This is a genomic window from Anabaena sp. WA102, assembly GCF_001277295.1.
GTDB lineage: Bacteria > Cyanobacteriota > Cyanobacteriia > Cyanobacteriales > Nostocaceae > Dolichospermum > Dolichospermum heterosporum.
In genome coordinates this window covers 173015-403700 of sequence record NZ_CP011456.1, presented here as the reverse complement: position 1 = coordinate 403700, position 230686 = coordinate 173015, and the positions used below count along the sequence as shown (strand labels likewise).

Sequence of the window (230686 nt, the reverse complement as noted above, 5' to 3'; positions counted from 1 at the left end):
ATATATTTCGTTTTGTGAAATAGCTAAAACTGTTCCCTGTTCCCTGCCTTCACAGACAACTTAAGTAGGTGAACATAATTTTGTGGCTTACTCTTAGAGACTTCCAAATAAAAAAATGTCCCAAAACTAACGCAAAAACCCTCCCTATTTCTTCTCTCTCTGTGTTCTCTGTGCCTCTGTGGTTCGTTTGTTCATTTATTTATTGGGATAATTTATTTCCTGGAAGTCCCTTAAAGGTTGTTTGAAAAGTCTTTAATGTATAAATTAACCCCTTATTACCATAGTTTTACTGATATGAAATTAGTTGCAGAAGTATCTATTGATCAGACAAAACCATTAAACCCATTAGTTGATGGACTGAATGAGAAGTTAATTGATTTACCTAGTTTACATCAAATTATTGATTATTCTCCTGTAACTATTGGTCATGATAGTTATGTAATGGATGCTATTAAATTGATGAATCAGGTTGCAGTTAGTCATTTAACCCAAGAGGCAAAAGACTATGTTTTGGTGGTAGAGGGCAAGAAATTACAAGGAATTTTGACGATTAAGGATGTACTAAGGGTAGTTGCCTCAAATACTAACTTATCAGCAGTGAAAATGGCGGATGTGATGAATCAGCCACCAATTACCCTCAAAAAATCAGATTCTGAGCATATTTTAACCGTGTTGGCACTTTTAAATCAGCATGATATTCAACATTTACCTATAGTAGATGACGAAGAAAACTTAATTGGTATTGTCCATGAAAAAGACTTATTACAAAGCTTAAATATAGAAAAAATAGTGGGTGTGATTGAGGCATTACAGGAAAATCTCGGAGATTCTAATACAAAACACACAGCAATTAATCAGGAATTAGAAGTAATTCGCTGGCAAACTTATAATTATTTACAACAATGGGTGAAAGAAGAGGTTGCTGATAGTGTAGAAATTAATCTGCAACTTCAGGAAACCTTAGAAGAACTGCAAATTGCAGAAGAAGAACTGCGGCAACAAAATGAACAATTGATCTATTCTCGTGAAATTACTGAAGCAGAACGGCAGCGTTATCAAAATCTATTTGAATTTGCACCTAATGGTTATTTAGTAACTGATAGTTTAGGTATAATTCAGCAAGCTAATTATGGAGCAGCATCCCTATTATCTGTACGTCAAAATTATCTGATTGGCAAGCCATTAGTGGTGTTTATTGTTGAAAAACACCGCTTTCAGTTCGTAGCCCAGTTAAAAAAAATACAGCATATACAGGAATGGGAAATAGATTTCCAGTCTCGCAAAGGTTCGCTATTTTCTGCTAGTGTCAGAGTAAATCCTATATCTGATAGTGAAGGTAAAAGAACCGGGTTATTGTGGTCAATAACTGATATTAGCGAACAGCAAGCTGCACTGCGTGAACGCCAAAAATTAGAAGCAGCGCTCCGTCAAAATAGCGATGTTTTGGAAACCAGGGTAAAAGAACGCACGGCAGAATTAGTGATTGCTAATGAGCGATTGCAACAGGAAATCGTGGAACGAGAAGAGATTCAAGATTCCTTACAAGAAAGTGAAGCCCGACTCACATTGGCACTGGAAGCAGGTAAAATTGGAATCTGGGATTGGCATATCCAAACCAATAAAACTCTCTGGTCTCCTAATTTGGGTTTAATGTATGGTTTACCTATTGATACTCTATCTCCTAATTGTGAAGACTTTCTCAAGTTAGTCTATCCTGAAGACCGTGAGCGGTTTCAAAAATGTGTGAGTACCTCTATTGAGAAAAAAGTTGATTTTGTCTGTGAGTATCGGATAGTTGGTGGTGATAGTAGTCTAAATTGGTTGATTTCTAGGGGAAAAGTTTACTGTAATGAAAATGGTGAACCGATGCGGATGATTGGTACTACTAGAGATATTTCTGAACGGAAGGCAACTGAACAGCAAATCTCTGAACAAGCTGCCCTTTTAGATATTGCAACTGATGGAATTTTTGTCCGTGATTTTCAAGCCCAGATTCTTTTTTGGAATCAGGGTGCAGAGAAGATATATGGGTGGAAAAGTCAGGAGGTTTTAGACAAGAATCCCAAGGATATTTTTTATGATTCAACTTCCCATGAGCAAGAGATAATTCCTCTGCAAACTGTAGTGAGATTGGGAAGTTGGCAGGGTGAATTACGCAAACGTACACAATCGAATCAACTAATTATTGTTCAAAGCCGTTGGACATTGATGTTAGATGGTGATGGACAACCTAAATCTATTCTCACGGTAGATACTGATATTACTGAAAAGAAAAGACTAGAAGAGCAGTTTTCCCGCGCTCAACAGATGGAAATTCATGCTAAAAGAATGGAAAGTATTGGGACTTTAGCTGGTGGGATTGCTCACAATATCAATAATCATTTAACACCGATTTTAGGATATGCTCAATTGCTTAGAAGTAAACCTTTGTTAGATAAAGATAATTGTTTGCCAATGCTAACAACTATTGAGAATAATGCTAAAAAAGGGGCAGCTTTGGTAAGACAACTTTTATCTTTTGCTAAGGGAGTAGAGATTCAATATACAATTATTCAGATTAGTGATTTGATTAGGGATACTATTCAGATGGCTAAGGAAACATTTTCTTTTCCTCAATCTATCATATTTTTCACCGATCTCCCGCCAAAATTATGGACGGTATCTGGGGATAAGAATGAACTGGAACAGGTATTAATTAACTTAATGGTTAATGCTGGTCATGCTATGCCTAATGGTGGCAATCTGTCTATTTCTGCGGAAAATTTGTATATTAGTGAAGAGATGAGACGGATAAATCATTATGCTGGTGTGGGAAATTATATTGTGATTACCGTGGAAGATACGGGGACGGGGATGCCACCGGAAATATTAGAAAGAATATTTGAGCCATTTTTTACTACTAAGGATATTGGCAAGGGAACAGGATTAGGACTATCAACAGTGCTAGGAACGATTAAAAGTCACAAGGGTTTTATTAATGTTGATAGTGAAGTGGGGAAAGGCAGTAAATTTAAAGTATTTTTACCATCGGTAAATCAGGAAGTTATCGCTTTAGAACCGGATTATGGGGAAATGTATCCAGGACGGGGAGAGTTAATTTTGGTGGTAGATGATGAACCCCAAGTGCTGGAAGTTACGAAAAATATTTTAGAAAGTTACAATTATCAAACTATTACTGCTAAAAATGGGATGGAGGCGATCGCTATTTATGCACGGTACAAACAGCAAATTAGAGCAGTGTTGATGGATATGATGATGCCAGAAATGGATGGAAGTTCTGCTATCTCCAATTTGAAAAAAATCAATCCTCAAGTCAAAATAATTGCTTGTAGTGGACGTAATATCCAAAATATGCTGGAACCAAGTAATGAAAATCAAGTTCCTGCGATTTTATTAAAACCCTACACTAATCAAGAATTACTGGAAACATTGAGTTATGTACTGAAGTGAGGAGTCAGGAGGTAGGGGCGCAGGGACTGCGCCCAGTCAGCCCAGTCAGGAGAAATGAAAAAAAATTACCAATTACCAATATTTGAGTATTTTGAACAGATTTTTAGGGATAGTAGCACTTATGCTCATAGAATTGACCGATTCATGAGACTTTTATTCTTTCCTGGCAAATCTATGACACCTCAAGAATTTTTAGCAAAGTTGGCAACAGCCCCAACAGACCCCGAAAAACTGGTAATTTTTGCAGAATACTTGGATACAAATGCCTTAGACTATGCCACAACACCAAGATGGAGAAGTCTTTCTTATAGTAACGAAATTGAAATGGCACTGAAAAATGTGGCTTTTCATTTAGAAGCGCTCGCTGAAGTTGAGTAATACGTAAGGGAGTGGGGGGAGTTGGGGGAGTTGGGGGAGTGGGGGGAGTTGGGGGAGTTGGGGGAGTTGGGGAGATTATTTATCTTTCTATTACCCATTACCCATTACCCATTACCCATTACCTGTCACTTTATTCACCAATATATATACCTAAAGACCGAGCGGTTTGGACTAAATCACCTTGAGGATTAACAAGAGAGGGATTATTATCTATCACGGCTTGAATGGGGAAAGTGACAACCTTTCCATTTTGCCAAGCTAACATTTGATCATATTGATTTTGGGCAATTAAATCAATGGCAACTTTACCAAACATGGTAGCTGTGAGACGGTCTAAAGCTGAGGGGATACCACCGCGCTGAATATGTCCTAATACAGAAACTCTGGTATCAATCAGGTGATGACTACAATTGGCAATTTTTTCGGCAATATATTGACCTTGACCACATTTAGCAGTTGTGCAAGTAGAAGGATTATTGGCATCTTCTGTACAAACAGATATACCTTCAGCAACAACTATAATGGCGAATTTTTTTTGCCACTGTTCGCGTAATTCGGTCAGATGATTACATATTCCTTGAATAGTATAGGGGACTTCGGGAATTAAAATCACATCAGCGCCGCCGGCAATTCCTGAGTGTAAAGCCAAGTGTCCAGCGTTGCGTCCCATAACTTCGATAATCATTACCCGGTCATGACTAGCAGCGGTAAATATGAGTCGGTTAATGGCATCAACAATGGTATTAACTGCCGTATCAAAGCCGATTGCACGTTCTGTAAAGGCGACATCATGATCAATGGTTTTGGGGATAGCAATTAAATTCCAATTACCTAAAACTGATAGTTGATGAATAATATCTAAACTACCATCTCCACCGACAATAATTAAAGCATCTAAAGCGATCGCTTCATAGCCGGCTAATATTTCATCAGCATGAGCTAAAGTATCTCCTTTATTAATACTACCTAAAACCGTTCCCCCCATATTTAGCAAAGGGTCAATACCACGTAAATCCCAACCATGTATACTTAACGGCACTGTTTTCCGTTCTAGCAACCCTTGGGTGGCGTAAGGGATACCCACTACCTGCCAATCATAAGTCCGTGTGGCATGACTCACAGCCGCGCGAATCACACAATTTAGCCCAGGACAATCACCACCACTTGTAAGAATACCGATACGTTTTTTCATAAGTCAGGAGGTAGGGGCGCAGGGCCTGCGCCCAGTCAGGAGTCAGGACTAAGATGGTGTATAAACTCTACCCGAATCCGGGTTATAGGTTTGCAAAGCCTTCATATATTGAGCGCGTTCAAAAGCACTAGGATTAGGACATTTTAACTGGCTCATAGTACCTTGCATTTGCTTTACAGATTCATATTCATGGGTTTTCATCCATTCCCGTAGGTCTTTTTCTAAACACTGAATATGGTTAATTCCCTCTCGTAATAATACAGAACACAACATAGTTATATTTGCTCCCACCATTAACATTTTGATCACATCATGGGCATTGTGAATACCGCTAGTTGCAGCCAAACTACCCTGAATATGACCATAGAGAATGGCTATCCAGCGCAGGGGTAAACGCATGGCTTGGGGGGTACTTAAAAGTACATGAGGTTCGACTTCTAAATTTTCTAAATTAATATCTGGTTGATAAAACCGATTAAATAATACTAATCCATCAGCCCCGGCATGATCTAAACGTTTAGCAATATTCGCAGTATTAGTAAAGTAAGGACTGAGTTTTACGGCTACAGGAATAGTAACGGCGGCTTTAACAGATGTGAGAATATCAAGATAATTTTGCTCGATATCATGACTACTTAAATCTGGGTTAGTGGGAACATAGTAAATATTTAATTCTAGTGCTGATGCTCCTGCTTCTTGCATGAGTTTACCATATTTAGTCCAACCACCGACTGAAGAACCATTCAAACTAGCAATAATGGGAATATCCACCTTTTCTTTAGCTTTGCGAATATGGTCTAAATATTCTTCTGGTCCGACTCGGAATTTAGCAATATTTGGGAAATAGGTTAAGGCTTCTGCAAAACTTTCTGTACCATGGCTTAAATGATGATAAAGTGCGGACTTTTCTAAGTTTAATTGTTCTTCAAATAGCGAGTGCATAACAACAGCACCTGCACCTGCATCTTCCATTAATTTAATATTATCAATGTCTTCGGAAAGTGGAGACGCGGAGGGAATTAGGGGAGATTTTAATTCTAAACCTAAATATGTGGTAGTTAAGTTCATAAATTTGGTAATGGGTAATTTTTTCTTTCTGTCTCCTGACTCCTGATATTAATTCAATTAAGATAAGTAGGTTGGCGTTGAAAATTGTCGTTATGGCAAGGCAAAAGGCAAGAGGCAAGAGGCAAGAGTGAAGAGGGTTTGGGCGATTTTACGTTTCTTTACACAGTTTGGTTTTATTGTGTTCACCTACTTAAATGAACCACAGAGGCACAGAGGACACAGAGACAGAAAATCTCAAAAAATTTGGCGCATTTTCACAAAGAAACGGTATGACTCGTAATTTAGCTTTATTGTAATTTCCTGGCGGCTAAATATTGGTACATTTGCCAACGGGTGTTAACATCGAGTTGGGCTTCTTTGAGGAGTTCTTTTGCTGTTTCTGAGTTAATTTTAGTTAACATTTTGAAACGGTTTTCCATGTACATGGAATTTTCTATTGGTATGTGAGGGGTGCGAGAATCGAGTTGTAAGGGGTTTTCTCCCTGTTTAATGCGGTCGGGGTGATAGCGATATAATAACCAGCGTCCAGAGTCTACAGCAGCTTTTTGATTTCGCATGGCTGTACTCATGTTGATACCGTGAGCAATACAATGACTGTAGGCAATAATTAATGATGGACCTTCGTAAGCTTCGGCTTCTAAGAAAGTTTTCAGGGTTTGTTCATCTTTTGCGCCCATTGCTACACTAGCAACATAAACATTACCGTAGGTCATAGCGATTAAACCTAAGTCTTTCTTGGTTGTAGGTTTACCACCTGCTGCGAATTTTGCCACTGCACCTTTAGGGGTAGATTTGGACATTTGACCGCCAGTATTAGAGTAAACTTCTGTGTCTAAGACGAGAATATTAACGTTGCGTCCACTAGCGATTACATGATCTAATCCACCATAACCAATATCATAAGCCCAACCGTCACCACCAATGATCCAAACGCTTTTTTTCACTAAATAATCAACGAGGGATTGAAGATTTTTGAACGCAGATAAACGCAGATAAACGCTGATAGAATCCTCTTTCATCTGCGTTAATCTGTGTTCATCTGCGGTGATAATTTCTTTTAATTTTCCTTTGAGAATAGCAATTCGTTCTCGTTGAGAGTAAATATCGGATTCGTCTTTTTGTTCAGTGTTGAGGATTTCTGAGACTAAGGTTTCACCTATGTGGGGTGCAAGTTGTTGGAGTAAATAAGCGGCAAATTCGGCTTGTTTGTCTATGGAAACCCGGAAACCTAAGCCAAATTCGGCGTTATCTTCAAATAGACTGTTAGACCATGCTGGACCCCTACCTGCGGCGTTTTTTGTCCAAGGTGTGGTGGGTAAGTTACCACCATAGATAGAGGAACAACCGGTGGCGTTGGCAACGATCATGCGATCGCCAAATAATTGTGTTACAAGTTTAATATAAGGTGTTTCTCCACATCCAGCACAAGCACCAGAAAACTCAAATAATGGTTCTTGCATCTGTTGTTGATTAATATGATTTAACTTTAAATTCCGTCTATCTGGGTTAGGGAGATTTAAGAAGAAATCCCAATTTTCTCGTTCTTGTTCTCGCAATGGTTTTTGTGCTGCCATATTAATGGCTTTTTTGCGCGGTTCGGCTTTATTTTTGGCGGGACAAACATCAACACAAATACCGCAACCTGTACAATCTTCTGCTGCTACTTGAATGGTAAATTTTAAATCATGCCAATCATGTTCTTTTGCATTGACACTTTTAAAAGTTGTTGGGGCATTTTCTAATTCTTCTGGTGCATATACTTTAGCGCGAATGACACTATGGGGACACACCATCACACATTTACCACATTGAATACAAACGTCAGCATCCCAAACCGGAATTTCTTCAGCAATATTGCGTTTTTCCCATTTAGATGTTCCTGTGGGATATGTACCATCTACAGGTAATGCACTCACAGGTAAATCATCACCTTCACGGACTATCATTTTCCCTAATATATTGCGGACAAATGCAGGGGCAGTATCGGGAATTGAGGACATTCTTATATTTTCCTTTTCTCTGTTCCCCGTTCCCCGTTCCCTAATTTCATAGAGATTTTCCAAGGTTTTATCAACTGCTTGGATATTCATTTGTACAAGTTCTTCACCTTTTTTACCGTAGGTTTTACGAATAGATTTTTTAATTTGATCTATAGCTTCTTCTCTTGGTAAAACACCGGAAATGGCAAAGAAACAAACCTGCATAACGGTGTTAATATGTCCACCCATTCCCGCTTCACGGGCGACTTTGTAGGCATTAATGACATAGAATTTGATATTTTTGTTAATTATCTCTGTTTGCATTGCAGCAGGTAATTTATTCCAAATTTCATCTTTATGATAATGTGAATTTAGTAAAAAAGTGCCACCAGGAATAATATCTTTCAATATGGGAAATTTTTCTACAAAGTCCCATTGATGACAAGCGACAAAATTAGCTTTAGTAATTAAATAAGTAGAATGAATTGGTTGAAAACCAAAACGCAAATGAGAGACGGTAACTGAACCAGATTTTTTAGAATCATAAACAAAATAACCTTGGGCAAAATTATCTGTTTCTTCTCCAATGATTTTGATAGAATTTTTATTTGCCCCTACTGTACCATCTGCACCCAAACCGTAGAAAATTGCCCTAACTATATTGTCGGCTTCTATATTAAATTCGGGATTATATGTTAAACTGTTATGAGTAACATCATCATTAATCCCCACAGTAAAATGATTTTTTGGTTTCTCCACATCTAAATTATCAAATACCGCTTTTACCATTGCTGGTGTAAATTCTTTAGATGATAAACCATATCTACCTCCCACAACTTTAATTTTGTGAAGTTGGTTTTCTGCCAAAGCTGTAACTACATCTATATATAAAGGTTCACCAATTGCCCCTGGTTCTTTTGTTCTATCTAAAACGGCAATTATTCGGGTTGTTTTGGGCAGAGAATTAATAAATCTTTGGGTGTCAAAGGGACGATATAATCTAACTTTGATAATTCCCACTTTTTCACCTTGTTGATTGAGATAATCTACGGTTTCATGAACTGTTTCGCAACCAGAACCCATGAGAATAATTATTTTTTCTGCTTCTAAATGTCCATGATAATCAAATAGTTGATATTGTCTACCCGTCATTGCGGCAAATTCATCCATTACCTGTTGAGTAATATCTGGACAAGCGAGATAAAAAGAGTTTACTGTTTCTCTAGCTTGAAAATAAACATCAGGGTTTTGCGCCGTTCCTCGTAATACCGGGTTATCAGGTGTTAAAGCCCGTGAACGATGGGCAATTACTAAGTCTAAAGGAATAAATTTTTGTAAGTCTTCAGTTGTTAATATTTCTATTTTATTGACTTCGTGGGAAGTGCGAAACCCATCAAAAAAGTGTAAGTAAGGAATACGAGATAATAAAGTTGCTTTTGTGGAAATTAGGGCAAAATCATGGGCTTCTTGCACAGAAGCAGCACACAACATGGCAAAACCAGTAGTTCTTGCAGCCATGACATCACTATGATCTCCAAAAATGGATAAAGCCTGGGCTGCAAGCGATCGCGCCGCAATATGAAATACTGTAGGTGTAAGTTCACCGGCAATTTTGTACATATTTGGTAGCATCAACATTAACCCCTGAGATGCTGTAAATGTGGTTGTCAGTGAACCCGTTTGTAAAGCCCCATGTACAGCACCCGCAACCCCCCCTTCACTCTGCAACTGTACCACCGCAGGAACAGTTCCCCAGATGTTCGGTTTTCCCTCACTCATCCAAGTATCAGACCATTCCGCCATCGGTGAAGATGGTGTAATCGGGTAAATGGCAATAACTTCGTTTAATTGGTAAACGACTTTAGCCACAGCTTCATTACCATCTATAGTTGCAAAGGTTTTCATTTTTATATTCCTTAACCTTAAATAACTACCAAAACATACAGTCAGGAGGTAGGGGCGCAGGGCCTGCGCCCAGTCAGGATTCAGGAGTAAAACTAGCTTGCTGTCTGGCTTTGAACTTAAATCCTCTACCTCATTAATCTGTAATCTGCTGTAGATCATTCAATAATTAGGCGTTGCTGATTAAGGGTATGAATTTCAGTCTCACGCAAAGGCGCAAAGACGCACTGAGGTTTGAGTTTTAAAGGTTCAATTTGGGAATTTCATACCTCAATTCAGCAACCCCAATAATAATTATAGGATAGTTCGTAAAAAACCTCCCCATACTAAATGTAGCATGGGGCTAGATAGGAACAAAATCCCAAATTAGAGACTTCCAAATAAAAAAATGTCCCAAAACTGATGCAGAAATTCTTTCTCTGTGTACTCTGTGCCTCTGTGGTTCGTTTCTTAGGATAATTTATTTCTTGGAAGTCTCTTATTAGTTTTAGGGAATAACTTTCTGCTGAGTTACTCTACCTTTTGGCTTAGAGGTTGTTTGAAAACTTTTTCGTGTGGGATCTGACACCCGCAGATCCCCCTAAATCCCCCTTAAAAAGGGGGACTTTGAGGAATTTAGCCCCCCTTTGTAAGGGGGGTTGGGGGGATCTCGATTAATTCTGATACTTTTCAAACATCCTCTTAGTAATTGACATGAATCTTTGTAAATATGACTATTCACAAAAGACTCAAATATCTGCTTTTGGTTTACTAGCTGTTCCAGAACCTTGACGGTTTTCTTTAATTAATCGGCTGTAAGTCCGTTGAGGGATATAGTGAATTGGATTGTAATCAATACAACGTAAAATCAGCACACAAGCCCAAGAATACCGTCCATCAGCAATAGCTTCAATGATATGATTGAACTGTTCGGGAGTGATGGCACTATGAAAATCGTTCTGAGCAGAAGAAGCTTGATAGTTCATAACTAACCCTGATCTAATCTTGTAGGATTGAAAGTTAATAATTCGTAAATATTCAGAACAGACAATCTTTTTAGTCCAAACTAATCAGACTTTTATAGTCAAGTTTAGGAGTTCTACTCCTGATTTGACAAGCCTTTTAAGTCCTGACTTTTGATCTCCTAAATTCCGAATAATAGGGAGAAATCAAGGGGATATTTGGGCAATCACAGCAATATATACAGATGATATGCACAGGATTTAATTCTCTTGGTGAATAACTTCGATATCTAAATTCGAGTATAGCGATAACTTACCGATTAAATATCAATGTTATTTGTGGTTATAGGAGAATTTTATTAATTTTCTGTGAGGTTTAGTGAGCAGTGCTATCCATTCAATTAGTGATATCTCATTGGCAATTTGTAATCTAAATAGATTAAATCCTGTAATTTTTGAGTGTATAAATTGAAAAAATCACTGAACACATTACCCTTGTGTTAGTAAAAATACAGGTAAATTTCTAGCATTGTATGCCCAGGTTGGTTATTTGGTAAAAAATAGGAAATACAGATATTCGTATTATGACACTATTTAAATAGTCATACAACATTGAGATATTTCCTGTCTATGGTTTTGTAAATACTCCTTGTGACACTATTATATGCAGAATACTATGTTTCCCGTAACTAGTGAGCCAAATTGGCACTTTGTTTATATAAATACTACAGAAAATATCGGTTACAAATTACGAATTAAATGACTATTTAAATACTGTCACAAGGGGTATTTACAAAACTGTAGGTAAAATGTACTTCAGTGTTGCATGACTATCTGAATACTGTCACAAGCAGTGTTTACAAAGCATTAAATCAAAATTGATTTAGCGTGTATGACTATTCAAATAGTGGCACAAGGGATATTTACAAAATTAAATCTGGCATAAGGTCACAAATTCATTTTCAATTTTTTGGCTAGATTAGTTACACCTCATCACGACATACTCAACCTACAAAATTCGTTGAGGATATGAGTATTCATGTTTTGCTGAATTGAGTAATATTTGTATATGTAATATTTAATTCTTATTTTAATGGACTCTTAAAGAAGTGTCACAAGTAAGATTTACAAAATGGTAATTAATATACTTCAGAACTATGCTGTAGCGAATAGATATTTCTCTATCTATAAGATGATTTTAGGGTTCATCCTTTAGTTAGAAGTAAATGATTGAGTAACTTATTTACGATTAACTTGGCACAGCATATCAATAATTCTGACTTTCGCTAGAGTTTGGTAATATAAAATGTATAAATTAGCGCAAACTATTGTTAACAGTGATGAAAAAAATGCTTTAGGTGAGTTTATCTTAGGATTGGGTAATAATCATAAACGTTACTTTCTAAGAAACGAGATTTTACAAGCCTTTGCAGATTATTGTCACCAATTCCAAAAACCTGCTTATTTTTATCACTCTTCCTCACTAGGAACATTTATTCAGTACACCCATGAAATAATTCTGGATAGTGAAAATACTTGGTTTGTCCTTAGACCAAAAATTGCGAGTCAAGAAGTATGGTTATTAACCGCTGATTTGACCAAGTTTGACTTAATGACACCCAAAGCATTATTAGATGTGAGCGATCGCTTAGTCAACCGTTACCAACCCCACATTTTAGAAATTGATCTTCATCCCTTTTACCCAGCAGCACCAAAAATTAGTGATTCTCGAAATATCGGACAAGGTTTAACCGTTCTCAATCATTATTTTTGTAATCAATCATTGACAGATCCTGAATATTGGATTGACGCATTATTTCAATCACTACAAAGATTAGAATATAATGGCATCAGCCTATTAATTAGTAATCACATTCATTCAGGATTACAACTAACCAAACAAATCAAACTAGCTTTAGAATTTGTTAGTCATTTATCCCCCGATACACCATACATAAAATTTGGTTTTCATCTCCAATCACTCGGCTTAGAACCAGGTTGGGGTAACAATGCAGCCAGAGTTAGAGAAACCTTAGAACTTCTCGAAAAACTCATGGATAATCCCGAAGCTGCTATTTTAGAAACCTTTGTTTCTCGCATTTGTGCAGTTTTCCGCGTCGTCCTCATTTCCATCCATGGTTGGGTTGCACAAGAAGATGTTTTAGGAAGAGATGAAACATTAGGACAGGTTATTTATGTTTTAGAACAAGCCCGCAGTTTAGAAAACAAAATGCGAGCAGAAATTGAACTTGCAGGTTTAGATACATTAGGAATTAAACCCCATATCATTATATTAACCCGACTGATTCCCAATTGCGAAGGCACATTTTGTAACTTACCATTAGAAAAAGTTGATGGTACAGAAAATGCTTGGATTTTGCGCGTTCCTTTTGTAGAATCTCAACCAGAAATTACCAACAACTGGATTTCTAAATTTGAAATTTGGCCTTACTTAGAAAAATTTGCTCTGGCTGCCGAAACAGAACTTTTAAAACAATTTCAAGGCAAGCCAAATCTAATTATTGGTAATTACAGTGATGGTAACTTAGTCGCTTTTATTCTCTCCCGAAAAATGAAAGTTACCCAATGTAATATTGCCCATTCCCTAGAGAAACCTAAGTTTCTATTTAGTAACTTATATTGGCAAGATTTAGAATCACAATATCATTTTTCTGCCCAATTTACCGCTGATTTAATCAGCATGAATGCCGCAGACTTTATCATCACATCGTCCTATCAGGAGATTGTCGGTACACCAGATACAATGGGACAATATGAATCTTATAAATGTTTCACCATGCCCAACTTATATCATGTAATTGATGGCATTGATTTATTTAGTCCTAAATTCAACATGGTTCCCCCAGGAGTTAGTGAAAATATATTTTTTCCCTACAACGAAACAACCAATAGAGAATCCCACCGTCGTCAACATATCCAAAATCTGATTTTTCAGACAGAACACCCACAAATTCTCGGTAAATTAGAACATCCTCATAAAAAACCGATATTTTCTGTTAGTCCTATTACCTCAATCAAAAATCTCACAGGTTTAATTGAATGTTTCGGTAAAAGTCAAGAATTACAAGAACAATGTAACCTAATTTTATTAACCAGTAAACTGCATCCAGATTCAGGAACAAACCCAGAAGAAGTTCAAGAAATAGAAAAAATTCACGCGATTATTCATCAATATCATCTTCACCATAAAATTCGCTGGTTAGGAATGCGTCTTCCTTTAAGCGATATCGCGGAAACCTATCGTGTAATTGCCGATTTTCAAGGAATTTATATTCACTTTGCCCTTTATGAATCCTTTAGCAGAAGTGTTTTAGAAGCAATGATTTCTGGATTACCAACTTTTACAACTCAATTTGGTGGTTCATTAGAAATTATTGAAAATCACAATAAAGGATTTAATCTCAATCCCACAGACCTAGAAGGAACAGCCAAAACAATTACTAATTTCTTAGAAAAATGCCATAATTATCCAGAATATTGGCTAGAAAATTCTCAATGGATGATTGAGCGCATTCGCCATAAATATAACTGGAATTCCCACACAAATCAACTGTTGTTATTAGCCAAAATGTTTAGTTTTTGGAACTTCGTTTATCCCGAAGATAACGAAGCTAGAGATCGTTACATGGAAAGTTTATTTCATCTCCTTTATAAACCTATCGCCGACAATATTTTATCAGAACACATTCATCAGCAAAAATAAAAATTGTAGGTTGGGTAGAACGAAGTGAAACCCAACATTTACAGAAGTTTGTTGGATTTAATTTACAGGAGTTTGTTGGATTTAATTTACAGGAGTTTGTTGGGTTTAATTTACAGGAGTTTGTTGGGTTTCGTGCCTCAACCCAACCTACGTAAATTTTAAATATAAAAAAACAAAAATAACTAATCCAAAATCATGGATAAAAAAGACCAGTTTCGTAACCTTAGCTATACAGACTGGGTATTAACTGAAACCCAGTTTAATCCCGAATATTTGCACAGCCGAGAAACCATTTTCACCATAGGTAATGGCTATTTAGGCACAAGAGGAACATTTGAAGAAGGCTATCCCCGTGCATTATCAGCGACATTTATTAACGGTGTTTACGATGATGTTCCCGTAGTTTACACCGAACTCGTTAACTGTCCAGATTGGCTACCATTAACAGTTATAATTGAGGGAGAACGCTTTCGCCTTGATCAAGGTAAAACCTTAAAATATCACCGTAAACTAGACTTACATCATGGCATTCTCAGTCGTTGCTTACGTTGGTGTAGTCCCAATGGCAAAGTTATAGATATCCATTTTGAACGCTTTGCTAGTTTAGCTGATCAACATATAGTAGGACAAAGTTGCCAACTAACACCAGTAAATTTTGATGGTTTAATTGAAATTCAAGCAAGTGTAAACAGCTATTCAGAAAATCAAGGATTCAATCACTGGGAAGGATTAGATCAAGGTAAAACTACACAAGGATTCTGGTTGCATAGTCGCACTCGTAATAGCCGCATAGATTTCGGTATAGCGGCAAAAATAAATATTTCGGGAAATAACACAGACTTCCAAATTAATACCACTCCTGGTTATCCTAGCCTGAATGCAACGGTGATAAGTCAATTTCAACAGACGATTACTATAGTAAAGATTGTGAGTATTTTCACATCTAATGAAGTTGCAGAACCAGTTGCAGCCGCTAAAGAAAAACTCGTAAGTTTACCAGATTACATAACCTTAATTGATGCCAATGCCCAAGCCTGGGACACAGTTTGGCAACAAAGTGATATTATTATTGAAGGGGATATTACAGCGGCTTTTGCAGTGCGTTACAATCTGTTTCAGTTACTAATTGCTGCACCTAGAAATAATCATCAAGTTAGTATACCAGCAAAAACCCTATCCGGCTTTGGTTATCACGGTCATATCTTTTGGGATACAGAGATTTTTATTCTGCCATTTTTTACCTTTACCCAACCAAATTTAGCCCGTAATTTACTCAGTTACCGTTATCATACTTTACCAGGAGCGCGACGTAAAGCCGCCCATTATGGGTATCAGGGGGCGATGTTTGCTTGGGAAAGTGCGGTAACTGGAGATGAAGCCACACCGCGCTGGTCACTACGAAGTGACTTTTATGCCGAGGATATCCGTATATGGTGTCGTGATCGAGAAATTCATATTAGTGCGGATATTGCTTACGCCATTTGGTATTATTGGCAAGTGACAGAAGATAATGAGTGGATGCGAGATTATGGTGCGGAAATTATTTTAGATACCGCCATTTTCTGGAGTAGTCGAGTTGAATTTAATCCCCAATTAGAATGTTATGAAATTCGTGGAGTTATTGGTGCAGACGAATATCACGAATCAGTCCATAACAATTGTTTTACAAATCGGATGGTTCAATGGCATTTAGAAAAATCTTTATTCATCTATAATTGGTTGCATTCCACTTTCCCAGAAGTAGCTATAAAACTTGAGCAAAAATTACAAATCACCTCCGAAGTCCTCACACATTGGCGAGGAATGATCGCTAAAATTCTCATTATTCACAACCCAGAAACCTTACTAATTGAGCAATGTGAGGGATTTTTTCAACTAGATGATATTAACTTAGCCGCTTGTGAACCGCGAGAAAAATCCATCCAAACTATTTTGGGGATGGAAAAAACCAATCAAGGACAAGTAATTAAACAACCAGATGTATTAATGCTTCTGTATTTGATGCGAGAATCTGGTGATTTTCCCTACAATCAGTCAGCATTACAGATAAATTGGGACTATTACGCTCCCCGCACAGATATTAGTTATGGTTCTTCCTTGGGACCTGCCATTCACGCCATTTTAGCCGCAGATTTGGGCAAATCACAGGAGGCTTACGAATGCTTTATGCAAGCGGCAATGGTAGATTTAGAAGATAAACGCGGAAATACCCAAGATGGGATACATGGCGCTAGTGCTGGAGGCATTTGGCAAGCTGTAGTATTCGGTTTCGGTGGTATTCAATTTCGGGAAAATGTCCCAGTCGCCCATCCTCACTTACCCCCAACTTGGACAAGGCTGAAATTTAAGTTACAGTGGCATGGTAAATGGCACGAGTTTGATTTGCGTCAGGAATTACCAAAGGCAGGAAAAACTAACATCCGGGGCGTGATTTTTGATTTAGATGGCGTGTTGACTGATACCGCAGAATATCATTACCAAGCTTGGCAAAAGTTAGCTAATGAGGAAGGTTTATTTTTTAATCGAGAAATTAATGAATCCTTGCGGGGTGTATCTCGTCACGCTTCTCTGATGTTGATTATTGGTAATAGAGAATATTCAGAAGTGCAAATTCAGGAAATGATGGCTCGGAAAAATAATTATTATGTAGAACTAATTCATAATATTACACCCGCAGATTTATTACCGGGGGCTGTGGCTTTGTTGGCTGAATTGCATGAAGCTGGGATCAAAATCGCCATTGGTTCTGCTAGTAAAAATGCCCGCATGGTGATTGAAAAATTGGGAATTGGTGATAGGGTAGATGTTGTTACTGATGGTGATACTGTCCAAGCTGCCAAACCAGCACCAGATTTATTTCTTAATGCCGCCAACCAGTTAGGAATTCCCCCAGATGAATGTGTGGTTTTTGAAGATGCAGCCGTAGGTATTACAGCCGCTAAAGCAGCAAATATGTGGGTAGTAGGCTTGGGACCAGAGGAGAGGGTAGGGGATGCTGATGTGGTTTTGCCTAGTTTAGCAGGAGTCAAATGGGATGAACTGATTAAGAATTTGTTTCACGCAGAGGCGCAGAGGCGCAGAGAGTAATGGGAGAATGAATTTTTTTGACGTTCAATTTTACACTTAATTGGTTTTCACATTCAAGGCATATTCTTTAAACCTTTCCAAATCTGCCTGGATTGTGGATTCTACCACTTTTCCTAAAAATAAGTTATCCATAAGTTTACCAATTAATCCAGGAATAGCATAGGAAACTGTCATTTTCACAACACTCATCTCATGACGATCATAAAACCGAATAGCCCCTTGATTTGGTAAACCATCAACCGATTCCCATTGAATAATTTGATTAGGAATCATTTTAGTAATTCGGGATTTCCAAGCAAATTCTAACCCTCCTGTACTTAGTTTCCACAGGGAAATTTCTGGGTTATCTGGAGAAATTGTCACCGAATCAATCCATTTCATCCATTTAGGCATTTGCTCTAAGTCAGACCACAATTCCCATGCTAGTTCTATGGGAATTTCTACTTCTACTTGGACGCTGTGTTCTAACAATTCACTCATAGGATTTTAGATTTTAGATTTTAGATTGGTAATGGGTAATTGGTCATTGGTAATTGGTAATTGGTAATTGGTAATTGGTAATTGGTAATTGGTAATTGGTAATTGGTCATTGGTCATTGGTAATTGGTAATTGGTCATTGGTCATTGGTCATTGGTAATTGGTAATTGGTAATTGGTAATTGGTAATTGGTAATTGGTAATTGGTAATTGGTAATTGGTAATTGGTAATTGGTAATTGGTAATTGGTAATTGGTCATTGGTCATTGGTAATTGGTAATTGGTCATTGGGTGATTAAACTGTTCCCTGCTCTCCCTACTCCCCCTACTCCCCCTACTCCCCCTACTCCCCCTACTCCCCCTACTCCCCTACTCCCCCTACTCCCCCTACTCCCCCTACTCCCTACCCCTATTTCTTCCCACTTTCAAGGATTACTTTAGCCGCACGTTTTCCAGAAACTGTTGCTCCTTCCATACTGTCAATATAATCTTGTTGTGTGTAACTTCCAGCTAGGAAAAAGTTAGGAACAGGTGTTTTTTGATCAGGACGATAGACATCCATTCCTGGTGCTTCTCTGTACAAAGACTGAGCTAGTTTGACGACACTGTACCAAGTCATGTTTAAGTCTCTTGAAGAGGGAAATAGTTCATGCACTTGTTTGAGGACGTGATTAGCGATCGCTTCATTACTTTGTTTAATGAAAGGATCTCCCGGTGTCAATACCAGTTGTAACAATGAACCCTCTCCAGGACGATAATAATCGGCGGGACTAGTTAAAGCCAAATCAGCAAAACAGGAAAAATCAGCATCAGCGGTATACAATAAGTTATCTATACCTGCTGCCTGTAAGGGTGGTGTCACTCCGCCTTTACCCCGTTTTTCCTCATCTTGTAGTTCTGTCACCCAACCATCAAAACGTAGCTGTACTGTAGCGACGGGGACAGCATCTAGCTTATAAATGTTATCAAATTCTGGCCATTTCCGCCAAGGTTGGGGTAAAACTCGTTGAATTCCCGGAACATCACAAGCACATAGATAAGCGTCAGCAGTGATCACTTCTTCTGTATCACCTTGGGCAACTAATATCCCTGTAACTTGGGTTTGTTCTCCAGACTCAGCAAATTGAATTTCTCTGACTTGACGACGGGTGTATATTTTTGTGCCTCTTTCTTCTAAATACTTAACAATAGGTTTGTGTAAATATTCATGAGGTGAACCTTCGAGCATTCGCAGAATTGAAGCTTCTGTTCGAACAGCAAAAAACTGGAAAATTGTCAACATACACCGGGCGGAAATATGATCACAATCTATAAATCCCAAGGCGTAAGCAATAGGATTCCAGAGACGTTTGATGCTGCCTTTACTGCCTCCGTGACTGTAGAACCAGTCGGAAAAACTGATTTTATCTAATTTGCGAATAGTTTTCATTGCCCCATCAAAGTCTACCAAACCTTGAACTATTGGGCTAGTCCCCAGGGCGATCGCATTTTGGAATTTATCCCGTAACGAAAGTTGAGAAGTGGTAAAAAACGCCTTTAATCCATTAAAAGGCGCACCCGTGAAAAAGCGAAAATCTAATGCCCCAGTTTGTCCACCTTTATTGATAAAAGTATGACTATGTTCCTTCAAGCGTAAATTATCACCAGCCCCCACTTTCTCCATCAACTCAAACAAATTGTAGTAGCAGCCAAAAAAGACGTGCAGCCCCATTTCAATATGGTTGCCGTCACCATCTACCCAACTGCTAACTTTACCCCCCACAAACGGACGAGACTCGAAAATTTCTACTTCACAGCCAGCATCTACTAAATCTACAGCAGTTGCTAACCCTGCTAATCCCGCACCCACAATTGCAACGCGCATTCCCTCTTCCTTGTTCAGTTTCTTTACAAATTGTAACTGAATTAGTCAGTTGTCATTAGTCAGTTGTCAGTTGTCATCAGTAAAATTCCTCTCCCCAACTCCCCAACTCCCCAACTCCCCAACTCCCCTACTCCCCCTACTCCCCTACTCCCCCCACTCCCCCCACTCCCCCAACTCCCTACTCCCTGTCGTCTATCACCCTCCTGTCACATCTTCCCCTTGAGGGAGACTTCTAATCAGTTCTCGAATCACATCTGTTGCTGGTCTACCTGTCTGTTGACAATATTTTTCTAGTTTTTCCGCTTCTTGTGTAGCTAGATTCACTGTTATGCGTTTAACCGCCCATTTCTTGTTTGTCATTATCATGCACTTTGCTGTATATTAACTTGATTTAGAGAGTCTGGTCACTCAAAACAAAAATGAGACTATGAAAGTTAGTCTGAATTAAAAATGTAACAAAAACACTAATCTTATTTAAAATTTTCAGTTTGTCAACTACTTACCCAAATAAATTTGGCGATAACCTTGCTTGAATACTGGAAATTCCTGGTAATTTGAGCCTGATTGCCATTGATTCGACCTATCAATGTGTAAATAGGGAACAGGGAAGAAAATAGATCAGGACAATCTTACAAAAACAAAATTGGATTGTTATAGATATCCTGTAATTTAATTTATAAATTCTAGGTATATCTATTTATTTAGTCAACCGTTTCCAAGCCTAATTCTTCCGAGGAAAGTACATGAGCTTCTAATAAAGCCATCATATCTCTTAACTGGGGATTACCACGAGAAGTTCCAGTCAATCCTTTGGCAATAATTAACCCACAATATCCTTGAGTATTTTGACACCGCTGATGCCATTTTCGCTTGGCTTCTATATGCACTGGGTCGTCATCTAAAAATTGCCCAAACAAAAATAATTCACTGTTATGCGTTTGCAATAAACCTAAGTCGTATAGATCATCATCTACTGGATCTGTGACGGTGTGAAAGCAGATGGCGTTTAATCCTCCAGCGGCTTGAATATTTTCAATAATCCCTTTAGCTTTGGGACGGGAGGTTTGAATGACAATCACAGGTAAACCATCACCGACTTGTTCAAATTCCCCTGCTGCTTGGTAATTAGGTGCTTGACGCAGGTAATCTAATGTTTCCCAGGGTAAGACACCCAAACTCATGAAAGCATCTTCTGGGATTAAGTCGTCTCTTAATGCTTCAAATATGGAATCATCTTCGTCGTCTTCATCTTCGTCATCTAAATCAAAACCAGCCATTTCCTCTAGTTCTGCTGTCAACTCTGGCATGGTAGAGACAGTGACAGTTAAGGATTTGCGATTGTTGCCGGGTTCTGGTAGAGAAATTCGATAACGTTGGCTCAGGGTAAGAAAATCTTCGTCGTATAATTGCCGATGGTGGTCACGGAGAAACCGCAATAAACTTTCTACGGCAACAAAACTGAGTAGTGCTTCTTCTTCATACAAAACGGAACGTAACCCTTCTAGGGGGTGAATATTGCCGAAGGTGGGTTGAATTTCGGACAGGGGCATTTGTGCCAAATTACCCGGATCATCATCTTCGTTGTCATGCAGGGAGTCAAATGTGAGAAATAGGCAATCTTGTTTGAGGAAGGCTTCTTCTAAATCTTGATTTAGTTCATCTTCGTCAGCTAAAACAGCAGCCCGAAACCGTTTGAGGGAATCTTCCGAACGATAAAACAAAATGCCATATTCAATGCCCAACATTCCCATGACGGAGGCATAAAGTTTTTCTACATCCCATTGATTGATTTCTATGGATAAAATTTGCTGTTCTTCTAGAAATCTCCAAGGGGCAGTTTGCCAGACTTCTAAGGCTTTATCATGGAGGAGTTTCGCGTATTTGGGTGGTAAGTCGGGAGTTTGGCTATCAATGACTTCGGCAAAAGAGCGAAATAGCTCGTCAATTATGGGTAATTCCGGTACGTAGTCAATGGCAATGTCTAAATCCTGTAAGACTCCGCGCAGGTAAAATTGAATTTCCCGATCGCGCACAACTATTCTTTGTGGTCTACCGGGTTTGGCTGGGCTTTGGGGATGTTCTATTGCCCGCATGAGGGTACGCACAATGGCTTCTGGACCCAGGGCGGGATCTATCATGTCTATGCCTCTAACAATGCCTTCTGAGGCATCTACCCAAAGAATGCAGTCTCCTTTGGTATCTGGATCTGTAAATGGGGTGTGTGGTGATGACAGTGGACGGCGATCGCCCTCCCATACAGAAGGAATCTGGGTTAATTTCTGCAACCGGCGACTGGTAGAGCGATTAAAACTTGTCATAGAGTAAGTGAATCAAAACAAAGCGATTGAGAATGGGAATTTCGGGAATGGTTAATCTTTCAACACACCTAACCCCTCAATTCTAGGATAAAAATCTGAGGTTGCTGACAAAGGAACAACACTTGATAGAGAGGGGATTATTCTAAAATTTTCTCCTATCTTTCCATCTTCCCATCTTCTTATGCTTTTTTGCCGTCGTAATGTCGCTAAAATAAATACAAAAACATTCATAGCAACCCAGAGGTACAAGAATGCCTACTGGAATATTGATAAAACTAGTTCAGGAGTTAAAAATTTATGACCCAAGCAACTCAAACTCAACAACGGGGAATTCTGTTATCTGAATCGGCATTGCGTCAGGTGAAGTCTCTTCAAGATAAGCAAGGGCAAGATTTATGCTTGCGGGTGGGAGTTAGACAAGGTGGTTGTTCGGGAATGTCTTACATGATGGATTTTGAGGATGTCAGCAAGATTACCCCTGATGATGAGGTTTTCGATTATGATGGCTTCAAAATTATTAGCGATCGCAAAAGTCTACTTTACCTTTACGGCTTAATGCTGGATTATAGTGATGCCATGATTGGTGGTGGTTTCCAATTCACTAACCCCAATGCTGCCCAAACTTGTGGTTGCGGTAAGTCTTTCGGCGTTTGACACTCCCCTGTCTAAAGACACGGGGATTCTTGGTTCAACGAGACCACTTAAACTAGACTCCTTGCGTTATCTACCTCAGAGATGGGACTCTCCCCAAGCGTTAACTTTCGGTCTGCCCGACCGTAGTTGCATTGCTGCAAGTCCTGTTTAACTTGAAACTTTCCTGTTTCAAAATTCTGATTCGTCACGCTCTGTATAAATCTTTTACCTACTGCTAGGGAGAAAACGTGAACAATGCAGTAGAACCGCATAGATTTAATTCTCAAGGTACAGATTACCGTTGGGCAGTTAGGTTTTTATACAGGTTGATTACCTTTCCTGTTAAAAATACTATAACATCATAAGTCGCTGGGAGATTTATCCCTCACACGGCTTACCCTTCGGGAACGCTTCGCGTACATCCCCGGCTTAAAAGACATTAACACCTAAAAACTTTTGGGATTTTTAGGTGTCAATTCCGGGGGTTTAAGCCTGATTTCTGATAATATTGTGAGGATTCACTGAGTTAGAAGTTAGAATATTTGTTTGCACCAGGAATATAGAGAAGCAATCTTTCCCATAAATTATTAAGCTTGACGCGAAAACCCCTGATTTACAATTGACAACTAACAACTGACAACTGACAAATGACTAATACAATTGATTCCCTGTTTGATACAGGTTTAGAACGTTATAAAGCTGGAGAATCTGTAGAATCCTTGATTCCTGTATTTAAAGAGGTATGCGATCGCTCTCCTAAAGCCAGTTCAGCCTGGATTTGTTTAGCTTGGTTATATCTTCTTGATAACAAAGGTAAATTAGCTTTTAACGCTGCTAATAAAGCCGTGAAACTCAATCCCCAAGACCCACAAGGCAGAATTAATCTAGCCTTAGCTATGCTAGAAACAGGTCAAAAAGGTTTGCGGGAACACATTGACGTAGCACAACAATTGATATTTGTCAATGAAGAATGGCAAGAAGAAGTCAAAAATAGCATTGAAGATGGTTTAACCAGAAAACCTGATTGGAAAAATTTAGCCAAAGTTAAAAAATGGTTATTTGAAGAATAGGGAGTAGGGGGAGTAGGGGGAGTAGGGGGAGTAGGGGGAGCGGAATTTTACTGATGACAACGGACAACGGACAACGGACAACGGACAACGGACAACGGACAACGGACAATGGACAACTGACAACTGACAACTGACAACTAACTAATCAAAATGAAAGACAAATTATTAAACTGGCTTAATTTCATATTAGTTGCTGATGTTTTCCTAGTAATTTTTGGTTTTGGGTGGCTTGTGATAGCCGTGATCGGTGATGCTTCTGGAATTAACCTGGGATTAGATTTGTGGCACCAACTGTGGATACCAGTATTTAACCCCGCTATTGGTATATTGATGGGCGGTGCGTTACTTAGTGGTATTATTAGCTGGGTATCTAAAAAGCTGACTAAAAATGAGTTATCGTAAATTTTACTCATTAATCTTGCAGAAGCGTGTAATTTTCACTCTATATTGCATAGCAATGGAAAAAAACCGCTATAATCAACTTAATTGCGCCACAAGTTGATTTTCTACCAAGGTGTTGTTGGTTAATAGGTCTTCAACTGTAATTCTTAAAAACCTTTGTTCATCTACTTGAAAATAGATTTTAATGCGATCTCTGCCGGGAAATCCTGGAGGTTTGAGTTTGGCGATTTTACTGGCATTTACACTATCATTAAGGGGTTTAACGGTAGTTACACGAGTATCAAGCTGACGAGTAATTAGGCGATCGCCATCAAAGTATATCTCTGTCGCACCTTTTTCTGCACCTAATTCCCCGATAATTAACTCAATGCTGGGTTGATTGTCTACGGAAGCACCTAAAACTAATTCTACGGGTTGAGTCATCGGGTAAGGTTGTCCGGTTTTAATGATAGGATGCCAACTATGACGTTGATTACGGCGATCCCAATAACGCACACCATAGCTATGATAAAGGTAGTCTTTGATTTCTATGCCTTGGGTGATTTGTAATGCACCATGTGCGATCGCTTCAAAAGGCAGACGACGACGGATTTTTTCTGGTTCAAAATATTGTTCTATCCATGTCTGCACCACTGGTAATTGTACAGTTCCACCAACTAATAATACTGCATTAATATCATCAATTTCTATGCCATAGCGTCGCGCTTGCTGTAGTAATGTCATCATTGAATCATGCAGCTTATCGAAAAATCCGTTTTCTTTCAAAATATTTTCAAAGGTGTAACGATCAAGATCCATTTCATAACTTTCAAAAGTTTGATCATTAAAATAAACTTCACTAGCTTGATCATGGGTAGATAACTGAATTTTCACTCGTTCTGCGAGTCGTGCGGTGAGAGAACTAACTGGTAATCCCTGGGTTTTTGCAAAATAATCTACTATCCAATTATCAATATCAGTTCCGCCGAGATTTTGCCCTGCTTTAGCTAATACACGGGCTGTTTTAGGCTTTTGTTTAGAATCTTCACCTAGAGTTTTATCACCCCATTTAAGGAGAAATCCTAAAGGTTTGGTTTTAGCCTGTTTCCCCTGATCTAAGCTTACCAAAGACAAATCTAATGTTCCTCCACCAAAGTCAACAACCAAGAGAGTTCCTTGATCTGCTAAACCATACCCTAAAGCCGCAGCGGTGGGTTCATCCAACATTCGTATTTGTGCGACGGGTAGTGATTGACAAACTTTCCCTAACCAGTAACGATAGGCTTCAAAGCTGTCTACAGGTGCAGTTAAAACTAAGGAATCTATGTTCCCTTCCAGGATGGCTAATTCGGCAATTACCTGGCTTAAAAACCATTTTCCTACTTGTTCAAAGGTAATGTTTTTACCATCCAGTTCTGGTAAAAAACCCTGAATATCTGCACCGATTCCGCGTTTAAAGTTACGGAAAAATCTTTGATCAGTTTTTATATCTAAACCGCGATCGCATACCTGTTGTCCAGCTATAATTGTCTCCGTGCTGGCATTTTCTACATAAACCAAGCTGGGTATTAGTGGTGGGTTGAGGAATTGTTGCGCTGATAACCCAGGCAAATTCAGGGTTTCTGCTTGTTGAGTGACAGGATTCCAACGAGTGATAACTGTGTTACTTGTGCCAAAATCAATAGCGATCGCCATATCTTAATATTATTTCAGAAAATAGAGAACAGGATGCAAGGGGACAGGGGATAATTACTTATTACCAATTACCAATTACCCACCACCTATTACTAGAATAAACGGGGTAGTTCATCACATCCCCAGGAATTACTGCAATTTGGTACTCAATTACTCCAAAGTTCACTATTATTATTTTTTTTAAGCTGATTTTGCCAGTGGGATTACTCCTGATGATATTAAAGTTGACGGTAAAAGCACCCAATTTACTTGGACTTTTGCCGAAAACGTGGCTGTTAAAAATCCTTTTAGTGGCGTAACTTTGAGTATTGCTGGGTTACTATCAGCCGCATGGTTAGCCGTGCTACATTTAAGATATTAGATCCCCGACTTCTTAAAGAAGTCGGGGATCTGGTAGTTTAGCAGCATAGAAAAATCAAAGTTCCACCCAAACTATCCGGATGGAGGAAGACAGGCAATGGATACTCAAATAGTAGATGCACCTTAATTAAACTATTACCCTCAGCTTTTAGTTGGGGGTTTTTCTTGGCTTTGGGATTTCTATTTTAGCAACTTGTCATAGGAAATGTCAAAAATTTTATTTGAAAATAGCAGGCAGTAAATTGGGGGCTAACCATAGGGCATAACCAATAAAACCAAATAGTATAGTAATTAAAAGAGTAGCAATATAGCTAATACACATTAGTAAACCATCCGATTCAATGGTCGCAACGGCTAAAAGTAAAATCCCCACAGTCGGAATAGGATTGGTAAAAGGAATGGGGGAAATTAATAATATTGTTAACCAAGAGATGCACAGCCCGTTAAATCGCCAAATCCAAGCATGATTAGCGACTTTTTGTAATCGGGGACGGGCAATTTTTTCTAATATCCTGGTAACACGACGCAGATTTTGTAAGATGATTTTAGCGAAAGCGTTGGGAAATTTATAATTAGCAATTTTTTTGGGTAGCCAAGGCGTTTTTCTTCCTAAAACCATTTGCAATGATAATAATAAACAAGCACCGCCTAAAGGACTAGTCAAGCCTGGAGGCATAGGAAATAAAAAAGGTAATACCAGTAATGTGATTACCAAACTAAAACCCCGTTCGGAAGTTTCTGCGAGGATATCACCTAAAGTTAGCGGTTGTTCACTTAAACGTTCTAGAAGAGATTTAATTTCTTGAGAAAAGCGTAAATTCATAACTATGATTTTAATGATTTTTGTGATTCTTATAATACAGCAAAATTGAGGAGTGAACCCCTCTAGATGCTTACTTGTTGACAGATAGGAGTTTTGATGTTGATTTTTTACCTCGTTGACTGGCAACCTGCTGTTTAATTACATAAATAATAGTCAAGATATCATCAAGTAAATCAGATGAATCAGGTAAATCATAGTTTAAGATGATAGTTAGGGAGCTAAAACAGCGATCGCTTGAGGAACAACCCGAAACACAGCCGGAGTATGGGTGGTGATTTCTCCATCTGTATTAATAGAATGGGGTCTGCGAGTGTATACTGTGATTTCCTGACCTTCCAGGGCGCGAACATTTGGCGAATGAATATGTCGTCCTTGACGCATAGCCGGCAGCAAAGGCAGAATTTGCCACCAATGATCAATTTCTAAGCTATAAAGATCCAGCCTTTGATCATCTATAGCTGCATCGTGAACTACAGCCATCCCCCCACCATAATAGCGACCATTACCCACAGCAATTTGCACAGTTTTAACATAAATTGATTCATCATTCATGCGAATTTCTGCACTAAAAGGGCGGGATTTCCAAATTACTTGGAATGCAATTGCCGCATAAGCAAATATACCCCAACGCCGTTTAATTTCCTTAGTTAATTGTTGAGTAATTTTTACACTTAACCCCAAACTAGCCACATTAAAAAAATATTTGCCATTTACAGAACCTAAATCAATCCTCCGTAACTTTCCAGAAGCAATAATTTGACACGCTTCTATTAAAGAGTTAGGAATTCCTAAAGTCCTTGCTAAGTCGTTAGCAGTTCCTAATGGTAAAATACCCAAAGGTAATTGAGTCTCAACTATCGCCTCAATAGCAGCATTAAGTGTACCATCACCGCCACCCACAATTACCAAATTTATTTCTTGTTGATAATGCCGAATCAAATCACCTAATTGATTTGGATGTTCTGTAGATTCTGTAATTATCTCTAAACCCAATTTATTGAAACAATTTATCGCTTCTTGGTAACGTTCTTGTCCTTTACGGGAATTACTATTTACTAACAATAGTGCGCGGATACTCATTTTAGCTGCCTTTTGTAGTTTGTATATGGAATTATTTACATCAATTTACTGAAAATCTCAGTGCAGGATGATTAAAAGGTTGAGACTTAACTGATTATACAATACAGTAATATGGTTCTAGTATAACGGAGCATCAATTATTTGGTTTTGTCTATAGTAATCATTATTTAGTTTGAATAAAAATATTCCCGACTTATTTATATCTATCTAAAGGAATATCTAGAATATCTATTATTTAATAATATTTTGACTTGGTTTTATTGATATAGAATAGTGGCAGTTTTGCAACCCAAAATAAATATGAGTTCATTAACAATTTTACAAAACATTGAAAAACATCTTCCCATCGCTTTTTGAGCTTTGTATGCCCAAATCTTTGATTTTAGAGCAATTCTCATTTTAAGGTTTCATGACATTGAAACCTTAAAAATTTTAAAAATCTCTAAACCAATAATTTTGTAGGGGCAAACCCCCCGTGGTTGCCCCAAATACCGGGGTAGGCACGGGGGCGCTACCCCCACATTAAATCCAAATCTTTTAGATAATTATTGAACATAAGTAGGTGAACAGAAAAATTTAAAGGTATATAACGGTATGTAAAGTTGTCTCAATACGAGATTCTGATTGAGTTTCAGCCATTTTAAAAAACGCAATACCCCTCATTTTTATTTTGTTCACTTACTTAAACGAATACATAGCAACTAGAGGATATTACTCGCAAGATCATGACTTCTAAGAAAAAAGTTAACGATCGCTCACAGTTGTGCAAGAGTAGAGAACAGTAGTATGCTAAAAAGAGTGCCTTATTTAACCCTGACTCGGTGAATTCTGCTGTAAGAGTGAATTAACTGCGCTCTTGTGACAAATCTATGGTAAATATAAATATGCAATATAATAGTGTTATCGTTACTATAGCCACAGTTAATTTTGATAATATAGTCAGCTTTTATACTCAATTACTAGAACAAAAACCAAAGAAACTTATTCCCCATATCTATGCTGAGTTTCACATTGCTGGTTTAAAGTTAGGTATTTTTAAACCTAAATCAACAAATGAGCCAGAATTTGTTGTTAATTCCCAAAGTCCGCTCAGTTTATGTTTGGAAGTGAATAATTTAGAAACTGCCATATCTCACCTGACATATTTAGGCTGTACCTCACAAAGAGACATTTCTATAGCTTCTCACGGACAAGAAATTTATGCCTACGACCCCGACGGCAACCGTTTAATTTTACATCAATCTCATCAACAGGGACCAGGCAAATATTATGATCAATGACCAATGACAACTAACAAACAATAAATGTCAATCACACAAAATTACAAATTAAATTTGATTCAATGGTATCCCGGACACATTGCCAAAGCTGAAAAAAATCTCAAAGAACAGCTAAAACGGGTTGATGTGGTTTTAGAAGTAAGAGATGCCCGTATTCCTATAACTACAAATCACCCCCAAATGAATGAATGGGTGGGGACAAAAGCCAGGATATTGGTACTCAACCGGGTAGATATGATTTTGCCACAAGTGCGATCGCGCTGGATAGAGTGGTTTAAAAATCAAGGCGAAGTTCCATATTTTACCAACGCCCAACATGGTCAAGGTGTCACCGCCATAGCCAAAGCCGCCCAAGCAGCAGGTATTGAACTTAACCAACGCCGCACAGACAGAGGAATGTTACCCCGTCCCGTCCGGGCTGTCGTCATTGGTTTTCCCAATGTCGGTAAATCAGCCTTAATTAACAGGTTGATAGGAAAACGAGTCGTAGAAAGCGCTGCCCGTCCCGGTGTTACTAGGCAACTGCGGTGGGTAAGAATTTCTGATCAATTACAATTACTGGATGCCCCTGGTGTCATTCCTGCCAGACTGGACAGCCAAGCCGCAGCCGTCAAATTAGCTATTTGTGACGATATTGGTGAAGCAGCTTATGACAATCAACTCATAGCCGCAGCATTCGTAGATATACTTAACGAACTTCAGGAAACACATTCTCATTTATTACCACCACATCCATTACTGTCACGGTATGAGATAGATTCCATCATCCACACAGGAGAAGACTACTTACAAGTCTTAGCAGAACATCGTTATAAAGGTGATGTAGAACGTGCTGCCAGACAAATGATCACCGATTTTCGGAAAGGACTTTTGGGTAATATTTCCTTAGAATTACCACCATTTTAAATACTAATTTGTGATATTTTCAAAATTAGCATTAGAGGGTGTTTGAAAAGTATTAGATGAAACCGATAATCTCCAGAAACCTAACCCCCTCCCCCACCTCCCCTACCCCCTCACCTCCCCTACCCCCCCCACCTCCCCTACCCCCCCACCTTCCCAAAGCATCCGGGAGATTAAAGGGGGTAATTTATTTTTTGGTGTTCCCTAATACTGGAGAGGTTTACCAGAGGGGTTTCATATTTGGTTAAACTATGAACCGTTTACAGTATAATTGCACTGATACTTGCGCCCTTAGCTTCGAGCCTGATATAACAGTCATGAATCAACTTACCCTCGTTTTCCAGCAAGAAGGACATACCGAAACATTAGTTCCAGTAGATAAAGATGTATTTATGATTGGACGGTTGCCAGAATGTGACATGGTATTACCCATTGAAGGAATTTCTCGCAATCATGCGCGAATCGTCAAAAGTTCTGATCATGTGTGGACTATTCAGGATTTAGGTAGTAAAAATGGTACGCAAGTTAATCAGTATTTGATTACGGGTATCCAAGAATTAGCTAATAATGATGTAATTTCCTTGGGCAACATTAAATTATTAGTAAAATTCAAAAATATAAATACAAATGGTAATACTAATATATTTTTAGAAAAGGTCAATACTCAACTACAAAAAACAATTTTTCGGAATGTTGAGGAACTACAACAACAATGGATAAGTGCTAATACTATTAATAGCAATAACAATAATCAAAATGAAACTATTGCTCGTCTTAAAGATTTGGTAGATATAGCTAAAAATCTTTGTGCTGCTGCATCTATTGAGGAAATTTTCTTCCAAGTACAACAGGTGGTTTTTCGTTATCTTGATAGTATTGACCGATTAGCCCTATTAGTAAAAATCGATGATTATGGTAATTTAGAGTTAATAAATTCTGCCACTAGAAATATTTCCGAACAAGAACATTTAGCTACAGATGGTAGTTGGATTAGTCGCAGTATTTGTCAAAAAGTATTTGCAGAAAAAATTGCTATTCAAAGTGCCGATACTCAATCTGATCAACGTTTTTCTAGGGAGAAAAGTATTTTAGTTAAAGGTATTCGTAGTGCTATGGCTGTCCCATTATGGGATGAGCACAAAGTAATTGGAGTTCTCTATGCTGATGCTAGTCTGTCTTCATCTCATTGGGAAAGTGAAGGGGAAGAAGAACTCAGCTTTTTTTCAGCTTTGGCTAATATTGTAGCTTCTAGCGTGCAACGTTCGTTGTTAGTAGACAAACTCAAAAATGAAGAAGTAATTCGTCATCGTTTAGAAAGATACCATTCTCCGGCTGTTGTCCAACAATTGATAGCTGTTGGTGGTTCTCCTGATGGACGTTTAGCGCCTAGAGAAAATGAAATTAGTATTTTATTTGCAGATTTAGTCGGTTTTACGGCAATTTCTGAACGATTGACACCTACAGAAATTGCTCAATTATTAAATAATTTATTTGAAGAAATGTTGAAAGAAGTATTTTTGTATAGTGGTACCTTAGATAAATACATTGGTGACTGTATTATGGCATTTTTTGGCGCTCCTGACCCAGATCCAGGTCATGCAGATAGGGCAGTTGCCTCAGCGAAGGGAATGCTAACTCGGTTAAAACATCTCAATGCTAATCATTTTTGGCAAGAACCTTTACAATTACGGATTGCTATTAACAGTGGTAAAGCTGTAGTTGGTGATGTTGGTAGTTCTCAGAGGGTGGATTATACTGCTTTAGGAACGACAATTAATTTGGCAGCTAGGATGGAGACTATTTGTTCTCCTGGTGAATGTGTAATTAGTGAAGTTACTTATAATATGTTGTCAGAAAAATCTGATTTTTTTGATATCGGAGCTTATCGTTTTAAAGGAATTGATCGTTCCATTAAGCTATATCAAACTAAAATGTATGAACTATAATATTGCTGACGATGTGCTGTAATGGGTAGTGGGTAATCTGGAATAGAGCGTAATTTACAATATTATCCAAAAATCCTGTTGATATTGTGACAATTTTATAGGCTTTTGGCATACTATTGGCAAATTGGCGAGGTATTGATTTAATGACAAATTATTTTCATTATTTTCCCTCCAAGTCAATTTTCGTGTTAGCTTCTGTAGTGAATGTGTGTAAGACTGGTAAACTACCTCAAACTATTTTTTAATGGGGGGTCAGGTTATGGCTATAGCTACTATTAATCCCACCACTGGGGAAACGCTCAAAACTTTTGAGCCACTAAAAGATACAGAAATTCTTGCCAAGTTGGATTTAGCAGGAAAGTCTTTTGAAGGATATCGTCAGACGAGTTTTGTAGAGCGATCGCACTGGTTAGAACAAGTAGCAACTATTTTAGACCAAGAAAAGGCAGATTTAGGGAAATTGATGACGTTGGAAATGGGTAAACCATTAAAAGCGGCGATCGCAGAAGTTGAAAAATGCGCCCTGGTTTGTCGTTATTATGCCGAAAATGCCCCTAGTTTTCTAGCTGATGTCACCATTAAAACCGATGCTAGTCATAGTTTTGTAAAATATCAACCTTTAGGGGTAATTCTCGCCGTCATGCCTTGGAATTTTCCATTTTGGCAAGTTTTCCGGTTTGCTGCACCAGCACTCATGGCAGGCAATGTGGGGCTACTCAAACACGCTTCCAATGTGCCACAGTGCGCCCTGGCGATCGAAGATATTATCAACCGTTCCGGCTTTCCCAAAGGTGTATTTCAAACATTGTTAATTGGTGCTGCCCAAGTTGCCAATTTGATGGCTGATGATCGCATCAAAGCCGCAACCTTGACAGGTAGTGAACCAGCCGGTGTATCCCTCGCCGTTGCATCTGGGAAACAAATCAAAAAAACTGTTTTAGAATTGGGGGGTAGTGACCCATTTATTGTTTTAGAAAGTGCCGATTTAGAAACAGCAGTTAGCACCGCAGTAACAGCGAGAATGTTAAATAATGGACAATCTTGTATTGCTGCGAAACGCTTTATAATTGCTGAATCTGTGGCTGATCAATTTGAAAAACTGCTGTTAGAAAAATTTCAAGCTTTGAAAATTGGTAATCCAATGGCAGCAGATACAGATTTGGGACCATTGGCAACTCCCGATATTCTCCAAGAATTAGACCAACAAGTTAAAAATGCGGTAAAAAGTGGTGGTAAAGTCCTCACAGGTGGACATCCTTTAACAGAAATGTCGGGGAACTTTTATCCGCCCACAATTATCATAGATATTCCTGTAGATACACCAATTGCCCAAGAGGAATTTTTTGGACCTGTGGCATTATTATTCCGAGTTCCTGATATCGAAGCGGCAATTAAATTAGCTAATGATAGTCCCTTTGGTTTGGGTGCAAGTGCATGGACAACAAATACAGAAGAACAAAATCGCCTAATTCAAGAAATTGAAGCCGGGGCAGTATTTATTAACAGCATGGTTAAGTCTGATCCTCGTTTACCTTTTGGGGGAATTAAGCGTTCTGGTTATGGTAGAGAATTGAGTATTCAAGGTATTCATGAATTTGTGAATATCAAGACAGTTTGGGTGAAATGATTGTTTTTTTGAAACGCAGATGAACGCAGATGGACGCAGATAAAGGCAGATAATTGGTTTTTATTTATGCCTTGATTTGGTGATTTTGATATTTTTTTATTTTGAGGAAATGATATGAATACCGCAGAATTATTAGTACAGTGTTTAGAAAACGAAGGAGTTCAATATGTTTTTGGACTCCCTGGAGAAGAGAATTTGCACGTTTTGGAAGCTTTAAAAACATCATCAATTCAATTTATTACTACCCGTCATGAACAGGGTGCTGCATTCATGGCTGACGTTTATGGTAGGTTAACAGGAAAAGCCGGAGTCTGTCTTTCTACCCTTGGTCCTGGGGCAACTAATTTAATGACTGGGGTGGCAGATGCTAACTTAGATGGTGCGCCATTGGTGGCAATTACGGGGCAGGTGGGAACAGATAGAATGCACATTGAATCCCATCAATATTTAGATTTGGTGGCAATGTTTGCCCCAGTAACAAAGTGGAATAAACAGATTGTCAGGCCGAGTATTACACCCGAAGTGGTGAGAAAAGCCTTCAAGCGATCGCAAACAGAAAAACCCGGTGCTGTTCACATTGATTTACCAGAAAATATTGCCGCCATGCCTGTCGAAGGCAAACCTTTAAATAAGGATAATAGCGAAAAAACTTATGCTTCCTTTGCCAGTATTCGCGCCGCTGCTGGGGCAATTTCCCAAGCCGTTAATCCCATCATTTTAGTCGGAAATGGAGCAATTCGCGCCCATGCTAGTGATGCAGTTACGCAATTTGCCACCCAAATGAATATTCCTGTTGTGAATACTTTTATGGGTAAAGGAGTCATTCCCTATACCCATCCTTTAGCACTTTGGTCTGTGGGATTACAACAACGAGATTTCATTACCTGCGGCTTTGATAGTACAGATTTAGTCATAGCAATTGGTTATGATTTAATTGAATTTTCCCCCAAAAAATGGAATCCAGAAGGGACAATTCCTATTATCCATATTGCGGCAACTTCTTCGGAAATTGATAGTAGTTATATTCCCCAAGTAGAAATAGTTGGCGATATTTCTGATTCCCTCAATGAAATCTTAAAATTAGCAGACAGACATAATAAACCCAATCCCTATTCTATTAGCTTACGTTCTAACATTCGCGCTGATTACGAAGAATATGCCAAAGATGATGAATTTCCCATTAAACCGCAAAAATTAATTTATGACTTGCGGCAAGTTATGGGACCAGATGATATTGTAATTTCTGATGTTGGCGCCCATAAAATGTGGATTGCTAGACATTATCATTGTCATAGTCCCAACACTTGTATTATTTCCAATGGTTTTGCCGCTATGGGTATTGCTATCCCCGGTGCATTAGCCGCAAAATTAGTTCACCCAGATCGTAAAGTTGTCGCTGCCACTGGTGACGGTGGTTTTATGATGAATTGTCAAGAATTAGAAACAGCTTTGCGAGTCGGAACACCATTTGTTACCCTGATTTTTAATGACGGTGGCTATGGTTTAATTGAATGGAAGCAAGAAAATCAATTTGGTCCAGGTAACTCATCTTTTGTCCATTTTGGTAATCCTGATTTCGTCAAATTTGCCGAAAGTATGGGATTAAAAGGTTATCGAGTGGAATCTGTAGCAGACTTTGTTCCCCTACTTAAAGAAGCGCTCGCGCAAGATGTTCCAGCGGTGATAGATTGTCGGGTAGATTATCGAGAAAATCGCCGTTTTACTAAAAAAGCTGGTGAGTTAAGCTGCGAAATTTAAATCATTGTGGGGTAGGTATTTTCCCAATCTTGAAATCCTATCCCACAATCTCAGATATCCTGAATACGGAGCGGTTTAGCAGTGCTAATAACTGTGTATTCTCAATTAGGGTTAACACAATACAAAGAATTAGGATCTTTGTAATTTCGATGAGTTGCTTTGTAAAGTGATTGATCCTTGTATGTTTGTCGACAATATTTATCCAAATCAAGGCCTGTTTCAAGAATATCCTGTGAAGGAACAGAAATCGTTCCTGCTTTTTTGAACTGACATACCCATCGAAATACTGGATAAACCTGTGGCTTTTCTGTGCTTAACTTGTGGGAAGGGATAGCTACGTAATAATTTTCTACGTTCTCTCTTGGATATCTCTCCCTGAATGCTTCTTTAGTTGTCTCATGTTTACACACATCATGCAAATTAATTTTTGTTTCTTGATACGTCTGGTTTTGAAAATCACTCGAATAAAATGTCCATGAAATTGATCCCGTTCCTAGTGCCACTATAATATTAATTAATATGGGATTATTCTTTAATATCCCTATTAATTTAGATAATTGCTCAATTAAATCAGTCAGAGCAAGTAAAGTGCTATGAACTTGGGAATTCATATTCTGTTTTTTATCAGAATCAGCATTCTGGATTTGATCAGGATCTTTATCTGGTGTAGGAGAATGTGACATAAAAAAAGTTAAAGTACATTTCTAAAACCTGCATAAATATACCAGAATCATAAAATCCTGTCAAATCTACTACAATGGCAATGATCAAATTATTCAATAGTATAAAAGAGAATTTATGTATTTTACCTTGATTTTTTCTACCCTTAAATACTCCTGCTGGTACTCCCCATAGGGATCTTAATTAAATAGACACTCTATACCAAATTTCTATAAAGTTTTGCTTTTATACCTAGTCCAAATTGGAAAAAACTTTGATTTGTAGATTTGTAGGTTGGGTTGAAGTATAAAACCCAACAAAGCAGGAAATGGACTGGGAAAAAAATTAGAATCTGTGCAACAAACAGCACAGATTTTTCTAGCTGAAAGTATTATTTATAAGTAAATCAAAACTTAGATTTTTTCACCTTCTCCCATAAACTAATTTATATTTTGACTATTTTTTTCTAACAACAATCAAAATCATTTTGACAAATCAATAAAATTGGGGATTACTTTTACAGGATGCTATGTTCCCAACTTCTATGCAAATTTGTCAAAATCCCAATTGTTCCAACCCCTTCAACCCGAAAACCTCTAAATCTTGTCTGAGTTGTCAAGAAAGTAATTTTGGGGAAATGCTGCGAAACCGTTACCGGGTTTTGAGGTTATTAGGTGAAGGTGGATTTAGCAGAACCTACGCTGCTGAAGATGTAGATAGACTGAATGCACCCTGTGTAATTAAGCAATTTTTCCCCCAAGTTCAGGGAACTGGACAACGTGCCAAAGCAGCGGAATTTTTCAGAGAAGAAGCTTTTAGACTCTACGATTTGGGAGAAAACCATGCCCAAATTCCCCGACTTTTAGCTTACTTTGAACAAGGTTCTAGTTTGTATTTAGTCCAGGAATTTATTATTGGGAAAACTCTTCTCGAAGAACTACAAAATCAAGCTTATGATGAAACCGAAGTTCGGCAACTTTTAGCTGACTTATTACCAGTTTTGGATTTTGTTCACAAACATCATGTGATTCACCGCGATATCAAGCCGGAAAACATTGTGCGTCGGGATAGTGATAGAAAACCCGTATTAATTGATTTTGGAGGTGCAAAACAAGTTACTCAAACCAGTATCGCTAGACAAGCGACAGCTATTTATACCCTTGGGTATGCCCCAACAGAACAAATGGCTGGGTTTGCTTGTCAAGCGAGTGATTTATATGCTTTGGGTGTCACCTGTGTACGCCTATTAACTCAAGATTTACCATTACAAAATGATTATGGACAACTTCAAGATCATCTTTATGATGCCATGAATGCTAAATGGTTATGGGAAGAACGTTTACGCATTAAAGGCATGACTATTAGTGATGAATTAAAGCAAATCTTAGATAAATTACTCCAACATTTTGCTAGTGATAGATATCAATCAGCACTAGATGTTTTAGATGATTTGAACTTTCCCAAATCTCCCGTAGCTATCAAATTTTCTTCCTTTCCTAAACCACCATTAGCACCACCACTTCCCCAAAAAGTTACTGTTCCCTTACCTCCCTTGTACAACTTTGATTTTTATGTCATTACCGTAGACACTTCTGGTAGAGAAGTTAACCGTGATAGACGGAATACTAAGTATTTTAAAGAAGAATTAGGCAGAAATACAACCTTAGAAATGGTATCAATTCCCCATGGAACTTTTATTATGGGTTCTTTGAGTTGTGAAGGTGATGATGATGAACGTCCCCAACATCAAGTTCTAGTTCCACCCTTTTTTATGGGGAAATATCCTATTACCCAATTACAGTGGAGAACCATAGCAGCTTTACCTCCAGTTAAACAAGAATTGCACCCTAATCCATCAAAATTTAAAGGTGCAAATTTGCCTGTCGAAAATGTCTCTTGGTATGAAGCTGTAGAATTTTGTGCCAGATTAGCAATTAAAACGGGGAGAGAACATCGTTTACCTAGTGAAGCCGAATGGGAATATGCTTGTCGGGCAGGAACTACCACATCTTTCCATTTTGGAGAAACTATTACTTCTGATTTAATTAACTGTAGCGGTAGCGATACTTATTCTGTAGAACCAAAAAGTAGATTTCGGAAAGAAACAACTAATGTTGGTTATTTTGAAGTTGCTAATGCTTTTGGTTTATATGATATGCACGGATTAGTCTGGGAATGGTGTGCAGATTCTTGGCATAATAACTATCATGGCGCACCTACAAATGGTAATGTCTGGGAAGATGGTGGTGATAAACATCGTCGGGTTTTAAGGGGTGGTGCATGGAATTTTGGTGCAGAACTTTGTCGCAGCGCTAGTAGAAGTTGGAATGAAGCAGACGGTGGTTTAAGAATGTGTGGGTTTCGGGTAGTATTTTCTGTTTAAATTGAATTAGTAGTGAGGACTTTAGTCCTCAAAGTTAACAACAACTAATCTAAATTAAATTCCACAAATTCCGGTAATCCTGGATATATCATATTCCGATCTATGGCTGAGAAAATTTTATTATTAGTATGATCAGAATTTAAACAGCGACAAACTAATTTGGCAACATCTGCACGATGAATAGTACCCACAATCTGAGGATTTTCGGTGATAATTCCGTTGTTGGTTGCTGGTTCTGATTTTAAACCACCAGGACGGATAATTGTATAGTTAAGTCCGCTGGAAATTAAATATTGTTCTGCTTTTTCTTTTTCAATTAAAACTGGTTTGAGTGCTTCTAAAGCTTGGGGCGGTAAAGCCACCACACTATCACCACTACCAATGGAAGTTACGAGAATAAACTTTTTAACTCCTGCTTTGACTGCGGCATCAATGAGGTTTTTATTACCGATATAATCAGGTTTGATATTATCTGTGGGTAAACCACCTAATGTACTGATAACGGCTTGAATAGGTTCATTTCCTAAAATTGCCTGTTCAATATCAGTTACATTTAACGCATCTCCTAGAATTGGATAAACACCCATTGCTTTTGCTGCCATAGCAGCGGCTTCTGTTCTCAACAGGGCTTTAACTTGAATTTGTTGTGCTATCAAATATTTAGCGATTTCTTGCCCAACACCGCGACTAGCACCGGCTAGAAAAATGGAAGATGAGATTAACATAATTAGTCTATAAAAAGATGCTATACTTACATTTAGCACAAAACTGTCATTTTAGAACGGAACTATTTCAAAGGCAAAAGTACCAATTAAATGTTCATCAATATAGACTTCTATTTGATGTTTACCCAAAGGATCTCCAGCAGCAATAGTCCAAAAATTTTCAATTACACCATTCACAGGTGTTACTGTGCGTGTGGAAGTTGCTGTTTTTCCATCTTTCGATATGGAGAAATTTTTATTATTTTCTGTTGTCCAAGTTTCGGGGGCTTGTGGTAAAGTTAAAACTTCCCGCCATTTAACTTTACCTTTGATGTTACCTTGATAGTTGTTAAGTGTAATTCTCCAACCATAAGCATCACCTTCTTTTAATGGAACTGTAGTTGTTGGAAAAAAATTAACTTTCCCTTCTGGGTTGACTATCTTTACGCCAAATTCACTCTTATTAACAACTATTTGCTGATTAATAATTGGTTGATCATAATTTATTATACTTCCTGCCAAAGCCATGTTAGACTTATGGCAAACCGGAGTTATTATCGGCAATATCAAAGAAATCAAAACTAATAAAAACTGGAAATTTATAATTTTCATCAACTTTATTTTCTAGTAAGTAAGTAGGATACAAAATGTATATATCCTACTAGAAAAAAGTATTTTTGGCAATAGTTAATCTTCATCAAGTGCAGGTAAAAATTCTTCAAATTGCCACAATTGATCTTTCTTTTCTAGAAACCAAATTCGAGTTTCTGTGGTTAATTTACCCCAGATTACATCAACAGGAACATGGGGAGAAGCATATTGAAACTCTTCACCAATAATTCTGAGATTATCCTCTATATTCCGAGGCATACCAAAATCTTCCCAATCAATTTTGACATTCCTGCCGGTAACTCCCGCAGTCGGATCAAAAACTAATTGTGCGGTTCTGATTAAATCAGCAAAGTGTTGTGCTTTTAGTCCAATTACTTCTTGGATTTGAGGTGATTGTTGAGGATCTTGAGACATTTTCGCTGGAGTTGTGTAGATGTATAATTTAGAAAAATTACTGCCAGAGATAATCCCAGTATTCCCATTTTAGCTCAAAAAATCCAAAGAAAATCAATATTTCTATCTTGTTGTTTCGTCAGGAATAAGTAATTGGACAAAAATATTTACAGTCATTGCGAGCGAAGGGAAGCAATCACAACCCTTGGAATTGCTTCATTTCACTTCGTTCCATATGGCTAACGCCACGCAACGCTTACGCAATGACATTGTGTAATTAATTCTGTCTCACTACTTATCCTTAATCTTGCCCCCATATTTAAGTAGGTGAACACAATAAAACCAAACTGTGTAAAGAAACGTAAAATCGCTGAAAACTTCTTTACTCTTGCCTCTTGCCTTGCTATAACGACAATTTTCAACGCCAACCTACTTACATCACCCTAATATAGGAATCCGGTTTGATTCCTGATAGCGAAGCGTGGCGTTAGCCATATTTTCCGTTGAGTTAGGGAACTAAGCTCAGGGACTTCCAATTAAAAAAATACCCAAAAATTTCTTGTGGTGCGGGCATACTATGGCTAACGCCACGCTACGCTATCGACAAGCTCAGTACAAGTCTTGCCCGCTAATCATCAAGGACAGGCAGGATGCCCATCCCACAAAATTGGGTAATTTATTTTTTGGTGTTCCCTCAAATCCCTGCCACATCTCGTTCCTAGTCTCTGACTAGGAATGCAGTTGATGAGGCTCTGCCTCTAATATCATTGAAGGCAGAGCCTTCTAGAATTCATTCCCATACAGAGTATGGGAACGAGACGACTTGAGGTTTTTCGTAATTTTGTAAAAGTCCATGTCTGAACCGTGTTTAGTATAATTACAGTAACGCTGACATCTTTATACAGAAATGCTGCGATATTTACTATTTAGCCGTGTTTGATTAACTCCTATTTACTATGCTTCATTTTTAACTAGTGTCAGTTAAGAAAGTGTCACTCTCTACACTAGCCATTTGATTTTAAAAGAGATATTCTTAGTGAATGCAAGGAGTGATACCACTTCATTTTATATTTGTTACAATTTTCCTCGCGCTGCTTATACTTTCTGTTATTTGAGTCGCAGGTTTTAAATGTTACAATAGTAGTGAATTGGTAGAAAGTTATACGGGGAACGCTTGGGTTAAAAACTCAGGCGTTTTTTATGTGTCAAATAGCTGCACTTCCACAAATAGTATTAATTTACTAGTGCTTGATAATACTATTTATATTTTGTATAAGCAGAAATCTTTGTGCAAAGAAAACACCAACAAATAATTTAAGCAGTATTCTTAGGATAGAGGTTTTGTGGCTCAAGTAGGTTAAATATGGAAGCTGAGGAACTAAAACGGCGTTATCTTGCGGGCGAAACATATTTTGTTTCTGCGAAACTAATCAGAGCTAAACTAATTAATGCTTATTTGCCAGGGATTAATTTATGGGGAGCGGATTTAAGTGAAGCTAACTTAGCTAAAGCTAAACTTTGGGGAGCAGATTTGAGTAGAGCAAATTTAGCCAAGGCAAATTTAACAAGAGCAAATTTATCCGGTGTTAATCTTACTGAAGCAAATCTTCGAGGGGCTAGGCTGCATTATACTAAGTTGTATGGCGCGAATTTAAATCGTGCATATTATGATGAAAGCACCAAATTTCCCAGAAATTTTGATCCTCTTAGTCACAATATGCAAAAGCTGTAATTACAGCGATTTTCGGGTAAATGAACCACATTTTTTTGTCTCACGTTCCAGACGCAGAGGCGCAAAGAGGAAAAGTAAATCACAAGATCCCCGACTTCTTCAAGAAGTCGGGGATCTGAAAATCTGAATTTAATCAACTTTCAGTTTCGCAATCAGGAACACCTTCTCTAAATACTCGACTAGCGAGAATATCTACTGCTTCAATGGTAATTAAATCCTGCTTATTTAATAGTTTGCCACTACTTAATAACCGATTTGCTTGACGTAAACGCGCTCTATCTATGGCATTACGCACACTTCTAGCATTAGCAAAATGGGGCATCGTCTTCCGTTTAATTAAATATTCGCGGAAGGCTTTTTCAGCCTCTGGACTAAAACAATAGTTTTGGGCTGTGACTATAGATTGGGCAATAGTCATTAAACTATCAACACCATAATCATTAAATTCAATATGTAATCCAATGCGGGAATTCATCCCCGGATTGCTATGAAAAAATCTGTCCATCTGGTCTTTATAACCAGCAAGAATAACGACCAAATCATCTCTTTGGTTTTCCATGACCTGCATGAGAATTTCTATGGCTTCTAAACCATTTTGCGAATACGGTCAACCAATAACAAAGCCGCCATTTCTCTAATTTTGTTTTTGACGGACTTTAACCCGACTAACTCCTGGTCTAACTTATCCAAAATTTCTTGTATATGAGACTCTTGGAAAGCTGCTTCTAAATCAATTCCGTCGTTGTGATCTATTTGTTTTTCTAATATCTGTTCGGTCATGACTATCACCTTTGCTTATGATTTTGATGATAGCCTGAAGTCGGGAAATATAAAAGAACATAATCTTTATAGGTCTGATATATTTTTCTTACTTATCAATTAGTAGGGGCGAAGCATTCGGACAGAAAATCAATGGTTTGAACCATAGGTTATCGCCCGAATGCTTCGCCCTTACGGACAGAAAATCAATGGTTTGAACGATAGGTTATCGCCCGAATGCTTCGCCCTTACGGACAGAAAATCAATGGTTTGAACGATAGGTTATCGCCCGAATGCTTCGCCCTTACGGTGTTCTAGACTAGGAACGAGAGAATACTATCTTATTGAAACATGATCTTCTTCACGCACTTCTAAATGGGGAGTATGATGAACTGGTTGCAAACGCTGACGAATTTTGCCAATGATGATATAGAGAATTGGCACAATAAACAAACTCAAGAAAGTCGCTACAAACATTCCCCCAAATACAGCAGTACCTAAAGATTGACGACTCGCAGCACCCGCACCTGTAGCAGTTGCTAGGGGAAAAATTCCCAACAAAGTCGAAAAAGCAGTCATGAGAATGGGACGTAACCGACCTTGTGCTGCTTCTACTGCTGCTTTGGTAATTGATAAACCTTGCTGTTCTTGCAACTGGTTAGCAAATTCGACAATTAAAATTGCGTTTTTACTGGCTAAACCAATTAACATGACTAACCCAACTTGGCAAAATACATCATTATTTAAACCTCTTAATGATTGTGATGCTAAAGCTCCCATAATAGCTAAAGGAACAGCCAGCATAATAATTAAAGGATCAACATAATTTTCATACTGAGCAGCTAATACTAAAAAGACGAAAAGTAAACCTAAACCAAAAATGATTGGTGCTTGTCCACCGGATTCTTTTTCCTGAGCCGCAATACCTGACCATTCATATCCCATGCTTGTGGGTAATATCTTTTTAGCTAGTTGTTCCATAGCTAAATTTGCTTGTCCAGAACTAGTACCAGGAGCAGGAGAACCGTTAATTTCAATGGAACGAAATAAGTTGTAATGATTAATAGTTTGCGCTCCCGTTGTGGGAGTTAATTTGACCAAACTACTCAGAGGAATCATCTGATTAGTTGCAGAACGCACATTTAATAAACCAATATCATCAGGATTGGAACGAAACTGAGCATCTGCTTGGATATATACCCGATATGTGCGGGAAAGAAAATTAAAATCGTTGACATATCTTGAACCCAAATAAGTTTGCAGGGTTTTAAAAATATCGTCAATGGAAACTTGTAGAGATTTCGCTTTGTTGCGGTCAACTTCAATTAAAATTTGCGGTGTGTTGGCGGTAAAGGTACTAAATACAGCTTGTAGTCCGGGGGTTTGATTTCCCTGCATCATAAACTGACCAACAGTTTGCAGCATGGAATTTAAGCTGTTAGTTCCCCCTATATCTTGTAATTGAAATTGGAACCCACTAAAACTACCTAAACCGCGAATTGCGGGGGGATTAACGGGGAAAACTCTAGCTTCGGTAATTCCTGAAAAGCTTTTTCTTAAATTACCAATAATCGCTTGTACTGATTGATTTGGTTGTTTTCGTTCGTCCCAGGATTTGAGAGTTGTGAAAATTACGCCACTGTTAGCGGTACTACCACTAAAACCAAAACCACCGATCGCAAAAGTACCTGTAACTTCTGGTAATTTCAATATTTCTGCTTCTACCTCACTCATGACTTTACTGGTGTATTTGAGTGAAGAACCTTCTGGACCTTGGATAATGGTAATGAAATAACGCTGGTCTTCGTCGGGGAGAAATGCGGTGGGTACAGTCATGTACAACCAAGCGGTGAAACCTAATGAACCGATAAATAACAGGAGAATAATCGCTTTTATTCTCGTTAAAAATCTTAAAGAGCGCTCGTATCCCCAACGCATGGCTTCTAAAAACCAGTTGATTCGACCGAATACCCAACCAAAAATCCCTCTAGGTGCGGGTCTTCGCCGCAACAATAAGGCAGAAAGAGAAGGGGTGAGGGTAAGAGCCAAAAATGTGGAAATGGCGATAGAAAAGGCAATCGTCAGGGCAAATTGTTTGTAAATTTGTCCAGTTGCACCTGGGAAAAAGGCGACAGGTACAAATACCGCCATCAATACTAAAGAAGTCGCAATTACAGCCCCAAATAGCTCTTGCATGGAGACTGAAGCCGCTTGTCGGGGTGACATTCCTTTTTCTTGAATTAAGCGAGAAATATTTTCTACGACAATAATCGCGTCATCAACTACCATTCCCGTTGCGAGGGTTAAACCGAACATAGTTAAGGTGTTGATGGAAAATCCAAAGGCTTTGACGAAGGCAAAAGTCCCAACTAAGGATAGGGGAATAGTGATCACAGGAATTAAGGTGGTGCGCCAATCTTGTAGGAAAATAAAGATGACGAGAATTACCAGAGCGATCGCCTCTAAAAGAGTTTTTATCACTTCTGCCAAAGATTCTTCTACAATAGTCGTGGTGTCAAATGCCACTTGATATTTCATCCCCGGCGGAAAGCTTTGCGACAATCGCGCCATTTCCTTTTTGATTAAATTAGCCACGTCCAAAACATTACTTCCCGGTGCCGGAAATATCCCCATTCCCACACCCTCATTCCCCTTAAACCGCAGAAATGAGCTATAGTTTTGCGCTCCCAATTCCGCCCTTCCCACATCTTTCAACTTAATCAAACTACCGTCACCAGCAGTTTTAATTACCACATTGTCAAATTCCTCAACTTCCGTCAGCCTACTAACTGCCCTCAAGTCAATTTGATACATCTGACCATCAACGGCTGGCTGTTGTCCAATTTGTCCCGCACCTACCTGTAAATTTTGTTCCTTCAGGGCATTAATCACATCATCAGTAGTTAGATTCCGACTAGCCAATTTATTCGGGTCAAGCCATAGGCGCATTGCATAGCGACGTTCACCAAAAATCCGCGCCTCACTGACACCTTTAATCCGCTTCAGGGCATCTACTAAATATAAATCTGCATAATTACTTAAAAAGACATTATTTAAGGCTTTATTATCACTAAACAAACCGATCGCTAACAGAATATTGTTAGACTGTTTACTCACAGTCACTCCTGTTTGCTTCACCGCTTCTGGTAACTGGGGTTCAGCCGAGGTGACGCGGTTTTGCACATCAACGGCGGCAATATCCTTATCCCGTGAAGCATCAAATGTGACAGTAATCGTACTACTACCATCATTACTACTGCTCGAAGTCATGTATTTAATGCCTTCGACACCGTTAATTTGCCGTTCTAAAATCGTCGTGACGGTACTTTCAACAATTTCCGCACTAGCGCCAACATAATTAGAATTGACGATAATCTGCGTAGGACTAATCTCTGGATACTGGGCTGTAGGCAATGTGGGAATACTGATTGCACCAACAAGTAAAATAATAATAGCGCAGACGCTGGTAAATACAGGTCGTTTAATAAAGAAGTTAACAAACATAAATTGGTAATTGGTGATTGATTAAGATTTACGGAATAACGAACCACAGAGGCACAGAGGACACAGAGAAATGAGGGTTTGAGAGATATTTTGCGTGAGTCCTATTGGTAATTGGTGATTACTTCTTTTCACTATTCCCTGTTTCTTCATTTTCAGGAATTATTGGCAGTCCATCTCTGAGGTTTTGTATTCCTGAAATTATCAATTTTTCATCCCGTTGTAATCCCTCAATTACTTGATAATCATTCCCTTTAATATTGCCTAACTTCACCTGTTTTTGTTTAGCTATTAATTGAGAACCATCTTGAGGAGATTTTCCAGTTTCGGCTACAAATACAAAGGTTTCTCCAGCGATTCGAGATATTGCTGTTGTGGGAATTAGCACTCCAGAACGTTGATTCCAAATCACTTTAGCCCGAATTAATTGATCTGCTCGTACTTGCCCATTATCATTGTTATAAAGTGCTTTAACTAATATTGATTGAGAGTTATTAGTAATATTGGGAGAAATAAAGAATATACTACTATTGCCAATAATTTTACCTTGGGCGTTAATTAATTCCACTGGCAATCCTGGACGTAATTGTGTACCTTTTTCCAATGGCACCGGAATTTTAACGTCTAAAGGTCGGTTTTGGGTAATAGTTGCTAATGGTGTGGAAGTATTCACAAAATCCCCTACTTTAACGGGAACATCACCCACAGTTCCCGCAAAAGGAGCAGTTATTTTATAATACTGAAGTTGAACTTGTTGTTGTTTAATATTGGCATCAGATTGTTGTAAGGATTTTTCTACCTGGGATATGGTAGCTATTTGAGCTTGAATACGGGAATCTATCGCCCCTAGTTGGGCTTTTGCCGTCGCTAGTTTGTTAGCATATAAATCTTGAGTCTGACGAGATACAGCCCCTTGTGCAGCTAATTCAGAATAGCGCTTATAATCTTGTTGACTTAAGCGCATATTAGCAATATTTGCTAGGCGTTCTGCTTGCAAAGATTTCAGAGTAGCGCGAACATTTTCTAGTTGCGCTTGCGAGCCTTGACCAGCAGCGGATAAACTACTAACTGCGGCTTGTTGTTGTCGAGAATCTATTTGCAGAATCGCAGTCCCGGAGGAAACTGGATCTCCTGATTTCACGAATATTTGCGAAACCTGACCTTGAATTCTCGGTTGGAGGTTGACTGAACGCCGCGATTCCAGAATGGCTATATATTCCGTACTATCTTCAACTGTACCTGTTTGCACTGGGGATAGTTTAACCTTAACCCCCGGAGGTGGAGCATTAGCCGCTGCTGGATTTGGTTTTTCAGGATGTAGCAATTTCCATGCTATCCCGCTGACACCCCCAATTAATAACAATGCAGCTAATAGTAAGCGCAGCCACCGATTTGACTTGGGAGGTGACGGGTAAATGTCTTTAATATCGGTTTGAGGCTCAGGTAGTGTCATGGCTGATAACAAGTTGACGGAATGAATAGTTAAAACTCTATGTGTATGATATTAATTTTGAAACTTCTAATTTATAATGAACAGACAAAAATATGTATCGTCTAATTTAAATATACAGGCTTTACATTTTTTTACAATCTATTAGCAAAATAATTATCCTGATGATCAATTTCTGAATTTAGTCATAGAGAAAACATTATCTACTTTAGCTCACCTTAAATATAGAAATAGCCTGATTTCTTTGTCACTGTCTTGAACTCAGGATTTATGCCATTTAATGACTAGTAAGTTTGTTCTATTAAATAAGTGCTGATTAATGCTTGTTTCTCTTTGGCAAGTCGCACCCGGAAATAGGAAAATTGTCTAGGCTACTCTTTCCCTAGTTAGAATTTAACTTAAGCTGTTATTAACCTCAAAATCAACATGATTAATAAATTAACACAACGGTTATTGACTTTGGCTCTTATTTTTGCCATTACCTTTTTCTCCTGGGAAGTTCCTTTGGCTCGTGCTAGTCACTTATTCACCAACTCTGGAGAAATTAGCGATAATATTAAATTATCTGAATATGATTTTACTCCCCAAGAAAATCAAGCACTACAAGGGATTCGTCAGCGTCGGAATAAAGAAATTGCGGCAATTTTAGATTTATCTCAACGTGATTTGCTTGCTCACGAATTACACAATGGTGATAATATTGATCAAGCTTTGGCAGCATTAGATTTAAGTTCTGAACAACGAGAATTAGTAAATTCTATAAATGTCTTCACTAATTTGAAATTGAAGGGTATTTTTTCCCGTCATGGTTTACTTGATAGTCATAGATAAGGTTAGGGATTGGTAAGTTATGCCAGTTGTGGGAAATATGATTTTTCTACAACTGGTAATCAGGTAGGAAAATTGTCTGAATCAGGATGTCCAGGATTGAAGGATGAACAGGATTAAAGAAATCAATTACAAAGGATTTATTTATTCTCGACGAACTAAGTTTTTTGCTAGTCTGGTTGCAGTGTTGACAATTGTTATTTTATTTTTGGGGAATATGAATATTGTTTATTCTTATCAATAGGAAATTTAATGAAGTGAGTAATTATGGTTAACCAAGAACCAATTAACAGTCAAGAGAAATTAGATAATTTTTTACAACATATAGAAACAGCCCGTCAATTAGAGAATGATATCATGAAATATGGGCTAGATGCAACCTATTTGTATTGTGATGATGTTGAGGGTGATTGGTTAGATACTTGGGGAGATGATAATGATGAACCAACTTATATAGAAAAGATGACAACTTTTTTAGAAAGTGATGATGCGGTTGCGGTAAAGGTACGGGAAAAGTTACAGGATAAATCTGTTTCAGAAATTATTGAAGGTTTAGAATATTGTTTGAGTCAATTAACAGAGAATAAGAGAATTTTTGCTGCTAAGGATTTGTTAGTAGGTGGTGTTGGGGTTGTAGGGAGCGATCGCAGTTCTAGTAATGAAACGATTGATGAGATTGAGTTGTTAGATTTGGCGGAAGATTTGCTAATAAGCTATCTGTCTGATCAAATGTTTGGGTTGCCTGGGCTAACACACTCATCCGACCTGCTATAAATCCTGCCGTATAAAGATCAGGACTGGCATTTATTTGCTGGATCATCCATATCAGATTTTGGTCTGTGACAGGAATGCTTCTCATACCTGCATTTGTCAAAGCAAGTTCAATTCTCTTATCCATTGCTCTCTCCTCACTGTTAAAGTTTGACCAGCCAGCATAAGCTCTTTGATAGCCTTGTTTGAAGTAATTGATAGTAGCATTATTTTGACTATAAGCAGGTTTTATTGTTACAGAACTAAGCATTAATACGTTAGCACTGGTTAAAACACTTGTAAATAAAGCAACACAAAGAACTTTTAGCATTTTAATTTCCTTTAGATATGGAGATTTCCAGTAAGTATATAACGGGTAAACATTATCAAGTATACAAAAATTCTGGCATCTATCGCAAGATAGATATTTAAAATCGAACCAAAAAACCTTACTTAAGTAGGATAATATGGGAATTTTGATAGCAAATTAATGGGAAATTGTTTTGGTGAATATCGGGGATTATACCAAGGCTGTTGATTAAAATATTCTTGTAACCCAGGAGTATCAAACCTGCGACCCTTAACAGCAAAAACTGTATTTCGCATAATATCTAATTCATAACCATCTTTACCTACTAAATCTGCTTCGGTAACTCGTCTTTGAGAAATCCAAAAATAATTCTTGATATTTGTATTCGTGGTATTTCTCGGTGATGTATTAGAGATGGAGACATTAGAAATTTCTTTGAAAAATACCCGATTAGGTGATGTATTTGCATCTTTACTAGCAAGTACACAATAAGAATCTGAATTAACTTTCCCATAGGTTTTTAAGAAGTTGATGCAGTTTGTGATATCATTAAACCGATTAGCATATACTTGATATAAAGGTTTACCTGATAGATTAGGATAATCTGGTATCCAGAATATTCCCGCTTGAGAATAACCCTTTACTTGTAAATTGTCAGATTGCTTGGTTGCAGTTTGTAAATCTGGAAAAGCAGAATCAGCAACAAAATAAATAGAATTATTTAGTGTAGATGAGTCTGATAATTGTTGATTTTTAGTTTCTGTTTTAGCAGAAAATTGAGGTAAAGAACTTTCGGGATTTTTAGATAATAATGTTTTCTGATTTTCTTGACTTGCAGAGGAAGATACTGATGTATTTTTATTATTTGATGATTCAATAGGTAAGGGTGATTTATTAATAGCAAACCCAACAATAATAGAAGCACCAATTAAACCACTGGCAATTACACTAGCAAGAATTATTCCACCTCTAGCGGTATTTTGATTAGTTTGATGAGAATTTTGTACGTCATTACCTGGACTTACTGCAATTGTATTTTCAAGTAATAAAGGAGATGGTGCTGCAATAACCGTAGGTTTTGCTACAAAAGCAGGTGCTACGGGATTTGAGAGCGTTTCCAAAGCTTCTAACATATCTCTAGCAGCAGTGAAGCGTTCTCTAGGATGATAAGCTATAGCTTTATCTAAAATATCCCCAAAATCAACATTCAAATGGGGTGCAAAATGTCGCCACAAAATGTTACCCATAGTTGGTTCAGTTGGTAATTCTTGAGGTATTTTGCCTGTTAATAAATAAATCGCTGTTAATCCTAAACTATACAAATCACTGGAATAAACTGGTCTACCAGATGCTTGTTCACTCGGCATAAATCCAGGTGTACCAATTATAATTGAGCTAGTGGGATTTCCTTGTAAATTAACTACTGTCCCCATTGATTCACGTACAGCACCAAAATCAATTAGCACTGGTTTCCCATCATGATGACGCAAAATTATATTATCGGGTTTAATATCACGGTGAATAATACGTTTTGAATGAACATATTCCAAAACAGGTAACAAAGATAGTAATATTTCTCTAACAGCAATCTCCGTAAGTAGTCCATATTGTTGAATTTTTTCTGTAACAGTATCACCCTCAATTAATTCCTGAACTAAATAAAATTGATCATTAAATTGAAAATAAGCATATAAACTAGGAATTTGATTAGATGTAGAACCAAGTTGTTCTAAAATTGCGGCTTCTCGTTGGAAACGCTCTTGGACTAATTGATAAATTTGGGTATTATTTTGAATCGGTTTTAACTGCTTTATTACACAACGATGTTGAGATGGCATTTGGGTATCTTCAGCTAAATAAGTTTCGCCAAATCCACCACTCCCCAAAGTTCTTAATATTCGATAGCGGTTATTTAATAACATAATTATTAGTTTATTAGGTTTAATTTCATAAAATTTGTAAAGTCAACAATTATTTAGTTTGATCAAATTTAATTACAAAAGAAATGGCAATACTCACCATCAAAATTAATGCCATACTCAATGCTGAACCGAAACCCCAATTTTGACTAGCGCCCAGAAACTGATTATAAACTAACCGCGCAGCGGTCATACTCGAAGCACCACCCAGTAATTCTGGGTCTATAAAATCCCCTAACCCAGTAATAAAAACTAGCAGCGAACCAGCAGTGATTCCTGGTAAAACTTGAGGTACAGTCACTTTCCAAAAGGTTTGCACTGGATTTGCACCCAAATCAGCAGCAGCTTCTAATAGCTGCTTATCTAACTTTTCCAAAGAAGCATATAAAATTAACACCATATAAGGTAACAAGCTGTAACTCATGCCAATTAATACTGCTGAGTTACTGTTCAAAATATTCACAGCAGGTAAACTAAAACTGGCTAATATACTATTTAATAATCCGGTAGGACGTAAAATTGTAATCCATGCGTAAGAACGCAATAAGGAAGAAGTCCATAAAGGCAAAACAAAGGCTAATAATAACAAATTTTGCCACCGTTTTGGTGCTGTCAAAGCAATCCAATAAGCAACGGGAAAGCCTAAAATCAAGGTCATAATAGTAGTTCCAAATGCCAAAAAAAGTGAATTAAATATTACTTTTAAATAAAGTGATTCAAAAATGCGAATATAGTTACCTAATCCACTGGGATTTACTAAATCACCTGGTCGAATATCTGGGACTAAACTTAATTCAAAAATTATTAATGTTGGCAAAACTAGCAACATTAATAACCAAATACCAGATGGTGTTAGTAATCCCCAGGTCGGTAGCCAATTTTTCCAATCAGGTTGTAATTTCTCGATTTTTTTGATGTTGCTAGAAGATTCCATTTGCGAATTAGTGATTATATAGCGGTATGCACTTGAATGAGATATTAAGATTTACGGTAAAAGCCATACGGCAAAATAGTTTACTCCTTCTTTTTTCTTCTGACTACTGAATGGGCGCAGTCCCTGCGCCCCTACTTCCTTAATCATTTTTTAAGTTAGTAATTGAGTCCAATAACGTTCATAAATCTCTTCAAATTTTCCTAAAGGAGTTAGACGTTCACACTTTGCTAAAAGTGATTCAGGAGGAAATAAATTAGTATTCTCTTGAATTGCTTTTGGTAAATTTTCAAATCCTGCCCGATTAGGAGTAGAAATATATAAACGTTCGGAAATTTTCGCTGCTACTTCTGGTTGCAAAATTAAGTTAATCCAGGCATAAGCACCAGCTATATTCGGATTAGATTTGGGAATGACGATGGTATCAGTCCATAATGAAGAACCACTACGAGGAATTACAAATTTGAGCTTGGGGTTTTCTTGAGAAATTTTGACGGCATCAGCAGAATAACACATAGCTATCGCTAAATCTCCCGCCAGAATCTTATTTTGCCAAGCGTCAGTATCAAAAGCGGCGATCGCAGGTTTTAATATCTGCAATTTCTGATATGCTTGTTTAACCTCATTTTCATTTTGGGAATTATAGGAATAGCCCAACATCCGTAATGTTGCACCCATTACCTCTCGCACATCATTGAGTAAGGTAAATCGTTTATTGAGTTTATCTTGATTTTGCCAAAGATACTCCCAATCTTCTGGGGCATTTACCAGTTGTTCTGAGTTGTATAATAAACCCGTTGTTCCCCAATTAAAAGGAAGACTATAACGATTATTCGGGTCATAAGTAGGATTATTAAATTGGGGAAATAAATTATCTAAGCCAATTAAACGGCTATGATCTATTTCCATCAATAACCCTTTTTCCGCCATCTTTTGTACCATATAGTCAGAGGGGTAAATAATGCTATAAGTACCACCACCTCCGGCTTGCAACTTAGCTAACATGACATCATTGGATTCATATACATCTGCTATTACTTTCACACCTGTTTGGGTCGTGAAGGTAGTTATTAATTCTTTATCTGTATATTGAGTCCAGGTATAAATATATAGTTTGCCACTTTGATTAGAGCTAATATAGTTTGACCCCACATTAGCTAGTCGCCAACCACAACTACCTAAAGATAAGGTAGAAAATGCCGCCGTTTTTTTGAGAAAATTACGTCTGTTAGTCATTTAATTTACATCTTGACTAATAGCTAAACAGTCAAATTTTTCCCACCAAGCATAAATGGGTGTATTCCTATCTGGTAAACTAGCATAAGTATTAGGTTGTAAAACATTGAGGTGAACACCATTGATTAATTCCACAACATAATTAACATGAGTCCCTAAATACATGACATTAATTAGCCGTCCCTCAAAACAATTTGTGAGTATATTAGTGGGATAAAGGGAAAGTTGAATTTTTTCAGGACGGACACTAACAACAACACTTTGAGCTATTTCTAGGGGAGTTTGTTCGTGACGACTAACAATCATCGTTAATCCGGTTTTAGTAGAAATTTTCATAGATTCTGCATCTACTTCCACAATTTCACCGCTAAATAGATTAGTATCACCAATGAAGTCAGCCACAAAAGGTGTTTGAGGACGTTCGTAAATCTCGCTAGGAGTACCAATTTGTTCTATTTTGCCTTGATTCATCACCGCAATGCGATCAGATAAACATAATGCTTCTTCCTGATCATGTGTCACCATCACAAAAGTTAACCCTAAATCCTTGTGAAGATTGGATAACTCAACCTGCATCTCCTTGCGAAGTTTTAAGTCTAATGCTCCCAAAGGTTCATCGAGGAGAATAACTGCGGGACGATTAACCAAAGCCCTGGCTAAGGCTACCCGCTGTTGTTGACCACCGGAGAGTTGACTAGGAAGACGCGATCGCAAACTTTCCATTTTTACTAGCTTTAAAGCATCTGTAACGCGACTAGCAATTTCCGATTTGGATATTTTTTTCAATCGCAATCCAAAAGCAATATTTTCCCACACATTCAAGTGGTTAAATAAAGCATAACTTTGAAATACAGTATTCACAGGTCGCCGATAAGGAGGAACATCAGTCATTAACTGACCTTGAATGAGTAACTTACCAGCATCCACCCTTTCAAATCCAGCAATCAAGCGGAGCGTAGTTGTCTTTCCACAACCAGAGGGACCTAAAATGCTAAAAAACTCTCCCTGTCTAACATCCAAATCCACTCCGTGTACTGCGGGTTCTTGGTTGAAAAACTTGAATACATTACGCAATTCAACATCAAGTGGCTGTAGTGGTTTTAAACCTCTTTGATTCTGCATCGCAGTTCGAGCCATAATCTTCAGTAGAATACCCTGATATTTAATCTTGTTCGTTGTCAGTTGTTACCTGTTACCTATTTATCCCAAAAAATTATTTTGGTCTATGGCTATTTTACCATCATTACTTAGTATAACAAAAAATACACGCACAGTTGGACGTGGTGTTCAATCCACATTTGTAATTCTATTCACATTATTAATGTTATCTGGAATTGGCGCTAGATTAATATATTTACAAATTATCGAAGGAAAAAATCACCGCATCCGGGCAGAATCCAACCGCATTCGGATTATTCCCAAACAACCAGAAAGAGGTAATATTTTTGATAGAAATGGTAAATTATTAGCCAGCACCCGTTATCCCCGATCTGTGTATTTATGGCCAATGGCACATACCAAAGCATCTTGGTCGGTAGTTGGTCCACGTTTAGCCAAAATTCTCGACACTCCCCAAACAGATATCGAGAAAATACTTGAACAATCTGCTGTCAATCCTTCATCACTAATTCGCATTGCTCGAAATTTAAACGAAGCACAGGTAACAGCATTAAAGGAGTATGAAAATGAACTACCCGGAGTAGAAATAAATACGGAAGCTGTGCGTTATTACCCTTATGGTCAAGAGTTGGCTCACATACTTGGATATACCCGTGAAGTTACTGCTGAACAGTTGCAAAAAAGGAAAGCTGAAGGCTACCGATTGGGAGATGTTATGGGTCAAATGGGGGCAGAAAAAGCTTATGAAAAATTGTTAAGAGGTGAATGGGGCGGTCAGCAGGTAGAAGTAGATGGTAGTGGTAGTCCTTTACGCGTATTGGGAAGTAAGCAAGCAAAAGCTGGTAATGATTTGCACTTAACTATAGATTTAGATATGCAAATTGCCGCAGAAAAAGCTTTAGGTAAACGCAATGGCGCAATAGTCGCAATTGACCCCAAAAATGGGGCTGTCTTAGCAATGGTGTCTCATCCCACCTTTGACCCCAATATTTTTTCTAAACAAAAACTTTCTCAAAAAGATTGGGAAACCGTTCAAGGTTCTGGTCATCCTTTAGTTAATCGGGCCATTAGCGCCTTTCCTCCAGCCAGTACATTTAAAATTGTCACCACAACGGCTGCACTAGAATCAGGTAAATTTTCTCCTGATACAGTATTACAAACCTACGGTTCTTTAACTATTGGTGGAACTAGGTTTGGTGAATGGAATCACGCTGGTTTTGGTCCTTTAGGTTTTGTCGGGGCGATGCAGTGGAGTAGCGATACTTTCTTTTATCAAATTGCTAAGAAAGTTGGTGGACCAACATTGATTGAATGGACTCGTAAATATGGATTTGGTCGAAAAACTGGTTTTGACTTTACTACACAAGAAGCTAAAGGTTTAGTTCCCGATGAAACTTGGAAACACAAGGTATGGAAAAGAGATTGGACTGTGGGTGATACTATAAATATGTCCATTGGCCAAGGGGCTTTACAAGCTACTCCTTTACAAACCGCTGTGATGTTTGCTGTACCTGCCAATGGTGGCTATCTAGTCCAACCCCATTTATTGAAGGATAATGAAGAAGCTAAAAGCTGGAGAGAATCATTAAATCTCAAACCCACAACGGTCAAAGTTCTCCGGGAAGGATTGCGGAAGGTAGTTAGTGAAGGTACAGGTAAGGTACTAAATGTCCCCAATCTTCCTCTGGTAGCTGGCAAAAGTGGTACTGCTGAAGCTTGGAGAGGAGGGGTTAAAGAAAATCACGCTTGGTTTGGCGCTTATGCACCTGCGGATAAGCCAGAAATTTTAGTGGTTGCCTTTGCTGAACATTCCGGTGGTGGTGGTGGTAGTGTCGCTGCACCCATGATTTTAGAAATCATGGAAAAACATTTTGCTCGAAAATAGGTAATGGGTAATGGGTAATGGGTAATGGGTAATGGGTAATGGGTAATAGGTAATAAGAATAATTCTTTTTCCCTACTCTCTACCCCTGCCTCCTGCTTGCCATAAAAAAAGACCCTGAAATGATCTCCAGGGTACTTACACGTTTTTCAGGCATTAATAAGTTTAAGATTACTCAGCCTCAAGAAATATTGCTACTACCTAAAGTAGAGTTAATGGAAATATTTTGGCTTAAGGGTGAATAAGAAGGTGTTTAAAATTTAAAAAGTTTTGATTTATAGCAACGGTCAAGGTAGTTAGGACATGAATTGTTCGTGTTAACGTACCGTAGGTGAAACTCCGTCCAAAACAGGTTTCTACTCCTGACTCCTGCTATATTATGTTTATGTTCCGGCACGAGAGCGAATATGATCAGGTAGATGATGTCGGTCTCCTAATATTTCCAACAAAGGACCATTCACGTCAAATTTCACCATACTTACTGAAGCGACCAAAATATTTACCCGATAACGATACCGTCCCAAATCAATCCCCAGTAAACTGCAAAGCATAATCCGAATCGTGGCTTTATGGGAAACGACTAAAACATTACCTTGGGAATGTTTTTCTTGAATTTCCGCAATTACAGGCATAGAACGGTTAGCAATATCTACCGCAGTTTCTCCACCAATGGGTGCATTCCAAGCCGGTTCTGTCAACCATTTTACATAGTTTTCTGAGTAATTTTCTTGAGCAAACGATTTACTCTTAGTTTCCCATTGTCCATAACTACCTTCTCTAAGTCCTTCCCGCACCTGCATCTTCATACCAGTAGCATCACAAAATGGCTTGGCAGTGGAAATAGCGCGTTTCATTGGACTAACATAAACCGCTGACCAGTCCAATTTTTGATATACATCAGCAAAACTAGATGCCATTTGCATCCCTTCTTTTGTCAAATCTGCATCAGTTTCACCACAGAAATTACCACTTTGACTAAAAGTAGTTTCGCCATGCCGCAGTAAATATAAATTGAGTGTCATAATTTGTATGGCGATGGGGATAAAAGAATTTGTGCAAAAACAAAATAACATCAATCTCACTATCGAATCTGTAACAGCAGGACAAAGTGATCAACTCAAAAAGTCAATCAGGTAGTAAACCAATACTGTTCACACTTAAAACCAACAAAACGCAACAATTTGTGTAATCTGTGTAAGTAGGTTGGCGTTGAAAATTGTCGTTATGGCAAGGCAAAAGGCAAGAGGCAAGAGGCAAGAGTGAAGAGGGTTTGGGCGATTTTACGTTTCTTTACACAGTTTGGTTTTATTGTGTTCACCTACTTAATCTGTGATCGTTTCCTTTATTTATGTTGATCATCAGTGGCGATCGCGTCACAATAATAATTAAAACTATGTAATTTATCTTCACAATGTCCATCTCCCCGCTTACTCCTACCCTTTCATCCCCCCACGCCCCCACAGAAACCTACTGGGGATATGATTATGATTTGGTCATAGTCGGTGGTGGCATTGTCGGCTTAACCCTAGCCGCAGCTTTAAAAGATTCTGGTTTAAAAATTCTCCTCATTGAAGCTAGAGTTGCATCAGCCGCAGTGGCTAAAGGACAGGCTTATGCTGTACATCTACTGTCCGCCCAAATTTTCCAAGGAATTGGTTTATGGGACAAAATTCTCCCCAACATTGCTAAATATAACCAAGTGCGTCTCTCCGATGCTGATTATCCTGATGTGGTGAACTTCCAAACCGATGATTTAGGGACATCAGAATTAGGTTATGTAGCAGAACACTATGCGCTGTTAGCACCTTTACAGGAATTTGTTCAAAGTTGTGCAAATGTAACCATCTTGTGTCCAGCGGAAGTAGTAAGTACACAAAACGAAAGAGATATAGTTACTATTAATATCAAAATTGGCGACGAAAATCGGATAATTCGCAGTAAATTGTTAGTCGCTGCTGATGGTTCAAAATCTCCCATTCGTCAAGCTGCGGGCATTAAAACCAAAGGTTGGAAATATTGGCAATCATGTATTGTGGCCTTTGTGAAACCAGAAAAATCTCACAATAACACCGCTTACGAAAAATTTTGGTCTAGTGGTCCCTTTGCCATTTTACCCTTACCGGGAAACCGTTGTCGCATTGTTTGGACTGCACCCCATGAAGAAGCAAAAGCTTTGTGTGCGTTGAATGATGAGGAATTTTTAGCGGAACTAACTAAACGCTATGGTCAGCAAATGGGGAAATTGGAATTATTGGGAGACAGGTTTATTTTTCAGGTACAGTTAATGCAGAGCGATCGCTATGTTCTCCCCAGATTAGCATTAATAGGTGATGCCGCCCATAACTGTCATCCCGTTGGTGGACAAGGTTTAAACTTAGGAATTCGGGACGCAGCCGCATTAGCCGAAATCATCCAAACCGCCCATCAAAAGCGTCAAGATATTGGTAATATTTCCATACTCAAGCAATATGAAAGCTGGAGAAAAAAAGAAAACCTTGCAATTTTAGGTTTCACCGACTTATTAGATCGAGTTTTTTCTAACAACTTCTTACCAGTGGTAATAATTCGCCGTTTGGGTTTGTGGATTATGCAAAGAGTTCCCATAGTGAAAATATTCGCCCTGAAATTAATGCTTGGCTTAAAAGGAAAAACTCCACAACTAGCCAAACGCTGAAATCACCAAACTATTCAGCTATCATAGATTGATATTTCCGTCTTTTTTTGATAGCTGATTGCTAAAAATATAGCAGTATGCACTTGAATTAAGATACAGTCAGCAAATCGTAAAGCCTGTAGGGGCGCAGGGCCTGCGCCCTCGATTATATTGCACCAAGCGTGATTACCGCTATAACATCAACCTTATCAATAGTAAAAGGGAGAGATATCATGACTCAAACTTTAGAAAATGCTCTTAATTTAGTAGAAGAAGAACAACGATTCTACCGTCCTGGAGTAAGTTGGGAAAAGTTCCAAGCAATTCAAAAAGCATTTGAAAATGTACCAGGAGTGCGTTTATTTTATTGTGAAGGAGTTTTAGAAATCGTGACTATCAGTAAACCACATGAAGCAATTAGTAGTTTAATGGCTGCACTACTAACCAAACACTTTGAAATAGAGGAAATTGAATTTTTCCCCAGTGGTAGCTATTCGCAAATTGTTCCTGGTATAGTTGAGTATCAAGCCGATTTATCTTATTGTTTTCAAACTGATAAACCTAGACCAGATTTATGTATTGAAATTGTTATTACTAGTGGTAGTCCTATCAAACTGAAGAAATATAAATTAATGCAAGTTCCCGAAGTTTGGTTTTGGGAAGATGGAATGCTGGAAATTTACTGTTTGCGACAAGAAGAATATGAGAAAGTTAATAATAGTGAATTGTTGCCAAAATTAGATTTATCTTTATTGAATCGTTGTCTTTTGTTATCTTCCCCCTTAGAAGCAATCAAAGAATTTCGTTGAGGGATTTAATAGTTGTTATATTATTCCTCGTTCCCTCGTTCCCAGGTTCTACCTGGGAATGCAATCAAAAGGCTCTGCCTTATGCTAACATTAATATGAGGCAGAGCCTCATTAACCGTATTCCCTGTCAGAGACAGGGAACAAGGAATTAAGAAACTTCTAGTTTTTCCTTACCTGCATTCAAAGCCACAACATCTTGTAACCTCGAAATCACAAAATATTTCTCCAAATAAGACAACAAACCACCAGCTTTTGGACCCTTTTCTTTATTCAAGAAAGATAGATACAAAGCCTTAAAAGCAATTGGTTGTTGAATCCCTAACTCCTTAGTAGTCGAGAAAATGATAGTTTGCAATGCCTCAGCTTCCCAATTAGGAATATTTTGCAAATTCTCCATCAACTTTTGCAAATAAGCAACCTGTTCAGAGTTCAAATCATTAGCTTTATCAGGAACTTGTTCCAAATACAGAACTAACTTTTCTTCCTCATCTGCATAATCTTGTAACCACAATTGTGCAGCAGCAATTCTTTGATTAATAATTTCCTGATCATACTCAGTTAAAGGCTGTGGACTACGTTGGACAACCTCATCTTGAATATTTAAACGCGGAACTTGCAACAAAGAAATTAACGTACTAAAATCAAAAGGTTGGAAAGTTTTAACTTCATCCCCTAGTTGGGCGTAAAATAACGGCATTAATTCCTCCGTTAATTCAGGAGATTTAGAATACTTGTTAATTAAAGTATCGTAATCTCTAAATAAACGAGTAGTAGTTTCATAATTTGGCGCAAAATTAATGACAGTTCTTGGCTGAGTTCGCAACATTAAAAAGCGCAGTAATTCCGGTGGAAGTAAAGCCGCAATTTCTTCAGCACTCGAACCAACTCCCTTAGAAGAACTCATCTTTGTCCCATTTACCAGAATAAATTCATAGGGAGAATGAAAAGGAGGTTGCTTTTGTAAAACCTTGCGACTAATCGCATTAGCAACATCACGAGAACCACCTTTTTGAGAATGATCCTTTCCAGCCATTTCAATAGTTACACCCAACACATCCCACTTAGCCACCCATTCAACTTTCCAAGGTAATTTACCATTACCATTAAAAGGAGAAACCCAACCAGAATGTCCACAACCTTTTACATAGTCAGTTGCATCAGGTTTGCAGGTGTAAAATACTTCTGAACCGTTATAATCTGTCGTGACAGTTGTGGCAATCTTACCGCAATTTTCACAAATAACTTGAAAAGGATACCAGTTATTTGGACGGTCAGCTTTGCTTACTTCCTTATAAGCTTCTCTCACCAAATGGGCATTTTTTAAGAAAGTGTCAATATAGGAATTAAGTTTTCCAGAACGATATAAATCGCGGAGAAAATAAGTTTCTGGTTTAATTCCTAAATACTCGAAAACTTCAAAAAATTCACCAATGAAATATTTAGCATAATCACTAGCATCATCACCAGGAGAAGGCACATTACACAGCGGAAAGCCCAAATAAGGAGAAAACTTTTCCTGATCTAAGTATTTTGGAACTGTATCCAGTGCGTCATAGTCATCCACACCATACAAGAACTTGACAGGTTTACCTGCGTGTTTCAATGCCCGGTAAATCACATCATGGATAACCACACCCCGCAAAGACCCAACGTGTACCCGTCCTGATGGAGTCTTAGAATCATTAACTACCTGGTAGCCTACTGCATCAGCAGCGATTTTATCAGCCCAAAACATTTGCTATTTATCTTTTCACAATCTACCCATTTTAACTTTTGTCATGGAGAATAATCTCATTGTTGACTAAGTTCAATAATATTTCTATCTGGATCTTTAATAAAAATCGCCGCGCGACCAGAAGCACTAGCCTGAAAAGGATAATTTTTAGCGATTAACTCATCTTTCACAACCTGCAAATCAACCACAGCAAAAGCAATATGAGGATTCTGTCCCCATTTTTCCTGTTGCTTATCGGTTGGTACAGCAGGCGCAACTATGAGATGAAGTTGATAATTACCGATTTGATACCAGACACCGGGGTATTTTAGAGGGCGTTCTACTTTTTTTAGTCCTAATACCTGACTATAAAAATATTCAGCCTGTTCTAAATCAGTGACTAGAATAGCAGTATGAAGACTCTGTATAATTTGCATTTTTTTGTTTTGTTAAAATATATAGCCATCATATTTGATTTTTGAACATTGCAAAACTCAGATCCCCGACTTCTTAGAGAAGTCGGGGATCTTATTTATTTATTGTTCAAAAAAAATTAATTTTTTCTTTAGGGACTTCCAAGAAATAAATTATCCTGATTAACGAACCACAGAGGCGCAGAGGACACAGAGGAATAAGGGTTTGAGAGATTTTTGCGTTAGGTGGTTGAGTATTTTTTTATTTGGAAGTCCCTTATGATTACTCGAAAGTGCCACAAATGCTCAGAAAACCACACCTAAGATAGATTGATTTATAATCCACGTAGTTTTTATTACATAAAAATTGATAATTCTAATACTTCCCCTTCAAATAAAAAAATGTATATTGTTCAAATCTAGCACAGTAGGAAACATCAAGGCAGAAACAAGGTAATGGTGAAAGATGAATTTACTTCTTTCTACCCTTGTCGTGTAAGAATTTCATCTTGATGTTTCTCTTTTTTAATAATTTCTAAATTGTTGATTTTTATCAAAATCTTATCTGATTAATTATTCTTAAATCCAGCAATATTTACTTAAGTAAAGTATAAATTTTACATAAAAATCCCATACAATAAAAAGAGCATGACTTACGCAATTGGCACATTGGTAGGGTGCGTCAGACTGCGTAAATTCTGCAAATAAACAGATTGTTGATATCTGACGCACCCTACAACTCTTGCGTAAGTCCTACAGATTTTTACTTTTTCTATGGCAAGCTGGTAGTCAAAGAGGTTATGGATTTAAAAAATGTCGTTTTCAGAAATCAAGCTACCAATTCATGAAACTTTTCAAAGTACAGTTCAGGGAGAAGGGTACTGGACTGGTTGCTTAGTAGACTTTATTCGCTTATCTGGTTGTCCAGTTGCTTGTCCTTGGTGTGATACGGGTTATGCTGACCCAAGAGCAAATTTACCCCGAATCGAACGTCCTATTGCTGAACTTCTAGGGGAAATAAAATCTCCCAGAGTGGTAATAACTGGTGGAGAACCATTTATTCATAAGCATTTACCGGAATTAGTACAAGCTTTGTTAGTTGCAGATAAGTTGGTTAGCATTGAAACATCAGGCTCTTTTTGGCAACAAGTTTCCCCCGCAGCCTGGATTACTCTATCTCCCAAGGAACATCTTAACGCTAAATATCCAGTGCAAAGTCAGTTTTGGAGTCGAGCTAATGAAGTTAAGATAATCATAGAAACTGGTAGAGAACTTGATTTTTACGAAAAATATCTATCTACTCACCCTAATTTGCTTGTCTACTTACAACCTGAGTGGAACAGTTCGTCGAAATCACTACCGCTGATTTTCCAGATATTACAACAAAAACCTGACTATAGACTATCTTTACAAACACACAAGTATATCGGAGTACAATGACTAATCAGCAGTGGCTACTAGCTAAGGAATTCCGCTTTGAAGCAGCACATAAATTGCCTTACCATGATGGTAAATGTTCTCGGCTGCATGGACATAGTTGGCGTGGAGTTGTTTATGTAGCTGGTGATAGATTAGTAACAGAAGGTGCTAAACAGGGTATGGTTATGGACTATTCAGAAATCAAAAAATATCTCCAACCCTTGCTGGAGAATTATTTAGATCACTATTATTTAAATGAATCTCTGGGTTTAGAGTCACCAACTAGTGAGGCGATCGCTGCTTGGATTTATGATAAATTAGAACAAGCAGGATTAGCAGGGTTAACAGCAGTCAGAATTGATGAAACTTGCACTTCTATTTGCTTGTATTCTAAAAATCGCATATCTGGCTGGTTGAATTCTGGTGAAAGCATAAATTTACTTCCCTGAATTTAATTTTGAAAATTCTTACCTTGGCGTGAAAATAATTCATATTTACATAATTCAACGTCTATCACTCCTGCGCTCCAGCTTGTCTTAACATATTACAAATACCACGATAATTATTAAATTCGGCAATCATTAAGGCTGTATAACCCCCTTGATTTTTTAAATTTACATCTGCCCCAGCTTGTAATAGCATTGCCACTGCTTGACTATAACCTTCTGCTACAGCTAACATTAAAGCAGTTGCGCCAGCGGAGTTTTGCAGATTCACATTTGCTCCTGTTTCTAATAGTAATTGGAATATTTCGGGATAGTTGGCAGCTATGGCTTTGACTAAAGCGGTTTTACCATCATCTGCTAATTTATTAATATCTGCTCCATAATCAAGTAATAGTTTGACAGTTGGGAAATGTCCTTGGGATACTGCTAAGGTAAGCGCAACTTCGCCAAAGTTTTTCTTTTCCATATCTGCTCCTGCATCTAGTAAAACTGCTACTATGTCGCTATATCCCTGGAATGCGGCTATTAATAAGGGTGTATCTCCCAAATGGTTTCTAATTTGCACATCTGCGCCCCGTTGGATTAATATTTTGACTACATCTATATATTCTTCGACAACGGCAAGATGTAAGGCTGTTTCACCTTCTTTATCTTGATGATTAATTTCCGCACCTGCATCTAATAAAGCGGTGATAATAGCAGTATTTCCCGTTGCTGTGGCTGCTAATAATGCTGTTCCATGATCAACGTTTTTGATGTTAACATCAGCACCAGATGATAACAATGCTTGGACTATTTCTAAATAGCCTAAATCTGCGGCAATTATTAGTCCTGTATCACCCTCTGGATCTTGACTATTGACAATATGGTTATTTTGTGATAATGCTTTAACTACTGTTGGATGTTTGTGTTTTATGGCTAGTTTGAACGCGGTATCATCATCTTTGTCGGTAATGCTTATGTCAGCACCGGCGGCTAATAAAATTTGTACAATCTCAAGATGACCTTTCAGTGCTGCTATCATTAATGCGGTACTACCATCATCGTTGGTAGCATTGACATTTGCCTCGTTAGAGACTAATAATTTGACAACATCTATTTGATTAGCACTAGCAGCCAGCATTAGTGCTGTTAAATTATAGGTTTTTCTGGTTAAGTTAATGTTAGCACCGGCATCCAAGAGCGATCGCACAATTTCTGTATAACCTAAATTCGCCGCAAACATCAATGCTGTAGTTCCATTTATATCGCTAATATCCACATTAGCACCGTCGGACAGCAGCGTAAATACTTCCTGTATATCCCCAGTTTTCACAGCCTTTAACAACGAATTATCTTGATTTTCTATCATTGGTTAGATCCTGTTTCGGTAGATGTGACTGATTCCAACTCCAGATTACACTTTGGCAAGATTGAAAAATTTCTACGTAAGAAAAATAAATGTATGCTAAGTTTTATGAAGATTTAATAATCGGAAGTAAAAAATATGGCTTTTGAACTAACTCCAACAATCAGATTCTGGTTGAACTTTGCTCACCCAGTTACTATGTGGGTACTATTAGCACTTTCCTTGTATGCTGCATATTTAGGATTACAAGTACAGCGTACCAGAAATGCTCAGGGAGAAGAAAAGAAAGAACTAGTTAAAGGGCGTTATACCATCAAACATCACCAAATTGGTTCTATTATGTTAGCTCTGATGGTGGCAGGTTCAATTGGTGGTATGGCTGTTACCTACATTAATAATGGTAAGTTATTTGTCGGACCCCATCTATTAGCCGGATTAGGGATGACAGGTTTAATAGCTTTTTCCGCATCTCTATCTCCTTTTATGCAAAAAGGCGCAAATTGGGCGCGGATAACTCATATATTGTTAAATTTTGCTATTTTAGGGCTTTTTGCATGGCAAGCCTTCTCTGGTGTCGAAATTATCCAAAGAATCCTCACTAAAGCATAGATTGTCAATTCTCAATTTGTAGGGTGCGTCAGACTCGATAACTTGGTAAAAAACAGATTTCCTCTATCTGACGCACCATAATCCATCAGTTATTCCCTAAGAGGATGTTTGAAAAGTTTTTAATGTATAAACAAACCCCTCTCCAAACCTCTCCCCGAAGCGGAGAGAGGCTTTGAAACCCCCCTTCCCAGCCTTCGGCACGCTGCGCTAACGTATAACGTAGGGCAGCGGGGCAGGGGGGTTAGGTTTTTGGAGATTATCGGTTTCATCTAATACTTTTCGGCGTTGCTGATTTTAGGGATGAAAATAATTTTGCATACGTTCAAGACTCTTGTAGAGACGTTCCATGGAACGTCTCTACCTCCAAAAATCATACGCCAATTCAGCAACGCCTTTAATTGAAAGTCCCTAAATAGTTTTACAGAATTTCATCAGGATTAACACCGATAGATTTCAGATAAGCCGCTAATTTTTCTTTTTGTTGGCGTTCCTGGTCTGCCCTTTGCTGTTGCTCGTCTGCCCTTTGTTGTTGTTGGTCTGCTCGTTCATTACCAGTTAACAACATCTCACCATCTCCAGTCCACCAACGTAACCAGGGTATTTCCGTATCTTGTTGAATCCCCAACTCTACCCCCATTGGTGGAATCGGAAAATGCCCTCGTTCATTAGCTGGCATTTTCTCATACTTGCCATCTACCAAATGATAGACCTCAACCGATGATTTTTCTACCTCATAAATAGCATAAAAGGGAATCCTAATTGCTTGTTCATATACCCAGAATTTACCAGCTTTCTTTGGTTCTCCAGTTTGGTCATCAATATCATGCAATGAGGTAGTATCTCTTTCTTCTGAACCATCACCAGAGACAAATTCTATAGCAATTAATGGAGCAACAATTTCCTTCCACATGACATAAGAACGGCGATATACTCCTGCTAATAAAGGAGCAACATGGGGAACATAAAACCAATCTGGTGCTTCTGCTCCTTTTACTAGTGGTTCTGTAATTCGCCAATAAATACCGCTATCTTGTCCAATACAATAACGTCCGTCGGGATGTAGTTTTTGTAAAATTGCTTCTATAGAAGTTGTGAGAATGATACTTTGGGGTAGTTCCTGAAAATTTTTCACAAATTCTCCATCTGAATCTGGCAGTTGTGTATGGTCAGGGAGTGTGATTTGATCGTCTTCAGATGTAGTTGGTGGTGCAATGATTGGTTTTGTTAATACCATAGCAACTTCATCGCCTTAGTTAATTTTTCCTAGTTTAACATGATCCTCAATGCAGATTTCTACGATGTGAGAAAAAGCGATCGCGTAAGCACTGCTGCAAGTAGATCGCATCTTATGAATAAGTAGAGAGCGCTTTTTTTCAAGACATCTATGGGATTTCGTCAGGATTAATACCCAAGGTTTTCAGGTACGCTGCCAGTTTTTCCTTTTGTTGTCGTTCTTGAAGAGCGATCGCTTCAGCTTCTTCTTTAGCAGCACGCATCTGATCTGCCCGTTCCTCAGCAGTGGGATACCTCACCCCAGAGCGATCGTACCAATAAACCCACTCCCGTTGCCAACCGCCCTGATTGCCCTGCTCACAACCAATTCCTAGCTCTATCTCCGGCATCCAGAACACTTTACCATTTCCTGGTAACAGAGCAACTGATGGGACTAATTCATACTTGCTATCTACTAATTTATAAACTTCTAAAGACTGATGTTTTTTATATAATCCTCTTCTTCCACTCAAGGGATTGTAAATCACATAATATAAAATCCCTAAATCTTGGTACTCTAACAACTTGCTATCATATTCGCCATTATATTTGTGAGAAACTACTTCCAATACCAAAATTGGTAATACTTTTTCTTCCCATAATAAATAACTTAATCTACCTCCTTCATTTTTGAGTCTCTCCACTCCTAAAGCTAAAAACCCATCGGGAACAATTGATTTAGATTTTGCTGGTTCTTCTGTGTTTGGTTCATGGTAAACGCACATATCTACTCCCCAGAACCAATCTTGGCGATCGCCCCAAATCCATTTCAATAAATTTAACAATAGATTGGGAATATCATTTTGGAGTTCATTATCCACTGGGGTTTCGTCGCTGTCGGGTAAGTCTTCTGCTGTGGGCAGATTTTGATATTCATAAGATGTCGTAACCATAGCTTTTTGGCCTGTTACTTTCGCTTCTATGATATTAACTCATTTAGCGATCGCCTCAGATTCTTCTTTAGCACCACGTTTTTGGAGGGGTTTAGCAATGCTCATAGGTGTCAACTTAACCGAAAATATAGGAGTCCTATATGTTATCTGTTAGCGGCTACAACCGCTCGGAAATCAATTTCCGGGCTAATAGCTCAAGTACGTTAAAACGTACTCAAATTAATTGAGAATAACGTTAACCAAACGGTACTGGGTCGCACCAACAACACAATTATTAGCACCAACAACATTTATGGCAATCTGGCAGTTCTTGGCTCTGCCTTCAATACTAGCAGAGGCAGAGCCTCTGTGATAACATTCCCAGTCAGAGACTGGGAACGAGATAAACGAGATAAAAGTAGTCGGTTTAAACCGACTTTAGCTATAAGACAGGGAATTTATTCCCTGGATTCTGGATTCTGGAACTCTGAAATATTCAAGAATGGACTTAAACTACCTACCACTAGAAAAGCATCCTATTACGGAAATAATGGCAAGTAGATTTAGGTTATGGTATCGGTTCTCAAGGCAATGGTATTGTTGTTTCAACATCAACGGGAATATTACCCGCAATAGATTTGAGGTTGCGTACTGATAACAATGCCTTAGACCGTTATTATTTGTGTTTCTTTTGCGAAAAAGGTATATTTAGAGATTGATGAAAATCTTTTTGTACCTTGTGTGTGAGACGATGGGAAACTTTACGGACTATTTGATTAAGGATGCGATCGCCAGTAGACTGAATTAACGAATAGGGTAATCGCTGAATAAATCTGGGAAACTGCAACTCAACAACCAAATCCAACTCCCACTCCACCCGCGTAACCCCATCTAAATCACCTATCAATCGTGTTGATGATTTATAATCCACCTCATAACCAGGTGACTGATAATCAGGTACAGGAATAGTTCGGATTTGGAATTCATTATCTTCAGGTTTTAACAACTCTAAACCAATCTTCGGTTCTACATCGTAACCAAAAGCACCAAATTTACCTACCGCCAAAGCATAACTATTTTCACCTATCCGGCTTACCTTCATCGGTTCTGCACAACGACCAAACCAGGAAGAGTGAGTATTGAAATACTTCTCTACCTGCTCCACAGGAGCATACATTTCCATCCCATCTTGATAATTACCATAAAATTTAGTTGCGCTTAGATGAGCCTCCTGTAATACAGTCTCATCTGCTACTTCCCATGATTGATATTTACTATTGTTTGTAACCATAAATTTGTTTTTTCTATATCTGGAAAGTTGTCTATATTCATCATTCCCACTTCAGGGAAGTTTTTTCGCATCAAAATCCAATTTTCACGAAAATTTCAAAAAATTGTCATTAACTTTACACAAACAGCATGAACTGATTATGTAGAGTCAGTCAACAACGAGAAAAATGGTAAATTCAGGTGTAACCAATTCACAGTCATTCAATAATTGATATTGTAGCTAAATACCAAAATAACTTCATCATAGCAATATTACTGAGCCGAGTAATCTTCGGAAATAAAAAAAAGTTAATTTTTGCTTATTAGTCCCAAGAAATAACTAAAAGGAGTTAAATTCTGAAAAACTTTGAACTGAAAGGTGTAGAAAAACTCATCGCTCCCATAGCCTCACTTTTGGGCTTTGTGTACCTGTTTCAGTGGTATATTTTTGGAGATATACAATTATCTCCCGAACCTATATTTACCAGAAAACAGCCTCCCCTAGTCATGAAAGGTGGAGATCCTTATATTCGGGCATTAATGCGAACTATATCTGCCAGTGAAGCCAGTGGGAATCGTCCCTACTCTCTCTTGTATGGTGGTGAACAAGTTAATGATCTCAGTCATCATCCTCAAAAATGTATCACCATTGTCACAGGACCGAATACAGGTAACTGTTCCACAGCCGCAGGTAGATATCAAATTATTAATACTACGTGGGATCAAATTGCTCCTCGTTATCATCCAAAACCCAGCAAAATGATGCTTTGGACTAATTATAGTTTTGAAGCAGAGTATCAAGATGTCGTCGTTTACCGTTGGTTAAATGATGTAAAAGTTTGGGGTGTAAATATTCCTAAGCTATTACAGCAAGAAAAATTAAATGATGTTCTCCGAAAACTCTCCCCCACATGGACAAGTTTAGGATACGGGATAGAAAATAATTCTGTTAGTAGTTCCTTACCCAAAATTTATCAGCAAATCTTAAAGGAAGAATTAAAGCAAAATCCCGAAATCAAAAGTACAAAATAGGAAAATTAGATCAATCTACAAGGATTTTGCTTTTCGCTTTGGCTGATATAGGCATAAATACCTTTGCCTGAATAGGCTTTAGCACTTGCAACCCAGTTAAATTTTGCAAACAATCCAAAGCGGCTTCCCGAATCATGACTTCTTGTTCCTGACTCAGTAATAGTTGTAAACATTCCCCGATATCTTGTTGTATTACCGTATCAACTCGCTGACGGGTAATCAGTTTATTGAGTTGACGTATGGAAAGTAAACGTTTTAAAGAATCCTTTTCCGTTAAATTATTTAACAATTGATCAAGATAATCTTCTTCTCGATTTCCTTGAAAACTGAATATTTGCCACACCAGCAAAATTAAAGTTAATAGCGTTCCCATTCCTTGCACAATCGCACCAGCAGCCAACCAATGACTAGGAGCATCAACCCAAATTGCCGAAGCCATGTAAGTTATCACAGTCGCAATACCACCACTGGCGATCGCATAAGCTAACCTACTATTAGTGCTACTCATCAACTTACGTATTTCTAACCAGCGCAATTGCCAATTCCATTTTTGCACTGAGTAAGTAAATACCATCATCCCAATACCCACCACCAGAGCTAACAGCAATTGCCAACTCCAAAGCAGCATAGCTACAATAATTGTCAGTAATCCCAGCAAAATACCAGGTTCAGAAAAATGTTTAAAAACCTGATGTTTGGGAATCTTGATCTGAATTTCTGAAACTTGATTCATCAATTGTCGCCAAGAAGACGAAGCCTGTGCCACAGTATTTACCTACTTGATTACAAAATTATAAATAGATAGTTTTTACTAATTTTAAGGATGAAACCAGGATAATTTCATCCTTAAACAAAATGCTATTTATCCTGTAATCGAATATCAACTACAGACGCATTAAAGTTATAGTTAAAACCTTCTAATTCAAAAGGCATTCCAATTTTCACTTTGCTATTACCAAGAACAGGCCCATCCTTAGTGACTGTAGCTTGTCCTTCTAAAGTCAAGAGAAAATCTGTACTAAAGTTAATTTTTCTAGGATCTGGTAATTCTTTCACAGAACCATCTGGTTGACCAATTGTCAGTGTTCTCTCTAACTGCTCAACCGATTTAATCCCAATCTGACCATAAGGTTGATTACGGATAATCACATTAGTTTTACCACCTTTTGTAAATCCTTCTTTAATTAACTGTTGAGGATTACGAACATTGAGTCCACGTACCAGTAAATCTACCTCAATGGGTACTGTTTTCGCACCCACTTGAGCCACAGAACCAGAAGTACCAGGGAAAATAAAGATACCCACTATCACTAGCAAAATTACTAATGCAGCCCCTAAATCTAATAGGTTAATTTTACCGAACAAGCGACCTTTAGAATCTAAAATAGCCATAATCAGGTTTGGATAAGTTGCAGTTGAGTTTTCAGCTAAGTAATTGATTGTACCGACAAGTTTTTTCAAGTGATCCACAATCTTGATCACTGCATCAGAATTGACAGAAACTAGACATTATGGTTATGCGACAGTTTATCATGATTGCAGGAGCTTCAGTGTCATAGTAGCAGTAAGTTATTTGAATTGACTATTTGCACTATCTGGAGTTGAAAATGCAACTTTGTAAACTGAAAATTCGTCCTCCAATTTTAAGTTCTTACACCCATCTCATATAACTGGATTATGATTAACTCGCAAGGAATTTGGACAAATTATCGTTTGTGGCAGCGTCGCTGTTTGTATCCGTTCATTTCTGTAAGCGTTGCTGTGACTATTTGCTTAGGTACACCACTATCAAGTAAAGCTATAGGTTTTAGCGATCTGATCCGTGTACTCCCACAAGTAACCCAAATATTTAACCTATCTAATATATCCGATCGCCAGGAAGTTGATCTTGGGCAGCAAATGAATCAAGAAATACAGCAAGAAGTCAGAATTTCTCGTAATTCACAACTAAACAGCTATGTTGAACAAATCGGTAGACGTTTAGCAGCTAATAGCACTCGTCCAAATATTGCTTATACTTTTCAAGTAGTCGAAGATCCTGCTGTTAACGCCTTTGCAACTGCCGGTGGTTTTATTTATGTGAATACAGGTTTGTTAAAAACAGCAGATAATGAAGCCGAAGTCGCCAGTGTATTAGCTCATGAAATGGGACATATCGAAGGCAAACATTTAATTAAACAAATGAGACAACGAGCTATAGCCAGTGGTGTAGCTTCAGTATCAGGTTTAGATAGAAGTAAAGCCGTAGGAATTGGTGTGCAACTCGCCCTGAATCTTCCCCGTAGTCGCCAGGACGAATTTGATGCTGATAAAAGAGGATTAGCAAACATCACCCGCACTGGTTATGCTCAGTCAGCAATGGTTTCTTTCATGAAAAAGCTACAAAGAAGTAGCTCCGTACCTACATTTTTAAGCACACATCCAGGGGCAAGCGATCGCGTAATCTCCCTGCAAAATCAGATTAAAAGTCAACCAAGTAGTCAAAATCATGGTTTAGATAATCCGGTATATCAAAGCAAAATGAGAGCATTTTTGCCATAATTATGCTCGTTTTCTATGACGGCGGCTACCTGCAAATTCCTGTGGCTGAACAATTGTCATCACCTCTTCCCAAGCCACAGTCCGCACAACCCTACTGAACACATTGGCCTGATAAACCAACTTATTCGTAATATCCAGCCCCGTCAACCAACCACTACGGGGATGATAAGCGCCAGTATCAATATCTAACCAGCCCTGGCCCTGTGCCAAATTACCGGGAGCCACACCAGGTAAAGTAAAAGTTATAGTATGACCAACTATAATCAACTTATCTGCAAAATATGGTTTCTCTATCCGATGAAACTCATCCCTAATCCAGCATAATTCTTCCGCCGTCTGTTCTTGGACACTCTTTTCTGGATCAACACCTGCATGAGTTAACCAAAAATCTCCCAAATCTAAATATGTGGGCAAACTCTCAAACCAATCCAGATGTTGTTTAGGAATTGTTGCAGATTGGTAACTAGCAATAGTAGCCTGTCCTCCACTGTATAACCACGTTTGCATATTTGTGGACGAAGTATTCTTACCAGTCATGATATTTAATAACATCTGCTCATGATTACCTAGCAAACAAGGGTAATCATTTTCTTTAACAAACTCAACTACTTGGGCGCTTTTTGGACCACGATCAATTAAGTCTCCCAAAAAATATACTTGATCCTCTGATGTAGGTGCTATTTTTGCCAACAGCAACATCAAACATTCATAGTGTCCATGCACATCACCAATAACAACCCTGCGTTGACTAATTTCGCTCATTTGCTTCTAGCTTAAATGAATTAGCTGAATATTTCGACTAAACTTTGATTGGTCTAATTTTCGTTTAAAAGGTCAAGAAAACTTGACTAAGTTATGATTTCTTTAATAATTATGTAGACATTTGGTTAACTTGCCAAGTTCCCATATAAATAATTACTAACACCCAAGACTCCTATCATACATGAATTTTTATGCTTAAGTAGGCTCGTTCTCGGTAACAAAATATAACAAGCATTAGTATTTATTTTCATCTTGCAATAACCATAAACCACTATAAGTCATTCCCGAATCATCTGGTTGCACCAATAAAAAATGCAATCCCTGACTTAGCTGTTTTCGCTCTTGATATAACTTCCCCGCAGCAGTAACTTCCTCATCTGTAAAAGTCGCCAAAACCCACCTATCTACCAAACCAGCTTCTAATACCAACCCATCAGGCGCACCAGCGATATAGTTTAATGATACAGGATTATTTTCCTTTAACCACTGCGCTAAACGCATAGATTTTCGTCCACCGTAAATCACTACACCAGGGATAGGTACTGTTGAAGCTAAACCCAGATTAATTGGTTTGAGAAAATCTGGTATTTGCAAAAAAGGAATTGGTCGTTCTGTAAACTCATCCACAATATCACCAGATGGAATCGTCGCAAACCGCCATTCTTCCCCCCAGAGATTTTCCGGTAATGGTAATGGAGGTAGTTTATCCACAGTTACAGGATATTGTTTTGCTGCTAACCATTGTTTTAACGCCAAAGTTCTCCGAGTAGCTTCAACCTTAATACCTAAATTATTTCCCGCAGTTGTGATTAAACTTAAAGACTGAGGACGAAATACTTGAATTACATCTGGTAACTTTTCCTGACCAGCTAATTGTAATTGTTGGGCAACCCAAGTAGAATTAGCCTGGGATTGGGGACAACTGGCTGTAAATTCAAAACTGCGAGTTGCATCACAAACTAATAGTTCCCATAACGTCTGCCCTTCAACACTTTGTAGCGGACTACGATAAAAATCAGCCTGCCAAATCAGACTCATTCCCTACTCCATAAAAATTAAATAACTCAAAACCAAATTTAGCAAGTTTACTTTTTAACTAAATTCCTGGCAAATTCTATCGCTGCTTCTACTGTAGAAATTTTCCCCTCAGCTTGAGCAACACCAACCTCCATTAATAATTCACCTATCAATGGTGAAGCGGGAATGTTTAACGCCATCATCATGTCTTTACCATTGAGTAAAGGAATAGGATGAGCAACTACATCGTTTTTGTCAAGATAACGCTTGATTAAAGGTTCATAAGTAACAAACATACTTTCTTCAAACATTCCCTTAGCTACAATATCATTTGCTAAAGCTAATACCAACACAGCCGGAAATAAAATTCCCATTTCCCGAAACAGAAAATACTGTTTTCGCAAAGGCATCTTTACCGCTTTTATTTCCGAAAATAGTCTTAATCCCGTTGTCACAGCCCGAATTTCTGCCCGACTATAGGTAAGTTCCTGTAATTCGATTTCGGCAATTTCTGGCTTTGAGTCAACCAGACAAGCAAGTTTAGCAGTAGCTAACCAAGAAGTTTTCACAGTCTCCCGTACATAATTTGCTAATTCTTCTCCTAGTTGTTGCCAATTTTCACTAATTAAAGTATAAGCTTGATCAACAGCAGTTAACTTAATAAAACTTTCCTCAGTCGCGTTTTTAAAGAAACTAGTCAAAACACCATCTTTCCAAGCAGCATTTAGCCAAAATGTCCCTTGAGAATTTGCCAACAAATAACCAATTTCTACCCGTACTCGTTCCGCTGCCACTTGATTAATACTTTTTGCTAAACTGCGAATTGTCTCTTGAGTAGCTGGTTCAATAGTAAACCCAAGTTGGGCGGCTTGACGATAAGCCCGCATTAACCGCAAAGGATCATTTTGTAGATTTATAGGTGATATCATCCGTAACAGTCCAGATTCTATATCCTTACAGCCTTGCAAAGGATCAATAATTTCTTGAGTATGGGGATTATAGGCGATCGCATTAATAGTAAAATCCCTTCTATGCAAATCCGTAATTAAACTTTCCCCCTCCTGTTGAGCAAAATCAGCCGTAGCATGAGGAAACACCACACGGGCAATTTTTCTTTCAGCATCAAGTAACACAAAACCAGCTTGATAACGTTGAGCAATCTTTCTCGCTACCTTCACCGCATCCCCTGGGATAATAAAATCTAAATCCACATATTCCCAAACCCTACCCAAAATTGCATCACGCACCGCACCACCCACCATATAAACAGGTTGTGGCAAATATTCCAGACTAAAAGGCCAATTTTTGGCAGCTAGACGAGAAACAACTAATTCAGACATTTTAATAAAAATCAATCCAGTAACTAATGCTGATTATTTCGGCTTAACGATTTGCGGAAGTCCCCATCCTCAATGTACTCATAAGGTGAAGATTGTGAGTAGGGGATGAGGATTGCATCTGGAATTGATTTTTTACTTGGTAAAAACAAATATTCAGATGGTTGACGAATCCCCAGTCCCCAGGTTTTCTGGTAAGATATTCATATCTTGACCACCAATGCCGTAAGCGAAAACCAAGCTGATAGGTAAGTGTCCCAAGGAAAAAATTTGGGTCTTGGGAACCAGGACACCTGCCCTTGAAGGGAATGTCAGACCAATGGAACTACGAAGTCCTTGAGGCTATTCCCGATGAATTGGGAAGCTCCGTCCGTCTTACGCCGGAGTAGTTCACGCTAGATTAACTATAAAGGTTCTTAGAGTTGGTTCTATTATGTGTATTTGCGTGAATTGCCACTATGTAGACCGCTGCGTCACCTACAACGCCGTAGAAACCCAGCACCAACAGCCACACCTGACAGAAACACCAGATTTTGACCCCAACGAACCCTCCATCAACGTCAATATTCGCACACAAGGCGAAATAATTGAAATGGAATGGGACGTTGTTGGTTGTCTCAGCTTCAAACAAGAAACAGGTAAATGGTCTAAATTGCGTCCAGGTGAATTAGTCCCCACCTAATTAGGCTAAATTCTGAGATGTTGCTGAGTATTTACAGCCAAAATCAGCAACACAAATTCTTACAAACTCCATTAACTTCCAATTATTCTCTTTCTTTCCTTCTTTCTTCGTGTCCTTCGCTTCTTCGTGGTTCAATCACATTTAATTGGTATTTTCCAGCGGAAAAAGAGTAAAAGCCCAAAATTAAGGTGATTTCACCTTTAACTTCTGAATTATGCTGTATTATTTAGCAGAAAAATACATTTGCATTTACCTTGACAACCATAATCAAACAACTCCCGCTGAATAAATACGCTTTAGCATTACACACCACCACACCAGAACTCGGTTTAGCAATTAGCAACTTTGCCGACTATCCCCAATCTCAAGTTTGGAACTTAGGACGTGACCTATCCAGTCACATTCATCAATATCTAGTTGAAGTAATTAAACCACGAACCTGGGCAGACCTAGAATTTATCGCCGTTGCCAAAGGTCCTGGTGGTTTTACAGGAACTCGCATCGGAGTTGTCACTGCGCGCACACTAGCACAACAGCTAAAAATTCCCGCATTTACAGTTTCCACCCTAGCCGCAGTAGCTTGGCAAGAATATAAATTACAAAGAAATTGCCAACATCCAATAATTGCCGTAGAAATGCCAGCACAACGGGGACAAATTTTTGGTGCTATTTATCAACCCAACCCTGATAATTCGGGCATTACAGCCCTATTATCAGATACATTATTCACGCCGTCTGCATGGCAAGAAACCCTAACTAATTGGCATACCAATCAGTTAATATCAGCCACATCTCACTTAGCAGCCACCGTCAACAGCATTTTGGAATTAGCCTATTTAGATTGGCAGCAAGGAAAAAATCCCCATTGGTCAGAAGCTCTACCTTATTATGGGCAACACCCAGTAGATATTTGAAATTATCGAAATCCGTTTAACCCTTGCCATATAAAGCCCTTAGCTGGAAATAGCCTCTGGTTTTACCCACCTCTAAAAAATATTTCTCAAACCCCTTGACAGAAAAAGGAAGGATTGCTATATTAGATAAGTGCCGAGAGAAAGAAACGACTCCCGGACAACTGAACCGAGAAAAAATAATACTTTGAAAGAATAGATTAAACCAATCCTCGTCGTCAAGATAATTGAAAGAGGATTCGAGATTTTAACTAATTTCGGAGCCAACAAACTCGAAAGAAACAAAATGGAGAGTTTGATCCTGGCTCAGGATGAACGCTGGCGGTATGCTTAACACATGCAAGTCGAACGGTCTTTTCGGAGATAGTGGCGGACGGGTGAGTAACGCGTAAGAATCTACCTTCAGGTTGGGGACAACCACTGGAAACGGTGGCTAATACCCAATGTGCCGAGAGGTGAAAGGCTTGCTGCCTGAAGAAGAGCTTGCGTCTGATTAGCTAGTTGGTGGGGTAAGAGCCTACCAAGGCGACGATCAGTAGCTGGTCTGAGAGGATGATCAGCCACACTGGGACTGAGACACGGCCCAGACTCCTACGGGAGGCAGCAGTGGGGAATTTTCCGCAATGGGCGAAAGCCTGACGGAGCAATACCGCGTGAGGGAGGAAGGCTCTTGGGTTGTAAACCTCTTTTCTCAGGGAAGAACAAAATGACGGTACCTGAGGAATAAGCATCGGCTAACTCCGTGCCAGCAGCCGCGGTAATACGGAGGATGCAAGCGTTATCCGGAATGATTGGGCGTAAAGGGTCCGCAGGTGGCATTGTAAGTCTGCTGTTAAAGAGTTTGGCTCAACCAAATAAAAGCAGTGGAAACTACAAAGCTAGAGTGTGGTCGGGGCAGAGGGAATTCCTGGTGTAGCGGTGAAATGCGTAGATATCAGGAAGAACACCGGTGGCGAAGGCGCTCTGCTAGGCCAAGACTGACACTGAGGGACGAAAGCTAGGGGAGCGAATGGGATTAGATACCCCAGTAGTCCTAGCCGTAAACGATGGATACTAGGCGTAGCTCGTATCGACCCGAGCTGTGCCGTAGCTAACGCGTTAAGTATCCCGCCTGGGGAGTACGCAGGCAACTGTGAAACTCAAAGGAATTGACGGGGGCCCGCACAAGCGGTGGAGTATGTGGTTTAATTCGATGCAACGCGAAGAACCTTACCAAGGCTTGACATGTCACGAATTCCGTTGAAAGATGGAAGTGCCTTCGGGAGCGTGAACACAGGTGGTGCATGGCTGTCGTCAGCTCGTGTCGTGAGATGTTGGGTTAAGTCCCGCAACGAGCGCAACCCTCGTTTTTAGTTGCCAGCATTAAGTTGGGCACTCTAGAGAGACTGCCGGTGACAAACCGGAGGAAGGTGGGGATGACGTCAAGTCAGCATGCCCCTTACGTCTTGGGCTACACACGTACTACAATGCTACGGACAAAGGGCAGCTACACAGCGATGTGATGCGAATCTCATAAACCGTAGCTCAGTTCAGATCGAAGGCTGCAACTCGCCTTCGTGAAGGAGGAATCGCTAGTAATTGCAGGTCAGCATACTGCAGTGAATTCGTTCCCGGGCCTTGTACACACCGCCCGTCACACCATGGAAGTTGGTCACGCCCGAAGTCGTTACCCCAACCGCAAGGAGGGGGATGCCTAAGGTAGGACTGATGACTGGGGTGAAGTCGTAACAAGGTAGCCGTACCGGAAGGTGTGGCTGGATCACCTCCTTTTAGGGAGACCTAATCCATTTAGAACTCGAAAGCAATGCAAATTGTGAATAGAAACTAAATTGGTCTAACCTAGGTCGGTCGAGATTGGTAGATATCTTTCAAAGTATTATTCGGCTTAGTTCAAAAATTGAATCAGAGTCAGCACCTAACAACTATGGTTAGACTGCTGGGTTAAATTCCAGCCAGAACCTTGAAAACTGCATAAGAGAAAGAGAAAAAGCAGGCAGACACAGACATTGAGATGGATGTGAAAGCAAACAAGCAGAAAATGTGGTCAAGCTAATAAGGGCTAATGGTGGATACCTAGGCACACAGAGGCGAAGAAGGACGTGGTTACCGACGAAATGTTCCGGGGAGTTGGAAGCAAACTAAGAGCCGGAAATATCCGAATGGGGCAACCCTATGTACTACCTGTTGAATATATAGACAGGAAAGAGCCAACCCAGCGAACTGAAACATCTTAGTAGCTGGAGGAAGAGAAATCAAACTAGAGATTCCCTAAGTAGTGGTGAGCGAAAGGGGAAGAGCCTAAACCAAGGGATTTATCCTTTGGGGTCGTGGGACAGCAATATCGAATCACTGAGGTTAGACGAAACAGCTAAATACTGTACCAGAGGAAGTGAAAGTCTTGTAGTCAAAAACCAAAGGATAGTAGCTGAATCCCGAGTAGCATGGAGCACGAGGAATTCCATGTGAATCAGCGAGGACCACCTCGTAAGGCTAAATACTACTGTGTGACCGATAGTGAACAAGTACCGCGAGGGAAAGGTGAAAAGAACCCCGGAAGGGGAGTGAAATAGAACATGAAACCATAAGCTTACAAGCAGTGGGAGTCCGATTTAACGGATGACCGCGTGCCTGTTGAAGAATGAGCCGGCGACTTATAGGCACTGGTAGGTTAAAGCGAGAATGCTGGAGCCAAAGGGAAACCGAGTCTGAAGAGGGCGAAGATCAGTGTTTATAGACCCGAACCCTGGTGATCTAACCATGTCCAGGATGAAGCTTGGGTAACACCAAGTGGAGGTCCGAACCGACCGATGTTGAAAAATCGGCGGATGAGGTGTGGTTAGGGGTGAAATACCAATCGAACCAGGAGCTAGCTGGTTCTCCCCGAAATGTGTTGAGGCGCAGCGGTTGTGATTAAATCTGGGGGGTAAAGCACTGTTTCGGTGCGGGCTGGGAGACCGGTACCAAATCGAGACAAACTCAGAATACCCAGAGAACACACAGCCAGTGAGACAGTGGGGGATAAGCTTCATTGTCAAGAGGGAAACAGCCCAGACCACCAGCTAAGGTCCCCAAATCATCACTAAGTGATAAAGGAGGTGAGATTGCCTAGACAACTAGGAGGTTTGCCTAGAAGCAGCCACCCTTGAAAGAGTGCGTAATAGCTCACTAGTCAAGCGATCTTGCGCCGAAAATGAACGGGGCTAAGTGATGTACCGAAGCTGTGGGATTACTAATCATAATCGGTAGGGGAGCGTTCCGTCGTAGGTAGAAGCAGTAGCGGCGAGCAGCTGTGGACGAAACGGAAGTGAGAATGTCGGCTTGAGTAGCGCAAATGTATGTGAGAATCATACACCCCGAAACCCTAAGGGTTCCAGAGCCAGGTTCGTCCACTCTGGGTTAGTCGGGACCTAAGGCGAGGCCGAACGGCGTAGTCGATGGACAAAGTGTCAATAGTCACTTACTGTTCTGTGGGAGCATAGATAGGGACGCATGAAAGATAGCCATACCCTGATTGGTTTGGGAGGAGTTTACGAACTCCGAGTGGTGAAGGATAGTGCCAAGAAAAGCTATATATGTGATGAAGATAGAACACCCGTACCCGAAACCGACACAGGTAGGGAGGTTGAGAATACCAAGGGGCGCGAGATAACTCTCTCTAAGGAACTCGGCAAAATGGCCCCGTAACTTCGGAAGAAGGGGTGCCCACCTAAGAAGTGGGTCGCAGTGAAGAGATCCAAGCGACTGTTTACCAAAAACACAGGTCTCCGCCAACTCGCAAGAGGACGTATGGGGGCTGACGCCTGCCCAGTGCCGGAAGGTTAAGGAAGCTGGTCAGCGAAAGTGAAGCTGGCGACCGAAGCCCCGGTGAACGGCGGCCGTAACTATAACGGTCCTAAGGTAGCGAAATTCCTTGTCGGGTAAGTTCCGACCCGCACGAAAGGCGTAACGATTTGGATGGTGTCTCAGAGAGAGACTCGGCGAAATAGGAATGTCTGTGAAGATACGGACTGCCTGCACCTGGACAGAAAGACCCTATGAAGCTTTACTGTAGCCTGGAATTGTGTTCGGGCTTCGCTTGCGCAGGATAGGTGGGAAGCGGTGAGTTATTCCTTTTGGGGAATAAGGAGCTAACGGTGAGATACCACTCTGGCGAAGCTAGAATTCTAACCCACGACCGTAAGCCGGTCGGGGAACAGTTTCAGGTGGGCAGTTTGACTGGGGCGGTCGCCTCCTAAAAGGTAACGGAGGCGCGCAAAGGTTCCCTCAGCACGCTTGGAAACCGTGCGAAGAGTGTAAAGGCAGAAGGGAGCTTGACTGCAAGACCGACAAGTCGAGCAGGTACGAAAGTAGGCCTTAGTGATCCGACGGCGCAGAGTGGAATGGCCGTCGCTCAACGGATAAAAGTTACTCTAGGGATAACAGGCTGATCTCCCCCAAGAGTCCACATCGACGGGGAGGTTTGGCACCTCGATGTCGGCTCATCGCAACCTGGGGCGGAAGTACGTCCCAAGGGTTGGGCTGTTCGCCCATTAAAGCGGTACGTGAGCTGGGTTCAGAACGTCGTGAGACAGTTCGGTCCATATCCGGTGCAGGCGCAAGAGTATTGAGAGGAGTCCTCCTTAGTACGAGAGGACCGGGAGGAACGCACCGCTGGTGTACCAGTTATTGTACCAACAGTAAACGCTGGGTAGCCAAGTGCGGAGAGGATAACCGCTGAAAGCATCTAAGTGGGAAGCCCACCTCAAGATGAGTACTCTCACTACAAAAAGTAGGTAAGGTCACGGGCAGAACACCCGTTAATAGGCTCTAAGTGGAAGTACAGTAATGTATGAAGCTGAGGGGTACTAATAGACCGAGGGCTTGACCTCTATTCAATTTGTTATTGTGATTTCTCTTTCTCAAATGCAGTCTTCAGGGTTATGAACACCCTCAGTTAGAATCTAAAATTATTCTTTAATTCTAAATTCTCAATTCTAAATTTTTTCCTGGTGTCTATGGCGCGGTGGAACCACACTGATCCCTTCCCGAACTCAGAGGTGAAACGCTGCTGCGGCGACGATAGTTTGGGGGTAGCCCCACGTGAAAATAGCTCGATGCCAGGTCTATTTTTTCAAGTAAAAAACCCTTCTCTATTCTTTTAGAGGGGGGTTTTGTTTTAGTTAGTGAACTACTCACACTGACTTGGAGTACCAAGTACAGTGTCGGCTTCTGTACTCACAGGGGAGTGCCGCAACTTAGACTTTCGCCCAAGTTTTGGTCTTATCTCCCCTCCTACAGCAGAGACGGCTGATAGCCTGCGTGGCGAAGCCATACCTTCCGCCTTGATCATTTCGGCTGCGCTCAATGCAAGCATTCTGATACCTTCTGCTCTAATATTTATCGCTGCATAGTCTTGCGGGTAAAGGATTCACAGAATTAACACACTAGGCTATGCCGGCTATGCCTCGGACTGATTGAGAACGATTTCGGTTTTTCCCGCCTTATATCCCGCCACTGATTTGGAGTACCAAATTCAGTGGGGGAGTTACGGCGTAATAGTTAAAGATGAACAGCAATTCTCATTTTGAAACGAGTTTGCGCCATTTCAGCGAACTGCTTGCAGCAGCGCTTCGCTATCCCCGGATTTGTTAAGAATTGTAAAACCCTATGAATGTAAGGGTTTAAATGTCATGAAACCTTAAAATGAGAATTGCTGAAAGATGAACTTACAAAAACCAACCGTAAGAATGTAAACCCTTACCTAAAAGATTCACACCGAGATAACAAATCCAAACTACAACAAACCCAGCAGCGGCTAAAATTGCCGGTTTTCGACCTTGCCAACCGCGAGTTATTCTAGAATGCAGATAAGCCGCGAAAACTAACCAGGTAATTAACGCCCAAGTTTCCTTCGGGTCCCAACTCCAGTAAGAACCCCAGGCTTCATTAGCCCAAACCCCACCAGCAATAATCCCAATTGTGAGGAGAGGAAAGCCTAAACCAATAATGCGATAGCTGATATTATCGAGGGTTTCAGCTAGATTAAGACGTTGAGGTGAAAGGATTTCAGCAGTTTGAATGGGGGTACTTGTGATTAAATCTAAAACCGCAGTCCCATTTCCGTTGTTGTTACTTTCTACAAGGGAAAAACCATTAGTTTCCGCAGCGAGTGTAGATGTAACTAACTCACCAGCTTTTAGTAATTTATAACCATTACTTCGATAACCGCCATTACCAACGGAACTACCTTGTAATTGGATATTTTGACCGCGAGTAACAATTAAAAAAGCGATCGCTAACAATGCACCTACCATCAAAGCTGAATAACTCAACATCATTACACTAACGTGCATCATCAGCCAATTAGATTTTAAAGCTGGGACTAAAGGCTCTGACACCTGCATATTTGATGGTAAAGTCAGAGTCGCAAAAGCAGCAATTCCCATGGCTACAGGTGCAGTTACAACCCCCACTAAACGGCTACGACTGCTATTTTCGGCAATTAAATGGACAGCGGTAATTCCCCAAGTCAGGAAAAATAAAGATTCGTAGAGATTACTCAGGGGAAAATAACCCGCTTCGATCCATCTTGCTGCTAATAGAGTCGCCATACACAAATTAGCGATCGCCATTCCAGCCGTCCCCAAAGCCGCTGTCACCGATAAACTCGGAAAGGCTGCCCCCACCCAATACACCAACATCGTACAGAATAAGACAGCAAATGAGGCATTATCTAGCCAGTTCTGGAGTACAACCAGATCCATAAACACTTCTCTCCAGTGGATGCTTGAAAATATAAATTCCGATTTCCTTGATCCTAACTGGTTTTGGGTATTAGTAATTGGCAAGATTAATCTTCATAATTCATAGCGCCCAGATATTTAGTTAAAAACCCAGGTGCGTAGGAGTAAAGCAGTCAACTTAACGTAAAACCCATAGCCCGCCTGGGAATGAATTCCCAGTCTAATAGCAAAAGTTGTCTGTTGATGACTAAAAATCCCCAGTTTACTTTAGTAAACTTTGGCTATTAGCCCTGAAATTCATTATCTCGTTCCCAGTCTCTGACAGGGAATGAATTCTAGAAGGCTCTGCCTTCAATGATATTAGAGGCAGAGCCTCATCAACTGCATTCCTAGTCAGAGACTAGGAACGAGATGCGGTAGTCTTGAGAATATAGTTTTATTTTATAACCGATTTACCATAAATTAGAATATCTTTGACAGTCTCCGGTCTAGAAACGCGGAGATTCTATAGAGAGTTTTAGCTTAAACAGTAGAAGCCTCTCACCTACCCGATAGGGAGGTGATGAGATGAATACGCTCAAATTTTCAAATTAACGTCAATGCAGGATAAAGCAAAGGAACTAGCTTTCATCCCTTGTCTGAAGCCCAGATGCGTTCTCCTAAGTCGAACGCATCTTCAAGGGTTTTCGGCATCTACTTTATAATACCCGGCTGCTTTTTTAGTGACAGACACAGTTTTAATATCAAGAGGTTGTTTGAAAGGTGGTATCCCGTAATTTTCACCACATTTTTACCTCCCTTTCCCCTTTAGAAGGGGGGAAACAAGAAAAATCTGGTTCCCTCCCCTTCACAAGAGGAGAGTTAGGGAGGGCTAACCTAACTTAATTCTAGAAAGTGAAGGTAGTCCGTAAAGTACCAACATATTCAGCGCTGTTCTTATCGTTATGCTCAGGATTCAAGATTACCAACACACCAGGAGTGACGAGGATGTTGTCAGAAAGCTTCACCTTGTACAGACCTTCGATGTGATAAGAAGTGTTTGCATCTCTGGTAATATTTGTAGTACCAACCTTACCACCAGTCAATTTAGGTGATTGACCGAAGATGAAACCCAAGGTATTACCTTCTTTGCCGAAGTCCTTGATACCCAAAGTACCAGCCCAGTACCAGATTTCTCCGCTGGTACTAGCACCTGCTAAAGTGCTGGCAGCGGTATAACCACCCCAACCGCCGACTGTGATGTTCTTAGTGGGTTGGAGGGTAGCTTGCACACCGTAGTTGCTTGATTCAATCTTAGTAGCACCAAGACCAAGATTATTAGCTCTCGCACTACCTGTTCCTAAGAATAGGTTAGGAGTACCAGATTGATAAGAATGGGCGTAAGTTAGACCAATATTGATGGCTTTGTTAGGTTTGAAAGCCAACTGACCAAACATGGTGTTATTACCATCGAATAGTCCAGTTCCAGGTGCAGGGTTAGCTGCATTATCTCTACCTGTGGCAAAATAAGCCGCGCTTAATGCAATCTTATCGTTAGGAGTAACGTTAACAGTGATACCTGCACCGTCATTCGCCTGACGATAAATAGGGCTAAAACGTCCGTAGCGAGACAGAGAACCTGAACCACTGCTTCTAAAGTCGGGGTTGAAAACATTGACGTTCTCATTCAACTCAGCACCAGTAGCATCAATCTTGACACGAATTTTGTCGCTCAAGTTGAAAGCGTAGTTGAGTTTGTCAATTGCTACACTGTTATTAGTACCACCGTCATAACCCAAACGGGTCATATTAGTACCAGTACCATTTGTTGCAGTAGTAGCAGCGGCACCAGTAGTGGGGTTAAAAGCGGTAGCGGCAGCATTTGTGTTGTTAGCTAAAATATTACCCGCATTTAACCGAGTCTGTAATTGGTCTGTTCCTGTGAAACTGCTGTTCAAGGTCAACCGCACCCGGTCAGAGAAAGTAGCTTTGGAATCTACGTCTCGTGTTGATGCTGTTGGTGTACCAGTTGTTGTACCAGGAGCAGAAGATGGAAGTGCCACTTTATCCCCAAAAGCTTGGGATACGCTAAAAATTGCTTCACCAGATAGTTTGGTGGTGGTGGAAAACTGATTGGCTTCCAGTTCGCCAGTACGAGCTTCTAAAGCATCTACTTGACCGCGAATAGTTGCTAATTCGGTAGAATATTCTTCTTGCAAGCGCTGTAAGGTAGCTAAATCTTGCTTGCTTACCATGTCAGCAGTTGCAGTAGCAATGAGTTCATTAACGCGGTCTAAGCAGGAATTTAAACCAGCCGCAAATTCATAACGACTCAAGGCGCGATTACCACGGAAAGTACCGCTAGGATAACCAGCTACGCAACCATAACGTTCAACTAAAGATTGTAAAGCTTGAAACGCCCAATCAGTAGGTTGTACGTCGGAAAACTGAGAAACGGATGTTACTTGACCCAAACTGTTGGACTCTTGGGATAACTGAGCAACACTTGTTACTTGTTCGTTAACTTCACCAGCAAAGGCACTATTACCAGTTAGCAAGCTCAAAGCTATAACAGGGCTAACTTTGAGGATGTTCCAAAAAGCTTTCTTCATAAATTTTAGTCTCTCTCACACCTAAATGAATCCAGTTTATGGTAAAGTCCCAAGGGAACTTATACATAAATGTTCTATGGTGATTCTACATCATTAATGACAATTAAAACAACTAAATATCAAAATTTTTATACAAAATTATAATTTATTTATGATCTGGTAAATTTGAGTTTATACTCTGTTTATGGTACGTATTGATAAAGATCAATATCAAATTTACGATCGCTGACCTGTAACAATATATGTAACTCGTTGAGCAATATTAGTTGCGTGATCTGCCATGCGTTCTAAACAACGAATTGCTAAAGTTAACAAGAGAATTGGCTCAATTACGCCAGAAATATTTTCCTGTTGGGCAAAGGTTTGATAAAGATGCTCATAAGCATTATCTACAGTATCATCTAACTGCTTCATTCTTTGTCCACTGGCTTCGTCTAAATCTGCCAATGCGACTAAACAAGTTGCTAACATTGCTTGGGCGTGCTGGGACATAATTGCAATTTCTGGTAAGGAACTATGTTGAGGATAAGGGAAGAGTTTAATGGCAATTTCCCCTAGCTCTTCGGCATAATCCCCAATTCGTTCTAAGTCACGCACCAATTGCATAAAAGCACTTATACAGCGCAAATCTCTTTCTGTGGGTACTTGACGAATGATAATAGTTGTGCAGTCTGATTCTATTTGCCGATAAAAGCGATCAATTTTTTTATCTAACCGGGGTATTTGTTCCGCTGCGATTAAGTCACCAGCAAATAAGGCTTGGTGACTCAGCCGAAATGATTGTTCTACTAAAGCCCCCATGCGTAATAAATCCCGTTCTAAACGCCTAATGGAGCGTTCTATTGGTAGTATTTTGTGATTGGGAGGATCAAATACAGTTTTCACAGTGGTTATATTAAAAGTGTATATATTTTCTTAACTATAGTCTTGACTAGTACCGCAGGGCGGAATTAAAAATTAACAATTAAAAATTAAAAAAGCAGATTGTATAAGCTTTTTAAGGATTTTTAATGGTTATCTTACTTGCGCTGTACTGTACTAGGTAAATTTGTCATAACTTGAGAAAATTGAATTTGTATCCAAGCACCACCTGTTTCTGGATGGTTCATGGCTTTAATTACACCACCGTGAGCCATGACTATTTGCTGGACAATGGCTAAACCTAAACCGCTACCAGCAATTCTCGTTGTCGAATTTACTTCATTGACTGGTGAACGATACCGGGCTTTATCTCCGCGATAAAACCTTTCAAATACATGAGGTAAGTCGTCAACAGCAAAGCCAACACCGAAATCAATAATATTTATTTCCAACATTTGACCGTTATCAGTAGAAATTATTTTAGTCTCAATGTCAATAGTTGTGGTGGCTGGACTATATTTGATGCTATTATCTAGCAAGTTGACGAATACTTGATAAAGTCGAGATTTATCTGCCTGAATGCAGATGCTGTCTAGTCCAGAATAGTTAATACTGAGAGAATGACGCTGGGCAATTGGTTCTAGGGTTGCCCATGCGGAGATGATGAGCGATCGCATTTCCACCATTTCTAAATTTAACTGCATGGTAGGATTATTTTCCATTTGCGTCAGTTCCAACCAACTTTGCACCAAATTAATCAGTCGGTCAACTTCTTGCATTAACCTATTAACCCAACGGTCTAAAGGTGTTTCTAGACGGGTTTGCAGAGTTTCCACTACCAGACGAATTGCCGTGAGGGGTGTTCTCAGTTCATGGGCTAAATCAGAAAAAGAGCGATCGCGTTCTTGCTTCATATCTAGCACAGATTGGCAATTTTCCAAAAATACCCCCACTTGTCCCGTTGGTAGAGGCAAACTAGAAGCCCGCAAAAACATAGATTTTACCGCTGTCATCTCCCTAGCATCTTCACAAGCAGGATGAAAAACCCATTCCTGCACCTGTGGCTTTTGCCAATCACGAGTTTGTTCAATTAACTGATCTAATTCATAAGACCGCACCAATTCTAACAACAAACGCACCTGTCCTGGCTGCCACCTTTGAAGATATAAAATTTCTCGCGCTTGCTGATTGCACCATAGCAGTTGATTTTCCTCATCTACCTGCAAATATCCCAGAGGTACAAAATCTAGCAATTCCTGATATATAGACAATGATTGCTGCAAATCCTGTCGTTGTTTATTCACAATAGATATATCCTGCCGTAAGCGAGGTCTTAGCAGCAACTTAATGTTATTGGTTTCATGGGAACGAGAATTTAACGGTTGCAACAATCGCTCTAAATACCAGTTCAGGTGAACCTGTTGCCAAACCCAAAAACCAAGGCCGACAACTAAACCCAGAAAAAATCCCAGAAAGAACATGGAAGTCGTTAGTTGGTGTATGATTCAAAACTAACAACTATCTTCACAAATCACCCAAATCTGTAACCAAAACCCCTCACAGTCACAATATGTTCTGGATGACTAGGATCTTCCTCCAGCTTTTCCCGTAACCAGCGAATATGAACATCCACAGTTTTGCTATCCCCCACAAAATCTGGACCCCATATCTGATCCAACAACTGCTCCCGTGACCATACTCGTCGAGTATAACTCATAAATAATTCTAACAGCCGGAACTCCTTCGGAGACAAATTCGCCTCTTCTCCACGTACCGTTACCCGGCACTCTTGAGCATTTAAAGTTATATCTTTGTGCTTGAGAACCGGAACTTGTGGCAATGTACTTAAACGTTGACGACGAAGTAACGCCCGACACCGCGCCACCAATTCTCGCATACTAAACGGTTTTGTCAAATAGTCATCAGCACCTACCTCCAAGCCCAGCACTCGGTCAGTTTCACTACCTTTAGCACTCAACATCAAAATTGGCACTGAGTTGCCCTGGTGACGCAAAAAACGGCAAATATCTAGACCATTAATTTGCGGCAACATCAAATCTAACAGCACCAAATCTAAAGGCAGTTTTTCAGAATTATCTTCACAATTTTTCAGATATTCTATCGCTGTTCTGCCGTCACTAGCAACAATTACATCATAACCTTCCCCTTCCAAGGCTACAACTAACATTTCCCGAATTAGTTCTTCGTCTTCGACTACGAGAATACGGCTTGTTTGGCCAATATCTGCCCTGGCGGAATATTTAGCTAATTCACTGGTATACATTAATTTTTTCAGTGTATAACAAAGCCTAGTATATTATAAATCATACCAATCATATATTTATTTTTATTTTCTTTGTATTTACGTTAATTGTAAATTTTTGTGTCAGTAATCCAGTCATCCCCCTTGACAATTCTTATCAAGCTATGAAAGAAATAGCCTTAGAACAGGCGAAAAGTCAGGCAAAAGCTAAATAGACATCTCCGAAAATTAAATGTGCGTCGTTTGAAACCCTTGTAGAGACGTTCCATGGAACGTCTCTACAATCTTTACCGGAGAAGTCTAATAATTAATCGGTTGTTGGCAGATATTTTACCTGTGGATTGTGTATTTGATGGTAAGACAGAATTTCCACAGTCCTATTATGACACTGGTACTGACAAGGAGTAATAATAATGCGTAAGTGGATTGTTTTTCGGGCTGAGAAGCGTCAACCCGGTTAGCCCGCCTGGGAATGAATTCCCAGTCTAATAGCAGAAGTCATCTGAAGATGACTAAATAACGCGGAAATTTTTGAGTAAACTTTAGTTTACTTTCGCTATTAGCCCGGAAATATGGCTTACGCCACGCTACGCTATCATCGCCCAACAACACTGATTAAGCTGCGCTTAATTTTGCTCGTTGGGCAATTCGTCACTTCCGCGTATTCATCTCATCACATCCCTATCGGGTAGGTGAGAGGCTTCTACTGTTTAAGCTAAAAATGTCCATATTCTGAGTATTTAGCAGTTCAAGCTTTTGGATAATCAAATATTTAAGTATTTTCACTGAGTGTTGGTGGGTATTGCCCACCCTACGAAGTATTTTGTACAACAACATCAGCTATGAATACTACCATCAGGCATAATTGCGCCAGTTAAAAAAGTCTCACTCATATCTGTATCATCTAAATTAGCTCCAGTTAAATTCACTTCGCACAAATTAGCCTCGCTTAAATCTGCACCACTCAAATCTGCACCTTGTAAGTCTGCTTTCCACATCCTCACACCTCCCATTTTTGCGCCACTGAGGTTTGCACCCTGCAAATTTGCGGCGGAAATTGATGCCATGTGTAAATTAGCATCACATAAATTAGCACCACTCAATAATGCACCGCTAAGATCTGATTCATTTAAATGAGCAGTTTTTAATGTAGCTTGAGTCAAATCAGCACCACAGAGAATAATTTCGGATAAATGCGCTCTTGCTAATGTTGCTCCTTTGAGATTTGCCTTACTCAAATTAGCACCACTTAAAGAAGCTTCTGTTAGATTTGCTCCTCTCAAATCTGCTCCACCGAAGTCTACACCACCCAAATTGACTCCTTGTAGATTTGCTCCTGGTAAAGCAATACAGTTAAAGCTTCTTTCTCCTGTGGCATATCTATCTAAAAGTTCTTGAACATTCATAGTTTTTTTAGACCTTGGTAAGTCCAATTATTAAATTATTCACATTTTTTAACTTCTCAGCAATTAATAAAACGGAAGTTTACCAAATGCTACAATAGAATCACCAGTCTCATAGCCAATCCAGTATTTATGAATAGTCATAATTTAAAACTAGGAAAATATCTAACCTTAGAAGAATTTTGTACCTGCACACAAACTTATCATAAATACGCCCAAAATATCAACCCCTATCCACAAAATCTACCAGAAGTAATTCCCGCATTACAGGATTTAAATAAATTTATCATTGACCCAGTGATAGATTATTTTGGTAGAGAAAAATTTCGACTTACTTACGGTTTTTGTTCTCCAGACTTAAAAAAGTATCTAGAGAAAAAAGACCCAATTACAGGGCAAAAAAATGGGCGTGTAGCTCCGCATCTTGACCAACATATTAGCCATGAAATCAACAAAAACGGTAAATACTACTGTGAAAGATTAGGTGCTGCTTGTGATTTTCTAATTACAGATTTACCGAGTACAGAATTAGTAGAATGGATATTACAAACAAAACTACCCTTTGATTCCCTCTATTTTTATAGTCACAACCAACCAATTCATATTAGTTATGGACAACAACATAAACGAGATATGTGGACATTTAATAACTCAGGAATCCCCACAAAAAAAGGAATTACAGATTGGGTCAAACTAGCAAAACAAACATAAATAACCCTCTATTCCTCCTCTCTGCGCCTCTGCGTCTCTGCGTGAGCAACATTCTTCCTTCTTTGTCGAGTTCTCAAAGCTGCTTTCAGTGCTTTCAACTTATAAGCATCTGCATCTTTAGCCCAAGCTAACCGATAACCATCAATAACAGTACAATTTTCCTTTAGACATTTTTCCCAACCAGAAACATGACTAATACTGTGCCAATTATCTAAAAGACCCCTATCTTCTTCTTGACAAGTGAGTTTCACTAATTTCTCATATTGGGGATAATCGGGAGTAACTAAAGCTTCTATTTGGTGTAAGATTGGTGGGTCATCTTCTTGATCATAATCTTGATAAGTAACGTGCAAATCTCGCAAATCAATTGTCATGACTTTTGATAAAATGGGATGAGGGTTAATATCAAAATCAGGATAAAATAAATAAGATATCTTAGGCGTTTTTAGATGAAATTTAATCACATTGGCTGCTTCTAACCGTCCAATAGTGCGACTAGCGCAACCTTCATAAAGACGTAATAAGGGGTCAACTGCTTGTAATGCAGAAATGTGAACCCAAAGGGAATTAGGTAATTTTTTCCCGACTTTGCTTTCTTGACAACGTTTAATAATTAGTTCCGTATTTCCCAAACTGCGTAACATTTGGTCAGCATCTAAACAGGCTTGCTTATAACTACTATATAAACCCAGGATGTCCTCTTGTACTGCTGGTGCTAATTGTCCTAATCGGGGACGACGGCTAAAATTACACAGTGCTAAATAAACCATTAAATCTTGACGGCGTTTGTCAGCGATCGCTTGCCATTCTTCCGAGTCAGTTGCCTGTATAATGATATTAAACGCCCGGCGTAAACTCCCAAATTCCTGAACAATTGCCGATTCTTGAGGTAATTCTCCCTTAATAGGCATTCTTCCCCGTTCCGTCAGAAAAGTCATCAGCGGTGTCAATAATTCCTGATGTTCCTCAAACCTTTTTACACAAAGACGGATTCTGGGAGTAGTCGCGCGGGAACGGAAGCGAGAAGCACGGAATAACTCAGCTTCAGCTTCATCTCGAAACACAAAATAAACCCCCAAAGCCACAGGAATTGAGTCAACGCCTAATACTTGGTCAATGTAAATTTTTAATTCTTCTTGTTCATAATATTTCTGAAATGTGTTGCGGTTAGTAATGATGCCATCGCCATAAGCAATTACACCCCGCTTAATATCAGATATCAACACTTGGGCGGCTACCAGCAGGACTTTTTGAGTCAGTTCCCAAGCTTGGATTAGGGATTCCCGGCGCTCGCTTTGGTGTTCAATGACATTAATCACAAAACCAATATTCACAATGTCCGCAGCTACTCTAGGCGTATGTGTAGAGTAATAGGGGTCCCAGCCACAACTTGTATAACCCTGTTCAGCAATACGGGTAACATCGCCACCATGTCCACAACCATAATCAAAAAAGGTGGTTTCTGGACTAAATAAGCTCAATTCCAAAGCTAACCGCACAGGACGAGATAAATCAGAGCGAATAATAGCGGCTTTGTGACGGTCTATTTTGGGAACTATATTTGTACTTATGGAACTACTTTCCCGTTTAATTAAGCAATGTCCTTGCACTTCCACCCCAAAAACTTTTAACCGTTGTTCCCAACCCAACTTAGTCCCAATTCCTTTAGGATGATTAAGTAAACCTAAAGCAACTTGAGCGCGAGTTAAAGCTGCAAACTCTTCATAGAGGGGATATTCTGGAGTCACAAAAGTTTCTTTGCGGTGCAGAATCGGGGGGTTTTCCGAATCGCTGTAATCCCGATAACCAACTTCTAGAGTTTCTAAGTCAACCTGAATACTAGCTTGTAAAGCCGGATGAGGATCAGTATCAAAATCAGGATAGAATAGATAGGAAATTTTGGGTTTGTTTGTACTAAACTTGACCAGAGTTGCCAACTGGACTTTAGGTAAGACACTACGGGCGCGGCTTTCATATTCCTGAAGCCAAGGGTCAAGAGTATGTAAAGCTAAAATATGAATGTAAAAGGCATCAGGTAACATTTTGCCAACAGGATTGTTTTGGCAATATTGATTTATGCTATTTATATCAATAGAGTGAAACCTTGAGAGGTTTTCCTCAACTGCATTCTTTATGTTGTCAGGTTGAACCATTACTTTGTCATCTTGTAAAAATATAGATAACCTGGTTACATTTACCTTAGTACAAAAAATCTGAAATTGGAAGTTAATAAACTTTGAAACCAAGAGAATGTTTGAAAAGTTTTTAATGTATAAACAAAATAAACCCCTCTCCAAACCTCTCCCCGCAGCGGGGAGAGGCTTTGAAACCCCCTTCCCTTGTAGGGAAGGTGGGCAGGGGGGTTAGGTTTTTGGAGATTATCGGTTTCATCTAATACTTTTCAAACAACCTCTAAAGTAAAAACAGTTCAAACCATTGTTTATCAATTTTTTTGTCAAAATAGTAAAACACAACAAAAAATAACGTTCATTGATGACAAATTGTAGTCTTAGTTAAGTAAAATTAAGTTAATTCATATAACTTGACATTTCTTAATTTTCAGCAAAACATTTGGTCATTTATTAAATTTTTAATAATAGTTATATCTAGTTGTAGATTTATGCAGTCAGTTAATATGAGAATTGTGTAATCTGAAAAGAACTAAACTAATGATTAAATAGAGGTCTAATGACTCCAACTATCATGCGTCAGCTTTGGTCAATCGTTGAAGCCACCCACACAGTAACACTCTTACAGCTTGATGATGCTAGTTTGGTGCAGTGGTTGGTTAAACAAATAACTAATCAAGCTTTTTTAGATCCTCATGAAATTGATTTCTTGTGTGATTACATCCAATCTCGGCTGAGTCTGATTCGTGATTTAGCTTATGAACGCCAACAGTCATAGTCAAGTGGCTGTGCTGTTTATTTAAGTTTCGATGGTAAATAACCTTCTACTAAGCAATCATTACCGACAATCCGCCAAGTTACCCGCTCCAACGGTAACGCCTCAGTCATACTAGTTAAACCCAAGTCTCCCACAGGTGTAGGAGCATGATCTCCACCAATAATTTTGGGGGCGATAAATGCCATGATTTTTTGGACAGCGCCTTGAGCGATCGCACTAGCTGCTAAAATACCACCACATTCCCATAGCACGCTACAAAAACCGCGCTCATATAAATAACCCATGACTATTTCTGGAGTGAGAGAGCTAAATTCCAGCACCTCCACGCCTTTTGACCGCAGCATTTTTTGAAAAGCTTGTGAACTGCCAACTTCCGTTACAACCAAAGTTGGAGCTTCCTGAGTATCCCATAGGCAAGCCTGTTCTGGTAAATTCAGACTACGACTCATCACAACTCGTAGAGGATTATGAGCCGCAACTTGATGGCTAGTCAAGTAAGGATTATCTTTTCTCACTGTATTCCCACCAACAATCACCGCATCACAAGCCCCTCGTAATTGATACACCTCAGTGCGAGCATCTTGATTTGTTACCCAAGAACTATGACCAGCAGTAGTGGCAATTTTACCATCTAAAGTCATAGCATATTTCAAAATACCTAAAGGTCGTTGATAGAGAATGCGATGAATAAAACCTTCATTTAAACGCCGACAAGCCGCTTCCTCTACTCCAACTACAACTTCAATCCCCGCAGCCCTTAACCGTGCAATCCCGCTACCTGCTACCAAGGGATTAGGATCAACCATTCCTACCACCACCTTAGACACACCAGCATTGATTAATCCTTCTGAACAGGGAGGAGTCCGTCCATAGTGATTACAAGGCTCAAGACTCACATAAATAGTGCTTAAGTGCGCCCGTTCTCCCGCTGCTCTAAGGGCAAAAACCTCGGCGTGTGGTTCACCAGCACGAGGATGAAACCCTTCCCCCACAATCTCCCCATTTTGGACAACCACTGCCCCCACCAAGGGATTTGGTGAAGTGTATCCCAACGCAATGCGAGCTAATTCTACGCACCGTAACATCATCCGCGAATCAAAGTCATTACCTACTAATTCCGGGACTACAGGCTGTGCAAATTGATGGTTTTCAGATAAGGGTGTAGATGCTGGAGAGACTCCTGGAAAATTATCCATTTGACTTAAGAATTACGAATTAATTTCATCTGCTGCCACCAGCGATTAAGAGGATAATAAACCACAGGCGCCCACAAACTACTAAGAATTGCCGAAGCTAAGGTTGCACGCTGGTAATATGTCCAAATACTGGCGGCATGACGATTTCCTTCCCAAGATAACTGGAAAGCAAAAATAGTGCCTGCCACCACAGCCATCACAAATACAATTAAAGCAATAGAAATAAAGTCTTCTTGAATAAACCGCTGTTTTTGCATTAGGGCTGTTAACATTCCCACGATTCCCAAACCCAAAGCATGAGTGGGATTTGGCGATGTCATTGCATCTTGCAATAGTCCTAAAATGATTCCTGACAGCAGACCAGAAAATACTGAGCGATTAACACTCCAAGCCACTACCCAAATTAGTAGCCAGTTAGGACCAATGCCTAATAATTCCATCCCAGGAAGACGAGTTGGCAACATTATTAAGCATAACATTACAGTTAAAAATATTACCATCCAATCCATAAATTGATGCCACCAAGGATGCCAAAGTGCTAATGGGGGAATCAAAAAATAGGATTTTCCTCTAGTTGAAGTTGATTTTTTATCTCTGTTACTGGTAAATCCAGGTATCTTCATCTTTTTATGATTAGTGATTGGTTATTATATAGCAGGGAACAGGGAACAGAGTGGAAAGTCCTTTGGTGTATGGTTTTTTAGGTAAATTCTGTATCTTATTCAAGTGCATACCGCTATGTCATCGCTTAATTTTAATCTTTCTCAACCTAATCTGACTACAGATTAATTTCTCAAAAGCTGGGAAAATATACTTATAAAATTAGTTACTTTTTCATATATCAGTAGCTTTTGCCGAATAATTAGCGACAATTTTGCCAAAAGATACAAACAAATGTCCAAATTTTTGCCAAGATAGAGATATTATTTTGTAAAAATTCACTTGGCAAAAATCAGTATGAGTGAAAAAACCATAGAAAGCCCTGGCAAAAGTTTTCTCGTTCTAATTTTGCCGATATCGTTTTTGATTATTTTCTTGGTCAATACCTGGAAAGTTTTACTGGTAATTTTGGGGCTGTTAATGGTTTTCAACCTTTGGCAGCAATCTAGATGGGAAAAGTGGTGCAACCAAGTTAACCCACTCTTTTATGAATTGGTTGAGGAAAATCATGGCAAAATTACACCCACGGACTTGGCAATCAAGGGTAATTTTTCGGCAGAGGCGGCAAAACGCTATTTAGATGGCAAAGCTAAGGAATTTGGTGCTAGTGTACTAGATTCAGAAAATGAGGAGGATCAATCGTACTACTTTATTAATGCCAGTATTCTTGGTGATATTATTGATAGTAGTGAATTGGTAGAAAAACTTCCCGATCAACCAGTTACTAAAATTGCCCGTTCGTTTTTAGCTCCACCTTCACCTATTTCCCTGGAGGGAGAAGCGCAATCTGAATCCTTATCTGTTCCTACCCATGAGGAAGTGAGAAAACCACTAGAAGAACAGTTAGTTTTTGGTTCGCTGATTCAATCTGAATTAGCTAAACGGCTAAATGTCTATTCCAGTACGGTTTACAAGCGACGCAATGACCCAGATTTTGCTGAGTGGTGTCGTAGCCGTGATCCTGATGGTATTGCTTGGTCCTATTCTCGTAGGTCTAAGGAGTTTTTCCCAATTCAGGAATAGGCAACAGGAAAAAGAATTTTTTTTAGCTTGGGGGGTGTTTGAAAAGTCATGGTTGCTGGATTTTTACCCCACCCTAACCCTCCCCTTAGAGGTTGTTTGAAAAGTATTAGATGAAACCGATAATCTCCAAAACCTAACCCCCCTGCCCCCTTCCCTACGTTAGCGCAGCGTGCCGAAGGCTGGGAAGGGGGGTTTCAAAGCCTCTCCCCGCTTCGGGGAGAGGTTTGGAGAGGGGTTTGTTTATTAAAAACTTTTCAAACATCCCCTTATAAAGGCTACGGTGTACACACAAGTTATCGAATCACCATTATTCCTCAAATTACCCCTCCCTAACCCTCCCCGATGCTTTGGGGAGGGAACTAATTTTTCCGGTTTTCCCCCAAAGCATGGGAACTAATTTTTCCGGTTTCTCCCCAAAGCATCGGGGGGACTAGGGGGGGTAACAATGTGATGAAAATTATGGGATACCACTTTTAAAACATCCTCTAAAATCGAATTACCTATTACCCATTCCTATCGCTTGACTGATGGATGTTAAGCCGTTTTCTTCTAGTTTGGTTAATAAACCGGCGAGGATGCGGCGTACCATTATTGGTCCTTCATAAATCCAGCCTGTATAGGTTTGAATAAGACAAGCACCGGCTGTGATTTTTTCCCAAGCATCCTCGGCGGTAAATATGCCACCTACGCCAATGATGGGCATTTGTCCCTGGGTTTGTTGGTAAATAAAGCGAATTACTTCTGTGGAGCGATCGCTCACTGGTTTACCGCTAATTCCTCCCGCTTCTTCTTGGGGAGATTTGCCAGTTTTTTTAATGATTTGGGTTTTGAGTCCTTCCCGGCTAATAGTGGTGTTAGTGGCGATTAACCCAGCCATTTGGTAAGCTTGAGCCAGAACAATAATGTCAGATATTGCTTCCCATTCTAAATCGGGGGCTATTTTCACAAATATGGGTTTTTTCGCGGTGTTTTCCTGTTGTAATCCGTCCAATATTTGACTGAGCATGGCAGCATCTTGGAGCGATCGCAATCCCGGAGTATTGGGAGAGGAAACATTAACTACAAAATAATCACCCAAATCCTTGAGTAACCGAAAACTCTCTAGATAATCCTGGGCTGCTAATTCCAAAGGTGTGATCTTGGATTTACCCAAATTTATACCTATAGGTATGGGTATTGGATAATTCGACTTTTCTTTAACCTCATTCAGTCTTGCAGCCATAGCGACAGCACCAGCATTATTAAAACCCATCCGATTAAGTGCTGCTTGATCTAAAGGTAAACGAAACAACCGAGGGGGCGGATTTCCCGGTTGGGGGTGATAAGTCACAGTACCCAATTCAGCAAAACCAAACCCAAAATTATGCCAGATATTAGCGCCAACGCCGTCTTTGTCAAATCCAGCCGCCAAACCCAAAGGATTGGGAAATTTCATTCCCAGTATAGTTTGTTCTAGTCGTGGATCATTTAAACACAGATATTGCTGAAGGAGGTTATTCAACCAATTGGTATAAGGATAATAACTGGCTTTCGACAGCCAATTTAGACTACCGATGGTTTGTTTGTGCAACCACTCCGGTTCGGTTTTCACCAGAGTAAATAGGAAATGACCAACTAATGATTTATAAAGATCCAATTTATGTTATGAGTCAGTTAACGTAGAATTATATTCATATTATAGCTTTACGTGAATCTGAGAATTTTAAAAAATGTTTTGCTTCTTTCAATTCTGATTTCGTAGATGTAATTTATAAAACTGGTAATTTGCAAAATCCCAACTGAGAAGATTTTTTTAAGTCTAAATTTTCCAGTTTAATTTCACTTTTTATAACCGATTACTGCAAGATTACCAGCGGGAATAGAAACGGGTAAGTAGCCGATTTTTGTCTTCTTCAGAAAAGAAAGACAGAAGCGCTTGAGTTTTAAAGGAAGTGGGAATAATTTTACCCAGTAATGTAAAGGATAACGATTAAAGATAACTTTAGTTGTTATCGTTGTAAAACCATTCATTTTTAAAAGATATCTAGCACTTTTTTCCGAGAACAATTGTAAATGTTCAATATCAAAAATGGGAGATCTCATTCTTAAAATTTTAGCTGAGAGAGCGCGATGATTATGACAGATAAAAAAGACAGCCCCACCTTTTTTGATAAGAGTATAAGCATCTTGACACATTTGTTTAGGGTCATACAAATGTTCTAAAGTTTGAAAACAAGTAATAAGACTAAAAGTTCCCGCTTGAAAATCCTCAACTCTGAAAAGACCATGCTTAATTAATGGTTGTATTTCCTCCTTAGCAGCTAGAATAGGTGCTTGGAAAGGTTCTGGTTCTACTCCAATAACAGAAGTAAACCCTGTACGAAGCAATTCCTCTAAAAATGCTCCATCCCCTGTGCCAATATCAATCGCACCATCTAAATTAGGAATATGTTGCATAATTTCGGGTAGAAAACTGGCATAAGTACGACTCGCATAATGAGCTTCTTCCGAACTATCAAAAGCAGCTTCATGGTAGGCGGTTGCTAATTCACTTAATTCAGGAATTGGACTGGCATACAGTACATCACAAGTTGGACAAGATATCAGTCTGTAGTGCATATATTCAAGCAGTTTACGACAAGCAGAGGCAAAACCGTCTAATTGATTAAGATCACAGTCAGCCTCAGCAAAGACTTTAGGGACTTCCAAATAAAAATACGTCCCAAAACTAACGCAAAAACTCTCTCTATTTCTTCTCTCTCTGTGTTCTCTGTGCCTCTGTGGTTCTTTTGTTCATTTATTGGGATAATTTTTTTCTTGGAAGTTCCTTAGACTGATCCTTTGAACCGCAAACTGGACAAGAACGATTAACTATTTTCATTTTTATTTTCTCCTTTTCAGAAATTTCAGACTTGAAATTCTGTTTTCTGCAAATTATCGTAGAATCTGGGAAAACCTATGTAATTAATTTTGCTTGGTTAATTGTAGACAGCACAAGTATTAAAAAATCCTTGTCATCCGTCTTTAGATGTATTTTTTGATAGATGATGTTTTTCGTGTTTATTGTTACGTTATTGTTACGTTATGCGTCCTACTTGTTCTAAATCTGATTTACCGGAAAAAATCTGTGTAGTATGTCAACGTCCGTTTACTTGGCGGAAAAAATGGCAAGATTGTTGGGATGAAGTGAAATATTGTTCAGAACGTTGCCGTCGTCGTCGTTCTCAGGCTAAAAATGAGAGTTAGACCAACCAATAAATATATGGGCGCAGGCCCTGCGCCCCTACGAAGAAAATAAATGATTTTACAAATGCAACCTAAATTAATTATTCATGGTGGCGCTGGTAGTTCTCTCCAAGGTAAGGGGGGATTAATAGCAGTCCGCAACTCTCTGTCTCAGATTGTTGCGGAAGTTTATGCTCTTTTGCTGACGGGTGCAAGTGCGACTGAGGCTGTAGTTCGGGGTTGTCAGATGTTGGAAGATGAACCCCGCTTTAATGCTGGTACTGGTTCTGTCCTCCAATCTGATGGACAAATCCGCATGAGTGCTTCCATTATGGATGGGACAACAGGGCGCTTTAGTGGTGTGATTAATGTGTCACGGGTGAAGAATCCGATTGAAATGGCGCTGTTTTTACAAGATGCTGATGATCGGGTTTTATCCGATTATGGTGCGGCTGAGTTGGCGCGGGAGTTACAACTGCCTATTTATAATGGTTTAACTGATTTGCGCTTGAAAGAGTGGACTCTAGAACGCCAGGATAACTTTAAAAGAACCATGGCTGGGGTAGTAGCAGAACCAGAAATGGCAGAAAGTGCTGGTAGGGGAACTATTGGTGTTGTGGCTTTAGATGGCTATGGTAAATTAGCTGCTGGTACTTCTACTGGAGGTAAAGGCTTTGAACGCATTGGGCGAGTTAGTGATTCAGCTATGCCAGCGGGTAATTATGCGACTAGTCAGGCGGCGGTGAGTTGTACGGGGATTGGGGAAGATATTATTGATGAGTGTTTAGCGGCTAAGGTTGTGGTGCGCGTTACTGATGGAATGTCACTACAGGAGGCTATGCAGCGATCATTTACAGAAGCAAAGAAGAATAATCGGGATTTTGGAGCGATCGCTCTTGATGCCACTGGTGCGATATCCTATGGTAAAACCTGTGAAGTATTACTGGCTGCTTACCATAATGGGGAAAACATTGGTGATACTTTGGAATGGAATGATCAAGAACTAATTGGTAATTGGTAATTGGTAATTGGTGATTGGTGATTGGTGATTGGTGATTGGTGATTGGTGATTGGGAAGAGTAAAGATGAATATTTATCTTGATTTTCCCTTTATTATTCTTTTCGCTTTTGTTTTAGGAAAATGAATCTCCCTGTAACACAATCTTGGCAAGATGTTCGCGCAGCATTAAAGGCAATTTGGGGATATGACGATTTTCGTCCTCCTCAAAAAGAAATTGTTAACTGTTTAATATCACAAAAAGATGCTCTAATTATTATGCCCACTGGTGGGGGAAAGTCAATTTGTTTTCAACTTCCCGCCCTCCTAAAAACAGGATTGACTTTAATAGTTTCTCCTTTGGTGGCACTAATGGAAAACCAAGTTGCGGAATTACGGCAACTATCACAAAAAGCAGCACTTTTACACAGTGAATTAACTGCATCTCAACGCAATGCAACCTTGCAAGCTTTGGAAAAACAGCAATTAAGATTATTGTATTTATCACCAGAAACATTACTCAGTCCAGCAGTATGGCAAAAGTTATGTAATCCCCAACTCCAAATTAATGGTTTAATTCTGGATGAAGCCCATTGTTTAGTGCAGTGGGGTGATACTTTTCGTCCGGCTTATCGGCGTTTAGGGGCTGTGCGTGAAGCTTTGCTAAAATCAAAACCACCAGGAACAAAAATTAGTATAGCAGCTTTTACGGCAACGGCTGATCCTTTAGCCCAAAAGATTATTTCTACAGTTTTAAAATTAGACAAACCTGAGATTTTTCGGATTAATCCCTATCGGGAAAATTTAAATCCTATTGTCCGAATTGCTTGGACTCCTAAAGGGAGAAAACAACAATTATTAAAGTTTATTCAAAAACGACCAAATCAAGTTGGTTTAATTTATGTACGGACTCGAAGAGATAGTGAAAATTTAACGGAATGGTTAACAGAAAATGGTTATCAAACTGCTAGTTATCATGCAGGATTGAGTCCAACGGAACGCCGCAATATTGAAGCTAGTTGGTTAGGTGGAAAAATCCCATTTGTTGTGTGTACTTGTGCTTTTGGGATGGGGATAAATAAATCGGATGTGCGCTGGGTGGTTCACTTTCATGCGCCACATTTATTATCTGAATATGTGCAAGAAATAGGAAGGGCAGGAAGAGATGGCAAACCTGCTGATGTTTTAACTTTGGTAAGTGAACCGACGGGATTTTTAGATGCTGAGGATAAGCAAAGACAGAAGTTTTTTGAGTCACAAATGAAATTGCAACAACAAAAAGCTCAACAATTAGCCAAACAATTACCACTCCAAGGAGAAATAAATACTGTAATTAAAGAATTTCCGAATAGTGCTGTGGCACTTTCTCTTCTGCATAGTAATGGACAATTGGCATGGCTTGATCCTTTTCATTATTCTATGTCTTTGCAGTCAGGAAATCCAGAAAAAACACAATTACAAGCTACTAAACAAATGAGTGAATATCTCACTAATAAAAGGTGTCGTTGGCAATTTTTATTAAATGCCTTTGGCTTTGAAACACCAACTGCTAATTGGCGTTGTGGACATTGTGATAATTGTGATTAAATCAAGAAACACAATCTGGAAAGCTAATTATTGCGATATTTCCATATTAATTATATGCCTAATTTTTTAAATAAAATATTATTTCTTTGTTTTGCATCTTTAACAAGTTTGTTAAATGATAATACTTCAATATAGGTTTTTAATCCAGGGTTAAAACCAAAAAAACCTTGAAGGTCTGGTGTTGGAGTCAGAGAAGAATTAACAGCAAAAGTTTGTATTTCTTCTGTTAAGTCACAAATAATATAGGCATAGAAAGGTGTATCTTCACGAAGGGATATTAATCTACCATCTTTATTCTTGTGTTTTCCTGATCTAACCTGGCGTATATAAGAATAAACTTGAGCAATAGGATCTTCTGATGCAGAATATCCCTCTCTCATTGGGCGTTTAAATTCTATTACTACAACGGAAGAATAAGGCTGTTCTTCATCTGGTACAAAAGCAATAGGATGGTTGAAAACTAAAAGGTCTGGTCTATCATTACTTTCTGAATCTAAATTTTCTAGTCTTTTTAAGGATTGATCAGAGGAAAGATACTCATGATAAGACAATCTTTCATCTATTATCCAGAGATTTTGTTTTTCAAAAACATTGATTTCATCAGAAGATGTCCTCATTGGAAAAATTATTTCATGTATATCTTTTTCAAGACTATATCTTCCATCTGAATCAACAATTAGGTTTTTTTCAAACAGACTGATTATGATTTTTCTATGAATAACATATCTTGCTAACTTAGACATCCCTAGATCATTATACTGTTCAAGAAAATCATAATATTCTTTGCTATATTCAGGAAATCTCTCAAAGTGTTCTAGAGGAGTTCTCAATATTTTTACTCCCGTTTCTTTCAGGGATAGTTCATAGCTCGACATTATTTTATGAAGTTCTATTTCTAGCTTTTCTGGAGGGAGTCCAGGTTTTATAGACTCTAATTTATCTGTAGCATATTTTAGTAACGGACGATATTCTACAGCTTCTTCTATAATGTATTTTTGGATTTCTTTCTGTTTCTCTTCCTGTAATCCTTGTAAAAATGGAGAAAGATTATTAGATATTACAGAAATTAATTCATTTTGTATTTCTTTATAAGCAATAAGTCCAATGTCTTCTGTAAAACCCTCATGATTATGAATTAGGTTAAAATTAGTTCTTTCTTGATTAACATATTGATCTAAACAGTCACTAGAAACAAAAGCCAGATAGGTAAAAAGCCTTCCTTCTCTGTCACGAATTTTTCTTTTTTCAATTAAATTAGGAATATAGTTGTGTAAATTTTCAGAAATAACGGTTCTATGATTAGCGCAATAAAAAAGTTTATGGCTTGAATCGGATGAGTTGTAATATTTAATTCCTTTAAGATTAAAAGTATATTCTTTTATTTTAATTACATCATTATCCGAGAATGATTCTAAATTTTGATTAAAGTATGTATTAATGTTGAATTCTTTTTTTCCATCAATTACTCTAATTTTGGGTGGTGTTTCTAAAATAAAGTATGAAATACAGTGTTCTAGAATTTGCTTGCCTATAGTTTCACATTTTTGAGGGCATTTTCCTTTATATGGGTTTAAGAAATTTTTAAGTTCAACTTTTGTATAAAATTCTTGTTCATTATTTAGTTCTATTTTCTGCTTAGAAGTTTCTTGAACTCCTTTGCAAAAAAGGCTAAATTCTATATTACGTTTGTAAAAATTATTTTCTTCTTCAAAAACACTTTCAATCAGTATTTCTGTAAAAGCTTTAAGCCATAAAAATCTACCAACTCCTTTTGAGCCTCTGCTTTTTTTATATGTACTATCTGAAGTACAAAAAGACATATAGTTAATATAGTTAAATCCTACTCCGTTATCTACAACAACAAAACCTTGTATTGGAGATAAATTTCCATCTTCTATGAGTTCTGTTTGATTACCTTCCCTTAAAAGAATAATGTCAATATATCCATTATTGATTTTTGAATCCTCAATAGAATGAATTGAGTTTACTACACACTCAAACAATGGCAATAAACATTTATTCTCAGCTAAAGGGGTGTTGTTAATTCTACCTTCTAAACTTATGTCCATGACTTAATGGGTTTAGTTATTTACGTATCCGTTACATTTTACTATACTATATACAAATTTATTTATGTGTTCAGATATTTAAATTAACTTAGCATTTCTTTTTAAATTCTCATTTTCGATCTAGCTTGCCACGCTTTTACTTCAACAGTAAGTAGGTGAACACAATAAAACCAAACTGTGTAAAGAAATGTAAAATCGCCCAAACCCTTTTCACTCTTGCCTCTTGCCTCTTGCCTCTTGCCTTTTGCCTTGCCATAACGACAATTTTCAACGCTCACCTACTTAAGTGCCTAAATATTACACAAAAACACACTACAATGTATTAATGCTTTTCGTAATGCGAATAAATTCGTCCTTATCTTTGTGGATGATTAATTTGTACAGTCTGTAGGTCTTAGCAAGATTAAAAACTAAAAAAGGAAGAGTAAAGGATATAACTCTTACAATTTTTAATTTTTAATTCTCAATTTTTAATTGATTCTGCTTGGCTACAATATTTATTTAATTGAACACCTAGAGTATCTGATTCTTTCCCGGCAGTTTTGGCGGCTGTTGTTAGTGCGGAATCAATTTCTTTTCTGGCTTTTTCAATTTTTGCTCTACCATCTGATGATGCCTCTGCTTTTTTAGCTTCTCCAAGTGCTTGAGAAGCTTTGGCTATGGCTTCACTAAGATGATCAAAGATTTTGATAAATTTGGTTTCAAATTCTTGCAGTTTGGGATCTTTTAAATTTAATTCCTGAATAGACTTAGTAACATTTTTCAAGTCTTTGGATAGTTGCAAGCTAGTTGATACTTGCTGACCTTTTTTTATATCAATCAGTGCTGTACCCTGATTGACAACTGTAACTAATCGCTGACATTGGGAGATTTTAGTCTCGCTGCAACTAGTAATTAACAAAGCAATGCTCAGGCTAACAGGAGCAATAACTGAATGACGGGAAAACAACATTAAAATCCCAAGAGCAATAAAATCCCCTAAATATTAAGCCAATTGATTATTAATTCGCAATTACGAATTTCTGTGTTGAGCAGTTTACCAATCTAATGGCAATCCTAATTTATCTAAGGTTTTGCCATCTTGCAACAGTGTTTGAATGTCGCTGTCTATTTGGATTTTACCCGTAGATAGGACTAAAGCCCGTTGAGTTACTCTTCCTAGCCAATTGAGATCATGGGAAGCTATTAACATCACTTGTACGGGCAATTTTAATAACACGTGAGCTAAATGTCGTCGCCATGCTGGGTCTAGTCCGTTGGTGGGTTCGTCTAAGATGAGAATGGCTGGATCTAGGGCTAAAATTGCTGCTAAGGCGGCTAAACGTCTTTGTCCTCCAGAAAGTTCATGGGCGGAACGGTGGGCGTAAGCTTCTAATCCGAAGTCGGCTAATAGTTGATGGGCTTTATCTTTTGCAGCTATGGGTGAAACACCATAGTTAAGGGGTCCGAAAGTAACGTCTTCCAGAATTGTAGGCATAAATAATTGGTCGTTAGCATCTTGAAAGCTAAAACCAATTTGTTGGCGTATTTGAGGTAAGGTGGTTGGCAATAGGGGGATGCCGTTAATCCAGATTCTGCCACTTTGGGGATGTTTTAAGCCGATGAGGTTTTCTAATAAGGTGCTTTTTCCTGAGCCTGTAGCCCCCATTAAGGCGATGCGATCGCCTGTTTGTAAGCTAAAAGAAATTTCTTGTAATACGGGTTGCTGGTGCGAATAGGCATATACCAGATTTTGGACTTCAACGACATTGGTATGCGGTTGAGAGAGGGAAATTTGGGGATTAGAAGTTAAGGATGTCAAGATTCACCACTCAAATAACAGTAAGGTAGGAACTTAGGGTTAAACAAGTAGCTGTCACCCCAGCTATTAACAAGATAAAACGTTCTTTCGATTTGAGGGGGGAATCTATCGGTAATTGTCCATTATATCCACGAGCTACCATAGCAGCATAAACTCTTTCCGCTCTGTCGAGGGTGCGAAGATACAACGCCCCAATCATGGAAGCACTGGCATAACGCAGCCATCCTGCTGCACCATTTAAACCACGTAATTGGGCGCTGCGCTGCATTTGCGTTACTTCTGAAAGTAAGATTTCCAAGTATTGTGCGGCTAAGATCAGGTTTTCTTTTAATGGGGCAGCTATTGGTAAGCTTTTGAGGGCGATACCCAAACTGTGGGGGGGTAAGGTTAATAAAAAACTATTCATGGTAATTAAACAAATTAGGGAACGCACAAGTAAAAAACTGGCTTTTTCCCATCCCAAAGGCAAAGCCATCAATGATAGAAAAATTAATTCTGCACCAAGTAAACCGCTTAATTTACGAATGGGTACTTGTAATAGGCCAACCCATAAAAGGGCGATCGCCCCATATACTAGTAAATTAGACCAAGTATGATGTTTTAAAAACGCTGCGCCAATTACAATAATGAGGGATAATTGCAAGCGTAATGGCAAGGAAATTTTAAGCATTCTTAGGTTTCATAACTTTAGCAATTCCAAAAGCCACAGTGAAGCAAGCTGTAGAACCTACCAAACCGGCAATACTTGTGCCGATTTGCCCTAAACCTTTAATCTCATAGTCAGCCAAAGGTGTTGGTACTACCACTCTGACTTGTTCAGCTAAGTTGATAAAACCCACGTTTTCTGCTACTTTTTCCAAACCATCTGGCCAAGCAGAAGCAAATAGAGACAACACACCCGAAATCAGCAAAATACTGACAACGGGAACTAACCAGCCTCTAACTTTGTGTTCTTCACCTGGTAACAAATCTGGACGGGCTGTGGCTAAATAGGTTAATACACCCCCGGTAATTAATCCTTCTCCAATACCAATCAAAATATGTACACCTGCCATGGTGGGTAAAACTATGCTGGCTGGCGCTGTTCCAGAAAGGGCTAATTCAATAGCACAAGCTACTGCGGCGACAACTACGCTAACTGCGGCCGCTATGCCGGCTGCTAGGGGTAAACGCCTTTGAGAACCGCCCAATAGTCTTTGTAAGGTTTGGGTTAATCCCCACGCTACCCACACGCCGACTATTCCCATATTGAAAATATTTGCACCTAAAGCCGTAATTCCACCATCAGCAAATAACACGGCTTGAATAATTAAAACTGTGGCAATACATAACATTCCCGCCCAAGGACTACCTAAAATAATTGCCGCTAAAGCCCCTCCTAATAAGTGGCCGCTAGTTCCTCCCGCTACGGGAAAATTAATCATTTGGGCGGCGAAAATAAAGGCTGTGGTTAAGCCGAGAATGGGGGCGCGACGAATGCCAAAGGCTGTTTGCGATCGCTCAAAAGCTACAAATAAGGCGGCTGTACTGGCTAAACTGGTGGCTGCGGCTACTGGTACAGAAACAAATCCGTCGGGTATGTGCATGAAAATTCCTATTTCTTTTATGTGGTTTTTTGCAGTGCTAAAAGCAATATAACGACTAACAAAATTAATAGCAAACTAAAATTTATCTGTTCTGACAATAGCCTATTGGTAGATATTTTGGGATTTTATTTAGGATAATTTTTCAATAAAAAATACGTCAAATTATATATTTATTTTTTGAATTGTTAACATTTATAAATCTTTATGACATATTTTCATAATTGTTCATGATTATGAATTTATTAATTTTCTGGAGGATGCCAACCAGCAAGTACCCAATAACTGCGAACTTCTAAAACATCTGCATCATCACTTAAATGCAAAGCTTTAACAGTAGCTCTCCCAGTTGGTGTTTTACCCACAATTTGCAATCCATCTTTTGTCCAGGAAAAATGCTCAGACTAAATTTGAGTACGCGGGTTAAATAATTTAACTATTTCACCTGTTTCTGAATCAATATTTGTTATTTTATCGCTTTTATATCTATTACAAATAGGACAAGCTAACCATAAATTCGATTCATCATTAAGTAGGTGAGCGTTGAAAATTGTCGTTATGGCAAGGCAAAAGGCAAGAGGCAAGAGTGAAGAAGGTTTGGGCGATTTTACATTTCTTTACACAGTTTGGTTTTATTGTGTTCACCTACTTATTGTAACGCTAAAATGTTAATATACAAGTAACTTAGTAAAACCAAGTTATAATGGAATTAACACCGTGCCAGCTAAAGATGCTTTTCATAACATTGTCAAAACAGCACTAGAAAAAGAGGGCTGGTTTATTAGTCATGATCCTTATCCATTGCAAGCGGGAACATTAGAATTACATATTGATTTAGGAGCAGAGAAAGTTATTGCAGCCGAAAAAGAAGGACAAAAAATAGCTATAGAAATCAAAAGTTTTCTTAATCCTTCAAAAATCACGGAACTTTATGCTGCATTAGGACAATTTATAATTTATCGTCTTGCTTTACAAGAACAAGAACCAGAACGAATTTTAGAGGGTGTTTGAAAAGTTATGGTTGATGTATCAAATATTTTTTACCCCACCCTAACCCTCCCCTTGTAAAGGGGAGGGAACTGGATTTTTATTGTTTCCCCCCTTTACAAGGGGGGACTAAGGGGGGTAGCAATGTGATGAAAATTACGGAATACCACTTTTCAAACATCCTCTTATATTTAGCAGTTCCTATTACTGTTTACAATGAATTTTTTATCTTGCCTTTTATTCAATCAGTTATTAAAACAAATCAACTTTGTTTAGTAGTTTATAATATTGAACAGGAGGTAATATCACAATGGCAAAATTAGAAGAATATCAGCAATATATTCAGAATTTACTCAAACAACACGCTAGTATGGTTTGGGATAAACGCATTCAAGCACAAACGATTTTTGATATTGAAAATAACCATTATCAATTAATTTAAACCCCGTCTAAGTTGAAACCTATAGTTTTTCTATGGCGAAAACCCAAGTTTTCAAGATGGATGGAGTATATGTGGGTTGGCGTGATCAAAATCGTATTTATGGACCTGTTTTACATCTAGACATTATTGATGATAAAATTTGGATTCAGCAGGATGGTACAGAGGTAGGAATTGCCAATGAATTAGTTGAATTAGGTGTACCGAAAGAAGATATTGTTTTAGGTTTTCAATTGCCTTCCGTCCGCAAATATACAGATTTTGCTGTTAGTTAATTAAATCTCAATTATTAACATAATCTATGTTAATATACAAGCAACCTAGTGAAACCTAAGTTCAAAACTATGACCAATATTAATATTTCTGTACCTGAATCACTGAAAAGTTTTATTGATTACGAAATTGTTGAAGGTGGTTATAGTTCAGCGAGTGAATATTTACAACAGTTAATTATTGAAGAAGCACAACGAAAAAGTAAAGCAAGTTTAGAGGAGTTTTTGATAACTCAGGAAGAATTTGAAAAGACTTTAGATGAATTAGCTGATGATTTTGTAGCTTCTGTTGGTGCAAATGCGCCTATTCTATCAGATTATGCTGTTAGCCGTGAGAGTATTTATGAGGATCATTATTAAAAATGGAATATTTAGTAGATACGAATATTTTATTACGTCTTGTGCAGCGTAATGATCCATGTACAGTGTAAATAGCAATACCTGCGGTCGGCTTCTATATCCGGCGTTGCTGAATTGGCGTATGATTTTTGGAGGTAGAGACGTTCCATGGAACGTCTCTACAAGAGTCTTGAACGTATGCAAAATTATTTTCATCCCTAAAATCAGCAACGCCTATAAATCTTTCCTCTTGTCATCTTTCCTGTTCCGTCAGAGTCAACATCCAAGGAAATTGATTTTTATTCTTGACGTGGATCTAATAGTGGTGGATGCCAACCTGCTTCTACCCAAAAATGCCGAGCAACTTGAATAGAAGGCTCATCACGTCGTTTATCATTGAAATCAAAGCGATCGCTAGTAGCTCTTCCTGTAGGCGTTCTACCTACAATTTTTATACCATCTTTTGTCCAGATAAAATGCTCTGACCATTCTTGCTGACGAGGGTTAAATAAAGCAACTTTCTCTTGAGTTTTAGGATCAGTAGCTACTATAAAATTATAATGACGCTCATTACAGCGATGACAAGCCAAAGCTAAATTATCCAATTCATCTGAACCCCCCAAAGACTGGGGCATAATATGGTCAATGGTAAAACGGTCGGGACTCAGGTATTCAGGAGAGTGGCAATATTCACATAAGAATTTAGCTCGTTTTCTTATAAGTCGTCGAGTTGGTTCGGACACCATTTACTTTTAGCCGCTAGTTGAGCATTAATTAAGGTAAATATTCGCTGTAACTCCGATATACCTACATATTCCGCTTCCTCTTCAGAAGTCAGTTTATCAGATTTTTTCTTTGCTAATAGTTCTTCAAAACGTATCTGTAGTTCCTCGGTAAATTTAAATAGATAAATATTACCAAATTCACTCATCTTCATACCAGAAGATATTAAAGACGAAGGTTGAACCATTAATTGAGTAGCCATTGTATGTTCACAGTGTCTTTATTTCTATTATCTCATAAAAAATCCTGTAAATCCTGAAATCCTGGATATCCTGATATGGCTTGCGCCACGCTACGCTATCAGACAAATAATCATATAATAGTGAATAAATATTTACCTTAATTAACTATGCAAACCACAGAATCTCCCTTACAATTGCGGCTGTGGACTGTTGATGAATACCACAGAATGGCTGAAGCAGGAATATTTGAACCAAGTGAACGGGTAGAATTATTAGAAGGGAAAATAATTTTGATGGTTGCTAAAGGAACAGCCCACCGTTCAGCAGTGGGAAGAACATATAAGTTGTTGGAAAATAGAATTGGTCATAAAGCTTGCATAGCTATTCAAGACCCTGTAAAATTAAATGAAAGGTCTGAACCAGAACCAGATATTGCTGTGGTGAAAATAGATCCGCTAGACTATGCAGATCATCATCCTACCCCAACAGAAATTTATTTAATTATCGAAGTTGCAGATAGCAGTTTAAAACTAGATACAGAAATCAAAGCTAAAGCTTATTCTCAAGCAGGAATTAAGGATTATTGGGTATTAGATGTAGTGAAACGCGAATTAATTGTATTTAGAAATCCTACAACAGAAGGTTATCAAAATCGAGAAATTATCACAGAACATCAAAACATATCTCCTTTAGATTTTCCTGATTTAGAAATTGTAGTTTCCCAGATGCTACCTCTTGTCTAAATAAGGATTTAAGGATTTACAGGATATTATAGCGGTATGTCACTCAACAGATAACCGCTATAGTTAAATTTAACTATTAATTCAACTCTTTTATATCTACTTAATTTCCCCTAACTGGCAATTCTTTCCGATGCTGAATTAACAACCCAATCGCCATACCCATACCCACAATAGCCGTAAAATAAAATAACCCAATCAACCGAATATACATTGGTGGTGCAATTCCCTCAACTTCCACAGATTGCGCTACCTTCACCGCTGGAAATTGACGTTGAGATTCAGCTAAAGAAATAGCTTCTACCTCTACCTTATGAGGTGAACCATCAAAAAATTGTTCTTGCCATATTAACCTCCCTTCTGAATTAGGAAATCCCTGATAAGCAAATACAGTTAAATTATCTTCCAATGCGATCGCTTTTACTCGCAATCCGACATCCTTAATAGCTGCCCCTGTCGTGCTATCCTTGACCTCAACCGCTAAATTTGCCAATCTCCCCACAGTCGCCAGTTTATCCCCTGTAATCCTCACTTCCATGCCCTGAGATTGGCTAATTGATGGGGCAATCTTCTCATTTTTGGGAGAATGTGCATCACCATGAGCCTCCGCAACTTCCGCCGTGATATTAATAAATAATAGCGTCACAATTGCCACTACAGTTAATGCACTTAACAACAACCGGACAGACTGCGGTGCAATTTCCCCCTCTTTGATTTCCTCTTGTCCACCAATTACCCAACCGCCTAACAATCCTAATGATAATAAAATCGCTGCAAGCACAACAAAATATTTATATTTAACAGGATTTTCTCTCACATTCAAATTCAAAGTTTGCTGATAACTAGCAAAAGCATTAGCAACTAAAGGAGAAACATTAACTTGAATTTGATAATTACCCCGAATTGGTAACATTTGCTCAAATTCTAATTTACCATTCGGTGCAGCCGCCTCCAGTTCTAATAATTCTGTTCCCTCAACAATTGGAAAATCTGTAGTTAAGAAAGGATTGCGGGGAGGTGTGGAAATCTGCAATTTAATTAAGGCATTTGTTAACAGTTTTCCGCCAGCATCAACAGCTTGTAATTTGAAAGTCACCGGAGATTGTTTCCTATCTGTACCAGCTTCAAAAGGCAGAATTTTTTCTAAAGGTGGATTTGTCGAAAGTAAAACTTGAGATTGGGACGTTTGAGAAACTCCCACCAAAGAATATAAAATTGATAAACAAATACAAGCAGAACTAACAACAGCAAACAGACGATATTTTCTCATAGGAAATTAGAATTTAACTGGGCGTTGCTGAACTGAGGTATGAAATTGAAAAATCAAAAAATGAAACTCTTACTCTCTGCGACTGGAGCGCCTCTGCGTGTTCGCGCAGCGTGCCGTAGGCATAATAAAATCATACTCTTAATCAGCAACGCCGAATATTTTAGATTTAGCAAATGAATTTGAGTCTAACTTATTATTTATCTGGGCGATTGTAAATCGCAGCTACACAGGATGAACCCTTAATTTTTCCTTAGTCCACGCAGGTGGACTTTGTTTGTGTAGAAGTGATTTCTAATCGCCCAATACGTTTAAAACTTTATGATAGTTTAATGACAAGCAACGCCCAAAGCATGGTGACGCGCTGAGTGTGCTGTGTTATGCGCTGGTGGATAGGTAGAGAAAAACACAGTCCAAATCAGCAAAGAAGATAACATCATGTAAAGACTTACCTGTACAGGCTTAGAAAGGGTAATGCCCGCAGTTTTTTGTAATACTGAAGTCCGAGAAAAAGCAGTCATTTGTGAACTCCTATAAATAGTTGCGCTACTTGGTGACAAAAAGATATTGTTAACATCAGCAGCTATTGTCAAAATCCTAGCACCTTATTCCATTTACTAGGCTGCAAGCATCATCTGTTCTCTAGTCAACGGTAAATCAACCAATATATCAGGAATACTTCTGAAAATTACTATAGCAAGATCCCCGACTTCTTAGAGAAGTCGGGGATCTGAATCCTGAAAATCATTTTTCCAAGTTATTGACAATGATTCTTAATTTTCATATTATACATAAAGCTAATTGCAAATTATTCGCAATTTCTCACATACGCATATTCCTATTAGTCTCATGTCTGACAACTTTACTTTCAGTAAAGATAAAATTTGGAGTCGTCGCCAACTGTTGCAAATAGGATTATCCGGCGCTGGAGTCCTAAGTGCAGCGACAATTTGGCAGATATTGAATACCAAAAATCATCCCAGTGTCAGAGTACCACCGATGGAAATGGCAGCATCTAATGGTGCTACTAACCCTATGCAGGTATTACGAGATTTTGATTATGGGACAATTAAGCAGGAAAATGGGCGCACAGTCCGCGAATTTCAGCTAACTGCTGGTACTTCCACCATTCAGCTTAATAGTGCTGTCTCTTACAACATTTGGGACTTAAACGGGCGGATTCCAGGACCGACACTCCGGGCTAAAGAAGGAGAAAGAATAAGAATACTTTTTCTCAATAATGCTGGACATTCCCATTCTTTACATTTTCATGGAGTTCATCCTGCTGAAATGGATGGAATAAGACCTGTAAGTAATGGTAGAGCAACCATATATGAATTTGATGCCGAACCCTATGGTGTTCATTTATATCACTGTCACGTCGCCCCGGTTACTCGCCACATTGCCAAGGGTTTATATGGGATGTTTATCATTGACCCGCCTAAGCCTCGCCCACCAGCAGATGAAATTGTTTTAATTATGTCTGGGTATGATGTAAATGATGATAACAAAAATGAATATTATGCTTTTAATGGTGTGCCACATCATTATATGCACCATCCCATTCAGATTTATCAAAATCAGCTAATTCGGGTCTATGTTTTGAATATTATTGAATTTGATCCTGCTGTGACGTTTCATCTGCACGCTAACTTCTTTGATGTTTATCGTTCCGGTATGACAATGACCCCCAGCGAGAAAACCGATGTTTTAACAATGGGTGTAGCAGAAAGGCACATTTTAGAGTTTGCTTTCCGCTATCCAGGTAAATATATGTTTCATCCTCATCAAGATGCGATCGCTGAAAGCGGGTGTATGGGACAGTTTGAAGTAATCGCAGAAAAGGATTCCCAAATGATTGGAGTGTAAAAAAAATGAAGAAAATTGGCGACGATTACATCAGTTAACCTGGGCAGTTACAATTTTTCTTTAAAACTAGACGGTTTAGTTTACTCACCCTCATAGCTTCTTCAGACTACCTCATTATCGGGATTATCGTTACAACAGTTCAGCGATAATAAAAATGTTATTGCGTGTTTAAACGAATTTGTTATGAAAAAATTTAATTAGTGAAAATAATTTGCAATTAGCTTGACGAAATATGCATGTAAGTGATACTAATATTATTGGCTGTTGATAAGAAAGATTATCAATAAGTTTACAGGTGCAAAGTGAGAACAGTAATCACAAAAAAACAAAACATGAATCATAATCAACCCTTCGATTTCGTACCAGGAAAAGTCATCACACTCAGTACTCATCTAGAAAAACCCAGCCCATTTTATTTTGGATATGGCATTCATCAAAGTTTTTTATCGGAACTAGAGAAATATAGTTTTGACAAAATATTTTTCTTTACGGAGCCACATCTATTTGAGAGTTACGGCAAAGAATTGTATGATCAAATAAGTGCAAAATATCCTTGTTCAGTTGAATTTGTACCTGCTGGTGAGAAATGTAAATACTTCCCTGTTCTGGAAGAAACCTGCGAAAAGCTAATTGCTAAAGGTGCATCCAAAAAATCTATTTTGTTAGCATTTGGTGGCGGAACAGTTGGTAATGTTGTCGGTTTAGCAGCTGGATTAATTTACCGTGGGATTCGTTTTGTTGAAATCCCTACAAGTATGACAGGTCAAACTGACAGTACATTAAGCAATAAACAGGCGGTTAATGGCGGCACGGGTAAGAATCATTTTGGTCTCTACCATGCACCCTTATTTATCTGGGCAGATACCAAATATCTCAAAACAGAACCTCCTTTTTCTCGACGTAGCGGCATAATTGAAGGTATCAAAAATGGGTTCATCTCCGATGAAAATTTTTTGGAATACTTAGAACAATCCCTCAATCCTGAGTTAGATTTTACGGACGCAAAATTAACGGAAATTGCCTATAAAATCATTCTCTCCAAATTACCAATTCTCCAGCAAGATCCCAGCGAAAAAGGTTATGCTATTACCCTTGAGTATGGTCATACATTTGGTCATGGTATTGAATGGTTGGAAAAAATATCTCACGGAGAAGCAGTTTCGTATGGCATGAAAATTGCCTCACATCTTGGCAAAGAACTTGGATTAATTTCACAAAAAGATGTGGAGCGTCATTACTATGTCATTGAAAAGAAACTAGGGTTTAACAATCCTTTCCCTGAAACAATCACAACTGAAAAACTCATGGATGCGATGATTGCAGACAATAAAAAAACAGGAGCAGCCCTGCGCTTTGTTTTATTGGAAGGAATCGGTCAATGTTATAACCCTGAAGGAGATTTTTTAGTGACAGTTGACAAAGAATTAGTAATAAAAGTTGTCGAAGATTTCATTCAGCAGGAGCGTCAGAGAAAGAGTGCTAAGACTTACGCATTTGCTGTATAGAACACAACACAATCTTATTTGGATGTGTAAGCCTTAACTACTCGAATCAAAAGTACCCTAATCATGATGCTGATCTCGGCTCTGGCAAGCTGGGATCGGCTTGGATACATTAGTCAATCATAACAAAGTTTGCACAAATTTAGTTTTTAGCTAGTTGATAATATTAGCTTCAATTGTCAGCAGATACGTAGGCAAGTTTCGACTAAGCTGTTGTGCATCGCAAATAAGCTACCCATTTTAAATGTCTAAAACCTTTGCTCTCTGGGATCGCTTTACTGAAGCAGAGGGTAGTTTTTCTCCTGCTTCCCTCGATCAACCACTCGTAGAGAGATCAAACTATTGAAAACATCAACAAATCGTGATCAACCGCCACAGAAACTCTATCAAGACCAAAATCTTCAAATTGTTATTGCTGTAACTTTAATGGCAGTTTTGGGTTCTAGCAGCATAGGTCCAGTATTACCAACCGTGGCAGAGGACTTTAAAATTTCTCCCGAACGCATTGGATTAGTCATATCAGCCTTTGTTTTACCGATCGCAATCGGTACTCCAGTCTGTGGGGTACTGGCGGATCGCTTTGGGAGGAAACAAATCTTAGTGCCTTCTCTGCTATTGTTTGCGATTGCAGGATCTGCCTGTGCAGTGGCTCCGAATTTTCGCACCCTGCTGGAGATGCGTTTTCTGCAAGGCATCGGTGCAGCCAGCTTAGAATCTCTAGCACTGACTATCATCAGCGATCTTTATACGGGCAAAATGCTGACATCTGCAATGGCATTCAATGGCAGCATGATCGGCATCAGTTTAGCAGTGTATCCCTTAATTAGTGGAGGATTGGCAGCACTAGGATGGCGGTATCCTTTTCTCCTACCTTTGACGGCTATTCCTGTAGCATTTTTGGTGTTATTTTCTCTAAAAATACCCAAGTTGCCAAAGCAAGAAGAGTTTCATCTTAAAGCTTATCTACAAAATATTGGACGCAGTATCAACAATCGTAAAGTGATTGGACTGCTGTTTGCAGTAATAGCCTTATTCATTCTCCTTTTCGGCGCCTACTTCACCTACATTCCCATCTTAGCCAGCAATGTTTTAGGTGCTTCTAATGTGGTAATTGGCATCATTTTGGCAAGTATGGCGCTTTCGCTGGCTTTTGTTTCTTCCCAACTGGGACTATTTGCCCAAAAGCTTTCAGAGCTAACACTGATCAAAGTCTCGTTTATTCTCTATGCACTGGCATTAGTTATTACCCCATCTATACAGAATGTCTGGCTGCTATTCATTCCCAGTTTGCTATTTGGAGCGGCTCATGGCATGGTGTTTCCGGCAACTCAGGCTTTATTGGGTGGATTGGCACCAAAGGAGTATCGAGGGGGATTTATGGCGGTGAATGCCACGTTATTGTCACTGGGACAGGCGTTGGGACCTCTTTTGGCAGGTGTTGCCTTTGGACTGTGGGGAATGCCGGGGGTTTTTTACTCTAGTGCCGTTTTTGCGATCGCTACATTGGTATTGCTCAGTGGGCTTTTTGCTAAAAACCGTAACAAAAGAAAATAAGAAAAAATGCTCTGTGAGAATCTTTTAAGTTTTCGATAGAGCCAAAAATATGTTGATGAAAACAAACTCTACATTGTAATTAAAAGTGAGATTACTATGAAAAGACAAATTGGTGTAACCACATGGATATTTGGTAATCTCAATCTTGTTGATACCGCAGAAATAATTGCTCAAATGGGATTTAATGGAGTGGAATTGTATGTAGATATTGATTCTGTTTCGGTGAAAGATGTCAAAAATATTTTTGCAAACGAAGGTTTAGAAATTTTTTCTCTCACACCTGGAAATGTAGATTTAGCCAGCAGCGATCAAAAAATTAGAAAATTTGCTATTGATTACTACAAAAAGTTAATTGATTACGGCGCTGAACTGGGTCAGCCAGTCATTACCTGTCATGAATACATCCAGAACCAAATGGGAAGTATTTATTCGGGGTCGATTGAGCTTTTAGTAGAATCATGTCGAGAGATTGCTCTTTATGCTTCACAAGCTAATCTCAAATTAGGCTTTGAACCTTTGAATCGTTATTTATGTCGTTTCATTCTCAAAAGTACTGATGTCCTTTCTCTGCTTGCCCAAATTAATACCTCGAATCTGACCATCGTTTTAGACGCTTTTCACATGAATCTTGAAGAAGACGATCCAGTTAAAGCCATAATACGATGCGGAGAGCAACTCAGCGCTTATCAAATAGCTGATTCTAATAGGAAAGGTATCGGGTTTGGACACATTGACTTTGAGCGGCATTTCGCAGCCCTTGATACTATTCAATATACTGGACCAATTGTGTTTGAATGTGCCGCTCCTCGACAAACACCAGGTTCCGATTCAGAAGACAACTTGGATGAACTCAAGTTACATCTCTCAGCTAGCAAAGACTGGCTGACTAATAGAAAACAAGCATTAGTATAACCTGAGTTTGCCAAGCTAAATTTGAGTAATTAAACATTTGTAGAGATGTTATAGGTAACGTCTCTAATAGATAAATACTGGAGAAAATCATGCATCCAATCTATCCCGATTTGAAAAATAAGCACGTTTTGATTACAGGTGGTAGTCAGGGTATTGGAGAAGCTTTAGCTCGAACCTTTGCAGAACAGTCAGCTGAGGTAACTATTTTAGATATAAACTACGACAAGGGGTTATTAATAGCTACAGAATGTGAACAATTAGGATGTAAAGTTAATGTATATTCTGTAGATTTAACTGATACCTCAGCACTAACTGCAACCTTGGCACAGGTTAAAAAAGAAAGACCTGTGGTGAATGTTTTAATTAATAACGCTGGTTATGATCCTAGATATCCCTTATTGGAAATGTCAGAGAACCAGTGGAACGACTTGTTTCAGTTAAATGTGGTGCATTATTTCGTGACTTGCCGTGAACTTTTGCCCGACATGATCGCTGTTGGTGGAGGTAGCATCATTATGACTAGTTCTCATGTAGTGTGGGTTGCTAAACCAGATATGATTGCCTACAACACAACTAAGGCAGCAATTATCGGTATGGTTCGCAGTCTGGCGACGGCAGTGGGGAAACACCATATCCGGGTGAATGCTGTAGCACCAGGTTGGATTATGACCGAAAGACAGATAGATCAATGGGTGACACCAGAAGCCAAACACAAAAATCTACACGAGCAACAATTGATTCCCATCGAACTTACACCAGATGAATTAGTGGGAACTTATCTGTTTCTGGCCTCGGACACCTCCAGAGCAATCACTCGTCAGACATTGGTTGTGGATGGTGGATATGCCCAAAGCTAAGATTTTAGATAGAAATATTTCTTTCAATCTCCCAAAATTGTAATTCACTCTAAAGAGAGATGTAATTTGAGCGCAGCATTCACTAATTCTATCAATTCTGTACTCAAACTACCCATAGCATCTCCTAAAATCCGCTGTTTAGAAATTGTGCGTACTTGCTGGGCTTGAACTTTAGAAACCACATTCCGCAGGTATTTTTTGAATTTTCGGAATTATCTATAACCCAATGATAATAAGGCTTTCAGACAATTACACGCAATTCTATATTAGGGCGATGCCTTCGGCGCGGCGTAGCCATCGCAGCTTTAGGTAGAGCTAGAATCAAGCTTATTGAGAATAATGTCAATAAATTAGTTGGTTTGAGATTAAATTCATTGAATACCGACCTAGATTGCAAAAAGCATGAAGTTGTTATTATGATTGGGTTTTAGCTGTTTTATGAAATTCTTTTTTTGACAAAATAACCTGCTGGGAAAAATATTTTGAGTATATTTACTCATGCTGAATGTGGGCTTTACAGCAATGGCAACAAGTTGTTAATACTTGGCAACAAGCTACAAGACTCATGCAAACTATTCCAGTTTCTAGTATTCATTATCCAGTTGCCCAAAAAAAGATGATTGAATATCAGCATAATTTGCATTATGCTCATAAAAACACGCTCTTTAGTAAAAAATAATATAAGTACATAGGCAAATAATTTAGAATCCTAGATAAATTATTTGATAAAACCTCTCATTTGTGATAGATCAAAAGTAAGAGGTTATTAAAAAAGCTATTAAGTAGGTGAACGTAAAATAACCAAAATGTGTAACGATATGTAAATCTACCCTTATGCGTTATTGTGGTTGAGTTTCAGCCATTTTACAAAACGGAATATATTTTGATTTTCCTCCGCCCACCTACTTAAGCTGGTTAGAACTATTCAATTTACCAGGAGTAAAAATGATCAAATTCCGTTATTTATTCTTATCTATCGCGGCTTGTGCGATGATTTCCCTGAGTTCTTGTACCAGCGACTCACCCACAGCAGATGTTAAATCAACACCAAGTACAGCCCAAGTTGCCGAAACCAGCGCCCATAGCGGTCATAGTGGTAAAGCTAAAATTAATATCAATAATGCAATTTTATCCCAATTAGATAAATTAGAAGCTACATTAGGAATTCCGGCTTTATCCAACAAAATCCAAGCTAATCGTCCCTACGCTAATCCAACGGATTTGGTCAGTAAAAAAGTGATTACTCAACCACAGTTTGACCAAATTAAAGACATGGTGACAGTTGAGGAAGTGGTACTTACAGGTGAAGCTAAAGATATTGACTACATGACCAAATTGGGGTTAATGAAAGGACATCTTTTAGTAGCCAAAGAACTACTAGATCAAAATCAACCCAAACAAGCTCAACCCCATATTGGACATCCAGTAGAAGAGATTTATATTGATATTGAAGAACAATTAGATGAGCGCAAAGTTAAAGAATTTAAAAGTAATTTGGTCAGTTTAACCGATTTAGTTAAATCTAATCCCAAGGATGCCAAAATAAAAACTAACTTTACCACTTCCGTGCAAGCTGTGGATAGTGCGATCGCCGCTTTACCAACCGAAGAACGTAGGAAACCCGAATTTGTTCTCCAAGTTATCAACGGTTTACTAGATGCTGCTAACTCAGAATATGGCGCAGCAATTGCCAACGGCAAAATTACCGCCCCCATTGAGTATCAAGATTCTCGTGGCTTTATAGTCTACTCTCAAGAACTATATAAAGGTATTTCTAGCCAAATGACTCAAGAACATCCTGAGTCGCACAAAGCCATAGATACAGCTTTTATGGAATTGGTGAAAGTTTGGCGTACTGCTATCCCTCCAGTCCAAGCAGTCAGCACTCCAGAAGATGTTACCAAGCTAGTAAAAATCATCGAGGAAAATACCCAAAAAGTGCGAACAAAAACCAGCACTAAAGCACAAAATTAGTATTTTCACACCATTGGAAGTCCAGAATAAGACGTTTAAAATGGTGAATAAGAGAGAAAATAGTTAAAAACCAAAAGTGAAACCAGTTTGGGGTTTTAAAACCTGAAAAAAGTATAACTGCTCACTAATAATTGGTATCTAAAAACTCTCCTCATGTAACTTTGCTCAACTTAACAACTAATGCAAGAACTCGACCACCAAAAGACCATTGATATTCTCAACTCCATCATGGAATTTGAACTAGCAGGGGTAGTTCGTTACACCCATTATTCCTTAATGGTGACAGGTCCTAATCGTATCCCCATTGTGGCATTCTTCAAAGCACAAGCCGCAGAATCTTTACTTCATGCTCAACAAGTAGGAGAAATTCTCACAGGCTTAGAAGGGCATCCTACGTTGAGAATTGCTCCAATGGAAGAAACTTTCAAGCATAATGTTAAGGACATATTACAAGAAAGTTTATCCCATGAAAAGAAAGCTTTGGATATGTACAAAACTCTTCTAGAAACCGTCAATAATGCCAGTATCTATTTAGAAGAATTTACTCGTGGTATGATCGGACAAGAAGAGATGCACAATCTCGAACTCAAGAAAATGTTACGCGATTTCAGCTAATAAAGCAGGAGTCAGGAGTCAGGAGTCAGAAGTTAGACCTTAGACGTTAGACGTTATAAATCACGAGAAGCAAAATCTACAACTAACAACTAAGAGGGTGTTTGAAAAGTTATGGTTGATGTATCAAATATTTTTTACCCCTCCCTAACCCTCCCCTTTACAAGGGGAGGGAACTGGATTTTTATTGTTTCCCCCCTTTACAAGGGGAAAGGGGGGGTAGCAATGTGATGAAAATTACGGAATACCACTTTTAAAACATCCTCTAACAACTGACAACTGACAACTGACAACTAACAACTGACAACTGACAACTGACAACTGACAACTAACAACTGACTAATAAAATGAATTTTAGTACCGCTCTACCTACTTTTGTAATTACCCTCAGAGAAGGTGTGGAAGCCGCTCTAGTTGTGGGTATTGTCCTCGCATTATTAAAAAAAGCCAAACAATCTCGATTGAACCCTTGGGTTTATGCTGGTGTTATTGTTGGTATTATAGTTAGTGGCTTAATCGGTATTTTATTTACGGGGATCATTAAATTCTTAGGATCTATTAATCCTCAATATACCTCCGTTGTTGAGCCAACATTAGAAGGTATATTTAGTGTTTTAGCTATAGTTATGCTCAGTTGGATGCTTATCTGGATGACAAAACAAGCCAGATTTATGAAAGCACAAGTTGAGGGAGCAGTCACAGACGCATTAGGCAAAAACTCAAATGCTGCTTGGGGAGTTTTTAGTTTAATTTTAGTCGCTATTGTCCGCGAGGGATTTGAAACTGTTTTATTTGTTGCAGCCAATTTTCAACAAGGTTTATTACCAACTTTAGGCGCACTGGGTGGTTTAGCAACAGCCGCAGCTATTGGGGTTCTATTATTTAAATGGGGTGTGAAAATTAATATCCGCCAATTTTTCCAAATCATGGGCGTTTTATTAATATTAATTGTTTCTGGCTTAGTAGTCTCCGGGTTACAACACTTTGATGAAGCTATAGCCAATCTGTCCCTGAGTAGTCGTTCTTCAGAAAATCTTTGTTTCTATTATGAACACTTTACCAGAATTCATTCTTGCATCTTAGGTCCAATAGTTTGGAATACCGAAAAAATCTTATCTGATGAACAATTCCCCGGTATCATTCTCAAATCATTATTTGGTTATAGGGACAAAATATATATTGTTCAAGCTGTAGGATATTTAGTATTTCTTACCAGTATTGGTGGACTATATTTCCGCAGCATTACAGGTGGAAATAATCAATCTAGCAAAAACAGCAAAAATAAAGTTATGACTAGTACCGCCAGCAGGAATTAAAAATAAAAGACTGATAATCAGGGAACAGGGAAGAATTTGACCCTGTTCTCTGTTTCCTATATCTTGCATTTTACTCCGAAATATGAAAAGTCGAACTAATTATAGGCGCTGACATTTCTGAAATAGGTGAGACTACCTTGGGACGTATTGGAGTAGTATTACTCAATACGGCGATAAGTTGCAATAAAAATGTAATAAAGGCTGCTTGTATAAGTTTTTCTAGCATAATAACCCTCTTTTTATTTATATGGATGGGACTCCATAGGAAATTGTTATTCTCAATGCACTTTGTGTTATTGGTTTATCGAATTCGGTGAATATAACTTGAGAATATCGCAGAAATCTATTAAAGAATGTGATCTAGATCTCTCTTTATATGTACCTAACAACTGAGACGGTTATTTTTCAAAAAAGTGTCTTGTAACTACAAATTTATTTTTAAATTTACGGAAATAGACAATTCCAATACTCCAGGTACTCAATTACTGGAAACCGTATAAATACTGATATTTGCGTAAGATATATTTCTTCATAAAAAATCCTATCTGTTCTCTTTACCCAGTTTCTTTGAATGTTAATTGGCAATTTCAACACAATTAGCCTTTGTCACCGATAGAATAAATGAAAAATAGCTAAAAACACGCTAAATGATTCCTATCGTTATTGAACAATCGGGTCGAGGCGAACGTGCCTTTGATATCTATTCACGGCTGTTGCGTGAGCGGATTATTTTTTTGGGAGAACAGGTTGATAGCAATCTGGCCAACTTGATTGTTGCCCAACTGTTGTTTTTAGATTCTGAGGATGCGGAGAAGGACATATATATGTACATTAATTCTCCTGGTGGTTCAGTAACAGCGGGCATGGGTATTTTTGATACAATGAAGCATATCCGCCCCGATGTCTGTACAATTTGTACTGGATTAGCCGCAAGTATGGGAGCTTTTCTCCTTAGCGCGGGTACAAAGGGTAAGCGGATGAGTTTACCCCATTCACGGATTATGATTCACCAACCTCTCGGTGGCGCACAAGGACAGGCGACTGATATAGCAATTCAAGCCCGCGAAATTTTGTATCACAAGCAGCGGCTGAATGAATATCTTGCTGAACATACTGGGCAACCTTTTGAGCGAATTTCTGAAGATACAGAACGTGATTTCTTCATGTCTCCTGCTGAAGCTAGGGACTATGGATTGATTGACCAAGTAATTGACCGTCATGCTGCTGGTAGTCGTCCTGTAGCTTTAGTTTAGTTATTGGTCATTGGTCATTGGTCATTGGTCATTGGTCATTGGTCATTGGTCATTGGTCATTGGTCATTGGTCATTGGTCATTGGATAACTTCCTCCTAACTCCTGACTTCTGACTCCTGACTCCTGACTCCTGACTCCGAACTCCGAACTCCGAACTCAGGTGACTCCTGATGCTAAAATCCCGCAATGGGGTCTGGTTGGGATTTGAGGTAAGTGAGAAAATTTCGTAGTTCTTCTTCACTTAGGAGAGAACGTCCTCGTTTGCTGTAGGTTTTGACTAGATAATCTTTTCCTTGTTCTGGTGTCCAGCCTAATCGCTCGATTTCTACGTCTGTTTGGGCAATAACATCAGATAAGTTGACTGGTTCATTGCGTCTTTTGTTTTTACCAATGGCTGACTGGACACCAGTATCTTCGTAAGGTGTGTAACTCCGAGGGGTGAACGGTGTAACATTACTCGGAGGGACTTCTGCTAAGGGTCGAGATTCTGGTTCTTGATGTGGGAATATTTCTGGTTTTGTAACTTGAGTATCAATTTGCTCTTCTAGAAAGGGTGGTGTATATATTGCAGTGTTGGTGTTGCTGACCGGAGGAAGGGGTGGCGATTCCTGTAGAGCAGGTTTGATTGGTGGTGGAGTTACTGATGGTGAAGCTGATTTTGTGGCTTCTACTGGGAGGTTTTTGATGCCTAGAACTGTGAATGCTCTATCTCTAGCTTGGTCTTCTGCTGCTTCTACTGTTTCTGCTCCTGCCATACCCGTTGCCTTGGTGATGCCTTCGAGTTGTATACTGACACGGACGATATATTTCCCTTGAAAAATTTCTATTAGTTCTGAGATAATACTGCCGTTGGGGTACAAGTTCTGGAATTGTGCCAACATAATGCTTTCAACCATTTTTATCTAAATTTTCCTAATAACGTCAGTTCTTAATTAGGGAACAGGGAACAGGGAACAGGGAACAGGGAACAGGGAATGAGTCAAGAATTTTTCTCCATTACCAATTACCAATTATACTCAACACGGCTTAATAATTTGATTCTGTGGGTAGGGGTAAAGCAAAAGCTTATTGGTGTCAACTTAACGTAAAACATCTATCCCGCAAAGAACTCAAGTCGTCTCGTTCCCAGTCTCTGACTGGGAATGAATTCTAGAAGGCTCTGCCTTCAATGATATTAGAGGCAGAGCCTCATCAACTGCATTCCTAGTCAGAGACTAGGAACGAGATGTGGTAGGGATTTGAGCTTAAGTTGACACCAATGAAGCTCTTGCTTTACCCCTACAAATCTAGGTTTTTCGTAATTTTGTAAAAGTCCATGTCTCAACCGTGTTTAGCATACCAATTACCAATCCCCTAGACAAAACCCTATATTTCAATATAAAGTCTTACTGAGAACTAAGCACTCACAATTTTAAATATGTTCTGATACTAGCAGTTGTTCAACACAAATTGTTGTCTATCTTTAAAATGCTATACTAATTACCCAATTAGATATCTAGAAGTATTTTTAAAGAAGTGCGCTCTAAATCTACAATGATAAAGATAAGGTTTGCCCTCGTTGCCTGTGTTTTACTGCTTACCTGATTGTTACCAATCCTACATAAGCGAGAATTGGATTTTTCAGCGGTTTCTGCCAGTGAAGACATGGCTAACGCCACGCTATGTTATCAGATGCTAATGGCGTGAGATTACCTTATATCTAAACCATCAAACACCTATGGTTAAACCAGTTTGTAGTTTGTGGGTGGTATAGAGAGTTCTTCAAACCAAGTCTCTCACTCATCCATGATCTAATTACTTAGTGTTTAATTATTGAGTATCAGGAGTGCATGGTGAAGATTGTTTAGATCAGGTCAAGGGTCACGCAAGCAAACTCTGAGATTGTCGTGCAGTGAGAAGTCACTCGATTTTGGATTGACGATTTTGGACTTCGACTTCGCTCAGTCGAACGATTTTGGATTGACTCCACCAAACAAGTGTAGAAGCTCGAAAACTTTGGATTTGGGATTTACGTTAGCGAAGCGTACGCAGCGCAGCGAGTATTTTTCCGTCCTGAAAGACGGAAACCCATACTAAATTTTTTTAATCTAAAATCTAAAATCTAAAATCTAAAATTTCCGGTCAACGCAGGGGCTTCCTCTGACAATGACTATGGCTAATGCCACGCTGCGCTATGAGCGGACTTGCCTTTTCTACGAAACACTACCCAAGGGCAAAATTCGTACAGCAGCAAGTGTCTGTAGACCGTGAGGGGATACAGTAAAGAGCCAGATTCGACAACAAATGATGTTTTGACCAAAGGTCGGTTCACTGCATGGAATTTTCAATCGCTACACTTCTTGCCAATTTCACAGATGATAAATTGGTGGCTCGTAAAGTCCTAGAAAAGAAATTGGGTTGTGAGGATGAAGAAAGTCTAGAAAAACTCCAAATTACTTTGGATGTGTTGGAAAAAATTGGGCTTTTGGTGAAGGAACGGGGGAAATATCGCCGCGTTACGGAAGAGGGATTGATTGAGGCGAAACTACGTTGTTCTAGTAAGGGCTTTTGTTTTGCAATTCAAGATAGCGAAGGCTCAGAGGATATTTACATCCGCGAAAGTCATTTGAGTAATGCCTGGAATGGCGATCGCGTTTTGGTTAGAGTCCTTAAGGAAGGTAGTCGCCGGCGATCGCCTGAAGGTGAGGTGAAGTTGATTATGGAGCGGTCTAATCATACTTTACTCGCCAGAATTAAGCAGGTGGAGGAAGGGTTTCGGGCTGTTCCTTTGGATGACAGATTGCTGTTTGAACTGAAACTACAACTCAACAGTATGAAGTTGGAAGAGGCTATTGACCATTTAGCTCACGTAGAAATTCTCCGCTATCCGTTGGCACAATACCCTCCCTTGGGTCGAGTGGTACAAATTCTGGGTAGTGATGCTGAAGCGGCAGCGGATATAGATTTGGTCACTTGTAAACATGATTTATCCCGAACTTTTCCCGATTCGATCCTCGATGCGGCGGCGAAGTTACCCAAGAGACTCCTGAAAGCAGACCTGAAAAATCGTCTGGATTTACGTGATGTTTTTACCTTCACTATTAAGAGTACCAACGGTGATGAGTCGGTGGTAGAAAATGCCTTTAGTGTCGAAAAAATTAGTGCTGACAATTGGCGATTAATTTTTCACATTACGGATGTTTCCCACTATATTCAAGCGGATGAAGCTTTGGACAGGGAAGCACTCAAGCGTGGTAAGTCAGTGTATCTAGGAGAGTTATTATTGCCGATGTTACCAGCAGCGGTGACAGAACGGTGTTCTTTAGTCCCTGGGAGCGATCGCTTGGCTCTTTCCTTGATCATCACCATTAACCCTCAATCAGGAGAAGTGGAGGAGTGGGAAATTCAACCTAGTGTGATTAATGTAGATGTAGCCGTTAGTCAAGGGGAGACAGAAAGCATTCTCGCTGGTGAAAGCACCAAAGTGGCAGCCGCAGTCCAGGAGAAATTGCCAGATTTGCAGACTTTAGCTAATGCTATTAAACAGGTACGTCTACAGCGCGGTAGTTTACAGTTGAATCTCCCACCTAGTCATAACCCCTATTATGATGAGGGATCAATGGGATCTGTGGTACTGAATGACTTACCTGGGCGATCGCTGATTACAGAGTTGGTAATATTAGTGAATCAACTCATGGCTGATCACCTCAGTGCCTTGGGGATTCCTAGTTTATGGCGAGTTCAAGGCACACCTGATCCCGAAGATGTTCAGGAAATGCTCAAACTAGCTGTTAATTTAGGTGTGGAATTGGGACTAGATCCAGAATTGGAAATCCAACCCCTAGATTATCAACACTTGACCGGTGCTTTTGCCGATTCCCCCTCGGAACAAGTTCTCACCTATTTATTACAAGATACCCTCAAGCCTTCCGTCTACAGCACCACCAAAGGTTCTCATTTTGGACTGGCTTTATCCCAATATGTCCACATCACCGCCCCCTTACGTCGTTATCCAGACATCTTCTTACAACGGGCGTATCATCACTTAATAGAACATGGGCGCGATCGCCGGAATACCCGCGTCAAAGATCGGATTAACCTGCGCCATTCCAATTGTCACGAAGAAATTAATTGGAACGTTCTCCCCCCAGAACTCCACCAAGAAATCCAAAGTGACTTAGCCAGAGTCATTGTGCAAATTAATGACCGGGAAAAAGAAGTCCAAGAAGCTGAAGCAGATTTAGCCGGACTCCAAAAAGCTTCCTTAATGAAACAACGCATTGGCGAAGTCTTTCCCGGCGTAATTACCGGAGTTCAATCCTACGGCTTCTTTGTCGAAATTGAAGTCCCAGTAGAATCGCCCACAGAAACCAATCTCGCTAATACCTTACGGGTAGAAGGACTGGTTCACGTCAGTTCCCTCAAAGACGATTGGTACGAATATCGAGCCAGACAACAGGCTTTATTTGGGCGGAAAAATCGAGCTTCCTACCGATTAGGTGATAGCTGTATGGTACAAGTCAAAAGTGTTGATTACTACCGTCAACAAATTGATCTTGTCACCGTTGGTGCTGATGGTTTACCAAAAAGTATGGGCGCAAATGGTAACAATGAAGATGAAGATACAGGAGACATTTATTCACCCAATAAAACCGACCCTTTTGATCAAGAACCCTATGATGAGGAATAGTCAGTTGTTCTTTGTCAGTTGTCAGTTGTCCATTGCTCTTAAATACTGATCACTGACCACCGACCACTGACCACTGACTAATGACCACTGACTAATGACTAATGACCAATAACACAAAACCTTTAATCCTGGGCGTAACAGGTGCATCCGGTCTGATTTACGCTGTTCGCGCCCTCAAATTTCTCTTGGCAGCAGAATATCAGATTGAACTGGTAGCCTCTAAATCAACTTACATAGTTTGGCAAGCAGAACAGGAAATCCGAATGCCAGCAGAACCAGATAAACAAGAGCAATTTTGGCGACAACAAGCCGGAGTTCCCGAACAGGGGAAACTTCGGTGTCATCCTTGGAGTGATGTTGGTGCTGGTATTGCCAGCGGTTCTTTCAGAACTTTGGGGATGGTCATTATGCCTTGTAGTATGAGTACAGTTGCCAAACTGGCTGGGGGACTCAGTTCTGATTTACTAGAACGAGCCGCAGATGTCCAAATTAAAGAAGGACGTAAACTGGTAATTGTCCCCAGAGAAACTCCTTTTAGCTTAATTCACCTGCGGAACTTAACGACCTTAGCGGAAACTGGCGTGAGAATAGTACCTGCTATTCCTGCTTGGTATCACAACCCTCAAACCATTGAGGATTTAGTTGATTTTGTGGTTGCTCGCGCCCTAGATCAACTAGATATTGATTGTGTACCGATTCAGCGTTGGCAAGGTCATCTATAGCAATCAAAAATTAATCATTAAAAATGGAAAGACTAAATTTTTAATTTTTAATTCTATTTAAGTAGATGAACCGAAAAATTTAAAGGTATGTGAAGAAAATTCAGAGGGAACAGGGAACGGGCAACAGGGAACAGGGAAAACTCATGTTTAAAAACATGAGATTGAAATAATGACACTGTTTTTTTTCGTGCTACGCATCTTTTAAAAACATCTTTTTTCTTGACTGAGCTTTAAACTCAGAACTAAAGTTTCCTGTTCCCTGTTCCCTGTTCCCTGTTCCCTGTTCCCTTTCTTTGTAAAATCGCCCAAAACTCTCTTCCTGTTCCCTGTTCCCTGTTCTCTGTTCCCTTGCCCCAACGACAATTTTTAACGCCAACCTACTTAACTCGTTTGTGGCAATAGCTATTTTCATCTGTTTTCCCCTGGTGTATTCTCAAATTTTGCTGCAATTTTGAATTCGTTATGGCTGTAATTCGCTTAATTATCTTGGTGACGGCAATGCTGGGACTAATAATAATATTAGTTCAAAATTTGTCGCCCTCACTTCCACTAATATTTTTGGGAATGCGAACTCAAGCATTACCATTAGCATTGTGGATTTTATTGAGCATAACTGCTGGTATTTTTACATCTTTAATAATTACTAAATTATTAAAATTTACCACTGATTTAAATTTACAAGCACAACAACCTATCCCTAAATCAATTCCGACTTCACCCCGTGTCAGAGAAAATACGCCTCCTCCTAAAAGTCCGTCACCGACCGTTACTCAAGCTGATGATGAATTTGATGATTGGGACACAAATCGGAATCAAGATGATTGGGATGGTAGCGAAACTTCAGAATCAGCACAAGCAACTTCTACAAGTCCACAAACTTCTAATTCCCGCGCCAGTTCTGTTTATTCCTATAGTTCTCAATCCCCGAAAAATACTGCTGTAGGTAAAACTGAATCAGTTTATGATGCTGATTATCGGGTAATTATTCCTCCTTATCAAGAATCAGGGAAAAATCAGGTAACGGATGATGATGACTGGGATTTTTTTGAAGATGATGATTTTGAGGATGATGAAGAAAATAAACCACAAAAACGCTAATCTAAGCTTAAATCATAAATAGTAATTTTAATTTTACAGGAGAAAAATACTGATGATTGATATCTTAAAAGGAGTTAACCTCTACTTAATTGGCATGATGGGTGTTGGTAAAACAACAGTAGGAAAGTTACTAGCAGAGGAAATTGGTTATAGATTTGTAGATACAGACGAAGTGATAGTCAAAGCCGCGGGTAAATCTATCAACGAAATATTTACCGAAAATGGTGAACCAGAGTTTCGTAAGTTGGAGGGTGATGTCTTAGCTCAAGTTTGTGCCTATACTAAATTGGTTGTAGCTACTGGTGGGGGTGTTGTCATGCAGCAACAGAATTGGAGTTACCTCCATCATGGTTTGATAATTTGGTTAGATGCACCAATACAAATAATCTTACAGCGATTGGCGGCAGACAATACCAGACCACTTTTACAAGATGCTGATATGGAAAGTAAATTGCGATCGCTTTTGGAACAACGTCAGCCAATGTACTCCCAAGCTGATTTACATATTACTATTAGCGCGACCGAAACACCAGAAGAAATTGCCACACGCATCCTAGCCACAATTCCCAGTATTCTCAAACAGCAATAATTCTTTCTACACCCATTTATAACCCACTTGAATATCAGATCCCCGACTTCTTAGAGAAGTCGGGGATCTGACTCTTGCAATGTATACCTACGGCACGCTACGCTATCACAAATCAAATAAGTAGGTGAGTGTTGAAAATTGTCGTTATGGCAAGGCAAAAGGCAAGAGGCAAGAGGCAAGAGTGAAAAGGGTTTGGGCGATTTTACATTTCTTTACACAGTTTGGTTTTATTGTGTTCACCTACTTACTTATATTATATCTATAAAAAGGAATAGAAAGCAGTTAATTTCTTGTCAAAAGCAAGATGCAGAATTTCCACATCAGGAGTTGAATTGAATCTAGATTCTATCATTATCCTCGACGGGGATGAAATCTATGACTATATTTTCTCTTGATGAACTCAAAAATTTAGTCCAAAATCCTGAGTATCCATGCGTTTCTCTGTATCTACCTATGGAAAAACTAGGCGGAGAAACACGACAAAATCCAATTCGGTTTAAAAATTTAATTCGAGAAGCTGAAAATCGCTTAGATGACATAGGGTTACGCCATGCTGAAACTATAAATTTGCTCAAGCCAGCAATGGAATTAGACAATACTGATTTTTGGGAAATTCAAAATCAGGGATTAGTAATTTTTATTTCCCCAAATCTATTTCGTTACTATTGTTTACCTATTTCCTTTCCCAAATTAGTGGTTGTGGGCAAAAATTTCCACATTAAACCCTTACTAAATTTGATTAATAATGATGGACAATTCTACATTTTGGCTTTAAGTCAAAAGAATGTTCAGTTTTACTCAGGAACGCGCTACCAACTCCATGAGGTAGAAGTAGAAAATATGCCTCGTAATTTGGAAGAAACTCTTTTAGAAGATGAATTTCAAAAAGGTGTACAGCATAGAGTTGGTATAGCTAGAGGTGCGACTTCCGCCGCTCAACAGCCTGGTTCTGTGCATGGACAAGGTAGTCCAGATCGGGAGAAACATGAAGAAGATATTTTACAATTTTGTTATGCTGTTGATAGTGCATTACATGAAAAATTACGCGGTGAAAAAGCACCTTTAATATTGGCAGGTGTGGAGTATTTATTACCAATTTACAGAGAGGCTAATACTTATCAATATTTAGTAAAAACAGGTATTACTGGCAATGTAGAACTTCTCAAAACTCAAGAGTTAAATCAGGCAGCTTGGGAAATTGTTGCCCCTTTATTTCAACAAGAATATGAAGATCTAATGGCTGTTTATCTGCAACTAGCTGGGGAAGAAAGTAATAAAATTGCCAATGATATCAAAGCAATTGTTCCCGCTGCATATTATCAAAGAGTTGATACTTTATTTGTGCCTGAAAAAGAATATATATGGGGTAAATTTGATTTACCAACTGCTACGGTTGAGTTACATCCAGAACCGGCACCAGATGATGAAGATATGTTAGATTTTGCCGTGATTCACACCATGTTAAATGGTGGTAGAGTATATAGTCTAGAGCCAGAAGCAATGCCTCGTGGAGTCAAAGTGGCGGCTATTTGCCGATATTAATTTTTTGAGTCGTTAAGTTGTCGCCGTGCTGCTGCTAAAATTAATCTTTGTTCAGCACGTGCGATCGCTTGATAAGTCCTTTCTACAGCTTCCGGTTCTACAGAAATAGAACTAATCCCCCATTCTATTAATTTATCAATCATTTCTGGATAAAGTACCGGGGCTTGACCACAGATAGAACAGGGAATGCCCCCAGCTTGAGACATTTTAATTAATTGAGATATTGCACCCATCACCGCTGGATTACTGCCATCAAGATATTTTAAACCTATTCCGGGTTTGCCCTGTTCTCGATCTATTCCTAACAATAATTGCGTTAAATCATTTGTGCCAATGGAAATACCCATCACACCAGCTTTAATATATTCAGGTAAGAGAAATAATACACTAGGAACTTCTGCCATCATCCATAATTGAAACTGGGATATTTGTGTTAACCCAGCTTGTTCAACCTTGTGACGACAAAATACAAATTCTTCAACACTGCGGACAAAAGGTAATAGCAAATTAATATTTCTATAGCCAGATGCTTGAACTATCGCTAAAGCTTGCAATTCTAATTCAAAAACAGCCGGATTTTGTATATAGCTGAAAATACCTCTATCACTAATAATTGATGACTTTGATAATGGGGGATCTGTACTCAAAGATGGCAAATCATGAGGTAGCCAATCTAAAGACCGATAAAAAATAGGTTTAGGTGAAAAAGCGCGAGCAAACTGCATAATTTGCTTAGATAATAATTCTAACAATTCCGCTTTTTTTCCTGCTTTTAACCATTCTTGAGGATGTTTTTTCTCCAGAATATTTAACATCATTAATTCTGAACGTAATAATCCCACCCCATCCACAGGTAAACTTTTTACTTGTTTAATTAATCGTTCTTGACTCAGATTTATGAGTAACTTAGTCGCAATTATGGGTAAATTTGTTGGCTGATAATTGACAATTTTTTCCTCTTTAATTAATCCTTCTATCTCCTCACTAGGAAAATTTTCCTCATCTCCGGTGAGACGATATACTTCTCCCTTATCACCATCTATTAATAATTTTTCACCTGCTTGTAAAATAGTTGTTGCACCAATAGCACTCACCACCGCAGGAATACCCAACTCTCTGGCTAAAATCGCCCCATGACTAGTTAATCCCCCCTGTTCTGTAATAATCCCCACAACTCCTTGTAGTAAGGGCAAACAATCAGGAGTAATCATTGGGGCGATGAGAATTACGCCTTGAGGAACTGGGATTGCTTTTTGTGATGAACTAAAAATATGGGCATTAGCAATAATTCTACCTCTGGCTGCCCCAACGCCTTGAATAAATTGCACACTCTTATTTACAGGTTGGGGAACGGTGACTTCTGTAATATAGAGTTTAGTAGCTAAAGATTCTTTGGCAACTGTCCATTTCATAGTTAAAGTTGCACCTAATTCACTGACTATTTGATTGCCTACAGTAATTAATTCTTGCAAAAATTCTTCTGGCAAAGCATATTCTTGTTGTTGAGATTCTTCTAAAATATAAGCTAATAAAAAATCAGTATCTAATGTTGGTTGCAGTTGTTCATCTGTAAAAGCATTACCATGATTAAGACGGTAAGCCAACATTTTATTACCCAATTGTCGTTCTATGACTGCGCCAGTTTTTGGTTCTATGTAATAAACATCTGGTAATACTTCACCGTTGGTAATTGCTAGTCCTAAACCCCAAGTAGCTTCAATATCCCATGCTGATGATTTAGTATTGATTACACCAGAAGCGATCGCATTGTCAACTGGTTGCACCAACACCCCTAAATTAATGCTGGGCAAACTAATCCCCGCACTGTGCCAATATAGTAAACTTCTCGCCCGGAATAACTGACTCCAAAGCAGCTTTAAAGCTTCACCTATTTCCTCTTCTTCACAAGGACAAAATACTGGTTCTAATAACCCAGATACATTTTTCATTTCTTGGTTATTTGATATTGCCAAACTGGGACGCAAAATTAAACTGCTTCTTTGCCATTGTCTGGCTGCTTGAAAAATTGTCCTCACCCAATGAGGTGGCACAGTTGCTGAGATAATTTCCTGACGTAAGCGCCCGGCTACCTGTTGCAGTTGTCGCCAATTATGTACATCTAAATGTAGGGAAGAATAGGGTAAATCAGCAATTAACGACTCTGAACTGTTGAGAGTTTCTAGAAATTGCCGTAAAACATCCGCTTCTACCACAAAACCCGGTAAAACAGGATAGCCCTGTTGTTTAATTTTGCTTAAATAAAATGCCTGAACGCCAACATTGGCGCGGTCTTGTAGTTTAATTTGGTCAAGCCAATAGAGTTTATCCACACAATTTATGAGATTTCAGAGGGAACGGGGAACGGGAGACGGGGAACGGGGAACAGTAAAAACTCATGTTTAGAAACATGAGTTTGAAATAATGACACTGTTTTTTTCGGGCTATACATCTTTTAAAAACATCTTTCTTTTGACTGAGATTTAAACTCAGCAACTTTTGTTTTGGAGAACAGGACACTTTCTGTTCCCTGTTCCCTTTTTTTCGTAAAATTGGATTACTTCCAGTATTTATTCTGACCTAATTATTAAATAATATTTATTACATAGTTTTTGTTACTATATTACCAATTAGTATGGACAATACACCCAACTTTATAACTAATTTCCTAAATTTCCCTATCAAACTACTTAGCACGAACAGAACGTGATAAATCCTTACTATATTGCCAGCAGTGATTGGTTACACACCGGGCTGCGTCTGTGTTTCGCTTTATTTATTGGGGCTTTAATTGGCTTAGAAAGACAGCTAAAAAATAAACCGGCAGGTTTAAGAACCCATATGTTAGTAAGTTTGGGTTCAGCCGTGTTTACTCTCATCACTATCCAAACAGGTGGTACACAACTTAGTGCTGATTCTCTTAGTCGTGTAGTTCAAGGTATTGCGGCTGGAGTCGGGTTTTTGGGGGCTGGGGAAATTTTACGTGAATCTTCCCAAACATCAAAATCACCGGAAATTCATGGTTTGACTTCCGCAGCCGCAATTTGGGTAGCTGCTGCTTTGGGAATTGCTGCTGGGTGTGGTTTATGGCAATTAGGATTAATGGGTGCTATTTTAACTGTAATTATTCTACACATATTTAAAAGATTAGAAAAATTTTATTAGTTAGGTGAACAGAAAAATTGGCGTTGGTGAATGAAAATATGAATTGATCTCACGCAGAGGCGCAGAGGCGCAAAGAGTAAGAGTTTGAGAAATGGAATTTTTGATTTTCATATCTTAATTCAGCAACGCCGAAAAATTTAAAGGTATGACATTAATTGCCTTTTTCACGCAGATTAGGACGGCTGATAATTAACAATTGTACCCCACCATCACCTGTATTAATTGTCAATACTGGAGGACGTTGATTAAATTGTGATCCAGGAGGCATAGATGGAAATAGATAAACCCAACCATTACTTTCAATTAATAACCGCCAAATAATGGGTTTTTGAGGATCTGTTAAATCATTTGTTTCTTGACCAATAATATTTTTAAACTGTTCCATATCCCCAATAATATGAGAATCTTTTAAAGAAGGATTAATTAATACATCATCTAAATTACGTCCCAAAGGTAGTTTATCTTTAGCAGTTACAAGCGTAACTATTGGTCTAGTAGAAGTATTATTAACGGCATCTCGATAAGCATCAGCTAAACCTTGAAAACGTCCCAACCAAAACAATGAAGCTAAAATCCAAATGACAACTATGATTTCTTGACGTAAGGATTGCGGGATAAGTTGAGCCAAAGAACGTAAAATTTTAAGTAATGGGAAATTATAAATTTTTTCAAGCAGTCTTGGGGTGCTATTTGGCTGGTTTTGAATATTTGGATGTGGTGAAATTATCCAAAATGTAAGTTTTATAAAAGCTATGGTTAAAGTTATGGCTATGGTAGCGCGAATAAATATCCAAAAGTTACCAAATATAATTTGTATTGGGACTATTAAAAAAGACTCATGAGGTAAATTAAGAGTATTAAGTTCTAAGGCAAAAAAGCCAAAATAAGCCCAGCGATATATCCAACCAATAAAATAAACGAAAATAGCTAAAACTCCCACAAGTCCAGCAAAGTTAGACAGGATATTAATATTGGGGGTATTTTGAGGATCTGGTGGCATAGTAGTAATTTTTGTAAAATTTAGGAATTTGGACGGTTATAGATGATTTTATAGTAAAGTAGCGATAACTTACTTTAATTCTGTGTTAATACTCATCCATAACTATATGAAAGTTGTTCTCAAAACATTCTGTTTTGTATTGGTGTTGGCATTGGTGGGCATGACAGAAAACCTCAAACCAGTTACCGCCAATATACAATTAGCTCAAACTCCAGGAAAAGTAAAGAAAAAAGTTAATAATTCGCCCATACCCTTAGCATTACCAATAAAAGCCGATATCAAGCTGAAAAATGGCGATTCTATGACTGCTAGAGTTACAGGATTTGACTCCAAAGGGAAAAAAATTGAGTTTTCCTATGGTAAAACTTCTAAATCATTACCTGTTACCCAAGTACAACAGGTAGTTTTTAGGAAAGATAAAGACTCTTTAGTTTATACTGCTACGGGTAGTCTGGTGATTCGAGGTGAGGATAACAGCAAAGCTACACAAAGCGAATGGTCCAATCTTCCTCTTCAGGCTTTTGAGTTGGTGGACTCCCGACGAGGACAAGCTAAGGTGGATTTAGCAACTGTTAAAAAACCTCAAGAATTGTCTCAAATTCAATCTGTAGCTGTGAAGAGTTTATATATAGCGGATGAGATTCAGTTTAGTTCTACCGGTAAAATGACCATTAAGGTAACACCTGCGGATAAGAAGTAGGGGCAAACCCCCCGTGGTTGCCCCAAATGTTACGGGCAAACCCCCCGTGGTTTTCCATGCAAATATCCTGTGGTTGCGTGAATGGGGGTAGGGGTAGGCACGGGGGCGCTACCCCTACATTAAATTAAATCTCAATTTTTTAGATAAATAAATATGATGAAAAATAAACAATATAGACTGCTATCAGGGCTAAAACATCCTTACCTTGTTTTTGGCATTGGTATTTTATTGTGCTGTGGGGTATGTCTTGACTCTACCCGTGTTTTGGCCAAGGATGATTTAGGAAAAATTGCCCAATCATCAACAGCAACAAGGGATAATGCAAAACAACTTTTGAATGAGGCAATAAAATTTTATAACCAAGGAACAGCAAAGTCATTGCAACAGGCAATTAAGAAGGCGGAAGAAGCATTATCACTATATGATTCACTAAATGATAAAGAAAGTTACTCTTTTGTACTCTTTGCCATCGGTCGTGTCTACTCCGATTTGGGAGAAAACCAAACAGCACTGGATTATTACGAAAAAGTTCAGCCCTTATTTCATCAATTAGGTGAGCGCGGTGCAGAAGCTAACACCCTAAATAATATCGGTACTATCTACCATAATTTAGGACAAACAAAAAAGGCACTGTACTATTACGAAAAAGCTCTACCTTTGCATCCTGCCTTAAACAACTATCAGGAAACTACCCTAAATGCTGACACCTTAGCTGATGCCGTGAGAAAGCGCGGTGGAAAAGCTGCCACCCTGAATAATATCGGTCTTGTCTACCTTGTCTACGATGCTTTAGGAGAAAAGCAAAAGGCACTGGAATATTTCAACCAAGCCCTACCAATACTTAGGGCTGTAGGCGATCGCAGTGGGGAAGCAACCAATCTGAATAATATCGGTCATGTCTACTTTTATTTAGGAGAAAAGCAAAAAGCACTGGACTATTTCAACCAAGCCCTATCAATACGTCCGGCTGTACGCGATCGCCTTGGGGAAGCAACCACCCTGAATAATATCGGTCATGTCTACTTTTATTTAGGAGAAAAGCAAAAAGCGCTGGACTATTTCAACCAAGCTCTAACTTTAATTAAGGAAGTAGGCTATCGGAGTGGAGAAGCTACGATCCTCAAGAATATCGGTATTCTTTATCGAGATATAAGGCGACCTATTGAAGCTATTAAAAATCTAGAAAAATCTGTTGATATTATCCTCCAACTTCGTAGCAGTCTTATTAGAGAAAATCGCAAAACATTTTTAGATAGTCAATCAGATACAGCAGTTAGCCTTGTTAATTTGCTGATAGATCAAAAACAACCAGAAAAAGCTTTTGCATGGGTCAATTTAGCCACTGTTGCCGATTTAGCTGATTATTCTCGCCTGGTTAATGCCCAAGTTGCTAACCCAAAAGCACAAGCAGCAATTAAGCAATGGAATCAAGAAAACCAGGAACTAGAAAATCTGCGAAAACAGTTATCACAACAATTTTCACCTGAATTATCTCAACAGGTTAATACATTACAAGAACAACTTAATCAAGAAGCGGAAAATATTAGAAACCGTTTTGTAGAAGTTGCAGATTTATTTGAAACCAAACCTGAAGATATTCTCCAACTGCAAGCCAATATTACCCCAGGTACAACGGTTATTCAACCTGTGCTATTAGATAAGAATATTGCTTTATTTATGCTTACAAAAGATAAAGTTAAAGTAATAAAATTTCCTTTGGATAACCAAAAATTTGATAGTTTATTAACCAATACCTACACCTCATTAACTAATCGCTTTAGCACTAATTACCGGAATAGTTCACAACCGCTTTATGATTTGTTAATTCGTCCCATTGAAAGAGAAATTGCAGCTACCAAACCTAAACAAATCAGCATTATTGCCACTGGTAAACTGCGGTATATTCCTTTTGAAGTATTACATGACGGTAATGAATATCTAATTGAGAAATATCCTATTAGTTACCTCACTCGTCTTTCTAGTCGTTCCCTACAAACAAAACCATCAACATCTAATCAAAAAATCCTCGCTTTTGGTAATCCTATTCCTCAGCCTCCTTTAGCACTAAATGGCGCAGAGGATGAAGTCAAAAGCATTATTTCTATTTTTCCAGATAGCCAAATTTTTATTAACAATCAAGCAACATTGGCAAATTTTAAAAATCAAATTCCTCGCTTTTCTTTACTGCACTTAGCGACTCATGGCTGTTTTCAAAAAGGTGGTTGTTCTCAATTAAAATTAAAAGAAAATACTTTGTTGTTTGCAGATGAAAGCTTTAATATTCAGGATGCTGCTGTATTAGGATTGAAAAATGTAGATTTAATTACTTTAAGTGGTTGTCAAACAGCTTTAAAAGCCGATTCTAATGGTACAGAAATTTCTGGACTGGCTTATTTATTTGAACGTGCGGGTAGCAAAGCTGTAATAGCCAGTTTGTGGAGTGCAGCAGACGAAGAAACTAAAGAAATTATGGTGGAATTTTACCAAAATCTAAAAAAAGGCATGAGAAAAGATGAAGCATTACGTCAAGCAAAATTAAGTCAAATTAAAAATAATGTTCATCCTTATTTCTGGTCGCCATTTGTGTTAATTGGTGATGGGAGATAACGGTACAAACTCATATAAAATTAGTATCAGTTATTAGTTGTTATTGGTAATTAATAAACTTTAAAACAAAGCTAGGGCTTTGACAAAAATTTCTTCTTCTGGTCTGGTTTGGAGAATTGATTTTACTAAGTTAATAAATTCTTCATCTGAGTCATGATCATTTTTAAGAGTTTTACTAGCTGCATAAAAACTAACATCATCAATACTTAATTCATTGGTAATGCCAGTTTTAAAGAGAGGTTTATTGCTAGACCAGGATAGTGACTTTCCTCGTAACGTAAATTGAAACCAAGTTATTTCATGATTATTTAATTCAAAGAAGATATCAAAATAAGGTTCTCCTCCTTGAAACCAAATTCTAATTGTACCTTTTTGTGGACTTTGTTTCAGTATGTTTGGTGCAATAGCTCTTAATGATGCACCTAAAGATATAATTTCATTTTCGGTGAGAATGTAATTCATAGTTGAGGAAGAAGGAGTCAGGAGTCAGGAGTCAGAAAGAAGGAGTCAGGATAAAGAAGGAAGAAGGAGTCAGGATAAAGAAAGAAGGAGTCAGGATAAAGAAGGAAGAAGGATAAAGAAGAAAAATTACCACTGACAACTGACAACTGACAACTGACAACTGACAACTGACTAATTACCATTTTCTAATATTTTCCCAGCATTTACATATAAAATCTGGGAAGATTTCAACCATTGAGAGTCAAAAGCACTCAAATGAGTGGTAGTAATCAAGGTTTGAAATCGGTCTTGAATAGCATCAAGTAATTGATTTTGGCGAGATGGATCTAATTCGGCTAAAACATCATCTAATAGTAGTAATGGCGGTTCATTAATAACTTCTTCAATTAATTGTAATTCTGCTAACTTTAAAGCTAAAACTAATGTTCTTTGTTGACCTTGAGAACCATATTGACGGGCGGGAGTTTGATTAATAATTAGTTCTATTTCATCACGGTGTGGTCCGACTAAGGTTATTCCTCGATGTGATTCTGCAACTGCTCTTTGTTGAAGTTTAGCAAAAAAGGCTGCTTGTAATTCTTGAGGAGAGTTTTTTTCTAGGGGAACATTGGCAGCATAATTGATTTGCAGAATTTCGGATGCTCCACTAATACTAGCGTGCCATGCAGAAGCTATGGGAGCTAGTCTTTGAATAGCTCTATCTCTTCTCATAATTACCCTTGTACCAGCAGTTACTAATTGTGCATCCCAGATGGCTAATTCTGATTGTAGAGATTTTTCTGGTGTATTTATATAAAGTTTTAAAAAGGCATTGCGTTGGCGTAAAACTTGGTGATATTGGTGCAAAATGTGGGCATAAACTGGTTCTAATTGAATTAAGAGCGTATCTAACCAGTTACGACGACCTTCTGGACTACCACGCACCAATTCTAAATCTAAACTAGAAAACTCTACTGCATTGAGAACACCGAGAAAGTCCATTTGTCTGGGGACTATTTGCCCATTTATGGCGACGGTGCGACGCGCTTGACGACGGAAGGTGAGAGTTAAATCGCTATGGCTATGAATCCGGTCTAGGGTGGCATGAATTTGGGCTGTAGATTCACCTTCCTTAATTAAATCACGATCGCGTGTCATCCGGTGCGATCGCAATGTTGCCAATAACTCCACAGCCTCTAACAAGTTCGATTTTCCTTGAGCATTATTACCTACCAAAATTGTTTTAGCAGCGGTAAATTCAACTTTTTGGTTTTGGTAATTCCGAAATTGTTTGAGGTGTAAAGTTTTTAAGTACATAATAGCTGAAGAGTCAAGATCCCCGACTTCTATAATAAGTTATCTTTGAGATGAGAAAATTGTTTTCAGAAGTCGGGGATATTTTGGGAATTTTTCGGGAGATGAGAAATTTTTTTTAAGATCCTGTTACCAAACTTACTTGGTATTTTTTAGAATCGCTTTTCATACATATAAAGTCATTTAATGGGTCGTATGTATCAAAATTCCTGAGATTTTCCTCTTTGTTTACATCATTCTCCAAATATGCTAGGGCTAATGTGGAAGTAACATAAATATTTCCATGTTGTTTGAAAGCTTGGACTAATTCAGATTCGGGAGGATAGTCTTTTAATAAATGTTCAGCGAGATATCCTGTGACAATTATGCCTTTCAAACCCGTTTCTTTGTACCCTTCCTTAGCGATCATCAACGATATACTATCACCATCGAGATGAGCTAAATTATCGTAATCCTCAAAAAACGGGCAAAAAACTTTCAGGAGATTTTTGACAGGATTTTTAACTTTCCCGTAGTTGGGATCTTGCTGTTTTCTGCGTTTGGATTCACCCATGATATCTATCTCCTAATTAATTCTAGAATTGTCCCTGCACCCAAAGGGTTTTCTTATCTCGTCGAAGTTGATTTTTAGATACATATTGATGACTAATTGGTAATAAATATCAGAATCAGGATAAAAAAATACAAAGATAATGAAATGAAATCCTGTAAATCCTGATTCTGACAATTTACCAATTAAACACTTTTTTTGCCCATCAAGCGGAAGAATATCTTCTCACCTTCAATCCAGACAAACATTAAAGCACTAAAACCGATACAAATTGCTAATTCTTCTAAACTCAGTGCATGAGTACCAAAGAAACTTTGCAGGGGTGGAACATAAATTAACATCAATTGCAAAATCGTGGTGACAATGACTGACCCCAATACAAAGGGATTAGAAAAGGGATTCATTTCGATGGTAAGTCTATTATTAGAACGAATGGCGATCGCATGACCCATTTGCGCTAAACATAATGAAGTAAATACCATTGTCTTCCAAGTATCTTCATGTCCTTGATACCCGGCTGCATGAGAATGATGGTAAGCCCATTCCATGAGGATAATTGTAATCACAGCGAAAACAATCCCAATGCGAATCATGTAAGAACCTAAACCCCTAGCAAAAATGCTTTCACGGGGACTAAAGGGGGGACGTTCCATAACATCAGGTTCTGGTGGTTCTACAGCTAATGCTAAAGCTGGTAAACCGTCTGTTACCAAATTCATCCAGAGAATTTGCAAAGGACTCAAGGGAACACCCCCTAATCCCAACAATGGCGCAGCCGCAATGGTGAGAACTTCCCCAATATTACTACCCAAGATGTATTTAATAAAGCGGCGAATATTGGTATAAACAACTCTACCTTCCTTCGTGGCAGCAACTATGGTGGCGAAGTTATCATCTAGGAGGATCATGTCGCTGGCTTCTTTGCTCACATCTGTACCTGTGATGCCCATGGCAATGCCTATATCGGCTTGTTTGAGGGCGGGAGCGTCATTCACCCCATCGCCTGTCATTGCCACAAATCGCCCGCGACGTTGCAAAGCTTGGACAATTCTTAATTTATGTTCAGGGGAGACTCGCGCGTAAATACTCACTAAGTCAACCTGTGTTTCTAATTCTTGGTCACTGAGAAGTTGTAATTCCTTACCAGTGAGGACTCTATCACCTGCTTGGGCAATTCCCAAATCAATAGCGATCGCCTGAGCAGTTAATTGATGGTCGCCAGTAATCATAATCGGACGGATTCCCGCGTGGCGACATTCTTGCACAGCCGCCCTCACTTCTGGACGAGGCGCGTCTAGCATTCCCACCAACCCCAACCAGACCAAATCTACCTCAGATGTATCATGAGAACCATCTGGGGGAATTTCAGCCAAAGGTTTATAAGCAAAACCTAACACCCGCAAACCTTTACCCGCCATTTGGTCATTAGCTAGCAAAATTTGGCTGCGGTGTTCGTCATTGATAGGAATTGAGTGATTACCTAAATGGATTTTTGTACACCGTTCCAAAGTTAATTCTGGTGAACCCTTGGTGAACATCAGGTATTGTTCCGATTCCACAAAACCAGCAATGGCTGGGTCAATAGCGGTTAAAGAAGTATCACCAGTGGCTACAGCTTCTAGTTGACAAATCACACTCATGCGCTTCCGTTCCGAAGAAAAGGGAAATTCGGAGACACGAGGTAATTTACTACTCCATTGGTCTTGTTCAATTCCGGCTTTTCCTGCCAAGGTAACTAAAGCCCCTTCTGTGGGGTCGCCTAAAATTGCCCATACTCCTTGTTGTTGTTGCAAAACAGCATCATTACAAACAGCACAGGGAACAAGCAATGCGGAAATTTCCGGGACTTCATCTAAACTGGTTTTTTCACCATTTAATTGAAAATCGCCAATGGGAGTATAACCTTCTCCAGTGACGCGAAAGGTAGAATTATTGGTGTACACCGACTGTACCACCATTTTATTTTGAGTTAGAGTTCCGGTTTTATCAGAACAAATAGTAGTTACAGAACCAAGAGTCTCTACGGCTGGGAGTTTGCGAATTAAAGCGTGATGCTTGACCATACGCTGAGTTCCCAAAGCCAGAGTCACAGTGATTACCGCAGGTAAACCTTCAGGAACTACCGCCACCGCCATACTTAAAGAAACTTCCACTAATTCTTGTAAATTCTTCCAACCTATTCCTTTAGTTAGATCATGAATAAGTCCACCACCAACTACTATGGCTACAAGAATCAAAGAACCACTGACGAGAACATTACCCAATTGGGTCATGCGTTGCTGTAAAGGCGTAGGTTCACCGTCCACAGATTGCAACATGGCGGCAATTTTGCCTAGTTCTGTTCGCATTCCGGTGTGAGTTACCAGTACCTTCGCCCGACCTTGGACAACTTCCGTACCTTGAAAAACTGAATTGAGGCGATCGCCTAATGGTGCATCTTCTGGTAGTGTAAGTATGGCTTGCTTATTGACAGCTTCGGCTTCACCTGTAAGAGCCGATTCTCGCACTTGCAAATTAGACTGTTCTATTAAGCGACCATCCGCAGCTATTTGTACACCCGCTTCCAGCAGCATCACATCCCCCGGTACTAGCTCCTTAGCCGCCACATCCCCCAGTTTACCGTCACGCAGGACTCGCACTGAGGGAGAAGACAGTTTTTTCAAGGCTGCTAGAGCTTTTTCGGCCCGGCTTTCTTGCACATAGCCCAAAATACCATTGAGGATAACTATAGCCATAATGGCAATTGTGTCTTTAAATGGCACTTCACCGGGTTTTAATGTCCCCCCAGTCAAAGCCACTAAATCCAAAAAGCCAGAAATAAGGGCAACGGCAATCAGCATCAATAACATGATATTGGTAAACTGATCTAGCAGAATTTGCCAAGGACTACGACCTCCATTTTCTTCGAGTTCATTGAGTCCATACTTCTGACGACGCTGTTCAACTTCTTGGGAGGTTAAGCCGCTGTTTGCGTCACTATCAAGCATTTCTAAAGCTTTTTCAACTTCCAAACCATGCCAGAGGTGGGTAGATTCAGGTAAAGAATGAGCAGACATCGTGTAGGTTACAGGAAATGGTTACAAAACTCGATCATAATTTAGTGATGTCCGAAAATGTGGAATTGGTTAATTGTCAGTTGTCAGTTGTCAGTTGCAAAAGAATATTTCTCTCCCCTGCTCCCTCTTGCCTTTTCCCTCTTGCCTCTTGCTTCTTCCCTAATAAATAATAATTCATGATTAATATGCTCAATGATATAAGTTTTCCACTACCCAGTTTGACGGTGAACCAGATGTTTGGGCAAAAAATAATCAGACCAGTTACTGCTGCTACTCTCTACGGTATTGCTTCCATTAAAGATAGACTTATTGCTATTGATACGGTTAAAGGTCATTTATTAGAAATTGACCCCCTTACCGATAACAGCAAAATTATCAATCCCCACCAAGTCCGTGAATTTCAAGAAGTTACTGGTTTAGCTGTGTGGGAGGATGATCTGTGGGTGACTCGTGGGAACAGTGTCTATTTATGTAAATTGGCATCTTTAGGGTTAGAGCATTTTGTGACTTTACCCTATCCTGCTGATGGTGTTGCCGTTTGGGACTCTACCGTTTATGTTAGTTGCCAAAGACTTGGCTATATTTTGATTTTTGACCGTGATACCCGCAAGGAAATCACTAGATTCTATGCCCCTGGTGTCGGTATCCAAAATTTAGCAGTTAGTAAAGAAACTTTGTGGGTATGCGATCGCACTGAACAAACAGTTTACTCTATGGATAGGGCAACTGGAGAAATCCGTTTCAGTGTTCTCACCCCTTTTGATTCTCCTACAGGTATCGCCGTTTACGGACAGGATGAAACAGGCAAAGATCGTATTTATGTGGCCTACTCCAGCGAAGAACCTTATATTCGGGATAATCCCAACGCTGACCCTTGTTTTGAATTAACCTACCGCGATCGCACATTTATTCATTCTCTACAATATCATTACCAAGAGGATAAACGCTACGCCCTCTCTAATGGCTATCTGATAGAAATGTCTTATGTTGAAGAAATTTCCCCCCTTGATGAAATTTATTTAGCCGATATAGAATGGCGCATAGCCCTACCCTCAGAAACCCAACGGCAAAAAGTCCGACAAGTTGAACCCATTGGTTTACCATTCACAGAAGAAATCATTGACGGACAAAGAGTAGCCGTTTTTAAATTTGATGCCCTTGCCCCCGGTGAACGGCACATATTTGGCTGGAAGGCATTAGTAGAAGTACGCGGAATTAAACATCGCATCACCCCTAAAGATGTCGAAGATGTTCCAGAACTGTCACCAGAATTAAAAACCCGCTATCTGGTAGATGATGACGACCTAGCAATGGATACAGATATTGTTATCCGTGCAGCCCGCACAGCCGTTGGTACAGAAACTAATCTGTTACGGAAAATGTACAGTATCCGTAACTATGTCTATGATCAATTGTCCTATGCCATTAAACCCCATATTGACTCACCCGATATTGCCTTAGAACGAGGTACTGGTTCTTGTGGAGAATATGTAGGTGTATTACTAGCACTTTGTCGCCTTAATGGTATTCCTTGTCGTACAGTTGGCAGATATAAATGTCCAGTCTATGCTGAACACCAGGGCGTTCCTCTCCAACCCGATTTTAATCATGTTTGGTTAGAATTCTATATTCCGGGGATTGGTTGGTTGCCAATGGAATCTAATCCTGATGATCTCGAAGAAGGTGGACCATATCCTACACGATTCTTTATGGGCTTATGCTGGTATCATATCGAAATTGGTAAAGGTATCACTTTTGAAACCTTAACCAGAGATGGAATTCGCTTAACGAAAGAAGAGGTTTCCCTGGGTGACTTAGCTATTAACCATATTCGCTTCACGATTCTGAAGGAATTACCACCTTTTTAATTTTTGATTGAGGAACGAAACCCAACGTAAAATGTATAAATGTTGGGTTTCCTTGCGTCTGATTCCGCTTCAGAATGAGTTCTGATAGACTTTGACACTAATTCTTACTCATTCTTTTCTTTTGCTGCTATTAGGGCTTTCAATGCCTCTTGGTAATCCTTTATAATAGTTCGGTCAGGTGATTCAACAAATATGTTAACTATTTTTTGATCTCCATTATATTCAACTTCACGTTTCAATACAGTTGCTGTAAAAGAAAATTCTTGATTTCCTAAGTAGGTCTCAGTTTGTATCCCAACTCTTTTTGTAATTTTGAATGAATCACCCACTTGATGACCTGGATCTATGCTTGGTTCTTCAAGAATTAGTCCACCTGGTCGTTCTAGTGGCTCAAGATTTAGAAGTAATTGCACTCTATATATAGTTTGAGTAGACACTTTGTCTCCTTGGAAAAGTATTAGATAGTTCAAGTATTACATAGTCATATTTAAGTTCAATCATAGATTTAAGTAGTAAAAACCGAATATAGTATATGTGTATATCCGCAGTTGTTTAGATACCTTTCATGAATTAAAGAGGTAGCTAGAGTCAAATAACCAAGTTAAGTTATGATAAAGAGAAAGGAGGTATATTATGATTTACCTGTCTGCTACGGAAGCAAAACAAAATTTTACAGAATTTTTAGATAAAGCTCAAAAAGAACCAATAACCATTCAACGTCAGGAACAAGATTTAGTTGTAGTGCTATCTGTCTTAGAGTATCAAAGATTAACTAAATTACTAAAAAATGAGTTTCAGGGATTTTGTGATCAAGTTGGTAAAAATGCCGAAGTAAAAGGTATGACAGAAGAAAAGCTCAAGGAAATTCTTGAAAGTGATGATTGAGCAAAGAATTGTTATTGACACTAATTGTTTTGTGAGTCGGTTACTAACTCCCAAATCTATTACTTCTCAAGCAGTTCGTTATGCTTTTGATTTCCATCAAATTCTTGTTTCTGCGGAAACACTTACAGAATTAGAAATGGTTCTCTCTAGGAAAAAATTTAATAATTATGTCAGTTTGGAAGAGCGGCAAAAGTTTATTTTATATCTAAAAAATCTGGCTGAGATAGTTGATATTACCAATCATGTACAAGTTTGTCGAGATCCAAAAGACGATAAATTTCTCTCACTTGCTATTGTCGGTAATGCCAATATTATTATTACCGGAGATGAAGATTTATTAGTGCTTAAATGCTATCAAAACATTCCTATTTTATCACCAAAGGATTTTTTATCACAAGCGGATCAAAGTTAAAAATAACGGTTCTATCGCTCCCTTGTGGAAGAGAATATTAATTTAATTTTTGTAGGTTGGGTTGACGTATGTTACCCAACATTGTTCAAAATCATTAAAATTGTTTTTGGGTTGCGCTGTTGCTTAACCCAACCTACGATTTTCTATTCTACATTTACCCAAAAATCTGCGGTTTTGATTTGTCCATTGCGATTAAATTGCATCCACATTTTATATGTTCCTGGTTTGGGAAATTTAGTATGAAATTCAACCTTTCCGTCAGCAGGATCTTTCATTGCGTGTGCATGGATATAATCAGATGCAGTGAGGGGAGACGAACTTTTGATGATTACTAAATGTCCTTTTTCTCCTAAATATGGCTGTAAATCTTTAATTGGTTGATTTTTATTGTCTTTTAAATCAAAGGTTAAACTAATTTCTTCACCCGCTTTAATTTTTGGTTGAGATATATTAAAATTAATTTTGGTATCTGAGATAGTTTTAGTCTTGCTGAACTTTTCTAAATTTTTTGGTAAGGGAACTGAACCGGGAATTGTGATATTCATTAATGAGACATTTTCCTTATTTCCAGCAGGTTTATAATCACTAAAAAGTGTATAATTACCTGATTCTGGAAAATTTGCAGTCACTTCAAAGCGACCATTTTCTTTATATTCGGGATGAATATGAGCAAAAGATCGTAAATCATCACTAATAATAATTAAGTGCATGATTTTTTCCTGGAAAATGTCAAACTTATTAACAGGTTTACCAGACACATCTTGAATATCAATAACTAAGTTAATCGGTTGATTTGGTGATAAACTTTTCGGAGCAGTTAATTTAACCTTAGTAGTTATTTGTGAATTATCCCCATGATTCATATTTCCCATAGAATGTCCCTCATGATTCATCATCATACTAGGTGAAACCTGTGTTTCCGTAGACTTAGTATTTGATGAACAACCAGGAGTTAGTAATAAAGCTGTCACCACAAAAATACCTGAAAAAAGTCGCTTCATTTTAGGAAGGTTGTAATTTGAAATTCATCGTTTGCCGAACATTTCCGAGAGCCAGAATTAACTCCTAACTCCATTTTTGACCACATCTTTTTTGTCTGGATTAGGTAATAAAGCCAGATCAATCAAAGGTAATTTAATAATTACTGTTGTTCCTTGGTTTAACCCCAAACTCTCTAAGGTGATTTTACCACCCATGAGTTCAATTAAATTCCGAGAAATTGCTAAACCCAATCCAGTTCCTTCAAACTTGCGCGTAGTTGTACCGTCAACCATGACAAAAGGACGGAATAGTTTACCTTGTTCTCCTGGGTCAATACCAATTCCTGTATCTTTTATGAAAACTAAAACATAATGCTGATGCTGATAAATATTTGTGGTAATTTGAATACTCCCTTCATCAGTGAATTTAGTGGCATTACCAATAATATTAATTAGCACTTGTTTAAGTTTAATGGCATCAGATTTTATAGGAATAGGTTTATCACCTATATTACAAATTAATTGCAGTCCCTTATGTTGGACATTAACTGATTGTAAGTTAATTACCTCTAATAATAATTGTCGTAAATCCAGCGGTACTGTAGTTACGGAAAGTTTACCAGCTTCTATTTTAGAAATATCTAGTAAATCATTAATTATCTTTAATAAATGAATTGCTGTATCATCAGCTTTTTTGAGAAATTCTAATTCTTCTTCTCTACTGTCGCATAAATCATCACGGACTAACCGTACACAATTAATAATAATATTCAAGGGATTTCTTAACTCATGGGAAGTTGTGGCTAAAAATTGGCTTTTTATTTGGTTAGCTGATTTAGCTTCTTTCCAAGCAATTTCTAATTCTTCCGCCCAATCTTTGAGTCTTTCTACCATTTGATCTAATGCTTGTGCTAATTGGTTAAACTCCCGAATCTTGAAGTTGCGTGGAATGGGTTGTGCTGCGTGGTGACTATGAAGATTAACAGCATAGTCGCGGAGTTCTTCAACAGGACCGGCTAAATAAGGAACTAAATAAAATGATGCTAATAAACTTGCACCAATTAAACCAACTGTTAAAACAATCAGAATTAGTTTAATTTCTTCTAAACCAAATAGGGCATTTTCTACACTTGTAACTGCTAGGACAATCCATCTTTGTGATGGTCTTGTGGTGATAGGTTTAGTAGTAGCTGTAAAACCTGTAACTAGTTCCTCTCCTTCAACAAAGGATAAATTACTAGAATTATTACTTCCACCTAAAGCATTTTTAACTATGGCTTGTATTCTTTCCACATCGGCATAATTTTTAATATTAGTACCGATTCTTTCTGGCAATGGGTGGGCTAAAACTCTACCATCTTCAGCAATGACTACTAAAAGACCCGTCAATGAGCCTGGATGATTGGGATTTTGTTGATACAATGTAGTTTTAATGCTTAATCGGTAAGCTAAATTACCACGTTGATTAGCAATAGGAATTGATAAAAATAACTGGAGTTGATTTTGTTTGTCTCTTTTACCAGTTTTTCCAGATTGAGATGGTAATATGAATTGAATATCAACATCATCACTGGTGGCAGATAAGCCAGGTGGGGTAATTTCTTGAATACCACAACTACTAGCTATTATTTCACCTTTTTTAATGTGGGTGAATTGGAGACAATTAATTTTGGTTGGCAGTTGTTTGTGTAGCTGTTTAAGAAATTGTTCAATTTGGAAAGGTGAACCAGATTTAATTACTTGTGTCTGACTGGCTGTAATTAAATCGGAGCGCAAGGCGGCAATATCATCACTAATTTTTTCTCGTTTGTTAACCGCACTTTCTGTTAAATTTTGTCGGGCAGTATTTAACAGACTAGAACGGGCTTTATTGAGGGCAACCATTTCTCCTACTAATAAAACTGGGACAAATACCAGTAGTATTCTTGTTACTAAAATTTGTCGAAATGACGATTGACGAGATTTAGCCATTGTTTGTCTCACTTCGCATCTTTAAACGACAATTACAAAGATATGAAATTACACTAACCAAAGGAGACATTTTATTAGTTGATGATAAGTTTACTATTAGTTTAAATTTCTTATGGAAATAAGAGATAACAGGTAAGAATTAAAAAATTAAAAAATTAAAAAATTAAAAAATTAACTAATTCTTACTCTCGTTTAAGGACAAACATAATATAACAAAATTCATAAAATGTAGATTAAATAGTGAGTGCTGTTGCATATTAATGGTATAAAAGTTATCAATCTTGTCTTATTGTGATAAATTGTGAGAAAATATATCTACCAAGCAGAAATATCAGAGCAATGCAATGATGCAACATCGTCCTCATACCACAGTAGTTTTAGCCATGAGTGCCGATGGCAAAATAGCAGATTTTAGGCGATCGCCTGCTCGATTTGGCTCAATGGCTGATAAAATACACCTGGGGAAACAAATTGCTGCATCTGATGCCGTTTTATTTGGTGCTGGTACTCTTCGTGCCTACGGTACAACAATGACCATTACAGACGCAATACTCTTGCAACAAAGAAAAATAGCGAATCAGCACCCCCAGCCAGTTCATATAGTGATTTCCCGTTCAGGCAACCTGAATCCGGACATTAAATTTTTTCAACAACCGGTGAGACGATGGTTACTCACAACCTCTCTGGGTGCTTATTTTTGGCAAGAAAGATCAGAGTTTGAAGAAGTTTTAGTCTTTGAAACTCCTAGCCAAGAAATTGACATTTTGGCGGCTTTAGAATATTTCACAAGTTTACAAATTACCCGTTTAGCTATTTTGGGAGGAGGACAATTAGTAGCATCTTTCCTAGAATCTAATTTAATTGATGAAATCTGGTTAACTATTTGTCCACTGATTTTAGGTGGTAATATTGCGCCTTCACCTGTTGAGGGGACAGGATTTTTATCTGATCTTGCTCCTAAGTTACAATTATTAGAAGTATCCACCGTAGAGCAGGAAGTATTTTTACACTATAGAATAATCCCGTAGGGGCGCTGGGCCTGCGCCCAGACCAGAAATGTGGTGCGCCCAAGCATGAGTCAAAAGTAAATCTAAAATTACTGGACAAATACACAATGATCAAAGAACACAAACCCCATTATTCTCTTGTTTGGACGCACACAATCGCTGATGTTCCCCAAGCAGACTGGGATGCTTTAGCGATGCCGTTAAAAACGCCTTTTTTAGAATGGGATTGGTTGCACAATTTGGAAATATCTCAAAGTGTTACAGCCAATACTGGTTGGTTGCCAAATCACTTGATTTTGTGGCGAGATAGAACTTTAATTGCCGCTGCTCCTTTATATTTAAAAGGACATAGCCAAGGGGAATTTGTTTTTGATCATCAATGGGCAGAATTAGCTTCTCGCTTGGGAATAGAGTATTATCCAAAGTTGCTGGGAATGACTCCATTTACCCCGACTGAAGGCTATCGCTTTTTAATTGCTGCGGGAGAAAATGAGGAAGAAATTACAGCTTTAATGCTCCATGAAATTGATAGTTTTTGTGTGAAACATCGGATTTCTGGTTGTCATTTTCTCTATGTTGATCCCCAATGGCGACCGATTTTAGAAAGTCAGGGTTTTACAACTTGGCTACATCATAGTTATATTTGGGAAAATGCTAATTTTCAAACTTTTGATGATTATTTAACTGGATTTAATGCTAATCAAAGACGGAATATTAAACGGGAACGTAAAGCTGTAGAAAAGGCAGGTTTAAGATTGCAAGCATTAACGGGTGAGGAAATTCCTAACTCTATGTTTCCGTTAATGTATGACTTTTATGCTGATACCTGTGATAAATTTGGTTGGTGGGGAAGTAAGTATTTAACCAAGAACTTTTTTGAACAGTTGCACCATAATTATCGGCATCGGGTGGTATTTTTTGCGGCTTATAATCAAGAAGATCCAGGTCAACCAGTGGGGATGTCCTTTTGTTTATTTAAAGAAGACAAACTATATGGGCGTTATTGGGGGAGTTTTCAAGACATAGATTGCTTACATTTTGATGCTTGTTATTATGCACCAATTGAATGGGCGATCGCTCATGGTATCCAAAATTTTGACCCCGGTGCTGGTGGTAAACATAAAAAACGCCGGGGGTTCCCTGCTACACCGAATTACAGCCTGCATCGCTTTTATAACCACCGTTTAGGGCAAATTATCCTGCCTTGGGTGCGGGAAGTTAATCAACTAGAACAAAAAGAAATGGATGCCATTAATGCAGAGTTACCTTTCAAATAAGGAAATAGATCAAAATAGATCCCCGACTTCTCAAAGAAGTCGGGGATCTAGATAAGTAGGTGAACACAATAAAACCAAACTGTGTAAAGAAATGTAAAATCGCCCAAACCCTCTTCACTCTTGCCTCTTGCCTCTTGCCTTTTGCCTTGCCATAACGACAATTTTCAACGCTCACCTACTTATTGTATATTGATGTAATCTGAAAATACTCTTTCTATAAATTTACTTTTGACAATGCCTAAGGATTTACTACTCGAAGATTTGACAGCAATTGATTATAAACTTTCTCACCGTCATATTGATCTTGACCCCAACGGCTATTTTATTATTTACATAGACCAAAAGGAAGGATTAATTTATGCCAAGCACTTCACTAATGTGATTAACGAACGTGGTTTAGCCGTAAATCCTGAAACAGGTGAAGTGATTCCTGTTCGCGGTAAAGTGGAAAGAAGCCACACAACTGTATTTAGCGCACGTACAGCCAAAGAACTCTGTATCAAGATTTTTGAAGAAACTCCAAATTGTCCTGTGACTTTATTAGATCATGCAGCTTATTTAGGTAGGGAATTTGTTCGCGCTGAAATGGCTTTAGTGTCAGGCAAAGAGTACATTCAAGATTAAATAGAGTACGCAATTGACACTCCCCGGTCTAAAGGACACGGGGATTCTTAAGACTAAACGAGTCGTTTTTCATCCCCTGTCTGTACCACGAAAGACGGAACTGGAGTTCCTATTTCTCAGGGGCTTTCAAACTTCCCAGTCTTTCTTGTAATAAGAGACTTCCAAGAAATAAATTATCCTAAGAAACGAACCACAGAGGCACAGAGTACACAGAGAGAGAATTTCTGCATCAGTTTTGGGACATTTTTTTATTTGGAAGTCTCTAATGTAAGTTGCTAGTTAGGTAAATTGTCAGAATCAGGATGTCCAGGATTAAAGGATGAACAGGATGAAACCAGAGCTTTGATTACCAATTACCTATTACCAATTCAATTACCCATTACCAGCCTCAACTAGATAACTAGCAACTTGAGTTAATAAGGACAAGAAACTTACAAATCAAAAAACACCCCCAGTCCCCAGTCCCCTATTCCTCAGATTCCTGAGAGGGTGGTTTTTGAAACACCAGATAAATGTAGTATGTAGCCATTGGGATGACAGTGGCAGCAATTAATAGCCCAACCACCCAAGCAGTAGCATTACCCTGATCTGTTTCTCCAGCTTTGGTGAAAGTTCCTTCTACCTGGACTGTTTCCTTAATTTCTGGTGGACCGGGATCTGGTTGACCAGATAACACAGCAACCAGGCGATCGCTCACATCCAAAAATCCTTGGTTGTATTTATTACCCTCACGTAATGCTGTACCTAATGTTTCTTCAACCACACTCTGGGCAATAGAGTCAGTTAATAATGACTTCACATTATCCCCACTCAGTAAAGTCATTTTATTAGTAACAGTATCAACCAGTAATAATACTTGATTGGTTTGCTCTGCCGCTGTTGGAAACCATTTACTAAATAATCCCTTGGCAAAACTTTCCGGTGTTTCTCCGTAGTCGAGGCTGTGAATAGTGACAATTCTGGCTTGATTGCCAGTTTTTTGAGCCAAATCCTGGAAAGCCTTGCTAATCTGACCTTCATTCAATCTGCTAATCACATCACCTTGATCTAAAATCCAAGTATCTGCCGTTAAACTGGGTATTTGGTATACACCAGTAGCAGCAGCAGGTAAAATAAACAGTGAAGTCGCCATCATCATCATCAATACAGGGAAAATGAGACGAATAACGTATTTTTGGTTACTAAATAATTGCTTGAGTAACTGTTGCATGGGATGAATTCTTAAACAGACTTGCAATCAAAATACTACATAATTAGGGAATAGGGAATAGGGGCGGGGAGTGGGGAGTGGGGAGTGGGGGGAGTTGGGGGAGTGGGGGGAGTTGGGGGAGTTGGGGGAGTTGGGGGAGTTGGGGGAGTTGGGGGAGTTGGGGGAGTTGGGGGAGTTGGGGGAGTTGGGGGAGTTGGGGGAGTTGGGGGAGTTGGGGGAGTTGGGGGAGTTGGGGGAGTTGGGGGTGGGGAATAGGGAATCAATTTTCTCTCAAACCTATTTCCTCAATCATCGGCGGGGATAAGTAATGGGACAGAATTAATTACACAATTGATTTTTCTGTTCCCTGTTCCCTGTTCCCTGTTCCCTGTTCCCTGTTCCCTGTTCCCTCTCTCAACGAGTGAATTTAATTTTGTCCGACTACTTATGTGCCTATCTTCTTATAAGATTAGATTTAACAAAAGTAAAAAATCTTGGTTTTAGAGAAAGATCATGACAACTTCTATCGCCTTTGACTTAGCATCACTAAATCAGCAATTTGAAACTGCAACCCCTACAGAAATCCTAGCCTGGTCTGTAAAGAACATCCCCACAGGATTAGTCCAAACTAGTGCCTTCAACGTTGATGACATCATCTTGACACACATTTTTTATAGCGAACTTCAGCATCCCGTACCCGTTATTTTCCTAGATACCCTTTATCATTTCCCCCAAACCCTAGAATTGGTAGCTAAAGCCAAAGAAATCTACAACCTAGATTTAAAAACCTATAAAACCCCAGACGTAGATAGCCGTGAAGCCTTTGCTGCTAAATTTGGGGAAGCCCTTTGGGACACAGATATTACTAAATTCCACGACATTACCAAAATCGAGCCACTTCAACGCGGTCTAGACGAGCTTAACACTGTAGGCTGGATTACTGGTCGTCGTCGGGATCAAGCTGTTACTCGTGCTACCATGCCCGTATTTGAACTAGATGGTAAGGGAAGATTAAAAATTAACCCTCTAGCTACCTGGACTCGTAAGCAAAGCTGGGCGTATGTAGCTGAACATAAAGTAATTTACAACCCCCTTCATGATCAAGGTTATCCCAGTATTGGTGACGAACCTATTACCACTAAAGTCGGCGAAGGTGAAGACGAACGGGCTGGACGTTGGCGCGGAAGTGAAAAAACTGAGTGTGGAATTCACATTTAATCACACCACTAGATCCCCGACTTCTTGAAGAAGTCGGGGATCTTAACCCTTACAACCAATAAACTATGAAAATTCTCCATCTTTCAGATATCCATATTGGTAGCGGTTTTTGCCACGGGCGCGTTAATCCAGCCACAGGTTTAAACACCCGACTAGAGGATTTTGTGAAAACATTATCTTTGTGTATTGACCGAGCGATCGCTGATCATGTAGATTTAGTCCTGTTTGGTGGTGATGCCTTCCCTAATGCCACACCTGCACCCTATGTTCAAGAAGCCTTTGCTAATCAATTTCGCCGTTTAGTTGATGCAGATATCCCCACAGTCTTATTAGTAGGAAATCATGACCAACATTCCCAAGGTTTGGGAGGTGCAAGTTTAAATATTTATCGGACTTTGGGAGTACCAGGGTTTGTAGTTGGTGATACTTTAACTACTCATCGCCTTTCTACACAAAAAGGAGATGTGCAAATCATTACTCTCCCTTGGTTAACTCGTTCCACTTTAATGACTCGTCAAGAAACTCAGGGTTCTTCTCTAGCAGAAGTTAATCAACTCCTCACAGACCGTTTAGAGGTAGTTATCGAAGGAGAAATTCGCCGTCTTGACCCGAATTTACCCACTGTGCTTTTAGCCCATTTAATGGCTGATAATGCCACTTTAGGTGCAGAACGTTTATTAGCAGTCGGAAAAGGTTTTACTTTACCCTTATCTTTATTAACTCGACCATGTTTTGATTATGTGGCTTTAGGTCATGTTCACAAACACCAGAATTTAAATAAATCTAATGACCCACCAGTAATTTATCCTGGAAGTATTGAACGGGTAGATTTTAGTGAAGAAAAGGAAGACAAAGGTTATGTAATGATAGATTTGGAAAAAGGGAAAGTAAATTGGGAATTTTGTCCCTTACCCGTGCGAACATTTCGGACTATTGAGATAGATTTATCTAAACAAGATGATCCACAAAAAGCATTATTAAAAGGAATTACTAAATATGATATTCAGGATAATGTAGTGCGACTCATTTATAAATTGCGGTCAGAACAATTAGATTTAATTGATAACTCTTCTATACATCAAGCTTTAAGCATAGCACACACTTACACTATTCAAGCCGAATTGGCGAGTCAGTTAGCAAAACCTCGTATTCCTGAATTAAGCGCGAGTAGCAGTATTGACCCAATGGCAGCTTTAAAAACTTACTTAAATAATCGGGAAGATTTGAAAGAAATAATGCCCTCTATGTTAGAAGCAGCACAGAATTTATTAACAGATGATGAGGGAATTTATTTAGTACCCCAAGGAGGTAAGTAGGGGCAAACCCCCTGTGGTTGCCCCAAATACCGGGGTAGGCACGGGGGCGCTACCCTTACATTAAATGCCTATCTTCTTATAAAATTAATTTTGCCTGCCTACTTATCAGCAATTCTCTAACCAATTTTGCTTATTTGATTAATGTGCCTATTTCTGTTTAAAATGTCTTTCTTAGGTGAGTTTATCTAGGGTTTGCTGATAGCGTAGCATGGCGTTAGCCTGACTCCTGATAGCGAAGCGTGGTGTTAGCCATACTCCTGAATGGGCGCAGGCCCTGCGCCCCTACCTCCTGATAGCGCAGCGTGGCGTTAGCCATACTTCTAGCCCTCACAGACAACTTTTTCAGCAAGCCCTATCTATATTTTCTAGCATATATTTCTTAAAGTTCATCTTCTTCAATCACAGCATTCCGATCTAATATTAATAAGTTACGAAGTTGGTCTGTATCCATTTCTGTTAACCAATCTTCTCCTGCACCTACAACCTGTTCTGCTAGTTGTTTTTTACTTTCAATCATATCATTTATTTTCTCTTCTAATGTTCCAGTACAGACGAATTTATGGACTTGAACATTGCGGGTTTGACCAATTCTAAATACTCTATCTGTGGCTTGATTTTCAACTGCGGGATTCCACCATCTATCAAAGTGAAAAACATGATTTGCCCTAGTTAAATTCAATCCCACACCACCAGCTTTTAACGATAAAATCATAATTGGTGGTCCTTGGGGGTCATGTTGGAATCTATCAATCATTTCCTCTCTTTGCTTTTTACTGGTACTACCATATAAAAAGAATATCTCTCGTTCTAATTTCTTTTCTAAATACGATTTTAACAACTTGCCCCATTCAGCAAATTGTGTGAAAATTAAAGCCCTGTCTCCTTCTGCTAAAACCTCATCTAACATTTCCTCTAGTCGTTGTAATTTAGCAGAATGATGTTTCTCTAAAGTTGCTAATTTCAAATATTGGGAAGGATGATTACAAATTTGTTTTAGCTTCACTAATAACCCTAAAATCATGCCGCGACGTTGTAAACCTTCCGCAGATTCAATTTCTACTAAAGATTCATCTACTAATTGTTGATATAGTGTAGCTTGTTCAGAAGTTAATCCACAAAAAACTGTCATTTCTTGCTTTTCTGGCAAGTCTTGAATTATGTCTTTATCACTTTTTAATCGCCGTAAAATAAAAGGCTGAACCAATGAACGTAATTGATTTAAAGAAGCAGTATCACCATACTTTTCAATTGGCATAGCAAACCGTCTTTGGAAAAATTGTTTATTCCCTAAATAACCGGGATTCAAGAAATCTAAAATAGACCATAATTCTTGCAATCTATTTTCTACAGGTGTACCTGTTAAAGCAATGCGAAATGTAGTTTCTAATTGTCGCACTGCCTGTGATTGTTTCGCGTCTGAATTTTTGACATTTTGGGCTTCGTCTAAAACAATTATCTGCCATTCAACTGCTTTTAATAATTTAATATCGCGGTGAATCAGTGAATAGCTAGTAATTACTATATCGTGTTTATTAACGGCTTCTGTAAACGCTTTACCTTTAGGACGTTTATCACCGTGATATTCTAAAACTTTGATTGTCGGGGCAAATTTTTTAACTTCTTTTTGCCAATTGCCCATAACTGAAGTAGGACAAACTAATAAAGTTGGTTTTTCTAGGACATTTTCTTCTTTGAGGTGAAGTAAAAAAGCGATAAATTGGATGGTTTTTCCTAATCCCATATCGTCTGCAAGACAAGCACCTAAACCCCAACGTTCTAAAAATGCTAACCAACCCGCACCTCTTTCTTGATAAGGACGTAATTCTCCCCGAAAACTTTGAGGTGTAGTTAAAGGTTGAATTTCCTGATTATTAGTTAATGCCCCAATTAATTCTGCCAAGGCACCGGAAGCTTCAAAACTTACAACAGGTAATTTCTCAATTACTTGGGTGTCTCCTTTACTAATGCGTAAAGCATCTTCTAAAGAAAGAGACATTTGTTCTTTGCGAGAACTAAAAAAGGTTTGGGCAGTTTTAATATCTTGGGGACGGAGTTCTACCCATTCACCATTAATTTCGACTAAAGGACTATTTAATTTTACCAGTTTATCAAACTGAACTTTAGAAATTGTTTGTCCACCAATTGCCAAATGCCATTGGAAATCTAATAAACTTTGTAAACCCAAACGTCCGGATTTTTCTTGAGGAGTTTCGGCATTAATTTTTAAGCCTAAACGATTTGCCCACCCTTCCCGATTTGCTAAACTAGGCGGTAAAATTACTCCTAACCCGCTATCTTCAAATCTCCAAGTTACCGCTTTGATAAATTCATAAGCTTGCATGGGGGTGAGGTGACAAAATTCGGGAGATGCAGTTTCTAAACTGGGGGTAATTATGGGATACAATCGAGAAGCTAAACCCAAACCTCGCAAAAATGTTTCTTGAGGTTGTGCAATTGTGCGATTTTGATAAACTAATGTATCTACAGGTTGATGCCAAATTGTCGCTGCGGCTATTAAAAATTCTGGGTTATCTGCTGCTTGCAGAAAATACTTCAAAATCCAATCTGGTTCTTCATTTTCTGGAGGAAGCAATTGAAAACAAGTTCTAAATAAAGCTTTGCCTGTAAGTTGATATTGTAATGGTAAAGTCCAAGCTTTTAAAGTAGTTTGTAAACGGTCTCCTCCTGCTGCATCAATTGTATTATTTGCATTAATTAATCCTTGTAACCATTGCTGTAATGTAGCAGGTAAAGACATCATCATTCTCGGTTCTAGGGGAGATTGAGAACCAAGCATTAACCGCAATTGATTATCTGTAATGTGATTGAGGAATGATAATATTAATTCTTGAGGTAATAATGGTAAATTAATGGCTATATTTTCGGTAGTCTGTTGATATGTTCGACAAGCTAAAGGCATTTGTGAAGAGAATTTCTCTAACCTTGTGACATCTATGGCACTATCTAAAAGTATCTGCCATTTGGCAATTAAATTACTATCTTGTTTCTCAACAGTTGGTAAAAATTTACAACGAGAAATTAAATCTAAATGCCATCTGTAAATATGTACCCAAAAATGAATATCTGCTCCTAATAAAGCCGCTTTATTATCGGTTGTACTCAGGGGTAATGATGAGAGAAATTGAATTGCTAATGCTGGAGTGAGACAAAAACCCTCAATTTTCCAAGGATGTAAATATTGTGAAGATGGAGAATCTGGAGAATCTATATCCACGCTGACAGAATGAACGGGAGAAATTGTCGTTAATTCTGATTTATTACTTTCTGAAAAATAAGTTGGTAAAGAAACTATTTGTGAATGAATAGGTAATTTTATTTCTGTTGGTGGTTTACTTTTAATTCTTTGTTTAGTAGTGGAAGATGGCTGAATTAAACTAGTAATTGATAAATTAGATAATTCTAACCATTCGTTTAATTCCACCGAGTCCATAGCCAAGGGATGTAAAGGAATCTCAGCAGATACTTCAGTATGCACCTGTGAAGAACGCCAAGTTTCTCCCCAAATAAAGAAATAACTATTTTGATGATTTATTACCCAAGTTCCGTGTAAAATTGCCATGTTTTAATATACTAAATAGGGTTTGCTGAATAAGTTGTCTGTGAAGGTAGGGAACAGTTTTAGCTATCAATAGTAACAAACACTAGTAGTTCGTCAAATTTATTTTGACAGGTAATGATCGGAAAAAACTTCTGTTCTTCCCTCCCCTGCCCCCCCTGCCTCTCTTCTCCCCCTACCCCCCTACCTCTTTTCTCTCCTTATTATGATACAAGGGGTTTAGCAAAAGCTTAATGGTGTCAACTTAAGCTACAGATAGCTTATTTCTTTGGCTGACAGACCCACTCTGAAATGAATTGCAGGGCTAATACACTACCTTATGCCTTGGGTCACGCTTACGCGAACAGGAGAGTCTGGGCTTCTCAACGACTCCTCTATGAGGACAGTAAAATTTGGCTTTATGCTTTTTATTATTTCCATAAATATGCAATAATTAATGTATCTCTAATTTAGGCGTTAGTGAATTGAAATATGAGAATAGAAAATATGGCTACGCCACGCCAGCTATCACAATTTCAAACTTTGCGTCTTTGCTCCTTTGTATCTTCGCTCGAAACATAATTTATACCGTCATTATGCAATCCCCTAAATTGAAAGAGAATTTCCCTCAAAGCTCAAAATAATCTATTAATCATAACTGTAAAAAATGCAAGTAGAATCACAAGTATCTGATATTGATAATAATATTTTTACTGATTTCGGTGGGGTGATGATTCCCCAAGCACCGGCTGGATTTAAATCAGGTTTTATTGGCATTATCGGCAGAACTAATGTGGGTAAATCCACTTTGATGAATGAATTAGTTGGGCAAAAAATAGCTATTACTTCCCCCGTGTCCCAAACTACTCGAAATCGCCTAAAGGGGATTTTAACTACGGAAACAGCCCAGTTGATTTTTGTGGATACGCCCGGTATTCATAAACCTCATCATCAATTAGGGGAAGTGTTGGTAAAAAATGCGAAAATTGCCATTGACTCGGTAGATGTGATATTATTTGTGGTTGATGGTACAGTTGCTTGTGGTCCAGGCGATCGCTATGTGGCAGAACTACTAATTAATACTCAAACACCTGTAATTCTGGGGATTAATAAAATTGATCAACAACCAGAAGATGCCCAAAAAATAGATGATAGTTATATTCAATTAGCCGATACCTATCAATGGCAAAGTGTGAAATTTTCTGCTAAAACCGGCGCGGGATTATTGCAACTCCAAGATTTATTAATTAGTCATCTCGAACCAGGTCCATTTTATTATCCACCCGATTTAGTAACAGACCAGCCAGAACGGTTTATCATGGGTGAATTAATTCGAGAACAAATATTATTATTAACCCGTCAAGAAGTTCCCCATTCCGTAGCCATAGGCATTGATTTAGTTGAAGAAGCTCCAAAAATTACCCGTGTTCTCGCCACGATCCATGTTGAGAGAGATTCTCAAAAAGGCATTCTCATTGGTAAAGGTGGAACAATGCTCAAAGCTATTGGTAGTGAAGCTAGACAACAAATTCAAAAACTAATTGCTGGGAAAGTTTATCTAGAATTATTCGTTAAAGTCCAACCCAAATGGCGACATTCACGGGTGCGTCTAGCAGAACTAGGTTATCGCGTCGAAGAATAATATGAGGAATCAGGAAGTAGGGGCGCAGGGCCTGCGCCCAGTTTGGTGGTAGAGAATGCGCCCATTCTAGTGTTATCCATATTTTTGATTTCAACTTTTTATATCATTTACCCATTTCTCTGAAAAAACCAGAATATTATCAATTTATGCCGTTAATTAGCCTCATTGCTGCCATTTCTGAAAATCGAATTTTAGCAAACTCAGCCAGAAAACATATTCGTTCTGGTAATCCCTGGAATATTCCCAGTGATGAAATTTATTATCGGCAAATGATCAGAAGACATCCTGTAATTATCGGGCGTAAAAGTTATTCTACCATGAATAAACCATTTCCCGATTGTACAACTATTGTTCTCACCAGAGACACCGATTTTCAAGCCTTTGGTTGTGTCGTGTTGCATTCATTAACAGAAGCAATTGCATGGGCGGAAATGAGTGAAACAGAAGAGATATTTATCGCCGGTGGTGGACAGATTTATACTGAAGCAATCAAATTTGCCGATAAACTTTATTTAACTATTGTTGAAGGTAATTTTGTGGGAGACATATACTTTCCTGAATTTGCCGATTTTGGGAAAGTCACCAAAGAAAAGAAAATGCAGGAAAATGGCTATAAGTTTAATTTTGTGGAAATTGAAAAGTGCGTTAATTAGGTAACGCCACCTTCAATAATTGGCTAAGTAATGGAACACAATTAATACACAACTGATTTTTATGTTCCCCGTTCCCCGTTCCCCGTTCCCCGTTCCCCGTTCCCCGTTCCCCGTTCCCCGTTCAATTTATTGTAATTTCAAAAATCTATCCAAAGCTGCTACCATACTTGGTGGCCAGCGACGGATATTCGTTACCCAATTCATATCCTTATAACGGGTATCTAGTCCATAAGCAGCCACCCAATTACTTTCTGCCTCTCCCTTATTTCCCCTCACCCAATAAGCGGCTGTTAAAGCGGCACGCATATCAGCAAATCGAGGATATTTACGGACTATATTCCGCATCTCGCGGATAGCTTTATCTGATTGATTAGTTTCATATAAAGCTAGGGCATAATTAGCTCTAGCAAAGGCAAAATTTGGGTTAATTTCTGTGGCTTTTTGGAAATCTAAAATCGCTTCTTGCCATTTCCCTAAACCTGTTTTAGCATTACCACGATTATTATAAGCCATAGCATCTTGAGGATCTAATTCTAATACACGATTATAGTCAGCGATCGCATCCTCCCATCTTCCCAAACCCTCCAACGCCGTCCCCCGATTCAAATAAGGATCTGTCACATTAGGCGCAAGTTCTACAGCTTTGTTATAATCCATCAATGCGGATTGTAACTTATTCTGACTGACACGAGAATTACCGCGATTACTCCATGCTCCCGCATTAGTAGGAAATTTTTCAATAATTTCTGTCCAATAAGCCTCCGCCGTCACAAAATCGCCTTGATTCGTAGCAACAAAAGCCTTAGTCGCCAATTCATCCCCTACTTGCAACTCCTGAGCGGTAATAGGTTGAGATTCCGCCATAACTGGTGTATTCCAGCCAAAAACCAGCAACAGACTCAGAAAAATACCAATTAGTTTAATCATCTAACTCTGGACGTGATATGCAACAAAATTAATCATATAGCAGAATACAGAAAAACCCGTAGGGGCGCAGGGTCTGCGCCCTCCATTATATTTCACGAGAACGAAAATTGCTGTAAAAAGCAGGGTCTGCGCCCTCCATTATATTTCACGAGAACGAAAATTGCTGTAAAAAGCAGGGTCTGCGCCCTCCATTATATTTCACGAGAACGAAAATTGCTGTAAAAAGCAGGGTCTGCGCCCTCCATTATATTTCACGAGAACGAAAATTGCTGTAAAAAGCAGGGACTGCGCCCCCATTATATTTCACGAGAACGAAAATTGCTGTAAAACTAATTGCCACCACAAATGGTCAATTATTCAAAGATTGAGTTAAAATAAGGGGTCGCAAACTTAGTAAGTAAAACCCGGATATTCCCCGGAGGTGTAATTGACCAAGTTCATTTTGAAAATTCTCTGGTTAGACGAAAACGTCGCCCTAGCAGTAGATCAGGTTGTCGGTAAAGGTTCTAGTCCCTTAACCAAATACTTTTTTTGGCCCAGAAATGATGCCTGGGAAGAGCTAAAAAAAGAGTTAGAATCCAAACACTGGATCACAGATGTTGACCGGGTAGAGTTGCTTAACAAAGCCACAGAAGTGATTAACTACTGGCAAGAAGAAGGCAGAAAACGCCCAATGGCAGAAGCACAGTTGAAATTTCCAGAGGTTGCCTTCACAGGTAGCGCCTGATTGTTTTAAATTGGTAATTGGTAGTGGGTAATTGGTGATTGGTCATGGGTAATTAAGTAAAATTATCACCTATCACCAGTCCCCAGTCACCAGTCCCCCATCATCTTCGCCACAATTTGATTGTCTTGTCCTTACTACCACTGATAATCAATCCCCCATCATCCCTCATAACAACGCTAGATACCGAGTCTGTATGACCGACAAGACTAGCAATTTCTGATTTTGTGCTGATTTGCCAAATTTTCACCGTTTTATCCCAACTGCCACTAATCAGCGTTTCTCCATCAGCACTAAAAACTACAGCCACCACTGACCAAGAATGACCTGAAAGTGTGCTAATTAATTCACCAGTGCTAACATCCCATAATTTAATTGTATTATCACCGCTACCAGTCGCCAACAAATTAGGATGAGTGGGACTAAAAGCCACTGTCAAAACTGCCCAAGTATGACCAAAAAGAGTTGTTAATAAGTTAAATTTTCCGTCTTCTAATTTCCAGACCCGAACTGTGCGATCATAACTAGCACTAGCGAAAAGCTGTCCTTGGGGACTAAAAGCTACAGCATTTACTTGTAATTTATGCCCCGTTAAAGTATTCAGTGCTAAACCTGTATTTACATCCCAGATTTTAATAGTTTTATCCCAACTGCCACTAGCTAAAATTTGCCCACAAGGATGAAATGCTAGGGATTTAACAGCATGAGAATGTCCAGTCAAACTATGAATTTTTGCTAATGTCTTCACATCCCACAAATTGATAATTTTATCATTACTAGCCGTAGCTAAAACTGTATCATTATCATTAAAAATGACTGCTGTTATAGATTGACTATGTCCGGGAAAGTTCCCCATTAATTGCTGATTGCTTAAATTCCATAATTTAATATTTTTATTATCTTCACCACTAGCTAATATTTTGCCATCATGACTTAATGCCACAGTATTAATAGAACTATGAATTTGATTTTCCAGAGTATCAGCAAGTTGCCATAAATGACTTTTATTTAGAGATAATAAAGGCAAATAATTATCTTTAATACCTAAATTATAGACAAGTTGATCTGCTGATTGCCAACGTTCTTGTAAATTATATTTTACGAATTTATCTAGGGTTTGTCCTAAATGTTCACTAATTTGATCAGTGAGATAATCCCGCCATACCCAGCTATTATTAGTCATATCAAATAGTTCAAAAGGAGAAATTTGAGTAAGTAAATAAATACAAGTTACACCTAAACTATAAAGATCACTTGCGAAAACTGCTTTACCTTGTGCTTGTTCTGGGGAAATATATTCTGGACTACCAACTAAATTATCTTTATCTTTATTAATATTGGCAAACTTCATATTCGCAAAATCTCCTAAAACCAAATCATCTAATAAATCTCGACTTTGATTTTTAGTCCGCAAAATAATATTTTCTGGTTGAATATTTCCATGAATAACTTGATGATCATGAATAAACCTGATCACTGGTAATAAGCTTTTTAAAATTTGCCAAATCTGAGTTTCATGAAAACCACCTTGCTTTGCTAATAAACTAGCTAAATTATCACCATCAATAAATTCTTGAATTAAATAGTAATATTCATTTTCTATAAAATGTGTGATTAAAGTAGGAATTTGTGGATGTTTACCTAATTCCATTAATGTCTGTACCTGAAATTGAAAAATTTCCAGCGATTGATATTGAGATGAAACTTGATAAACAACACAAGGAATTGGCGGAAATTGACTTTCATCTACAGCCAAAAAAGTCTGATAAAATCCCCCCTTACTAATGGGTCTAATTAAACGATAACCTTCATTAATCAACACAATTTAGCTCCTAAATTCCTCTCTGCGCCTCTGCGCCTCTGCGTGAAAATAAATTCTTTACCATTAATTACCTATTTTGTCAATTCGTAATTTCTATTATTTACAAAAATTAAGATTTTCATTACATTATTTTCCATAAGACATAAGTTCATCATAAACATTTTTAGCTGATGTCTTCATAGCGACTAATTAACACATAATCTTGGAGATTCCGATCGTGGCTTTAACTATCCAGTCCGCTCAAACTATTTTTTCTAATACTCAACTTCCTAGTCCTATTCCCGCAACAATAGCGTTATTTGATCAACTTAACGTTGATGATCAATTAGCTTATCTTTGGTATGCTTATACTGAAATGGGTAAAACAATTACTCCTGCTGCACCTGGAGTAGCCCGCTTGCAACTAGCAGAAAGTTTGCTTACCCAAATTAAGCAAATGTCTCGTGAAGATCAAACAAAAGTCATGCGGGATTTAGCCAGCCGTGCTGATACTCCTATTAGCCGTTCCTATGGTTTCTTTAGCGTCAACACCAAACTCGCTTTCTGGTTCGAGTTAGGAGAATTGATGAAACAGGGAATCATCACTCCTGTCCCCGTTGGTTATCAAATGTCTCCCGGTGTAAAATTTGTATTAGAAGCCACACAAAAACTTGATCAAGGTCAGCAAATCACCGTATTGCGGAATACCGTAGTAGATATGGGATTTGATACTTCTGATCTTGGTCCTAGCAGTTATCCTAAAGCAGCTACAGAACCTGCTTTCCAACGGACAAGTCCAGTTATTTCCTCCGTTAAAATTGACGGTATTACAGAACCTGCGGTCTTAGGCTACATTGAAGCCATGAATGCAGATAAATTTGATGATGCGATCGCACTATTCACTACCGACGGTGCGCTACAACCACCATTCCAAAAGCCAATTATTGGCCGGGAAGCGATCGCTAAATATATGCGCGAAGAAGCACAAGGACTAAACATGATGCCACAACAAGGTATCTGCGAAGTTCAACCAGACGGTTCTAAACAACTGAAAGTCACAGGAGTAGTACAAACTCCTTGGTTTGGTGTCACAGTTGGAATGAACATTTCCTGGCGGTTTTTAATCAATCCCGATGGAAAAATCTTCTTCGTAGCCATTGATATGCTTGCATCTCCTCAAGAACTCATGAACCTACGTCGAGTGTAATCAAATCATGAGGCTGTCGAAAATCAAATTCACTTGTAATTTCCACAGCCTCGCAATAATAGAGTCAAAGCTATTGACACCGACCAGAAAATTTGTTATCATGAAACCGACGAGGAAGAACCAGCCCAGTTGTATAAGCGCAACTAATCAAGCCTTAAGCTAAGTCAGCAAATAATGAAAACAGCTATTGAGATCAACAAACTATATGAGTCTAATTACTCACAATGGCTAGAGGAGACAATTAAAAACCTCAAATCTCGTCAATTGGGAGATATTGACTATGATCACTTAATAGAAGAGTTAGAAGAATTGGCGAAAACCGAAAAAAGACGAGTGAGAAATTTATTAGAACAGATTATTAGACACTTATTACTTTATCAAAATTGGCATATAGAAAAGCCTAGAAATGCTAACCATTGGGCAGCGGAAATTATTAGTTTTCGTAATCAAATTAACGAAGAATTAACCACTAACTTACGCAATCATTTAGCAGAAAATATCAATATCATTTATAGTAATGCCTTAGATTATGTTAAAGCCAAAACCAAACTAACCAACTTACCAGAAATCTGTCCTTACACCTTAGATCAGATTTTAGATAAAAACTGGTTGCCTTCATCTTAAAATCTTACCTTTGCGCCTCTGCGTCTTTGCGTGAGATAAACTCAATTCTGTCCCAAACTTGTAGATTGTTCATAAACCTGTTTTAAAGTATTTACATCTCTGACAGAAATAAACGGCGGTTTGCGAACTTGAGAAAAATACATCGTATCAGTATTTAGAAGACTATGACCCCAGATACCTAAAGCATGACCAAGTTCATGACGTGCTGCTGATAGTACATATTCACCAGTTTGACTAGGACTCAGCAGAATCGTAAATCGGTGAGATAAAATATTATTTTCAGTATATAAATCATAAGTCGTTAAAGCCGAACGCGATCGCAGTATCTTACCATTAGGTTCACGTTGTAAGGGTGGTGCTTTGCGAGAGATTGTAATATCAGCAATAGCCGATTTTTCCACTATCTGCAAAGGTAAATAAATACTCCATTCTTGAACTGCTTGAGAAACACTATTAACCCATATTTGCGATTGTTTTTCATTAATATCAGTTGGTGTTTCTATCTTCACTTTCACCGGAAACCGTGACCAAATTAAATAACCAACTTTCGTAGATTTAATTTGATCAAAATAATCTCCACTATTCGTTTTATCTTGCCATTGTGCCAGAGTCGGTGGTAAAGGATAGTTTTTTTGGATAAATTGGGAGTTTCTTTCCTGTTCCCTCACACCAGCATTTACTTGAAAGTTAGTCAAAACAACCAGCAGTCCTGTACTTATTGCTAAAGTCAGAACTGCTGCTTGTAGTGAGCGAAGTCGAACTATTAATCTTCGCCAAAAGTTTTGATTTTGGGTGATTTTTCCCATTTTCAGTTTCAATTATTTGGGCAACCAATTAGCACTTAAAACCACAGTTAAACCCATAAAAACTACAACTAATGCCCAAGTAACTCGATTTAAAGTATTTTCGGCACTTTTGGTACTGCTAAATAATTGTGCTTGTCCACCAATAGCCCCAATGCCATCACCTTTAGGACTATGTAACAAAACGAGAATAATCAAACTGAGAGCAGAAAATGCCCAAATGCCTTGAATAATGTTAGTAATTGCCATATTAGAAATGTTGGTTATCAAAAGTTATCAATTTTGGAGGGATTTAGCAATGCTCATTGGTGTCAACTTAGGCTACAAATAGCTTATTTGTTTAGCTTCCAAACCCGCCTGGAACTTAAGTTCCGGTCTCATAGCCAAAGTAAACTGAAGTTTACTAAAGAATTTTTGGTTTCCTTAGTCATCTTTAGATGACTTTCGCTATGAGACTGGGAATTCATTCCCAGGCGGATTAAAGGTTTTACTTAAGTTCCGGTCTCATAGCCAAAGTAAACTGAAGTTTACTAAAGAATTTAAAAATTTTCCGGTTATTCAGTCATCAAAAGATGACTTTTGCTATTAGACTGGGAATATGGCTAACGCCACGCTACGCTATCATTCCCAGTCGGGCTGTGGGTTTTACGTTAAGTTGACACCAATGAAGCTCTTGCTTTACCCCTACCATTTTACGATTTTACAACCCTATTTGCACAGGAGTACGAGTTAGTTGTAAATCATATTCTGCGGCTTTAAGTAATGATCGCCCTGTCATTTCTTGTGGTTGGGATATTTGTAAAATATCCAGAATAGTCGGGGCAATATCGGCTAATTTGCCATCATTTCTTAATTCCACATTTGTTCCATATCCGGGTATTTTGGCTTTTTCGCCTTCTACCAAAATTAAAGGAACTGGGTTAGTAGTATGGGCTGTCCAAGGATGACCGCCTTCATCTAGCATATACTCAGCATTGCCATGATCAGCAGTAATAATTGCTGTACCACCTGCTTTACCAATAGCATCAATTAGACGACCTAAACATTTATCTACTGCTTCAATAGCTGTGACTGTCGCTGGAATTTGTCCTGTATGCCCTACCATGTCTGGGTTAGCATAGTTCATTACAACTAGGGAATAGATACCCTTTCTGATGGCAGCGATCGCCACATCTGTCACAGCTTGTGCTGACATCGCCGGGGTTTGATCATAAGTATTCACCATTGGACTACTGACTAATTCCCGATCTTCCCCCTCACAGGGATCTTCTAGTCCCCCATTAAAGAAATAAGTAACATGAGCGTATTTTTCAGTTTCAGCCGTTCTAAACTGTTTTAACCCGCGATTAGCGATAACTTCACCCAGAATATTACTCAGATTTTGCGGTGCGAAAGCCACAGAAACTGGCAATTCTGGATCATACTGGGTAAAAGTTACAAAAGAAAGTGGTTGAATTGGCTGTCTTTCAAAACCGTTAAAAGTTTGACTAACAAAGGCTTGAGTTAGTTCTCTAGCGCGGTCGGGGCGGAAATTGAAAAATATTACCCCATCACCAGATTCTACCGCGCCCGGTTGCAACCGGACTGGGAGAACAAACTCATCGGTTACACCTTTCGCGTAAGCTGCTTGCAATACCTCTACAGCCGTGAGTCCATTGCCCGCATTATCTGTTGTTATTACATCGTAGGCGTGTTGAACTCGATCCCAACGGTTATCACGATCCATTGCATAAAAACGACCACTAATAGTAGTGATTTCACCGATGCCAACATGATCTATATAGTCTTCCAACTGCTGGATGACTTTGATAGCATCTGTCGGTTTGGTGTCACGACCGTCAGTAATGGCGTGAATACAAACTTGTGAAAGTTGCTGTTCCTTAGCTAAGTCAAGTAATCCAAATAGATGGGTAATATGGGAATGCACCCCCCCATCAGAACAAAGCCCCACTAGATGTAACTTGCCATTAGCAGAACGGACTTCCTGGCAAATTTTGACAAGGGCTGGGTTTGCGGCTAAAGAACCGTCTTCTACAGCATCTGAGATCCGTACCAATTCTTGGGGTACGACTCGACCAGCGCCAATGTTCAAATGACCAACTTCCGAGTTGCCCATTTGACCTTCTGGCAACCCTACGGCTTTTCCTGATGTGCGAATGAGGGTGTGGGGATAGACTGCCCATAAACTGTCCATAATCGGAGTTTTGGCAGCGGCAATCGCGTTTCCTCGCGTTTCCTCACAGTAGCCCCATCCATCTAGAATGACTAGCACCACAGGAGCAACAGGTGCTTTGGTCATAGTAAAATCGCCCTTTACTTTTTGTAATACTCGAATGATACCATTGCTAACCAATTATGGAAGTTAAATTCAGTAGGAAAAAATCTTAAATTCCAAATTTTGTTAACCTACTGATACCAAATATTTGAGACGACTGTGGCGAAATGCCATTTAATTTTTATAGTTTTAGATCAATCCGTTATAAGGTACAGTTTTTTATCCCCAAGCCAGTAGGGGCGGGGAAACCCTCACAAGGGTAGGTTTTTAATATTGTCTGTGAAGGCAAGACTGGGAAGACTTGGAGGGAACGTAGACAAGGAAGATTTTATACGCACAATAGTCTTTTAACGGTGTGTTAAGTAGTGAGACAGAATTAATTACACAATGTTATTGCGTTAGCGCAGCGTGGCGTTAGCCATATGGAATCAAGTGAAATGAAGCAATTCCAAGGGTTGTGATTGCTTCCCTTCGCTCGCAATGACTGTAAATATTTTTGTCCAATTACTTATTGTTGCCAAAAAACATAATCCTGTAGGGTTTTCCTATCTCTAACTCCCTTGTCACCTTGTCCACCTTGTCGGCCAAGTCTTGCCCTCACCAGAATGTAAAAAACCTACACCTGTCAGCGGGGTTTCCCCGCCCTTCATTGCCTATTTTAGATTAAGGGCAGAGCGATCTGCTTGCAGCAGCGCTTCCCGATCGCCTTGTTCTGTAAGATTATCAAGTTTATCCAGTATTCTTAAACCTGCTTCTGGGTTTCCCGTTACAGCCATTGCTTTAAATCGAGTACAGGCATCAAATTCAGCTAGAGCTATAGTAGAAAGTTCTTCAATGAGTTTATTTACACTTATACCTCTAGTTTGCGCCAGTTCTTTTAATCGGATGTGTTTTTCGTTGGGTAAGCGAATAGTTAAAGTAGCCATTTTTTGTTTAACTCCTAATAATTTCTTCCGGTCTTAATATTGATAAGTTAGGAAATACGAGTTCAGCATTTTGGAAGTCTTTAACATTTTTGGTGACAATAATTTGAGCATTACCAGCAACCGCTAATTCAATTAAATGGTTGTCAGCTTCATCTTTTAAATTAGGTCGCCATAAGTAGTAAATTGATATCCATTGACTGACATTTATAAATGATGCAAGTAAAGTATAAATTTCTGTGTTAGTTAGAGAACATTGGCTGATAATTTCTTCTCGCTGCATGACTGATTCATACTCTAAAAATAAAGCATTTCCCATCAAAGGCTGATATTCTCCTTTCAAACAGCGTCGAATTAGTTCCCGACTAGAACCCTTTGATCCAATGAGCGCACTAATAAAAACGCTTGTATCTACCACAATTTTAATCGCCATGTGGCTATGATAGCATATATGCTGTCATTAGAGAAAATATTGGTCTTCGTACTGAGTTTTTTTGCTTTCGTACTATTTTAGATTAAGGGCAGAGCGATCTGCTTGCAGCAGCGCTTCCCGATCGCCTTGTTCTGTAAGATTATCATGCAAATGCCTAAGATCACGAATTTGCATGAGTCATTAAGAAAATATAAAATACCCTAAATACACACAAAAAGTTTGTACTTTTATAAAGTATAATTAAGAAAAAGATAAATAAATCTAGCTAGATAGGCTTATTTCTTCACCTATTGCGCCTAGATCCGGTTAAAGTTTCTTTCTAAACTAAAAAGTACCATTTTCCGGTGCCAACAACTAAGTTAGCATTCAGGATCAAAGCGACGATGTAAAATTCCCAGTTGAAGAGGCAAATAAAGGCGTGGGTCAGTATCAATCTGATGAATTAAAGCAGTATAATCCAGAGGCACTGCCCTGGGCGAGCGGGGCGATCGCTCGTTACTTTCGTTACCGTCCTTGGTTAGCCTGGGGACGACTACTGAGAATAATCTGGTCTTTTGCCGGATTTATATTCAGTCTCAAATGGGACGAATGGCTTGACCAGGTGGAGGAAAATCAGGGGAAACGCGCTACCCAGTTGCGAACTCTACTCACCAATCTGGGTCCGACATTTATTAAAGTCGGTCAAGCCCTCTCGACTCGTCCCGACTTAATCCGCAAAGACTTCTTAGCAGAACTAATCAAGTTACAAGACCAGTTACCACCTTTTGATAATGATCTGGCATATCAGATTATTGAAACAGAATTAAATCGCTCAATTGGCGAAATCTTTCGGGAACTTTCCCCTCAACCCGTAGCAGCAGCTAGTTTGGGTCAAGTCTACCGGGGTCGGTTACTCAGTGGCGAGGAAGTGGCAGTCAAAGTACAACGCCCTAACCTCCGCCCGTTACTGACAAAAGACCTGTATCTTATGCGTTGGGTTGCCAGTTGGCTTGCCCCCTGGCTACCCCTGAATCTCGGTCACGATTTAACTTTAATTGTGGACGAGTTTGGCACAAAGCTATTTGAGGAAATTGATTACATCAATGAAGGTCGCAATGCGGAAAAATTTGCCCATAACTTCCGTGATGACCCCCAGGTAAAAATTCCCTGTATTTACTGGAATTATACCAGCACTCATGTTTTAACCCTAGAATGGATCAACGGCTTTAAACTCACAGATACTGAGAATATTCAATCTGTCGGTTTAGATCCAGAAGCCATCATTCAAATAGGTGTAACTACTGGTTTACAACAACTATTAGAGCATGGTTTTTTTCATGCCGATCCTCATCCGGGAAATTTGTTCGCTATGCCCGATGGTCGCATGGCTTACATTGATTTTGGCATGATGGATCAATTAGAGGAAACCACTAAGGAAAGTTTAGTTGATGCTTTAGTACATTTGGTAAATAAGGATTACGCCGATTTAGCGGCAGATTTTGTCAAATTGGGCTTTTTAGCAGCGAACACTAATATTGCCCCTATTGTGCCGGCATTAGAAGCGGTATTAGGAAATGCTATTGGTAAAAATGTCCAAGATTTCAACTTCAAAACCATTACCGATGAGTTCTCGGAATTGATGTATGAATATCCTTTCCGTGTGCCAGCAAAGTTTGCTTTGATTATTCGTTCTTTGGTGACACAAGAAGGGATTGCCCTCAGTCTTAACCCTAATTTCAAAATTGTGGAAGTGGGTTATCCCTATATCGCTCGGCGGTTATTAACTGGGGAATCTCCAGCATTACGGCGACGGCTATTGAATGTGTTGTTCAAAGATGGTAAATTTCAGTGGCAAAGGTTAGAAAATCTGATTACGATTGCTCGCACTGATAGCAATTTCGATGTTTTACCAACGGCGAAAATGGGGTTGGAATTCATCCTTTCCGAAGAGGGTAAATTTCTCCGTCGTCAGTTGGTTTTAGCTATCACTGAAGATGACCGTTTGCACACAGAAGAAGTCCAACGCCTGTGGGATTTGGTCAAGGATGATTTACCACCAAATCGTTTACTTAATGTCGCCATTAGCCTCTTGACCGAGTTCTCCAAAGAAGGTGTAGCAGCTATTTTAGCTAAATAATCTGTCACCAAATAAAAACGAATTTTAATAACAACCAGGAGTTTGAATGTACTATTACCCTCTGCAACCGCCTTACTTTTTACTATTAGTTGGTTTTTTCACGGCTTTAACTTCTGGGTTAGCTTTATCTGGGACATTAAAGGTAATTGTCCAGCAATGGCCACAAGATAAATCTTCTAAGGAAAAGACTAATACCCGTTCTTTTTATAAACAATTGTTAGTGCCATTTATTGGTATTACTGGTGGTTCTTGCTTATTTCTTTGTTCTGGTTTCGAGATATTTGGTTTTCCTACGGGAATGGCTTTAAGTATAGGTTTACCACTGAGTCTGTTAACTTGCTTCTTTGTTTGGCGGCAGTTGGGAGGGTTACTCGATTATGTTAAGAGGGAAGGAATGCAATCTTTAGATTTAGATTCTTGGTCTTAGATATAAGACAATAGAGGGCGCAGGCCCTGCGCCCCTACATTAATTAAACATATTGTCTGAATCAGGATGTCCAGGATTTAATGATTAACAAGATGAAAAAATACATTGTCTGAATCAGGATATCCAGGATTTAATGATTAACAGGATGAAAAAATATATTGTCTGAATCAGGATGTCCAGGATTTAATGATTAACAGGATGAAAAAATATATTGTCTGAATCAGGATGTCCAGGATTTAATGATTAACAGGATGAAAAAATATATTGTCTGAATCAGGATGTCCAGGATTTAATGATTAACAGGATGAAAAAATACATTGTCTGAATCAGGATATCCAGGATTTAATGATTAACAGGATGAAAAAATACATTGTCTGAATCAGGATATCCAGGATTTAATGATTAACAGGATGAAAAAATATATTGTCTGAATCAGGATATCCAGGATTTAATGATTAACAGGATGAAAATAGATATCTTATTACCAATTACCAATTACCAATTACCAATTACCAATTACCAATTACCAATTACCAATGGGAAAAGCTAATGCAAATCATTCGTTTACCGGTACTTGCTGACAATTATATATTTTTACTGCATGATCCAGTGCGGAATATTGCGGCTGTTGTTGATCCGGCGGAAGCACAACCAGTTCTAGATGAATTGAGAAAAATTAATGCTCAGTTAGTGGCAATTTTTAATACCCATCATCATGGTGATCATGTGGGTGGGAATACACAATTAATGAAAGCATTTCCTGAGGTGAAAGTTTATGGAGGTGCGGAAGACAGGGGGAGGATTCCGGGACAGCAGGTATTTTTGCAAGAAGGCGATCGCATCCAATTTAGCGATCGCACTGCTAATATATTCTTTGTACCTGGACATACTCGCGCTCATATTGCTTACTATTTCCCCCCAGCAAGTCCAGGAGAGCCTGGAGAATTGTTCTGTGGTGATACATTGTTTGCGGGAGGTTGCGGGCGTTTATTTGAAGGTACACCAGGGCAAATGGTAGATTCTTTAAGTAAACTCCGGGCTTTACCTGATCATACTCGCGTTTGGTGCGCCCACGAATACACTTTAAGCAATTTGCGGTTTGCTGTAACTGTAGATGCTGAAAATGCAGATTTACAAAAACGCTACCAAGATGTTAAAGCTCAACGGGATAAATTAGAACCGACAGTTCCATCAATTTTAGGAGTCGAAAAACTCACCAATCCTTTTTTACGTTGGGAAGAACCATCTCTACAAGTAACAGCAAAGAGTGATGATGGTATCCAAACCTTTGCCCGAATTCGGGGAATGAAGGATAATTTTTAATTATTTTGATAATTTGTCTAAGTAGTGAGAAAGAATTAATTACATAATGTCATTGCGTAAGCGTTGCGTGGCGTTAGCCATATGGAACGAAGTGAAATGAAGCAATTCCAAGGGTTGTGATTGCCTCCCTTCCTTCGCAATGACTGTAAATATTTTTGTCTAATTACTTAGGGTTGGGGAAACCCCATCCCCGATTGTATTACATCCGAACGATAACTATAGGACTCCTATTTGATTTTTGAACGGAACTCGGTACACCTTTATATTCTCGAATCCTCTTCTCTTGCCTCTTGCCTTCCTACGTAAGAAAATATGGCTAACGCCACGCTTTGCTATCAGGAATCAAGCCGGATTCCTATATATTAAAAATTAGCGATAGAATGAAGATAATTCTTATCAATATGTTAAGAGAGTCAAGCCAGCAGTAAATAAACTTTATGAATAAAACATCGGTAAAAAATCTCTACGATCAAGATTTTTATCTTTGGGTTGAGGATACCGTTAGTAAGTTAAAAGCACGAGATAATGAGCATTTAGATTGGGATAATTTAATTGAAGAGGTAGAATCTTTGGGTAAAAGTCAGCGCAAAACAGTGCGGAGTTTTCTGGTGCGTTTATTAGAACATTTATTAAAGCGGTGTTATGTACCAATGTCGGACTGTTATCGGGGTTGGGAAATTGAAATCAGGAATTTTCGGCAACGGTTACAAATTGAATTAGAAGATTCACCGAGTTTGAAAGGTTTTGTTTTAGAAGTTCTGGACAAAAGCTATCAAATGGCTTTAGAAAATGTGAGAGATGGTTATCCTGATGTTTATTTTTCTGATGTTTGTCCATTTCCTAGTAATATAGATGCTTTGTTAAATGAGCGATTTTGGAAGTGACGGAGAGATTTTTTTTGAATATTTCCTTTTTCACTCAATTAGAACAGTTTTTGGGAATTACTCTGAGTAAATGGGTTAAATAATTCGATTATAGTGTAAATAGACAGTCTATGCCTGTGTCATGCTGCACGAATGGTAAGGAACGCAAATTTAATAACCTGCAATTCTGATGTAACCTGGAATGGTGCGTTACGCTGTCGCTAACACACCCTACTTTTGCACCTTATTTAATTCACATTCCTAAGCTATATCTATGGAAAACAGACTCAGATAACAGTATAATGTAAATAGCTTTACCCATGATTTCTATGACATTAACAGAAATTTTACCCTCACTACAAAAATTATCTCACCAAGAAAAAATCAAAGCCATTCAATTTTTAGCTACAGAATTAGCTCAAGAAGCACAAAATTTAGCAACAGAATCACTTGAGTATGGTGAGATAGATACAGAATTAAATTTTCAGCCTCTTAATAAAAAAGACATGATTGAAGAAAGCAAATCTGCTTTAGAAACCTACCGTCGTACAGGTTCAGGAGTCAAACATGAACAAGTCCAAAAATGGGCAAATAGTTTAACAATTCATAATAATAATGTCTGAGATAGTTTGGACAGAAACTGCTACGAATGACTTAAATCGTCATTATGATTTTATAGCACTTAGTAATGCTGATGCAGCAGTCCGCGCAGTACAAGCAATTGTTTCTTCAGGGGGAAGTCTACAACAAAATCCTCGTCGCGGTGCGATTGTAGATGAAATAGTAGGGTTACGAAAGCTTATAGTTGCTTTTGGTAAGTATGGATTCATAATTCACTACGTTATTCTTGAGGATGATGTGATTATTTTACGTATATATCATGGACGAGAGAATAGACCTATTTAGTTAATTGCAAGATTGCAAGCGTTAGCTTACGCTTTCCTGTATCTATGAAAATATTGCTTTTTTTAAATTTCTAGCATTTAGAGTTGCGATCGCTCCCCAAATTTCGCTACAATGTCGAGGCTGTGGGTACGTTAAAAGTCGCTGAGGATCAAGCTACACTTTTATGAGCCACCCTGCGACACCCAAATAACTAAGATTTTACCAAGAAAAGCGAAAAACAATGGCGAAACGTGTGCAATTAGTTTTAACAAAAGATGTTACCAAGCTGGGAAAACTCGGCGATTTGGTAGAAGTAGCTCCCGGTTATGCTCGTAACTACCTCATCCCTCAGAGTTTAGCCGCTCGTGCTACACCCGGATTACTTAAACAAGTAGAACGCAGACGTGAGAAAGAATATCAAAGACAATTAGAACTCAAACAACAAGCAACTGAGCAAAAAACAGCTTTAGAAAATATTGCTGGTTTAAAAATTGCCAAGCAAGTTGGGGAAAATGAAGCTATTTTCGGTACTGTTACCACCCAAGACGTTGCAGATGCAATTCAAGCAGCAGCTAACCTAGAAATAGATCGTCGTGGTATCACCATTCCCGATATTAGCCAATTGGGTACTTACAAAGCTGAAATTAAACTCCATTCTGAAGTAACAGCAGTAATTAACATTGAAGTCGTCTCTAACTAACGGTGACCGAAAAGACGGGACACAAGCCCCGTCCTGGAAGGACGGCTTTATGTTAAAATTTGGTCATAGTCGCCATAGGGCATTGGGAGACTTTAAACGGACATGGAGGGACGATAAGACCACTTGTGGCGGGTTCTGGCGAAGTGTCAATAATCACCGCACCTTCAGGTGGGTGAGTATGTCAATTAATTAATCACCACAGATGATATATCTGTGGTTATCAATATTTTCCTATCGGTTTTGGATGATTAGGTAAAAATCCAAAATCGCTAAAATTTAAAATTCTATGGCTGAAGAACTAAGTTTTCAAGGTGATGGTAGTAATCGCGTCCCACCTCAAAACATCGAAGCAGAAGAAGCGATTCTAGGAGGTATTCTCCTAGATCCAGAGGCAATTGGTCGAGTGAGCGATCGCCTAGTTCCCGAAGCATTTTATATTAGCGCCCATACAACCATCTATCAAGCCGCCCTCCGTCTCCATACCCAGCAAAAACCCACAGACCTACTTTCCATCACCAGTTGGTTAACAGACAACGATCAATTAACCCAAATTGGTGGCAGAAACAAACTAGCAACATTAGTAGACCGGACAGTTTCCGCAGTCAATATTGATGCCTTAGCAGGGTTAGTCATGGAAAAATACCTGCGTCGGCAATTAATCAAAGCTGGGAATGAAATTGTCCATCTTGGTTTTGAAACAGAAACAGAATTACCAATTGTTCTGGACAATGCCGAACAAAAAGTTTTTAACGTCACCCAACAAAAAACCCAATCAGGATTAGTTCATATTGGTGACACTTTAATTAATACTTTTCAAGATATTGAAACTCGTCATCAAGGGATTGCATTACCGGGAATACCTTGTGGTTTTTATGATTTAGATGCCATGACTAGCGGTTTTCAGCGTTCTGATTTAATTATCGTCGCTGGGAGGCCATCAATGGGAAAATGTCTCAGTTATGATTCAGAAATCGTTTTAGCAGATGGACAAATTGCCACAATTGAAGAATTATATCAGCAACGGCAAGGTTCATTATTAACATTAAATGATGATTGGAAATTTACCTTTACCCAACCATCTGCATTTGTAGATGATGGAATTAAACCAGTTTTCCGCATCACAACTCGCTTAGGTCGGGCAATTGAAACCACAATCACTCACCCATTTTTAACTATTAAAGGTTGGCAAAGATTAGAAAATCTGCAAGTGGGAAATAAGATTGCCATCCCTCGTAAAATAGATGTGTTTGGAACAGAAACTATCCGCGAGTGTGAAGTCAAATTATTAGCTGATTCTCTTGAAAAGAGTGATACTAAAACCGTCCCAAATATTGTCTTTAAATTAGAAAAATCACAATTATCATTGTTTCTAAATCGTCTCTTTGCCACTGATGGTTGGGCTACTGTACTTAATAGTGGTCAATCACAATTAGGTTATTGTACAGTCAGCGAAAAACTAGCAAGACAAATTCAACATCTGTTGTTAAGATTTGGGATTATTGCTGCTTTGGAAAAGCGGTCTGTGAAATATAATAATACCCGTAGACCAGCATGGCAATTGGATATTACTGATGCTTTATCTATCAAACACTTCATTGCAGAAATTGGCATTTTTGGCAAAGAAGCAGCATTAGCAAAAGTTACAGCAGCAATATCTCAAAAGAGATATCAAACCAATCGTGACTTAATACCTATAGAAATTTGGGAACAGATAGCAGCCGCTAAAGGTAGCGAAACTTGGAGTAGTTTAGCAAAACGGGCTGGGATTAAAAGCTATACCAATATTCATGTCGGCAAGCGGGCATTAAAACGGGAAAGATTATGGATTTTAGCCACTGCTTTAGATAATTTACCACTTCAGCAATTAGCAAATAGTGATGTATATTGGGATGAAATTATTTCTATTGAATCAGTTGGTAACAAACAAGTTTATGATTTGACAATTCCTGAAACACACAACTTTATTGCTAATGATATCTGTGTTCACAATACCGCCTTTTGTCTTAACCTAGCTCATAACATTGCAGCCGGTTATCAATTAGCAGTTGCAGTTTTTAGTTTAGAAATGTCCAAAGAACAACTAGTCCAAAGACTATTAGCTAGTGAAGCCGGAATTGAAAGTAGTTATTTAAGAAGTGGCCGCATTAGTCAAACCCAATGGGAACCTTTAAGCCGTGCCATTGATAAACTCTCAGACACGCCAATTTTTATTGATGATACGGCAAATATTACAGTCACACAAATGCGAAGTCAAGCGCGACGACTGCAAGCCGAACAAACTAAAGAATTGGGATTAATAGTTATTGATTACTTGCAATTAATGGAAGGTAGTAGTGATAATCGTGTTCAAGAATTATCGAGAATTACCCGTTCTTTAAAAGGTTTAGCGAGAGAATTATCTGTACCAATCATTGCTTTATCACAGTTAAGTCGTGGTGTGGAAGCAAGAACTAATAAACGCCCCATGTTGTCTGATTTGAGAGAATCGGGATGTTTATCTGGGGATAGTCTTGTTACATTGGCAGACACCGGGTTACAAGTACCAATTAAAGAATTAGTAGGTAAATCAGATTTTGCGGTTTGGGGACTGAACGAAAACACAATGAAACTAGAAAGGGCAATTGTTAGTAACGCTTTTTCTACAGGTATCAAACCAGTATTTACATTAACAACTCGATTAGGTCGAGAAATTCGTGCTACTGGTAATCATAAATTTTTAACTATTAATGGGTGGAAAAGATTAGATGAATTAAATTTGCAACAACAATTAATTGCTCTTGCTAACAGTGATATTTATTGGGATGAACTTATCTCAATAGAATTAGATGGAGAAGAAGAAGTATTTGATTTAACAGTTGATAAATTACATAACTTTATCGCTAATAATATTATTGTTCATAACTCAATTGAACAAGATGCGGATATAGTAATGATGTTATACCGTGATGAATATTATTCACCAGATACCCCAGACAGGGGAATTGCCGAAGTAATCATAGCCAAACATCGGAACGGACCAACAGGAACAATTAAACTATTATTTGATCCACAATTTACAAAGTTTAAAAATCTAGCTAAACCAAGTTGGTAATATGTCAAAAAAGAATTATTTCAGCTTGATATTACTATTTGTTTCTATTAATATTGGTAGTATTCAAAAAATAGCTAAGGCACAAACACCAGTTCCAGAAGTTACGAATACAAAATCAATTTGTCCTGCTCAATTATCATCTGCTATTAATACTATTATCAATCATCCTCAATTTAGTCGAGTCCGTTGGGGGATTTTAATTAAACCATTATCATCAGAAAAGATTCTTTATAGTCAAGATAGCCAAAAATATTTTATTCCTGCTTCTAATATGAAGCTATTTACTACCGCAGCAGCATTACAACAATTAGGAGCAGATTTTCGGATTCATACTTCTATTTATGATGATGGTAATGGTGTTTTGCGTGTAGTGGGAAGGGGAGATCCGAGTTTTAAAAATGCTCAATTAACAATATTATCAAAACAACTATATACGCAGGGAATTCGGCAAATTAATCAATTAATTGCTGATGATAGTTATTTTCAAGGTGAAGTAGTTAATCCTAGTTGGGAATGGGAAGACATTCAAGCTGATTATGGCGCACCAATTAATAGTTTTATTCTCAATGAAAATGCTACTGTATTAACTTTTTTACCACAAACTATTGGAGAACCATTAAAATTAAAATGGACAGAACCAACAGAAGCATATCGGTGGAAAATCGAAAATAATTCCGTCACTACTGAAGCCGATAAACCCAGTTTTGTAGAAGTAAATCGTGACTTAAAAGGACAAATTCTGCGAATCAAAGGACAATTGGCTATAAATTCCCAGCCAGAGATTACAGGTTTAGCCGTATTTGATCCAGTTGCTAATTTTATCAGACAATTTCGCCAAAATTTATCTAGACAGGGAATCACTGTTAAAGAAACTGTAATTAAAAATCTTAGTCAAAATAAACAAGAAAAAGAAATAGCCGCAGTAGAATCTCCACCTTTATCGGAATTATTACTAGAGACAAATGTGAATAGTAATAATTTATATGCTGAGGCTTTACTCAGAAGTTTAGCTATTAAGAAACCAGAAGAAAAAAATCAAAATACGGCTGATGTCGGATTACAAGTTGTCAGAGAAACTTTAACTCAATTAGGAGTTGCACCAGCAGGTTATGTCATTGTAGATGGTTCTGGTTTATCTCGGAAAAATTTAACGACTCCAGCAGCGTTGGTACAACTTTTACAAGGAATTGATAAATCACCTCAAGCAGCAGTTTTTCGGGCTTCTTTACCTATTTCTGGTGTCAAAGGTAGTCTAAAAAATCGGTTTCTTAATACTGCGGCTGCGGGAATAGTGCAAGCAAAAACAGGTTCAATGACAGGAATTTCTACTCTATCTGGATATATGAACGCACCCGATTATGAACCCTTGGTTTTTAGTATTATGGTAAATCAATCTGAACAACCGGGGAAAGTCATGAGAACAGCAATAGATGAAATTGTAGTTTTATTATCTGAATTAAAGCGGTGTTAAAATAATTGAGTTGAGTAAATGACAGGACTTACGCAAAATATCTCTCAAACCCCCATTTCTCTGTGTTCTCTGTGCCTCTGTGGTTCGTTATTCCATGACTTACTTATATCTATACTTTCGCACAAAATGACCAAAAAGATAAACTCCATGTACAACCTGAGTTTAGGCAATACTACCCCGTTTTCTTGCTTCTTTGTTGGAAATCCCGACATTTTTGATCCCAGCTTTAATCATTTGTCGTTCTAAAAGGGCAAAGAACCGGGTTCTATCACCACCCCTGACTACAGCCTGATTATGCGCTTCGGCGATCGCCACAGGATAACCATACCCCTTATGTACCTGTGCCAACATTAATCCTAGTGCTTGATCAAACATGATGGAATTTTCTGCAACCCAAGCGGGAACTTCAATCCGGGCAATTTCCGTCCCGACATGGACGTAACAAAAATAAATAATTTGCTCGTCATACAATTCTAAAATCCGGGCATTACTCCGCCATAATGGTCCTCTTTGTCCAGGTTGAAGTTGGGTGGTCATGATGGTTGTATCGCGCAAAGTATCAAATTTTTTACAAGGTACGTATTCTAGTTGATTGGGACAATGGGTAATACAATCAGGGACAGGGTGAGGACAAGCTAAAAAGCGTAAAAAGTTGGTGGCTTCGGTGCTACGAGAGGCACTAAGATAGCCCATGAGGGGGATTTGGGCTTGTTGGAGTTTTTGCCAAGCTTCTAAAACCGGAGGTAAAATCATATCCCTGGCATCCATCGGTAACTGATCTAAAAACCAGTATATTAACGAACCATCTGTCATCGCTAAGACTGGGGCTGCTGTTTTCGCACTACAAGCTAGTTCTGCTAAGACTGTAGCCTCGGAAGCAGTACGCCGATAACCCATCCATTCATCAGTTCTAATGCCCCACTGACGCGATATATATAAATCTTCAGGGCGATAAAATACCTCCGGTAAACTATCGAGAATCGGGTGAAGATTTTGACCATAGTGCAAAACCACTCTCCCAATATTTAGTAAGTAACAATACGCAATTTCGTGATGATTTGGGGAAATTTGCGAACCATCTGTAGAAATAACAGTATGAACTTTGGGGGGAACAGGAATAGTAATGCAGGTTTCGAGAGGTTCAATGGGTGTAGCATTAGCAAAAATAATCCGATTTCGCCATTCTTCTTGACGTTTAACTAACTGTTCTTGACACTCAAAAGCTTTTTTTAAATATTGTTGTGCTAACTCCAACCGCTGATGACTTGCAGCCACTTCTGAAGTTAAATGTTGACTGAAACCTTGCATTTGTCTCGATATTTTTGTTAAATCAAGCATATTCGTTGGGTGTATTTGTGTTGATGTAAATCAATGCTATATAATTACAGCACTTCCCGATCTTATGAGTTACAAGAACCCAACCCCCTCCAGTATCAAAAGCTTATCCTTTTCTTCCCCCCGCTGCGGGGGGATTTAGGGGGGTGCGATGAGGGGGCTAAGATATAACTCATATAATTGGAAACTGCTGTAACAACTGTATGCTAATAATTGGGAAAAGAGCGTCATGAAAAAATGGAGATTAACAATTACAACTCTCATATTAGGAACTATATTATATAGTCCGTCAGTGTGTGCTAAAAATTTGGCAAATATTTCCGATTTTAGAATAAAATCATCCCTGTTAGCACAATCTGATCTGAAAGACGCAATAGTATATTTCCATCAGGGAATTAACCGTCATACATTTGGAGACATAAAAGGGGCTATTGAAGAATATAATAAGGCTTTACGGTTACATCCTAATTTTCCTGAAGTTTACTATAAACGAGGAATATCTCGCTATAAGTTGGGAGATCTAAAAGGGGCAATTGCAGATTATAACAAAGCAATCAGTCTTAATGCTAACTATCCTGGTATTTACAATCATCGAGGATTTACTCGTCATGATTTGGGAGATTTAAAAGGTGCTATTGCAGATTTCAATCAAGCATTACTTCTTAATCCTAATTTTCCTGAAGCTTACCAAAATCGAGGGGTTTCTCGCAATAAGTTAGGTGATAAGAAAGGGGCAATTACTGATTTGAAAACAGCAGCTAATTTATTTCAACAACAAAAAAGAATTTCTAATTACCAAGAAGTAATTGATCTGATTAAGAAAACAGAAAATAGATCCCCGACTTCTTAGAGAAGTCGGGGATCTAGGTACTACATAAATTATAACCAAGTGGAAAAATCGTGAGTAAAATGAGAAGGTGATATTAAATGAATACGTGGATCATTTTTCCCTGCTTCCCGTTCCGATTGAGTGTTATAACCCCAATCTGCGAGAAAAAGTTGGACATGATTTAAGTCTGATTGCTGTTGGACTAATTGTAATGTTTTTAGTCTATCTTCCACAAACCACAAACTTGCAGATTGGATATTTGCTTTCTTGATTAATTCGCGCAAGGTTTCATATTTTGGGCGTTTTATTTCTTTACCAAAAATATTTTCTGGTGGTAAATTAACTCCTTCTTGTTGTAATAATTCCTTGACAAATCGCCCTTCTTTGGTAGTGACAATATATAACTGTATTTCACTTTTAAGAGTTATTTTGAGTCTTTCTATCACACCCGGATAGAATCTATGCAGACTTAACCAACCATCTAAATCTGTCTGAATCCATTCATCTCGTAGATGATCCAATTTTGTCGAAACTGCCTTTGCTTCTAGATTATCTGCTGCTAAGATTTGGGGAGTGATGTTTGTCCATGATTGGAGAATTTGATCATCAGAAAAACCCTCAATTAAGGCTTTAATTAAAACGGGCATTTCCCAACCTGTTTCAATTACAGGACGTAAGCGATAGAATCTCAAAGCTAAATCGTCTGGTGGTGTGTCGTTAGCCGGCGACCAAATTTGACAGTAGGTACGCCATGCTACCTCAAAATATTCAATTAGTCCATCGCAAACCACTCCATCAAAGTCTAAAGCCAAAATCATGGGACTATTTGCTGTCATTGTTCCGAGGGTAAAAACTGCTTTTGTTAGCTTACCGCATCTTCATCTCTGGATATGTAGCGATTAATCTATGAAATAGGGAATAAAAAATAAAGTTTTTTTAAGGTTTTTTCGGTATTTTTATGGAAATAGGGGAAAATATTGATGTATTAATATTATCAACTGACTCAAACCGAGTCAGACCATCAGATATTAAGGTGTAAATAGGAGCATCAAAACCATGCAAATCAAGCTGATTTCCGAAAATAAACTGACAGAGGAGCAGGAAGAACAGGTTTTTACCCTGCCGGTAGCTATCGGACGAGATATAACTCAACTTCCTGCCGTCCTCAATGGTGAAACGGTGTCTCCTGTAGTTTTATTGGATTCTAATAAGCAAATTTCTCGGTTTCATGCTCAAATTACCTTAGACAACAATGAGCTTTATGTAGAAGACAAGAGCGCCAATGGGACTCAAGTTAACGGTGAAAAGCTACTTAATCAAAGTCGGACTTTAAACAGTGGGGATAGACTGGCAATAGGTAATCATACCATTACCGTTATTCTCATTCGATCTGAGGATGAGAATGCTACTGTTGTACTGGAAAATAATTCCACAATTTTTAACCCCCAATCTGAGATTATTCCTGTATCTAGGGTGCGGAAATTACCAGATTCTCAATCATCCATCATTTTTAACCCTTATACGGATGCTTTAGAACAGCAAACTCCCGACGCTGTACCTAGTCAACCTGCGGGTTTTCCCTATAATCTCAACTTTTGGAATGGAGAAAAGGTTTCCCCGGAAGCTATTCGTCGCAGTGGTATTTTAGTCAGAGAAACAGAATATGTGGCCTGCGGGGGAGGAATGGGCAGTTTTGTTTGGGTGGATATGTTGAGAATTGCGGGGGTTAAACCGGAAAATATTAAAGTTTTGAGTATTCAAGACAAACCTTATAAGCGCTATGAAAGCCTACTGAAAAATTGTCAAATTCCCCGACATAAACGGATTCGTTCTGGTTCAGATTCCTGTCCTGATAATATTTGGGGATGGCCAGGATATGCTTTAAGAGATGTTTGGAGAGCCTTTTTTTCTGGACAAGTTGGTGCAGCTTTAGGATTTTTGTGGCAAGTTTTTGCCGAACCTGTTTATGCAGATACTTACACCCCTCGTGGAAAAGATGTATTTGAGTCCATGGACCGGGAGAGCGATCGCATTGGTTGGGGTAAAATGTTAGAATATGGTAGTATTCGCAGTCTACGACAAACAGAAGATGGGCGTTATTGTATTGCCTATTCCACTTCCAATCAAGAAGACGGAAATCACCAATTTTTATTAGCTAAATATGTCCATCTCTGCACAGGTTATCCAGCAATTAAATTACTAGAAGACCTAGAACAATATCGTCAGCAATATCCCGAAGAAACAGGAAATAAGAGAACTGTAGTTCAAGGTTATGAACCCCATGATCATATTTACCAACAATTAGAAAAAAAGGGCGGTACTATTGTCCTTCGCGGGTCGGGAATTGTAGCTTCACAAATATTAGAAAGGCTGTATGAAGCCCGGAAAATACAAGGTAATATTCAGGTAATTCATTTAAACCGAGAACCGCGCAAAGGTAATCAATTTGAGCAAGCTAAACGCCATGTAGAAAATGATTGGGAATTTCAACCTTTTAACTGGCCAAAAGGAACTTGGGGCGGTGATATGCGGACAATGTTAGAAGCCGCTGACCCGTTAAGACGACGGGAATTATTACAGGGTTGGGGGGGAACAACCACAGCCAGTCGCAAAAAATGGCGCGACATTATTCGTCAAGGAATAGCCCAGAAATGGTATGAAATTCGTTATGGTGTAGTCACAAAACTAGAACGTAATTCCCAAGGTCAAGTTATTACTCATGTAGTCACTAATAAAGGTCAAAAAACCCTAACTGCTGATTTTGTTATTGACTGTACAGGATTGATTTCCAATCCTTTAGAAAGTCCATTTTTAAAAGACCTAATACTGCATTACGATTTAGAACTAAACCCACAAGGACGTTTTCATGTAGAAAACAACTTTGAAGTCAAAAAACTGCGAAATAATCGTTCTCGCATATATGGGGCAGGAATTATCACATTAGGCGGTCCCTACGCCCCCGTAGACACATTTTTAGGACTACAATATGCTGCCCATCGTTCTATGGAAGCATTGGCGGCTGCAAAGGCTCCAGGAGTCCGCTATATTCAGGGAATTTATTCTCTTTGGCAATGGCTAAAATGGGCGCTGAATCAAAAACCTTAATTTAGAGGATGTTTTAAAAGTATTAGATGAAACCGATAATCTCCAAAAACCTAACCCCCCTGCCCCCCTTCCCTACGAGGGAAGGGGGTTTTCAAAGCCTCTCCCCGCTTCGGGGAGAGGTTTGGAGAGGGGTTTGTTTATACATTAAAAACTTTTCAAACACCCTCTTACAAATATTATAGGATAATAAAATCATCATGACTCCAACTTTATTCGGACGCTGGCAAACACGAATTTTTTTGTTAGCAACAGTGGGAATGTTAGTTTCTCTGCTTTTTTATAAAGGATATTTAGGCATTGCCTCCAACTTAGTTTACTTTTGGGTTGTGTTTTATGTAGGTTTATTTGGCATTGCTTGGGATGTTTTGTATGATTTTCTGCAAAAATATCTCTGGGACCATGACTGGCCTGGAGTATTTCAACTTTATGCAGGAGTTATAGAAGGGGTATTTCTGGCTTTAATAATTGCCAATATCGGTTTACCTCATATTCCTAAAAGTGAATTTGATTTAATCAGATTTATTCAACATTATGGTTTAGTTTGGTTAGCAGTTTATTTATCTGCTTGGGTAGTCATGCGGTTATTATTTCCCCGGTGGCGTTTTCGCGGTGGAGAATGGATTGGCAAATGGCCGAGAATTTCTTAGGGATTTATTCTTGCCACTTTTCCATAATTCCATTTAACATCTGTTCAAAAAATTCCCTCTTGAGGAAACTGGAATTTACCCCTCTTAGTCCCCCCTTGTAAAGGCTACGGTGTACACACAAGTCTTCTAGAGTTGCCCCACAACGTTTAGATCCCCCCAACCCCCCTTAAAAAGGGGGGCTAAATTCCTCAAAGTCCCCCTTTTTAAGGGGGATTTAGGGGGATCGGATAACGTTTAGCATCCTGTCTAGAGATGTGTGTACACCGTAGCTTGTAAAGGGGGGAAACTGGAATTTACCCCCCTTAGTCCCCCCTTGTAAAGGGGGGAAACCGGAAAAATTAGTTCCCTCCCCTTTGCAAGGGGAGGGTTAGGGTGGGGTAAGAACCTGATATTGTCCTAAAACAAATAAACATTTTTATGAATCACCAGAACTTTCTCGCTTTCGTCACATCCTCAATATTCATGGTGGGATTAACTTTAGGTTGTCGTTCTCATGCAACCACTACAACCGTTATTCCCAGCCTTCAACCCGATGCCAATGGTAATTTTGCTCCAAATGCTATTCAGGGGCAGAATACCCCTTTAAAGCTGGCTGCTAAGGTGTTTAATGTCCAAGACTCTTTTGTTTTAAAAGGTTTTGATGCTGTTGCTTATTTTCAACAAGGAAAAGCCATTCCAGGTAATGATAATTTCACCTATAAATGGCAGAATGTAAATTGGCGATTTTCCACAGCCGAAAACCGCAACTTATTTATTAAAAATCCTGAAAAATACGCTCCTCAATATGGAGGATTTTGTGCTTGGGCTGTCAGTAGAGGATATACTGCACCTATTGACCCTAATGCGTGGAAAATAGTGGACGGTAAGCTGTACTTAAATGCTAATTTGGACACTCAAAAACGCTGGGAAAAGGACATTCCTGGAAATATTCAAAAAGCTGATCAAAATTGGCCTGGTATAGCTGGGAAAATTCGTCGTTAATGAGTACAAGTAGGTCGGGTTAAGCGACAGCGCAACCCGACGTTCATGTTGGGTTTCATGCTTCAACCCAACCTACAAACTATGAAATCCCCAAAGCCTAATAAATTGGTTGTTTATTTTTTGATAAGAAATACTTATAATCTTGTGTAATGCTTATGGGTTATAGTCTAGAGAAGAGAAAAGAGTACCCCAACCTTACTCTCCCAACCCCAAACCACAACACGCGGGAGGTGTCCCTGTGGTGGTGCATTTTTACTAAAGGTATGACTATCGTAACTGAGCCACTCATTATTTTTTCTCCAACCGACGCGGGAGCCTAACTTTACATAAGTATCCCAATCAGGTTCTCCATCTAACTTACCTCCCAAGTCCAGCCAAATTTGCTTTTGTACAGAAAAGCCAAATTTACCCTTGCTATGTTTTACCCATAATTGATCCATTTTTCGCAATTCCTGTCTAATTTTTCGCAATTCCTGTCTAGGAAAATTTCCATCTTCATGTGTTATTTCATACTCTTCTCCTTTAGTTAACTTTTGCATCAATTCCCAAGTTTCTAAATCTGCATCTCGCCATTTTCCTGCTTTTAAAAATGCTTCTAATTTTTGAAATGTGACAGGTGTAGATTCGGTTCTAGGACTAGGATTATTACGAGAGGTATTAGCTTGGGTATTATCTGGAATATTACTAATTAAATTGGGGAACAATGTGACAGGTTTAGATTCAGTTCTAGGACTAGGATTATTACGAGGGGTATTAGCTTGGGTATTATCTTGAATATTACTAATTAAATTGGGGAATTTTTCCGTCGGGATTCCCTGAACTCCTACAATTTCAGTTCTTTGAACACCTTGAATTATAATAGATTGGGTTTCTGCCTTACCGTGAATAGCAATTAGAAGACCTTCTTCATTTAATACTGGACCTCCACTCATCCCCGGTAAGGCTGATCCATTATAGGATAATTCATACCCTTCTTGATTTTGACTCCTGCCTGTTATATCGGCTCGTATAAAACGATAATTACGCGGTTGATTTGTGGTTTCAGCCGGAAACCCTGCATAATATACGGTAGCTCCCTCTTTAACTGTCCGAGAATCAGCAATTTTAGCAAGGGGATAATTTTGGGAACTGGTAAATCTGACTAAGGCTAAATCTAATTTTCCCAGAGTTTGAGCTTTGTTTTCCATGGGGTATTTTTGCCCATCATAGGTGATAATCTCATAAAGACCATATCCCTTTTTAACCACATGATTGGCTGTTAGCACAGTGTAGGTATTACCATTTTTGGCAATAATTACTCCTGAACCCTTACCATCTAGTCCTCCAATCATGACGGTGATTGGTTTAGCGATATCATTAACTTGTACAGGAGTTAAGGCTGATACGGGTTGGTATTGTACTAAAGCTAGGGTTGTTGTCCCTAGAATTACTCCTAATCCCTGGGAAAATTTCATAGTCTTTTGTCTGTTATAATACTATTTTTTATATACTATTTTTTATAATACCCTTTCTTTGTACTTCACGCAAAGATGTAAGGTTTTAAAAGCTTGATTTAGATTTAGACAGCCAGACAGCCAGGGAATAAATTCCCTGTCTGAAAGCTCAAGTCGGTTAAAACCGACTGGGGATTTGATTAGACATCTCCGGTAATTAAATGTGCGTGGTTTGAAACCCTTGTAGAGACGTTCTATAGAACGTCTCTACATTCATTTTCACCAGAGGTCTATGTCTATTGGGTTCGCTCAATAGTAATGCACCATGATCAAGGATTATGGGTAAAATGAGATTCATTTAGGTAGAGTGTGTTAGCGACAGCGTAACGCATCATTATCAATGATTCTTATCATCTGAATATATCTAATAAGTTATTCAAATCATTTTTCAGCAAAAAAGCACAAGTACCCTATATTCTCAATAATCTTGAGAATTTTCTCAATAAGCTGATGAAAAAAGTTAATTTCAGGGCTTGAAATTCTCAACTATTTTTTGTACAATTTTTTTAGGTAAAATCTGCTTGGGCTTTTTTGAGAAAAAGACTTACAGCAGATTTAAACTTGTTTATATATTTTATTTTTTGTCTCCCGCAAAATTACAAGCATCAGGAATTGCCTTTAGCAAATAATAATTGCTTGACTGTTTCTAAGGGAATACCCCAACTATATTGACTTATTTGTTCTCGCTGTGCGTCCGTTGGGTAAGAACCATCTTCAAAAACATAAGGATCACCCCAAATTGGGTTAGCATGAAGTCCATTAATTCCCACTAATTCCCCCGCGCCATTTAATAGGGGTCCTCCACTCATCCCTTTTTCTACATCATTGGTAAAGCCAATTTGGTATCCTCCCTCTAGGGCTTTATCTAGCACCAGTTGAATTTTACCGGGTTTAATCACAAACCTCCCGGATTTGCTTTGGCTATTTTTGAGGGGAAAACCTGCGGACATTACCCAAGCTCCAATGGCAGCTTGTTGATTTGATTTGGTAGCAATCCTGTATTCTGAGTCAGCTACAAATTCTAATAAGGCTAAATCTAAACCATTTCCCCTCAGTTGTTTTTTCCGCACCACAGAGTTAGCACGGTAAATTTTTCCGTCGGGAGTTTGAATAGAATAGGGAGCTTCACCGGCTTGTAAAACGTGATTATTGGTAATTACTCCATAGGTTGAGGTTAATTTATCTTGATAAAATAGTACACCAGAACCTAATGAGCGATCGCGCTTTTCTCTAGGGCTACTCAGAATCTTAACTGTAATTAAACGGGCTTCTTGTTCAAGTTGAATTTGTTCCTGTCCAGACCACAAATTAACCATTGAAAAAGGGGGTTTTGGAACTGACGACACTGGAGCCAAAGGCAAAACAGAACCAGCTATTGCAAAAACAGCGACCATTCCTATCCGCCAACTCATGATTTTCCCCCCATAATTTCCAATTTACCAGATCGGCTCACTTTTACCGTTGATCACCTGATCAATGTCAACGCTGGCTGTGCCATCACGGTTGATTGTTGGTTTAATGTGTCCTTCTTGGTCGCCACTGAGGTAAACAGCTTCCCCACTTGCGGCAACACGGGTATTCAATAGTTGTTCAAGGACTTGCTTAGGGTCACGATCCTTTGTCATGGTCAGTAAAACATTTTTCTTATCACAAGCTCTCTGATTAGTTCCTAAACCACAGATAACATATTGACCGTTAACTGTTCCCGTTTTCAGGATTTTCAGTTCACCTTTATTTTGCAGTTTCTGGAAACGATCTGATACCTCTTGACAACGTTTTTGAGGTGTCCATGTATCACTAATCTGACTTGTGTTTGTCCACACAATTAAGGCTACACTACCTCTGGTTGGGTGACGAACCACGGTTACTGGATAGTTATCACTCAAACCACAGGTAAATTGGCGGCTTTGAGCTTGGCTGGGTTGATTACTAGCTAAAGTAACACTCAAGGCTAAAGCCAGACCAGTTAAGGGTGCTGATAGGTTATTTTTCATAACTAAAGCCATAAGAAATCAGGTTATTAAGAGGGTTACAAAAAGCTGATTATTTGAGTCAATCCTATGTTAATATAACTAGTGTCTAAATGTCAATTGAGAAGGTATATTACCCCGCTGGATCTCAGAGGATATTTGAAAAGTTTTTAATGTATAAATAGGCTTGCTGATAGCGTAGCGTGGCGTTAGCCATACTTCTAGCCCCTTTTCAAACACCCTCTCATAGACCAATAGGCTCTATATGAAAAGACCTCATCATGGTTTGTTCTACATCCTTGAGAAAGGGATCATAGAGTTTTTCTTCTGCTCGGTAAGTCAGAATATAAACTTTTGAATCACTAATAGTCCAAACTTCCATGGACTTAAACCTGAAGTTATGAATTTGATCTTGACCTGTATAAACTATTTGATATCCCTCTCGATCATCTAGTTTTTTCGATTTTTGTTCGAGAATTTGGACGTTTCTAACGGATTTTTTAATTTGTTCGATAGCAGCCTGATTATACTCTGATAAAGTCTGAGATTTTTGTATATCTTCGATACGGATAAATAGCCCTACTTCGAGATTCAGACTAGAAGTATTAGGGAATATTTTGGCAATAGTTCCCCCGGTTAACGGACTATATTCTTGTTTTTCAGCCTTCCAGTCTTGAGGATATTTGATCTCAATTCCAAATTGTTTATCTGTAAATAGTTTACCAGGAATAGTTTTAATACTTCCTTGGGAGTTTTGAATTTGATCGCTATACAAAGTTATGAAAACCCCAGCAGCGGTCAAAATAATTGCTGTTATCAATAAAACTTTAATAAATTGAGGTTGGGGAGGAGGGATAATTATTGTCTTATCACCATTATTTGTACGCGGACTCAATCCCGGTGGTTTATCATCAGGTTTATTCAGAGCTTCCATTACTTCCCTTGCTGACTGGAATCTATAATAAGGATCTTCTTGGAGCATACGCCTTAGTATCTTACCCAAATGTTCACTAATATAGGGATATTTTTGCCAATTCCAAAGATTATTAACGTCACGGGAATCGTCTGGAAATTCACCTGTTAATAATTGCACACAAGAAGCAGCTAAAGCATATAAATCACTGGAATAATCAACTTTTTCCTTTTTGATTTGTTCTGGGGGAGCATAGGAAATAGTTCCAAATACTATAGATTTTTCTGTGGTGGAAATATCACCTTTAATTACTTGTTTAACTGCTCCAAAGTCAATTAAATAGAATTTGTCATCTTCTGCATTGGAGCGCACAATATTACTAGGTTTAATATCCCGGTGAATAACATTGTGATTATGGATAAAGTCCAAACCAGGTAAAATATTATTTAATAGAGTCAAAACTTTTGCTTCTGAAAAACGTCCTTGTTGTTCCAGTTCTTTACTTAGATCTTCACCTTCGATATATTGTTGAACCAAATAATTAAACTCTTGTTGAGTATTTAATTGCGGGTCAGTTACAGTTAAGGAAAAATAATCATATAAGGAGGGAATATTACCACTTTTATCCCCTAAATCTTCTAGAACCTGAGCCTCTCTTTCAAAGGCTTTTTTGATCCCTGCAACAATTTCAGGAGAATGATGACTCTCAATTCGTAATCGCTTAACAACACAACGACGTTGATTAAGTGTATTTAGGTCAATAGCGAGAAAAGTATCCCCAAAACTCCCTCCTCCTAAAGGTCTTAGAAGTTGGTATCTTCCTTTGTTTCCAGCTAAAATCGGGAGTTGTCCTTGAATCTCTCTCATTTTCTTTCCCCTGGGTTGCTGCACTCTTGATCTAACACCTCAAGAATTATAATAGCGGTAATTGTGAACACTTTTCTAGTTTAGTCAAATAACGGCAATTAGCGATCGCTACTACACCAACAAAGTCCATTTATGTGGAATAACGTAAATATAAAGAAGCATTAAATGTAATGAAATTACCAATTTGATAATTTTATCTCCTATTCCCACTAGGAATCAAAATCCCATGTCGAGGACTAAACAATAAAGCCAAGGTAAATAAACCCGAAACCACTAATACAATAGCCAGACCAGAAGGTAAATTTATAAAAGTGGCTAAGATACATTCCGCTAATACTAGAAATTACCCCAATTACCGCCCCTAAAATCATGACTTCATGTAAACGTTTGACTAATAAATAAGCAGTTGCACCAGGAGTAATTAAAAGCGTAACGCACCATTATCAAGGATTCTGTGCGTTACGGATTTCATCCTAACGCACCCTACAATACTGAATATATCCAATAAGTTATTTAAATCATTCTTCGGCAAAAAAGGAGAAGTACCCTATATTAGCCTATATTCTCAATAATCTTGAGAATTTTCTCAATAAGCTAACGAAAAAAATTAATTTCAGGGCTTGAAATTCTCAACTATTTTTTGTAGGTCGGGTTAAGCGACAGCGCAACCCGACGCTCATGTTGGATTTTGTGCTATTGCTCCGCAACGCTCACGCGAACAACCCAACCTACAGAAAATGTACAAGGTATTGATCTAAATTCCCGCTTTTACGCTGCTAATTTTCAAAACATCAGTCATTGTTGCACAGTAATTTGGTAAATTAAAGCTGCTAGGATTAATGGCATTAGCATAGCTAAAATGACGATAATTCATACAGAATCTATCCCAGGCTGCCATTTGAATGCGGAATACAGCAATAATTACATTAGCTAAACCTAAAGATAAAGGAATGCGGAAATAAATCTTTTTACGGAAATAAGCACAAACTTCTTCAATGGCTTGATTTGCTGTTAGGGAAGATTGTCCTAACACAAATCGGCGGGGATCTCCCTGTTGTGGTGGATAATCAATTAAATATTGGATAACTGTGGCAATATCTTTACCATGAATGAAGTGAAAACTGCCATCTGCTTGTAAAAAACGAATAAAATTAATATAGTTAGTAACTTCAGGAATACCAGATGTGAGATGAGAATAGGGTTTTTTGTCATCACCACCTAATACTAAGGTAGGAAAAACCGTGGTAATTTTGGGAAAAATAGCTAACTTTTCGATTTGATGTAAACAATCATATTTAGAACGGATATAATCTGTACCAATTTCTCCAGCTTCTTTGAGTGGTTTGTTTTCGTTATTTAAAACACTCGCAGTGGAAAAATAAATTACCTGTTCACATCTTTCGGGATTTAGCAGATTCATTAATTCTAGAGTTTTGAAGACATTAATATCAAAAATGCCCTCACCACCCCAGGAAGTGGCTGTTAATACGGCGATATCAATGGTTTTGAGTAAATTAGAGAATTTACCAATCTCTTGCATATCACCCTGAAGAATGGTGATTCCAGGACGGACTGTAGTATCTACTTGGAGTTTATTAGGGTTTCTAACCAGGAGATATAATTCGTGATTGGTGTTTTGAATTAAGGCTTCGCTGATATAGTGACCGATACAGCCACTTGCACCTGTAACTAAAATACGTTTTTTGGTCATGAAATTGGATGTTGGGGTTTTTGGGTATGGTTGAGGTCAGTGCGTAATTGTAGCATGATTTGAGAAGATAGATCCCCGATTTCTTAAAGAAATCGGGGATCTGGGTGTTAGTTAAGTTATATATTTTTTTAAATGAACCCCTCCAGACGCAGAGAAATGAGGTTTTGAGAGATTTTGCGTAAATCTTGATTAATTAGGGTAAAATTACAACGGAGCCTTGGTTGTGAGTCTATGCGTCAATGTCTTAATCCTGACTGTCTTTTTCCTAACCCTGATAATTTTCAATATTGTCAAAAGTGCGGTAATAAGTTACTTTTGCGTGAAAGGTATATACGTGAACTACCCACACTGACCTGACGGTACAGTGTCGGCTTCCTGTCCAACAGAAAGCACAGTAGTAGACTTCTTGCGTCCTCTATTACTGCGACTTATTTCTGGGCGACAGGCTTCTTGATGAAGTTGTTCATGGGGGAAACCCCCAAGACCACACTTCATCGCTTTATCCCCCGTTCCAGAGGTCAAAATTCGTAGTCCCTCATCTCTGAGGTTTATTGCTGCATTAATATCTCTATCATGTCTAGTCTGGCACTTTTCACAAGTCCAGAATCTTATATCAAGTGGCAAACTACCCACTTGATTAAGGCATACATGACAAGTTTTCGACGAAGGAAAGAATCTATCAACTTCTTGATAAATCTTCCCTTCGTTTTCTGCTTTGTATTTAAGCATGGTGCAAAACATCCCCCAGCCAACTTGTTGAATAGATTTGGCTAGGCAGTGATTTTGCATCATGCCTTTAACATGAAGATTTTCCACCACAATAACTTGGTTTTCGTTAACTATCCTACGAGATAGTTTATGGAGAAAATCTTCTCTACAATTAGTTAGTGGTAGCAAACCGAGAAAAAGAAGGTTGGTTAAATGTTAAAAGTATTGATAGTTTTCCCTGTGATGACCTCCGCATTATTGACGGGTTGTGGGTCAAATATAGTAATGGGCGGTTTGGGTTTTCTGTGCAGAAACTGATAGTTGCGGAATGCGGAATATCCCTACTGAAGATAATACTTGTTTCTCAGCAATTTCAGTTATTTTTCCGATAATTTTAATAATTTTATGAGAATCAGGATTTACAAGATCAAACAATGAACAGGATTTTAATTTACTCACATCCTGTCAATTCTTAAATTCTGGTTATCCTGATGCTGACAATTTCTGTATTCTAAAATTTAGACATTATAGCCACCAAATTATATATCTTGATAATAGCACAAAAAGTCAAGAGGTCAAGAACCTAGTAAAATCGTTACCTTATTGCAATCATTCTCAACAATCTTGAGAATGAAGCAGATTTATTCTCAATAAACATAGTCTTGTGCTTTTTTTGTAAAAGTCAGATTTAAAAAACTTATAAGAAGATTGGCTTTTAACGAACAACCAACCCACCTCCCCAAAATGTGTCAAAATAAAGAATTGTAATAAAAAATATTGTTAAGGTAATTTAGTGACTTCAACTGCTCAAGCTAGTGCGAGTGCGCGTCGTGCGGTCTTTCCATTTACAGCCATCGTTGGTCAAGAAGAAATGAAACTGGCACTGCTGTTAAATGTCATTGACCCCAAAATTGGTGGTGTAATGATTATGGGCGATCGCGGCACCGGAAAATCTACAACTATCCGCGCCTTGGCGGACCTTTTACCAGAAATCCCTGTTGTCGCCAATGACCCTTTCAACAGTGACCCCAGCGACACGGACTTGATGAGTGATGAAGTCCGTCAACAGGTAGCCCAAGGGTTGGAAATTCCCGTCACTCACAAAAAGGTACAAATGGTAGATTTACCATTGGGTGCGACAGAAGACCGAGTTTGTGGGACAATTGACATTGAAAAAGCCTTATCTGAGGGTGTCAAAGCCTTTGAACCCGGACTCCTAGCCAAAGCTAACCGGGGTATTCTTTACGTTGATGAGGTCAACTTATTAGATGACCACTTGGTAGACGTACTCCTCGATTCCGCTGCTAGTGGTTGGAACACTGTGGAACGGGAGGGGATTTCTATCCGTCACCCAGCCAAGTTTGTTCTCGTTGGTTCGGGAAACCCAGAAGAAGGGGAACTGCGTCCCCAACTCCTTGACCGTTTTGGAATGCACGCAGAAATCCGCACTGTGAAAGAACCAGCTTTGCGGGTGCAAATTGTGGAAGAACGGGGTGAATTTGACCAAAATCCGCCTGTGTATTTAGAAAAACACCAAGCTCCCCAAGTAGCATTACAAGAGAAAATTGTCAATGCCCAAAACTTATTACCACAAGTTAATTTAGACTATGACTTCCGGGTAAAAATTTCCGAAGTTTGTTCAGAATTAGATGTGGACGGGTTGCGGGGTGACATTGTGACAAACCGTGCGGCTAAAGCCTTAACCGCTTTTGAAGGTCGGACAGAAGTAACAGTTGACGATATCCGGCGGGTAATTACATTATGTCTGCGTCACCGTCTGCGGAAAGATCCTTTAGAATCCATTGATACAGGATATAAGGTAGAAAAGGTCTTTTGTCGAGTTTTTGGTGTGGAACTTCCAGAAGACTCAACTCAGAAAACTGGTGCAGGGGTAAAAGCTGGCGCTCGTTAGTTTTAATATAGAGACGTTCCATGGAACGTCTCTACAACAGTTAATTAACAACTGACAAATTATGAGAACCTGGAATTTTTGGTTAAATAGCTTGATTTTATTTATTCAAGATCATCCACCCCGATTTGTGGAGTTATTAATGTTGACATTAGCGATCGCTCTGCTGACAGTCTCCACCATTGTCCCAGATAAACCCTACATCATACTAGGTTTAAGTTTTGTCGTGGGAGCATCAACTTCTATATTAGTCCGGGAAGCAATGTCTCCCACCGGAAACAACCACACAGTTTTAACTCAACAACGCCTTACCCAATTTACCGCATTACTGTTATTAGGAATTAGTATTTACGGTTTTGCAGATTTAATTCACACGCTATAAATTTTCAGGATCAACTCCTAATTTTTTTAACATCTTTGCTAATTTATTAGCCTTTTCCTCAGATTCTAACCATTTTCTTTCAGATTCTAAATGTTTTTCCTCACTTTGTTGCATCCTTTCTTCTGGTGTTAAAAATCGTTTTCCATTTTCATCAAACCAATATAACCATTCCCTAGTTATTCCTTGATATGTTGCTTTTTCCATTCCTATTCCTAACCCTATCTCTGGTAGAAAAACAGGGTTTCCTGACAGTAATTTATATTCTCCATTGACTAATTTGTAAACCTCTAAACGTTGTTTTCTTTTACGCTGAGAATTATAAACTACATAATATAATATACCCAATTCTTGAGCATAAAAATCTTTCTTAGTGCTATATTCTCCCCTATAGGTATGAGACACTATTTCTAACACTAAAATCGGTAATTTTTGTTCTTCCCATAATACATAACTGCGGCGTAAATCTTCATCAATTAATCTGGGAATACCAATACTTAAAAATCCATCTGGGACAATTGCAGGTTTATCTGGATCATAATATATTCCCATGTCTACGCCAAAAAACCAATCCCATCTTTGGAACCAGATTAAGGCTAACATGGCTTTTAATAAACCGGGAATTAAATCTTGTAGTTCGTTATCCACTGGTGTGTCGTCAGAGTCGGGTAATTCCTTAGATGAAGGTAAACAATTTGATTGGCTGTATTTTAGCATGATTGATATTACCAATTCTATTTTTATTATAATCCAGATCCCCGACTTCTAAGAAAAATCTATCATTTATTTACAAAATGAAAACAGAAGTCGGGGATATTTTTATCCTTGAATTATGGCTTTTTCTTCTTCAGTTAAACCATACAACCGATAAACAATTTCATCAATTAACCAATCACATTGTTTCAGTTGTTTTTTGATAGGTAAGAGTGTATTTAAACTTGATTGATATTCTTTTTCTAATGTCTCCTGTTCTTTTCTCGCGGTGCATAATACCCTACCATATAATCATAAATTATCTAAATCAATTCCCTTTTCTTGCAACTTAGCTAATAATTCTTGATACTGCTGAATAACTACTTGCTTCTCCTGACGTTCTTGTTCAGCACGTTGATATTCTTGTTTAGCAAGTTGATCAAATTCCACAGATGTGAGAAACTTGTTACCATCAGGATAATAAATCTCTAAATTATCAAGTACAAGTTGAAACCGGATACCCAATCTCGGACTTATCCAACCATTAATATCTTCAATGGCTATAAAAGCATCTTGATAACGCACAAAACCGGATAATTCTAAAGTATCAGGATCATAAATATAATATTCTTCCACACCATAACGTTGATAAAAAAGCGATTTATTAATCATTTTGGGAGTACGATTTCCCGGTGATAAAATTTCAAAAACCACTTGAGGAGGAATATTATTTTCTTTCCATTGTTGATAAGAACCTCTATCTACTTTTGGTCTACCAAACACCACCATAACATCAGGTGCTTGACAAGTTTTGACACTTCCCTCGATAGGATACCAAAGTAAATCACCTGCAATAAATACATCATCTCGTGATGCAAATAATATTTCTAAATTTTCTTTAATTTTAACAATCCATTGATATTGTTTAGTATTATCTGCCATTGGTTGACCGTCGCTGTCAGGATAAATGATTTCTGGTGTGGTTTCTGCTGATAATTGCTGTACCATAGTGGACATATCTCCCATAGGAATAGATTCTGATATCTACTAAATTAATCATAATAGACATCCAGTGAAAAAAATGTAGATAGTTTGCATATCACATCTGTACTATAAAAAGGAAAAATTAGATTTCTTTAACTCATATTCTTTGCGTCTTTGCGCCTTTGCGTGAGGCTAATTCCTACATTAAATCAGCAACGCCAAAAAATCTGATAATTTTCACTTAATATATAAAATTAGAGCGAAAGACAAATCTAAACAAACAGACTCCATGCGTATTTCTCTAAACTGGTTAAAAGAACTCGTAGAAATCAAACTCACCCCAGAAGAACTGGCGGAAACCTTGACAATGGCAGGGTTTGAAGTAGAAGATATAGAAGACCGCCGCACTTGGGCAAATGGTGTAGTTGTGGGGAAAGTGCTGGAACGTCAACCACACCCCAATGCAGACAAATTGAGCGTTTGTACCGTAGATATTGGGGCTGCTGAGACTGTAAATATCGTTTGCGGTGCTGCGAACGTCCGCGCAGATATCTATGTCCCTGTCGCCACCACAGGAACTTATTTACCCAACATTGATTTAAAAATCAAACCCGCAAAACTGCGGGGTGTTCCCTCCAATGGGATGATATGCTCTTTAAAAGAACTGGGTTTACCCACTGATATTGACGGTATTCATATCTTCCCTGAAGAAAACATGGTGGTGGGTAGTGATGTTCGTCCCCTATTGGGTTTGGAAGATGTGATTTTAGATGTCACCGCTACTGCTAACCGGGCTGACGCTTTATCTATGGTGGGTATTGCACGGGAAGTAGCAGCTTTAACTGGGGGAAAATTATCAATTCCCCCAATTGCAGAAGTAGAAAATACCAAGACTGCGAAAAGCATCACTTTAAAAATTTCCGAAACCCAAGCTTGTCCTGCTTATATTGGTACAGTTGTCGAAAACATCAAAATTGCGGCTTCTCCTGAATGGTTACAACAACGTTTACGGGCTGCTGGAGTCAGACCAATTAATAATGTAGTTGATATCACAAACTATGTTTTATTAGAAAGAGGACAACCGCTTCACGCTTTCGACAAAGAGCGTTTACAATCTGTAGGTGGGGGGGAAAATTTAATCATTGGTGTGCGGTTTGCGGAAACTGGGGAAACTTTAAAAACCTTAGATGGAAATATTCGTAATTTATCAACCCAAAATTTATTAATTACCGCTAATAATCAAGCGGTGGCTTTAGCAGGTGTTATGGGTGGTGCAGAAACAGAAGTTCATGAAGGTACACAAAGTTTAGTTTTAGAAGCTGCGTTATTTGATTCTGTGGCTATTCGGCGTTCTTCTCGCAGTGCGGGGTTAAGAAGTGAGGCTTCTGGTAGATACGAAAGGGGCGTAAATCGCGCCGAATTAGAAATAGCTTGTCACCGCGCTTTATCCTTAATTAGTGAATTAGCCGCAGGGGTGATTGTTCAGCAAGAAATTTCCGATTATCGTCCAGATATTTCTACTTGGTCACATTCTATTAACCTGCGTTTAGATAAAGTTAATGAAGTGCTAGGTCCGATTGAACTAGGACTCGAAACAGGAGAATTACAAGGGTCAGATGTCGAAAAAATTCTCACGGCTTTAGGATGTAAATTAGCCAAAATTGATGACCGGAATTGGACAGTTACCGTACCTCCCTATCGTTACCGCGATTTAGAACGGGAAATTGATTTAATTGAAGAAATTGCCCGGTTATATGGTTATGATAAGTTCTGTGATACTTTACCAGAAAAATCCGAAGCTGGTTATCTATCTTTAGAACAAGAATTAATTCGCAGGTTACGCGCTTATCTCCGCGCTGAAGGTTTGACTGAATTAATTCATTATTCTTTGGTGAAACCAGGTGAAGATAAACAGATCATTTTAAGTAACCCTTTGTTCGCTGAATATTCGGCTTTACGCACTGATTTAATTTCCGGTTTAATTACCGCTTTTCAATATAATATAGAGCAAGGAAATGGAGCATTAAACGGTTTTGAAATCGGGCGGATTTTCTGGCGCGAAGAAGAGGGTTTACAAGAAGCGGAAATCCTGGCTGGAATTATTGGTGGTGATATCACTGTCGGTAAATGGTCAAGAGGTGGTAAGGAAGAAGCGATTACTTGGTTTGAAGCCAAAGGCATTTTAGAAAGTGTCTTTAAACAACTAAAATTAACGGTAGAATTTCAACCTGAAAATCGAGATTCTCGTTTACATCCTGGACGCACAGCTTCATTGTGGGTAAAAGGTAGTAGACTGGGAACATTCGGACAAATTCACCCCCAATTACGTCGAGAGAAAGATTTACCAGAAGCCGTTTATGTGTTTCAATTGGATTTAGATGCTCTGTTGGATGCTTGGGATCATGATGATTTGCTAGTTCCCAAATTCAGTTCCTATTCTACCTATCCAGCTAGTGACAGAGATTTGGCGTTTTTTGCCCCTGTGAAAGTGACGGTTTCCGAAATTGAAAAGGTCATTAATAAAGCTGGGAAAGGGTTATTAAACTCGGTGGAATTGTTTGATGAATATCGGGGTGAACACGTTCCCACAGGACAACGTAGTTTAGCGTTTCGTTTAGTATATCGTGCCAGCGATCGCACTCTTACTGAAAATGAAATCGAACCAGTTCATAATCAAGTGCGGACAGCCTTAGTTGAAAAATTTGGTGTGAATTTGAGAAGTTAATCCAAAACAGTCGGTTTTAACCGACTTTTGCTATGAGACAGGGAATTTATTCCCTGGCTTTATCAATTAGGGACTTCCAAGAAATAAATTATCCTGATTAACGAACCACGGAGGCGCAGAGGACACAGAGGAATAAGGGTTTGAGAGATTTTTGCGTTAGGTGGTTTATCGGTTGTCAAGAGATTGCTTCCTTTCACTCGCAATGACAACTCATGCAGCACAGGTTTATTAGAGACTTCCAATCAAAAAAATATCCCAAAATTTCTTGTGGTGCGGGACGAATTGCCCGCTAATCATCAAGGACGGGCAAGGATGCCCATCCTACAAAATTGGATCATTTTTTTTGTGGAGTTCTCTTATCACTAAACCGTCAAAAACTTTTGAATCACATCTTGACTAAGTTCCTGAGTTAGACCGGAAGCAACAATCCCCCCTTTTTGCATAGCATAATAGTAATCTGCCTGACGGACAAAATGCAAGTGCTGTTCTACCAATAAGACGGAAACTCCTGTAGTTTCAATAATCTGACGGACTGCGGCTTCAATTTCCAAAATGATTGAGGGTTGAATACCTTCCGTTGGTTCGTCTAATACGAGTAGTTGTGGTTTTCCCATTAAAGCACGAGCGATCGCTAATTGTTGCTGTTGTCCACCACTTAGATCTCCACCCATACGAGAAAGCATAGTTTTTAACACTGGAAATAGGCTAAAAATTTCTGGGGGAATTTCTGGTTTTTTAACTGGTTTTTGTCTAGCCTCTAATCCCAAAAGCAGATTTTCTTTAACTGTTAATCGCGGTATAATTTCCCTTCCTTGACTCACATAACCAATACCCATTTTCGCCCTTTCATAAGTTGGTTTACCGTTAATTATCTCCCCTGCAAAATTAATAATTCCGCTGCTGGGTTTGAGTAAGCCAATAATTGTTTTTAGCATGGTTGTTTTCCCCACCCCATTGCGTCCAATTAAACATACCATCTGTCCTGGTAATACAGTCAAATCTACATTTCTGAGAATATGACTTTCACCATAATGAACGTTAAGATTAGAAATTTTTAGCATTATAAAATTAACCTGATTAACTATTTTTTCCTAACCCTCCCCTTTGTAAGGGGAGGGAAGTAATTTTTCCGGTTTCCCCCATTTCCAAGGGGGGATTAAGGGGGGTAATTTGACTTGTGTGTACACGCCTTATAAAAGGGAGGGGACAGAGTTCTTGTTTCCCAGCTTCACAAGGGGGGATTAAGGGGGGGTATGATTCTCTTCCTGTTTTCCTAAATATACTTCAATAACGCGGGGGTCATTTCTGACTTTCTCAAAATCACCTTCACACAATACTGAACCCTCATGTAATACTGTCACCTTCTTAGCAATTTGTCGCACAAATTCCATATCATGTTCAATGACTAAAATTGAATGACTCGTGGCTAATGTTGATAATAAATTACCGATATTATAGGTTTCTTCATCTGTTAAACCAGCCACTGGTTCATCAACAAGTAATAAATCAGGAGATTGTGCTACTAACATTCCAATCTCCAAACGTTGCTTTTCTCCATGGGATAATAAAGCCGCTGGAATATTTGCTTTTGCAGTTAAACCAATTGTTTCTAATAAGCCTTTAAGACTATTTTTTTCCGCAGAATTGATAGAACGAAACAAGGTTGAGAAGACATTTTTCTGACGATTACTAGTAATTTCTAAATTCTCGAAAGGTGTTAAATTAAGATATATTCGTGGAGTTTGGAATTTGCGCCCAATTCCCAGCCGTGCAATTTGATGTTCGGCTAAAGAACGTAAATTTTTACCCTTAAATAATACTTTCCCTATAGTTGGTTGAACCTTACCTGTAATTACATCCAGAAAGGTAGTTTTTCCTGCCCCATTTGGACCAATTACTACCCGCAATTCACCAACATTCATACTAAAATTTAATTGGTTTAATGCTTTAAAACCGTCAAAACTAACGGTGACATTTTCAGTTTCCAAGATTTTGGCGTTCATGTTTCACCTCCATATCTTCTTCTAAACTAGGATAGGTATCAGAAGGTTTTAATTGCTGACGTTTCCCAAAAGGGATATTTTGTTTATTTAACCATCCCATGATGCCGTCAGGAAGCAAAATGACGATAATTAATAATAGTATACCCTGAAAAAATAGCCATATTTCCGCGAATTGTTCACTTAAAAAAGTCCGGGCATAATTAACTAATAAAGTGCCAATAACTGCCCCGATTAGCGTCCCTCTTCCCCCCACAGCCACCCAAATCACCATTTCAATAGAAAAGCCAATATCCATGGATCTAGGGGATACAGAACCACTTTGAACAGTGTAAAATGCCCCAGCTATACCAGCAATTGCTCCCGAAACTGCAAATACTAATACTTTAAAATCTGTGGGGTCGTAACCAGAAAATCTCACCCGACTTTCATCATCACGAATAGCTATTAATAATCGGCCAAAACGTCCACTAGTTAACCAGCGACAAAGCCCATAAGTAGCCGCCAAAAATACCACCGTCAAGACATAAAAAACAAATTGAGTTTTGCTATCACTAACTATAGCACCACTGCCATTAACTCCCCAAGATAAAGGCGGAAAAGTGGTAAAATCTATCAACCCATTTGTGCCATTAAAAAATTGTTGTTGTCCATTAAAAAAATTGAAAAATACAATAATTGCAGCTTGAGTCAAAATCGAAAAATAAACCCCCTTAATGCGATTACGAAATACTAAATATCCTAGTAATCCTGCTAACAAACCCGGAATCATCACCACAGCAGCCACAGAGAGGGGAAAAGAAGAAAAAGGCTGCCAAAATCCAGGAAGTTCCATAACACCATAAAGGGACATAAAATCCGGTAACTCCCCCGTGGGGACTTGCAATTTTAGGTACATAGCGATCGCATATCCACCCAAACCAAAGAAAATCCCATGTCCCAAACTCAATAAACCAGCATAACCCCAAATTAAATCAATTCCCAAAGCCACAATAGCCAGAGACAAAAATCGTCCCAATAAATTCAGACGAAAATCTGAAAGCAAAACCGGCATCATCAAAATCAAAATCAAAGCGATCGCACAAACCACCCCAACCTCAACTAATATTAAATTTCGCCCCTTTTTAATTTTTATCATTCCTGCTTTATCCATTTTCTAAAATCCACGTTTATCTGCGATTAATTTCCCATAACTTAAACATCAACATGACGACCCTTTTGGGGAAAAATTCCGCCAGGTTTCCACTGTAAAAACACAATAATTAACGCAAAAACCATCACCTTAGCCATACTTGTAGTTGCAAAAAAACTAAATAAATCAGCCAAAGGCTTGACCGCACCCAACAACAAAGCCAAAGTTCCCGAACCAATCAAATAATTAATTGTCCCAATTCCCAAAGCTGCCAAAATTGTACCAGCTAAATTACCCACACCACCGACAACCACCACCATAAAGGTGTCAATAATGTAATTTTGTCCAGTATTTGGTCCGACAGAACCGAGTAAACTAATTGCACATCCAGCCACACCAGCTAACCCTGAACCCAACGCGAAAGTAATTGCATCAACTTTTTGAGTGGGAATACCCAAACAAGCGCTCATACTGCGATTTTGAGTAACAGCCCTAATTCTTAATCCCCAATGAGAGCGTTGTAAAAATAGATAAATTCCTCCCACACAAATAATCGTCAAAACAATAATAAATAACCGGGCATAAGGTAATTGTACACCAGCTAAAGATACACCAGATTGTAACCAACTAGGGGCTGTAACATCCACATTTTGAGCGCCAAACCAAGGTAAAGTTACCGCTTGCTGATAGGTTTTACTCAATAAATTACAAATTGTGATTGTCAATCCTAGAGACAAAAATAGTAAAAATCCCACAACCCAGTTACGAATTTTCTGCAAATTATTCCGAGAATTTAAAATCCATAAACCCCCAAAAAATAGAACAGAAAACAAAGCTATTGCTATGATCAATAATAAATTGACACTGCGGACAAACTGTTGAAAAATTAAACTTACTCCCCAGGTTGCTAACAGAGTTTCTAAAGGTCGTCCATAGAGATAACGAATTACACTTTTTTCCAGAATTAATCCCACACCAGCAGTGAAAATAAAAGCAATAATCAAAGCCAAAAATATATAAACTTCAAACCAAACCCCACCCAGTTGCTTACAAACATTTTGCACGACAAAAGTTGTATAAGCACCAAACATAATTAGCTCACCATGAGCCATATTAATGACACCCATTAAGCCAAATATGATAGCTAATCCTAACGCAGCAATTAATAAAACAGCGCCAATACTAACACCATTAAATACAGCTTCCAAGAAACCTGTTAACATTTTATCCCTGCAATTATCAATTTATTCCTAATAGTCAGTTGTCAGTTATTAGTTATTTTAATCTCACAGCAAATTGCCACTAAACAAAGTACAAATATGAATAGTAAAACTCCTGTGGGGTGGGCATCCTGCCCGCCCATACATACCTTATTGAGATGCAATTTGTTGTATTACTAACCCCTGACAACTTACCACCAAATTAACCCTTCTTGTATTTACCACCTTTTCCAGGATCTGACCAATCACAGGCAAATCCCTTAGTCTCTTTCACAAATTGATTCCAAGGAACTGGTTCAACTGGTGCGGGGGTAGCATAAACAATGTCAAATAGTCCATCCTGTCTGACTTGACCAATCCGCACAATTTTTGATATGTGATGATTAGCATTAACAGTCACCTTTCCTTCAGGTGCATCTATAGTTTGACCATAGGCCGCAGCCCGTACTTTCGCCAAGTCAGTTGTAGTTGCTTTTTCTACTGATTGCTTCCACAAATACACGGCGATATAGGCCGCTTCCATTGGGTCATTTGTTACCCTGTCTTCCCCGTATTCTTTCTTAAAAGCCGCCACAAATTTCTTGTTCGCAGGTGTGTCTACTGTTTGAAAATAGTTCCAAGCAGCATAATGTCCTTTTAGATACTCCACCCCAATGGCTTTAACTTCCTCTTCCGCAATACTCACAGACATGGAAGGATACTTATCTGGTGTCAATCCCGCTCCTTTCAACTGTTTGAAGAAAGCAACATTACTATCACCATTAAGAGTATTATAAATTACACCGCCATTGGGTAAAACCTGCTTAATTTTCGTGATAATAGCTGTTACTTCCGTATTACCCAAAGGTAAGTAATCTTCCCCAACAGTTTTCCCGCCTAAAGCCTCCAATTGAGCCTTAATAATGTTATTAGCAGTGCGGGGGAAAACATAGTCAGAACCGACTAAAAAGAACTCTTTACCTTTATTCTTCAACAACCAATCAACAGAAGGTTCAATTTGTTGATTTGGGGCTGCACCAGTGTAAAAAATGTTTTTAGAACATTCTTGACCCTCATACTGCACAGGATACCAGAGCATATGATCCTTGCTCTCGAAAACTGGCTTGACATTTTTACGACTAGCAGAAGTCCAACAACCGAAAACTACAGCTACTTGATCCTGGTCAATCAATTTGGTAGCTTTTTCTCTAAAGGTGTCCCAATTAGAAGCGCCATCTTCAACAACTGCTTCAATTTGTTTACCTAAAACACCCCCAGCAGCGTTAATTTCCTTAATTGCTAGTTTTTCCGCATCTACCACACTTTTCTCACTGATAGCCATTGTGCCACTGAGAGAATGTAAAATACCTACCTTGATAGTTTTACCAGTAGTACCAGCTACGGGAGATGTACTAGTGGATGCTGCTGGACTATTCGCAGTATTTGGAGAGTTATTAGCACAAGCTTTTAAAAAAATGCTACTACCAACACCTACAGCACTGTAAAGCAGAAACTTACGTCGGTTAAATTGCTTAGACATATTTTTGATTAATTCTCTTTTAAACTGAGATATTAGTTCTATTTTTAACTATTAAACTGTGATTTGTTATACAAAATCTTAGTTTATTCTAATAAAAATTTATCTCAAGATAGATGACAAATATAGTTTCTTCCTCATTGGGACTGGTGTAATAACAACACACCTAGCCACCTCCCTGCCAGCGATTAGCAGGTTAGGATCTACCTCATGTAATTATAAATATCTGTATATATTTTGGCATTATAATAAGTATTATTAAGTATAAGTAGGTGAACAGAAAAATTTAAAGGTATGTGAAGAAAAGTAAAATCACTCAAAACTCTCTTCCTGTTCCCTGTTCCCTTGCCCCAACGACAATTTTTAACGCCCACCTACTTATAGGCATATTAGTGAAATTAAAAACTTGATCATCAATCTCTATCTTAAAAAACCTCATGTTGCTATATTTTTTAAGAAGTATCAATAATCAAATCAGAAATTATGACAAAATACATCATGTGGGGAAGCTATTGTGAAGACGTTCTCAGCAAACGTGAACCCTATCGTCAAGCCCATTTAACAGGATTAGCACAACAGAAAGAATCTGGAATTTTAATTACCATTGGTCCAACAAAAGATGTAACTCAAGTCTTTGCTATTTACGAAGCTGAAGACGAAAACACCGTTCGTCAATTAGTGGAATCAGATCCCTATTGGCAAAACGGCATTTGGACAGAGTATTTTGTTAAAGAATGGATTCAGGCTTTTTAGCCCCTTAACACAATTTTTAACGAAAATAATTAATTCGTAATGGGTAATTACGAATTAATTATCCCTTCAGTGCCTTTTGAAAATTGCGACGATAGGATGAATTAGCTAAAAACAAAGCAGGCCATAGCACAGCCAAACCGATCCGATTAGGTAAAGTTTGATTAAAATTAGTCCTACCAAATCCAGTCCAAAATTTCCACACACCACCGAGATAAACCACGATTATTCCGAAAACCAGTAAATTCATAATTACCATCAACTTCCTTAATAACTGACATCATCTTATAAGAAGATAGGCTAAAAACCCCGGAGTTGATCCCTAAAAATCCCCAAAATTTTTAGAGATCAATGTCTCGTAAGCCGGGGATGAAAGCTGCAAGAGGGGATTTATCCCCCAGTGATAAGTTAATTATATTTGATGTTATAATCTCAATTGACAGGAAAGGTAATCAACCTGTATAAAAACCTAACTGCCTAACGGTAATCTGTACCTTGACAATTAAATCTATGGGGTTCTACTCCATTGTTCTAGTTTTCTCCTATCAGTAGGTAAAAGATTTATAGGTGCTAGACGAATCAGAATTTTGAAACGATAAGGAACAGGGAACAGGGGAGAAACCATTGGTGTCAACTTAAGCTACAGATGGCTTATTTGTTTGGCTCACAGACCCGCCCAGAAATGAATTAGAGTAAGCCACAAAATAAATGGGCGTTGCTGAATCGAGGTATGAAATTCCCAAATTGAATCTTTAAAACTCTTACCTTTGCGTCTTTGCGCCTTTGCGTGAGACTAAAATTCATACCCTTAATCAGCAACGCCAATAAATGATCCTGTTTTGTCATGCTGAGTGTAGCGAAACGAAGCGAAACGAAGCATCTCAAGAGATTCTTCACTACACTTCGTTTTGTAATCCCTCTGACACGCTGCGCGAACAGAATGACATTGGGCATTTCTTTTTGTGGAGTTCTCTAAGGCCATACTCCTGACTCCTGACTCAGTGACTCCTTTCAGAGATGTTTCTTATGGAAGGTTCTGAAATTTCAATAACTATAAGAGACTAGAAGAAGAAAAATATCATGTTTTTAGTCAAGTTTAGGAGTATTTATGCGTGCAGTCTTAATGGCAGGTGGTTCAGGAACACGGTTGCGTCCTTTGACTTGCGATTTACCCAAACCAATGGTTCCGATCTTAAATCGTCCCATTGCTGAACATATCATTAATCTCCTCAAACGGCACCAGATTTATGAAGTAATTGCCACATTGCATTATTTACCAGATGTTCTCCGTGATTACTTTCAAGATGGCAGTGATTTTGGCGTACAAATGACCTATGCTATCGAGGAAGATCAACCATTAGGTACGGCAGGTTGTGTAAAAAATATTACTGAACTTTTAGATGAAACTTTTTTAGTCATTAGCGGTGATAGTATCACAGATTTTGATTTGAATGCCGCCATTGAATTTCATCAACAAAAACAATCAAAAGCCACTTTAATTTTAACCCGTGTGCCTAATCCCATTGAATTTGGTGTGGTAATTACGGATACAGAAGGGCGTATTAACCGATTTTTGGAAAAGCCTTCCACCAGCGAAATCTTTTCTGATACTGTCAACACTGGCACTTATATTTTAGAACCAGAAGTTTTAGACTATTTACCAGAACATACTGAATGCGATTTTTCCAAAGATTTATTTCCCTTATTACTAGCCAAAGACGAGCCAATTTACGGTTATGTTGCTGATGGTTACTGGTGTGATGTGGGTCATTTAGATGCCTATAGAGAAGCCCAGTATGATGCTTTACAAAGGAAAGTTAACTTAAAAGTGGCTTATCCAGAAATTGCTCCCGGTTTGTGGGTAGGACAAAATACTTATATTGATCCTACAGCCAAAATTGAAACCCCAGCCGTAATTGGTAATAATTGCCGCATTGGCGCAAGGGTAAAAATTGAGGATGGGACAGTAATTGGTGATAATGTGACAATTGGGGCTGATGCTCATTTAAAAAGACCAATTATTTGGAATGGGGCAATTGTTGGCGACGAAGCCCAGTTATCGGCTTGCGTAATTGGTCGCGGTACTCGTGTAGATAGACGCGCTCATGTCTTAGAGGCGGCTGTGGTAGGTTCGCTGTCTACGGTGGGAGAAGAGGCGCAAATTAGCCCTGGGGTGAGGGTATGGCCAAGTAAAAAGATTGAGTCTGGTGCAGTTTTAAATATTAATCTGATTTGGGGAAATACTGCCCAACGCAATTTATTTGGACAGCGCGGGGTACAGGGATTAGCCAATATTGATATTACTCCAGAGTTTGCGGTGAAGTTGGGGGCTGCCTATGGTTCGACTTTAAAACCTGGTTCAATGGTGACAGTCTCCCGTGACCAACGCAATGTTTCCCGGATGGTAACACGGTCTTTAATTGCGGGTTTAATGTCTGTCGGTGTAGATGTCCAGAACCTAGATACTACAGCTATTCCCATCGCTCGAACTGTGATCCCCACAATGTCAGTAGCAGGGGGTATTCATGTCCGAGTTCACCCAGAACGCCGTGATTATATCTTGATTGAATTTATGGATGTTAAGGGCATTAACATCTCTAAAGCCCAAGAAAAGAAAATTGAGGGGGCGTATTTTAAGGAAGATATGCGCCGTTCCCAAAGTCATGAAATTGGTGATGTGGTATATTCCAGTCAATTAATGGACTGCTATGGCAAGGCTTTTGAAAAGTTATTAAATTTGGATACTCTGCGTAATAGTCGGGCAAAAGTGGTAATTGACTATGTTTACGCTGTGTCCGGGGCAGTTTTGCCGCAAATGTTGGATAAATTTGGGGCTGATGCGGTGGTGTTAAATGCTAGTTTGAATAAAACGGCAATTTCCAATGCTGATAGAGAATTACTATTGACTCAATTAGGTCACGTTGTGGAGGCGGTGAACGCTAATTTTGGCGTGCAGGTATCAGCTAATGGGGAACAACTGATTTTAGTTGATGAATCGGGTTTTCCCATTCGCGGAGAAATGCTGACGGCTTTGATGGTGGATATGATGTTAACTGCTAACCCTAGAAGTTCGGTAGTTGTACCGGTTCATGCTTCTAGTGCGGTGGAATTGGTTGCCCATCGTCATGATGGTAATGTAATTAGAACTAAAGCGAATCCGACGGCTTTAATGGAAGCCTGTCAAAAAAATCCCAATGTGGTTTTGGGTGGGAGTGGGGAAACTGGGTTTATTTTTCCGCAATTACACCCAGGGTTTGATTCGATGTTCTGTATTGCCAAGCTGATTGAAATGTTAACCATTCAAGAGCGATCGCTGGCAACCGTGCGTTCCGAATTACCTCGTGTCATTAATAGAACCTACACAGTCCGCTGTCCTTGGACTGCTAAGGGGGCGTTAATGCGTTATTTGGTGGAAACTCACCCCGCCCAGAATCTGGAGTTAATTGACGGCGTGAAAATTCGCCAGCCCTATGATGACAATTGGCTATTGGTTTTACCTGATGCTAGTGAACCCCTAGTCCATCTCTATGTTAACAGTAGCGATCGGGATTGGGTTGATGAAACTCTCAGAGATTACCGCGCCCGTGTCCAGTATTTTGTGGAACGCGAACAGGAAAATTACCGTTTGGATATGTAGGGCTTGCTGATAGCGTAGCGTGGCGTTAGCCATATAAAACTGAAACCTTTCATTAATAAGGGTTTCGCTGATTTTTATCACAAGAAAGTGCAAGGTTTTGGCTGATGGTGTCTCAAAATTGGTGCATTTTCCTGGGTCGGATTTAGAAAATTGAGGATATCCAGATGGCTGAAACTGTTCCCAGTTAAGAGTTAAGATTTCCCTGCCGTCACGGACAACTTTTTCAGCAAGCCCTATATATCTTCCATCTTGCCTCTTGAAGCTGGGAGTTATACTCAAAACGGCTTGATTGTTTGATTCTAAACGTAGGGGTAAAGCATGAGCTAAACCCCTACACGTCTGGGTTCTTTGTCATTTGGCAAAAGTTTAAATCTCACCTGTGTTTAGTATATTAGCATTACACCCCCAAAAGATTATTCCTATCCCCACAACCGAAATCATAGCGCACAGTGCCTTGTTTATTTGTACCGCACCCCAAGGCTGTTTTATCATTCAGTTTTAACTAATATATTGGTGAATCGTTTCTTAATCGCTTTGATGTTTCCTGAAGCCGCGCAAAACTTTCTTGGCGCGATCGCTCGATTATCAGTGTTTGTAAAATTGGTTCGAGACAGCGTTTTGCATCTTGATAACCCCGATTTTGCAAAAGTTGAATCCGTTCGGGACTAAAATCTAATAATGTGTTAAGACCACCCATATCTTCCGTTGGACGAATTTCAATTATTGTTTGATTAGGGAAATCATGCCGATTCCAAAGTTCACCATTTCCTAAATGAATAACGATCGCATGAGTACAACCGCGATTTGCTAAGGCTTTGAGAGGGACATTATCACCTAGCCAACCATCAACATAATGCTTGTCATCAACCTGGCGTGACTTAAAGGCTAAAGGAATAGCGGCACTAGCGAGTAATGTTTGATAAATTTCTTCATCAGTTTTGGCTGATTGAACATGAATATATTCAGCGGATTGTCCAAGATTGGAGGCGATCGCATTGCCTATTGTGGGGACAATCTGACCTGCTTTGTGTGAAGATGGTAGAAAATTGTGTACTGAGGGAAACGCGGCTACCCAGAGTTCAATTCCTGCTCGCAATTGTTGAGGATTGATGGCATAGCGTAAAAATTTATCCAGTGGGTTGGGATCACACAGAGATGCGTCTTCCTGTGAGAAATGTAAATATTGTGCCAAGGAATGCAGTGGATATTTAACTAACTGCCAGTTGATAATATTGGCTTCACCCAGTTCTCTCCATAGTTGCCATAGGCGATCAGCAGCTTGTTTAAAGGATGTACCAGAGGCGAGAATCGCACCATTGAGCGCACCAATGCTTGTACCTGCAATCATCAGAGGTGCAAAATCAATTTCTGCCAGATATTTGACCACACCTGATTGGTACGCGCCCTTAGCACCGCCACCTGCCAGTACCAATCCGATTTTAATTTTGGTATTTTTCATATAAGAACTTAAATTATTTATTCACTGCGATCGCTTGTTGCCAACTGGTGACAATATCTTCTTTTTTGATTCCTGCTTCGATGAGTGTATCAACTAATCCTTCTTCAAAGTTATCTTCTTCGATGATGATTTGAGAATTGCCGTTATCTTTTTCGATGAGTCGCGCATGAAATAGGACACTATCCATCCAACAATGTTTATCCCGACCTGTGGCAAGAACTACAAAATGTCCAGACTCAGCATCACAAACTGGGTATAGTTTGATTGCTTGTAATCTGGGTTGATGAATCGTGGCATCCTTTACCACTTTCTTGAGAATTTCTACATAATTTAGTGGATTAGGCATTTCTCTCTTCTTGAAATAAGATCAGAAACCCTTCTTGGGTAAAGTGCTTATCGTGGGTCAATATCTCTGTGATTTTGAGTCGCTCCATGATGATCATTGACATACAGTCCGTAAGACTATAGCCCTTGTCAAGACGATTTGCATAAAGGTCTAGTCCTTCAATAAATACTTCTCTGGTATGGGTTATGACTTGAATATTTTTACTTCTGAGAATTTCTCTAGCTCTTTGAGAAATACCTAAACGCATTTCTGAACCAAATTGAGCGTAGTAGTTGAGCAACTCATTGAGTACAGCATCAGAAGTTACAAGTTTTGTTCCTTTTAATTGCTGACTGAAGTTAACAACTTGTTGATGCCATTGATCGCGCTGGTTACATAATGCAATCCAGTAAAAAGTATCGGCAAAAATTTGTCTCATATTTATGTGGATTGCTTGGGCGAACCGTACAAATAATGATCATGATTGGCTGCTCCATCAATGGGTAAGCGATCTAGAACTTCTGGAGGGAGGGAATGAGCAAAATTTGTAAAACTTTCCCAAATGGGAATTTCTGTATCTATTTCCTGCGTTGATAACTTGACTTGTGGTTCTAATAAATCTTGATCTTTAGAAATTGATAGTAAATTAAGTAACTCTTGGGCTGTTGTATCAAGGATACGAGCAAGAGTAAAGATAGATACTTGGGGCTGATTGTCTAAGGTGATGATGCCGCTAGGTTGTTCACTTTGTAGCCATGCTAAAAAATGATCTGGCGTTGTACCTAATACTTCGGCTGAGGTTTGTAAGTCAAGGGTTAGTTTTGTCATAGAGTTTGATTGAATCCAATATTTTATAATCATCTGGACATGGCTAAATTGTCTTTTCTTCTCCTGTAATTACACTAAGAGACTTCCAAATAAAAAAATGTCCCAAAACTGGTACAAAAATTCTCTCTCTGTGTACTCTGTGCCTCTGTGGTTCGTTTCTTGGGATAATTTATTTCTTGGAAGTCTCTAATTGACATTATTATTTTCTTTCTGGTAAATGTTGATTTACATATTTTGTTTGCGTTTCAACATCATTTATTAGTTGCGGGCTTTTATCCAAAATATAATCAAATACACGCCTCGAAGCCTCACGATCTTCTGCTGATCGCTTACCCGCTTCAATTGATTTCTGTAAGTCATCTCGATAACCCTTTAAGAACTGGTCAAGTTCGGCAAAAAAACTGACAATTCCCGATTGAAAATCGTCCTGAAGATAGCTAAGAATCTGGCTCGTCACCTTGTCAACTGCAGATGAGATTGATTGATTAAAGGAATTAGTAAGTTCATCAATCGAAACCTTATAAAATGTTTCACTTTTTGCAACTGATTTAGCGTCGTATGTACGAGTAACGTCATCCCAATCTTTTCTGGATACGGTTTGACCAGTGGATGAAGTGTCATTATGTTCCACCAACCACAATGTGTACCAAATTCTTTCTTTGACCTCTTTGTTATGTTCCCAAAGACCTAATGTGTACCAACGCCGCTCTTTAACCATTTCGCCTGCTTCATAAACTGTCTTAACATCCGACTTTGCGCTAACATTTAAGGAAATATTTTGTTCAAGTTCAATATTACCCAAAACATCTGGTAGCTGTAAATTTATATTGAATGTTTGTGCCAATCGTCTTTGGGCTTGCTGAATAACTGGCAGGCTCTCTTTTCTGATAAGAGATTCAATATTTTGGCGAGATTGTGTAACTTTTTTTAAAGCATTTTCTCTCGCATCGATCATCAAAGCATTGACAATATTTCTTGCTGATGCATTTGTTTGTTCAATGAATCTATCCGCTTCTGCTTTAGAGTTAAATTCAGTTGAACTAGCCCCTTGTTTAACGCCAAACGATTCAGCTATATCAAACAATCCTCCAAAAAGCTTTTTCATCCACCCTGCTTCATCAGACTCTCGCTTGTCAAAAATCCTCTTAAACTCTGCACGGCTTTCTTCTTCCATCTTACGGAGACTACTAGTTAATTCTTTCTCTAGGTCTTTAGCCAGAGTATTGACTTGATATTTAAGTTTATCTTGGCAATCTACAAGAATAATTAAATCACGTTCTAAGGCAGCGATTTGTCCCTGTAATGTCTGAATGTCTTTACCAAAAGCATTTTTCTGAAGACTAATACTGGCCTGGAGTGTCGTTAATCTAGAACGTACATCATTAAGAGCATTTAAAAGCGTAAGAGGAGCAGCTTGTGCGATTAGTGCCGCGATCGCTTTTTCTAAAAATTCAGTAAAACCAGACTTACTCCAAATACGATCTGAGGCTTTTATCATTCTTTCTATAGTAGCTTCTGGGAATTCATCTTCCCACATATCACCAAAAGCTTGTCTAGCCAAAGGCTCAGATGTCTTCATTGATTTCGGATCGGATATACTTGGATTTAGACGCAACTCAGCAAGAAAATTGGAGGCATAAGCCGCACGGGAAGCTGAGATTTCAAACACTCGATCTGTACTGGCTTCAATTCCAAACTTGCTATTAACAAATTCCAAAACCTGTTCTTTCGTCATGCCTTTTTCTTGACGCTGATCAATTTTGTTGATCAAAACATAAATGCTCTCAAGCCCCTTGATTTTTGCAACTTCATCAACATCACTCTTCACTTTTTCTGATGCCTTAGTATTCAGTTGGGTAAAGTCCAATACCAACAAAACGATTGAACTAGCATCAAGTTGGCGTTTGACAACAACATCAAGCTTAAGATCACCTGCTTCATTTGGACCTGGGGTATCAACAAAGACCAATTTGCCGACTCCATCTAATTTGAGAGTTGAAGAAGGAGGTACTTCGAGGCGCGGTACAGCCAGTAAACACATGAGCGTATTGTCGGATGGCATTAAAACGCTGCATAGGCGAACAAGGTCATTTAACTTTGTCAAAGCAGTTTGGATAAATTCTGTTCCCGATGTTTCTGGCACAAAAGATATTTCTGGATTACCAGCCACCTCTTCTAGTAAATATTGTAAATGAGGATAATCCTTCGTGCTTTCCTTAGCTTGATTAAGTCCAATTTGCCTTATCTTTGCCTTGAGACTCACCCATGATCGCTTTAATACATCAAAAGTATCAGCACCGTCATATTGCAGCTTTAACTTCGGTTCAGTTACTTCTTTGGAAAAAACGATCTCAGTCGGTAGCGTTGTCATCGCTGTATTACGACTTGGCAAAATATCTTGCCCCACGATCGCATTAATAATTGTGGACTTACCCGCTTTCATGGGAGCAACGATCGCCATGCGTAGCTCTAAATTTTTGACCTTAGTAATTTCATTTTCGATACTCTTAGCGTGTTCTGCACATCGGCGATCCTTGCTGTTTGGAGTCTCCAATGTTTGACTGGCATAGTTCATCAACTTTTGAGCCTGCGACAAAACAATAACCACAGATTGCTGAAGTGCATAAATATTGGGGTTTAGAGTATCGTTAGACATTACTTTATTCTCCTGTAATTATACTAATGTTATCAAGTTTAACCGATCGCTTGCAGTTTCATTCACAATGCGTTCAACAAATTCTCTTTTGCTAGTGGTGGGCAAAATCAGAACATTGGGATAGTTACGGCATAATTCAAAGGCGGTTTGGGCTAGATTTTGGGGCTGTTGTTGTTTGGGTAGTTGGGCTAATTCTAGGGTTTTACCAAGGGTAAATAAATAGAGAGTTTTCCCTAGTCTTTGTTCGGAAATAGATTCTACTTCCAACAAATAACCTGCAAGTTCTTGGTTTTCTTGGGATGTTTCGCTATATGACAGGTTGAGGAGGTTGGTTAATGGAAAATGATGATCGGGGATTGTGTTGTCGGTTGCAAGTATTCTATCGCTTATACTCTGACGCAGTTGGCTGTCTTTACCTTTTGTGATTAATCGTTCGTAATCACCCAGTGCATAATCTACTATTTCACGGGTGACAAAAGCAACTTGAATTGCCCAATGAAAGCCTTGATATGTCCGTTTTGACTGCCATGCGGCGATCGCATCTTCAATTCTATGCTGAACTTCTGTTCTATAAACTCGTTGTTCTAATTTCAGAATCCGATGTTCGTGATCTTCAACTTTGTGTTGCAGTTGATTGACAATATCTTGAAGTAAATTAATGTCCTGTCGCTGGTTACGGATTGCTTGACGAGTTTCTATTAATTTTTCTTCAATGGTGATAATTGCGTTATTACTAACATTCAAATTATTAGAAATATCTAACACCAAATCATGGAAAGATTGCATTGCTACATTGACATTTTTATCTATAGCAAGTTGACGGTTTCGATCTGCTCCTGTAAGGCTATCAAAAAACTGTCCAAATAATCCTTGCTTTTGGCGAAAACTAATTAGATCGTCATTGACTTGGATTGAATTTACCAAATCCACGAGTATTTTATCAGTAATAATAGGAATTTCAGATTCCTTTTTTTGAAGTTCGTCAAAATTAATAAGTGACATTTTTGTTTTTTATTTAATGTTATCAAAATATTTTTGCAAATATTTTAAATCTTTTTCTAAATTAGCAGCTTTATCTAAAAGTTGATTGTATTGACTTACACTTAAAGTGATTGTATAGCTATATAGTATTTTTTTGTTTGCCTGAATTGTGGACTGCAAACTGACCTTATATTCTTGCAAAAGACTCACTCTCTGTTGAGTAAAAGTATCAATATCTTTAGTTAAACTCCTTTCTACAGTATTAATTGCATCCTGTCCAATTTGTTGAAAAATTGTGCGTGTATTTACACAATCTAAGGGCAAGTTATTTACATACGCAAATTTAGTATCTATATCTGAGCCATATAAGCGAACTTGATTCAGTTTCAAGTATGATGTTAATTTTTCATAGGATATAATATTCTTTCCGTATGTGTCTGAAGTTGCATCACGCCGCACTATTTTGTGATTGTGGAATCTTTTCTGTACATCGCTAAGGACTAACTCATCTTGACTTGAGTAATTGTTATTTATTTGCTTAATGATCTGCTTTAATCTATCAAGTAAGTTATTTGTTAATTGATTGCAATAACATTCAGTAATTGCACTATAGTTAGTTTGAAATAAGGATAACTCCTTATCCAATTCTTTATTGTGATGATCTATAACCATTGACTCTGTCAAAATACCAACAGGGATAAGTGAAAAAGTCGCAATCCCATTCGCAGTCCTCCAATTCTTGAGATTATTCGCAATCTGTGTTGCCTTTACTAGTAAAATATATGCAAGAGAGCGAATTTCTTCATATAATCCATGACTCTCTTTTTCAAGAATAACATTTAGTTCTCTTAAGCTTAATATTTGATGTTTTTTTAGTTCAAAAATATTTGTAATGTGTGAATTTATCGCTATAACTTCTATTTCTAATTGATTAATCTCAATCTCTAGACGTTGAATATCTCGCTCAAGTATTCCCTTGTACTTCCTGAGACAAGATAAAAAAGAAGTAAATCTATCACTATTTTCATTTAACGTACTCTTGATAGTAATCATACTAGGTACTAAAGGAGTAATGGCCTTATCTATAAATCCCGCAAAACCAGAATCTTCCAAAAACTCATTAGCCGCTTTCTGCATTTCTTCTAAAGTAGCTGTCATTTTTTTAGTTTTCCAAGGCTTTCCATAATATTCCTGTCCAAGAGCCTCAAAACTCTTCCTTCCTCGCAATTCTGTTAGCTGATAAATCCCTTTCTCACGCTGAAAGTTAGTAGCTAAAAACGCTTGACGAGCCGACATTTCAAAAACTCGATTTTGAGGATCATCAATTTCATATTTAGTTTTAACCAAACTTAAAATTTGTTCAGCAGTTAAATCGTCAGGATTATTAGGATCACGAGCATCAATTTTGTTAACGATGATATAAATGCGATCGCGTCCCTTAATAGCAGCGATTTCATCTACCAACTTCTTGACTTTTGCTGGATCTGTTTGTCCAATTTTCGTATAGTCCACCACCACCAAAACCAGAGAACTCGCTATGAGTCTATCCTTGACAACATTCAGTAAATTTAAAGACTTATCCTCACTAGGTCCAGGGGTATCCACTAGCGCCAAAGTCCCCAAACCCGAATTTTTTAGAGATGATAATTGTTGCGGAAAAGGAACTTCAATCCGAGGTATTTCAGACAAAGAAGACAAAAATTCTGTAGCTACACCAAAAATACCGCACAACCGCAGTAAATCATTTATTCTGATTAATTCAGCTTGAATACCATTTGATTCTTCCACCTCAGATTGAGAAGAAACAGAACTACTGTTCAAAATTTCCCTAATTACATTCTCGCGGGGAAAATCATTTCTAGTAGCCTGTTCAACAGCTTCCTTTAAACCAATTCGTTGTAATTTCTGATGTAATTGTCCCCAAACCTCTCGCAAAAGCGTCATCAAAGCCTTATCCAGAATCAACTTAGGACGAGTTACCTCACGAGAAAAAACAATCTCAGTCGGTAAAACCGTCATCGCATCATTACGACTAGGTAATAAATCCTGTCCAGCGATCGCATTAATAATAGTAGACTTACCCGCACTGGTTGGCGCAACAATCGTCATCGTCAATTCTTTACGCTTCACCCTTTCCAGCTTCTCATTGACGTGCCTTATATCTTCTTCAATAGCCTTAATCTCAGCCCCCAACCGATTCCCACCCTGATTTTCCGTCAGCAACCGATCATGTTCTCTCAATATTGCACAACCTTCTGACATCACATTACTGATATGGGTAATCACATCAATAGCAGACTGGTGTAGTGCATCCGAATCAGGCTGTAAAAGGTTGTTAGACATAAATTAAAGATGTTAGAAAGCATCACCGTCAACAATAATCTTAAAACCGCACAGGACGAAGCTCAACGACGGCAGATAATATTTTCACCACATTATCACGCAGCGGTATGTACTCTTTGTGAAATATATTTTAGACAAAATCATCAAAATCCAAACACAAATCCTGAAAATCCTAAAATCCTAGACATCAAAATCCAAACACAAATCCTGAAAATCCTGAAATCCTGGACATCCTGATTCAGACAAAATCCTAGTTATATTACGAAATGTAACAAAATTGCAGTTAAAACGCTTTACCATCTTGACAACTGAGAAAAGAGCCGATAAGGTGGTATACATACCCGGGTAAGACCACTAGAAAGTTGTATGCAAACTAAGCAAAAGGTTACGTTATATTTATCACCGGAACTGCACAGAAAACTTAAAATTCGCTCTGCCGTTGACTCAGAACCAATGTCAGACCTAGCAGAACGAGCGCTCAGTTTCTACCTGACCAACTCAGAAGTAGTAGAAGAGATAGAAGCGTCTTCTCATGGGCGAACTCACCGGATTTATTCCTGTCCCACCTGTGAAACTTCCCTGGTACTGCGTGATGGTGAACTCGTGAACTTGGGCAACCAACCAGGAATCATCGGACAAGACCATCTATCCATTGATGGTAGAGAAAAAGAAGAAACCCATCCCAAGGGTGAGGAAGAATTAGTTCCTTGTTAGATAGGAATTAATGATGATTAATAGTCTGGCTTAACGCCATGCGATCGCTGATCGGTACTGTCTCTATAAGGTCTCAAGTAGGTCGATAGTATGAAAGAAGAGCTCAATATTTTAATTCAAGCTCAATACCCTTTAATCTACCTTGTGACCTCCGAGGAAGAGCGGGCAGAGCAGTCAATTTTTAAAGTTTCCCAAGATTTAAAACCCCCAAGACGAGTATATATTTGGACAGTAACTCACGGTATCGTCGAGTACGGTCAACCCCGGAATACCACTCAACACAATACTGTCTCTCCCGAAGCAGCCATTGATTGGATTATTCGTCAAAAAGAACCCAGTATATTTATTCTTAAAGATTTACATCCCTTTATTGATGCGCCGGCAACAACCAGATCGCTCCGGGACGCGATCGCTAGTTTCAAAGGAACGCAAAAGAACATTATTTTAATGTCCCCTGTGCAACAAGTTCCGATTGAATTAGAAAAAGAAGTTGTTGTTTTAGATTTTCAATTGCCTGACATGGCTGAGTTAAATAAAGTTTTAACCGCCCATCAAGAGCAAAATCGTGGACGACGGCTAACAACCGAGGCGCGAGAAAAGCTACTCAGAGCCGCTTTAGGTCTAACTAAAGATGAAGCTGAGAAAGTCTACCGCAAAGCACAGGTAACAACTGGGCAATTGACGGAAAATGAAGTTGATATCGTTTTATCCGAGAAAAAACAACTCATCCGCCGTAACGGTATCTTGGAGTACATCGAAGAAGATGAAACCATTGATGCTGTGGGTGGCTTGGAAGAATTAAAAACTTGGCTGACCCAACGCTCTAACGCCTTTACCGAAAGGGCGAGAGAGTACGGGTTGCCCCAACCAAAAGGAATGTTAATTCTCGGTGTTCCCGGTTGTGGTAAGTCACTCATTGCTAAAACTACCTCCCGTTTATGGGGTTTACCAATTCTGAGATTAGATATGGGGCGGGTCTACGACGGCTCAATGGTGGGTCGAAGTGAAGCCAACCTGCGGAACGCCCTGAAAACGGCAGAATCAATTTCCCCCACGATTCTGTTTATTGACGAGTTGGATAAATCCTTTGCGGGTAGCGGTGGTTCTGGCGATTCTGATGGGGGGACATCAAACAGAATTTTCGGCTCTTTCCTCACCTGGATGCAGGAAAAGAAATCTCCAGTGTTTGTCATGGCGACTGCTAACCGCGTAGAACGCCTACCTGGAGAGTTTTTAAGGAAAGGTCGCTTTGATGAAATATTCTTTGTGGATCTGCCCACACCGGAAGAACGTCAGGATATCTTCGGTATTCACCTGACCAAACGTCGGGAGGAAATTGCTAGATTTGACCTAGAACAACTAGCAAAAATGTCCGATGGCTTCTCCGGGGCAGAAATTGAACAAGCGATAGTGGCGGCTATGTATGAAGCCTTCGCCCAAGATCGGGAGTTCACCCAATTAGATATTATTGCTGCATTGAAGTCTACTTTGCCGCTGTCACGAACGATGCAAGAACAGGTCACAGCTTTAAGAGACTGGGCCAGACAGCGTGCTAGACCCGCAGCCTCCTCTGTTGCTGAATATCAGCGCATGGAGTTTTAAAAGCTTTCCTCTGAAATGTCAGGGGGAAAGGTTAGTCACAAGGCTAACAGATAGAAAAAAGCCGTTCCCAATTAATGCGGCTTCGCTGAAAAAGAACCGTTGTCGTTTTTCTCATCAATCTTCTTATTGGAGGAAACCCAAATGTCTCACTTTAGCACTCTGCGTACCAAGATCACCGATGCCGAAATTCTCAAGTCTTCCTTGCGCGACTTAGGTATCAGCGTCAAGACTGAAGCTGATGTCCGTGGTTATAATGGTCAGCGTCTCCGTTCCGACATCGTTGCTGTATTGGAAGGCGAGTACGATCTAGGTTGGTCTCGTAACAGTGACGGTTCTTTTGACCTCATTGCTGACTTATGGGGTGTTGCTAAGAAGCACAACCAGACCGAGTTGATCAACTCTATCAATCAAAAATATGCCGTTAACAAGACTTTGGCTGAAGTAAAACAGCGCGGTCTGCAAAACGCTAACGTTAAGTTGGTATTGCAGTAACAATTTCTCTAGCGCGTTCCCAAAGTGAAACGGGTTAACCTTCTAATAAGCGGTTAGCCCGCTTTTTTTTGTCTGAATCAGGATTTCCAGGATTTGAGGATGTACAGGATTTAGGATTTGAGTACACATTTTAAACCCAAGACTCTAAAGCAAAAGAGTAAACTGGCTGAATACGTCGAAAATCATTGTCTGTGGAAACTATAGTCAGATTATAGTGAATGGCGGTAGCCGCTATCCAAAGATCGTTATCTCCAAAGCCTAGAGTTTGGATATTAAATTTTCGTCGTTCTGCTTTTTCTTTAGGACCAAATGTATTAATAAGTTTACCTTTGAGATCGCCGTAAATGTCTGATATTGATAAATTAATAGGGTACAGGTCAATTTTGTTTAAAAAAGCGTTCACCTGTTGGATATTGGCGGCTGTTTGTTGAGATTTAGCTGCCATGTAAAGTAGTTCTCCACGGACAATGACGCTGGTAGCAACGCCGGCTTCG

At 38.8% G+C, this 230686-nt stretch carries 196 protein-coding genes, 3 rRNA genes and 4 pseudogenes (1 of these 203 only partly in view); 98 read left to right on the top strand and 105 right to left on the bottom strand.

Annotation, left to right across the window (positions count from 1 at the left end; genetic code table 11):
• Nucleotides 1-294 precede the first annotated feature (294 nt).
• A complete protein-coding gene (locus AA650_RS01580; protein WP_081424342.1) occupies nt 295-3450 on the top strand; it encodes a PAS domain S-box protein in 3156 nt (1051 codons plus the stop codon).
• A 54-nt stretch (nt 3451-3504) separates the two neighbouring features.
• Nucleotides 3505-3828 carry a hypothetical protein gene (locus AA650_RS29395; protein ID WP_422387112.1) on the top strand — a complete coding sequence of 108 codons (324 nt, stop codon included), beginning with the start codon at nt 3505-3507 and terminating at the stop codon, nt 3826-3828.
• Between the two features lie 130 nt (nt 3829-3958).
• Here the strand turns inward: AA650_RS29395 and AA650_RS01570 are convergent, their stop codons facing one another.
• The 4 genes from AA650_RS01570 to AA650_RS01555 all read right to left on the bottom strand — a co-directional run bounded on the left by AA650_RS01570 (nt 3959) and on the right by AA650_RS01555 (nt 10934).
• Nucleotides 3959-5020, bottom strand: coding sequence for an ATP-dependent 6-phosphofructokinase (locus AA650_RS01570; protein WP_053537697.1), 1062 nt, complete (start codon nt 5018-5020; stop codon nt 3959-3961).
• A gap of 48 nt (nt 5021-5068) precedes the next feature.
• A complete protein-coding gene (locus AA650_RS01565; RefSeq protein WP_053537696.1) occupies nt 5069-6088 on the bottom strand; it encodes a dihydroorotate dehydrogenase-like protein in 1020 nt (339 codons plus the stop codon).
• Between the two features lie 287 nt (nt 6089-6375).
• Complete coding sequence (nifJ, locus tag AA650_RS01560; RefSeq protein ID WP_442853951.1) at nt 6376-9972, bottom strand: pyruvate:ferredoxin (flavodoxin) oxidoreductase; 3597 nt, start codon at nt 9970-9972, stop codon at nt 6376-6378.
• A gap of 725 nt (nt 9973-10697) precedes the next feature.
• Nucleotides 10698-10934, bottom strand: a complete 237-nt coding sequence (locus tag AA650_RS01555; protein WP_039200363.1) for a HetP family heterocyst commitment protein — start codon at nt 10932-10934, stop codon at nt 10698-10700.
• Nucleotides 10935-12216: 1282 nt separating this feature from the next.
• Here AA650_RS01555 and AA650_RS01550 point away from each other — a divergent pair.
• A complete protein-coding gene (locus tag AA650_RS01550; RefSeq protein WP_053537695.1) occupies nt 12217-14634 on the top strand; it encodes a sucrose synthase in 2418 nt (805 codons plus the stop codon).
• A gap of 195 nt (nt 14635-14829) precedes the next feature.
• Nucleotides 14830-17721, top strand: coding sequence for a beta-phosphoglucomutase (gene pgmB, locus AA650_RS01545; protein ID WP_053537694.1), 2892 nt, complete (start codon nt 14830-14832; stop codon nt 17719-17721).
• A gap of 36 nt (nt 17722-17757) precedes the next feature.
• Here pgmB and AA650_RS01540 read toward each other — a convergent pair whose 3' ends face one another.
• The 7 genes from AA650_RS01540 to AA650_RS27470 form a co-directional block, all read right to left on the bottom strand.
• Complete coding sequence (locus AA650_RS01540) at nt 17758-18201, bottom strand: SRPBCC family protein (RefSeq protein WP_039201249.1); 444 nt, start codon at nt 18199-18201, stop codon at nt 17758-17760.
• A gap of 6 nt (nt 18202-18207) precedes the next feature.
• Complete coding sequence (locus AA650_RS27475; RefSeq protein WP_199924361.1) at nt 18208-18339, bottom strand: alpha/beta hydrolase; 132 nt, start codon at nt 18337-18339, stop codon at nt 18208-18210.
• On the bottom strand, nt 18336-18458 hold the full coding sequence (locus AA650_RS29245) for an alpha/beta hydrolase (protein WP_148766923.1): 123 nt from the start codon (nt 18456-18458) through the stop codon (nt 18336-18338). The genes AA650_RS27475 and AA650_RS29245 overlap by 4 nt, the downstream gene beginning before the upstream one ends.
• Nucleotides 18459-18607: 149 nt before the next feature.
• The gene (gene zds, locus AA650_RS01535; RefSeq protein WP_053537693.1) at nt 18608-20062 is read right to left on the bottom strand and encodes a 9,9'-di-cis-zeta-carotene desaturase; all 1455 of its coding nucleotides are present in this window, start codon (nt 20060-20062) and stop codon (nt 18608-18610) included.
• Between the two features lie 195 nt (nt 20063-20257).
• A complete protein-coding gene (locus tag AA650_RS01530) occupies nt 20258-20428 on the bottom strand; it encodes a CopG family transcriptional regulator (RefSeq protein WP_190384048.1) in 171 nt (56 codons plus the stop codon).
• Between the two features lie 335 nt (nt 20429-20763).
• Complete coding sequence (locus tag AA650_RS01525; protein WP_053537691.1) at nt 20764-22380, bottom strand: DUF6930 domain-containing protein; 1617 nt, start codon at nt 22378-22380, stop codon at nt 20764-20766.
• A 51-nt stretch (nt 22381-22431) separates the two neighbouring features.
• A complete protein-coding gene (locus AA650_RS27470; protein WP_168466657.1) occupies nt 22432-22611 on the bottom strand; it encodes a hypothetical protein in 180 nt (59 codons plus the stop codon).
• Nucleotides 22612-22677: 66 nt separating this feature from the next.
• Here AA650_RS27470 and AA650_RS01520 point away from each other — a divergent pair, with 66 nt between their 5' ends.
• From AA650_RS01520 to AA650_RS01510, 3 genes are all read left to right on the top strand, one after another.
• Nucleotides 22678-23034 carry an iron-sulfur cluster assembly accessory protein gene (locus AA650_RS01520; RefSeq protein ID WP_027403631.1) on the top strand — a complete coding sequence of 119 codons (357 nt, stop codon included), beginning with the start codon at nt 22678-22680 and terminating at the stop codon, nt 23032-23034.
• Nucleotides 23035-23660: 626 nt separating this feature from the next.
• Complete coding sequence (locus AA650_RS01515) at nt 23661-24083, top strand: tetratricopeptide repeat protein (RefSeq protein ID WP_027403630.1); 423 nt, start codon at nt 23661-23663, stop codon at nt 24081-24083.
• Between the two features lie 150 nt (nt 24084-24233).
• A complete protein-coding gene (locus AA650_RS01510) occupies nt 24234-24485 on the top strand; it encodes a hypothetical protein (protein WP_027403629.1) in 252 nt (83 codons plus the stop codon).
• A 75-nt stretch (nt 24486-24560) separates the two neighbouring features.
• On the opposite strand, the gene AA650_RS01505 is transcribed toward AA650_RS01510, so the two are convergent.
• The 3 genes from AA650_RS01505 to AA650_RS01495 form a co-directional block, all read right to left on the bottom strand.
• The gene (locus tag AA650_RS01505) at nt 24561-26159 is read right to left on the bottom strand and encodes an Hsp70 family protein (RefSeq protein WP_053537690.1); all 1599 of its coding nucleotides are present in this window, start codon (nt 26157-26159) and stop codon (nt 24561-24563) included.
• A gap of 577 nt (nt 26160-26736) precedes the next feature.
• Nucleotides 26737-27342 (bottom strand): exopolysaccharide biosynthesis protein, encoded by a 606-nt coding sequence (locus AA650_RS01500; protein WP_053537689.1) that lies wholly within the window; start codon nt 27340-27342, stop codon nt 26737-26739.
• 210 nt (nt 27343-27552) lie between these two features.
• Nucleotides 27553-28422: a lipid kinase gene (locus AA650_RS01495; RefSeq protein WP_053537688.1), complete on the bottom strand. Its 870-nt coding sequence runs from the start codon at nt 28420-28422 to the stop codon at nt 27553-27555.
• Nucleotides 28423-29306: 884 nt separating this feature from the next.
• On the opposite strand from AA650_RS01495, the gene AA650_RS01490 reads away from it, so the two are divergent.
• The 5 genes from AA650_RS01490 (at nt 29307) to AA650_RS01470 (ending at nt 35936) form a co-directional block, all read left to right on the top strand.
• Nucleotides 29307-29702: a VOC family protein gene (locus AA650_RS01490; protein WP_053537687.1), complete on the top strand. Its 396-nt coding sequence runs from the start codon at nt 29307-29309 to the stop codon at nt 29700-29702.
• Nucleotides 29703-29726: 24 nt separating this feature from the next.
• Nucleotides 29727-30608 (top strand): ribosome biogenesis GTPase YlqF, encoded by an 882-nt coding sequence (gene ylqF / locus AA650_RS01485; protein WP_039201498.1) that lies wholly within the window; start codon nt 29727-29729, stop codon nt 30606-30608.
• A 314-nt stretch (nt 30609-30922) separates the two neighbouring features.
• Nucleotides 30923-32551, top strand: a complete 1629-nt coding sequence (locus AA650_RS01480) for an adenylate/guanylate cyclase domain-containing protein (protein ID WP_053537686.1) — start codon at nt 30923-30925, stop codon at nt 32549-32551.
• A gap of 259 nt (nt 32552-32810) precedes the next feature.
• Nucleotides 32811-34178 carry an NAD-dependent succinate-semialdehyde dehydrogenase gene (locus AA650_RS01475; RefSeq protein ID WP_053541152.1) on the top strand — a complete coding sequence of 456 codons (1368 nt, stop codon included), beginning with the start codon at nt 32811-32813 and terminating at the stop codon, nt 34176-34178.
• A 114-nt stretch (nt 34179-34292) separates the two neighbouring features.
• Nucleotides 34293-35936: an acetolactate synthase large subunit gene (locus AA650_RS01470; RefSeq protein WP_053537685.1), complete on the top strand. Its 1644-nt coding sequence runs from the start codon at nt 34293-34295 to the stop codon at nt 35934-35936.
• A gap of 101 nt (nt 35937-36037) precedes the next feature.
• Here AA650_RS01470 and AA650_RS01465 read toward each other — a convergent pair whose 3' ends face one another.
• Nucleotides 36038-36619, bottom strand: a complete 582-nt coding sequence (locus AA650_RS01465) for a hypothetical protein (RefSeq protein ID WP_053537684.1) — start codon at nt 36617-36619, stop codon at nt 36038-36040.
• A gap of 521 nt (nt 36620-37140) precedes the next feature.
• Here AA650_RS01465 and AA650_RS01460 point away from each other — a divergent pair.
• Complete coding sequence (locus AA650_RS01460) at nt 37141-38979, top strand: bifunctional serine/threonine-protein kinase/formylglycine-generating enzyme family protein (RefSeq protein WP_053541151.1); 1839 nt, start codon at nt 37141-37143, stop codon at nt 38977-38979.
• Between the two features lie 44 nt (nt 38980-39023).
• Here the strand turns inward: AA650_RS01460 and AA650_RS01455 are convergent, their stop codons facing one another.
• The 3 genes from AA650_RS01455 to AA650_RS01445 form a co-directional block, all read right to left on the bottom strand.
• Nucleotides 39024-39704, bottom strand: coding sequence for an SDR family oxidoreductase (locus AA650_RS01455; RefSeq protein WP_053537683.1), 681 nt, complete (start codon nt 39702-39704; stop codon nt 39024-39026).
• Nucleotides 39705-39755: 51 nt separating this feature from the next.
• Entirely contained in the window at nt 39756-40295 is a 540-nt protein-coding gene (locus tag AA650_RS01450) for a hypothetical protein (protein WP_053537682.1), read from the bottom strand.
• A 75-nt stretch (nt 40296-40370) separates the two neighbouring features.
• A complete protein-coding gene (locus AA650_RS01445; protein ID WP_027403615.1) occupies nt 40371-40709 on the bottom strand; it encodes a hypothetical protein in 339 nt (112 codons plus the stop codon).
• A gap of 1342 nt (nt 40710-42051) precedes the next feature.
• On the opposite strand from AA650_RS01445, the gene AA650_RS01440 reads away from it, so the two are divergent.
• The gene (locus AA650_RS01440) at nt 42052-42420 is read left to right on the top strand and encodes a pentapeptide repeat-containing protein (protein WP_053537681.1); all 369 of its coding nucleotides are present in this window, start codon (nt 42052-42054) and stop codon (nt 42418-42420) included.
• A 133-nt stretch (nt 42421-42553) separates the two neighbouring features.
• On the opposite strand, the gene AA650_RS01435 is transcribed toward AA650_RS01440, so the two are convergent.
• From AA650_RS01435 to AA650_RS01425, 4 genes are all read right to left on the bottom strand, one after another.
• A complete protein-coding gene (locus tag AA650_RS01435) occupies nt 42554-42979 on the bottom strand; it encodes a hypothetical protein (RefSeq protein WP_234413268.1) in 426 nt (141 codons plus the stop codon).
• Between the two features lie 26 nt (nt 42980-43005).
• The gene (locus AA650_RS28550; protein ID WP_234413267.1) at nt 43006-43200 is read right to left on the bottom strand and encodes a hypothetical protein; all 195 of its coding nucleotides are present in this window, start codon (nt 43198-43200) and stop codon (nt 43006-43008) included.
• A gap of 315 nt (nt 43201-43515) precedes the next feature.
• Complete coding sequence (locus AA650_RS01430; RefSeq protein WP_053537680.1) at nt 43516-46683, bottom strand: efflux RND transporter permease subunit; 3168 nt, start codon at nt 46681-46683, stop codon at nt 43516-43518.
• A gap of 118 nt (nt 46684-46801) precedes the next feature.
• On the bottom strand, nt 46802-48133 hold the full coding sequence (locus AA650_RS01425; RefSeq protein ID WP_053537679.1) for an efflux RND transporter periplasmic adaptor subunit: 1332 nt from the start codon (nt 48131-48133) through the stop codon (nt 46802-46804).
• 423 nt (nt 48134-48556) lie between these two features.
• On the opposite strand from AA650_RS01425, the gene AA650_RS01420 reads away from it, so the two are divergent.
• Together AA650_RS01420 and AA650_RS01415 are read left to right on the top strand one after the other, a co-directional pair.
• Complete coding sequence (locus AA650_RS01420) at nt 48557-48961, top strand: hypothetical protein (RefSeq protein WP_053537678.1); 405 nt, start codon at nt 48557-48559, stop codon at nt 48959-48961.
• Between the two features lie 264 nt (nt 48962-49225).
• The gene (locus AA650_RS01415) at nt 49226-49732 is read left to right on the top strand and encodes a hypothetical protein (RefSeq protein WP_053537677.1); all 507 of its coding nucleotides are present in this window, start codon (nt 49226-49228) and stop codon (nt 49730-49732) included.
• A 429-nt stretch (nt 49733-50161) separates the two neighbouring features.
• On the opposite strand, the gene AA650_RS01410 is transcribed toward AA650_RS01415, so the two are convergent.
• The 4 genes from AA650_RS01410 to AA650_RS01395 all read right to left on the bottom strand — a co-directional run bounded on the left by AA650_RS01410 (nt 50162) and on the right by AA650_RS01395 (nt 55241).
• Nucleotides 50162-51940: a protein kinase domain-containing protein gene (locus AA650_RS01410; protein ID WP_053537676.1), complete on the bottom strand. Its 1779-nt coding sequence runs from the start codon at nt 51938-51940 to the stop codon at nt 50162-50164.
• Between the two features lie 49 nt (nt 51941-51989).
• Nucleotides 51990-52871 (bottom strand): ABC transporter permease, encoded by an 882-nt coding sequence (locus tag AA650_RS01405; RefSeq protein WP_053537675.1) that lies wholly within the window; start codon nt 52869-52871, stop codon nt 51990-51992.
• Nucleotides 52872-53021: 150 nt separating this feature from the next.
• Nucleotides 53022-54104, bottom strand: coding sequence for a polyamine ABC transporter substrate-binding protein (locus tag AA650_RS01400; protein WP_053537674.1), 1083 nt, complete (start codon nt 54102-54104; stop codon nt 53022-53024).
• Nucleotides 54105-55241: an ABC transporter ATP-binding protein gene (locus AA650_RS01395; RefSeq protein ID WP_053537673.1), complete on the bottom strand. Its 1137-nt coding sequence runs from the start codon at nt 55239-55241 to the stop codon at nt 54105-54107.
• Between the two features lie 88 nt (nt 55242-55329).
• Between AA650_RS01395 and mrdA the strand changes: the two genes are divergently transcribed.
• Nucleotides 55330-57108 (top strand): penicillin-binding protein 2, encoded by a 1779-nt coding sequence (gene mrdA / locus AA650_RS01390; protein WP_053537672.1) that lies wholly within the window; start codon nt 55330-55332, stop codon nt 57106-57108.
• A gap of 380 nt (nt 57109-57488) precedes the next feature.
• On the opposite strand, the gene AA650_RS01385 is transcribed toward mrdA, so the two are convergent.
• Entirely contained in the window at nt 57489-58127 is a 639-nt protein-coding gene (locus AA650_RS01385) for a histidine phosphatase family protein (protein WP_053537671.1), read from the bottom strand.
• Nucleotides 58128-58516: 389 nt separating this feature from the next.
• Between AA650_RS01385 and AA650_RS01380 the strand changes: the two genes are divergently transcribed.
• A complete protein-coding gene (locus AA650_RS01380) occupies nt 58517-59779 on the top strand; it encodes an FAD-dependent hydroxylase (protein ID WP_053537670.1) in 1263 nt (420 codons plus the stop codon).
• Between the two features lie 212 nt (nt 59780-59991).
• Nucleotides 59992-60567 carry a Uma2 family endonuclease gene (locus tag AA650_RS01375; protein ID WP_053537669.1) on the top strand — a complete coding sequence of 192 codons (576 nt, stop codon included), beginning with the start codon at nt 59992-59994 and terminating at the stop codon, nt 60565-60567.
• Nucleotides 60568-60715: 148 nt separating this feature from the next.
• Here the strand turns inward: AA650_RS01375 and lysS are convergent, their stop codons facing one another.
• On the bottom strand, nt 60716-62302 hold the full coding sequence (gene lysS, locus AA650_RS01370; RefSeq protein WP_053537668.1) for a lysine--tRNA ligase: 1587 nt from the start codon (nt 62300-62302) through the stop codon (nt 60716-60718).
• Nucleotides 62303-62358: 56 nt separating this feature from the next.
• Nucleotides 62359-62718, bottom strand: a complete 360-nt coding sequence (locus AA650_RS01365; RefSeq protein WP_053537667.1) for a VOC family protein — start codon at nt 62716-62718, stop codon at nt 62359-62361.
• Nucleotides 62719-63507: 789 nt separating this feature from the next.
• Between AA650_RS01365 and AA650_RS01360 the strand changes: the two genes are divergently transcribed.
• Nucleotides 63508-64134 carry a 7-carboxy-7-deazaguanine synthase QueE gene (locus AA650_RS01360; protein ID WP_053537666.1) on the top strand — a complete coding sequence of 209 codons (627 nt, stop codon included), beginning with the start codon at nt 63508-63510 and terminating at the stop codon, nt 64132-64134.
• On the top strand, nt 64131-64562 hold the full coding sequence (gene queD / locus AA650_RS01355) for a 6-carboxytetrahydropterin synthase QueD (RefSeq protein WP_053537665.1): 432 nt from the start codon (nt 64131-64133) through the stop codon (nt 64560-64562). The genes AA650_RS01360 and queD overlap by 4 nt, the downstream gene beginning before the upstream one ends.
• A gap of 64 nt (nt 64563-64626) precedes the next feature.
• On the opposite strand, the gene AA650_RS01350 is transcribed toward queD, so the two are convergent.
• Entirely contained in the window at nt 64627-65910 is a 1284-nt protein-coding gene (locus tag AA650_RS01350) for an ankyrin repeat domain-containing protein (protein WP_053537664.1), read from the bottom strand.
• A gap of 135 nt (nt 65911-66045) precedes the next feature.
• On the opposite strand from AA650_RS01350, the gene AA650_RS01345 reads away from it, so the two are divergent.
• The gene (locus AA650_RS01345; protein WP_053537663.1) at nt 66046-66516 is read left to right on the top strand and encodes a DUF4079 domain-containing protein; all 471 of its coding nucleotides are present in this window, start codon (nt 66046-66048) and stop codon (nt 66514-66516) included.
• 418 nt (nt 66517-66934) lie between these two features.
• Here the strand turns inward: AA650_RS01345 and AA650_RS01340 are convergent, their stop codons facing one another.
• Entirely contained in the window at nt 66935-67750 is an 816-nt protein-coding gene (locus AA650_RS01340) for a Uma2 family endonuclease (protein WP_053537662.1), read from the bottom strand.
• 148 nt (nt 67751-67898) lie between these two features.
• The gene (locus tag AA650_RS01335) at nt 67899-68681 is read right to left on the bottom strand and encodes a Uma2 family endonuclease (protein WP_053537661.1); all 783 of its coding nucleotides are present in this window, start codon (nt 68679-68681) and stop codon (nt 67899-67901) included.
• Nucleotides 68682-68709: 28 nt separating this feature from the next.
• Between AA650_RS01335 and AA650_RS29030 the strand changes: the two genes are divergently transcribed.
• Nucleotides 68710-68835 (top strand): hypothetical protein, encoded by a 126-nt coding sequence (locus AA650_RS29030; RefSeq protein WP_256366901.1) that lies wholly within the window; start codon nt 68710-68712, stop codon nt 68833-68835.
• A gap of 194 nt (nt 68836-69029) precedes the next feature.
• Nucleotides 69030-69221 (top strand): hypothetical protein, encoded by a 192-nt coding sequence (locus AA650_RS27465; protein WP_152608834.1) that lies wholly within the window; start codon nt 69030-69032, stop codon nt 69219-69221.
• 115 nt (nt 69222-69336) lie between these two features.
• Here AA650_RS27465 and AA650_RS01330 read toward each other — a convergent pair whose 3' ends face one another.
• The gene (locus tag AA650_RS01330) at nt 69337-69951 is read right to left on the bottom strand and encodes a DUF1997 domain-containing protein (RefSeq protein ID WP_053537660.1); all 615 of its coding nucleotides are present in this window, start codon (nt 69949-69951) and stop codon (nt 69337-69339) included.
• 332 nt (nt 69952-70283) lie between these two features.
• Between AA650_RS01330 and AA650_RS01325 the strand changes: the two genes are divergently transcribed.
• Nucleotides 70284-70961, top strand: coding sequence for a glycoside hydrolase family 24 protein (locus AA650_RS01325; RefSeq protein WP_053537659.1), 678 nt, complete (start codon nt 70284-70286; stop codon nt 70959-70961).
• A 10-nt stretch (nt 70962-70971) separates the two neighbouring features.
• Here the strand turns inward: AA650_RS01325 and AA650_RS01320 are convergent, their stop codons facing one another.
• Nucleotides 70972-71727, bottom strand: coding sequence for an armadillo-type fold-containing protein (locus AA650_RS01320; protein WP_053537658.1), 756 nt, complete (start codon nt 71725-71727; stop codon nt 70972-70974).
• Between the two features lie 92 nt (nt 71728-71819).
• Nucleotides 71820-72353 carry a DUF4330 domain-containing protein gene (locus AA650_RS01315; protein ID WP_027403585.1) on the bottom strand — a complete coding sequence of 178 codons (534 nt, stop codon included), beginning with the start codon at nt 72351-72353 and terminating at the stop codon, nt 71820-71822.
• 285 nt (nt 72354-72638) lie between these two features.
• On the opposite strand from AA650_RS01315, the gene AA650_RS01310 reads away from it, so the two are divergent.
• The gene (locus AA650_RS01310; protein WP_053537657.1) at nt 72639-73502 is read left to right on the top strand and encodes a M48 family metallopeptidase; all 864 of its coding nucleotides are present in this window, start codon (nt 72639-72641) and stop codon (nt 73500-73502) included.
• Here the strand turns inward: AA650_RS01310 and AA650_RS01305 are convergent, their stop codons facing one another.
• The 3 genes from AA650_RS01305 to AA650_RS01295 form a co-directional block, all read right to left on the bottom strand.
• Nucleotides 73503-74264: a metallophosphoesterase family protein gene (locus tag AA650_RS01305; protein ID WP_053537656.1), complete on the bottom strand. Its 762-nt coding sequence runs from the start codon at nt 74262-74264 to the stop codon at nt 73503-73505.
• Nucleotides 74265-74498: 234 nt separating this feature from the next.
• On the bottom strand, nt 74499-75302 hold the full coding sequence (locus AA650_RS01300) for a Tab2/Atab2 family RNA-binding protein (RefSeq protein WP_053537655.1): 804 nt from the start codon (nt 75300-75302) through the stop codon (nt 74499-74501).
• 47 nt (nt 75303-75349) lie between these two features.
• A complete protein-coding gene (locus AA650_RS01295) occupies nt 75350-76621 on the bottom strand; it encodes a CCA tRNA nucleotidyltransferase (RefSeq protein ID WP_053537654.1) in 1272 nt (423 codons plus the stop codon).
• A 430-nt stretch (nt 76622-77051) separates the two neighbouring features.
• Between AA650_RS01295 and AA650_RS01290 the strand changes: the two genes are divergently transcribed.
• The 5 genes from AA650_RS01290 (at nt 77052) to rrf (ending at nt 83313) form a co-directional block, all read left to right on the top strand.
• Nucleotides 77052-77300 carry a Ycf34 family protein gene (locus tag AA650_RS01290; protein ID WP_027403580.1) on the top strand — a complete coding sequence of 83 codons (249 nt, stop codon included), beginning with the start codon at nt 77052-77054 and terminating at the stop codon, nt 77298-77300.
• A 254-nt stretch (nt 77301-77554) separates the two neighbouring features.
• Nucleotides 77555-78214 (top strand): tRNA (adenosine(37)-N6)-threonylcarbamoyltransferase complex dimerization subunit type 1 TsaB, encoded by a 660-nt coding sequence (gene tsaB / locus AA650_RS01285; protein WP_053537653.1) that lies wholly within the window; start codon nt 77555-77557, stop codon nt 78212-78214.
• A gap of 280 nt (nt 78215-78494) precedes the next feature.
• Nucleotides 78495-79981, top strand: a 16S ribosomal RNA gene (locus tag AA650_RS01280).
• 272 nt (nt 79982-80253) lie between these two features.
• A 23S ribosomal RNA gene (locus AA650_RS01275) occupies nt 80254-83079 on the top strand.
• Nucleotides 83080-83195: 116 nt separating this feature from the next.
• Nucleotides 83196-83313 (top strand): 5S ribosomal RNA (gene rrf, locus AA650_RS01270).
• Together the 16S, 23S and 5S rRNA genes form the textbook arrangement of a ribosomal RNA operon.
• Nucleotides 83314-83378: 65 nt before the next feature.
• Here the strand turns inward: rrf and AA650_RS28545 are convergent.
• From AA650_RS28545 to AA650_RS01240, 6 genes and pseudogenes are all read right to left on the bottom strand, one after another.
• Nucleotides 83379-83597: pseudogene (locus AA650_RS28545) on the bottom strand (hypothetical protein); the annotation flags it as partial.
• Between the two features lie 319 nt (nt 83598-83916).
• Nucleotides 83917-84954 carry a c-type cytochrome biogenesis protein CcsB gene (gene ccsB / locus AA650_RS01260; RefSeq protein WP_027403575.1) on the bottom strand — a complete coding sequence of 346 codons (1038 nt, stop codon included), beginning with the start codon at nt 84952-84954 and terminating at the stop codon, nt 83917-83919.
• An 866-nt stretch (nt 84955-85820) separates the two neighbouring features.
• Nucleotides 85821-87524, bottom strand: a complete 1704-nt coding sequence (locus tag AA650_RS01255) for an iron uptake porin (RefSeq protein ID WP_053537651.1) — start codon at nt 87522-87524, stop codon at nt 85821-85823.
• Nucleotides 87525-87740: 216 nt separating this feature from the next.
• Complete coding sequence (gene phoU / locus AA650_RS01250; protein ID WP_053537650.1) at nt 87741-88409, bottom strand: phosphate signaling complex protein PhoU; 669 nt, start codon at nt 88407-88409, stop codon at nt 87741-87743.
• A 134-nt stretch (nt 88410-88543) separates the two neighbouring features.
• A complete protein-coding gene (locus AA650_RS01245) occupies nt 88544-89866 on the bottom strand; it encodes a sensor histidine kinase (protein ID WP_053537649.1) in 1323 nt (440 codons plus the stop codon).
• A gap of 50 nt (nt 89867-89916) precedes the next feature.
• Nucleotides 89917-90669 (bottom strand): winged helix-turn-helix domain-containing protein, encoded by a 753-nt coding sequence (locus AA650_RS01240; RefSeq protein ID WP_027403571.1) that lies wholly within the window; start codon nt 90667-90669, stop codon nt 89917-89919.
• 246 nt (nt 90670-90915) lie between these two features.
• Between AA650_RS01240 and AA650_RS27460 the strand changes: the two genes are divergently transcribed.
• The gene (locus AA650_RS27460) at nt 90916-91056 is read left to right on the top strand and encodes a hypothetical protein (RefSeq protein WP_168634706.1); all 141 of its coding nucleotides are present in this window, start codon (nt 90916-90918) and stop codon (nt 91054-91056) included.
• A gap of 428 nt (nt 91057-91484) precedes the next feature.
• Here the strand turns inward: AA650_RS27460 and AA650_RS01235 are convergent, their stop codons facing one another.
• Nucleotides 91485-92054 carry a pentapeptide repeat-containing protein gene (locus tag AA650_RS01235; protein ID WP_039202790.1) on the bottom strand — a complete coding sequence of 190 codons (570 nt, stop codon included), beginning with the start codon at nt 92052-92054 and terminating at the stop codon, nt 91485-91487.
• 129 nt (nt 92055-92183) lie between these two features.
• On the opposite strand from AA650_RS01235, the gene AA650_RS01230 reads away from it, so the two are divergent.
• Entirely contained in the window at nt 92184-92762 is a 579-nt protein-coding gene (locus tag AA650_RS01230) for a hypothetical protein (protein ID WP_039202789.1), read from the top strand.
• 8 nt (nt 92763-92770) lie between these two features.
• Here AA650_RS01230 and AA650_RS01225 read toward each other — a convergent pair whose 3' ends face one another.
• On the bottom strand, nt 92771-94915 hold the full coding sequence (locus tag AA650_RS01225) for a DNA phosphorothioation-associated putative methyltransferase (RefSeq protein ID WP_053537648.1): 2145 nt from the start codon (nt 94913-94915) through the stop codon (nt 92771-92773).
• Between the two features lie 535 nt (nt 94916-95450).
• On the opposite strand from AA650_RS01225, the gene AA650_RS01220 reads away from it, so the two are divergent.
• Nucleotides 95451-95669, top strand: coding sequence for a hypothetical protein (locus tag AA650_RS01220; protein ID WP_053537647.1), 219 nt, complete (start codon nt 95451-95453; stop codon nt 95667-95669).
• A gap of 17 nt (nt 95670-95686) precedes the next feature.
• Here AA650_RS01220 and ribD read toward each other — a convergent pair whose 3' ends face one another.
• Nucleotides 95687-96865, bottom strand: a complete 1179-nt coding sequence (ribD, locus tag AA650_RS01215) for a bifunctional diaminohydroxyphosphoribosylaminopyrimidine deaminase/5-amino-6-(5-phosphoribosylamino)uracil reductase RibD (RefSeq protein WP_053537646.1) — start codon at nt 96863-96865, stop codon at nt 95687-95689.
• Nucleotides 96866-96870: 5 nt separating this feature from the next.
• A complete protein-coding gene (gene mreD / locus AA650_RS01210) occupies nt 96871-97488 on the bottom strand; it encodes a rod shape-determining protein MreD (RefSeq protein ID WP_053537645.1) in 618 nt (205 codons plus the stop codon).
• A gap of 334 nt (nt 97489-97822) precedes the next feature.
• Between mreD and AA650_RS01205 the strand changes: the two genes are divergently transcribed.
• Complete coding sequence (locus AA650_RS01205; RefSeq protein ID WP_053537644.1) at nt 97823-98548, top strand: hypothetical protein; 726 nt, start codon at nt 97823-97825, stop codon at nt 98546-98548.
• Nucleotides 98549-99044: 496 nt separating this feature from the next.
• On the opposite strand, the gene AA650_RS01200 is transcribed toward AA650_RS01205, so the two are convergent.
• Entirely contained in the window at nt 99045-100184 is a 1140-nt protein-coding gene (locus AA650_RS01200; protein WP_053537643.1) for a quinone-dependent dihydroorotate dehydrogenase, read from the bottom strand.
• A 182-nt stretch (nt 100185-100366) separates the two neighbouring features.
• Entirely contained in the window at nt 100367-101236 is an 870-nt protein-coding gene (locus tag AA650_RS01195) for a class I SAM-dependent methyltransferase (protein WP_053537642.1), read from the bottom strand.
• Nucleotides 101237-101611: 375 nt separating this feature from the next.
• On the opposite strand from AA650_RS01195, the gene AA650_RS25935 reads away from it, so the two are divergent.
• From AA650_RS25935 to AA650_RS01185, 3 genes are all read left to right on the top strand, one after another.
• Nucleotides 101612-101773, top strand: a complete 162-nt coding sequence (locus AA650_RS25935) for a DUF2256 domain-containing protein (RefSeq protein ID WP_071992819.1) — start codon at nt 101612-101614, stop codon at nt 101771-101773.
• Between the two features lie 52 nt (nt 101774-101825).
• Nucleotides 101826-102773 carry an isoaspartyl peptidase/L-asparaginase gene (locus tag AA650_RS01190; RefSeq protein WP_053537641.1) on the top strand — a complete coding sequence of 316 codons (948 nt, stop codon included), beginning with the start codon at nt 101826-101828 and terminating at the stop codon, nt 102771-102773.
• A gap of 120 nt (nt 102774-102893) precedes the next feature.
• On the top strand, nt 102894-104336 hold the full coding sequence (locus AA650_RS01185) for a RecQ family ATP-dependent DNA helicase (RefSeq protein ID WP_053537640.1): 1443 nt from the start codon (nt 102894-102896) through the stop codon (nt 104334-104336).
• A 50-nt stretch (nt 104337-104386) separates the two neighbouring features.
• Here the strand turns inward: AA650_RS01185 and AA650_RS01180 are convergent, their stop codons facing one another.
• From AA650_RS01180 to AA650_RS01160, 5 genes are all read right to left on the bottom strand, one after another.
• Complete coding sequence (locus AA650_RS01180) at nt 104387-106405, bottom strand: hypothetical protein (RefSeq protein ID WP_053537639.1); 2019 nt, start codon at nt 106403-106405, stop codon at nt 104387-104389.
• A 463-nt stretch (nt 106406-106868) separates the two neighbouring features.
• Complete coding sequence (locus AA650_RS01175; protein WP_053537638.1) at nt 106869-107357, bottom strand: hypothetical protein; 489 nt, start codon at nt 107355-107357, stop codon at nt 106869-106871.
• Nucleotides 107358-107441: 84 nt separating this feature from the next.
• Nucleotides 107442-108206, bottom strand: coding sequence for an energy-coupling factor ABC transporter ATP-binding protein (locus AA650_RS01170; protein ID WP_039200054.1), 765 nt, complete (start codon nt 108204-108206; stop codon nt 107442-107444).
• A 10-nt stretch (nt 108207-108216) separates the two neighbouring features.
• The gene (locus AA650_RS01165) at nt 108217-108876 is read right to left on the bottom strand and encodes an energy-coupling factor transporter transmembrane component T family protein (protein ID WP_053537637.1); all 660 of its coding nucleotides are present in this window, start codon (nt 108874-108876) and stop codon (nt 108217-108219) included.
• Complete coding sequence (locus tag AA650_RS01160; RefSeq protein WP_039200050.1) at nt 108869-109792, bottom strand: energy-coupling factor ABC transporter permease; 924 nt, start codon at nt 109790-109792, stop codon at nt 108869-108871. The genes AA650_RS01165 and AA650_RS01160 overlap by 8 nt, the downstream gene beginning before the upstream one ends.
• Nucleotides 109793-110506: 714 nt before the next feature.
• Between AA650_RS01160 and AA650_RS01150 the strand changes: the two are divergent.
• From AA650_RS01150 to AA650_RS01140, 4 genes and pseudogenes are all read left to right on the top strand, one after another.
• Nucleotides 110507-110788, top strand: a pseudogene (locus tag AA650_RS01150) (element excision factor XisH family protein); the annotation flags it as partial.
• Nucleotides 110789-110925: 137 nt separating this feature from the next.
• Complete coding sequence (locus tag AA650_RS25930) at nt 110926-111099, top strand: element excision factor XisH family protein (protein WP_081424106.1); 174 nt, start codon at nt 110926-110928, stop codon at nt 111097-111099.
• Nucleotides 111087-111490: pseudogene (locus tag AA650_RS28540) on the top strand (XisI protein). The gene AA650_RS25930 and the pseudogene AA650_RS28540 overlap by 13 nt, the downstream one beginning before the upstream one ends.
• Nucleotides 111491-111559: 69 nt before the next feature.
• Nucleotides 111560-111847 carry a type II toxin-antitoxin system ParD family antitoxin gene (locus tag AA650_RS01140; protein ID WP_053537636.1) on the top strand — a complete coding sequence of 96 codons (288 nt, stop codon included), beginning with the start codon at nt 111560-111562 and terminating at the stop codon, nt 111845-111847.
• A 278-nt stretch (nt 111848-112125) separates the two neighbouring features.
• On the opposite strand, the gene AA650_RS01135 is transcribed toward AA650_RS01140, so the two are convergent.
• Entirely contained in the window at nt 112126-112572 is a 447-nt protein-coding gene (locus tag AA650_RS01135; protein ID WP_053537635.1) for an HNH endonuclease, read from the bottom strand.
• Nucleotides 112542-112811: a hypothetical protein gene (locus AA650_RS01130; protein WP_027403169.1), complete on the bottom strand. Its 270-nt coding sequence runs from the start codon at nt 112809-112811 to the stop codon at nt 112542-112544. The genes AA650_RS01135 and AA650_RS01130 overlap by 31 nt, the downstream gene beginning before the upstream one ends.
• A gap of 147 nt (nt 112812-112958) precedes the next feature.
• Between AA650_RS01130 and AA650_RS01125 the strand changes: the two genes are divergently transcribed.
• Nucleotides 112959-113534 (top strand): Uma2 family endonuclease, encoded by a 576-nt coding sequence (locus AA650_RS01125; protein WP_053537634.1) that lies wholly within the window; start codon nt 112959-112961, stop codon nt 113532-113534.
• 100 nt (nt 113535-113634) lie between these two features.
• On the opposite strand, the gene AA650_RS01120 is transcribed toward AA650_RS01125, so the two are convergent.
• Nucleotides 113635-114801 carry a hypothetical protein gene (locus tag AA650_RS01120; RefSeq protein ID WP_053537633.1) on the bottom strand — a complete coding sequence of 389 codons (1167 nt, stop codon included), beginning with the start codon at nt 114799-114801 and terminating at the stop codon, nt 113635-113637.
• A gap of 326 nt (nt 114802-115127) precedes the next feature.
• The gene (locus AA650_RS25915) at nt 115128-115319 is read right to left on the bottom strand and encodes a CbtB domain-containing protein (RefSeq protein ID WP_071992818.1); all 192 of its coding nucleotides are present in this window, start codon (nt 115317-115319) and stop codon (nt 115128-115130) included.
• A gap of 328 nt (nt 115320-115647) precedes the next feature.
• On the opposite strand from AA650_RS25915, the gene AA650_RS01115 reads away from it, so the two are divergent.
• The 5 genes from AA650_RS01115 (at nt 115648) to AA650_RS01095 (ending at nt 121492) form a co-directional block, all read left to right on the top strand.
• Nucleotides 115648-116667 carry a multicopper oxidase domain-containing protein gene (locus AA650_RS01115; RefSeq protein ID WP_053537632.1) on the top strand — a complete coding sequence of 340 codons (1020 nt, stop codon included), beginning with the start codon at nt 115648-115650 and terminating at the stop codon, nt 116665-116667.
• 332 nt (nt 116668-116999) lie between these two features.
• A complete protein-coding gene (locus tag AA650_RS01110; protein WP_053537631.1) occupies nt 117000-118172 on the top strand; it encodes a 2-deoxy-scyllo-inosose synthase in 1173 nt (390 codons plus the stop codon).
• Between the two features lie 339 nt (nt 118173-118511).
• Nucleotides 118512-119723 carry an MFS transporter gene (locus AA650_RS01105; RefSeq protein ID WP_233455451.1) on the top strand — a complete coding sequence of 404 codons (1212 nt, stop codon included), beginning with the start codon at nt 118512-118514 and terminating at the stop codon, nt 119721-119723.
• 96 nt (nt 119724-119819) lie between these two features.
• The gene (locus tag AA650_RS01100) at nt 119820-120635 is read left to right on the top strand and encodes a sugar phosphate isomerase/epimerase family protein (RefSeq protein ID WP_053537629.1); all 816 of its coding nucleotides are present in this window, start codon (nt 119820-119822) and stop codon (nt 120633-120635) included.
• Between the two features lie 89 nt (nt 120636-120724).
• Nucleotides 120725-121492: an SDR family NAD(P)-dependent oxidoreductase gene (locus tag AA650_RS01095; RefSeq protein ID WP_053537628.1), complete on the top strand. Its 768-nt coding sequence runs from the start codon at nt 120725-120727 to the stop codon at nt 121490-121492.
• A gap of 44 nt (nt 121493-121536) precedes the next feature.
• Here the strand turns inward: AA650_RS01095 and AA650_RS01090 are convergent, their stop codons facing one another.
• Nucleotides 121537-121674, bottom strand: a complete 138-nt coding sequence (locus tag AA650_RS01090) for a type II toxin-antitoxin system PemK/MazF family toxin (protein ID WP_234413266.1) — start codon at nt 121672-121674, stop codon at nt 121537-121539.
• A 323-nt stretch (nt 121675-121997) separates the two neighbouring features.
• Here AA650_RS01090 and AA650_RS27455 point away from each other — a divergent pair, with 323 nt between their 5' ends.
• From AA650_RS27455 to clpP, 5 genes are all read left to right on the top strand, one after another.
• Entirely contained in the window at nt 121998-122171 is a 174-nt protein-coding gene (locus AA650_RS27455) for a hypothetical protein (protein WP_199924358.1), read from the top strand.
• Nucleotides 122172-122437: 266 nt separating this feature from the next.
• A complete protein-coding gene (locus AA650_RS01085; protein WP_053537627.1) occupies nt 122438-123466 on the top strand; it encodes a ComEA family DNA-binding protein in 1029 nt (342 codons plus the stop codon).
• A gap of 180 nt (nt 123467-123646) precedes the next feature.
• Nucleotides 123647-124081 (top strand): ferritin-like domain-containing protein, encoded by a 435-nt coding sequence (locus tag AA650_RS01080; RefSeq protein ID WP_027403547.1) that lies wholly within the window; start codon nt 123647-123649, stop codon nt 124079-124081.
• Between the two features lie 344 nt (nt 124082-124425).
• Complete coding sequence (locus tag AA650_RS01075) at nt 124426-125394, top strand: FTR1 family iron permease (protein WP_053537626.1); 969 nt, start codon at nt 124426-124428, stop codon at nt 125392-125394.
• A 647-nt stretch (nt 125395-126041) separates the two neighbouring features.
• Nucleotides 126042-126647: an ATP-dependent Clp endopeptidase proteolytic subunit ClpP gene (gene clpP / locus AA650_RS01070; RefSeq protein ID WP_027403550.1), complete on the top strand. Its 606-nt coding sequence runs from the start codon at nt 126042-126044 to the stop codon at nt 126645-126647.
• Between the two features lie 173 nt (nt 126648-126820).
• Here clpP and AA650_RS01065 read toward each other — a convergent pair whose 3' ends face one another.
• Entirely contained in the window at nt 126821-127528 is a 708-nt protein-coding gene (locus AA650_RS01065) for a hypothetical protein (RefSeq protein ID WP_053541150.1), read from the bottom strand.
• Between the two features lie 1433 nt (nt 127529-128961).
• On the opposite strand from AA650_RS01065, the gene AA650_RS01060 reads away from it, so the two are divergent.
• Together AA650_RS01060 and AA650_RS01055 are read left to right on the top strand one after the other, a co-directional pair.
• Nucleotides 128962-131316, top strand: coding sequence for a ribonuclease R family protein (locus AA650_RS01060; RefSeq protein WP_053537625.1), 2355 nt, complete (start codon nt 128962-128964; stop codon nt 131314-131316).
• 101 nt (nt 131317-131417) lie between these two features.
• Complete coding sequence (locus tag AA650_RS01055; RefSeq protein ID WP_053537624.1) at nt 131418-132038, top strand: flavin prenyltransferase UbiX; 621 nt, start codon at nt 131418-131420, stop codon at nt 132036-132038.
• A 190-nt stretch (nt 132039-132228) separates the two neighbouring features.
• Here the strand turns inward: AA650_RS01055 and AA650_RS01050 are convergent, their stop codons facing one another.
• Nucleotides 132229-132450 (bottom strand): hypothetical protein, encoded by a 222-nt coding sequence (locus AA650_RS01050; RefSeq protein ID WP_053537623.1) that lies wholly within the window; start codon nt 132448-132450, stop codon nt 132229-132231.
• A gap of 50 nt (nt 132451-132500) precedes the next feature.
• Between AA650_RS01050 and AA650_RS01045 the strand changes: the two genes are divergently transcribed.
• From AA650_RS01045 to AA650_RS01035, 3 genes are all read left to right on the top strand, one after another.
• A complete protein-coding gene (locus tag AA650_RS01045) occupies nt 132501-133136 on the top strand; it encodes a hypothetical protein (RefSeq protein WP_053537622.1) in 636 nt (211 codons plus the stop codon).
• 52 nt (nt 133137-133188) lie between these two features.
• Entirely contained in the window at nt 133189-133725 is a 537-nt protein-coding gene (locus AA650_RS01040; RefSeq protein WP_053537621.1) for a shikimate kinase, read from the top strand.
• A 375-nt stretch (nt 133726-134100) separates the two neighbouring features.
• On the top strand, nt 134101-135267 hold the full coding sequence (locus AA650_RS01035; protein ID WP_053537620.1) for a baeRF7 domain-containing protein: 1167 nt from the start codon (nt 134101-134103) through the stop codon (nt 135265-135267).
• Here AA650_RS01035 and AA650_RS01030 read toward each other — a convergent pair.
• A complete protein-coding gene (locus AA650_RS01030) occupies nt 135264-137597 on the bottom strand; it encodes a putative PEP-binding protein (RefSeq protein ID WP_053537619.1) in 2334 nt (777 codons plus the stop codon). The genes AA650_RS01035 and AA650_RS01030 overlap by 4 nt on opposite strands.
• A 373-nt stretch (nt 137598-137970) precedes the next feature.
• Between AA650_RS01030 and AA650_RS01025 the strand changes: the two genes are divergently transcribed.
• Nucleotides 137971-138429: an MgtC/SapB family protein gene (locus AA650_RS01025; RefSeq protein WP_053537618.1), complete on the top strand. Its 459-nt coding sequence runs from the start codon at nt 137971-137973 to the stop codon at nt 138427-138429.
• Between the two features lie 151 nt (nt 138430-138580).
• On the opposite strand, the gene AA650_RS01020 is transcribed toward AA650_RS01025, so the two are convergent.
• Nucleotides 138581-139429, bottom strand: coding sequence for a hypothetical protein (locus AA650_RS01020; RefSeq protein WP_053537617.1), 849 nt, complete (start codon nt 139427-139429; stop codon nt 138581-138583).
• A gap of 106 nt (nt 139430-139535) precedes the next feature.
• On the opposite strand from AA650_RS01020, the gene AA650_RS01015 reads away from it, so the two are divergent.
• Together AA650_RS01015 and AA650_RS01010 are read left to right on the top strand one after the other, a co-directional pair.
• Nucleotides 139536-140129, top strand: a complete 594-nt coding sequence (locus AA650_RS01015; RefSeq protein ID WP_053537616.1) for a hypothetical protein — start codon at nt 139536-139538, stop codon at nt 140127-140129.
• Nucleotides 140130-140282: 153 nt separating this feature from the next.
• On the top strand, nt 140283-142736 hold the full coding sequence (locus AA650_RS01010) for a CHAT domain-containing protein (protein WP_081424102.1): 2454 nt from the start codon (nt 140283-140285) through the stop codon (nt 142734-142736).
• A gap of 60 nt (nt 142737-142796) precedes the next feature.
• Here the strand turns inward: AA650_RS01010 and AA650_RS01005 are convergent, their stop codons facing one another.
• The 4 genes from AA650_RS01005 to AA650_RS00990 all read right to left on the bottom strand — a co-directional run bounded on the left by AA650_RS01005 (nt 142797) and on the right by AA650_RS00990 (nt 148097).
• Nucleotides 142797-143198 (bottom strand): hypothetical protein, encoded by a 402-nt coding sequence (locus AA650_RS01005; RefSeq protein WP_053537614.1) that lies wholly within the window; start codon nt 143196-143198, stop codon nt 142797-142799.
• A 171-nt stretch (nt 143199-143369) separates the two neighbouring features.
• The gene (recF, locus tag AA650_RS01000) at nt 143370-144494 is read right to left on the bottom strand and encodes a DNA replication/repair protein RecF (RefSeq protein WP_053537613.1); all 1125 of its coding nucleotides are present in this window, start codon (nt 144492-144494) and stop codon (nt 143370-143372) included.
• 115 nt (nt 144495-144609) lie between these two features.
• Nucleotides 144610-145044, bottom strand: coding sequence for a hypothetical protein (locus AA650_RS00995; RefSeq protein WP_053537612.1), 435 nt, complete (start codon nt 145042-145044; stop codon nt 144610-144612).
• Nucleotides 145045-145226: 182 nt separating this feature from the next.
• Nucleotides 145227-148097 carry a cation-translocating P-type ATPase gene (locus AA650_RS00990; RefSeq protein WP_053537611.1) on the bottom strand — a complete coding sequence of 957 codons (2871 nt, stop codon included), beginning with the start codon at nt 148095-148097 and terminating at the stop codon, nt 145227-145229.
• 185 nt (nt 148098-148282) lie between these two features.
• Here AA650_RS00990 and AA650_RS00985 point away from each other — a divergent pair, with 185 nt between their 5' ends.
• Entirely contained in the window at nt 148283-149965 is a 1683-nt protein-coding gene (locus AA650_RS00985) for a transglutaminase domain-containing protein (RefSeq protein WP_053541149.1), read from the top strand.
• Nucleotides 149966-150069: 104 nt separating this feature from the next.
• Here AA650_RS00985 and AA650_RS00980 read toward each other — a convergent pair whose 3' ends face one another.
• Nucleotides 150070-150402, bottom strand: coding sequence for a hypothetical protein (locus AA650_RS00980; RefSeq protein ID WP_199924357.1), 333 nt, complete (start codon nt 150400-150402; stop codon nt 150070-150072).
• Nucleotides 150403-150598: 196 nt separating this feature from the next.
• On the opposite strand from AA650_RS00980, the gene AA650_RS00975 reads away from it, so the two are divergent.
• Both AA650_RS00975 and AA650_RS00970 read left to right on the top strand, forming a co-directional pair.
• On the top strand, nt 150599-150850 hold the full coding sequence (locus AA650_RS00975) for a type II toxin-antitoxin system Phd/YefM family antitoxin (protein ID WP_027403534.1): 252 nt from the start codon (nt 150599-150601) through the stop codon (nt 150848-150850).
• Complete coding sequence (locus AA650_RS00970; RefSeq protein ID WP_053537609.1) at nt 150843-151262, top strand: putative toxin-antitoxin system toxin component, PIN family; 420 nt, start codon at nt 150843-150845, stop codon at nt 151260-151262. The genes AA650_RS00975 and AA650_RS00970 overlap by 8 nt, the downstream gene beginning before the upstream one ends.
• A 143-nt stretch (nt 151263-151405) precedes the next feature.
• Here the strand turns inward: AA650_RS00970 and AA650_RS00965 are convergent, their stop codons facing one another.
• Nucleotides 151406-152263 carry a hypothetical protein gene (locus AA650_RS00965; RefSeq protein ID WP_053537608.1) on the bottom strand — a complete coding sequence of 286 codons (858 nt, stop codon included), beginning with the start codon at nt 152261-152263 and terminating at the stop codon, nt 151406-151408.
• 57 nt (nt 152264-152320) lie between these two features.
• On the bottom strand, nt 152321-154213 hold the full coding sequence (locus AA650_RS00960; RefSeq protein WP_053537607.1) for a sensor histidine kinase: 1893 nt from the start codon (nt 154211-154213) through the stop codon (nt 152321-152323).
• A gap of 344 nt (nt 154214-154557) precedes the next feature.
• Here AA650_RS00960 and AA650_RS00955 point away from each other — a divergent pair, with 344 nt between their 5' ends.
• From AA650_RS00955 to AA650_RS00945, 3 genes are all read left to right on the top strand, one after another.
• Nucleotides 154558-155241: a RibD family protein gene (locus AA650_RS00955; RefSeq protein WP_053537606.1), complete on the top strand. Its 684-nt coding sequence runs from the start codon at nt 154558-154560 to the stop codon at nt 155239-155241.
• 86 nt (nt 155242-155327) lie between these two features.
• On the top strand, nt 155328-156497 hold the full coding sequence (locus AA650_RS00950; RefSeq protein ID WP_053537605.1) for a GNAT family N-acetyltransferase: 1170 nt from the start codon (nt 155328-155330) through the stop codon (nt 156495-156497).
• 234 nt (nt 156498-156731) lie between these two features.
• Nucleotides 156732-157121, top strand: coding sequence for a DUF4346 domain-containing protein (locus AA650_RS00945; protein WP_053537604.1), 390 nt, complete (start codon nt 156732-156734; stop codon nt 157119-157121).
• Nucleotides 157122-157587: 466 nt separating this feature from the next.
• Here the strand turns inward: AA650_RS00945 and psb32 are convergent, their stop codons facing one another.
• Nucleotides 157588-158331 (bottom strand): photosystem II repair protein Psb32, encoded by a 744-nt coding sequence (gene psb32 / locus AA650_RS00940; protein WP_053537603.1) that lies wholly within the window; start codon nt 158329-158331, stop codon nt 157588-157590.
• Nucleotides 158332-158823: 492 nt separating this feature from the next.
• Between psb32 and cysH the strand changes: the two genes are divergently transcribed.
• Both cysH and sbcD read left to right on the top strand, forming a co-directional pair.
• Nucleotides 158824-159528, top strand: a complete 705-nt coding sequence (cysH, locus tag AA650_RS00935) for a phosphoadenosine phosphosulfate reductase (RefSeq protein WP_053537602.1) — start codon at nt 158824-158826, stop codon at nt 159526-159528.
• A 65-nt stretch (nt 159529-159593) separates the two neighbouring features.
• Complete coding sequence (sbcD, locus tag AA650_RS00930) at nt 159594-160844, top strand: exonuclease subunit SbcD (RefSeq protein ID WP_053537601.1); 1251 nt, start codon at nt 159594-159596, stop codon at nt 160842-160844.
• 379 nt (nt 160845-161223) lie between these two features.
• On the opposite strand, the gene AA650_RS00925 is transcribed toward sbcD, so the two are convergent.
• Nucleotides 161224-164424 carry a DEAD/DEAH box helicase gene (locus AA650_RS00925; protein ID WP_053537600.1) on the bottom strand — a complete coding sequence of 1067 codons (3201 nt, stop codon included), beginning with the start codon at nt 164422-164424 and terminating at the stop codon, nt 161224-161226.
• Nucleotides 164425-165067: 643 nt separating this feature from the next.
• Between AA650_RS00925 and era the strand changes: the two genes are divergently transcribed.
• Both era and AA650_RS00915 read left to right on the top strand, forming a co-directional pair.
• Nucleotides 165068-166042, top strand: a complete 975-nt coding sequence (era, locus tag AA650_RS00920; protein ID WP_039202571.1) for a GTPase Era — start codon at nt 165068-165070, stop codon at nt 166040-166042.
• Between the two features lie 146 nt (nt 166043-166188).
• Nucleotides 166189-166695, top strand: coding sequence for a dihydrofolate reductase (locus AA650_RS00915; protein WP_039202572.1), 507 nt, complete (start codon nt 166189-166191; stop codon nt 166693-166695).
• Nucleotides 166696-166821: 126 nt separating this feature from the next.
• On the opposite strand, the gene AA650_RS00910 is transcribed toward AA650_RS00915, so the two are convergent.
• On the bottom strand, nt 166822-167622 hold the full coding sequence (locus tag AA650_RS00910) for a tetratricopeptide repeat protein (protein WP_053537599.1): 801 nt from the start codon (nt 167620-167622) through the stop codon (nt 166822-166824).
• A 427-nt stretch (nt 167623-168049) separates the two neighbouring features.
• Between AA650_RS00910 and AA650_RS00905 the strand changes: the two genes are divergently transcribed.
• Nucleotides 168050-168349, top strand: a complete 300-nt coding sequence (locus AA650_RS00905) for a 30S ribosomal protein PSRP-3 (protein WP_015079494.1) — start codon at nt 168050-168052, stop codon at nt 168347-168349.
• 100 nt (nt 168350-168449) lie between these two features.
• Here the strand turns inward: AA650_RS00905 and AA650_RS00900 are convergent, their stop codons facing one another.
• Nucleotides 168450-170168 carry a WD40 repeat domain-containing serine/threonine-protein kinase gene (locus AA650_RS00900; RefSeq protein WP_053537598.1) on the bottom strand — a complete coding sequence of 573 codons (1719 nt, stop codon included), beginning with the start codon at nt 170166-170168 and terminating at the stop codon, nt 168450-168452.
• 217 nt (nt 170169-170385) lie between these two features.
• Here AA650_RS00900 and AA650_RS00895 point away from each other — a divergent pair, with 217 nt between their 5' ends.
• Together AA650_RS00895 and AA650_RS00890 are read left to right on the top strand one after the other, a co-directional pair.
• Nucleotides 170386-171354 carry an orange carotenoid protein N-terminal domain-containing protein gene (locus AA650_RS00895; protein WP_039205045.1) on the top strand — a complete coding sequence of 323 codons (969 nt, stop codon included), beginning with the start codon at nt 170386-170388 and terminating at the stop codon, nt 171352-171354.
• Nucleotides 171355-171528: 174 nt separating this feature from the next.
• Complete coding sequence (locus AA650_RS00890) at nt 171529-171978, top strand: DUF29 domain-containing protein (RefSeq protein WP_053537597.1); 450 nt, start codon at nt 171529-171531, stop codon at nt 171976-171978.
• A 41-nt stretch (nt 171979-172019) separates the two neighbouring features.
• On the opposite strand, the gene AA650_RS00885 is transcribed toward AA650_RS00890, so the two are convergent.
• The 5 genes from AA650_RS00885 to AA650_RS00865 all read right to left on the bottom strand — a co-directional run bounded on the left by AA650_RS00885 (nt 172020) and on the right by AA650_RS00865 (nt 176412).
• Nucleotides 172020-172784, bottom strand: coding sequence for a peptidase (locus AA650_RS00885; RefSeq protein WP_053537596.1), 765 nt, complete (start codon nt 172782-172784; stop codon nt 172020-172022).
• Nucleotides 172785-172796: 12 nt separating this feature from the next.
• On the bottom strand, nt 172797-173030 hold the full coding sequence (gene secG, locus AA650_RS00880; RefSeq protein ID WP_027403518.1) for a preprotein translocase subunit SecG: 234 nt from the start codon (nt 173028-173030) through the stop codon (nt 172797-172799).
• Nucleotides 173031-173481: 451 nt separating this feature from the next.
• Nucleotides 173482-175080 (bottom strand): 2,3-bisphosphoglycerate-independent phosphoglycerate mutase, encoded by a 1599-nt coding sequence (gene gpmI, locus AA650_RS00875; protein ID WP_039205041.1) that lies wholly within the window; start codon nt 175078-175080, stop codon nt 173482-173484.
• Between the two features lie 629 nt (nt 175081-175709).
• Nucleotides 175710-175982 carry a toxin-antitoxin system HicB family antitoxin gene (locus tag AA650_RS00870; RefSeq protein WP_052150102.1) on the bottom strand — a complete coding sequence of 91 codons (273 nt, stop codon included), beginning with the start codon at nt 175980-175982 and terminating at the stop codon, nt 175710-175712.
• Nucleotides 175983-175989: 7 nt separating this feature from the next.
• Complete coding sequence (locus AA650_RS00865; protein WP_039205040.1) at nt 175990-176412, bottom strand: putative toxin-antitoxin system toxin component, PIN family; 423 nt, start codon at nt 176410-176412, stop codon at nt 175990-175992.
• Between the two features lie 418 nt (nt 176413-176830).
• Between AA650_RS00865 and AA650_RS00860 the strand changes: the two genes are divergently transcribed.
• From AA650_RS00860 to dacB, 9 genes are all read left to right on the top strand, one after another.
• Nucleotides 176831-178528, top strand: coding sequence for an ABC1 kinase family protein (locus AA650_RS00860; protein ID WP_053537595.1), 1698 nt, complete (start codon nt 176831-176833; stop codon nt 178526-178528).
• A gap of 46 nt (nt 178529-178574) precedes the next feature.
• Nucleotides 178575-178955 carry a hypothetical protein gene (locus AA650_RS00855; RefSeq protein ID WP_053537594.1) on the top strand — a complete coding sequence of 127 codons (381 nt, stop codon included), beginning with the start codon at nt 178575-178577 and terminating at the stop codon, nt 178953-178955.
• Between the two features lie 549 nt (nt 178956-179504).
• Nucleotides 179505-180278, top strand: a complete 774-nt coding sequence (gloB, locus tag AA650_RS00850) for a hydroxyacylglutathione hydrolase (protein ID WP_053537593.1) — start codon at nt 179505-179507, stop codon at nt 180276-180278.
• Nucleotides 180279-180715: 437 nt separating this feature from the next.
• Nucleotides 180716-181162, top strand: a complete 447-nt coding sequence (locus tag AA650_RS00845) for a DUF29 domain-containing protein (RefSeq protein ID WP_053537592.1) — start codon at nt 180716-180718, stop codon at nt 181160-181162.
• Nucleotides 181163-181470: 308 nt separating this feature from the next.
• Complete coding sequence (locus AA650_RS00840) at nt 181471-181764, top strand: hypothetical protein (RefSeq protein ID WP_233455383.1); 294 nt, start codon at nt 181471-181473, stop codon at nt 181762-181764.
• Entirely contained in the window at nt 181757-182047 is a 291-nt protein-coding gene (locus AA650_RS00835; RefSeq protein WP_053537591.1) for a type II toxin-antitoxin system RelE/ParE family toxin, read from the top strand. The genes AA650_RS00840 and AA650_RS00835 overlap by 8 nt, the downstream gene beginning before the upstream one ends.
• A 220-nt stretch (nt 182048-182267) precedes the next feature.
• Nucleotides 182268-182726, top strand: a complete 459-nt coding sequence (gene rplI / locus AA650_RS00830; RefSeq protein ID WP_053537590.1) for a 50S ribosomal protein L9 — start codon at nt 182268-182270, stop codon at nt 182724-182726.
• Between the two features lie 286 nt (nt 182727-183012).
• Entirely contained in the window at nt 183013-185817 is a 2805-nt protein-coding gene (gene dnaB / locus AA650_RS00825; RefSeq protein WP_053537589.1) for a replicative DNA helicase, read from the top strand.
• 1 nt (nt 185818) lies between these two features.
• Complete coding sequence (gene dacB, locus AA650_RS00820; protein ID WP_053537588.1) at nt 185819-187288, top strand: D-alanyl-D-alanine carboxypeptidase/D-alanyl-D-alanine endopeptidase; 1470 nt, start codon at nt 185819-185821, stop codon at nt 187286-187288.
• Nucleotides 187289-187450: 162 nt separating this feature from the next.
• On the opposite strand, the gene AA650_RS00815 is transcribed toward dacB, so the two are convergent.
• Nucleotides 187451-188626: a DNA double-strand break repair nuclease NurA gene (locus tag AA650_RS00815; RefSeq protein ID WP_053537587.1), complete on the bottom strand. Its 1176-nt coding sequence runs from the start codon at nt 188624-188626 to the stop codon at nt 187451-187453.
• Between the two features lie 226 nt (nt 188627-188852).
• On the opposite strand from AA650_RS00815, the gene AA650_RS00810 reads away from it, so the two are divergent.
• A complete protein-coding gene (locus tag AA650_RS00810) occupies nt 188853-189473 on the top strand; it encodes a tetratricopeptide repeat protein (RefSeq protein WP_053537586.1) in 621 nt (206 codons plus the stop codon).
• 29 nt (nt 189474-189502) lie between these two features.
• Here AA650_RS00810 and AA650_RS00805 read toward each other — a convergent pair whose 3' ends face one another.
• The gene (locus tag AA650_RS00805) at nt 189503-190288 is read right to left on the bottom strand and encodes an HAD family hydrolase (RefSeq protein WP_053537585.1); all 786 of its coding nucleotides are present in this window, start codon (nt 190286-190288) and stop codon (nt 189503-189505) included.
• Nucleotides 190289-190508: 220 nt separating this feature from the next.
• Between AA650_RS00805 and AA650_RS00800 the strand changes: the two genes are divergently transcribed.
• The 3 genes from AA650_RS00800 to AA650_RS00790 all read left to right on the top strand — a co-directional run bounded on the left by AA650_RS00800 (nt 190509) and on the right by AA650_RS00790 (nt 194185).
• Nucleotides 190509-192557, top strand: coding sequence for an FHA domain-containing protein (locus AA650_RS00800; protein WP_053537584.1), 2049 nt, complete (start codon nt 190509-190511; stop codon nt 192555-192557).
• 197 nt (nt 192558-192754) lie between these two features.
• Nucleotides 192755-193204 carry a hypothetical protein gene (locus AA650_RS00795; RefSeq protein ID WP_053537583.1) on the top strand — a complete coding sequence of 150 codons (450 nt, stop codon included), beginning with the start codon at nt 192755-192757 and terminating at the stop codon, nt 193202-193204.
• Between the two features lie 417 nt (nt 193205-193621).
• A complete protein-coding gene (locus AA650_RS00790) occupies nt 193622-194185 on the top strand; it encodes a YHS domain-containing (seleno)protein (protein ID WP_053537582.1) in 564 nt (187 codons plus the stop codon).
• A gap of 167 nt (nt 194186-194352) precedes the next feature.
• Here the strand turns inward: AA650_RS00790 and AA650_RS27450 are convergent, their stop codons facing one another.
• The 6 genes and pseudogenes from AA650_RS27450 to AA650_RS00765 all read right to left on the bottom strand — a co-directional run bounded on the left by AA650_RS27450 (nt 194353) and on the right by AA650_RS00765 (nt 201139).
• Nucleotides 194353-195639, bottom strand: coding sequence for a GUN4 domain-containing protein (locus tag AA650_RS27450; protein ID WP_053537581.1), 1287 nt, complete (start codon nt 195637-195639; stop codon nt 194353-194355).
• Between the two features lie 644 nt (nt 195640-196283).
• Nucleotides 196284-196994: a S1 family peptidase gene (locus tag AA650_RS00780; protein WP_234413264.1), complete on the bottom strand. Its 711-nt coding sequence runs from the start codon at nt 196992-196994 to the stop codon at nt 196284-196286.
• 120 nt (nt 196995-197114) lie between these two features.
• Nucleotides 197115-197684 carry a COP23 domain-containing protein gene (locus AA650_RS00775; protein WP_234413263.1) on the bottom strand — a complete coding sequence of 190 codons (570 nt, stop codon included), beginning with the start codon at nt 197682-197684 and terminating at the stop codon, nt 197115-197117.
• A 208-nt stretch (nt 197685-197892) separates the two neighbouring features.
• Nucleotides 197893-199428 carry a serine/threonine-protein kinase gene (locus AA650_RS00770; RefSeq protein WP_053537579.1) on the bottom strand — a complete coding sequence of 512 codons (1536 nt, stop codon included), beginning with the start codon at nt 199426-199428 and terminating at the stop codon, nt 197893-197895.
• Between the two features lie 193 nt (nt 199429-199621).
• Nucleotides 199622-199862 (bottom strand): annotated as a pseudogene (locus tag AA650_RS25900) (metal ABC transporter permease); the annotation flags it as partial.
• Between the two features lie 320 nt (nt 199863-200182).
• Nucleotides 200183-201139, bottom strand: a complete 957-nt coding sequence (locus tag AA650_RS00765) for an NAD-dependent epimerase/dehydratase family protein (RefSeq protein WP_053537578.1) — start codon at nt 201137-201139, stop codon at nt 200183-200185.
• 231 nt (nt 201140-201370) lie between these two features.
• On the opposite strand from AA650_RS00765, the gene AA650_RS29240 reads away from it, so the two are divergent.
• Nucleotides 201371-201496 carry a 4-Cys prefix domain-containing protein gene (locus AA650_RS29240; protein ID WP_335337407.1) on the top strand — a complete coding sequence of 42 codons (126 nt, stop codon included), beginning with the start codon at nt 201371-201373 and terminating at the stop codon, nt 201494-201496.
• Here the strand turns inward: AA650_RS29240 and AA650_RS00760 are convergent.
• Nucleotides 201479-202036 carry an RNA-guided endonuclease InsQ/TnpB family protein gene (locus AA650_RS00760; RefSeq protein WP_234413262.1) on the bottom strand — a complete coding sequence of 186 codons (558 nt, stop codon included), beginning with the start codon at nt 202034-202036 and terminating at the stop codon, nt 201479-201481. The genes AA650_RS29240 and AA650_RS00760 overlap by 18 nt on opposite strands.
• Here AA650_RS00760 and AA650_RS25895 point away from each other — a divergent pair.
• From AA650_RS25895 to AA650_RS00745, 3 genes are all read left to right on the top strand, one after another.
• Nucleotides 202027-202239 carry a GUN4 domain-containing protein gene (locus AA650_RS25895; RefSeq protein ID WP_081424338.1) on the top strand — a complete coding sequence of 71 codons (213 nt, stop codon included), beginning with the start codon at nt 202027-202029 and terminating at the stop codon, nt 202237-202239. The genes AA650_RS00760 and AA650_RS25895 overlap by 10 nt on opposite strands.
• A 401-nt stretch (nt 202240-202640) precedes the next feature.
• Entirely contained in the window at nt 202641-203759 is a 1119-nt protein-coding gene (gene bchI / locus AA650_RS00750; protein ID WP_053537576.1) for a magnesium chelatase ATPase subunit I, read from the top strand.
• Nucleotides 203760-203820: 61 nt separating this feature from the next.
• Complete coding sequence (locus AA650_RS00745; protein ID WP_027403494.1) at nt 203821-204138, top strand: hypothetical protein; 318 nt, start codon at nt 203821-203823, stop codon at nt 204136-204138.
• Here the strand turns inward: AA650_RS00745 and AA650_RS00740 are convergent.
• Both AA650_RS00740 and AA650_RS00735 read right to left on the bottom strand, forming a co-directional pair.
• Nucleotides 204133-204852, bottom strand: coding sequence for a Uma2 family endonuclease (locus AA650_RS00740; RefSeq protein WP_199924355.1), 720 nt, complete (start codon nt 204850-204852; stop codon nt 204133-204135). The two genes, AA650_RS00745 and AA650_RS00740, sit on opposite strands and share 6 nt — an antisense overlap.
• Before the next feature lie 288 nt (nt 204853-205140).
• Nucleotides 205141-205836 (bottom strand): Uma2 family endonuclease, encoded by a 696-nt coding sequence (locus AA650_RS00735; protein ID WP_053537575.1) that lies wholly within the window; start codon nt 205834-205836, stop codon nt 205141-205143.
• Between the two features lie 265 nt (nt 205837-206101).
• Between AA650_RS00735 and pheT the strand changes: the two genes are divergently transcribed.
• Entirely contained in the window at nt 206102-208537 is a 2436-nt protein-coding gene (gene pheT, locus AA650_RS00730; RefSeq protein ID WP_053537574.1) for a phenylalanine--tRNA ligase subunit beta, read from the top strand.
• 362 nt (nt 208538-208899) lie between these two features.
• On the opposite strand, the gene urtE is transcribed toward pheT, so the two are convergent.
• The 5 genes from urtE to urtA all read right to left on the bottom strand — a co-directional run bounded on the left by urtE (nt 208900) and on the right by urtA (nt 214408).
• Nucleotides 208900-209598: an urea ABC transporter ATP-binding subunit UrtE gene (gene urtE, locus AA650_RS00725; protein WP_053537573.1), complete on the bottom strand. Its 699-nt coding sequence runs from the start codon at nt 209596-209598 to the stop codon at nt 208900-208902.
• 180 nt (nt 209599-209778) lie between these two features.
• The gene (gene urtD / locus AA650_RS00720; RefSeq protein ID WP_053537572.1) at nt 209779-210540 is read right to left on the bottom strand and encodes an urea ABC transporter ATP-binding protein UrtD; all 762 of its coding nucleotides are present in this window, start codon (nt 210538-210540) and stop codon (nt 209779-209781) included.
• Nucleotides 210515-211690 (bottom strand): urea ABC transporter permease subunit UrtC, encoded by a 1176-nt coding sequence (urtC, locus tag AA650_RS00715; RefSeq protein WP_053537571.1) that lies wholly within the window; start codon nt 211688-211690, stop codon nt 210515-210517. The genes urtD and urtC overlap by 26 nt, the downstream gene beginning before the upstream one ends.
• Nucleotides 211691-211731: 41 nt before the next feature.
• Nucleotides 211732-212892 (bottom strand): ABC transporter permease subunit, encoded by a 1161-nt coding sequence (locus tag AA650_RS00710; RefSeq protein ID WP_053537570.1) that lies wholly within the window; start codon nt 212890-212892, stop codon nt 211732-211734.
• A gap of 199 nt (nt 212893-213091) precedes the next feature.
• Nucleotides 213092-214408: an urea ABC transporter substrate-binding protein gene (urtA, locus tag AA650_RS00705; RefSeq protein ID WP_053537569.1), complete on the bottom strand. Its 1317-nt coding sequence runs from the start codon at nt 214406-214408 to the stop codon at nt 213092-213094.
• 480 nt (nt 214409-214888) lie between these two features.
• Here urtA and AA650_RS00700 point away from each other — a divergent pair, with 480 nt between their 5' ends.
• On the top strand, nt 214889-215158 hold the full coding sequence (locus AA650_RS00700; RefSeq protein ID WP_081424100.1) for a YciI family protein: 270 nt from the start codon (nt 214889-214891) through the stop codon (nt 215156-215158).
• Nucleotides 215159-215216: 58 nt separating this feature from the next.
• On the opposite strand, the gene AA650_RS28530 is transcribed toward AA650_RS00700, so the two are convergent.
• Nucleotides 215217-215405: a hypothetical protein gene (locus tag AA650_RS28530; protein WP_174763400.1), complete on the bottom strand. Its 189-nt coding sequence runs from the start codon at nt 215403-215405 to the stop codon at nt 215217-215219.
• Between the two features lie 858 nt (nt 215406-216263).
• Here AA650_RS28530 and AA650_RS00690 point away from each other — a divergent pair.
• Nucleotides 216264-218792 (top strand): mannose-1-phosphate guanyltransferase, encoded by a 2529-nt coding sequence (locus AA650_RS00690; RefSeq protein WP_039200186.1) that lies wholly within the window; start codon nt 216264-216266, stop codon nt 218790-218792.
• A 502-nt stretch (nt 218793-219294) separates the two neighbouring features.
• Here the strand turns inward: AA650_RS00690 and AA650_RS00685 are convergent.
• From AA650_RS00685 to AA650_RS00655, 7 genes are all read right to left on the bottom strand, one after another.
• Entirely contained in the window at nt 219295-220251 is a 957-nt protein-coding gene (locus tag AA650_RS00685; protein ID WP_053537567.1) for a patatin-like phospholipase family protein, read from the bottom strand.
• 13 nt (nt 220252-220264) lie between these two features.
• Nucleotides 220265-220597 (bottom strand): element excision factor XisI family protein, encoded by a 333-nt coding sequence (locus tag AA650_RS00680; protein WP_053537566.1) that lies wholly within the window; start codon nt 220595-220597, stop codon nt 220265-220267.
• Nucleotides 220590-221015, bottom strand: a complete 426-nt coding sequence (locus AA650_RS00675) for a type II toxin-antitoxin system VapC family toxin (RefSeq protein WP_053537565.1) — start codon at nt 221013-221015, stop codon at nt 220590-220592. Before AA650_RS00675 ends, AA650_RS00680 begins: the two co-directional genes overlap by 8 nt.
• 2 nt (nt 221016-221017) lie before the next feature.
• Nucleotides 221018-221404: a hypothetical protein gene (locus AA650_RS00670; protein ID WP_199924354.1), complete on the bottom strand. Its 387-nt coding sequence runs from the start codon at nt 221402-221404 to the stop codon at nt 221018-221020.
• 199 nt (nt 221405-221603) lie between these two features.
• Nucleotides 221604-224060 carry a dynamin family protein gene (locus tag AA650_RS00665; RefSeq protein ID WP_053537563.1) on the bottom strand — a complete coding sequence of 819 codons (2457 nt, stop codon included), beginning with the start codon at nt 224058-224060 and terminating at the stop codon, nt 221604-221606.
• A gap of 18 nt (nt 224061-224078) precedes the next feature.
• Nucleotides 224079-225062, bottom strand: coding sequence for a diguanylate cyclase regulator RdcB family protein (locus AA650_RS00660; RefSeq protein ID WP_053537562.1), 984 nt, complete (start codon nt 225060-225062; stop codon nt 224079-224081).
• Nucleotides 225063-225071: 9 nt separating this feature from the next.
• Nucleotides 225072-227384 (bottom strand): dynamin family protein, encoded by a 2313-nt coding sequence (locus AA650_RS00655; RefSeq protein ID WP_053537561.1) that lies wholly within the window; start codon nt 227382-227384, stop codon nt 225072-225074.
• Nucleotides 227385-227393: 9 nt separating this feature from the next.
• On the opposite strand from AA650_RS00655, the gene AA650_RS27445 reads away from it, so the two are divergent.
• From AA650_RS27445 to AA650_RS00640, 4 genes are all read left to right on the top strand, one after another.
• Complete coding sequence (locus AA650_RS27445; RefSeq protein WP_199924353.1) at nt 227394-227621, top strand: hypothetical protein; 228 nt, start codon at nt 227394-227396, stop codon at nt 227619-227621.
• 129 nt (nt 227622-227750) lie between these two features.
• Nucleotides 227751-228098 carry a hypothetical protein gene (locus AA650_RS00650; protein ID WP_053537560.1) on the top strand — a complete coding sequence of 116 codons (348 nt, stop codon included), beginning with the start codon at nt 227751-227753 and terminating at the stop codon, nt 228096-228098.
• A gap of 90 nt (nt 228099-228188) precedes the next feature.
• Nucleotides 228189-229700: a stress-responsive protein Ycf46 gene (gene ycf46, locus AA650_RS00645; protein WP_053537559.1), complete on the top strand. Its 1512-nt coding sequence runs from the start codon at nt 228189-228191 to the stop codon at nt 229698-229700.
• 141 nt (nt 229701-229841) lie between these two features.
• Nucleotides 229842-230192 carry a DUF1257 domain-containing protein gene (locus tag AA650_RS00640; RefSeq protein WP_015081375.1) on the top strand — a complete coding sequence of 117 codons (351 nt, stop codon included), beginning with the start codon at nt 229842-229844 and terminating at the stop codon, nt 230190-230192.
• Nucleotides 230193-230322: 130 nt separating this feature from the next.
• On the opposite strand, the gene AA650_RS00635 is transcribed toward AA650_RS00640, so the two are convergent.
• Nucleotides 230323-230686, bottom strand: partial view of a type II toxin-antitoxin system VapC family toxin gene (locus AA650_RS00635; protein WP_053537558.1) — the 3' portion only. The gene runs 80 nt beyond the window's last position; the window shows 364 of its 444 coding nt (coding positions 81-444); its start codon lies beyond the right edge, outside the window — the gene reads right to left on this strand; its stop codon occupies nt 230323-230325.

Bases quoted from the DNA above. Each gene is read 5' to 3' on its own strand.
- AA650_RS00790 (WP_053537582.1), top strand. From the start codon at position 193,622: ATGAATCACCAGAACTTTCTCGCTTTCGTCACATCCTCAATATTCATG.
- AA650_RS00765 (WP_053537578.1), bottom strand. From the start codon at position 201,139: ATGACCAAAAAACGTATTTTAGTTACAGGTGCAAGTGGCTGTATCGGT.
- lysS (WP_053537668.1), bottom strand. From the start codon at position 62,302: ATGTTTTGGGCTGATAAAATCGCTGCTGATGCAGTAGGCTACCAGGTA.
- AA650_RS01580 (WP_081424342.1), top strand. From the start codon at position 295: ATGAAATTAGTTGCAGAAGTATCTATTGATCAGACAAAACCATTAAAC.
- AA650_RS01050 (WP_053537623.1), bottom strand. From the start codon at position 132,450: ATGAAAATAGCTATTGCCACAAACGAGTTAAGTAGGTTGGCGTTAAAA.
- AA650_RS01140 (WP_053537636.1), top strand. From the start codon at position 111,560: ATGACCAATATTAATATTTCTGTACCTGAATCACTGAAAAGTTTTATT.
- ccsB (WP_027403575.1), bottom strand. From the start codon at position 84,954: ATGGATCTGGTTGTACTCCAGAACTGGCTAGATAATGCCTCATTTGCT.
- AA650_RS00865 (WP_039205040.1), bottom strand. From the start codon at position 176,412: ATGGCGATTAAAATTGTGGTAGATACAAGCGTTTTTATTAGTGCGCTC.
- AA650_RS01015 (WP_053537616.1), top strand. From the start codon at position 139,536: ATGAAAGTTGTTCTCAAAACATTCTGTTTTGTATTGGTGTTGGCATTG.
- urtA (WP_053537569.1), bottom strand. From the start codon at position 214,408: ATGTCTAAGCAATTTAACCGACGTAAGTTTCTGCTTTACAGTGCTGTA.
- ycf46 (WP_053537559.1), top strand. From the start codon at position 228,189: ATGAAAGAAGAGCTCAATATTTTAATTCAAGCTCAATACCCTTTAATC.
- AA650_RS01290 (WP_027403580.1), top strand. From the start codon at position 77,052: ATGTGTATTTGCGTGAATTGCCACTATGTAGACCGCTGCGTCACCTAC.
- AA650_RS01075 (WP_053537626.1), top strand. From the start codon at position 124,426: ATGAATTTTAGTACCGCTCTACCTACTTTTGTAATTACCCTCAGAGAA.
- AA650_RS01005 (WP_053537614.1), bottom strand. From the start codon at position 143,198: ATGAATTACATTCTCACCGAAAATGAAATTATATCTTTAGGTGCATCA.
- AA650_RS28530 (WP_174763400.1), bottom strand. From the start codon at position 215,405: ATGAATTTACTGGTTTTCGGAATAATCGTGGTTTATCTCGGTGGTGTG.
- AA650_RS01330 (WP_053537660.1), bottom strand. From the start codon at position 69,951: ATGGTTACAAACAATAGTAAATATCAATCATGGGAAGTAGCAGATGAG.
- AA650_RS01540 (WP_039201249.1), bottom strand. From the start codon at position 18,201: ATGAGTGAATTGTTAGAACACAGCGTCCAAGTAGAAGTAGAAATTCCC.
- AA650_RS01315 (WP_027403585.1), bottom strand. From the start codon at position 72,353: ATGGCTATTTTAGATTCTAAAGGTCGCTTGTTCGGTAAAATTAACCTA.
- AA650_RS01115 (WP_053537632.1), top strand. From the start codon at position 115,648: ATGTCTGACAACTTTACTTTCAGTAAAGATAAAATTTGGAGTCGTCGC.
- AA650_RS01245 (WP_053537649.1), bottom strand. From the start codon at position 89,866: ATGTTCTTTCTGGGATTTTTTCTGGGTTTAGTTGTCGGCCTTGGTTTT.
- AA650_RS27455 (WP_199924358.1), top strand. From the start codon at position 121,998: ATGTGGGCTTTACAGCAATGGCAACAAGTTGTTAATACTTGGCAACAA.
- AA650_RS01085 (WP_053537627.1), top strand. From the start codon at position 122,438: ATGATCAAATTCCGTTATTTATTCTTATCTATCGCGGCTTGTGCGATG.
- AA650_RS01240 (WP_027403571.1), bottom strand. From the start codon at position 90,669: ATGTATACCAGTGAATTAGCTAAATATTCCGCCAGGGCAGATATTGGC.
- AA650_RS00775 (WP_234413263.1), bottom strand. From the start codon at position 197,684: ATGGCTTTAGTTATGAAAAATAACCTATCAGCACCCTTAACTGGTCTG.
- AA650_RS00800 (WP_053537584.1), top strand. From the start codon at position 190,509: ATGCAAATCAAGCTGATTTCCGAAAATAAACTGACAGAGGAGCAGGAA.
- rplI (WP_053537590.1), top strand. From the start codon at position 182,268: ATGGCGAAACGTGTGCAATTAGTTTTAACAAAAGATGTTACCAAGCTG.
- AA650_RS01505 (WP_053537690.1), bottom strand. From the start codon at position 26,159: ATGGCGATCGCTATTGATTTTGGCACAAGTAACACAGTTATCACTCGT.
- AA650_RS00700 (WP_081424100.1), top strand. From the start codon at position 214,889: ATGACAAAATACATCATGTGGGGAAGCTATTGTGAAGACGTTCTCAGC.
- AA650_RS00965 (WP_053537608.1), bottom strand. From the start codon at position 152,263: ATGAAGCGACTTTTTTCAGGTATTTTTGTGGTGACAGCTTTATTACTA.
- AA650_RS01065 (WP_053541150.1), bottom strand. From the start codon at position 127,528: ATGTTGGCACAATTCCAGAACTTGTACCCCAACGGCAGTATTATCTCA.
- AA650_RS01060 (WP_053537625.1), top strand. From the start codon at position 128,962: ATGGAATTTTCAATCGCTACACTTCTTGCCAATTTCACAGATGATAAA.
- AA650_RS00710 (WP_053537570.1), bottom strand. From the start codon at position 212,892: ATGTTAACAGGTTTCTTGGAAGCTGTATTTAATGGTGTTAGTATTGGC.
- AA650_RS01460 (WP_053541151.1), top strand. From the start codon at position 37,141: ATGCAAATTTGTCAAAATCCCAATTGTTCCAACCCCTTCAACCCGAAA.
- AA650_RS00665 (WP_053537563.1), bottom strand. From the start codon at position 224,060: ATGTCTAACGATACTCTAAACCCCAATATTTATGCACTTCAGCAATCT.
- AA650_RS27460 (WP_168634706.1), top strand. From the start codon at position 90,916: ATGGAACGTCTCTACAATCTTTACCGGAGAAGTCTAATAATTAATCGG.
- AA650_RS01465 (WP_053537684.1), bottom strand. From the start codon at position 36,619: ATGTCACATTCTCCTACACCAGATAAAGATCCTGATCAAATCCAGAAT.
- AA650_RS00690 (WP_039200186.1), top strand. From the start codon at position 216,264: ATGCGTGCAGTCTTAATGGCAGGTGGTTCAGGAACACGGTTGCGTCCT.
- AA650_RS01450 (WP_053537682.1), bottom strand. From the start codon at position 40,295: ATGAAAATTATAAATTTCCAGTTTTTATTAGTTTTGATTTCTTTGATA.
- AA650_RS00770 (WP_053537579.1), bottom strand. From the start codon at position 199,428: ATGAGAGAGATTCAAGGACAACTCCCGATTTTAGCTGGAAACAAAGGA.
- AA650_RS01020 (WP_053537617.1), bottom strand. From the start codon at position 139,429: ATGCCACCAGATCCTCAAAATACCCCCAATATTAATATCCTGTCTAAC.
- AA650_RS01410 (WP_053537676.1), bottom strand. From the start codon at position 51,940: ATGTTATTAAATAACCGCTATCGAATATTAAGAACTTTGGGGAGTGGT.
- AA650_RS01205 (WP_053537644.1), top strand. From the start codon at position 97,823: ATGAGTGAAAAAACCATAGAAAGCCCTGGCAAAAGTTTTCTCGTTCTA.
- AA650_RS01305 (WP_053537656.1), bottom strand. From the start codon at position 74,264: ATGAGCGAAATTAGTCAACGCAGGGTTGTTATTGGTGATGTGCATGGA.
- queD (WP_053537665.1), top strand. From the start codon at position 64,131: ATGACTAATCAGCAGTGGCTACTAGCTAAGGAATTCCGCTTTGAAGCA.
- AA650_RS00985 (WP_053541149.1), top strand. From the start codon at position 148,283: ATGCTCAATGATATAAGTTTTCCACTACCCAGTTTGACGGTGAACCAG.
- AA650_RS00640 (WP_015081375.1), top strand. From the start codon at position 229,842: ATGTCTCACTTTAGCACTCTGCGTACCAAGATCACCGATGCCGAAATT.
- AA650_RS00745 (WP_027403494.1), top strand. From the start codon at position 203,821: ATGAGAACCTGGAATTTTTGGTTAAATAGCTTGATTTTATTTATTCAA.
- clpP (WP_027403550.1), top strand. From the start codon at position 126,042: ATGATTCCTATCGTTATTGAACAATCGGGTCGAGGCGAACGTGCCTTT.
- AA650_RS01430 (WP_053537680.1), bottom strand. From the start codon at position 46,683: ATGTTTGTTAACTTCTTTATTAAACGACCTGTATTTACCAGCGTCTGC.
- ribD (WP_053537646.1), bottom strand. From the start codon at position 96,865: ATGGATAATTTTCCAGGAGTCTCTCCAGCATCTACACCCTTATCTGAA.
- sbcD (WP_053537601.1), top strand. From the start codon at position 159,594: ATGAAAATTCTCCATCTTTCAGATATCCATATTGGTAGCGGTTTTTGC.
- AA650_RS01335 (WP_053537661.1), bottom strand. From the start codon at position 68,681: ATGGTTACGACATCTTATGAATATCAAAATCTGCCCACAGCAGAAGAC.
- AA650_RS25915 (WP_071992818.1), bottom strand. From the start codon at position 115,319: ATGACTGCTTTTTCTCGGACTTCAGTATTACAAAAAACTGCGGGCATT.
- urtC (WP_053537571.1), bottom strand. From the start codon at position 211,690: ATGGATAAAGCAGGAATGATAAAAATTAAAAAGGGGCGAAATTTAATA.
- AA650_RS00910 (WP_053537599.1), bottom strand. From the start codon at position 167,622: ATGATTAAACTAATTGGTATTTTTCTGAGTCTGTTGCTGGTTTTTGGC.
- AA650_RS01550 (WP_053537695.1), top strand. From the start codon at position 12,217: ATGTATAAATTAGCGCAAACTATTGTTAACAGTGATGAAAAAAATGCT.
- AA650_RS01480 (WP_053537686.1), top strand. From the start codon at position 30,923: ATGAATCAACTTACCCTCGTTTTCCAGCAAGAAGGACATACCGAAACA.
- AA650_RS01095 (WP_053537628.1), top strand. From the start codon at position 120,725: ATGCATCCAATCTATCCCGATTTGAAAAATAAGCACGTTTTGATTACA.
- AA650_RS29395 (WP_422387112.1), top strand. From the start codon at position 3,505: ATGAAAAAAAATTACCAATTACCAATATTTGAGTATTTTGAACAGATT.
- psb32 (WP_053537603.1), bottom strand. From the start codon at position 158,331: ATGCAACAGTTACTCAAGCAATTATTTAGTAACCAAAAATACGTTATT.
- AA650_RS00660 (WP_053537562.1), bottom strand. From the start codon at position 225,062: ATGTCACTTATTAATTTTGACGAACTTCAAAAAAAGGAATCTGAAATT.
- gpmI (WP_039205041.1), bottom strand. From the start codon at position 175,080: ATGACCAAAGCACCTGTTGCTCCTGTGGTGCTAGTCATTCTAGATGGA.
- cysH (WP_053537602.1), top strand. From the start codon at position 158,824: ATGACAACTTCTATCGCCTTTGACTTAGCATCACTAAATCAGCAATTT.
- pheT (WP_053537574.1), top strand. From the start codon at position 206,102: ATGCGTATTTCTCTAAACTGGTTAAAAGAACTCGTAGAAATCAAACTC.
- AA650_RS01040 (WP_053537621.1), top strand. From the start codon at position 133,189: ATGATTGATATCTTAAAAGGAGTTAACCTCTACTTAATTGGCATGATG.
- urtE (WP_053537573.1), bottom strand. From the start codon at position 209,598: ATGCTAAAAATTTCTAATCTTAACGTTCATTATGGTGAAAGTCATATT.
- AA650_RS29030 (WP_256366901.1), top strand. From the start codon at position 68,710: ATGATATTAACTCATTTAGCGATCGCCTCAGATTCTTCTTTAGCACCA.
- AA650_RS01515 (WP_027403630.1), top strand. From the start codon at position 23,661: ATGACTAATACAATTGATTCCCTGTTTGATACAGGTTTAGAACGTTAT.
- AA650_RS00950 (WP_053537605.1), top strand. From the start codon at position 155,328: ATGATCAAAGAACACAAACCCCATTATTCTCTTGTTTGGACGCACACA.
- AA650_RS01310 (WP_053537657.1), top strand. From the start codon at position 72,639: ATGATTAACTCGCAAGGAATTTGGACAAATTATCGTTTGTGGCAGCGT.
- AA650_RS01360 (WP_053537666.1), top strand. From the start codon at position 63,508: ATGTCGTTTTCAGAAATCAAGCTACCAATTCATGAAACTTTTCAAAGT.
- AA650_RS01555 (WP_039200363.1), bottom strand. From the start codon at position 10,934: ATGAACTATCAAGCTTCTTCTGCTCAGAACGATTTTCATAGTGCCATC.
- AA650_RS01255 (WP_053537651.1), bottom strand. From the start codon at position 87,524: ATGAAGAAAGCTTTTTGGAACATCCTCAAAGTTAGCCCTGTTATAGCT.
- AA650_RS01375 (WP_053537669.1), top strand. From the start codon at position 59,992: ATGACTCAAACTTTAGAAAATGCTCTTAATTTAGTAGAAGAAGAACAA.
- AA650_RS01495 (WP_053537688.1), bottom strand. From the start codon at position 28,422: ATGAGTATCCGCGCACTATTGTTAGTAAATAGTAATTCCCGTAAAGGA.
- AA650_RS01490 (WP_053537687.1), top strand. From the start codon at position 29,307: ATGCAATATAATAGTGTTATCGTTACTATAGCCACAGTTAATTTTGAT.
- AA650_RS01180 (WP_053537639.1), bottom strand. From the start codon at position 106,405: ATGGACATAAGTTTAGAAGGTAGAATTAACAACACCCCTTTAGCTGAG.
- AA650_RS01035 (WP_053537620.1), top strand. From the start codon at position 134,101: ATGACTATATTTTCTCTTGATGAACTCAAAAATTTAGTCCAAAATCCT.
- AA650_RS01405 (WP_053537675.1), bottom strand. From the start codon at position 52,871: ATGGAATCTTCTAGCAACATCAAAAAAATCGAGAAATTACAACCTGAT.
- mreD (WP_053537645.1), bottom strand. From the start codon at position 97,488: ATGAAGATACCTGGATTTACCAGTAACAGAGATAAAAAATCAACTTCA.
- AA650_RS01055 (WP_053537624.1), top strand. From the start codon at position 131,418: ATGACCAATAACACAAAACCTTTAATCCTGGGCGTAACAGGTGCATCC.
- AA650_RS00995 (WP_053537612.1), bottom strand. From the start codon at position 145,044: ATGGGTGAATCCAAACGCAGAAAACAGCAAGATCCCAACTACGGGAAA.
- AA650_RS01415 (WP_053537677.1), top strand. From the start codon at position 49,226: ATGGTTAACCAAGAACCAATTAACAGTCAAGAGAAATTAGATAATTTT.
- AA650_RS00655 (WP_053537561.1), bottom strand. From the start codon at position 227,384: ATGTCTAACAACCTTTTACAGCCTGATTCGGATGCACTACACCAGTCT.
- AA650_RS01230 (WP_039202789.1), top strand. From the start codon at position 92,184: ATGAATAGTCATAATTTAAAACTAGGAAAATATCTAACCTTAGAAGAA.
- AA650_RS00780 (WP_234413264.1), bottom strand. From the start codon at position 196,994: ATGGTTAATTTGTGGTCTGGACAGGAACAAATTCAACTTGAACAAGAA.
- AA650_RS01110 (WP_053537631.1), top strand. From the start codon at position 117,000: ATGAATCATAATCAACCCTTCGATTTCGTACCAGGAAAAGTCATCACA.
- AA650_RS00675 (WP_053537565.1), bottom strand. From the start codon at position 221,015: ATGAGACAAATTTTTGCCGATACTTTTTACTGGATTGCATTATGTAAC.
- AA650_RS01295 (WP_053537654.1), bottom strand. From the start codon at position 76,621: ATGTCTGAATTAGTTGTTTCTCGTCTAGCTGCCAAAAATTGGCCTTTT.
- zds (WP_053537693.1), bottom strand. From the start codon at position 20,062: ATGCGCGTTGCAATTGTGGGTGCGGGATTAGCAGGGTTAGCAACTGCT.
- AA650_RS00810 (WP_053537586.1), top strand. From the start codon at position 188,853: ATGAAAAAATGGAGATTAACAATTACAACTCTCATATTAGGAACTATA.
- AA650_RS00855 (WP_053537594.1), top strand. From the start codon at position 178,575: ATGTACTATTACCCTCTGCAACCGCCTTACTTTTTACTATTAGTTGGT.
- AA650_RS27470 (WP_168466657.1), bottom strand. From the start codon at position 22,611: ATGAATGTTTTTGTATTTATTTTAGCGACATTACGACGGCAAAAAAGC.
- secG (WP_027403518.1), bottom strand. From the start codon at position 173,030: ATGGCAATTACTAACATTATTCAAGGCATTTGGGCATTTTCTGCTCTC.
- AA650_RS01080 (WP_027403547.1), top strand. From the start codon at position 123,647: ATGCAAGAACTCGACCACCAAAAGACCATTGATATTCTCAACTCCATC.
- AA650_RS29245 (WP_148766923.1), bottom strand. From the start codon at position 18,458: ATGACCAATTACCAATTACCAATTACCAATTACCAATTACCAATTACC.
- AA650_RS00685 (WP_053537567.1), bottom strand. From the start codon at position 220,251: ATGAAAAATACCAAAATTAAAATCGGATTGGTACTGGCAGGTGGCGGT.
- AA650_RS00870 (WP_052150102.1), bottom strand. From the start codon at position 175,982: ATGGCTACTTTAACTATTCGCTTACCCAACGAAAAACACATCCGATTA.
- AA650_RS00735 (WP_053537575.1), bottom strand. From the start codon at position 205,836: ATGGTACAGCAATTATCAGCAGAAACCACACCAGAAATCATTTATCCT.
- AA650_RS01350 (WP_053537664.1), bottom strand. From the start codon at position 65,910: ATGATAGAAAATCAAGATAATTCGTTGTTAAAGGCTGTGAAAACTGGG.
- AA650_RS01570 (WP_053537697.1), bottom strand. From the start codon at position 5,020: ATGAAAAAACGTATCGGTATTCTTACAAGTGGTGGTGATTGTCCTGGG.
- AA650_RS01470 (WP_053537685.1), top strand. From the start codon at position 34,293: ATGAATACCGCAGAATTATTAGTACAGTGTTTAGAAAACGAAGGAGTT.
- AA650_RS00680 (WP_053537566.1), bottom strand. From the start codon at position 220,597: ATGCCTAATCCACTAAATTATGTAGAAATTCTCAAGAAAGTGGTAAAG.
- AA650_RS01045 (WP_053537622.1), top strand. From the start codon at position 132,501: ATGGCTGTAATTCGCTTAATTATCTTGGTGACGGCAATGCTGGGACTA.
- AA650_RS01455 (WP_053537683.1), bottom strand. From the start codon at position 39,704: ATGTTAATCTCATCTTCCATTTTTCTAGCCGGTGCTAGTCGCGGTGTT.
- AA650_RS01120 (WP_053537633.1), bottom strand. From the start codon at position 114,801: ATGAGAAAATATCGTCTGTTTGCTGTTGTTAGTTCTGCTTGTATTTGT.
- AA650_RS25935 (WP_071992819.1), top strand. From the start codon at position 101,612: ATGCGTCCTACTTGTTCTAAATCTGATTTACCGGAAAAAATCTGTGTA.
- AA650_RS01565 (WP_053537696.1), bottom strand. From the start codon at position 6,088: ATGAACTTAACTACCACATATTTAGGTTTAGAATTAAAATCTCCCCTA.
- AA650_RS00915 (WP_039202572.1), top strand. From the start codon at position 166,189: ATGCCGTTAATTAGCCTCATTGCTGCCATTTCTGAAAATCGAATTTTA.
- AA650_RS01440 (WP_053537681.1), top strand. From the start codon at position 42,052: ATGGAAGCTGAGGAACTAAAACGGCGTTATCTTGCGGGCGAAACATAT.
- AA650_RS01420 (WP_053537678.1), top strand. From the start codon at position 48,557: ATGATTAATAAATTAACACAACGGTTATTGACTTTGGCTCTTATTTTT.
- gloB (WP_053537593.1), top strand. From the start codon at position 179,505: ATGCAAATCATTCGTTTACCGGTACTTGCTGACAATTATATATTTTTA.
- dnaB (WP_053537589.1), top strand. From the start codon at position 183,013: ATGGCTGAAGAACTAAGTTTTCAAGGTGATGGTAGTAATCGCGTCCCA.
- AA650_RS01225 (WP_053537648.1), bottom strand. From the start codon at position 94,915: ATGGTTCAACCTGACAACATAAAGAATGCAGTTGAGGAAAACCTCTCA.
- AA650_RS01160 (WP_039200050.1), bottom strand. From the start codon at position 109,792: ATGCACATACCCGACGGATTTGTTTCTGTACCAGTAGCCGCAGCCACC.
- AA650_RS00960 (WP_053537607.1), bottom strand. From the start codon at position 154,213: ATGGCTAAATCTCGTCAATCGTCATTTCGACAAATTTTAGTAACAAGA.
- AA650_RS25930 (WP_081424106.1), top strand. From the start codon at position 110,926: ATGAAAATTACGGAATACCACTTTTCAAACATCCTCTTATATTTAGCA.
- AA650_RS01220 (WP_053537647.1), top strand. From the start codon at position 95,451: ATGACTCCAACTATCATGCGTCAGCTTTGGTCAATCGTTGAAGCCACC.
- AA650_RS00795 (WP_053537583.1), top strand. From the start codon at position 192,755: ATGACTCCAACTTTATTCGGACGCTGGCAAACACGAATTTTTTTGTTA.
- AA650_RS01435 (WP_234413268.1), bottom strand. From the start codon at position 42,979: ATGGAAAACCAAAGAGATGATTTGGTCGTTATTCTTGCTGGTTATAAA.
- AA650_RS01365 (WP_053537667.1), bottom strand. From the start codon at position 62,718: ATGCAAATTATACAGAGTCTTCATACTGCTATTCTAGTCACTGATTTA.
- AA650_RS29240 (WP_335337407.1), top strand. From the start codon at position 201,371: ATGCGTCAATGTCTTAATCCTGACTGTCTTTTTCCTAACCCTGATAAT.
- AA650_RS00990 (WP_053537611.1), bottom strand. From the start codon at position 148,097: ATGTCTGCTCATTCTTTACCTGAATCTACCCACCTCTGGCATGGTTTG.
- AA650_RS00815 (WP_053537587.1), bottom strand. From the start codon at position 188,626: ATGCTTGATTTAACAAAAATATCGAGACAAATGCAAGGTTTCAGTCAA.
- AA650_RS00650 (WP_053537560.1), top strand. From the start codon at position 227,751: ATGCAAACTAAGCAAAAGGTTACGTTATATTTATCACCGGAACTGCAC.
- urtD (WP_053537572.1), bottom strand. From the start codon at position 210,540: ATGAACGCCAAAATCTTGGAAACTGAAAATGTCACCGTTAGTTTTGAC.
- AA650_RS01185 (WP_053537640.1), top strand. From the start codon at position 102,894: ATGAATCTCCCTGTAACACAATCTTGGCAAGATGTTCGCGCAGCATTA.
- AA650_RS01395 (WP_053537673.1), bottom strand. From the start codon at position 55,241: ATGGCTCGAACTGCGATGCAGAATCAAAGAGGTTTAAAACCACTACAG.
- AA650_RS01400 (WP_053537674.1), bottom strand. From the start codon at position 54,104: ATGACTAACAGACGTAATTTTCTCAAAAAAACGGCGGCATTTTCTACC.
- ylqF (WP_039201498.1), top strand. From the start codon at position 29,727: ATGTCAATCACACAAAATTACAAATTAAATTTGATTCAATGGTATCCC.
- AA650_RS01135 (WP_053537635.1), bottom strand. From the start codon at position 112,572: ATGGTGTCCGAACCAACTCGACGACTTATAAGAAAACGAGCTAAATTC.
- nifJ (WP_442853951.1), bottom strand. From the start codon at position 9,972: ATGAAAACCTTTGCAACTATAGATGGTAATGAAGCTGTGGCTAAAGTC.
- AA650_RS01385 (WP_053537671.1), bottom strand. From the start codon at position 58,127: ATGACACTCAATTTATATTTACTGCGGCATGGCGAAACTACTTTTAGT.
- AA650_RS00885 (WP_053537596.1), bottom strand. From the start codon at position 172,784: ATGGGAAAAATCACCCAAAATCAAAACTTTTGGCGAAGATTAATAGTT.
- AA650_RS27445 (WP_199924353.1), top strand. From the start codon at position 227,394: ATGTTAGAAAGCATCACCGTCAACAATAATCTTAAAACCGCACAGGAC.
- AA650_RS01525 (WP_053537691.1), bottom strand. From the start codon at position 22,380: ATGACAAGTTTTAATCGCTCTACCAGTCGCCGGTTGCAGAAATTAACC.
- mrdA (WP_053537672.1), top strand. From the start codon at position 55,330: ATGGCTATTTTACCATCATTACTTAGTATAACAAAAAATACACGCACA.
- dacB (WP_053537588.1), top strand. From the start codon at position 185,819: ATGTCAAAAAAGAATTATTTCAGCTTGATATTACTATTTGTTTCTATT.
- AA650_RS01300 (WP_053537655.1), bottom strand. From the start codon at position 75,302: ATGAGTCTGATTTGGCAGGCTGATTTTTATCGTAGTCCGCTACAAAGT.
- AA650_RS00975 (WP_027403534.1), top strand. From the start codon at position 150,599: ATGATTTACCTGTCTGCTACGGAAGCAAAACAAAATTTTACAGAATTT.
- AA650_RS00890 (WP_053537597.1), top strand. From the start codon at position 171,529: ATGAAAACAGCTATTGAGATCAACAAACTATATGAGTCTAATTACTCA.
- AA650_RS01520 (WP_027403631.1), top strand. From the start codon at position 22,678: ATGACCCAAGCAACTCAAACTCAACAACGGGGAATTCTGTTATCTGAA.
- AA650_RS01475 (WP_053541152.1), top strand. From the start codon at position 32,811: ATGGCTATAGCTACTATTAATCCCACCACTGGGGAAACGCTCAAAACT.
- AA650_RS01340 (WP_053537662.1), bottom strand. From the start codon at position 67,750: ATGGTATTAACAAAACCAATCATTGCACCACCAACTACATCTGAAGAC.
- AA650_RS01380 (WP_053537670.1), top strand. From the start codon at position 58,517: ATGTCCATCTCCCCGCTTACTCCTACCCTTTCATCCCCCCACGCCCCC.
- AA650_RS27450 (WP_053537581.1), bottom strand. From the start codon at position 195,639: ATGAAATTTTCCCAGGGATTAGGAGTAATTCTAGGGACAACAACCCTA.
- AA650_RS01100 (WP_053537629.1), top strand. From the start codon at position 119,820: ATGAAAAGACAAATTGGTGTAACCACATGGATATTTGGTAATCTCAAT.
- AA650_RS01125 (WP_053537634.1), top strand. From the start codon at position 112,959: ATGCAAACCACAGAATCTCCCTTACAATTGCGGCTGTGGACTGTTGAT.
- AA650_RS00835 (WP_053537591.1), top strand. From the start codon at position 181,757: ATGTCTGAGATAGTTTGGACAGAAACTGCTACGAATGACTTAAATCGT.
- AA650_RS01130 (WP_027403169.1), bottom strand. From the start codon at position 112,811: ATGGCTACTCAATTAATGGTTCAACCTTCGTCTTTAATATCTTCTGGT.
- AA650_RS01445 (WP_027403615.1), bottom strand. From the start codon at position 40,709: ATGTCTCAAGATCCTCAACAATCACCTCAAATCCAAGAAGTAATTGGA.
- pgmB (WP_053537694.1), top strand. From the start codon at position 14,830: ATGGATAAAAAAGACCAGTTTCGTAACCTTAGCTATACAGACTGGGTA.
- recF (WP_053537613.1), bottom strand. From the start codon at position 144,494: ATGTACTTAAAAACTTTACACCTCAAACAATTTCGGAATTACCAAAAC.
- AA650_RS00925 (WP_053537600.1), bottom strand. From the start codon at position 164,424: ATGGCAATTTTACACGGAACTTGGGTAATAAATCATCAAAATAGTTAT.
- AA650_RS00840 (WP_233455383.1), top strand. From the start codon at position 181,471: ATGACATTAACAGAAATTTTACCCTCACTACAAAAATTATCTCACCAA.
- AA650_RS00970 (WP_053537609.1), top strand. From the start codon at position 150,843: ATGATTGAGCAAAGAATTGTTATTGACACTAATTGTTTTGTGAGTCGG.
- AA650_RS00670 (WP_199924354.1), bottom strand. From the start codon at position 221,404: ATGACAAAACTAACCCTTGACTTACAAACCTCAGCCGAAGTATTAGGT.
- AA650_RS00805 (WP_053537585.1), bottom strand. From the start codon at position 190,288: ATGACAGCAAATAGTCCCATGATTTTGGCTTTAGACTTTGATGGAGTG.
- AA650_RS01510 (WP_027403629.1), top strand. From the start codon at position 24,234: ATGAAAGACAAATTATTAAACTGGCTTAATTTCATATTAGTTGCTGAT.
- AA650_RS01175 (WP_053537638.1), bottom strand. From the start codon at position 107,357: ATGTTGTTTTCCCGTCATTCAGTTATTGCTCCTGTTAGCCTGAGCATT.
- AA650_RS27475 (WP_199924361.1), bottom strand. From the start codon at position 18,339: ATGACCAATTACCAATTACCAATGACCAATGACCAATTACCAATTACC.
- AA650_RS01190 (WP_053537641.1), top strand. From the start codon at position 101,826: ATGATTTTACAAATGCAACCTAAATTAATTATTCATGGTGGCGCTGGT.
- AA650_RS01235 (WP_039202790.1), bottom strand. From the start codon at position 92,054: ATGAATGTTCAAGAACTTTTAGATAGATATGCCACAGGAGAAAGAAGC.
- AA650_RS01530 (WP_190384048.1), bottom strand. From the start codon at position 20,428: ATGATAATGACAAACAAGAAATGGGCGGTTAAACGCATAACAGTGAAT.
- era (WP_039202571.1), top strand. From the start codon at position 165,068: ATGCAAGTAGAATCACAAGTATCTGATATTGATAATAATATTTTTACT.
- AA650_RS00955 (WP_053537606.1), top strand. From the start codon at position 154,558: ATGATGCAACATCGTCCTCATACCACAGTAGTTTTAGCCATGAGTGCC.
- AA650_RS01165 (WP_053537637.1), bottom strand. From the start codon at position 108,876: ATGCTTAAAATTTCCTTGCCATTACGCTTGCAATTATCCCTCATTATT.
- AA650_RS01010 (WP_081424102.1), top strand. From the start codon at position 140,283: ATGATGAAAAATAAACAATATAGACTGCTATCAGGGCTAAAACATCCT.
- AA650_RS00945 (WP_053537604.1), top strand. From the start codon at position 156,732: ATGCCTAAGGATTTACTACTCGAAGATTTGACAGCAATTGATTATAAA.
- AA650_RS01425 (WP_053537679.1), bottom strand. From the start codon at position 48,133: ATGACACTACCTGAGCCTCAAACCGATATTAAAGACATTTACCCGTCA.
- AA650_RS00740 (WP_199924355.1), bottom strand. From the start codon at position 204,852: ATGCTAAAATACAGCCAATCAAATTGTTTACCTTCATCTAAGGAATTA.
- AA650_RS01345 (WP_053537663.1), top strand. From the start codon at position 66,046: ATGGCTTTTGAACTAACTCCAACAATCAGATTCTGGTTGAACTTTGCT.
- AA650_RS28550 (WP_234413267.1), bottom strand. From the start codon at position 43,200: ATGACCGAACAGATATTAGAAAAACAAATAGATCACAACGACGGAATT.
- AA650_RS00845 (WP_053537592.1), top strand. From the start codon at position 180,716: ATGAATAAAACATCGGTAAAAAATCTCTACGATCAAGATTTTTATCTT.
- AA650_RS01500 (WP_053537689.1), bottom strand. From the start codon at position 27,342: ATGAATTTACGCTTTTCTCAAGAAATTAAATCTCTTCTAGAACGTTTA.